138 protein-coding genes, 1 tRNA gene, 1 rRNA gene, 1 pseudogene and 1 riboswitch (1 of these 142 cut by a window edge) are annotated in these 174,575 nt (G+C 72.5%); of the genes and pseudogenes, 50 read left to right on the forward strand and 91 right to left on the reverse strand.

Annotated elements, in window-relative coordinates; genetic code table 11:
• A protein-coding gene (gene meaB, locus ACZ4M3_RS23985; RefSeq protein WP_467735798.1) for a methylmalonyl Co-A mutase-associated GTPase MeaB crosses the window boundary here: on the forward strand, nucleotides 1-103 show its 3' end. It extends 884 nt beyond the left edge of the window; 103 of the gene's 987 nt are visible here — the last part of the coding sequence; the start codon falls outside the window, past its left edge; it ends in the stop codon at nucleotides 101-103.
• A gap of 63 nt (nucleotides 104-166) precedes the next feature.
• Here the strand turns inward: meaB and ACZ4M3_RS23990 are convergent, their stop codons facing one another.
• On the reverse strand, nucleotides 167-1,168 hold the full coding sequence (locus ACZ4M3_RS23990) for an asparaginase (protein ID WP_467735800.1): 1,002 nt from the start codon (nucleotides 1,166-1,168) through the stop codon (nucleotides 167-169).
• 130 nt (nucleotides 1,169-1,298) lie between these two features.
• Here ACZ4M3_RS23990 and ACZ4M3_RS23995 point away from each other — a divergent pair, with 130 nt between their 5' ends.
• Nucleotides 1,299-1,748, forward strand: coding sequence for an Lrp/AsnC family transcriptional regulator (locus ACZ4M3_RS23995; protein WP_453357042.1), 450 nt, complete (start codon nucleotides 1,299-1,301; stop codon nucleotides 1,746-1,748).
• A gap of 24 nt (nucleotides 1,749-1,772) precedes the next feature.
• On the opposite strand, the gene ACZ4M3_RS24000 is transcribed toward ACZ4M3_RS23995, so the two are convergent.
• A complete protein-coding gene (locus ACZ4M3_RS24000) occupies nucleotides 1,773-7,676 on the reverse strand; it encodes a condensation domain-containing protein (RefSeq protein ID WP_467735802.1) in 5,904 nt (1,967 codons plus the stop codon).
• Between the two features lie 313 nt (nucleotides 7,677-7,989).
• Entirely contained in the window at nucleotides 7,990-8,952 is a 963-nt protein-coding gene (locus ACZ4M3_RS24005; RefSeq protein WP_467735804.1) for a hypothetical protein, read from the reverse strand.
• A 191-nt stretch (nucleotides 8,953-9,143) separates the two neighbouring features.
• Here ACZ4M3_RS24005 and ACZ4M3_RS24010 point away from each other — a divergent pair, with 191 nt between their 5' ends.
• The 3 genes from ACZ4M3_RS24010 (at nucleotide 9,144) to ACZ4M3_RS24020 (ending at nucleotide 12,645) form a co-directional block, all read left to right on the forward strand.
• On the forward strand, nucleotides 9,144-9,431 hold the full coding sequence (locus tag ACZ4M3_RS24010; RefSeq protein WP_467735806.1) for a cation transporter: 288 nt from the start codon (nucleotides 9,144-9,146) through the stop codon (nucleotides 9,429-9,431).
• Between the two features lie 111 nt (nucleotides 9,432-9,542).
• Complete coding sequence (locus ACZ4M3_RS24015) at nucleotides 9,543-11,795, forward strand: heavy metal translocating P-type ATPase (RefSeq protein WP_467735808.1); 2,253 nt, start codon at nucleotides 9,543-9,545, stop codon at nucleotides 11,793-11,795.
• 394 nt (nucleotides 11,796-12,189) lie between these two features.
• Nucleotides 12,190-12,645 (forward strand): hypothetical protein, encoded by a 456-nt coding sequence (locus tag ACZ4M3_RS24020; RefSeq protein WP_467735810.1) that lies wholly within the window; start codon nucleotides 12,190-12,192, stop codon nucleotides 12,643-12,645.
• 109 nt (nucleotides 12,646-12,754) lie between these two features.
• Here ACZ4M3_RS24020 and pspAB read toward each other — a convergent pair whose 3' ends face one another.
• The 4 genes from pspAB to ACZ4M3_RS24040 all read right to left on the reverse strand — a co-directional run bounded on the left by pspAB (nucleotide 12,755) and on the right by ACZ4M3_RS24040 (nucleotide 16,702).
• The gene (pspAB, locus tag ACZ4M3_RS24025; RefSeq protein ID WP_467736043.1) at nucleotides 12,755-13,333 is read right to left on the reverse strand and encodes a PspA-associated protein PspAB; all 579 of its coding nucleotides are present in this window, start codon (nucleotides 13,331-13,333) and stop codon (nucleotides 12,755-12,757) included.
• Between the two features lie 16 nt (nucleotides 13,334-13,349).
• Nucleotides 13,350-14,276, reverse strand: coding sequence for a zinc metalloprotease HtpX (htpX, locus tag ACZ4M3_RS24030; protein WP_467735812.1), 927 nt, complete (start codon nucleotides 14,274-14,276; stop codon nucleotides 13,350-13,352).
• A gap of 5 nt (nucleotides 14,277-14,281) precedes the next feature.
• Nucleotides 14,282-14,791 carry a PspA-associated protein PspAA gene (pspAA, locus tag ACZ4M3_RS24035; RefSeq protein WP_467735814.1) on the reverse strand — a complete coding sequence of 170 codons (510 nt, stop codon included), beginning with the start codon at nucleotides 14,789-14,791 and terminating at the stop codon, nucleotides 14,282-14,284.
• 870 nt (nucleotides 14,792-15,661) lie between these two features.
• Entirely contained in the window at nucleotides 15,662-16,702 is a 1,041-nt protein-coding gene (locus tag ACZ4M3_RS24040; protein WP_467735816.1) for a beta family protein, read from the reverse strand.
• A 318-nt stretch (nucleotides 16,703-17,020) separates the two neighbouring features.
• On the opposite strand from ACZ4M3_RS24040, the gene ACZ4M3_RS24045 reads away from it, so the two are divergent.
• Nucleotides 17,021-18,883 carry a DNA/RNA helicase domain-containing protein gene (locus ACZ4M3_RS24045; RefSeq protein ID WP_467735818.1) on the forward strand — a complete coding sequence of 621 codons (1,863 nt, stop codon included), beginning with the start codon at nucleotides 17,021-17,023 and terminating at the stop codon, nucleotides 18,881-18,883.
• Nucleotides 18,884-19,082: 199 nt separating this feature from the next.
• Nucleotides 19,083-19,211, forward strand: a complete 129-nt coding sequence (locus ACZ4M3_RS24050) for a DUF6408 family protein (protein ID WP_467735820.1) — start codon at nucleotides 19,083-19,085, stop codon at nucleotides 19,209-19,211.
• Between the two features lie 52 nt (nucleotides 19,212-19,263).
• On the opposite strand, the gene ACZ4M3_RS24055 is transcribed toward ACZ4M3_RS24050, so the two are convergent.
• From ACZ4M3_RS24055 to ACZ4M3_RS24065, 3 genes are all read right to left on the reverse strand, one after another.
• Nucleotides 19,264-21,375 (reverse strand): DUF2075 domain-containing protein, encoded by a 2,112-nt coding sequence (locus ACZ4M3_RS24055; RefSeq protein WP_467736045.1) that lies wholly within the window; start codon nucleotides 21,373-21,375, stop codon nucleotides 19,264-19,266.
• Between the two features lie 683 nt (nucleotides 21,376-22,058).
• The gene (locus ACZ4M3_RS24060; RefSeq protein ID WP_467735822.1) at nucleotides 22,059-23,390 is read right to left on the reverse strand and encodes a class I SAM-dependent RNA methyltransferase; all 1,332 of its coding nucleotides are present in this window, start codon (nucleotides 23,388-23,390) and stop codon (nucleotides 22,059-22,061) included.
• A gap of 105 nt (nucleotides 23,391-23,495) precedes the next feature.
• Nucleotides 23,496-25,544: an APC family permease gene (locus ACZ4M3_RS24065; RefSeq protein ID WP_467735824.1), complete on the reverse strand. Its 2,049-nt coding sequence runs from the start codon at nucleotides 25,542-25,544 to the stop codon at nucleotides 23,496-23,498.
• Nucleotides 25,545-25,754: 210 nt separating this feature from the next.
• Here ACZ4M3_RS24065 and ACZ4M3_RS24070 point away from each other — a divergent pair, with 210 nt between their 5' ends.
• Together ACZ4M3_RS24070 and ACZ4M3_RS24075 are read left to right on the forward strand one after the other, a co-directional pair.
• Complete coding sequence (locus tag ACZ4M3_RS24070) at nucleotides 25,755-26,423, forward strand: potassium channel family protein (protein WP_136212609.1); 669 nt, start codon at nucleotides 25,755-25,757, stop codon at nucleotides 26,421-26,423.
• The gene (locus ACZ4M3_RS24075; protein ID WP_136212608.1) at nucleotides 26,420-27,082 is read left to right on the forward strand and encodes a potassium channel family protein; all 663 of its coding nucleotides are present in this window, start codon (nucleotides 26,420-26,422) and stop codon (nucleotides 27,080-27,082) included. The genes ACZ4M3_RS24070 and ACZ4M3_RS24075 overlap by 4 nt, the downstream gene beginning before the upstream one ends.
• A gap of 82 nt (nucleotides 27,083-27,164) precedes the next feature.
• Here ACZ4M3_RS24075 and ACZ4M3_RS24080 read toward each other — a convergent pair whose 3' ends face one another.
• From ACZ4M3_RS24080 to ACZ4M3_RS24110, 7 genes are all read right to left on the reverse strand, one after another.
• Entirely contained in the window at nucleotides 27,165-27,896 is a 732-nt protein-coding gene (locus ACZ4M3_RS24080; protein WP_453357587.1) for a DUF3159 domain-containing protein, read from the reverse strand.
• 3 nt (nucleotides 27,897-27,899) lie between these two features.
• Nucleotides 27,900-28,319, reverse strand: coding sequence for an OB-fold nucleic acid binding domain-containing protein (locus ACZ4M3_RS24085; RefSeq protein WP_467735827.1), 420 nt, complete (start codon nucleotides 28,317-28,319; stop codon nucleotides 27,900-27,902).
• A gap of 24 nt (nucleotides 28,320-28,343) precedes the next feature.
• Complete coding sequence (locus ACZ4M3_RS24090; RefSeq protein ID WP_467735829.1) at nucleotides 28,344-29,030, reverse strand: response regulator; 687 nt, start codon at nucleotides 29,028-29,030, stop codon at nucleotides 28,344-28,346.
• Nucleotides 29,027-31,633: a DUF4118 domain-containing protein gene (locus ACZ4M3_RS24095; protein ID WP_467735831.1), complete on the reverse strand. Its 2,607-nt coding sequence runs from the start codon at nucleotides 31,631-31,633 to the stop codon at nucleotides 29,027-29,029. Before ACZ4M3_RS24095 ends, ACZ4M3_RS24090 begins: the two co-directional genes overlap by 4 nt.
• A 161-nt stretch (nucleotides 31,634-31,794) precedes the next feature.
• Nucleotides 31,795-32,580 (reverse strand): DUF3710 domain-containing protein, encoded by a 786-nt coding sequence (locus ACZ4M3_RS24100; RefSeq protein WP_467735833.1) that lies wholly within the window; start codon nucleotides 32,578-32,580, stop codon nucleotides 31,795-31,797.
• 1 nt (nucleotide 32,581) lies between these two features.
• Nucleotides 32,582-33,118: a dUTP diphosphatase gene (dut, locus tag ACZ4M3_RS24105; protein WP_453356982.1), complete on the reverse strand. Its 537-nt coding sequence runs from the start codon at nucleotides 33,116-33,118 to the stop codon at nucleotides 32,582-32,584.
• Nucleotides 33,118-33,702 carry a PaaI family thioesterase gene (locus ACZ4M3_RS24110; protein ID WP_467735835.1) on the reverse strand — a complete coding sequence of 195 codons (585 nt, stop codon included), beginning with the start codon at nucleotides 33,700-33,702 and terminating at the stop codon, nucleotides 33,118-33,120. The genes dut and ACZ4M3_RS24110 overlap by 1 nt, the downstream gene beginning before the upstream one ends.
• Before the next feature lie 58 nt (nucleotides 33,703-33,760).
• On the opposite strand from ACZ4M3_RS24110, the gene ACZ4M3_RS24115 reads away from it, so the two are divergent.
• The gene (locus tag ACZ4M3_RS24115; RefSeq protein WP_467735837.1) at nucleotides 33,761-34,231 is read left to right on the forward strand and encodes a DUF3093 domain-containing protein; all 471 of its coding nucleotides are present in this window, start codon (nucleotides 33,761-33,763) and stop codon (nucleotides 34,229-34,231) included.
• A gap of 16 nt (nucleotides 34,232-34,247) precedes the next feature.
• Here ACZ4M3_RS24115 and ACZ4M3_RS24120 read toward each other — a convergent pair whose 3' ends face one another.
• The 4 genes from ACZ4M3_RS24120 to ACZ4M3_RS24135 form a co-directional block, all read right to left on the reverse strand.
• Entirely contained in the window at nucleotides 34,248-35,159 is a 912-nt protein-coding gene (locus tag ACZ4M3_RS24120) for a hypothetical protein (protein WP_467735839.1), read from the reverse strand.
• 12 nt (nucleotides 35,160-35,171) lie between these two features.
• Nucleotides 35,172-35,468: a DUF4193 domain-containing protein gene (locus tag ACZ4M3_RS24125; RefSeq protein ID WP_136212598.1), complete on the reverse strand. Its 297-nt coding sequence runs from the start codon at nucleotides 35,466-35,468 to the stop codon at nucleotides 35,172-35,174.
• A gap of 383 nt (nucleotides 35,469-35,851) precedes the next feature.
• Nucleotides 35,852-37,096, reverse strand: coding sequence for a sensor histidine kinase (locus ACZ4M3_RS24130; RefSeq protein ID WP_467735841.1), 1,245 nt, complete (start codon nucleotides 37,094-37,096; stop codon nucleotides 35,852-35,854).
• 4 nt (nucleotides 37,097-37,100) lie between these two features.
• The gene (locus ACZ4M3_RS24135) at nucleotides 37,101-37,754 is read right to left on the reverse strand and encodes a response regulator transcription factor (RefSeq protein WP_030036265.1); all 654 of its coding nucleotides are present in this window, start codon (nucleotides 37,752-37,754) and stop codon (nucleotides 37,101-37,103) included.
• Between the two features lie 261 nt (nucleotides 37,755-38,015).
• Here ACZ4M3_RS24135 and ACZ4M3_RS24140 point away from each other — a divergent pair, with 261 nt between their 5' ends.
• Nucleotides 38,016-38,183: a hypothetical protein gene (locus ACZ4M3_RS24140; protein WP_329198996.1), complete on the forward strand. Its 168-nt coding sequence runs from the start codon at nucleotides 38,016-38,018 to the stop codon at nucleotides 38,181-38,183.
• Nucleotides 38,184-38,310: 127 nt separating this feature from the next.
• Here the strand turns inward: ACZ4M3_RS24140 and ACZ4M3_RS24145 are convergent, their stop codons facing one another.
• Together ACZ4M3_RS24145 and ACZ4M3_RS24150 are read right to left on the reverse strand one after the other, a co-directional pair.
• Nucleotides 38,311-39,159, reverse strand: a complete 849-nt coding sequence (locus tag ACZ4M3_RS24145) for an inositol monophosphatase family protein (RefSeq protein ID WP_467735844.1) — start codon at nucleotides 39,157-39,159, stop codon at nucleotides 38,311-38,313.
• Nucleotides 39,160-39,173: 14 nt separating this feature from the next.
• Nucleotides 39,174-40,313 carry a ferrochelatase gene (locus tag ACZ4M3_RS24150; protein ID WP_467735846.1) on the reverse strand — a complete coding sequence of 380 codons (1,140 nt, stop codon included), beginning with the start codon at nucleotides 40,311-40,313 and terminating at the stop codon, nucleotides 39,174-39,176.
• Nucleotides 40,314-40,481: 168 nt separating this feature from the next.
• On the opposite strand from ACZ4M3_RS24150, the gene ACZ4M3_RS24155 reads away from it, so the two are divergent.
• Entirely contained in the window at nucleotides 40,482-41,753 is a 1,272-nt protein-coding gene (locus ACZ4M3_RS24155) for an MFS transporter (protein ID WP_467735848.1), read from the forward strand.
• Nucleotides 41,686-43,032: a D-arabinono-1,4-lactone oxidase gene (locus ACZ4M3_RS24160; protein ID WP_467735850.1), complete on the forward strand. Its 1,347-nt coding sequence runs from the start codon at nucleotides 41,686-41,688 to the stop codon at nucleotides 43,030-43,032. The genes ACZ4M3_RS24155 and ACZ4M3_RS24160 overlap by 68 nt, the downstream gene beginning before the upstream one ends.
• A 7-nt stretch (nucleotides 43,033-43,039) precedes the next feature.
• On the opposite strand, the gene ACZ4M3_RS24165 is transcribed toward ACZ4M3_RS24160, so the two are convergent.
• On the reverse strand, nucleotides 43,040-43,759 hold the full coding sequence (locus ACZ4M3_RS24165) for a hypothetical protein (protein ID WP_467735852.1): 720 nt from the start codon (nucleotides 43,757-43,759) through the stop codon (nucleotides 43,040-43,042).
• A 531-nt stretch (nucleotides 43,760-44,290) separates the two neighbouring features.
• Between ACZ4M3_RS24165 and sepH the strand changes: the two genes are divergently transcribed.
• On the forward strand, nucleotides 44,291-45,301 hold the full coding sequence (gene sepH, locus ACZ4M3_RS24170) for a septation protein SepH (RefSeq protein WP_467735854.1): 1,011 nt from the start codon (nucleotides 44,291-44,293) through the stop codon (nucleotides 45,299-45,301).
• A 120-nt stretch (nucleotides 45,302-45,421) separates the two neighbouring features.
• Here sepH and ACZ4M3_RS24175 read toward each other — a convergent pair whose 3' ends face one another.
• Nucleotides 45,422-46,267 carry a sulfurtransferase gene (locus ACZ4M3_RS24175; RefSeq protein WP_467735856.1) on the reverse strand — a complete coding sequence of 282 codons (846 nt, stop codon included), beginning with the start codon at nucleotides 46,265-46,267 and terminating at the stop codon, nucleotides 45,422-45,424.
• A gap of 194 nt (nucleotides 46,268-46,461) precedes the next feature.
• Between ACZ4M3_RS24175 and ACZ4M3_RS24180 the strand changes: the two genes are divergently transcribed.
• On the forward strand, nucleotides 46,462-47,256 hold the full coding sequence (locus ACZ4M3_RS24180; RefSeq protein WP_467735858.1) for a VOC family protein: 795 nt from the start codon (nucleotides 46,462-46,464) through the stop codon (nucleotides 47,254-47,256).
• Here ACZ4M3_RS24180 and ACZ4M3_RS24185 read toward each other — a convergent pair.
• The 5 genes from ACZ4M3_RS24185 to ACZ4M3_RS24205 are packed head-to-tail and all read right to left on the reverse strand — an operon-like array spanning nucleotide 47,253 to nucleotide 53,425.
• Entirely contained in the window at nucleotides 47,253-48,050 is a 798-nt protein-coding gene (locus ACZ4M3_RS24185) for a hypothetical protein (protein WP_467735861.1), read from the reverse strand. The genes ACZ4M3_RS24180 and ACZ4M3_RS24185 overlap by 4 nt on opposite strands.
• Nucleotides 48,051-48,108: 58 nt before the next feature.
• On the reverse strand, nucleotides 48,109-48,759 hold the full coding sequence (locus ACZ4M3_RS24190) for a thymidine kinase (protein WP_467735863.1): 651 nt from the start codon (nucleotides 48,757-48,759) through the stop codon (nucleotides 48,109-48,111).
• A gap of 55 nt (nucleotides 48,760-48,814) precedes the next feature.
• Entirely contained in the window at nucleotides 48,815-50,017 is a 1,203-nt protein-coding gene (locus tag ACZ4M3_RS24195) for an alkaline phosphatase family protein (RefSeq protein ID WP_467735865.1), read from the reverse strand.
• Nucleotides 50,017-50,610, reverse strand: a complete 594-nt coding sequence (locus ACZ4M3_RS24200; RefSeq protein ID WP_361131386.1) for a DUF5998 family protein — start codon at nucleotides 50,608-50,610, stop codon at nucleotides 50,017-50,019. The genes ACZ4M3_RS24195 and ACZ4M3_RS24200 overlap by 1 nt, the downstream gene beginning before the upstream one ends.
• 40 nt (nucleotides 50,611-50,650) lie before the next feature.
• Nucleotides 50,651-53,425 carry a bifunctional acetate--CoA ligase family protein/GNAT family N-acetyltransferase gene (locus ACZ4M3_RS24205; protein WP_467735867.1) on the reverse strand — a complete coding sequence of 925 codons (2,775 nt, stop codon included), beginning with the start codon at nucleotides 53,423-53,425 and terminating at the stop codon, nucleotides 50,651-50,653.
• A gap of 184 nt (nucleotides 53,426-53,609) precedes the next feature.
• Here ACZ4M3_RS24205 and ACZ4M3_RS24210 point away from each other — a divergent pair, with 184 nt between their 5' ends.
• The gene (locus ACZ4M3_RS24210) at nucleotides 53,610-53,891 is read left to right on the forward strand and encodes an HPr family phosphocarrier protein (RefSeq protein ID WP_079430157.1); all 282 of its coding nucleotides are present in this window, start codon (nucleotides 53,610-53,612) and stop codon (nucleotides 53,889-53,891) included.
• 232 nt (nucleotides 53,892-54,123) lie between these two features.
• Here ACZ4M3_RS24210 and ACZ4M3_RS24215 read toward each other — a convergent pair whose 3' ends face one another.
• The 4 genes from ACZ4M3_RS24215 to ACZ4M3_RS24230 all read right to left on the reverse strand — a co-directional run bounded on the left by ACZ4M3_RS24215 (nucleotide 54,124) and on the right by ACZ4M3_RS24230 (nucleotide 58,898).
• Nucleotides 54,124-54,789, reverse strand: coding sequence for a GntR family transcriptional regulator (locus ACZ4M3_RS24215; protein WP_467735869.1), 666 nt, complete (start codon nucleotides 54,787-54,789; stop codon nucleotides 54,124-54,126).
• Between the two features lie 206 nt (nucleotides 54,790-54,995).
• On the reverse strand, nucleotides 54,996-55,793 hold the full coding sequence (locus ACZ4M3_RS24220; protein WP_467735871.1) for a M23 family metallopeptidase: 798 nt from the start codon (nucleotides 55,791-55,793) through the stop codon (nucleotides 54,996-54,998).
• A 12-nt stretch (nucleotides 55,794-55,805) separates the two neighbouring features.
• Nucleotides 55,806-55,964: riboswitch (cyclic di-AMP (ydaO/yuaA leader) on the reverse strand.
• A 199-nt stretch (nucleotides 55,965-56,163) separates the two neighbouring features.
• Nucleotides 56,164-57,531 (reverse strand): M16 family metallopeptidase, encoded by a 1,368-nt coding sequence (locus tag ACZ4M3_RS24225; RefSeq protein ID WP_467736047.1) that lies wholly within the window; start codon nucleotides 57,529-57,531, stop codon nucleotides 56,164-56,166.
• A gap of 20 nt (nucleotides 57,532-57,551) precedes the next feature.
• Nucleotides 57,552-58,898, reverse strand: a complete 1,347-nt coding sequence (locus ACZ4M3_RS24230) for a M16 family metallopeptidase (RefSeq protein ID WP_467735873.1) — start codon at nucleotides 58,896-58,898, stop codon at nucleotides 57,552-57,554.
• Between the two features lie 274 nt (nucleotides 58,899-59,172).
• On the opposite strand from ACZ4M3_RS24230, the gene ACZ4M3_RS24235 reads away from it, so the two are divergent.
• From ACZ4M3_RS24235 to ACZ4M3_RS24245, 3 genes and pseudogenes are all read left to right on the forward strand, one after another.
• Nucleotides 59,173-61,629 carry a DNA gyrase/topoisomerase IV subunit A gene (locus ACZ4M3_RS24235; RefSeq protein WP_467735875.1) on the forward strand — a complete coding sequence of 819 codons (2,457 nt, stop codon included), beginning with the start codon at nucleotides 59,173-59,175 and terminating at the stop codon, nucleotides 61,627-61,629.
• A gap of 99 nt (nucleotides 61,630-61,728) precedes the next feature.
• Nucleotides 61,729-63,882, forward strand: coding sequence for a restriction endonuclease (locus ACZ4M3_RS24240; protein ID WP_467735877.1), 2,154 nt, complete (start codon nucleotides 61,729-61,731; stop codon nucleotides 63,880-63,882).
• Between the two features lie 43 nt (nucleotides 63,883-63,925).
• A pseudogene (locus ACZ4M3_RS24245) lies at nucleotides 63,926-64,521 on the forward strand (helix-turn-helix domain-containing protein).
• Here ACZ4M3_RS24245 and ACZ4M3_RS24250 read toward each other — a convergent pair.
• Both ACZ4M3_RS24250 and ACZ4M3_RS24255 read right to left on the reverse strand, forming a co-directional pair.
• Nucleotides 64,518-65,669 carry a CobW family GTP-binding protein gene (locus ACZ4M3_RS24250; protein WP_467735879.1) on the reverse strand — a complete coding sequence of 384 codons (1,152 nt, stop codon included), beginning with the start codon at nucleotides 65,667-65,669 and terminating at the stop codon, nucleotides 64,518-64,520. The pseudogene ACZ4M3_RS24245 and the gene ACZ4M3_RS24250 sit on opposite strands and share 4 nt — an antisense overlap.
• A 14-nt stretch (nucleotides 65,670-65,683) precedes the next feature.
• The gene (locus tag ACZ4M3_RS24255; protein ID WP_467735881.1) at nucleotides 65,684-66,835 is read right to left on the reverse strand and encodes a citrate synthase/methylcitrate synthase; all 1,152 of its coding nucleotides are present in this window, start codon (nucleotides 66,833-66,835) and stop codon (nucleotides 65,684-65,686) included.
• Between the two features lie 70 nt (nucleotides 66,836-66,905).
• Here ACZ4M3_RS24255 and ACZ4M3_RS24260 point away from each other — a divergent pair, with 70 nt between their 5' ends.
• The 3 genes from ACZ4M3_RS24260 to ACZ4M3_RS24270 all read left to right on the forward strand — a co-directional run bounded on the left by ACZ4M3_RS24260 (nucleotide 66,906) and on the right by ACZ4M3_RS24270 (nucleotide 70,542).
• Nucleotides 66,906-68,153 carry a citrate synthase gene (locus tag ACZ4M3_RS24260; RefSeq protein WP_467735883.1) on the forward strand — a complete coding sequence of 416 codons (1,248 nt, stop codon included), beginning with the start codon at nucleotides 66,906-66,908 and terminating at the stop codon, nucleotides 68,151-68,153.
• 71 nt (nucleotides 68,154-68,224) lie between these two features.
• A complete protein-coding gene (locus ACZ4M3_RS24265) occupies nucleotides 68,225-69,841 on the forward strand; it encodes an ATP-binding protein (RefSeq protein ID WP_467735885.1) in 1,617 nt (538 codons plus the stop codon).
• On the forward strand, nucleotides 69,838-70,542 hold the full coding sequence (locus tag ACZ4M3_RS24270) for a DUF7342 family protein (RefSeq protein WP_467735887.1): 705 nt from the start codon (nucleotides 69,838-69,840) through the stop codon (nucleotides 70,540-70,542). Before ACZ4M3_RS24265 ends, ACZ4M3_RS24270 begins: the two co-directional genes overlap by 4 nt.
• A 7-nt stretch (nucleotides 70,543-70,549) precedes the next feature.
• Here ACZ4M3_RS24270 and ACZ4M3_RS24275 read toward each other — a convergent pair whose 3' ends face one another.
• From ACZ4M3_RS24275 to ACZ4M3_RS24285, 3 genes are all read right to left on the reverse strand, one after another.
• Nucleotides 70,550-72,142: a solute symporter family protein gene (locus ACZ4M3_RS24275; RefSeq protein ID WP_467735889.1), complete on the reverse strand. Its 1,593-nt coding sequence runs from the start codon at nucleotides 72,140-72,142 to the stop codon at nucleotides 70,550-70,552.
• Nucleotides 72,139-72,624 (reverse strand): DUF485 domain-containing protein, encoded by a 486-nt coding sequence (locus ACZ4M3_RS24280; RefSeq protein WP_467735890.1) that lies wholly within the window; start codon nucleotides 72,622-72,624, stop codon nucleotides 72,139-72,141. Before ACZ4M3_RS24280 ends, ACZ4M3_RS24275 begins: the two co-directional genes overlap by 4 nt.
• A gap of 157 nt (nucleotides 72,625-72,781) precedes the next feature.
• On the reverse strand, nucleotides 72,782-74,902 hold the full coding sequence (locus ACZ4M3_RS24285) for a DNA gyrase/topoisomerase IV subunit B (protein WP_467735892.1): 2,121 nt from the start codon (nucleotides 74,900-74,902) through the stop codon (nucleotides 72,782-72,784).
• A gap of 446 nt (nucleotides 74,903-75,348) precedes the next feature.
• Here ACZ4M3_RS24285 and ACZ4M3_RS24290 point away from each other — a divergent pair, with 446 nt between their 5' ends.
• Nucleotides 75,349-75,585, forward strand: coding sequence for a DUF7455 domain-containing protein (locus ACZ4M3_RS24290; protein ID WP_030239625.1), 237 nt, complete (start codon nucleotides 75,349-75,351; stop codon nucleotides 75,583-75,585).
• Nucleotides 75,586-75,721: 136 nt separating this feature from the next.
• Here the strand turns inward: ACZ4M3_RS24290 and ACZ4M3_RS24295 are convergent, their stop codons facing one another.
• The 7 genes from ACZ4M3_RS24295 to ACZ4M3_RS24325 all read right to left on the reverse strand — a co-directional run bounded on the left by ACZ4M3_RS24295 (nucleotide 75,722) and on the right by ACZ4M3_RS24325 (nucleotide 86,655).
• Nucleotides 75,722-76,639, reverse strand: coding sequence for a S1 family peptidase (locus ACZ4M3_RS24295; RefSeq protein WP_467735894.1), 918 nt, complete (start codon nucleotides 76,637-76,639; stop codon nucleotides 75,722-75,724).
• A gap of 112 nt (nucleotides 76,640-76,751) precedes the next feature.
• A complete protein-coding gene (locus ACZ4M3_RS24300) occupies nucleotides 76,752-78,326 on the reverse strand; it encodes an RNA polymerase sigma factor (protein ID WP_467735896.1) in 1,575 nt (524 codons plus the stop codon).
• A gap of 354 nt (nucleotides 78,327-78,680) precedes the next feature.
• Nucleotides 78,681-79,568 carry a FadR/GntR family transcriptional regulator gene (locus tag ACZ4M3_RS24305; protein ID WP_467735898.1) on the reverse strand — a complete coding sequence of 296 codons (888 nt, stop codon included), beginning with the start codon at nucleotides 79,566-79,568 and terminating at the stop codon, nucleotides 78,681-78,683.
• Between the two features lie 205 nt (nucleotides 79,569-79,773).
• On the reverse strand, nucleotides 79,774-81,753 hold the full coding sequence (locus ACZ4M3_RS24310) for an ATP-binding cassette domain-containing protein (RefSeq protein WP_467735900.1): 1,980 nt from the start codon (nucleotides 81,751-81,753) through the stop codon (nucleotides 79,774-79,776).
• 242 nt (nucleotides 81,754-81,995) lie between these two features.
• Nucleotides 81,996-82,742 carry an NUDIX hydrolase gene (locus ACZ4M3_RS24315; RefSeq protein ID WP_467735902.1) on the reverse strand — a complete coding sequence of 249 codons (747 nt, stop codon included), beginning with the start codon at nucleotides 82,740-82,742 and terminating at the stop codon, nucleotides 81,996-81,998.
• Nucleotides 82,743-82,811: 69 nt separating this feature from the next.
• Nucleotides 82,812-84,779 (reverse strand): glycogen debranching N-terminal domain-containing protein, encoded by a 1,968-nt coding sequence (locus ACZ4M3_RS24320; RefSeq protein WP_467735904.1) that lies wholly within the window; start codon nucleotides 84,777-84,779, stop codon nucleotides 82,812-82,814.
• 595 nt (nucleotides 84,780-85,374) lie between these two features.
• Nucleotides 85,375-86,655 (reverse strand): DUF4192 domain-containing protein, encoded by a 1,281-nt coding sequence (locus tag ACZ4M3_RS24325; protein WP_467735906.1) that lies wholly within the window; start codon nucleotides 86,653-86,655, stop codon nucleotides 85,375-85,377.
• A gap of 132 nt (nucleotides 86,656-86,787) precedes the next feature.
• On the opposite strand from ACZ4M3_RS24325, the gene ACZ4M3_RS24330 reads away from it, so the two are divergent.
• Nucleotides 86,788-88,947 carry a RecQ family ATP-dependent DNA helicase gene (locus ACZ4M3_RS24330; RefSeq protein ID WP_467735908.1) on the forward strand — a complete coding sequence of 720 codons (2,160 nt, stop codon included), beginning with the start codon at nucleotides 86,788-86,790 and terminating at the stop codon, nucleotides 88,945-88,947.
• A gap of 214 nt (nucleotides 88,948-89,161) precedes the next feature.
• Nucleotides 89,162-89,791, forward strand: coding sequence for a hypothetical protein (locus tag ACZ4M3_RS24335; protein WP_467735910.1), 630 nt, complete (start codon nucleotides 89,162-89,164; stop codon nucleotides 89,789-89,791).
• Between the two features lie 132 nt (nucleotides 89,792-89,923).
• Here ACZ4M3_RS24335 and ACZ4M3_RS24340 read toward each other — a convergent pair whose 3' ends face one another.
• The 3 genes from ACZ4M3_RS24340 to ACZ4M3_RS24350 form a co-directional block, all read right to left on the reverse strand.
• Nucleotides 89,924-90,595: a hypothetical protein gene (locus ACZ4M3_RS24340; protein WP_467735912.1), complete on the reverse strand. Its 672-nt coding sequence runs from the start codon at nucleotides 90,593-90,595 to the stop codon at nucleotides 89,924-89,926.
• Between the two features lie 49 nt (nucleotides 90,596-90,644).
• Nucleotides 90,645-91,355 (reverse strand): ribonuclease HII, encoded by a 711-nt coding sequence (locus ACZ4M3_RS24345; protein WP_467735914.1) that lies wholly within the window; start codon nucleotides 91,353-91,355, stop codon nucleotides 90,645-90,647.
• An 81-nt stretch (nucleotides 91,356-91,436) separates the two neighbouring features.
• A complete protein-coding gene (locus ACZ4M3_RS24350; RefSeq protein ID WP_467735916.1) occupies nucleotides 91,437-92,039 on the reverse strand; it encodes a TetR/AcrR family transcriptional regulator in 603 nt (200 codons plus the stop codon).
• A gap of 140 nt (nucleotides 92,040-92,179) precedes the next feature.
• Between ACZ4M3_RS24350 and ACZ4M3_RS24355 the strand changes: the two genes are divergently transcribed.
• A complete protein-coding gene (locus ACZ4M3_RS24355; RefSeq protein WP_467735918.1) occupies nucleotides 92,180-93,733 on the forward strand; it encodes an MFS transporter in 1,554 nt (517 codons plus the stop codon).
• A gap of 112 nt (nucleotides 93,734-93,845) precedes the next feature.
• Here ACZ4M3_RS24355 and ACZ4M3_RS24360 read toward each other — a convergent pair whose 3' ends face one another.
• From ACZ4M3_RS24360 to nrdR, 6 genes are all read right to left on the reverse strand, one after another.
• A complete protein-coding gene (locus ACZ4M3_RS24360; protein WP_467735920.1) occupies nucleotides 93,846-94,760 on the reverse strand; it encodes an ADP-ribosylglycohydrolase family protein in 915 nt (304 codons plus the stop codon).
• Nucleotides 94,761-94,771: 11 nt separating this feature from the next.
• On the reverse strand, nucleotides 94,772-95,431 hold the full coding sequence (locus ACZ4M3_RS24365) for a histidine phosphatase family protein (protein ID WP_467735922.1): 660 nt from the start codon (nucleotides 95,429-95,431) through the stop codon (nucleotides 94,772-94,774).
• Nucleotides 95,432-95,503: 72 nt separating this feature from the next.
• Entirely contained in the window at nucleotides 95,504-96,109 is a 606-nt protein-coding gene (locus ACZ4M3_RS24370) for a YdbC family protein (protein ID WP_453352272.1), read from the reverse strand.
• 32 nt (nucleotides 96,110-96,141) lie between these two features.
• The gene (locus ACZ4M3_RS24375; RefSeq protein ID WP_467735924.1) at nucleotides 96,142-96,990 is read right to left on the reverse strand and encodes an arylamine N-acetyltransferase family protein; all 849 of its coding nucleotides are present in this window, start codon (nucleotides 96,988-96,990) and stop codon (nucleotides 96,142-96,144) included.
• A gap of 216 nt (nucleotides 96,991-97,206) precedes the next feature.
• Nucleotides 97,207-100,104, reverse strand: coding sequence for a vitamin B12-dependent ribonucleotide reductase (locus ACZ4M3_RS24380; protein WP_453357025.1), 2,898 nt, complete (start codon nucleotides 100,102-100,104; stop codon nucleotides 97,207-97,209).
• 135 nt (nucleotides 100,105-100,239) lie between these two features.
• On the reverse strand, nucleotides 100,240-100,755 hold the full coding sequence (gene nrdR / locus ACZ4M3_RS24385; protein WP_467736049.1) for a transcriptional regulator NrdR: 516 nt from the start codon (nucleotides 100,753-100,755) through the stop codon (nucleotides 100,240-100,242).
• 470 nt (nucleotides 100,756-101,225) lie between these two features.
• On the opposite strand from nrdR, the gene lexA reads away from it, so the two are divergent.
• Nucleotides 101,226-102,017, forward strand: a complete 792-nt coding sequence (lexA, locus tag ACZ4M3_RS24390; protein ID WP_467735927.1) for a transcriptional repressor LexA — start codon at nucleotides 101,226-101,228, stop codon at nucleotides 102,015-102,017.
• Between the two features lie 111 nt (nucleotides 102,018-102,128).
• Here the strand turns inward: lexA and ACZ4M3_RS24395 are convergent, their stop codons facing one another.
• The 5 genes from ACZ4M3_RS24395 to ACZ4M3_RS24415 all read right to left on the reverse strand — a co-directional run bounded on the left by ACZ4M3_RS24395 (nucleotide 102,129) and on the right by ACZ4M3_RS24415 (nucleotide 110,882).
• A complete protein-coding gene (locus tag ACZ4M3_RS24395) occupies nucleotides 102,129-104,099 on the reverse strand; it encodes an ATP-dependent DNA helicase (RefSeq protein WP_467735929.1) in 1,971 nt (656 codons plus the stop codon).
• Between the two features lie 52 nt (nucleotides 104,100-104,151).
• Complete coding sequence (locus ACZ4M3_RS24400) at nucleotides 104,152-106,020, reverse strand: IucA/IucC family protein (RefSeq protein WP_467735931.1); 1,869 nt, start codon at nucleotides 106,018-106,020, stop codon at nucleotides 104,152-104,154.
• A 97-nt stretch (nucleotides 106,021-106,117) separates the two neighbouring features.
• Complete coding sequence (locus ACZ4M3_RS24405) at nucleotides 106,118-106,807, reverse strand: GNAT family N-acetyltransferase (RefSeq protein ID WP_467735933.1); 690 nt, start codon at nucleotides 106,805-106,807, stop codon at nucleotides 106,118-106,120.
• 52 nt (nucleotides 106,808-106,859) lie between these two features.
• Entirely contained in the window at nucleotides 106,860-108,713 is a 1,854-nt protein-coding gene (locus ACZ4M3_RS24410; RefSeq protein WP_467735935.1) for an IucA/IucC family protein, read from the reverse strand.
• A 768-nt stretch (nucleotides 108,714-109,481) separates the two neighbouring features.
• A complete protein-coding gene (locus tag ACZ4M3_RS24415) occupies nucleotides 109,482-110,882 on the reverse strand; it encodes a diaminobutyrate--2-oxoglutarate transaminase family protein (protein WP_467735937.1) in 1,401 nt (466 codons plus the stop codon).
• 330 nt (nucleotides 110,883-111,212) lie between these two features.
• Between ACZ4M3_RS24415 and ACZ4M3_RS24420 the strand changes: the two genes are divergently transcribed.
• Nucleotides 111,213-112,391, forward strand: coding sequence for a trypsin-like serine peptidase (locus ACZ4M3_RS24420; RefSeq protein ID WP_467735939.1), 1,179 nt, complete (start codon nucleotides 111,213-111,215; stop codon nucleotides 112,389-112,391).
• Between the two features lie 64 nt (nucleotides 112,392-112,455).
• Here the strand turns inward: ACZ4M3_RS24420 and hflX are convergent, their stop codons facing one another.
• The 6 genes from hflX to miaA all read right to left on the reverse strand — a co-directional run bounded on the left by hflX (nucleotide 112,456) and on the right by miaA (nucleotide 120,587).
• Entirely contained in the window at nucleotides 112,456-113,961 is a 1,506-nt protein-coding gene (gene hflX / locus ACZ4M3_RS24425; RefSeq protein WP_453354324.1) for a GTPase HflX, read from the reverse strand.
• Between the two features lie 261 nt (nucleotides 113,962-114,222).
• The gene (locus tag ACZ4M3_RS24430) at nucleotides 114,223-115,710 is read right to left on the reverse strand and encodes a M1 family metallopeptidase (protein ID WP_467735941.1); all 1,488 of its coding nucleotides are present in this window, start codon (nucleotides 115,708-115,710) and stop codon (nucleotides 114,223-114,225) included.
• A 109-nt stretch (nucleotides 115,711-115,819) separates the two neighbouring features.
• The gene (locus tag ACZ4M3_RS24435; protein WP_467735943.1) at nucleotides 115,820-117,907 is read right to left on the reverse strand and encodes a RelA/SpoT family protein; all 2,088 of its coding nucleotides are present in this window, start codon (nucleotides 117,905-117,907) and stop codon (nucleotides 115,820-115,822) included.
• 140 nt (nucleotides 117,908-118,047) lie between these two features.
• Nucleotides 118,048-118,923 carry a diaminopimelate epimerase gene (gene dapF / locus ACZ4M3_RS24440; protein ID WP_467735945.1) on the reverse strand — a complete coding sequence of 292 codons (876 nt, stop codon included), beginning with the start codon at nucleotides 118,921-118,923 and terminating at the stop codon, nucleotides 118,048-118,050.
• 23 nt (nucleotides 118,924-118,946) lie between these two features.
• The gene (locus tag ACZ4M3_RS24445) at nucleotides 118,947-119,543 is read right to left on the reverse strand and encodes a hypothetical protein (protein WP_467735947.1); all 597 of its coding nucleotides are present in this window, start codon (nucleotides 119,541-119,543) and stop codon (nucleotides 118,947-118,949) included.
• A 105-nt stretch (nucleotides 119,544-119,648) separates the two neighbouring features.
• A complete protein-coding gene (gene miaA, locus ACZ4M3_RS24450) occupies nucleotides 119,649-120,587 on the reverse strand; it encodes a tRNA (adenosine(37)-N6)-dimethylallyltransferase MiaA (RefSeq protein WP_467735949.1) in 939 nt (312 codons plus the stop codon).
• A gap of 218 nt (nucleotides 120,588-120,805) precedes the next feature.
• Between miaA and ACZ4M3_RS24455 the strand changes: the two genes are divergently transcribed.
• Nucleotides 120,806-120,949 (forward strand): hypothetical protein, encoded by a 144-nt coding sequence (locus ACZ4M3_RS24455; protein WP_467735951.1) that lies wholly within the window; start codon nucleotides 120,806-120,808, stop codon nucleotides 120,947-120,949.
• Between the two features lie 23 nt (nucleotides 120,950-120,972).
• On the forward strand, nucleotides 120,973-121,218 hold the full coding sequence (locus ACZ4M3_RS24460; RefSeq protein WP_467735953.1) for an antitoxin: 246 nt from the start codon (nucleotides 120,973-120,975) through the stop codon (nucleotides 121,216-121,218).
• A gap of 71 nt (nucleotides 121,219-121,289) precedes the next feature.
• Here ACZ4M3_RS24460 and ACZ4M3_RS24465 read toward each other — a convergent pair whose 3' ends face one another.
• Nucleotides 121,290-122,000: a class III extradiol dioxygenase subunit B-like domain-containing protein gene (locus ACZ4M3_RS24465; RefSeq protein ID WP_467735955.1), complete on the reverse strand. Its 711-nt coding sequence runs from the start codon at nucleotides 121,998-122,000 to the stop codon at nucleotides 121,290-121,292.
• A 221-nt stretch (nucleotides 122,001-122,221) separates the two neighbouring features.
• A complete protein-coding gene (miaB, locus tag ACZ4M3_RS24470; protein WP_467735957.1) occupies nucleotides 122,222-123,745 on the reverse strand; it encodes a tRNA (N6-isopentenyl adenosine(37)-C2)-methylthiotransferase MiaB in 1,524 nt (507 codons plus the stop codon).
• Between the two features lie 119 nt (nucleotides 123,746-123,864).
• Between miaB and ACZ4M3_RS24475 the strand changes: the two genes are divergently transcribed.
• Nucleotides 123,865-124,860, forward strand: a complete 996-nt coding sequence (locus ACZ4M3_RS24475; RefSeq protein ID WP_467735959.1) for a TAXI family TRAP transporter solute-binding subunit — start codon at nucleotides 123,865-123,867, stop codon at nucleotides 124,858-124,860.
• Here ACZ4M3_RS24475 and ACZ4M3_RS24480 read toward each other — a convergent pair.
• Both ACZ4M3_RS24480 and ACZ4M3_RS24485 read right to left on the reverse strand, forming a co-directional pair.
• Nucleotides 124,850-125,866 (reverse strand): ROK family protein, encoded by a 1,017-nt coding sequence (locus ACZ4M3_RS24480; RefSeq protein WP_467735961.1) that lies wholly within the window; start codon nucleotides 125,864-125,866, stop codon nucleotides 124,850-124,852. The genes ACZ4M3_RS24475 and ACZ4M3_RS24480 overlap by 11 nt on opposite strands.
• Nucleotides 125,867-125,893: 27 nt before the next feature.
• A complete protein-coding gene (locus tag ACZ4M3_RS24485; protein WP_467735963.1) occupies nucleotides 125,894-127,060 on the reverse strand; it encodes a LacI family DNA-binding transcriptional regulator in 1,167 nt (388 codons plus the stop codon).
• Between the two features lie 370 nt (nucleotides 127,061-127,430).
• Between ACZ4M3_RS24485 and ACZ4M3_RS24490 the strand changes: the two genes are divergently transcribed.
• Entirely contained in the window at nucleotides 127,431-128,717 is a 1,287-nt protein-coding gene (locus ACZ4M3_RS24490) for a glycoside hydrolase 5 family protein (protein ID WP_467735965.1), read from the forward strand.
• Between the two features lie 142 nt (nucleotides 128,718-128,859).
• A complete protein-coding gene (locus ACZ4M3_RS24495; protein WP_467735967.1) occupies nucleotides 128,860-130,989 on the forward strand; it encodes an endo-beta-N-acetylglucosaminidase in 2,130 nt (709 codons plus the stop codon).
• Between the two features lie 3 nt (nucleotides 130,990-130,992).
• Here the strand turns inward: ACZ4M3_RS24495 and ACZ4M3_RS24500 are convergent, their stop codons facing one another.
• Nucleotides 130,993-132,405, reverse strand: a complete 1,413-nt coding sequence (locus ACZ4M3_RS24500; protein WP_467735969.1) for a sensor histidine kinase — start codon at nucleotides 132,403-132,405, stop codon at nucleotides 130,993-130,995.
• A gap of 12 nt (nucleotides 132,406-132,417) precedes the next feature.
• Nucleotides 132,418-133,137 carry a response regulator transcription factor gene (locus ACZ4M3_RS24505; protein WP_467735971.1) on the reverse strand — a complete coding sequence of 240 codons (720 nt, stop codon included), beginning with the start codon at nucleotides 133,135-133,137 and terminating at the stop codon, nucleotides 132,418-132,420.
• Between the two features lie 269 nt (nucleotides 133,138-133,406).
• Here ACZ4M3_RS24505 and ACZ4M3_RS24510 point away from each other — a divergent pair, with 269 nt between their 5' ends.
• The 8 genes from ACZ4M3_RS24510 (at nucleotide 133,407) to ACZ4M3_RS24545 (ending at nucleotide 139,819) form a co-directional block, all read left to right on the forward strand.
• Nucleotides 133,407-134,192: an amino acid ABC transporter ATP-binding protein gene (locus tag ACZ4M3_RS24510; protein ID WP_467735973.1), complete on the forward strand. Its 786-nt coding sequence runs from the start codon at nucleotides 133,407-133,409 to the stop codon at nucleotides 134,190-134,192.
• A 122-nt stretch (nucleotides 134,193-134,314) separates the two neighbouring features.
• Nucleotides 134,315-135,166 (forward strand): glutamate ABC transporter substrate-binding protein, encoded by an 852-nt coding sequence (locus tag ACZ4M3_RS24515; protein WP_467735975.1) that lies wholly within the window; start codon nucleotides 134,315-134,317, stop codon nucleotides 135,164-135,166.
• An 82-nt stretch (nucleotides 135,167-135,248) separates the two neighbouring features.
• Nucleotides 135,249-135,923, forward strand: a complete 675-nt coding sequence (locus tag ACZ4M3_RS24520) for an amino acid ABC transporter permease (RefSeq protein ID WP_467735977.1) — start codon at nucleotides 135,249-135,251, stop codon at nucleotides 135,921-135,923.
• Nucleotides 135,920-136,804: an amino acid ABC transporter permease gene (locus ACZ4M3_RS24525; RefSeq protein ID WP_467735979.1), complete on the forward strand. Its 885-nt coding sequence runs from the start codon at nucleotides 135,920-135,922 to the stop codon at nucleotides 136,802-136,804. The genes ACZ4M3_RS24520 and ACZ4M3_RS24525 overlap by 4 nt, the downstream gene beginning before the upstream one ends.
• A gap of 214 nt (nucleotides 136,805-137,018) precedes the next feature.
• Nucleotides 137,019-138,611: an FAD-dependent monooxygenase gene (locus ACZ4M3_RS24530; protein ID WP_467735981.1), complete on the forward strand. Its 1,593-nt coding sequence runs from the start codon at nucleotides 137,019-137,021 to the stop codon at nucleotides 138,609-138,611.
• Between the two features lie 32 nt (nucleotides 138,612-138,643).
• Nucleotides 138,644-138,730 carry a putative leader peptide gene (locus tag ACZ4M3_RS24535; protein ID WP_311318651.1) on the forward strand — a complete coding sequence of 29 codons (87 nt, stop codon included), beginning with the start codon at nucleotides 138,644-138,646 and terminating at the stop codon, nucleotides 138,728-138,730.
• An 88-nt stretch (nucleotides 138,731-138,818) separates the two neighbouring features.
• The gene (locus tag ACZ4M3_RS24540) at nucleotides 138,819-139,409 is read left to right on the forward strand and encodes a cupin domain-containing protein (RefSeq protein WP_467735983.1); all 591 of its coding nucleotides are present in this window, start codon (nucleotides 138,819-138,821) and stop codon (nucleotides 139,407-139,409) included.
• Nucleotides 139,406-139,819 carry a rhodanese-like domain-containing protein gene (locus ACZ4M3_RS24545; RefSeq protein WP_467735985.1) on the forward strand — a complete coding sequence of 138 codons (414 nt, stop codon included), beginning with the start codon at nucleotides 139,406-139,408 and terminating at the stop codon, nucleotides 139,817-139,819. The genes ACZ4M3_RS24540 and ACZ4M3_RS24545 overlap by 4 nt, the downstream gene beginning before the upstream one ends.
• A 48-nt stretch (nucleotides 139,820-139,867) precedes the next feature.
• Here the strand turns inward: ACZ4M3_RS24545 and recX are convergent, their stop codons facing one another.
• The 3 genes from recX to ACZ4M3_RS24560 form a co-directional block, all read right to left on the reverse strand.
• Nucleotides 139,868-140,425 carry a recombination regulator RecX gene (gene recX, locus ACZ4M3_RS24550; RefSeq protein WP_467735987.1) on the reverse strand — a complete coding sequence of 186 codons (558 nt, stop codon included), beginning with the start codon at nucleotides 140,423-140,425 and terminating at the stop codon, nucleotides 139,868-139,870.
• Between the two features lie 3 nt (nucleotides 140,426-140,428).
• The gene (gene recA, locus ACZ4M3_RS24555; protein WP_467735989.1) at nucleotides 140,429-141,535 is read right to left on the reverse strand and encodes a recombinase RecA; all 1,107 of its coding nucleotides are present in this window, start codon (nucleotides 141,533-141,535) and stop codon (nucleotides 140,429-140,431) included.
• Nucleotides 141,536-141,743: 208 nt separating this feature from the next.
• Nucleotides 141,744-142,379, reverse strand: a complete 636-nt coding sequence (locus ACZ4M3_RS24560) for a MerR family transcriptional regulator (protein WP_467735991.1) — start codon at nucleotides 142,377-142,379, stop codon at nucleotides 141,744-141,746.
• 78 nt (nucleotides 142,380-142,457) lie between these two features.
• Between ACZ4M3_RS24560 and ACZ4M3_RS24565 the strand changes: the two genes are divergently transcribed.
• Nucleotides 142,458-142,952, forward strand: coding sequence for a DUF4188 domain-containing protein (locus ACZ4M3_RS24565; RefSeq protein ID WP_467735993.1), 495 nt, complete (start codon nucleotides 142,458-142,460; stop codon nucleotides 142,950-142,952).
• 52 nt (nucleotides 142,953-143,004) lie between these two features.
• On the opposite strand, the gene ACZ4M3_RS24570 is transcribed toward ACZ4M3_RS24565, so the two are convergent.
• Nucleotides 143,005-143,874 carry a S1 family peptidase gene (locus tag ACZ4M3_RS24570; RefSeq protein WP_467735995.1) on the reverse strand — a complete coding sequence of 290 codons (870 nt, stop codon included), beginning with the start codon at nucleotides 143,872-143,874 and terminating at the stop codon, nucleotides 143,005-143,007.
• Nucleotides 143,875-144,212: 338 nt separating this feature from the next.
• Here ACZ4M3_RS24570 and ACZ4M3_RS24575 point away from each other — a divergent pair, with 338 nt between their 5' ends.
• Both ACZ4M3_RS24575 and ACZ4M3_RS24580 read left to right on the forward strand, forming a co-directional pair.
• Nucleotides 144,213-144,638 (forward strand): hypothetical protein, encoded by a 426-nt coding sequence (locus ACZ4M3_RS24575; RefSeq protein ID WP_467735997.1) that lies wholly within the window; start codon nucleotides 144,213-144,215, stop codon nucleotides 144,636-144,638.
• Between the two features lie 112 nt (nucleotides 144,639-144,750).
• Complete coding sequence (locus ACZ4M3_RS24580; RefSeq protein ID WP_467736000.1) at nucleotides 144,751-145,512, forward strand: Clp protease N-terminal domain-containing protein; 762 nt, start codon at nucleotides 144,751-144,753, stop codon at nucleotides 145,510-145,512.
• On the opposite strand, the gene ACZ4M3_RS24585 is transcribed toward ACZ4M3_RS24580, so the two are convergent.
• Both ACZ4M3_RS24585 and ACZ4M3_RS24590 read right to left on the reverse strand, forming a co-directional pair.
• Nucleotides 145,466-146,605, reverse strand: a complete 1,140-nt coding sequence (locus ACZ4M3_RS24585) for an AI-2E family transporter (RefSeq protein ID WP_467736051.1) — start codon at nucleotides 146,603-146,605, stop codon at nucleotides 145,466-145,468. The genes ACZ4M3_RS24580 and ACZ4M3_RS24585 overlap by 47 nt on opposite strands.
• Before the next feature lie 233 nt (nucleotides 146,606-146,838).
• A complete protein-coding gene (locus ACZ4M3_RS24590) occupies nucleotides 146,839-147,033 on the reverse strand; it encodes a DUF3046 domain-containing protein (RefSeq protein ID WP_190186251.1) in 195 nt (64 codons plus the stop codon).
• 80 nt (nucleotides 147,034-147,113) lie between these two features.
• Here ACZ4M3_RS24590 and ACZ4M3_RS24595 point away from each other — a divergent pair, with 80 nt between their 5' ends.
• Entirely contained in the window at nucleotides 147,114-148,043 is a 930-nt protein-coding gene (locus ACZ4M3_RS24595) for a hypothetical protein (RefSeq protein ID WP_467736002.1), read from the forward strand.
• Here the strand turns inward: ACZ4M3_RS24595 and ACZ4M3_RS24600 are convergent.
• The 3 genes from ACZ4M3_RS24600 to ACZ4M3_RS24610 form a co-directional block, all read right to left on the reverse strand.
• The gene (locus tag ACZ4M3_RS24600) at nucleotides 148,040-148,348 is read right to left on the reverse strand and encodes an AzlD domain-containing protein (RefSeq protein ID WP_467736004.1); all 309 of its coding nucleotides are present in this window, start codon (nucleotides 148,346-148,348) and stop codon (nucleotides 148,040-148,042) included. The genes ACZ4M3_RS24595 and ACZ4M3_RS24600 overlap by 4 nt on opposite strands.
• Nucleotides 148,345-149,043: an AzlC family ABC transporter permease gene (locus ACZ4M3_RS24605; protein ID WP_467736006.1), complete on the reverse strand. Its 699-nt coding sequence runs from the start codon at nucleotides 149,041-149,043 to the stop codon at nucleotides 148,345-148,347. The genes ACZ4M3_RS24600 and ACZ4M3_RS24605 overlap by 4 nt, the downstream gene beginning before the upstream one ends.
• Nucleotides 149,044-149,136: 93 nt before the next feature.
• Complete coding sequence (locus tag ACZ4M3_RS24610) at nucleotides 149,137-149,976, reverse strand: AraC family transcriptional regulator (protein ID WP_467736008.1); 840 nt, start codon at nucleotides 149,974-149,976, stop codon at nucleotides 149,137-149,139.
• A gap of 80 nt (nucleotides 149,977-150,056) precedes the next feature.
• On the opposite strand from ACZ4M3_RS24610, the gene ACZ4M3_RS24615 reads away from it, so the two are divergent.
• From ACZ4M3_RS24615 to ACZ4M3_RS24630, 4 genes are all read left to right on the forward strand, one after another.
• Nucleotides 150,057-154,664: an ATP-dependent helicase gene (locus ACZ4M3_RS24615; RefSeq protein WP_467736010.1), complete on the forward strand. Its 4,608-nt coding sequence runs from the start codon at nucleotides 150,057-150,059 to the stop codon at nucleotides 154,662-154,664.
• A 202-nt stretch (nucleotides 154,665-154,866) separates the two neighbouring features.
• Entirely contained in the window at nucleotides 154,867-155,562 is a 696-nt protein-coding gene (locus tag ACZ4M3_RS24620; RefSeq protein WP_467736012.1) for a hypothetical protein, read from the forward strand.
• Nucleotides 155,563-155,683: 121 nt separating this feature from the next.
• Nucleotides 155,684-156,487, forward strand: coding sequence for a DNA-formamidopyrimidine glycosylase family protein (locus tag ACZ4M3_RS24625; protein WP_467736014.1), 804 nt, complete (start codon nucleotides 155,684-155,686; stop codon nucleotides 156,485-156,487).
• A gap of 36 nt (nucleotides 156,488-156,523) precedes the next feature.
• The gene (locus ACZ4M3_RS24630; protein WP_467736016.1) at nucleotides 156,524-157,288 is read left to right on the forward strand and encodes an SDR family NAD(P)-dependent oxidoreductase; all 765 of its coding nucleotides are present in this window, start codon (nucleotides 156,524-156,526) and stop codon (nucleotides 157,286-157,288) included.
• 355 nt (nucleotides 157,289-157,643) lie between these two features.
• Here ACZ4M3_RS24630 and ACZ4M3_RS24635 read toward each other — a convergent pair whose 3' ends face one another.
• From ACZ4M3_RS24635 to ACZ4M3_RS24670, 8 genes are all read right to left on the reverse strand, one after another.
• Entirely contained in the window at nucleotides 157,644-158,024 is a 381-nt protein-coding gene (locus tag ACZ4M3_RS24635; protein ID WP_136212514.1) for a helix-turn-helix domain-containing protein, read from the reverse strand.
• A gap of 109 nt (nucleotides 158,025-158,133) precedes the next feature.
• Nucleotides 158,134-158,634: a CinA family protein gene (locus ACZ4M3_RS24640; RefSeq protein WP_467736053.1), complete on the reverse strand. Its 501-nt coding sequence runs from the start codon at nucleotides 158,632-158,634 to the stop codon at nucleotides 158,134-158,136.
• Between the two features lie 74 nt (nucleotides 158,635-158,708).
• On the reverse strand, nucleotides 158,709-159,365 hold the full coding sequence (gene pgsA / locus ACZ4M3_RS24645) for a CDP-diacylglycerol--glycerol-3-phosphate 3-phosphatidyltransferase (RefSeq protein ID WP_467736019.1): 657 nt from the start codon (nucleotides 159,363-159,365) through the stop codon (nucleotides 158,709-158,711).
• Nucleotides 159,362-160,849 (reverse strand): 30S ribosomal protein S12 methylthiotransferase RimO, encoded by a 1,488-nt coding sequence (gene rimO, locus ACZ4M3_RS24650; protein ID WP_467736021.1) that lies wholly within the window; start codon nucleotides 160,847-160,849, stop codon nucleotides 159,362-159,364. Before rimO ends, pgsA begins: the two co-directional genes overlap by 4 nt.
• A gap of 113 nt (nucleotides 160,850-160,962) precedes the next feature.
• Nucleotides 160,963-161,856 carry a helix-turn-helix domain-containing protein gene (locus ACZ4M3_RS24655; protein WP_467736023.1) on the reverse strand — a complete coding sequence of 298 codons (894 nt, stop codon included), beginning with the start codon at nucleotides 161,854-161,856 and terminating at the stop codon, nucleotides 160,963-160,965.
• Between the two features lie 220 nt (nucleotides 161,857-162,076).
• On the reverse strand, nucleotides 162,077-164,857 hold the full coding sequence (locus ACZ4M3_RS24660) for an FtsK/SpoIIIE family DNA translocase (protein ID WP_467736025.1): 2,781 nt from the start codon (nucleotides 164,855-164,857) through the stop codon (nucleotides 162,077-162,079).
• 163 nt (nucleotides 164,858-165,020) lie between these two features.
• Nucleotides 165,021-165,704, reverse strand: a complete 684-nt coding sequence (locus tag ACZ4M3_RS24665) for a response regulator (RefSeq protein ID WP_361318291.1) — start codon at nucleotides 165,702-165,704, stop codon at nucleotides 165,021-165,023.
• Between the two features lie 274 nt (nucleotides 165,705-165,978).
• Nucleotides 165,979-171,507, reverse strand: coding sequence for a HAMP domain-containing protein (locus tag ACZ4M3_RS24670; protein WP_467736027.1), 5,529 nt, complete (start codon nucleotides 171,505-171,507; stop codon nucleotides 165,979-165,981).
• Nucleotides 171,508-171,675: 168 nt separating this feature from the next.
• On the opposite strand from ACZ4M3_RS24670, the gene ACZ4M3_RS24675 reads away from it, so the two are divergent.
• Nucleotides 171,676-174,291 (forward strand): SpoIIE family protein phosphatase, encoded by a 2,616-nt coding sequence (locus ACZ4M3_RS24675; protein ID WP_467736029.1) that lies wholly within the window; start codon nucleotides 171,676-171,678, stop codon nucleotides 174,289-174,291.
• 113 nt (nucleotides 174,292-174,404) lie between these two features.
• Here the strand turns inward: ACZ4M3_RS24675 and ACZ4M3_RS24680 are convergent.
• Both ACZ4M3_RS24680 and rrf read right to left on the reverse strand, forming a co-directional pair.
• Nucleotides 174,405-174,477: transfer RNA gene (locus tag ACZ4M3_RS24680), tRNA-Thr, on the reverse strand.
• A gap of 5 nt (nucleotides 174,478-174,482) precedes the next feature.
• A 5S ribosomal RNA gene (rrf, locus tag ACZ4M3_RS24685) occupies nucleotides 174,483-174,575 on the reverse strand; the annotation flags it as partial.

Below are 174,575 nucleotides of genomic sequence, written 5' to 3' on the forward strand. Positions count from 1 at the left end.
GGTACGGGCCGTCGCCCCCGGTCTCGAAACGGCGGTCCGGGAGGGCTCCTTGACCCCCACCCTGGCGGCGGACCGGATCCTCGCGGCCTTCGGCGGCAGCTGAGCGGCCTGCCGGTCCCGCCGTCGGGCGCGGCGCCGCGGTCGGCGCCGCGCCCGAACGCTGCGGTCAGGCGCCGACCAGTACCGGGTCGCCCGAGGACAGGGCCGCGCGGAGCACCCGGGACCGCTCGGCGGGGTCGTCGGTGGCGAGCAGCGCGGACAGTACCGCGATACGGGCCTGGCCGGCCCGCAGGGTGCCGGTGGGCACGGCTCCGGCGGCGACCAGGTCGACCGCGCCGCCGTGCGTGTAGATCTCGGTGACCGGGCCGGCGGCCACCCGCGTGGTGAGCGCGACGAGTACGCCGCGCGCGACGGCGGCGGCGACCGCGTCGACGATCTCCGGGGTGGCGTTGCCGGCGCCCGTCCCGATCAGCACGATCCCGCGGGCCCCCGCCTCCACCGCGGCGTTGAGCAGCGTCGCGTCCCCGTCGGCGTGATGCATGACCATGTCCACGCGCGGCGGGAGTTCGGGCATCGCGGGCAGGGCGAGCGGGGCCGGGCGCTGCGGGGTGCGCAGCACGGTGACCTTGCCGAAGCCGATCTTGCCGAGCAGTTCCTTGGAGGGGTCCGCGAACGCGTCCAGGGCCACGGCCTGGGTCTTCACGGTGCCGCGGGCGGCATGCACCCGGCCGGCGAAGGCGATCAGCACGCCGAGTCCGCGCGTGGTGGCGGCGGTCAGCAGCGCGTCGTAGAGGTTGCCGGGGCCGTCGCCGTCGGCGGAGCCCATGGGCAGCTGCGAGCCGGTGAACACCACGGTGCGCGGGTCGTGGTGGTGCAGGTCGAGCAGGAAGGCCGACTCCTCCAGGGTATCGGTGCCGTGCGTGACGACGATGCCGTCCACGTCCGGGTCGGCCAGCACCTCGTGGACCGTGCGCAGCAGGGTGAGCTGGTGGGCGGTGGTCAGCCGGGGGCTGTTCACGCTGAACAGGTCGACGACGTCCACGGTGACGCCCTCGGGCAGCGGCGCGGTGGCGATCACCTCGCTGCCGTCGGCGTCGGCGGCGAACCCGGAACCCTGCCAGCGGCTGGCTATCGTTCCGCCGGTGCTGATGACGACGACGCGTCCCATCCCTGCCCCACCCTTCTCTCGTACGATGTCCGCACAGATTTGCTACAACCGGCAATGATAGAGCGATCTACGCGCAATGCGATTGCCGATTCCGGCCGTGCCGCAACATTTCGTAGGGGATAATTGCGCAATGGACGCCATTGATCGGGAAATCTTGCGCGAGCTCCAACAGGACGGCCGCCTCAGCAACCAGGAGCTCGCCCAGCGCGTGGGCCTGACGCCGTCCCCCTGCATGCGCCGGGTGCGGCAGCTGGAGCAGGACGGGGTGATCCAGGGCTACCGCGCGGTGATCGACCCCGAGGCGGTCGGGCGGGGCTTCGAGGTGCTGGTATCGGTCGAGGTGCGCCGCGACCGGGCCGCGGTGGAGGCCTTCGAGGCGGCGCTCCAGGACATCCCCGACGTCATCGAGGCCTACCGGCTCTTCGGCAGCCCCGGCTGTCTGCTGCGCATCGCCGTGGCGGACCTGCGGGCGTACGAACGCCTGTGGATCGAGCAGCTCACGGCCCTGTCGGGGGTCACCGAGGTGAACTCGCAGATCATCATGAAGCGGATCAAGGAGCCGACCGGGCTGCCGGTGTAGCGGCAGCGCCGGCCCGCGCCCCCCTCACCCGGCGGCGGCCCGTGCCGTCGTGGCGTGCCACTCCGCCGCGTGCCCGTCCACCGGGTGCAGTTCCACCGCGTCGACCAGCCCTTCCGGATCGGTCCGCACCTGGCGCAGCACCCGGGCGAAGGACGCGGCGAGCGCCTCCAGCGCGCCGCGCTCGTAGGCATCGGAGCGGGCGTCGAGCGTGATCCGGAGGCCGGCCCCGGCGACGCGCAGCGTCAGCGGGTACGGGGAAGGCGCGCAGCGGCGGACGCCGGTGAGTGTGATGCCCGCCGCCGTGGTGGTCCCGGGGAGCCCCTCCAGGGGGTCCGGGCCCGGTTCGTGGACGACCAGCGAGTCGAACGGCGCCTTCGGGCCCGGGTGCCACCCGATCTCCGCCAGGCCGTGGCCGGGGCGCCGCTCCAGTGCCCGCAGGAACTGCCCCACCGTGTCGCCCGGGCCGTAGGAGACCCGTACCGGGACGGTGTGGGCGAACAGCCCGACCGTCTCGTGGGCACCGGGCACTCCGGCCGGACGGCCGGGGACGGTCACGCCGAACACCACGTCGCGGCTGCCGCCGAGCCGGGCGAGCAGGATCGCCCACGCGCCCCGCACCAGCGTGTCCGGCGTGATCCCCAGTTCCGCGGCGCGCCGGGACAGCCCGCGCGCTTCGCCCGCCGCCACCTCCGCCTCGACCCGGTCGGCCCCCGTCCCGGTTCCGGTCCCCTCCGGCGGACCGGCGGGCCGTGGGCGCCACAGCACCGGGACCGCGGTGTCCGCGAGCGCGCCGAGGCAGTCCCCGTAGCCGGGCGCGGCCGTCGGCAGCGCCGCGGCCCCGCCCACGCGGTACAGCTGGAGCAGGTCTTTAACCAGGACTGCCGCGGACCGGTCGTCGAACAGCACCGGGTGCGCCGTCACCACCAGCTCCGCGCGCTCTCCCAGCCCGATCAGGGCGAGCCGGAGCAGCGGCGGGGCGAGCGGGTCGAACCGGGCGGCGCGCTCCGCGGCGAGCAGCCGCTCCGACTGCGCGTCGCGGACGTCCTCGGCGGCCCCCGCCAGGTCGAGGTACTGCCAGGGCAGCCGCACCTCCGCGGGGACGATCTGGACCGGCTGACCGGAGGCGGCCGCAGCGAAGCCCGCGCCCAGGTTGGGGTGGCGCACCCGCAGGGCCTGCCCGGCCGCCCGCATCCGTACGGGGTCCACCCGGCCCTCCACCGGGATGACGAACTGCACGGGGTGCGGGCCGGCCGGGGACCCGGCGGGACCGGCCGGGCGCAGCACCGCCGCCTGGACCGGGGACACCGGCCACACCTCGGCCAGCCGCCCGTAGCGGGCCTCCCACTCCTCGATCTCCGCCCCGGCCACTCGCACCAGCGGTACGTCCGAAGGCGTCAGCCCACCGGCGCCCGGCTGCCGCGCGTGCCGGGCGAGACCGGTGAGGGCGGTGACCCACAGGCCGGCCAGCTCCGCCACCCGCGCCTCGGGCAGCACCCCCGCCGGGAAGCCGAAGGACGCGGTGAGTTCGGGGCCCGTCCCGCCTTCCGTGGTCCGGACGGCGACCTCCAGGGCCGCCGGTACGGGCGCCTGCCCGTCCGGGGCCGGGGCCGGGGCCGGCCCGGGCGCCGGCGCCCAGCCCGAGCCCCGCAGGCCCACCGGCATGTCGTCGGCGCCGAAGGCCCGGTGGTATCCGAACCCGATCTGCGGGTCCGGGTACCCAGCCAGTTCGGCGGCCGTCCGCGGGTTGAGGTGGCGCAGCAGCCCGTAGCCGATGCCCTCGTCCGGCACGGCGCGCAGCTGCTCCTTGACGGTTTTGAGCGCGCGCCCGGCGGCGGGGCCGCCGGCGAGCGCCTCGTCCAGGTCCGTCCCGCCGACGTCCAGGCGTACGGGGAAGGCGGCGGCGAACGGGCCCACGGTCCGGGTGAGGTCGGCGTCCGGCAACACGGCGGGCGGGCGGCCGTGGCCTTCGAGGCGGATCAGCGAGGAGGTACGGCCCTCGCCCCTGCCGCGGCGCCAGCGGGCCAGTGCCAGGGCCAGGGCGGTGAGCAGCACGTCCTCGACCCCGCAGCGGAAGGCGGCGGGGACCGCGGTCAGCACGGCTTCGCCCACGGCTGCCGGGACGCGGACCCGTACGGTCCGCACGGTGGCCGCCACGTCCACGGCCGGGTCGGGGCGGCGGCTGCCGAGGACGGTGTCCGGCGCCGCGAGGACCCCGCGCCAGTGCGCCAGCTCGGCCTCCCGGTCCGCACTGGCCGCCTCGTGTTCCAGCGCGTGCGCCCAGCGGCGTACGGAGGTTCCCGCCCGGGGCAGCACGGCGACCCCGCACCGGGCCCGGGCCCAGGCGTCGGCCAGGTCGGGCAGCAGGATCCGCCACGACGCCGGGTCGGCGACGAGGGGGTGCAGGACGACCAGCAGCCGTCCGGTGCCGCCCCGTCCCACGGCGCTGCGGTCGAACCAGACGAACTGGACCATCACCCCGGCGGCCGGGTCCAGTCGGCCGGTGGCCGCGTCCAGTTCGGCGGCGATCAGCGCGTCGTCCCACGGGCCGCCGCACGGGATCCGGCGCACCAGCGAGGCGGGGTTCACCAGCCCGGCGGGCTCGACCCGCAGCCCGGGCTGCGGGTCGCGCACCAGCCGGGAGCGCAGCACGTCGTGCCGGTCCAGGACCGCGCCGAGCGTCGCCATCAAGCTGAACAGGTCCGTTTCCAGTGGGAGTTCGAGCAGCTGCGCCAACGCGGGCCGGTTCCCGGCGCCGCGGACCGGCAGTTGGCGGGCCGCCGGGAGCAGCGGCATCCAGCCGACGCCGTCACCCTCCGGTTCGGCCGGTTCCGGGGGCCGGCGGGCGCGTCCGGCGGCGAGCACCGCCAGGTCGGCCACCGTGCGGTGCTCGAAGATCTCGCGCGGGGTCACGTCCGCGCCCCGGGCGCGGGCCCGGGCGGCGGCCTGGACGGAGCGGATGCTGTCGCCGCCGGCGGCGAAGAAGTCGTCGTCGACACCGACCCGGTCCAGGCCGAGCACCTCCCCCACCGCCGCGGCCAGCGCCTCCTCGGCGGCGGTGCGCGGGGCGCGGTACCCGCCGCCGGCGAGGTCGGGTGCGGGCAGCGCCGCCCGGTCGAGCGTGCCGTCGGGCGTCAGCGGCATCCGGTCCAGCACGGTGAAGGCGGCGGGCACGAGGTAGTCGGGCAGCCGCGCGGAAACGAAGCGCCGCAGCTCGGCCCGGTACTCGCGGACGTCCTCGCCGGCGTCAGGGCCGTTGCCGCCGGGTACGACGTAGGCCACCAGGCGGGGGCTTCCGCCGCGGCCCTCCCGGGCGACGACCACGGCCTGCGAGACGCCCGGGTGGGCCGTCAGCGCGGCCTCCACCCGGGCCGGATCGCGGCCCGGCCCGCCCGCCGTGCCCCGGCCGGCGGCGGGGCCGAGGTGCTCCAGCCGTCCGTCGGCGTTCCGGCGCGCCAGGTCGCCCGTACGGTACATCCGCCCGCCGGGCGGCCCGAAGGGGTCGGCGACGTACCGGTCCGCCGTCGCTCCGGGCCGCCCGGGCGAGCCGCGGCCGACGGCGCCGCCGACGTACAGTTCACCGACCGTCCCCGGCGGTACGGGAGCCAGGCCCGGCCCGAGTACGTACGTCCGCAGCCCGGCGCCGTCCGTGCCGCCGTCGTCGGGGGCGCCTTCGGGGGCGCAGAAGGCGTCGGCCCGGCCGTAGGCCTCGATCACCCGGACGCCGGGAAGGGCGGCCCGCGCCCGGTCCGCCAGCCCCGCGGGCAGCGGCTCTCCGCTGAAGACGACCGCCTGTACGCCGGTCCGCGCCGGGATCCGGTCGACGAGGGCGGCGAACGCCGAGGGGGCGGTACCGAGCACCTGCGCGGGCCGGCCGCGCCCCTCCTGCAACGCCTCGGGGCCGCGGGCCACTTCGACGCTGCCGCCGGCGCAGAGCGGGGTGAGGAGCTCGTACACCGACGCGTCGGAGCCGGACGGGGAGGCGGCGAGCATCCGCCGCCCGGTGAGCACGCCGAGGCGCCGGGTCAGCCGGCGGACGCCGTCGGCCAGGTTGCGGTGGGTGACGACGACGCCCCCGGGTGCCGCGCCGCCGTGGAGCACCCAGGCGGTGCGGTCCGGCCGGGGGGTGGTGGCCCGGACGGCCGGGTCTCCCGGCGCTCCGGCGCCGATGTCCTCCAGGCACAGGCGCGGAACGCCACCGGGCGGCAGGCCCGCCGCGGTGGCGGAGTCGGTGAGGACCAGCCGCGGGCGCGGGCCGGCGAGTACGGCGTCGAACGGCGCCGGGCCGGGCCGGGCCGGGTCGAAGGGCAAGCAGCCCGCGCCGGCCTTGAGGACGGCGAGCAGGCCGACGACGAGTTCGGCCGTCCGGGGCAGGGCGAGTACGACCAGGCCCTCCGGGCCGACCCCGCGCCGGACCAGCTCCCGGGCCACCCGGTCGGCCCGGGCGTCGAGCTGCCCGTAGCTGAGCGAGCCGTCCGCGTCGAGGACGGCCGGGGCGTCCGGGGTCGCCCCGGCCTGCCGTTCGAAGATCGCGACGACCGTCTCCCCGGACCCCTCGGGCGCCTCGGCGGCCGGGTCGCCGGCCGGCCACGTCAGCCGTGCGCGCTCCGCGTCGTCGAGGACGTCCACGGCGCCGACCGGGATCGCCGGGTCCGCGACGATCCGGCGCAGCACGCGCAGGAACCGGGCCGCGAGCCGCTCCACCGTGGCACGGTCGAACAGGTCCGTGGCGTAGGTGAGCCGGACCCGCGCCCCGCCGGCCGGGTCCGGGACGATGACGAAGGACAGGTCGCAGGTGGCGGTTCCGGTGCAGGCGGGTTCGAAGGCGACCCGGAGTCCGGGGACCTCGATCGCGGGCGGGGCGGGCTGCCAGGCGCAGCGCACCTGGAACAGCGGGTGGTAGGCCGTGGACCGCTCGGGGGCGATCAGTTCCACCAGCCGCTCGAACGGCACGTCGTGCAGGTCGTACGCGTTCAGCGCCTTGGTCGCGGCCGTCCCGAGGAGCTCCGCGAAGGAGGGGTTGCGGGACAGGTCCAGCCGCAGCACCCAGGTGTTGACGAAGAAGCCGACGAGGTCGGCCAGGGCCTCCTCGCTGCGGTCGGTGACGGGGCAGCCGATCGTGAGGTCGTCGCCGGCGCCCAGCTGGTGCAGCAGGACGGCCAGGGCGGACTGCATCGCCACCGCCGCGCTCGTGCCGTGGTCGGCGGCCAGCTCCTCGACGGCGGTCAGCAGCCGCGGTTCGACGGTGAACTCGTGCAGGTCGCCGCGGTAGCTGGCGGCCGGGGGCCGGGGACGGTCGGTGGGCAGCGCCAACGGCTGCGGTACGCCCGTCAGTTCCTCGCGCCAGTAGGACACCTGGGCGGCCGCGAGGCCGGCGGGGTCGTCCTCGTCGCCCAGCAGGTCGTGCTGCCAGAACGTGTAGTCCTGGTACTGCACGAGGAGTTCGTCCTGGTCGGGGTCGTGTCCCGCGCGCCGCGCCGCGTAGGCGGCGAACAGGTCGCGGGTGAGGGGCCGGCCCGACTCGTCGTCGCAGGCGATGTGGTGGACGACCAGCACCAGCAGGTGCTCCTCGGGCGAGCACCTGAGCAGGGTCGCCCGTACGGGGATCTCCGCCGTGAGGTCGAACGGGTGGGACACGGCCCGCGCCACGGCGGTCGCCACCTCCTCCGGTGCCACGTCGGCCACCGGCACGGTCAGGGACACGCCGGCGGGGGGTGCGATGCGCTGGAAGGCGTCCCCGTGGTCGTCCTCGACGAACACGGTGCGCAGGCTCTCGTGCCGGGTCACCAGGTCCCGTACGGCCGCTTCGAGCGCGTCCGGGTCCAGTTCGCCCCGCAGCCGCAGGACGAACGGCACGTTGTAGGTGGCCGAGGGGCCTTGCAGCCGGTGGAGGGCCCACAGGCGGCGCTGGGCGAACGACAGGGGGATCATCTCTGGTCCCGGGGGCGGGGACCGGTGGTGCGCGCTTGCCGGGTGACCGGATCGCCCGTGGTGCCGATGTCAGACATCTCGCCCCATCCCCACGGCCGACCGGCCGTGTCCGCGTCTCGTCGCGATGCCCCCCTGCGGGACCCGCCGGGAGGTGCTCGGAACCTTCTGACGGGCAGGTTAGGGAAGGGCGCCGGATCGACCGGCCGAGCGGCGCTCGAACCCCGGACGAGGACCGCTGGAAGGCGGCTGCCGCCGTGGCGGGACGGTGGGCCGGGGCGGGGTGCGTACGGGACGGCCCGGGGGCACGCGCCGTCTAGTGCGCGTGTCCGCCCGGCTCGGGTGCGGCCGGGTCCGCCGCGGCGGGGGGCTGCGCGGCCGCTTGGCGGTCGCCCGCCCGGACCGTGAAGGCGGCGGTGCGGACCGTGCCCTCGTGCTGGAAGTCCAGGAAGAGCCGGTAGGTGCCCGCGCTGGGGGCCGTCGCCGTGAACGAGACGTCCGGCCCGGGCCCACCGGCGTTGGGGTGGACGTGGAGGTAAGCCAGGTCGCCGTCCCGCAGGGCGACGAGGTGCCCGTAGGCACCGAGGTAGGGCTCCAGGTCGGTGACCGGCTTGCCGCCCTTGCTGACGGTGAGCCGCAGCTCGCCCGGCTTGCCCGGGTCCAGGGTGCCGGCCAGCGCCACCTGGTAGCCGTCCACCTCGCTGGTGGGGGTGACCGGGGGCAGCGGGTCGGGGGCGTACGGGCCCGGAACGGCCAGGTCCGCGCCGAGGGTGACGCCCTTCGCGTCGGCGGCGGCCGGGGTGAAGTCGGCGAAGACCTTGTAGGCGCCGGGGGCCGGCAGGTCCACCGGGGTCGACCAGGTGCCGTCCTGCGCGCGCACGGGGTGCAGGTGCCGGTAGACCGTCAGGTCGCGCGAGGCCACGATGAAGTGCAGCTCCTTGCCGTGCTCGCTCCGGTACGCGGTCACCTTGCGGCCTTCGCGGTCCTTGACGGAGAACCTCAACTCCCCCGCCCCGGGCGCGAGCTGCGGGGTGTCGAGGGCGAGGGTGTAGCCGCCGTCCGAGATCTGCAGGCCGCCCGCGGCCGGCCCCTGGGCCGCCTCCTCATGGTCCGCGTGGGCGCCGCCGGCGGCCGGCGCCTTCGCCTGCGTCGCATGGCTCGCGTGCTCCGGGGACGCGGTTGCGCCGACCGGGCCGACGCCCTTGCCGACCCCGTACGCGGCCCCGAAGGCCGCGGCGAGCGCGGCGGCATAAGCGGTGATCCTCACTCCGGTGTTCATGACTGCTCTCCCGTACGACGTGCTGCCGCGTTCGGCGGTTCGATGCACTTCACCATACCCCTGGGGGGTATCAAGTCAACCCGGGCGACCGCTTGCACTCGATACCCATGGGGGGTATACCTGGAAGGAGAGCGGAATACCCCCAGAGGGTATCCCGTCTCGCTGAACCAGACCCGACGAAGGAGAGATCCATGTCTTCCTGCTGCACTCCCGACGGCAGCTGCGGCACCGGCGCCGGCGAGACGGCCGTGGCCGTCGCCGACGGCACCGCCACGACCTACCGCGTCTCCGGCATGACCTGCGGCCACTGCAAGAGCGCCATCACCACCTCGGTGAGCGCGCTCGACGGCGTGCTGACCGTCGACGTCGACGTGGACGGCGGCCTGGTCACCGTGACCACGGCCGGCGCGGCCGACGACGCGGCGATCGCCGCCGCCGTCGACGACGCCGGCTACGAACTCACCGGCCGGGCCGCCTGACACCCGCCCGACCCGCCCGACCCGGCCGCCGGGGCCCGTCCCGCCGCCCCGCCCCATCCGCCCGGGCCGCCGGGCCCCGGCCCCACCCCGCTCGAACGAGGAGCAGTTCTCATGACCACCACCACAGCCGGCGCCGCCCAGGTCGAGCTCGCCATCGGCGGCATGACCTGCGCCTCGTGCGCGGCCCGCATCGAGAAGAAGCTCAACCGCATGGACGGGGTCGAGGCCACCGTCAACTACGCCACCGAGAAGGCGAAGGTCACCTTCGACGCCGACATCTCCGTGGCCGACCTGATCGCCACCGTCGAAGCCACCGGCTACACCGCCCGGGAGCCCGTACGGGAGCCCGTGCCCGGCGGCCCGGAGGCGGCCGCGGAGGAGCCCGACGAGCTGCGCCCCCTGCGCCAGCGGCTCGTCGCCGCCGTCTCGCTCGCGGTGCCGGTCATCGCGTTGGCCATGGTCCCGGCCCTCCAGTTCGAGTACTGGCAGTGGCTCTCGCTGACCCTGGCCGCGCCCGTGGTCACGTACGCCGCCTGGCCCTTCCACCGCGCCGCGTGGACCAACGCCCGGCACGGCGCCGCCACGATGGACACCCTGATCTCGGTGGGCACGACGGCCGCGTTCCTCTGGTCGCTGTGGGCGCTGTTCTTCGGGACCGCCGGCACGCCCGGTATGACGCACGCCTTCGAGTTCACCATCGCCCGCACCGACGGCGCCGGGAACATCTACCTGGAGGCGGCGGCCGGGGTCACCGCCTTCATCCTGGCCGGCCGGTACTTCGAGGCCCGCTCCAAGCGCAAGGCCGGCGCCGCGCTCAAGGCGCTGCTCGAACTGGGGGCCAAGGAGGTGACGGTGCTGCGCGGCGGCCGCGAGGTCACCGTCCCCACCGCCGGACTCCGGGCCGGCGACCGCTTCCTGGTCCGCCCCGGCGAGAAGATCGCCACCGACGGCACCGTGGTGGAGGGTTCCTCCGCCGTGGACGCCTCCATGCTCACCGGGGAGTCCGTGCCGGTCGAGGTCGGGATCGGGGACTCCGTCACCGGCGCCACCCTCAACGCGGGCGGGCGCCTGGTCGTCGAGGCCACCCGGGTCGGCGCCGACACCCAGCTGGCCCGGATGGCCAAGCTGGTCGAGGACGCCCAGAACGGCAAGGCCGCGGCCCAGCGCCTCGCCGACAAGATCTCCGCCGTGTTCGTCCCGGTCGTCATCGGGCTCGCGCTGGCCACCCTCGGCTTCTGGCTCGGCTCCGGCTCCGGCCTCACCGCCGCGTTCACCGCCGCCGTCGCCGTACTGATCATCGCCTGCCCGTGCGCCCTGGGCCTGGCCACCCCGACCGCGCTGATGGTCGGCACCGGCCGCGGCGCGCAGCTCGGCATCCTGATCAAGGGCCCCGAGGTCCTGGAGACCACGCGCAAGGTCGACACGATCGTCCTGGACAAGACCGGCACCGTCACCACCGGCAAGATGACCCTCCTCGCGGTGCACACCGCAGAGGGCACCGCCGAGGACGACGTACTGCGGCTGGCGGGCGCGCTGGAGCACGCCTCCGAGCACCCGATCGCCCAGGCCGTCGCCGCCGGCGCGGCCGCCCGGGTCGGCGCCCTGCCCGCTCCCGAGGACTTCGCCAACATCCCCGGCCTCGGCGTCCGGGGCGTCGTGGACGGCCATGCCGTCCTGGTCGGCCGCGAGAAGCTGCTGACCGAGTGGGCGATGACCCTGCCGGCCGCGCTGGAGCGCGCCAAGGCCGCCGCCGAGGCCGCGGGCCGCACGGCGATCGCCGTCGCCTGGGACGGTGAGGCCCGAGCGGTCCTGGAGGTCGCCGACGCGGTCAAGGACACCAGCGCCGAGGCGATCCGGCGGCTGCGCGCCCTCGGTCTCACCCCGATCCTGCTCACCGGCGACAACAAGGCGGTGGCCGAAGCCGTCGCGGCGGAGGTCGGCATCGCCGAGGTCATCGCGGAGGTCATGCCGCAGGACAAGGTCGACGTCGTCAAGCGGCTCCAGTCCGAAGGACGCAGCGTCGCCATGGTCGGCGACGGCGTCAACGACGCGGCCGCGCTGGCCCAGGCGGACCTCGGCCTGGCCATGGGCACCGGCACGGACGCCGCGATCGAGGCGGGGGACCTGACCCTGGTACGCGGGGACCTGCGGGCCGCCGCCGACGCCATCCGGCTCGCCCGCAAGACGCTCGGCACCATCCGCTCGAACCTGTTCTGGGCCTTCGCCTACAACGTGGCCGCCTTGCCGCTCGCCGCGGCCGGACTGCTCAACCCGATGATCGCCGGAGCGGCCATGGCCTTCTCCTCCGTCTTCGTCGTCGGCAACAGCCTGCGTCTGCGCGGCTTCCGGGCCGCCGCCAACTGAGGAGTTCCCGTGGCCGGTCGCCCGGCATCCGGGGCCACCCTTCCGGCGACGGCGTGCTCTCGTCCCGGCCTGCCGGGCGACGGACGGACCCGAACTCCGCCGTCGCGCTGTACGGGCGACACAGCCATGGCCGGTCCCTGAGCCTGATGCCGACCCCGTCGGTCGACGTCGGGCGCCCGCCCCGGTCCGGTACCGCTCCCCGGCCGTCACTGCCGCAGTCCTGGCCCCCGCCACTCGGCCGGGGCCCCGGCCGCGCAGAGCCGGACCCTTCGTCCGCACAGCCCGCCGACGCCTTCCGGCCCGGGCGGCGTCCGCGGCGGTCCGTACCGTCGCCCTCCCCGCTGCCCTCCCCATCCCACCCGGAACCGGGCCCGAAAGAGGGATCATGGTGACCATGGACCATCCCCCGCTCCCCACCACGGAGTCGGCCGTCATCGCCGTGCGAGAGATCGCCGACGCCTACGGCCTGACGATGACCGTCAGCCACGACATCGGCGCGGACCGGACCTCGCGCCGGTCGGCGGCCGAGCTCTTCAAGGCGACCGACCCCGACGGCTCCCTCCCCCACGAGGCGTTCATCGACCTCCCGGGCTGCCCCGACGTGTCCGTCCGCCTCTTCCCGGAGGACGACGCCCTGATCACCGTCGACGGCGTGGAGTTCCACGACCTGCCCCGCGACCAAGTGCCTGCGTTCCTCCGCTCGGTATACAACGGCTTGGCCCACGTCAGGGCCCGCTCCTTCCCCCCGGGCTACCGGCTCGTCATCCCCCTCCCTGGCGACGTGACCCACCGCGAACGCGTCCCCGCCCTCACCCTCACCCCCTGGCTCTCCTCGATCCTCCGCCCCTGACCCCCCAGGCCCCTCCCCGGTCCGCCGACCCGACCGGTCTACGGGCTTCCGCGACCAGGTCCCGCATCCGGCGGATCGGGCTCAGCACAAACATCACCGGCGCGATGGCTCACAGACCCGGTGCACCCCAGAGGGGGAACCAGCGGCTCAGGTCCGGTTCGATGCGCAGGTCGTCCTTGATCACGGCCTTGACCTGGAGTTCCAGGGGGTTGTCGCGGGTCTGGCCCGGCAGCGGTGCGAAGGGGTAGAAGGTGCCGCGCTTGTAGAGGTAGACCAGGGCGAGGGGCCGCAGCTCGGCGTCGCGGAAGGAGACCAGCGAGCACAGGAGCTGCGACCCGAAGCCGCTCTCCTCCAGGGCGGTGTTGACCGCGTGCAGGTCGCCCACCAGCGCGGGAAGGTCGTCGGGGGCGCGGCGGGAGAGCAGCCACGAATAGCCGTAGGCGTCGCGGCTGAACTCCACCCGGGTGCCGGCCCGTTCGGAGTCCGCGTCGAGCAGGGCCCGGACGTCCTCCTGGACCTGCGTGAAGGCCCCGCCCTCAATGGAGGCGAAGCAGACGGATCCCGCTCCGGTCGCCGTGAAGCCGGCGGCCGCCTGGAGGGTGATGGCCGCCGAGGGCAGGCCGAAGAGCTGGTCCAGGTCGGGTCTGACCGGCTTGGACCGCCCGAGCAGCGCGTCCCAGAAGCCCACCGGGCTCAGCTCCCCCTCATCGGATCTCACCGCCCGGGCCGCCCGGCCCGCCCAGCTCGGCGGAGATCTCGGCGAGCGCCTCCAACCGGCGTTCCAGAGAGGGATGGGTGGAGAACAGGTTGGCCACGACTGTCCCGGGTCCGCGGGCGGGGCTGAAGAAGAACGCGTTGAACGCCTGCGCGGTGCGCAGGTCCTGGGTCGGGATGCGCGCGATGTCGCCGGTGACCTTGGTCAGGGCCGAGGCGAGGGCGGCGGGCTTCGCGGTGAGCATGGCGGCGGCCCGGTCGGCGGCCAATTCGCGGTAGCGGGACAGGGCCCGGATCAGCAGGAAGCTGACCGCATAGACCGCCGCGGATACGGCCATCACGGCCAGGAAGACGACGGCGGCGTTCTGGTCGCGCTGGTTACGCCCGCCGAACAGCTGGGAGTAGAACGCGAACCGGACGACCAGCCCGGCGAGCACTCCCAGGAACGAGGCGATGGTGATCACCGCGACGTCCCGGTGTGCGACGTGGGAGAGTTCGTGCGCGAGGACGCCTTCGAGCTCCTCGGTTTCCAGCCTGCGCATCAGTCCGGTGGTCACGCAGATCACGGCGTGGTCGGCGTTGCGGCCGGTGGCGAAGGCGTTGGGAAGGTCCATGTCGGAGAGGGCGACCTGTGGTTTGGGCATGTCCGCGGTGGCGCACAGCCGGTCGACGACGCCGTGAAGCCGGGGCTGCTCCCCGGGCGTGACGATCCGGCCGCGCATGGCGTACAGGGCGATCCGGTCCGAGTACCAGTACTGCGCTCCCAGCAGGGCGGCGGCGATGACGATGACCAGCACGGTGGACTTGAGCAGCACGATCAGCGCGGCGACGAACGCCACGTACACCAGTCCGAGCAGGAACATGGTGACCGCCATACGGGCGGTCAGTTGCCGGTCGGGCTCGAAACGGCTGCGCACCGCCATCACCCCGGGATCAGGTCCCCGTCGGACAGCAGGTCGCGCACATCGCGCGGACTGCCGTCGGCGCCGGGCCGGACCAGGCCGGAGGGCGTGCTCGTCTGGTCCGGCAACGGTGTGCCCGGCGCGCGTACGACGTCCGGGTGAGGCGGACGCGGCGGCGGTGAACGCCGCCGCGGCACCGCGTCGGCAGTCGACTCGATGACGGAGTCCGGCTCGTTGAGCCGGTCCGGGTGCGCGTCGGCGATTTCGTACCGGCCCCCGCCGAGCATCCGCAGGATCATGGTGCCGCCTCCGGTTCCGCGGGTCCTCGCGGCGGGGTCGGTGCCTCCACCGTCGCCGGACCGGTGGTCGGGGCGGGCAGCTCGGCCTTCATCCGGGCCGGCTTCCCCTCCACCGGGCACCGCCGCACGACCGGTCAGCGCCTCGCGGGCCAGATCCTCCCAGCCGGCCGCCGACGCCTGCTCCGCCTGGGCCCGGACCGGTGAGGAGACACAGGCTGCGATGCTGGTCATGACGACCGCCTTCCTCGGGCCCTGCGTCAGGGAGACCCGCGCAATGTCCCCATTGTCCCGTTTCAGGCAGCGATTGGCAGCCGATGGCGGCACGGGCCGCAACCGCAACGGGCCTCCTGCAAATCCGGCCGCCCGTCCCGGGGCGGCAGGAGACCGCCGCGTGCGGGGTGCGGAGCCCGAGTGCAGGATGTGCGGACGGCGGCCGTACTCCTCTTCGTCGCTCTCGTCGCGGGCCGTCCGCCGCGCGAGGACCTCCTCGGCCGCCGGCGCGACGGGGGCGCGGGCGTCCCCGCGGGGTAGCCCGTCGGAGCGGCCCAGCTGTCCGGAGCACGGGCAGCGCGATGATCAGCGCCCGGAACAGGACCGTGCCGAATGTCATGGCGAACCGGCCCCGCCGCCACCCGCCCTTCTCGACAGGGCGGTACACCCTGCCGGGGAGGGCGGCGTCCCCACTTTGCCCATTGCCACCGCAGCGGCGCGGCCGCAGCATCCGCGATCAGTTCGCCGCCCGATCACATCTTGAAACGAGCGAACACAGGTCGATCAGACGACGAACACCACCGACCGCAGGTCAAGCGCCCTTCGCCGCCGGCTCCAGGATCGCGACGCACTCCACGTGGTGGGTCATCGGGAACGCGTCACGCAGCACGGTTTCAGGAGAACATACAGGTCAGACCAGGTTTCTCGACTCCTGGGGCGGGCCGCCAGGGACCGGGAGCGTCAAACGAGCGTCGCGCATCCCATCCGACCCTTCGAGGTCGGCCACGACGGTGCCGCTCTGACCGAGCCGTTTACTACCCCGCCGCCACTCCCTGGCCCCGTATCGAGACCTGAACACGACAGCGCTGCTCGACCACCACGGGCTGCAGATCACAGTTGCCGCACTGCATAGGTCATGTGCTGTACGTTGCCGACCCACAGCCAGGTACCGAAGTTGCCTGTTTCACCTCGGCCGAGAGCTTGCGCGCAGTCACGCAGCCAACTCTCGCCACTGCTGGCAGCCACGCCCCTGAAGCTCGGGTGTGCGAGGAATTCATGAGCGGTAGCACGATTGTGCGCGGTCCGGACGTTGCCTGACGCCAGCATCTTGCCTAGCACGAAGGACCCGTCGAGCGTGTAGCGCAGAAAGCCCCAGGACGGTCCACCACCCCCCGAGCGAGGGGGCCGGCTGATGGCTTCGGCAGGCTGCACTCCGTAGTCGCCGTAACTGAGCAGCCCTTGGTAAGAACGGCCGCTGGCGCCTATCTCATGCCACAGGTTCCGATCTGTTCGCGGGACTTCACGCAACCCGTGATCCAGCATGTCGGCTGTGACGTGAGGGAAGCCGCCGCTGAGGACGGCGGCAGTCCGCCAGGGCGCCAGCGGGACGAGAGAGTCCAAGGCGCGCAATGCCTGCTTGCCTGCGTCGGGCCTGTCGGCGCGTACAGCGCCAAGGTCCAGGAGGAGGTCCACTCGGACTACCGGGTCGGACCGCTTGAGCAGGTCACGCACATCGTCGCGGACATGGCTGTCCCATTCCCCCGGAACCCTCACGCGTATCCCCAGCCCGTCACCGGCCAGCCGGGCCGTCTCCAATGCTGCAGCCTGCTGTGCCGCTGGCCTTCCCGGCCCAGTCACCGGGCGCAGCAGTCCGAACACGCTGGCTTCCGGCATCAGCTCGGCCAGTACCGGTAACTCCTCCTCACCCGCGAAGGGGGAGTCCAGCCAGGCGGGACGGTACTTCTGGACCTTGGACACCGCGGCCAGATCCTGGCGGACCTTCGCGGCTAGCTCTGCTGATGGAAGTCCGGGGCGCGGGGGCAGGTTCCAGACAGGCGTCAACGCATTCTGGACATCGGGCCGGAGCCGAGAGTACGCGCCGACGGCATGCGGCCTGGTCGGCAGGACAGGAACGTACAGCGGTCCGGTCATGGCGACTCCCCTTCGGCGTGGCCTCGCCCCCTACCCTCTGAAACCAGGGTGAGCAGTCGTGGGCACCCTGGAAAAGGACGCAGTTTCGGCCATCGCCCGAGCCACCGCAGAGGAGTCTGCTCCTGCATGCCGACCATAACGGCGTGCCTGAACGGACAGCCCGGATCGTGATTCGCTGCCTGACTGCGTGATCCATGCACTGTCATAAGATGACGAAGACAATCTCAGCGGCCCGCCGGGCTTCCGTTCCGCCTCTGCGGAACCGAAGGACATGCCCCCACCCGCACGAGCTACTCCGTGCTGCCTGGGGGCGATTTCTTGCTGTTCCGTGAGTCCGCGGCGTCCTTGGCCAACCGCACCCGCCTCGAGGGGCGGCTGGCGGAGCTCCTGAGCGAGAACTTCCTCCACAGGCACGGCCACAAACCGCACGCCTCAGAGGTTCGCTCCTGGGAGCGCAGCATTCCGGCACTGACCCACGCCCTGATCGAAGCGGGTCTCGGTGAGGTCGAGATGCTGCTGGAGTACGGGCTGCCACTGACGAGCAAGCGCGCGGACGTGGTACTGGCCGGTGTCCACCCGGCGTCCGGAGAGCCGTCGTACGTCGTCGTGGAACTCAAGCAGTGGGGTGAGGCCCACCCTGTGGAGGGTGATCCGCTGCGTTGCAGCGCGCCCTCCTTCCGCGGCCCCGTCCTGAACCCCATCGAGCAGGTGCGCGGCTACTGCGACTACCTGGTCTCGTTCAACGGAGCTCTTGAGCGGAACCCCGATTCGGTCACCGGAGTGGCCTTCCTGCACAACGCGACCGAGTTCGGAGTCGCAGGACTGCGCGAGGTCGAGGAGGACCACCGGGGCCGGATGTTCACCGGCGACCAGCGCGGCGCGTTCCTGGACTACCTGCGGTCGAGGTTGGCCCCGAAGCCGGGGGCCGCCGCTGCAGACGACCTCCTGCAGGCCAGGGTGCGGCCGTCCAAGCAACTGATGGCCGTGGCCGCTGACGAGGTCCGCGACCGGGAACAGTTCGTCCTGCTCGACGAGCAACGGCTGGCTTACGAGACGGTGATGGCTGCGGTTCGCAAGGCCCGGCGAGCCAAGCGCAAGCGGGTGGTCGTCGTGACTGGCGGGCCGGGATCCGGCAAGAGCGTGATCGCCCTGTCCGTGCTGGGCGACCTGTACCGGCGCGGTGTGCCCGCCGTCCACGCCACCGGGTCGCAGTCGTTCACCAAGACGATGCGCAAGGTCACGGGCGCGCGCAAACCTGAGGTCCAGCGCTTGTTCCGCTACTTCAACAGCTTCGTGGAGGCCGAGCCCAACGACATAGACGTGCTCGTGTGCGACGAGGCGCACCGGCTCCGCAAGACCTCCGCCAACCGCTACACCAAAGCCGCACTGCGCACCGGGCGCCCACAGGTTGCCGAGCTGATCGACGCGGCCCGCGTTCCCGTGTTCCTCCTCGACCAGCACCAGGTCGTGCGTCCGGGCGAGATGGGTTCGGTCGAGCAGATCAGGCGAGCTGCGCACGAGCAGGAAGTGGACTTCACACTAGTGGAGTTGGACAGCCAATTCCGGTGTGGCGGCAGCGACGCGTACCTGCGCTGGGTGACCGCTCTCCTCGGCCTGGAGGGCGACGGGCCGATCGCATGGGAGCCGGACGGCAAGGTGCAGCTGCTGACGGTCGACACCCCCCAGAAGCTGGAGGACTTCCTTGGCGACAAGCGTGCTCAGGGGTACGGCGCCCGGCTTTCCGCCGGCTACTGCTGGAAGTGGACCACGAAGATCACTCCGGCGATGACGGCACTGCCCTCGGACGTGGTCATCGGCGACTGGTCGAAGCCGTGGAACCTGTACGGGGACCGGTCCTTGCTGGGCGCGCCGCCGGCTCCGCTCTGGGCCACCGATCCGGCCGGCGCTGGGCAAGTCGGGTGCGTGTACACGGCGCAGGGGTTCGAGTACGACTGGTCGGGCGTGATCATGGGCCCGGACCTGGTCTGGCGGGCCGACCGGTGGGTGGTCGACCGTACGGCTTCCAAGGACCCCTCGTTCACCAAGGCGACGCCGGACGAGGACATCGACCGTCTCATCCGCAACACGTACAAGGTGCTGCTGACCCGCGGCATGGTCGGAACGGTGGTCTACTCGACGGACGCCGAAACCCGTCAGAAGCTTCGCTCTCTGATTCCTTGAGCCATGACGCCGGGTCGCCAGATAGCATGATCCCGCTGCGCACCTTCCCGGAGGGTACGAGGCTGCGGTTCATGCAAGAGGCTGAACAGGCTGTGAGTGACAAATGGTTGTGCCCGTCGGGTGGTGACACACGACGAGAGCGTGGCTGCCCGGTAGGGCGCCCCCTGCCATTCCGACCTCACAACCCTGGAGTGGCCGCATGACCCCCGTCGAGTACAAGCCTGCGCGTCGTGAACGGATTCGCGAAATCCTGATCGACATCGCTACTGGAGTCGTTTCCAGTTTTCTGGTGACGGCACTGACCGCGGTGGCACACCTGCTCTTCTGAGCAGGTACGTGGCGGGCCCGGAGAGCCCGCCACTCCACCTTCTGGTCCGCTGTCAGAACAGCCGGAGGTCGGGGCCCGACGACTTCCCCCGCTTACGGTTGCGTCTCCCATTGGCACGCGGCAGGTGCGGTGTGCGAGCCTCCTTCGGAAGGTTCAGCCAGGTGGGTCGAAGTCCGTGGATCTCCACCTGACCCGCCAGCTTCTTCAGATATCTGCGGGTTTCTTCGTCCGTGGAGTACAGCACCGTCGCACGGCTCGCGCGGGTCAACAGCACGTGGTACGCCTGTCGGACCAGCCGCGCGAAGTCGTCGTCGTCCACACTGGACGAGCTGACCTTCGGATCGAGCGAACCGGGCAGATCAACACGCTTGATGTCCGAATCCGGGCCTTCCTTCCGCTCCTTTCCGCGCCGGAACACCCACTGATCGCCACGGCGCACCATGTCGTCACCCATGATCACCCCGCACCAGTCCCATTCCAGACCCTGCGCCGTATAGACGCAGCCGATCTGGCCGAGGCCCTTGGGGTGGACGGACCAGATGTCCGAAGGCGGCGCGCCGTCCGCGCAATAGCTCTCGCTCTTTGCGTTCCACGGCCGGTGCCAGTCCCCGATGCGGACATCGGCTTCCAGACGCTTCTCCTCGCCCGCGGGCTCCGTCCAGGGCCAGCAGTACCCCGCGACCATGCGCGCGGACGCGCCGGCCCCGGCTTCCGTCAGGATGATCCGTTCGAGCTCCTCCGGGGTCTCCGCCACCTCAATGTGCATCAGTCCGTCCGGCCTCCAGGGCTCCGGCTTCTTGTCCGTCATGCCCAGGACTTCGCGTACCCAGCTGATGTACGAGCCACTGCCACCACAGCGGAACTGCTCGCGCAGTCTGAATTCGAGCAGGTCAGCACCGTGGCGCACGGCCGCATCCTTGATCAGCTCGACGGTTCCGACTTCCTTCGGACGCACGGACTGGCCTTCGTCCAGGAAGAACACCGTCAGGCGTGACGCGTGGAGGAGCTCGTCCACCTGCGGTCCCTTCCCCCATATTTCCCGCTGCTCCGGCGTCCAGAACCGGTTCGTCGAGCGATCCCGCAGTCGATGCGCCTCGTCGCAGATCAGCACGTCCACCGGGGGCACCGAGGTGTCGACGAAGTTGCTGAAGTAGGTGAAGGTCTCCCTGAACTCCTTGTCCCCGTAGCCGACATGCTCCTGAATTGCCGCATTGAAAGCCCTGCTCCCGCTGGCGTACTTCACGGTGCGCCCCTGCGCCTCGAGCTGTGCCTTGACCTGCAGGCCAATGGCACTCTTACCGGTACCGGCGCCACCTGTGACCAGGAAGATCACGCGCCTCTCGTCGGGGACCAGCGCGGGATGCTCCGGGTCGGGCAGAACCTTGGACGCCGCTTCGAGAATCTGGTCCGCGACCACCTTCTGGCGCCCGCGGAGGACAAAGACGGTGTCGTCACCTCGGGACCAGTTCATCGCGTCGAGGAGCGGTGTATTGCGCAGGCCCATGGTCTCCAACATCGTCACGGCCTCGGCCGCACCGCCCTGCGCGTCGAAGCTCGCCCTGAGGTCTTCGAGGAACTGGGCCCGCCGATCAGCCGTGTACACGCGTGCGTACGCGCCCGTGGGCGCGTCCACGCCGATCAGCGGACGAACTGAGTCCTCCGTGGCGTTGTGCAGGTAGGCAAAACCCCCGCACTCGAATTCGGTGTTCTTGAAGGGTCCCCTGTCGCTCGTGAACGCTTCGTAGTACTCACGTAACTGCAGCGCAGGATGCTTCTTCGCGCCTAGGCCCGACACGTGCACCCAATCCGCGGTTGCCTGTTCGATCCTGGTCACGGTCGACCAGCGCTTCAATTCGACGAGCTGTACGGAGGGCCGGTGCTCGTGGGGATGGCGGCCGACCAGCACGACATCGATGAGCCGCGGTTCCGGGCGGTCGGACTCATCCATGGTGGCCGCACACTCGACGACCATTTCCACGTTCCCGCGGTCGGCGGCGACCAGATCGTTCGCAAGACTGATCAGACTCTCCGCCCAGGCGGAACGCTCCGTGAGCGAGGCGTCCGAGCCTCGGAAGTACCGCCAGCGCGCAGCAAGGTGCGGCACCATGTGGCGGCGTGCATGCAGGGTGAGCAGATCCTGTGCTGAAAGCTTCAGCAGGAGCATGGACACGAGGTGGTTTCCCCCAGGGCACGAGTAGCTCGTGCGGGTGGGGGCATGTCCTCGCGGGGAAGCCCGTCGGGCCGCAATCGGTTCGGTGATCTTAGAGAAAGCATCGGCCGCCGAGTAGCACCGCCCCGGCCCTCGGCTGGAACCATGGCCGGGGTGGCCTGATCACACCCGGCCTGGGGTCTGTCGTCAAAGTGGCCCGTCGAGCGCGAAACGCATCGCGCCCGGATCGGGGCTCGCCCTCAAGTGCCGGGGCGAGGAAGGCCTACAGCGCGATGCCGATGTCACGCAGTGTGACTACCCGGGAAGGGTCAAGCCACCCGAGCCCCTCGCCATAGGCGCAAAGCAGCTCGCGATCCACACGGACTGCATCTGGGTCGAATCACACCGACCACCATGAGGCCACCCCCGCTGATTGGCGCCGGACGCCCGGCAAGCACGAGCCCCCATGAGCCGAGTCAAAGGGTGAGTCGAACCCCGCCCACCCGATGTGATGGGCTTTCAGGACGAGCGTCACACGAGCGTCAAGATTCTGAGGGGCGTGCAGCCACGGCTTGCGCCACCGCTGGCGCCCCCTAAGGAATCCGCAGGTCAGGCGTGTATAGCCGACCAGTCTCGCGCTTCACCTGTTGGATGGGCGGAAACAGGTGAAGCGGACAGCGACTCGCACAAACCGCAGGTCAGAGGCCCTTGGCGGTCGGTTCAAGGATCGCCACGCACTCGACATGATGGGTCATCGGGAAGAGGTCGAAGACGCGGAGCGTGCGGACCTTGTAGCCGTTGTCCGCGAAGTACGCCAGGTCGCGGGCCAGGGCCGCCGGGTCGCAGGCCACGTAGGCGATGCGGCGGGCCGAGAGGGAGGCGATGTGGCGGACCGTCTGCTTGCCGGCGCCCGCGCGCGGGGGGTCGAGGACGACCAGGTCGCACTCGGTGATGCCGGTCTTCGGGAGGGCCTGGTCCACCTTGCCCTGCTCGATGCGGACCCGGGGGAAGTCCGCCAGGTTGTGCCGGGCGTCCTCCACCGCGCGCTTGCCGGACTCGATGCCCAGCACCGCGCCCGTCTCGCCGAGCCGCTCCGCCAGCGCGCCCGCGAAGATGCCGACGCCGCAGTAGAGGTCGAGCGCCATCTCGCCCTTGCGCGGCATCAGCCCCTGCATGACGGCCTTGATCAGCGTGTCCGCGGCCTGCGGGTGGACCTGCCAGAAGCCGCCCATGCCGACGCGGTACGTACGGCCGTCCGCGCGCTCGCGCACGAAGGGGCGGCCGTGGACGCGGTGGACCCCGCCGTCCTTCTCCTCCACGCGCAGCACCGAGACCGGCTTGTCGAGCTCCACGAGCGGCAGCCGGCCGCCCGGACGCGGGGTGAGGACCACCTGGCGGTCGCCGGAGCCGGAGGCGGCGATCGCCTCGACCGTCTCCATCTGGGGCCAGTCCTGCTGCTCGATGCCCAGCTCGCTGACGCCCGGCGCCGCGATCATGCAGTGGTCGACCGACTCGATGTCGTGCGAGCGGTGCTTGCGCAGGCCGGCGTTGCCGTTCTCGTCGATCGCGTACTGGACCCGGGTGCGCCACTGCGGCACCTGCCCGGCCGGCAGCTTGTCGCCCTCGGCCGGCATGACCGTGCCGTCCCAGCCGGCTTCCTCCGGGGTGAGCCCCGCGAGCCGCTTGAGCTGCTCGGCGACGACCTCGCCCTTGAGCCGGCGCTGGGCGCCCGGCTTGGCGTGCTGCCAGTCGCAGCCGCCGCACTTGCCGGGACCGGCGTACTTGCACGGCGCCTCGACCCGGTCCTTGGAGGCCTCCAGGACGGTGATCGCGTCCGCGCGCAGGAAGCGGGAGTCGGCGTCGCCCTCCGTGACCCGGGCGACGACCTTCTCGCCGGGCAGGGTGTGGCGGACGAACAGGACGCGGCCCTCGGCCGTGCGGGCGATGCAGTGGCCGCCGTGCGCGACGGGGCCGACCTCGACCTCGTACTCCTCCCCGACCAGTGACTGCTTCTCGATCTGCTCGGTCATGGTGGGGAGACTCCAAAACATAAAAATGGGAACGGCCGGACGACCGACCCACCAGTTTACGTGGATCCCGTCCGGCCCTTCACCAACCGTCCAGCGGTCCGGCGGCTACTTGCCCGCACGGTCCTTCGGCCGCGGGGTGTCCACCGGTCCACGGCGCACGGCGCCGGGGGCGTTCCACTCCTGCCGCTTCTTCGCCCGCCGCTTCGCGAGCTCCGAGGACTCCAGCTGGTAGGGCACCGAGGTGACCATCACACCGGGCGTGAACAGCAGCCGGCCCTTGAGCCGCAGCGCGCTCTGGTTGTGCAGCAGGTGCTCGTACCAGCGGCCGACGACGTACTCGGGGATGTAGACGCTGACCGCGTCGCGCGGGTTCTCGCTGCGCAGGCCCTTGACGTACTCCACCACCGGCCGGGTGATCTCGCGGTACGGGGAGTCCAGGATCTTGAGCGGTACGTTGATGCCGCGCTGCTCCCACTCCGCCTTGAGCGCCTTGGTCTCGGCCGGGTCGACGCTGATGCTGAGCGCTTCCAGGGTGTCCGAGCGGGTCAGCTTGGCGAAGGCCAGGGCGCGCAGGGTGGGTTTGTGCACCTTGGAGACCAGCACGATCGAGTGGACCCGCGAGGGCCGCACGCTGTCGTCGCTGGGCCCCTCGTCGGCGGCGATCTCGTCGGCGACGCGGTCGTAGTGCTTGCGGATGGCGGTCATCGTGCCGTAGAAGATCAGCATCCCGAGCAGGGCGACCCAGGCCCCGTGGGTGAACTTGGTGGCGAGGACCACGACCAGCACCAGGCCGGTGAAGAAGGCGCCGAAGGCGTTGATCGCGCGGGAGCGGAACATCCGGCGCCGCACGGCCTGGTCCTTCTCGGCCCTCAGGTGCCGGTTCCAGTGCCGGACCATGCCGGTCTGGCTGAGGGTGAAGGAGACGAAGACGCCGACGATGTAGAGCTGGATCAGCTTGGTCGAGTCCGCGCCGTAGATCCAGATCAGCAGGACGGCGGCGCCCGCGAGCAGCACGATGCCGTTGGAGAAGGCGAGCCGGTCGCCGCGGGTGTGCAGCTGACGGGGCAGGTAGCGGTCCTGGGCGAGGATCGAGCCCAGCAGCGGGAAGCCGTTGTAGGCCGTGTTGGCGGCCAGGAACAGGACGAGCGCGGTGGCGGCGGCGAGCAGGATGAACAGGAAGCTGCCGTCGCCGAAGACCGCTTCGGCGACCTGGGAGATCACCGGGTTCTGTACGTAGTCCGGTCCGACCGCCACGCCGTTGTGGAGCAGATCCGTCGCGGGCTTCTCGGCCATCCTCACGTCGGTCGCCATCGCCAGGGCGATGATTCCGCAGAACATCGTCACGGCCAGCGCGCCCATCAGGGCGAGGGTGGTCGCGGCGTTCTTGCTCTTGGGCTTGCGGAACGCCGGCACGCCGTTGCTGATCGCCTCGACGCCGGTCAGTGCGGCACAGCCCGAGGAGAAGGCGCGCAGGAGCAGGAAGACCAGCGCGAAACCGGCCAGGCCCTGGTGCTCCGCCTTGATCTCGAAATCCGCGGTGGGCGCCTTCATGGTCTCGTCGAGGACGATGCCCCGCCAGGCACCCCACGCGATCATGATGAATACGCCCGCGACGAAGACATAGGTGGGAATCGCGAACAGTCGCCCCGATTCCTTCATGCCGCGCAGATTCATCAGCGTGAGGAGCAAGATCATCCCGATCGCGCAGAGCACTTTGTGCTCGACGACGAAGGGGATGGCGGAGCCGAGATTCTCGACTCCGGAGGCGATCGACACGGCGACGGTCAGGACGTAGTCGACCAGCAGCGCGCTCGCCACGGTGAGACCGGCCTTGGGCCCGAGGTTCGTGTTCGCGACCTCGTAGTCACCGCCGCCGCTCGGGTAGGCGTGGACGTTCTGCCGGTAGGACGCGACCACGGTGAACATCAGCACCACGACCGCCAGCGCGATCCAGGGGCTGAAGTGGTACGCCGACACGCCCGCGATCGACAGGACCAGCAGGACCTCACCAGGGGCGTACGCCACCGAGGACAGCGGGTCGGAGGCGAAGACGGGTAGGGCGATCCGCTTGGGGAGGAGCGTTTCTCCGAGGCGGTCGCTGCGGAGCGCCCGGCCGATCAGGATCCGTTTGGGCACGTCGGTCAGTTTGGACACGCCAAGGATCGTAAGCGTTCGAAAACCGGCTGACGAACCCCCCGCCCCTATTCGCGGGCAATCACGCTCCAATGAGCCCCGGCCCGGACCCCAAATGGTCACACTGGTGACCGCCCGTGTGTAGCTTGGGCCAAGGTCTGAGACCCTGTTTAGCCAGAGCATGCAATGAGGCTGGGAACCAGCGAGCCGCTGTCAGCCGGAAGGACGGCCGTGCACATCGTCATCATGGGCTGCGGAAGGGTGGGCTCCGCCCTCGCGCAGACCCTGGAACAGCAGGGTCATACGGTCGCAGTCGTCGACCAGGACCCCACCGCATTCCGTCGACTGGGGGCATCGTTCGGCGGCCGCCGCGTGACCGGGGTCGGCTTCGATCAGGACACGCTGCGGGAGGCGGGCATCGAGGAGGCGGGCGCCTTCGCCGCCGTCAGCAGCGGTGACAATTCCAACATCATCGCGGCCCGGGTGGCCCGCGAGATGTTCGGCGTCGAGAACGTCGCCGCCCGGATCTACGACCCCAAGCGTGCCGAGGTCTACCAGCGTCTGGGCATCCCCACGGTGGCGACCGTGCGGTGGACCGCCGACCAGATGCTGCGCCGGCTGCTGCCTTCGGGCGCGGAGCCGCTGTGGCGCGACCCGAGCGGCGGGGTGCAGCTCGCCGAGGTGCACACCTCGGCTTCCTGGATCGGGCACAAGGTCAGCACGCTCCAGGAGGAGACCGGCGTCCGCGTGGCGTTCCTCACCCGGTTGGGCGAGGCCATGCTGCCGACGTCGCAGACGGTCCTCCAGGAGGGCGACCTCGTCCACGTGATGATGCGCACGGACGAGATCGAGAAGGTCGAGGCGGTCTTCGCCCAGGGGCCCGAGGAGGCACACGCATGAGGGTCGCGATCGCCGGAGCCGGCGCCGTCGGCCGCTCCATCGCGGGCGAGCTGCTGGAGAACGGCCACGAGGTGCTGCTCGTCGACAAGGCGCCGACCGCCATCTCGGTGGAGCGGGTGCCGCAGGCGGAGTGGCTGCTGGCCGACGCCTGTGAGATCACCTCGCTGGACGAGGCCGCGCTCCAGCGCTGCAACGTGGTCATCGCCGCCACGGGTGACGACAAGGTCAACCTGGTCGTCTCGCTGCTCGCCAAGACCGAGTACGGGGTTCCCCGGGTCGTGGCGCGGGTGAACAACCCGAAGAACGAGTGGCTCTTCAACGAGTCCTGGGGCGTCGACGTCGCCGTTTCCACGCCCCGTCTGATGTCGGCCCTGGTCGAGGAGGCCGTCAGCGTCGGTGACCTGGTGCGGCTGCTGCGCTTCAGCCACGGCGACGCCAACCTGGTCGAGCTGACCCTGCCGCCGGACTCCTCGGTCGCGGGCACGCAGATCAGCGAGATCAGCTGGCCGGAGGACACCTCGCTGGTCACCATCATCCGGGGCAACCGGGTGCTCACCCCGCACGGCGAGGAGACCCTGGAGCCGGGCGACGAGCTCCTCTTCGTGGCCGCCCAGGCCCGCGAGGAGCAGCTGGAGGAGCTCCTCCAGGCCCGTCACTGACGCGCTGCGCACGCCGAGGGGCCGCCGACCAGATCCTGGTCGGCGGCCCCTCGGGCGGTGCCGGGCCTGCGCCCTCGGCGCGTCAGGCCCGCCGCTCCCGCGCCGCGGCCTTCGCCGCCTTCTCGGCGGCCTCCTCGGCCTCGTACTCGGCGATGACGTCGATCGGCGGCGGCGCCTTCGCCAGGAACACCCAGGTGAAGTACACCGCGAGCACCATGGGCGGCAGCTTCAGCGTGATCAGCACCCAGCCGAGCTGGGTCGCGTCCCCCCACCAGTACAGCGGGAAGAGGATCGCGTACTTGGCGAGGAAGATGATCCCCCACGCCAGGCTGGCCTTGGTGTAGGCCTTCTTGCGCCCGGGGTTGCGGGTGCGCCAGGACAGGTTCTCCTTGAACACCGGCCCGAGGATGACACCGAGCAGCGGGAAGCCGACCAGCGCCGACAGCGTGAAGGCCACCCCCAGCCCCGCGCCGTAGATCATGCCGGGCAGGTAGAAGCCCTTCGCGGTGCCGGTGAAGAGGGCGAACGCCACGCCCACGCCGACCCCGAACACGCCGCTGAACGCGTGCTTCACGGTGTCCTTGCGCAGCAGCCGCACGATCACCAGCGCGACCGCGACGACGGCCGCCGCGATGGCGGACATCACCACGTTCTTGTTGATCGTGTAGATCATCACGAAGAGCAGGCCGGGGAGCATCGTCTCCACGGTGCCCCGGATGCCGCCGAACGCGTCGAAGAGCGCGGCCTGCGTCGCGGCCTTCTGGTCGTCGGCAGGGTCCGGGGCGGGGGTGTTCGGTTTGTCGAGTGACGTCACCGGTTACTGCTCCTGTCCGAGCGGTCGGAGTTCGTACTTCGGGTTGAAGAGGACCCGGCGCCCATGGCTCATCGCGATCCGCCCGGAGGCGATCATGCGCCGTCCGGGCTCGATTCCCACGATCGAGCGACGCCCGAGCCACACCACGTCCAGCGCGGCGGAGCCGTCGAACAGCTCCGCCTCCAAGGCGGGGACGCCGGCCCGCGGACGCAGGGTGACGGTCCGCAGGGTACCGGTCACCTTGACTATCTCGCGGTCGTAGGAGTCGCAGATCCGCGTGCATCCCGCGGCTTCTGCAGCCTCCTGCAGCTCCGCCGAATGCAGCTCCTCCTGGGACGTGGAGAGACGCTCTATCATCCGGCGGAACCGGCCCACCGGCCTGGCCGGCTTCGCGGGCTTCTCGGGACGCGGTTCAGCACTCATACAGGAAGCGTACCGGCGCGCCCACTACCTCTCGAAGCGGTATCCCATGCCCGGTTCGGTGATGAAGTGCCGCGGGTGCGAGGGGTCCGCCTCCAGCTTGCGCCGCAGCTGCGCCATGTAGACCCGCAGGTAGTTGGTCTCGGTCCCGTACGAGGGGCCCCAGACCTCCCGGAGGAGCTGCTTCTGGCTGACCAGTTTCCCGCCGTTGCGGACCAGCACCTCCAGCAGGTGCCACTCGGTCGGGGTCAGGCGTACGTCGCGCCCCTCGCGCACGGCCTTCTTGGCGGCGAGGTCGACCGTGAAGCCGTCGGTCTCGACGACCACCTCGTCCTCCCCCGCCCCGACGGGCGGTTCGGCCCGGCGGACCGCGGCGCGCAGCCGGGCCAGCAGTTCGTCCATGCCGAACGGCTTGGTGACGTAGTCGTCGGCGCCCGCGTCCAGGGCCTCGACCTTCTCGTCGGAGCTGTGGCGGGCGGAGAGCACCAGGATCGGCACCCGCGTCCAGCCGCGCAGCCCCCTGATCACCTCGACTCCGTCCATGTCGGGCAGGCCCAGGTCGAGGACGACGACATCCGGGTGGCGGGCGGCCGCGAGTTCCAGGGCCCCCGCTCCGTCGGCGGCGGCGTCGACCTCGTACTTGCGTGCCTTCAAGTTGATCACGAGGGCCCGGACGATCTGCGGCTCGTCGTCCACCACGAGCACTCGGGTCATCGAGGGCCTGCTTTCTGTCGTGCGGAAGGAAGGTCGAACGGATCAACAGGTTGATCAATATCGTCCACGTGATCAACGTGAGGGGGGCCGGATGCGGTTCCCGGCGGGGCCGCCCGCAGGGTGAGCACCATCGTCAGCCCGCCTCCCGGCGTGTCCTCGGCGGTCAGGGTGCCGTCCATGGCCTCCGCGAAGCCGCGGGCCACCGCGAGCCCGAGCCCGACCCCGGCCCCGCGCGGTGCGTCCCCGTGCCGCTGGAACGGGGCGAAGATCCGGTCCTTGGCCCCGTCCGGCACGCCCGGCCCGCGGTCCACGACCCGTACCTCGACCCGGTCGCCGAGGAAACTCGCCGCGACCAGCACCGGCTGACCATCGGGGCTGTACTTGACGGCGTTCTCCACCACGTTGGCCACGGACCGCTCCAGCAGCCCGGGGTCCACCGCCACCATCGGCAGCGTCTCCGGGACGTCCAGCACGACGCTGTCCTCGGGTACGCCGCCCAGCGCCATCGGGACCACCTCGTCGAGGTCGATCTCCCGGATCAGCGGGGTGACGGTGCCGGTCTGCAGGCGGGACATGTCCAGCAGGTTCCCCACGAGGTGGTCGAGCCGGTCGGCGCCGTCCTCGATCCCCGCGAGCAGCTCGGCCCGGTCCTCCGGCGACCACTCCACGTCCTCGGAGCGCAGCGAGGACACCGACGCCTTGATGGCGGCCAGCGGGGTGCGCAGGTCGTGGCTCACGGCGGCCAGCAGCGCGGTCCTGATCCGGTTGCCCTCGGCCATCCGGCGGGCCTCCTCGGCCTGCCCGACCAGCCGCTGCCGGTCCAGTACGACGGCTGCCTGCGCGGCGAAGGCGCCCAGCACCCGGCGGTCCGCGGCCGGCAGCACCCGTCCGGACAGGGCCAGCGCCATGTGGTCGCCGATCGGCATGTCCACGTCTGCGTCCTCGGGCCGGGCCACGGGGCTCGGCCCCACGCTGCCGGCCGGCTGCCACGGTTCCACGTCGCCCGCACGCTCCAGCAGCGCCACGGACTCCATCGCGAAGGTCTCCCGCACCCGCTCCAGCAGCGCGTCCAGGGTGGTCTCCCCGCGCAGCACGCTCCCCGCGAGGAAGGACAGGATCTCGGACTCGGCGCGCAGCCGGGCGGCCTGCTCGGTGCGCCGGGCGGCCGCGTCCACCACGGAGGCGACGGCCACCGCCACCCCGAAGAACACCGCGATGGCGACGATGTTCTTGGGGTCGGAGATCGTGAAGCGGTGCAGCGGCGGCGCGAAGTAGTAGTTCAGCAGCAGCGAGCCGAAGGCCGCCGAGGCCAGTGCGGGCAAGAGCCCGCCCAGCAGGGCCGCGGCCACCGTCAGCGCCAGGAACAGCAGCATCTCGTTGGCCAGGCCGGGGTCGCCGTTCAGGTGCGTGAGCAGCACCGCGAGCAGGGCGGGGAACCCCACGCCGACCACCCAGCCCGCGACGGTCCGGGTTCTGCCGAGCCGGGCGGCCGAGCGGACCACGGGCAGTCCGCGGCCCTTGGCGACCTCGTCGTGGGTGACGATGTGCACGTCCAGGTCCGGCCCGGAGTCGCGGGCCACACTGGCGCCCACGCCCGGTCCGAACACGTACTGCCAGGCCTTGCGGCGGCTGGAGCCGAGCACGATCTGGGTGGCGTTGACCCCGCGGGCGAACTCCAGCAGGGCCTCGGGGATGTTGTCCCCGATGACATGGTGAAACGTTCCGCCGAGGTCCTCCGCCAGCGTCCGCTGGACCGCGAGCTCCTTCGGCGAGGCCGAGGTCAGCCCGTCGCTGCGGGCGATGTACACGGCCAGCACCTCGCCGCCCGCACCCTTCTCGGCGAGCCGGGCGGCGCGCCGGATCAGGGTCCGCCCCTCGGGGCCGCCGGTGAGCCCGACGACGATCCGCTCGCGGGCCTGCCAGGTGGAGCGGATGCCGTGCTCGCCCCGGTACTGCCGCAGGTACTCGTCGGCCCGGTCGGCCACCCACAGCAGGGCCAGCTCCCGCAGCGCCGTGAGGTTGCCCGGGCGGAAGTAGTTGGACAGGGCCGCGTCGACCTTGTCGGGCTTGTATATGTTCCCGTGGGCCATCCGGCGGCGCAGCGCCTGCGGCGACATGTCGACCAGCTCGATCTGCTCGGCCCGCCGCACCACCTCGTCCGGCACGGTCTCCCGCTGCCGCACCCCGGTGATGGACTCGACCACGTCCCCGAGGGACTCCAGGTGCTGGATGTTCACGGTCGACACGACGTCGATGCCGGCCCGGAGCAGCTCCTCGACGTCCTGCCAGCGCTTGGCGTTGCGCGAGCCGGGGACGTTCGTGTGCGCCAGCTCGTCCACCAGCGCCACCGAGGGGCGCCGGGCCAGGAGCGCGTCCACGTCCATCTCGGTGAAGACGGCGTCCCGGTAACCGAGCTCCCGCCGCGGCACCTGTTCCAGCCCGTGGAGCATCACCTCGGTCCGCGGCCGCCCGTGGTGCTCGACGAAGCCGACGACGCAGTCCCCGCCCCGCTCGATCCGGCGGTGGCCCTCCGAGAGCATGGCGTACGTCTTGCCCACACCGGGCGCCGCGCCGAGGTATATCCGTAGCTTGCCGCGTCCCATGCGCCCATTCTCAGGGACGTTCCCGCACTTGACCGACCGATGTGCGGCCGGACGCCGATCCCTGACGGATCCCTGACGCGGCCGCTGCTCCCCGGCCCGCAACGGCCGGTGGGCCGTACCCACGAGGGGTACGGCCCACCGGGCCGCAGACACATCGAAGATCAGCGGACCTCGGTGATCTCCGGGCCGCGCTCCAGCTGGCCCATGTCTCCGCCGAAGCGGGAGCCCTCCGCCTCGCCGGTCGCCTGCACGCCGTCCGGCACCATCTGGGCGTCGTTCGGGAGCTTGAGGACGATCGGGTCGCGCGGCGCCATCGGGCCTTCGCCACGCACGACGACGGTGTCCCGGAAGATCTGCTCCAGCACACCGCCCGCCTCGGGGCGCACCGCGGCCTGGCCGGAGATCACGCCGCGCAGGAACCAGCGCGGGCCGTCGACGCCGACGAACCGCACCAGCTGGGCACCGGTCTGCCCGTCGGGCAGCGGTACGGGCACCTGTGCGCGCAGCTCCCAGCCCAGGGGGCCCTCGACCTCGTCGATGATGCCGCCCTGCTGGGTGATGCCGGTGGCGATCTCGTCGCGCACCTCGCCCCAGATGCCTTCCTTCTTGGGCGCCGCGAAGGCCTGCAGCTGCACGGCGCTGTCGCCGAGGACGACGGTCGCGGCGACGATCGCGTCACCCGCGACCTCGACGCGCAGTTCCATGCCCTCGACACCGGGTACGAGGATGCCGCCCAGGTCGACCCGGCCGTCTTCCGGCTTGCCGGGCACTTCGGAGACGTCCCAGGGGCCGTCGGGCCGGGGCGCCGGCGGCAGGTTCACTCGGCGGGGCGTGGCGTCGTCGAGCTGGTCGGCGTCGTCCTGCTCATCGCCGTGCCCGTTCTCGACGACCTGCTCGGCCGCGCCGCCGTCCTTGACGGAGTCGTTCTTCTTGCGACGTCCGAACACGTCACTGTCCTTCCCGGTCGGTTACGACCGAAGCGTAGCCATTCCCACCCTGCTGACCAGCTCCGGATCCGGCCACGGCCGCATGACCGCCGGTGGAGCCGAAACCCCCCTCGGCCCGGGCCGAGCCGGGAAGTTCCGCCACCTCGTGGAAGCGCACCTTCTCGACCCGCTGGACAACCAGCTGGGCAATGCGGTCGAAACGCTCGAACCTGACGCTCTCGCGCGGGTCGAGATTGACCACGATCACCTTGATTTCCCCACGGTACCCGGCATCCACCGTCCCCGGGGCATTCACGAGCGCGAGCCCGCAGCGCGCGGCCAGGCCGGAGCGGGGGTGCACGAAGGCGGCGTACCCGTCGGGCAGGGCGATGGAGACGCCGGTGGGCAGTACGGTCCGCTCACCGGGCGCCAGGACGGCGGCCTCGGTGGTCACCAGGTCGCAGCCCGCGTCGCCGGGGTGGCCGTAGGAGGGCAGCGGCACCTCGGGGTCAACGCGGCGGATCAGCACGTCGACGGGCGCGTGGTTGTACTCAGACATCAGGGGTTCACCTCGAAGGCGCGCGAGCGCCTGACCTGGTCCGGGTCGGCCATTGCCGCCCGGATCTCCTCGGGCCGTCCGTTGTCGATGAAGTGGTCGACCTTCACCTCGATGAAGAGGGCGTCGGCGCGCACGGCGACGGGCCCTTGCGGGCCGCCTATTCGGCCGACCGCGGTGGAGTAGATCTTCCGCCCGGCGACGGCGGTCACCTCTGCCTCCAGATACAGCACGGTGCCCAGCGGAACCGGCCGGACGAAGTCGGTCTCCAGCCGCCCGGTCACCGCTATGACGCGCAGCAGCCAGTTCAGGGAGCCGAGCGTCTCATCGAGCGCGGTGGCCAGTACGCCGCCGTGCGCGAGACCGGGGGCGCCCTGGTGGGCGGGCTTGACGGTGAACTCGGCGGTGACCCGCACGCCCTCACCGGCCCGGGCCGCCAGGTGGAGTCCGTGCGGCTGGCCCCCGCCACAGCCGAAACAGTGCTCGTAGTGCGCACCGAGGAGTTCGCCGGGTGCCGGTGCGTCGGGGTGCCGGACCGGCGCCGCGGCGTCGGCCGGGGGCGTCAACGCTGTGTTTCGTCCACTCACAGCCGCAGACCTTACCCGCGCGGCTACCCGCCGGTCGCCTCGTGGCAGGCTTGTGGGCATGCAGCTCTCCCCCGCGCACCACGACGAACGCCTGACCGCCCCCCGCTCCTGGTGGGCCATCGCCGTACTGACCGGCCTGGCGTGCGCCCTGGTGCTGCTCCCGCTGGGCACGCTGCCGCTGCTGGCCGGGCTGGTCGGGGGCACGGCGCTGGCCGGGATGCTGGTGAGTTCGTACGGCTCCGCGCGCGTGCGCGTGGTCAACGGCGCGCTGGCGGCGGGCGAGGCCCGGATCCCGGTGACGGCCCTGGGTGAGCCCGAGGTCCTGGGGGCCGAGGAGGCCGTGGCCTGGCGTACGTACAAGGCGGACACCCGCGCGTTCATGCTGCTGCGCAGCTACGTGCCGACGGCGGTCCGGGTCGAGGTCACCGACCCGGCGGACCCGACGCCGTACGTCTACGTCTCCACGCGCGAGCCCGAGGCACTGGCGGCGGCGATCCGCTCGGCGCGGACGCAGCCGCAGGCCGGCTGACGCGGCCGCGGGCCGACTAGCGGCGCTCTTCGGGATCCGGCCCCTCGATGGCGGCCCGCATGGCCTCGGGAAGGGGCCCGGAGGCCTGCTCCAGGGGCGGCAGCCGGTCCAGGGCCTCCCAGGGCACGGCCCGTGCCCGCAGGTCCTTCTGTACCTTGTGGGCGACTTTCCGGGTGTCGCGCCGGTTCATGACGGCGCCGACGGCCGCGCCGATCATGAAGGGCATCAGGTTCGGCAGGTTGCGGAACATCCGCTTGGTGATCTGCTGGCGGAGCTCGCGCTTGAGCTGACCGCCCAGCGCCACGTCCAGCGTCGTCGGCTTGACCAGGTTCACCCCGCGCTCCTGGGTCCAGGAGGTGACGTAGGCGACGCTGCGGTCCTTGAGGTTCCCGGGGGGCCGCTGCCCGTAGACCTCGTGCAGTTCGGCGATCAGCTTCAGCTCGATCGCGGCGACCCCGGTGATCTCCGCGGCCAGTTCCGCCGGCATGGCGGGCGGTACGGGCAGCATCGCCGCCGCGCCGACACCGGCTCCCACGACCGACGTGCCGTGGGCGGCGCCGGCGATCAGCTTGTCGGCGAGCTGGTCGGGGTCGAGGCCCGGGAACTGCGCGCGCAGGGTCGCGAGGTCCCGAACCGGAACGCGCGGTGCGTTCTCGATGATGCGTTCGGCGATGTACAGGGCGACGGCCTTCGAGCCCGCGCCGCCCTTGCGCACACCGTTCCTGACGGCTTGCATCCGACCGGTCCCGGGCTTGCGGGGCCCGTCGCCGGCCGTTGCGGCCGACGGCACCGCGGGGGCGGTGCCGGAGGACGCGGCGGGGTCGTCGGCGGCTGCGGGGCCCGTCTCCGGGCCCGTCTCCACCCACTTCTCCGCCGGATCACCAGACTTCCGGAAGCGGCGCTTCCGGAAGGGCGACGACCCTGTCACGGCCGAGGCCTCTCAGTCGCAGTCGCGACAGATCGGCTGGCCGTTCTTCTCCCGAGCCAGCTGGCTGCGGTGGTGCACCAGGAAGCAGCTCATGCAGGTGAACTCGTCGGCCTGCTTGGGCAGCACCCGGACGGCCAGCTCCTCGTTGGAGAGGTCCGCGCCGGGAAGCTCCATGCCCTCCGCCGCGTCGAAGTCGTCCACGTCCACGTTCGAGTGGGACTTCTCGTTGCGCCGAGCCTTCAGCTCTTCGATGCTGTCGTTGTCTACGTCGTCGTCGGTCTTGCGCGGAGTGTCGTAGTCCGTTGCCATGGTTCGCTCTCCCCCTCTGGGATTTAGCGGTGTCTCAGCGCACGTAACGCGCGAGAGGCCGGACTTGTGCCCGACCTGAGGCGGAGATTTTGCCTCACATCAAGGTCTGTTACTCAATCGACACCCAGCCGGGCCCCCGAAGGAGCTTGTGGCTGGGATGACGACCGGGACCGTACACGGTCCGGAGGCCGCCTTGCACAAACGCCACCCCGTGTATTTCCCGCCATTCGGGGTGCCGGAAACCCGGACTTCCCGGGCTTTCCGGCCTCCCCGGGGTCACGGAACGCGCACGGCCGGACACCCGCTCATGTGATCGATCACACAGCGATATCCTGGGTGACGCCCGGCGAATTCAGCCAAGAGCGAACGCGGGCGCGTCCTGGTCACAGGGGCAACGTGACACGCATCACGAGGCCACCGCCCTCGCGCGGGGTCGCCTGGATGCGGCCGCCGTGTGCGCGCGCCACGGAGCGCGCGATCGAGAGGCCGAGTCCCACCCCCTTGTCGCTGCCCGTTCGCTCCGTACGCAGCCGTCTGAACGGCTCGAAGAGGTTGTCCACCTCGTACGCGGGAACCACGGGACCCGTGTTCGACACGAGGAGCACCGCCTGGCCGTGCTGGACCTCGGTCGCGACCTCCACCCAGCCTCCTTCCGGCACGTTGTAGCGAACGGCGTTCTGCACCAGGTTCAAGGCGATCCGCTCCAGCAGCACGCCGTTGCCCTGGACCACGGCCGGCGACCGCTCACCGCGGATCTCCACGCCCTTGGCCGCGGCCTCCGACCGCGCCTGGTCGATGGCGCGCGAGGCGACCTCCGCCAGGTCCACCGGCTTGCGCTCGACGATCTGGTTCTCGCTGCGGGCCAGCAGCAGCAGGCCCTCGACCAGCTGCTCGCTGCGCTCGTTGGTGGCCAGGAGCGTCTTCCCGAGCTGCTGGAGCTCCACCGGGGCCCCCGGATCGGAGAGGTGCACCTCCAGCAGCGTCCGGTTGATCGCCAGCGGTGTGCGCAGCTCGTGCGAGGCGTTCGCGACGAACCGCTGCTGGGCGGTGAAGGCCCGCTCCAGCCGGTCGAGCATCTCGTCGAAGGTGTCGGCGAGCTCCTTGAGCTCGTCGTCCGGGCCGTCCAGCTCGATCCGCCGGGTCAGGTCCGAGCCGACCACCCGGCGGGCGGTCCGGGTGATCTTGCCCAGCGGCGAGAGCACCCGGCCGGCCATCGCGTAGCCGAACGCGAAGGCGATGATGCTCAGACCCAGCAGGGCCATCAGCGACCGGCTCAGCAGGTCGTCCAGGGCGTGCCGGCGCTGGTCGAAGATGCACTGGCTGATCGCGGAGTAGAACTGGTCGAACGACATGTCGGCGCCCACGCCGGAGCAGGTCGTACTGGTGACCTCGATCTTCGTACCGCCGACGATCTTGAAGGGCAGCGCGTTGCCCTCCCGCAGCGCCTGCGCCGCCAGGAGGTAGATGATCGAGAGCAGCAGGATGCCCGCGATGAGGAACATGCCGCCGTACAGCAAGGTGAGGCGTATGCGGATGGTCGGCCGCAGCCACGGGAAGGGACCCTCGGGCTGGCCGGGGTCCCAGGTCGGTTTCGGAGGTGCCGTCGGTGGCGCCGGAGTCGCTGCCATGGCCTCAGATCCGGTATCCGGAGCCCGGCACGGTCACGATGACGGGCGGCTCTCCGAGCTTGCGGCGCAAGGTCATGACGGTCACGCGCACCACGTTCGTGAACGGGTCGGTGTTCTCGTCCCAGGCCTTCTCCAGCAGCTGCTCGGCGGAGACGACGGTCCCCTCGCTGCGCATGAGGACCTCCAGCACCGCGAACTCCTTCGGCGCCAGCTGCACCTCCCGGCCCTCCCGGAAGACCTCGCGCCGGTTCGGGTCGAGCTTGATCCCGGCGCGCTCCAGCACGGGCGGCAGGGCGACCGTCGTACGCCGTCCCAGGGCGCGCACGCGGGCGGTCAGCTCGGTGAAGGCGAACGGCTTGGGCAGGTAGTCGTCCGCCCCGAGCTCCAGCCCCTCGACCCGGTCGCTGACGTCCCCGGAGGCGGTCAGCATCAGCACGCGCGTGGGCATGCCGAGCTCCACGATCTTCCGGCAGACGTCGTCCCCGTGCACGAGCGGGAGGTCCCGGTCGAGTACGACCACGTCGTAGTCGTTCACTCCGACGCGCTCCAGGGCCGCGGCGCCGTCGTACACGACGTCCACGGCCATGGCCTCCCGGCGCAGGCCGGTGGCCACCGCATCGGCGAGCAGCTGCTCGTCCTCGACGACGAGTACGCGCACGTCGTTTCCTTCCTTCGAGCCCAGAAGGGCACACGTGTATTGCGTCGCCCATCCTGCCCGTTTCGGCGGTAAACCGGCTGTAAGGCGCCATGCGGCGGCCGCCGCGGCCAGGGCCGGGGGAACGGAGCTGAGGATTCGATGGGCTCACGAGGTTTCTGCGCCCAGGGTGCCGGGGAGGACGATGGAACACCCCATCCACTCCTGACGGCGGACTGCCACGGGCAGCACCGCCGCGACCCACGAAGAGGGGGCGCACCCACCATGGACGCATTCACCGCGGGTCTCCTGCAGCGCATCAGGGCCACGCAGTCGGACCTCAGCAAGGCCCGTGCGACGGGCGACGACTACCTCGCGGATGTGGAACAGGCGGAGCTGGAGGACCTCCAGCGCCTCGCGGCCGAACACGGCGTGCCCGTCACCGCCGCCTAGCCGGGCCCCGCCCGCAGAACAGCTGCCTGACCGAAAACCCTCACCGATACCTCACGCACCCCGGTACTTCTCGGACCCCGGCCGCCCTCAGGGCGGCCGGGGTCCGCTCATGTACGGCGGCCCGGGGTCAGTCGTGCCAGGCCCCGGCCTCCTCCAGCAGCGGCTGGAGCGAGGCGAACACGGCCGGGGTGGCGGCGAGCGCCAGCTCCCCCGAGGCCGGCTCGCCCGGCCGGCCGCCCGTCACGGCGCCCGCCTCCCGGGCGATGAGCGCACCCGCGGCGAGGTCCCACGGGTTCAACCCCCGCTCGTAGTACCCGTCCAGCCGCCCGGCGGCGACATCGCAGAGGTCCAGGGCCGCCGACCCGGCGCGGCGGATGTCGCGCACCCGCGGCAGGATCCGCCGCACCACCTCGGCCTGCTGCTCCTTGCGGCCCTGGAGGTAGGCGAACCCGGTCGCCACCAGCGCCCGGTCCAGCGGCGCGGGCGCCCGGCAGCGCAGCCGGACGTCCCCCAGCCAGGCGCCCTCGCCGAGCACCGCGTGATACGTCTCGCCGCGCATCGGCGCCGCCACCACGCCGGCCACCGTCTCGCCCCGGTACTCGGCGGCGATCGAGACGCTCCAGCTGGGCAGCCCGTACAGGTAGTTCACGGTGCCGTCCAGCGGGTCCACGACCCACCGCACGCCGCTCGTCCCGGGGCTGTCCGCCCCCTCCTCGCCCAGCAGTCCGTCCAGCGGACGGCGCTCGGCGAGGATCCCCGTGATCAGCTTCTCCGCCGCGATGTCCATCTCGGTCACCACGTCGATCGGGCTGGACTTGGTCGCCGCCACCGCCAGGTCCGCCGGCCGCCCGTCCCGCAGCAGCTCCCCGGCCCGCCGCGCGGCGTCCAGCCCCACGGCCAGCAGCTCCGCCTTCAGCTCGGCGGAAACCCGTCCGCCGGGGGCCCCTTCGGCCGGGACCCGTTCCTCGGAAACCATGCTCGTCCCACTTCCTACGCGTACGGACTGTCGACGCCCGCGGCCGCCGGCCGGGGTGCTCGCGCGGGACAGCAGCCCACCGCGCAGAGGTCGTGGCTGGGGCCGAGCAGGCCCAGCGCGCACCGCTCCACCGCTTCGCCGCGTTCGGCGGCGGCCCGCTCCAGCACGAGGTCACGTACCGCCGCCGCGAACCGCGGGTCGGCGCCCACCGTCGCCGAGCGGGCGACGGGCAGGCCCAGTTCGGCGGCCTTGGCGGTGGCCTCGGTGTCGAGGTCGTACAGGACCTCCATGTGGTCCGAGACGAAGCCGATCGGCACCATCACCACCGCCGGGGCGCCCGCTTCGTGCAGGGCCTCCAGGTGGTCGCAGATGTCGGGTTCCAGCCAGGGGATGTGCGGGGCGCCGCTGCGCGACTGGTAGACCAGCTCCCAGGGCAGTTCGGCGCCCGTCTCGGCGCGCACCGCATCCGCGATCAGCCGGGCCACGTCCAGGTGCTGACGGACGTACGCGCCGCCGTCGCCGTGCTCCTCGACGGGGCCGGAGGTGTCGGCGGCCGCGGTCGGGATGGAGTGGGTGGTGAAGGCCAGGTGGGCGCCGGCGCGCACGTCCTGCGGCAGGGCGGCCAGGGAGGCGAGTACGCCGTCCACCATCGGCCGCACGAAGCCCGGGTGGTTGAAGTAGTGCCGCAGCTTGTCCACCCCCGGCAGCTCGGCCACGCCCTCCTCGGCGAGCGTGGCGAGCGCGTCGGCGAGGTTCTCCCGGTACTGCCGGCAGCCCGAGTACGAGGCGTACGCGCTGGTGGCGAGGACCGCGATGCGGCGGCGGCCGTCGGCGGCCATGTCCCGGAGCACGTCGGTGAGGTAGGGCGCCCAGTTCCGGTTGCCCCAGTACACCGGCAGGTCCAGCCCGTGCTCGGCGAAGTCCTTGCGCAGCGCGTCCAGCAGCTCCCGGTTCTGGCCGTTGATGGGGCTGACGCCACCGAAGCCGAAGTAGTGCTGCCCGACTTCCTTGAGCCGCTCGCGCGGGATGCCGCGCCCGCGCGTGACGTTCTCCAGGAACGGCACGACGTCTTCGGGGCCCTCGGGGCCGCCGAAGGAGAGCAGCAGCAGGGCGTCGTAGGGGCCGGCGTCGGGGGCGCGGAGCTGGTCAGACATGCGTCGAATCCTGCCACCCGACGGGCCGCGGCGGGAACCGGACCCGGCGGCCGGGACCGCGCGTCCCAAAGGTAAGGTCACCCTTACTTACAGTCCGTTCTCGCCATGCGGGTGCCTTGCCGGCGGTCATAACCTGTAGAGGCCATTGACGTCCCTTACGGAGGGCCCGTGCCCAGTCCCTACCGCGCGATCTTCGCCGCTCCAGGCACCAAGGGGTTCAGCGCCGCCGGGCTCATCGGCCGCATGCCGCTCTCCATGGTGGGCGTCGGCATCCTGACCATGATCTCGGAGCTCACCGGCCGCTACGGGCTGGCGAGCGCGCTCACCGGGACCCTCGCCCTGTCCGCCGCGGCCGTCGGCCCTCAGGTCTCCAAGCTGGTCGACCGCTACGGACAGCGGCGGGTGCTGCGCCCCGCGACCCTCTTCGCCGTCGCCTCGGTGGCCGGCCTGCTGGTCGCCGCGGCGAACGGCTGGCCGGACTGGACGCTCTTCGTCTTCTCCGCCCTCGCGGGATGCGTGCCGAGCGTGGGCTCGATGGTCCGCGCCCGGTGGACGGCCATCTACCGGGACACCCCGAGCCTGCACACGGCGTACTCCTTCGAATCCGTGCTCGACGAGGTCTGTTTCATCTTCGGTCCGATCATCGCCATCTCCCTGTCCACGACCTGGTTCCCGGAGGCCGGTCCGCTGATAGCCGCCCTGTGCCTGCTGGTGGGCGTCTGGTGGCTGACGGCGCAGCGCGCCACCGAACCGGAACCGCACCCGCACGACGCGCACGGGGACCGGACCTCGGCCCTGCGCTCCCCCGGACTCCAGGTGCTGATGGGCACGTTCGTCGCGACGGGGGCGATCTTCGGCTCGATCGACGTGGCCACGCTCGCCTTTGCCGACGAGCGCGGCCACAAACCACTCGCGAGCGTGATCCTCGCCGTCTGGGCCCTCGGCTCCTGCCTCGCCGGGATCGTCTTCGGCCTGCTGCACCTCAAAGGATCGGCCGAACGTCGATGGGTACTGGGCATCTGTGCGATGGCCGTGAGTATGATCCCCCTCCTACTGGCCGGGAACTTGCCGTTTCTGGCCGTGGCGCTCTTCGTCTCGGGCCTCGCCATCGCTCCCACGATGATCACCACGATGGCCCTGATCGAGGCGCACGTACCCCGCGCGAAGCTGACCGAGGGAATGACCTGGATCAGCACCGGCCTCGCGGTCGGTGTCGCGGTCGGCTCCTCCGTGGCCGGCCTGGTCATCGACGCGGCCGGCGCCCGCAGCGGGTACGTCGTCTCCATATCGGCGGGGGTGGCCGCGGCGGCGGTGGCGTTCGCGGGTTACCGCCGGCTGACGAGGCCGGCGCTAGGGGAGGAGCCGGCTACCGATGGGGACGTCGACAGCAGGGCAGAACGGGCGGGCCGGGGCGGCGAAGACGCCGACCGCGTGGCGTAACTGGGCGGGCAACGTCAGGGCGACGCCCGCCCGCGTGGTGGCCCCGGCATCGGTCGGGGAGGTCCAGGAGGCGGTCCGCTGGGCCGCCGGGGAGGGCTTGCGGGTGAAGGCGGTCGGCACCGGCCACTCCTTCACCGCGGCCGCCGCCACCGACGGGGTGCTCATCCGCCCCCAGGCGCTGCGGGGCATCACGTCGGTCGACCGGACCGCCGGCACCGTCACGGTGGCGGCGGGCACGGTGCTCAAGCACCTGAACGCGGCCCTGGCCCGGGCAGGCCTGTCGCTCACCAACATGGGCGACATCATGGAACAGACGGTCGCGGGCGCCATCAGCACCGGCACCCACGGCACCGGCCGCGACTCGGCCTCCATCGCCGCGCAGATCCGCGCCCTCGAACTGGTCACCGCGGACGGCAGGCTGCTGACGTGCTCGGAGAAGGAGAACCCCGAGGTCTTCGCGGCCGCCCGGCTCGGCATCGGGGCGCTCGGCATCGTCACCTCGGTGACCTTCGCCGTCGAACCGCTCTTCTTCCTGACCGCCCGTGAGGAGCCGATGGGCTTCGACCGGGTGACGGCCGAGTTCGACGAGCACGTCGCGGAGAACGAGCACTTCGAGTTCTACTGGTTCCCGCACACCGGCAACTGCAACACCAAGCGCAACAACCGCAGCCAGGGGCCGGCCGCCCCGCCCGGAGCGGTCAGCGCGTGGATCGAGGACGAGCTGCTGTCCAACGGCCTCTTCCAGGCGGTCAACTCGCTGGGCCGCGCCGTCCCGGCGGCCGTTCCCGGCATCGCCCGCATCGCCAGCCGCGCCCTGTCGGCGCGGACCTACACCGACATCCCGTACAAGGTGTTCACCAGCCCGCGCCGGGTGCGCTTCGTGGAGATGGAGTACGCGCTCCCGCGTGAGCACGTCGTCGGGGCCCTGCGGGAACTCAAGGCGATGGTCGACCGGTCCGCCCTGCGCATCAGCTTCCCCGTCGAGGTGCGGACGGCTCCGGCGGACGACATCACCCTGTCGACGGCCTCGGGGCGCGAGACGGCGTACATCGCGGTGCACATGTACAAGGGCACCCCCTACCAGGCCTACTTCACGGCGGCCGAGCGGATCTTCACCGCGCACCAGGGGCGGCCGCACTGGGGCAAGGTGCACACCCGGGACGCCGAGTACCTCGCCGGGGTCTACCCGCGCTTCGGCGAGTTCACCGCCCTGCGGGACCGGCTGGACCCGGACCGGCTGTTCGGCAACGACTACCTGCGGCGGGTCCTGGGCGGCTGACGGCGGTTCAGGAGGAGCCGGGCGTCGGGGTCGGGGTCGGTGTCGGGGTGGGGGTCGGTGTCGGGGTCGGCGTGGGTTCCGGGTCCGGGTCCGGCTTCGGGTCCGGCTTCGGCGGGCTCGGGGTGGGCGTCGGCGTCCCGTCCGGCGAGCCCGAGGGGGCCGGGCCGGGTGACGGGCGCTCTCCGCCCGGGGAACCCGCGGGGCCCGGCGTGGCCGCGCCGCCCTTGCCGCCCTTGCCCTTCTCGGCCCCGCCGCCCGGCGGGTCCGGCTGCCGGTGGTCGGCGGCCTTGCGCGTGCCGCCGGACAGCAGGGTGCCGCCGCCGTCGCTGATCGAGGTGCCGGCCGCGGCCTCGTAGGCGCCGAGCCCGCCGACGGCTATGGCGAAGGCGGCCCCCGCTGCCACCGCCGTGCGCTTCCAGCCCCGTACGCGGGTGCCGTGGACGGTGGCCTCGCCGTACTCCCCCTCCGCCCGGGGCCCGGGCCCAAGGGACTGGGGGCCGGCGCCGTCGCGCCGGAGCCGGTCGCCGGTACGGCGGAACGCGTGCTGGATGACGGGGCCGCCGGCGGTGGCCACCACGCTCACGACACCGGCGCCCAGGATGGTCCCGTACACGCCCAGCCTCGAGGCGAGCAGCGCCGCCGCGACGGTGGCGAGGGAGGAGCCGGCGACCTGAGCGACGCTCAGGTCGAGCTTCTTCTTCTCCGGTGCGGTGTCGTCCCGTGCCATGCCGTGCGTGCCCTGCCTCTCGCGCTTCTCCTCTTCCGGCAGTTACAGACATCTGGACGAAACGGATAGTTCCACTTCTGTGGATTCTGTGAAGCAAGACACCCGAAAACGGACCGTGCCGCAGGTCGGCCGCACGGGGGGCCCGTTTCAGGGCAGGCCAACTCCCGCCGCCCGGGGAAAGTTCGGCGGCGCGGCGGTCCACCCAGGTGGCCCGAATGGAGTACTGTGGCGAGCCCTGGGGCCGTCCTTCCTTTCGGATGTCCGGACCCGGGAGAGGGGGCCGACGATGGAGATACGGCACTCAAGACCGGCGATGCCGCGGTGTTGCACGGGTTTCCGATGCGCACAGTAATCGTTCGGTCACTGTGCGTGCCCAACAGGTAACCGTGCCATAACGGCGATCAAGGGCGCATGCCCGACACGCCGGTTTAACTCGGCAAGGTTGTGGCAGGCTGCACCCGGGCAGGCCACACTCGACTAGCGGAAGCAGCGACGCACGTGACGTCGGCAGGCACCACCCGGGAGGTCCCCATGCCCGAACTGCGTGTCGTGGCCGTCTCCAATGACGGCACACGACTGGTGCTCAAAGCTGCCGACAGCACGGAGTACACGCTTCCGATCGACGAGCGGCTACGGGCTGCCGTGCGCAACGACCGCGCGCGCCTGAACCAGATCGAGATCGAGGTGGAGAGCCACCTCCGCCCCCGCGACATCCAGGCCCGCATACGGGCCGGCGCCTCCGCTGAGGAGGTCGCTCAACTCGCGGGCATCCCCGTGGACCGGGTGCGCCGCTTCGAAGGACCCGTCCTCGCGGAGCGGGCGTTCATGGCCGAGCGGGCCCGCAAGACGCCGGTGCGCCGCCCCGGCGAGAACACCGGACCGCAGCTCGGCGAGGCGGTGCAGGAGCGGCTGACGCTGCGCGGGGCCGACAAGGAGTCCGTGCAGTGGGACTCGTGGCGCCGCGACGACGGGACCTGGGAGGTCCTGCTCGTCTACCGGGTCGCCGGCGAACCGCACTCCGCCAGCTGGACGTACGACCCGCCGCGCCGGCTGGTCGTGGCCGTGGACGACGAAGCCCGCTCCCTGATCGGCGAGTCCGACGACCTGCCGGCGACGCCGGAGCCGAGCTTCCCCTTCGTGCCCCGGATCGCGCGGCTGCCGCGGGACCGGCCGCTGGACCGCGCGCTCGACCGGCAGATGGAGCGGGCCGCCGCCCCCGCGCCGGAGCCGGAGGAGGAACGGGACACACTGACCAGCCTGCTGGAGGCGGTGCCGAGCTTCCGGGGCGACATGGTGGTCCCGGAACGCCCCGACGCACCGGCGGAGGAGCCGGAGGCCGAGGAGCCCCCGGCCGCCTCGGCGGGGGCCGGCGCCGCGTACGCCGACGTCCTGATGCCCCGTACGGTGGCGGGCCACCGCGACCGCCTCACCGGCACCACGGACCGCCAGGCGGAAGCCGACGGCGTCCGCCCGGGCCGCCGCGCGGCGGTGCCCAGCTGGGACGAGATCGTCTTCGGCACCCGCCGCAAGAAGCAGGAGTAACCGGACCCTCGCCGGCTTGTGAGGCCTGGCCCCCCGACGGAGTCTGGGGGCCCGGGGCGGTGCCCCGGGAACGCCCCGCGCCGCCGGGGCGTTCCCGACACGGCGGCCCGGCCGCTCCGCTCAGCCGGCGGAGCCACCGGTCGCGACCGGTCGCCCCGGGTCCGAGGACCAGTCCGACCAACTCCCCGCGTAGAGGGCCGACGGGATCCCCGCCACCTCCAGCGCCAGCACCTCGTGCGCCCCGGACACCCCCGACCCGCAGTACACCCCGACCGCCGCCGCTTCCGCGGCCCCCAGCGCCGCGAACCGCTCCCGCAGCGCCTGTGCCGCGAGGAACCGGCCGTCCGGCCCCACGTTCTCGGTGGTCGGCGCCGACACCGCGCCCGGCACGTGGCCGCCGACCCGGTCGATCGGTTCCACCTCGCCCCGGTACCGCTCCCCGGCCCGCGCGTCCAGCAGGACCCCGGTCCGGGCCAGCGCGGCCGCCCCGTCCGCGTCCAGCACGCGCATCGCCCCCGGGTTTGGCTTGAAATCACCCTCGGCCGGGGCCGGTTCCTCGGTCGTCAGTTCGCCGCCCGCCGCCGTCCAGGCGGCCAGGCCCCCGTCCAGCACCCGTACCCGGGCGTGCCCCGTCCAGCGCAGCAGCCACCACGCCCGGGCCGCGGCCCATCCCTGGCCCCCGTCGTAGACGACCACCGGGCCGTCCGCCGAGACGCCGGCCCGCCGCATCACCGCCCCGAACTCCTCGGGGTCCGGCAGCGGGTGGCGGCCACCCAGCCCCGTCCCACTCACCGGACCTGCCAGTTCGCGGTCGAGGTCGACGTACACCGCCCCCGGCAGGTGGCCCGCCTCGTACGCGGGCCGCTGGCCGGGGCCGCCCAGCTGCCAGCGGACGTCCAGGAGCACCGGCGGCCTGGTTCCGGCCAGCTCGTTCATCAGTTCGGAAGCCGAGAGAATCGCAGTCATGGGCCCATCTTCCTCCCCGCGCCCCGCCCCGGACAGCAGACCGGACGGCAGCGCGCCGCGACCGCCCGCACCGATTCGGTCAACTCTCATCCACCCGCGATCCGTCCGGCCCGGTCTAGCCGCGCCGGACCCCGCGGAGTGGAAGCATCGGAGCGCGACACGGGGGCAGGGCTACGACGGAGGAGACGGCTGACATGACCGAGGCAGCGGAAACAACCAGGCGCCCGCCCGGCGCGCCCTGCTGGGTGAGCCTCATGGTCCACGGTCTCGGCACCACCGAGGACTTCTACGCCGACCTCTTCGGCTGGGAGTACGTCCCGGGCCCCGTCCCCTTCGGGCCGTACGTCCGCGCCCTGCTCGACGGCGAGGAGGTGGCCGGCATCGGCGAGATGCCCCCGGACCGGCACCTGCCGGTCGCCTGGACCACGTACTTCGCGACGGACGACGCCGACTGCACGGCCGAATCGATCCGCTCCTGCGGGGGCACGGTCGCGGTGGGCCCGCTGGACGCGGGCAACGCCGGCCGGCTGGCCATCTGCTCCGACCCGCTGGGGGCGATCTTCGGGATCTGGCAGGCCGGCGCCCACCTCGGCGGCAGACTGCACGGACATCCGGGTACCCCGGTCTGGAACGAGCTGCTGACCCAGGACACCTCGACCGTCGGCAAGTTCTACGAGCACGTCTTCGGTCACGAGGCGCGGGAACACCCCGACCACTCGGCCGACTTCGACTACCTCGTCCTGCGTCTCCAGGGCCGTCCGGTCGCCGCGGTCCACGGTGTGGGCCGCGCACTGCCGCACGACCGGGGCTCGCACTGGATGACGTACTTCGAGGTGGCGGACCCCGACGCGGCCGCCGACCGGGTCGCCGAACTCGGCGGACGCGTCATCCAGCCGCCGCGCGACCGGCTCAGCGGCCGGGTGGCGACGGTCGCGGACCCGGAGGGGGCGGTGTTCACCCTCGTACGGTCCTGGCCGCAGGCCGGCTAGCGGCCGAGCGCGAGGCGCAGGGTGATCCCGTACCGCGTCCGCAGCCTGCGCAGCTCCCAGAGCGAAAGCGCGGTCACCGAGGCGGGCGGCCCGATCAGGAAGAGGATCCGTACGGGCAGCGGCGCGAGCACCGGCGCGTCGTCGAACAGCTGCAACAGGAACATCGCCCAGACCAGTACCGGAGTGATCAGCGGCGGCAGCACCTCGTGGACATCGCCGGTGCGGAAGGCGTGGTGGACGCAGAGCACCGCCGAGGCCATGCCGAACGGCAGCAGGAACAGCCCCAGCAGCCCCGAACCGAAGCCCAGCAGGCTCATCGAGCCGGCCGTGCCCCGCGTGACGGCGAGCCACAGCAGCAGCGCGGTGCCGAAGAGCGTGCCCAGCGCGGTCAGCGGTCCGCGCAGCCGCTGCCGGTAGAACGCGGGGCCGGGCGGTCGGGCGCTCATCACGAACACGGCGAGGGCGATCGGTCCGAGGACGAGCAACAGGCCCGCGCTGATGACGACTTCATCGACCTTGCTGCTGAGCACCGAACCGGCCGACTCGCGCAGCGGATAGGCGAAGAGCAACCAGCAGGTGGCCACGAGCCCGATGGCGGTGCGGGCGATCTGGGCCCGCTCGATGGACTCGTCCACGATCCGGTCCGGCCGCCCGGGCCGGTAGATCCGGCCCGCCAGTACGAAGGGCAGCAGCAGGAAGGTGACGCATCCGTTCCGGTCGCTGTTCCGCTGCCCTGCCCCCGGCCTGCCCGTATAGGTACTCAACTGCTCCGCCCCCATGACGATGATGATCACCGCATCATAGGACGGTGCGTCAGGGGACGAACGCGAATCGGCGTACCGCCGGCGGACGTCAGGCGTGGTTGACCGGGAGGACGTCCGGGGAGAGGGCGCCGGCGTGGGCGGAGGCGGAGGTCATGCGGCGCCGGTGGTGGCGGCGGCACAGGACCTCGTAACCGATCTCCTCCGCGGGGCGGTTGACGTCGCCGACGACGACCTGGGCGCCCTCGACGACCATCTCACCGCCCACCGTGCGGGCGTTGTGCGTCGCGCGGGCCCCGCACCAGCACAGCGCCTCGACCTGGAGCTGTTCTATCCGGTCGGCGAGCTCGATCAGGCGCTGGGAGCCGGGGAAGAGCTTGGTGCGGAAGTCGGTGGTGATGCCGAACGCGAAGACGTCCATGTCGAGGTCGTCCACGACCCGGGCCAGCTGGTCGATCTGGTCGGGGGCCAGGAACTGGGCCTCGTCCACGATCACGTAGTCGGCCTTGCCGCCCTTGGAGAGCTGGTCCACGAGGTACGCGTACAGGTCCATGCCCTCGGTCGCCTCGACCGCCTCGGTGACCAGGCCGAGACGGGAGGACAGCTTGCCCTGGCCCGCCCGGTCGTCCCGGGTGAAGATGACGCCCACCAGCCCGCGCGCCGAGCGGTTGTGGGTGATTTGCAGAGCCAGGGTGCTCTTTCCGCAGTCCATCGTTCCGGAGAAGAACACCAGCTCGGGCATGGGAAGTACGGGACCTTTCGGGTCGTGGTCGGGAGGCGGGCGGGGCGGGGCGGGGTCAGGTGCGGACTTCGAGGAGGGGGACCAGCTGCTCCGCCGCCGTCATCGAGCCGTGCATGCCGACGAGCGCGGACTCGTTGGGCTCGTTGCGGCTCGCGGTGATCGCGACATCGGCGTGCGCGGCGGCGACGACGTCGCCGATCCGGCCGAGCACGCGCTCGTCGCACTCCCCCGGCGGACCGAACCAGCCCAGTTCCAGCGCCTCTTCGCGGCTCGCGACCCAGAAGCGGTCCCCGAGCACCTCGCGCCAGACGGTCAGTACGTCGGCCTCCGCGCCCGGCACCGCGTACACGTGCCGTGCCCGGCCCTCGCCGCCGAGCAGGGCCACGCCGGCGCCCAGCTCCCAGTCGTCGTCGAAGTCGATCCGGGAGTCCTCGTCGAAGGGGACGTCCACCATGCCGTGGTCGGAGGTCACGTACAGCGCGGTGCGCGGCGGCAGTTGCTCGGCGAGCCGCTGCACCAGCCGGTCGACGTACATCAGCTGGCCGCGCCAGGCGTCGGAGTCCACGCCGTGCCGGTGGCCGGCGCCGTCGAGCTCGCTGTAGTACGTGTAGACCAGCGAGCGCTCACCGGCGGCGAGCTGGATCGCCGCGAGGTCCATCCGCTCCTCGCCGGTCATCCGGCCGTGGAAGGTGCCGCCGCTGAGGGCGATCTTCGTGAGCGGGGTGGACTGGAACGCGGGCGCGGACACCTGCGCGGTGTGCACCCCGGCCGCGTCGGCGAGCTGGAAGACGGTCGGGTACGGCTGCCAGGCCTTGGGCTGGGTCCACGGCTGCCAGCGGAGCTGGTTCATCAGTTCGCCGGAGGCCGGGTTGCGCACGGCGTAGCCGGGCAGGCCGTGCCGGGCCGGCGGCAGGCCGGTGCCGACGGAGGCCAGTGAGGTGGCGGTGGTCGCCGGGAAACCCGCGGTGATCGGCAGGCCGGTGCCGCCGCGCGAGCCGGCGAGGAGGGAGGCCAGGTAGGGGGCCTCCTGCGGGTGCGCCTTGAGCTGCTCCCAGCCCATGCCGTCGACCAGGAACACGCAGTTCCGGTCGGCCGGGGCCAGCTCGGCGATCCCGGCGGTGAGGCCGGGGACGCCCTGGCCGGCCGCGAGGGTCGGCAGCAGGTCGGCGAGGGAGCCGGTGCCGTACCGGGGCACCGGCGCACCGGCCAGGTCCAGCAGCTCCGGCTCGTCCCAGTTCGACGGTGCGGAGTAGGACATCAGCGGGCGGCGGCCGTGGCCGCGGTCGCCTCGGACAGCGCCTGGGCGAAGACCAGGGTCTGCCGGACCGTCTCCGGGCCGTCGCCGGCCTCGCTGACGCGCAGGCTGAGGTCGTCGGCGGTGGAATTGCCGGTGTAGCCGTGGTCGGAGTCGCAGTTCGGGTCGCCGCAGGCGGCGGGCTCCAGGTCGATGCGCGAGACGGCTCCCCAGCCGATGGTCAGCACGACCTCACGGGGCAGGGTGCCGGGGGTGTACGACTCCGGGTTCGCCACGACACGGCTGAGCACCACCGAGGAGATGCTGCTGAGCTTGACCGATTCGGTGGAGGTGGTCGCGTACGGGGACGGGGACCCGGCGTCCGCGGCCTGCTCGTCGGTGTGGCTCACGATGAAGCGGTTGTGGGTGAGCACGAGGACGGTGACGTGCCGGCGCACCTCGTTGGAGTCGAAGGTCGTCTCCTGGTGCACCAGGTACGACGAGATCGGCTCGCCGCCCACCGCGGCCTCCACGGCCTCGGCCACGAGGGCCGGGTAGTAGCCGCTGCGCTCGATCGCCGCGCGCAGCCCCTGGGTCGTCGTACCGGATTTCGCCATGAGGTCCATCCTAAGGCCCGTCCGGGGGACCTGGACCGCCCTAGTAGCTGGGCAGCGTGCGCGGTCCGAGGTCGGTGCGGGCGGGCGGACGGGCCACGCGGACGGCGGCGCTCAGTACCGATGCCCCTTCGGTGGCGACCACGACGGGCTCCAGGGACACGCCGACCACCTCCGGGTGGTCGTCGACCAGCCGGGACACGCGCAGCAGGAGCTCTTCGAGGGCCGGGGTGTCGACGGGGTCGCTGCCGCGCCAGCCGAACAGGAGGGGGGCGGCGCGGATGGACCGGATCAGGCCGGCTACGTCACGGTCGGTGGCCGGGACGAGCCGGTGGGCCGTGTCGCCGAGCAGTTCGGAGGGGACTCCGGCGAGCCCGAAGGAGAGGACGGCTCCGGCGGCGGGGTCGATGACGGAGCGCACGACGGTGTCCACGCCGCGGGGCACCATCGCCTGGACGACCGGGAGCAGCTCCTGGGGCTTGCCGAGCAGTTCGGTGAGCTCCTCGTAGCTGCGGCGCAGTTCGGCCTCGGTGGTGAGGTCGAGGCGTACGCCGCCGAGGTCCGCGCGGTGGCGCAGGTGCGGGGCGGTGGTCTTCAGGGCCACGGGGTAGCCCAGGATGTCGGCGGCCCGGGCGGCGGCGTCGGCGCTGGGCGCGGGCAGGGTGGTGGGGACGCGGATCCCGTACCGGCCGAGGAGGGCCCGGGCGTCGGCCTCGGCGAGGGTGAGGACGGCGTCGGGCGCGGCGCCCGTGAGGAGCGCGGCGAGCTGGGCGGCGGCCCCGGCCTCGTCGATGTCCTCGAACTCGGGGACCTGGCCGGAGTCGGCGTTGGCCTGCCGCCACTGGGCGTAGCGCACGGCCTCGGCGATGGCCTTGACGGCCCGCTCGGCGGCGGGATAGGCGGGGATCGCCCCGTGGCCCGCGGCGGCGCGGGCGGTGGCGGGGTCCGGGGCGGTCTTGGGCTCGGCAGTGGCCTGGGCGGCGTGCGGGCGGGGGGTCGTGGAGAGGGCGTCGGCCAGCGCGCCCAGTTCTACGTGGACCACCGCCACCGGCTTTCCGGGCCGGGCGGCCACCGCCTCGCGCAGCGCACCCGCCAGGTCGTCGGCCAGTTCCTGCTCGCGCACCCACGGGATCGCCGTCACCACCACCGCGTCGCTGTCCGGCGAGGCCAGCGCCCCGGTCAGGGCCGCGCGGAAGTCGTCCGGCGAGGCGAGCGTCGTCAGGTCCAGCGGTGCCAGCGGCCGCAGGCCCTCGGTCAGGCAGGCGTCGTACGTGAGGACCCCCAGCGACTCGGAGTTGCCGAGGATCGCCACCCTCGGGCCGGCCGGCAGCGGCTGCCCGGCCAGCAGCAGGCCGACGTCGACCAGCTCCGTGACCGTGTCGACCCGGATGACGCCGGCCTGCCCGAGCAGCGCCGAGACGGTCGCCTCGGGCAGCCGGGTACCGGGGACGACGTGCCCGGCCGGGGTGTGCCGCCCGCCGCGGGCCACGACCACCGGCTTGACGGCGGCCGTCCGGCGGGCGAGGCGGGTGAACTTGCGCGGGTTGCCGAGGGTTTCGAGGTACATGAGCGCCACGTCGGTGGCTTCGTCGTCGTACCAGTACTGCAGGATGTCGTTGCCCGAGACGTCCGCGCGGTTGCCCGCCGAGACGAACGAGGACAGCCCCGCGCCCCGCCGCAGCAGCCCGGACAGCAGGGCGATGCCGATCGCGCCGGACTGGGTGAACAGGCCGATCCGGCCGCGCTCGGTGGCCGGTGCCGGGGCCAGCGAGGCGTTGAGTCCGACGTCGGGCGCGGTGTTGATCACCCCGAACGCGTTCGGCCCGATCAGCCGCATCCCGTAGGACCGCACCTGCCGCAGCAGGTCGCGCTGGCGCTCCTGTCCCGCGGGGCCGCTCTCCCCGTATCCGGCCGACAGCACCACCAGCCCCTGTACGCCGTGCTCCCCGCACGCCGCCACGGCGTCCGGCACCCGCTGCGCCGGGACGGCGATCACCGCGAGGTCGACGGGGGCCCCGATGGCGGCGAGCGAGCGGTAGGCGCGTACGCCGTCCAGCAGGTCGGTGCCGGCCGACTCGTTGACCGCGTAGAGGTGCCCGTGGAAGCCGGTGTCGCGCAGGTTGCGCAGCACCGCCGCTCCGACGCCGGCGCCGGAGCGGCTGACTCCGATCACCGCCACCGAGCCGGGTGCCAGCAGCCGCTGGACGGAGCGGGCCTCGGCGCGCTGTTCGCGGGCGCGCTGCACGGCGAGCGACTCGGCGGTGGGTTCCAGGTCGAGGGTGAGGTGCACGGAACCGTCCTCGAAGCTGCGCTTCTGCTGGTAGCCGGCGTCCGTGAACACCTTGATCATCTTGCTGTTGGCGGGCAGCACCTCGGCGGCGAACCGCCGGACGCCCCGCTCGCGGGCCACCGCGCCGATGTGTTCCAGGAGCGCGGAGGCCACTCCGCGGCCCTGGTGGGCGTCCTGGACCAGGAAGGCGACCTCGGCCTCGTCGGCGGGGGCGGACGCGGGCCGGCCGTCGGGGCCGATCCGGTCGTAGCGGACGGTGGCGATGAACTCTCCGCCGATGGTCGCGGCGAGGCCGACCCGGTCCACGTAGTCGTGGTGCGTGAAGCGGCGCACGTCGCGGTCGGAGAGCCGGGGGTAGGGCGCGAAGAAGCGGTAGTACTTCGACTCGTCGGAGACCTGTTCGTAGAAGCTGACCAGCCGTCCCGCGTCATCCGTGGTGATGGGCCGGATACGGGCGGTGCCGCCGTCGCGCAGGACGACGTCCGCCTCCCAGTGGGCCGGGTACGAGAGGTCCGACTCGGTGGTCATGGGCACACCCTAAGGGGCGCGTCCCCGCAATGGCGCGTGCGCGGCGCATGAGGCATAACGGGGCGAACACGTGCAAGCTGGGGAAGGTCGAACGGCGGTGGATCGAGGCCGAAGGTCGGTCCGAGCATTCCGGGTGTCGTGAGAGACTGGTCTAGACAACCGTAAGAACCTGAAGGGCATCACCATGGCAGAGCGCCGCGTCAACGTCGGCTGGGCCGAGGGCCTGCACGCTCGTCCCGCCTCGATCTTCGTCCGTGCGACGACCGCTTCCGGCGTCCCGGTGACCATCGCGAAGGCCGGCGGCGACCCCGTCAACGCCGCTTCCATGCTGGCGGTTCTGGGCCTGGGCGCCCAGGGCGGCGAGGAGATCGTCCTCGCGTCCGAGGCCGAGGGCGCCGAGGCCGCGCTGGACCGCCTCGCGAAGCTGGTCGCCGAGGGCCTCGAGGAGCTCCCCGAGACGGTCTGACCGCCGGGCCCTTCGGGTCATCCGTACGCGGCGGAGCCGCGGCCCCCGTGTCGACCGGGGGCCGCGGCTCCGTTGTTTTTCCGGAATGCCGGCCGCTCGCACCGAATTCCGGCCACCGGAAATCATTCGGCCACCGGCGAATGAGAAACGCACGGCGCAGCGCAATTCCCGGCCGTGCCCGGCCGGGCGGCACGGCGGACCGGATATCACTCCACTTTGTATACGGCCCTTGTTAATGCCGGCCGCTCGCCATGTTTACGGCAGGTTGCGAAGTCCTCACCCTCAGCCGGTGGGATCCGGCCGCCCGGTCGGCGTGCAGCGCGGTCAGCGCCCGGGCGCGCTCGACGTCGCCCCGCGCCACCGCGTCCACGATCGCGCCGTGCTCGGCCCAGGAGTCGACCGGCCGGGCCGGTGCCTGCACCACGTACATCCAGGCGATCTTGTGCCGGGTCTGCGTCAGCACGGAGATCAGCCCGGGGCTGGCGGAGGCCTGCGCGAGCGTCTCGTGGAACCACCCGCCCAGGGCGCGCAGATCCTCTCCGCGGCCGCTCCTGGCCCGTTCCTGGCCCAGTCTGACCAGACCTCGCAGCACCTTGAGGTGGCCCTCGGTGCGCCGGCGGGCGGCCCGGGCCGCGGCGAGCGGCTCCAGGAGCGCCCGCAGCTCCAGCAGGTCCGCCGCCTCCTGGTCGGTGGGCTCGGCGACACAGGCCCCCGCGTGCCGGCGGGTGGTGACGAACCCTTCCGCCTCCAGGGTGCGCAGCGCCTCGCGGACGGGGACGCGCGAGACTCCGTACCGGCGGGCGAGGACCTCTTCGGTCAGCCTGCCGCCCGGCTCGAAGACCCCGGAGACGATGTCGTCACGAATTGCTGTGCATACCGCGTGCGCAGGAATACGCAAGACCTGACTCCGCTCTCATTCCGACTGCCGACGGCCGGCGTTGCCGCCACGGCCGTACTGCGACTCTATTGCAGCACACGGATATTTCCGAGGACGGCTGGAAATACGAAACATTTGCCCGGTGGGCCGAAGGGCGCGGCAGGATACGTGGAAGGCCCCGGCTCGGTGAGCCGGGGCCTTCGACGGAAGCGGTGCGCTGCGTGCGGTCAGACGTTGACGCCGTGCGAGCGCAGGTACGCCACCGGGTCGATGTCCGTACCGTACGTGGCGCCGGTGCGGGCCTCGAAGTGCAGGTGCGGGCCGCTGGCGTTGCCCGTGGAGCCCGAGATGCCGATCTGCTGACCGGCGGTGACCTGCTGGCCGGCGGAGACGTTCAGCGAAATCATGTGCGCGTACTGGGTGTAGGTGCCGTCGTTGTGCCGGATGACGACGTTGTTGCCGTACGCGCCGCCCCAGCCCGCCTCGACGACGGTGCCCGCGCCCACGGCGTGGACGGTGGTGCCCTCGGCGGCGTGGAAGTCGATGCCCGTGTGGCTGCCGGAGGACCACATGCTGCCGCCCGCCTTGTACTGCGTGCTGACGTACGAGCCGTCGATCGGGGCGACGAAGGTGTTGAGGCGCTTGCGCTCCTCCTCGCGGGCCGCGCGCTCGGCGGCGTCGCGCTCGGCCTTGGCCTTGGCCTCGGCGAGGCGCTTGGCCTCGGCGGCGCGCGTCTTGGCCTCGGCCTCGGCCTGTGCCTTGGCGGCGGCGACCTCGGCGGCGCGGTGCTGGGACTCGGCCTGGGTCTCGATCTCGTTCTGGAGCTGGTCGGCGACGACCACGGCGCTGAGGCCGGTGTCCTCCATCGAGGGGGCCGCGGCCCTGTCCGCGGCGAACGCGGGACCGGCCAGGGTGCCGACGACGCCGGTGGTGGCGAGGGCGGCTATGCCGGCGTAACCGGCGGTCTTGCGGCTCATACGGCTTGAACCACGGTGCTTACCGGCGGCACGACTGCCAAACGCCATGAAGGGTTTGATCCTTTCCTTCCCTCTCGCCTACCGGGTTAGCTGACGGGTTCGGAGCAGGAAGGTCTCCTACGGGCCCCTCTTGCGAGGTGGTCCGATTCACCCCAGGGACACTTGTGGGTCCCCGGCTCCCCAGGCTCGCGCCTGACGGGGACTCGGCGATCGCTGTCCGGTGCCGCGGGTGCGGCGCGCACAACTGACGGACAGCACGGCCGACGCTAGGCGGATCTTCCGTCAATCTCCAAACAGAGGCGCGCTTTTGTTACCTACGCCACACCACATACGAACAACCACACCACCAAACAGGCAAAAAGGGACTCCGGCGGACAAGCCACCGGAGTCCCCTGCACCAATCAGGTGGAATGTCCCGTCAGTTGGTGACGACGGTGACCGCACCGATCCCGAGGGCCCGCACGGGCTCCTCGATCTGCGCCGCGTCACCCACCAGGACCGTGACCAGCCGGTCCACCGGGAACGCCGCGACGACCGCCGAAGTCGCCTCCACCGTGCCGGTCGCGGCGAGCTGCGCGTACAACTTCGCCTGGTAGTCGTCCGGGAGCTGCTGCTCGACCTGGTCTGCGAGGGTGCCCGCGACCGAGGCCGCGGTCTCGAACTTCAGCGGGGCCACACCCACCAAGTTCTGCACCGCGACGTCCCGTTCGGCGTCGGTCAGACCGCCCTCCGCGAGGGTGCGCAGTACCGTCCACAGGTCGCCCAGCGCCGGGCCGGTGTTGGGGGTGTCCACCGAGCCGCTGATGGCGAGCATCGAGGCGCCCCTGCCGTCGGCGGTCGAGCGCAGCACCTGGCCGAACGCGCGGACCCCGTAGGTGTACCCCTTCTCCTCGCGCAGCACCTTGTCCAGGCGCGAGGTGAGGGTGCCGCCCAGGCAGTACGTGCCGAGCACCTGGGCCGCCCACACGCGGTCGTGCCGGTCCGGGCCGATACGGCCGATCAGCAGCTGCGTCTGGACCGCGCCCGGCCGGTCCACGATGATCACGCGGCCGGTGTCGTCGGCGGTCACCGGGGGCACGGGCAGCGGCTCGGCGGTGCCGCCGCTCCAACTGCCCAGGGAGTCCGCGAGGACCGCGTCGAGGTCGATGCCGGTCAGGTCGCCGACGACCACCGCGGTGGCGGTGGAGGGGCGCACGTGGGCCTCGTAGAAGGCGCGTACGGCCGCGGAGTCGATCCGGGCCACCGTCTCCTCGGTGCCCTGGCGGGGCCGGGACATCCGCAGGGTCCCCGGGAAGAGCTCCTTGGAGAGCTCCTTCGCGGCCCGGCGCTGCGGGTTGGCCAGCTCGTGCGGGATCTCGTCGAGCCGGTTGCGCACCAGGCGGTCGACCTCGCCGTCCGCGAAGGCGGGGGCGCGCAGCGCCTCGGCGACCAGCCCGAGGGCCTTCGCCAGACGGGAGGCCGGGACCTCCAGGGAGACCCGGATGCCCGGGTGGTCGGCGTGCGCGTCGAGCGTGGCGCCGCAGCGCTCCAGCTCGGCGGCGAACTCCTCGGCGGAGTGCTTGTCGGTGCCCTCCGACAGGGCTCGGGCCATGATGGTGGCCACGCCGTCCAGGCCCTCGGGCTCCGCGTCCAGCGGGGCGGCGAGGTTGATCTCCACGGCAATGACCTGCTGGCCCGGGCGGTGGCAGCGCAGCAGGGTCAGGCCGTTGGGCAGCGCCCCGCGCTCGGGGGCCGGGAAGGCCCACGGCTTGGCCTCGCCGGCCTGCGGCTGCGGGTGGAGGGTCATCGTGACGGCTGCGGTGTCGCTCACTGCTCCGCCCCTTCGTTCTCGGTCTCGTCGGTCTCGTCGGACTCCGCAGTGAGCGGCTCGTACACGAGCACCGCGCGGTTGTCGGGGCGCAGCCGCGCCGCGGCGACGGCCTGCACTTCCTCGGCGGTGATGTCGAGGACGCGCCCGACCGCGGTCAGGGCGAGCTGCGGGTCGCCGAACAGGACGGCGAACCGGCACAGTTCGTCGGCTCGGCCGGCCACCGTGCTCAGCCGGTCCAGCCACTCGCGCTCCAGCTGCGCCTGGGCGCGCTCCATCTCCTCGGCCGTGGGGCCCTCGGCGGCGAACCGCGCGAGTTCCTCGTCCACGGCCGCCTCGATGGCGGGCACCTCGACCCCGCTGGAGGTCTTCACGTCCAGCCAGCCCAGGGAGGGCGCGCCGGCGAGGCGCAGCAGGCCGAAGCCCGCCGCGACGGCGCTCTGGTCGCGCCGGACCAGCCGGTTGTGGAGGCGGGAGGACTCGCCACCGCCCAGGACGGTCAGCGCCACGTCGGCGGCGTCGCACTCCCGGGTGCCGTCGTGCGGCAGCCGGTAGGCGGCCATCAGCGCGCGGGCCGGGACCTCCTCGACGATCTCCTCGCGGAGCTGGCCGCCCATGATCTCGGGCAGCGAGCCGTCGCGCGGCGGCTGCTTGCCGTCGTGGGCGGGGATGGTGCCGAAGTACTTCTCGACCCAGGCGAGCGTCTGCTCGGGGTCGATGTCGCCGACGACCGACAGGACGGCGTTGTTCGGCGCGTAGTACGTACGGAAGAACGCGCGGGCGTCCTCCAGGGACGCGGCGTCCAGGTCGGCCATCGAGCCGATGGGGGTGTGGTGGTACGGGTGGCCCTCCGGGTAGGCGAGGGCGGTCAGCTTCTCGAACGCCGTGCCGTACGGGACGTTGTCGTACCGCTGGCGGCGCTCGTTCTTGACGACGTCGCGCTGGTTCTCCATGGACTCCTCGTCCAGGGCGGCCAGCAGCGAGCCCATGCGGTCCGCCTCCAGCCACAGCGCGAGCTCCAGCTGGTGGGCGGGCATCGTCTCGAAGTAGTTGGTGCGCTCGAAGCTGGTGGTGCCGTTGAGCGAACCGCCGGCGCCCTGGACGAGCTCGAAGTGCCCGTTGCCCGGTACGCTCGCCGAGCCCTGGAACATCAGGTGCTCGAAGAGGTGAGCCAGACCGGTGCGCCCCTTGACTTCGTGGCGGGAGCCGACGTCGTACCAGAGGCAGACGGCGGCGACCGGAGTCAGGTGATCCTCGGAAAGCACCACGCGCAGGCCGTTGGCCAGCCGGTGCTCGGTCGCTGTCAGGCCGCCGGAGCCGGCCTGAGCTGTGGCCGTGTGACCCATGGGCATGTGGTCCCTTCGATCGCGATGCAGAGATTTCTGTCAGACCTGCCACTGTATGCAAGCGCGTCGGCGACCGGAGAAGTTCCCGGGTCCTCTCCCGGAGCTCCGTCCGGGGGACCCCCAGGGTCGGAGTCGGCGATGTCGGTGCCACGGGCCACAATGGTCCGCGACACCACCGGACCCGAACGACGCAGACCCCGACAGACCCCATCACCGCCAGACCAGACCGTCAGACCCCGAGTACACCCTTTCTTGGTTAAGGAGCCGCGCAGCGATGGCCCGCCGCAGCACGAAGACCCCGCCGCCGGAGGATTTCGAGGAGAAGATCCTCGACATCGACGTCGTCGACGAAATGCAGGGCTCCTTCCTCGAGTACGCGTACTCGGTGATCTACTCCCGCGCCCTGCCGGACGCCCGTGACGGCATGAAGCCGGTGCACCGCCGCATCGTCTACCAGATGAACGAGATGGGCCTGCGCCCCGACCGCGGGTACGTGAAGTGCGCCCGCGTCGTGGGCGAGGTCATGGGCAAGCTGCACCCGCACGGTGACGCGTCGATCTACGACGCCCTCGTGCGCATGGCGCAGCCCTTCTCGATGCGGCTGCCGCTCGTCGACGGGCACGGCAACTTCGGGTCGCTCGGCAACGACGACCCGCCGGCCGCCATGCGTTACACCGAGTGCAAGATGGCCGACGCCACGTCACTGATGACGGAGTCGATCGACGAGGACACCGTCGACTTCAGCGCCAATTACGACGGCCAGGAGCGGGAACCGGTGGCGCTGCCCGCCGCCTACCCGAACCTGCTGGTCAACGGCGCCTCCGGGATCGCGGTCGGGATGGCCACGAACATGCCGCCGCACAACCTCGGCGAGGTCATCGCGGCCGCCCGGCACTTGATCCGCTACCCGCAGGCGGACCTGGAGGCGCTGATGCGCTTCGTGCCGGGCCCCGACCTGCCGACCGGCGGCCGGATCGTGGGCCTGTCCGGCATCAAGGACGCCTACGAGAGCGGCCGCGGGACGTTCAAGATCCGCGCGACGGTGGCCGTGGAGAACGTGACGGCCCGCCGCAAGGGCCTGGTCGTCACCGAACTGCCCTTCACGGTCGGACCCGAGAAGGTCATCGCGAAGATCAAGGACCTGGTCGGTTCGAAGAAGCTCCAGGGCATCGCCGACGTCAAGGACCTCACCGACCGCTCGCACGGCCTGCGCCTGGTCATCGAGATCAAGAACGGTTTCCACCCGGAGGCCGTGCTGGAACAGCTCTACAAGCTGACGCCGATGGAGGAGTCCTTCGGCATCAACAACGTCGCGCTGGTCGACGGGCAGCCGCTGACCCTCGGCCTCAAGGAGCTGCTGGAGGTCTACCTCGACCACCGCTTCGAGGTCGTACGGCGGCGCAGCGAGTTCCGCCGGGGCAAGCGGCGCGACCGCCTGCACCTGGTCGAGGGCCTGCTGGTGGCCCTCATCGACATCGACGAGGTCATCCGGATCATCCGGGACAGCGACAACTCCGCGCAGGCCAAGGAGCGGCTGATCGAGCGCTTCTCCCTGAGCGAGATCCAGACCCAGTACATCCTGGACACCCCGCTGCGCCGGCTCACCCGCTTCGACCGGATCGAGCTGGAGTCCGAGCGCGACCGGCTGACCGGGGAGATCGACGAGCTGACCGGGATCCTGGAGTCCGACAGCGAGCTGCGCAAGCTCGTCTCCGCGGAACTGGCCGCGGTTGCGAAGAAGTTCTCCACCGAGCGGCGTACGGTCCTGCTGGAGTCGGGGGCCACGGCCGTCGGGGCGGTTCCGCTGGAAGTCGCGGACGACCCCTGCCGGGTACTGCTGTCCTCGACCGGCCTGCTCGCGCGGACGGTGACCGCCGAACCGCTGCCGATGGAGGAGGGCGGCCCCCGCGCCAAGCACGACCTGATCGTCTCGCAGGTCACCGCGACGGCCCGGGCCGAGGTCGGCGTGGTCACCTCCTCCGGGCGGCTGCTGCGGCTGTCGGTGATCGACCTGCCGCAGCTGCCGGACACCCACACCGCGCCGAACCTGGCGGGCGGCGCCCCGGTCACCGAGTTCCTGTCGGGCCTGGAGCCGGACGAGCAGGTGGTCTGCCTGCTCTCGCTGGACGAGTCCTCCCAGGGCCTGGCGCTGGGCACCGAGCAGGGCGTGGTCAAGCGGGTCGTGCCGGACTATCCGGCGAACAAGGAGGAGCTGGAGGTCATCACCCTCAAGGAGGGCGACCGGATCGTCGGCGCGGTCGAGCTGCGTACCGGTGAGGAGGACCTGGTCTTCATCACCGACGACGCCCAGCTGCTGCGCTACCCGGCGGCCCAGGTACGTCCGCAGGGCCGCCCGGCGGGCGGTATGGCGGGCATCAAGCTCGCCGAGGGCGCCAAGGTGATCCACTTCTCGGCCGTGGACCCGGGGCGCGAAGCCATGGTGTTCACGGTGGCGGGCTCCCACGGCACGCTCGACGATTCGGTGCTGTCCGGGAAGCTGACCCCGTTCGACCAGTACCCGCGCAAGGGCAGGGCCACCGGCGGCGTGCGCTGCCAGCGGTTCCTCAAGGGCGAGGACGTACTGACGCTGGCCTGGGCGGGCAACGCCCCGGTCCGCGCGGCGACGGCCGGCGGCGCGCCGGCCGAACTGCCGGCCGTCGACCCGCGCCGGGACGGCTCGGGCACGGCGCTGCCCGCCCCGGCCGTGGCGCTGGCGGGGGCCGCGCTGTAACGGGAGCAGTCGGTTCGGGTGGTACGGAGGGGGGACGTACCACCCGAATGCCGACTAGTGTTTTCCCGTTGGGCTTGGGGTGGGGGCGGGGGAATGCTGATGAGCCGTCAGTCGGGTGGGATGATCGGCGACTGGGCCGAGGCTCAGCGCAGGCAGCAGCAGACGCTGTTGATCCAGCAGCGCGAGGCGGAGCGCCGCCGACGAGCATGGGATCGGGACGTAAGCCGGGGCGAGCGCGAACAGCAGGCCGCCTATCGGCAGCATCGCGAAGTCGAGGCGCGACGCCGCACGGAGGCCCTCGATGCCGAGGTCGCGGCGCTGCAGAATTTGTTGGCCACGGGCTGCCGAGCGACGCCGTTCCGGATGGCCTCGCTGGTGCGGAGCGAGGTGCTCGAACCGTTCCGTCCCGGCCCCCTGGCCAAGCCGGTGGCGATACCCCGCATCGAGCAGTTCCAGCAGCAAAGCAGCGGCATGGCGCTGGGTTCCTATCGGCGGGTGCAGGCGGAGCGCGAGGAGCAGGCCCAGTACACGCGGGCCCGGCAGAAGGCTCAAGCGGCGGAAACGCGGCGCCAACAGCAGCTCGCTGAGAACCGGCAGCAGTACGACCGGTGGGCGGCCGAGCAGCTCGCCGGGATCCGTGCCCACAACCGCGGGTTGGACGAGCTGGCCGGAAGGCTGCGCTCCCGCGACGCCGAGGCCGCGGTCGAGTACTTCTCCGCGGCGCTGTACGCCTCCTCGGCCTGGCCCGAGAACCTGCCCCGGCAGGTGTCCGCCGCGTACGACCGCGCTGCCCGCCAGCTGGTGCTGGACTGGGAGTTGCCGCGCTACGAGGTGGTTCCGGAGACCAAATCCGTCCGGTACGTGCCGAGCACGGACCAGGACAAGGAGACGGCCCGCCCCGCCACCCAGCGGCGGGCGCTGTACCGGGATCTGCTGGCCCAGTGCGTGCTGCTGGTGCTGCGCGAGCTGTACGCGGCGGACGAGTTCGGCGCACTGGACTCGGTGGTGGTCAACGGGTTCGTGGACGACCACGACCCGGTGACGGGACGGGAGGCGCAGATCGTCCTGGCCACCGTGCGGGCCGAGCGCGAGGCCTTCGCCGGGCTGCGCCTGGAGCAGGTGAGCGCGGTGGACTGCCTGCTCGACGGCCTGGGCGGGCTGCTGTCGGCCCGCCCGGACCAGCCGGCAGCGGTACGGCCGGGGCGCCGGCCCGGCGAGGTCGGTGGCGTGGTCAGCCACGGCGGGCACGCGGACGGCGGTGAGGAGGAGCCGGACCTGTTCACGATGGACCCGATCGCCTTCGAGAACCTGGTCGCGGAGTTGTTCCGGGCGATGGGCATGGAGGCGGTGACCACGCAGCGGTCGGGCGACGGCGGCGTGGACGTGGAGGCGCTGGACCCGGCGCCGATCCGGGGCGGGCGGATCGTCGTCCAGGTCAAGCGCTACCGGAACACGGTCCCGCCGACGGCGGTGCGGGACCTGTACGGCACGGTCCAGGACAGGGGGGCGAACAAGGGGGTGCTGGTCACCACCGCGTCCTTCGGGCCGGGGTCGTACACCTTTGCCAACGGCAAGCCGCTGGAGTTGGTTCCCGGGACCGAACTCGTGGCGCTGCTGCACCAGCACGGGCTGCGCGGGCGCCTGGGCGACGGCGGCCGGCCGACGGGAACTGCGGGGGCGGCGGGAGCGGCCGGAGCTGCCGCCGCCGACCGCGCCGCGGCGTCCCCGGCCGCGACCGCTGCCACGCCACCTCCGGCATCCGACCCGGCCGCGTACAACGTCCTCGGCATGTCCTGGTCGGGCGCCGTCGCGCTGGACGTCTGCGCACTGGTCTGCGAGGGCGGCCGGGTGCTGAGCGAGGACCACTTCGTCTTCTTCAACAACCCCCGCACCCCGGACGGTTCCGTCCGGTCGGGGGCGCACACCGCTCCGGACAAGGCCGCCGTGGAGGTCGACTTCGACGGCCTGCCGGCGCGCGCCGACCGTCTCGTGCTCGTCGCCGCGATCGACCCGGAGGTCGATCCGGACGCCGATCTCGCCGGCTTCACCGACGCCCGTATCCGGCTCCTCGACTCCGCCGGGCAGGAGCTCGACCAGCTGGAGGTCTCCGACGGCCGGCCCGGCGAGACCGCCCTGGTGCTCGGCTCCTTCCGCCGCCGCCCGGGCGGCGACTGGAAGTTCGTGATCGGCGGCAAGGGCTACCGGGGCGGCCTGGAAGACCTGCTGGGCGAGTTCGGCATTGAGGTCGCCTAGTCTTCCGCGTCTTGAGGTCTGTCCAGATGCGTAGGTTTGGTCTATGGCGCGGATGGGGCAGCCGCAGGCCGAGTTGACGCTCTGGGACGAGGAACGGGCCGCACCGGAGCGGTGGAGCGGCGTCGTTCCACGCCGCAGGCGGGCCCGTTTCGTGGAGTATCGGATCGCGGGCCTGGGGGACATGCCGCGTTCCGGCGGGCCCAGTTCGGTGATGGATGAGCAGGCGGCCGCGGTGGTCACCAGGACATTGGAGTCCACGCCGAAGAACGCAACGCACTGGTCGACGCGGTCGATGGCGAAGGAACCGGGCCTGTCCCAGTCCTCGGCTCACGGATCTGGCGGGCGTTCGGCGTGCAGCCGCACCGGTCGGAGACGTTCAAGCTGTCGACCGATCCCCACTTCGTCGACAAGGTCCACGATTACGTCCGCGCCGGCACGACCACCCTGTTCGCCGAGCTCACCAACGAGCAGATACGGCGAGGCGTCCACAAGTCCGTCCAGGCCCTCGAGAAGGACATCCGCGACTGGACCGCCGCTTGGAACACCGACCCCAAGCCCTACGTCTGGACCAGGACCGCAGACGAGATCCTCGAACGCCTCGCCAGCTGTCTGAACAGAATTCCCGACTCAGAAGACTAGGGTCGGTCCGCGCCCCACTCCCCCGCCTCGGTGGGGGTTTCACCCGCCGCGGCCTCCGCTTCCTCGTCCCGCACGGGCCGGGCGACGTACCGCAGGATTCCCCACATGCTCTCGGGGCTCACCTGCCGCGGCTCCGACTCGCGGCAGGCCTCCAGTTCGCGGAGCAGGCCGGCGCCGTCCATGGCGGAGCCGATCAGGACCAGTTGGGTCAGCCGCGCCTCGCCCCGCCCCCAGGGGGCGGTGGCGAAGCGGAGGAAGCGGCCCACCGCCTGGACCTCGTAGCGTTCCTCGTGCCCGGGGACGCCGAAGTAGACGAAGCCCTTGATCCGGTAGACACCGGCCGGGCGGCGGTCGAGGAAGTCGATGAACCGGCGCGGGTTCAGCGCCTGCTCGGACACGAACTGCTCGCTCTCGTACCGGGCGTGGACATGACCGGCGTGGCCGTCCTCGTCCGCAGCCTCCCCGGCCAGCAGGTCCTCGAAGGAGAGCTGTCCCCGCGGCTCGGTCCAGGGACGGCGGTCGAAGAGCAGCTCGGGGTCGATGCGCCCGTGGTCGACGGCCACCACGGGGGTGCCGGGCGCGCAGAGCGTGCCGAGTTCCGCCTCGATGCGCGACCGCTCGGCGGCGTCGATCCGGTCGGTCTTGTTCAGGACCACCAGGTCCGCGACCCCGAGGTGGCGGTCGGTCTCCGGATGCCCGGCCCGCGTCGCGTCGAACTCCGCCGCATCCACGACCTGCACCGTCCCGCCGTACCGGATCGCGGGGTTCTCGCTGGCCATCAGCATCCGGATGAGTTCCTGCGGTTCGGCCAGGCCGCTCGCTTCGATGACGATGACGTCGATCCGGTGGGCGGGCGCGGAGAGCTTCTCCAGGTACGCGTCGAGCTCGCTCCCGTCGACCGCGCAGCACAAGCAGCCGCCGCCGAGGGAGACCATCGAGTCGCCGAGCTGCCCGGCGACCGCCATCGCGTCGATCTCGATCGTGCCGAAGTCGTTGACGACGACTCCGACGCGCGTGCCGCCGCGGTGGGCGAGGAGATGGTTGAGCAGGGTGGTCTTGCCGGATCCCAGGAATCCGGCGAGGACCACGACGGGGATGGTGGACGCGCTGCGGTCGGGCTGCCTGCTGGTCGGTGATGTCGGGTGCACCCGGCCGATCGTAGTCAGCCGAGCGCGGGTACCGGCTGCGGCGGGGTGGGTCCGCTGTAGCGGGCGGCGGGGCGGATGATCTTCGAGTCGGCGGCCTGTTCGAGGACGTTCGCGCTCCAGCCGACGACGCGGGCCGCGCAGAACGTCGGGGTGAACATCTCTCGCGGCAGTCCGCACAGCTCCATGACCACGCCCGCGTAGAACTCCACGTTGGTGTGCAGCTCACGGCCCGGCTTGAGTTCGGCGAGGATCTCCTCCACGTGCCGTTCGACCTCCACGGCGAAGTCCACCAGCGGCCCGCCGAACTGCCGGGCGATGTCCCGCAGCATCCGGGAGCGCGGGTCCTCGGTGCGGTACACGGGGTGGCCGAAGCCCATGATCCGGTCCCCGGCGAGCACGCGTTCACGGATCCAGGGATCGATCCGGTCCGCCGTGCCGATCGCGTCGAGGGTGTCCAGGGCCCGGCTCGGGGCGCCGCCGTGCAGCGGGCCGGAGAGCGCGCCGATCGCCCCGGTCAGACAGGCCGCGACGTCGGCGCCGGTGGAGGCGATGACGCGGGCGGTGAAGGTGGAGGCGTTGAAGCCGTGGTCGATCGTGGAGATCAGGTACTGCTCGACCGCGCGGGCCTTGGCGGGCTCGGGCTCCCGGCCGGTGAGCATGTAGAGGTAGTTGGCGGCGTACGGGAGGTCGTCGCGCGGGCCCACCGGCTCCAGGCCCTGCCCCAGCCGGTGCAGCGCGGTGAGCAGGGTCGGCACCGCGGCGCAGGCGGCGAGCGCGTCGGCGGCGCGGCGGTCGGGGCTCAGGTCGTAGACGGGCCGGAAGCCGGCGGAGGCGCCGAGCAGGGAGAGCGCCGTACGCAGACCGGCGAGCGGGCCGGACAGGGCGGTGGCGCGGGCGAGGGCGGGCAGGGCGTCGCGCACTTCGGCGGGGAGGTGGCGCAGCGGGGCGATCTCGGCGGCGAAGGCGGCGCGTTCGGCGGCGTCCGCGGGCAGGGCGCCCCGGAACATCAGCTGCCAGACGTCCTCGAAGCTGCGGCTCGCGGCGAGCTCGACGGCCGAGTACTGACGGTAGTGGTAGAAGCCTTCGAGGCCCCGGACGTCCCCGAGCTGCGTCTCGGTGACCACGACTCCCGCCAGTCCGCGGGGTACTTCGACAGTGAGGTTCATGGATCGACCATCCAGTATGGATTCAATCCTTGTCAATATTGATTGACTCAACATATGTAGGGTGTTCGTCATGAACGAGCAGGCGGAAGGCGAGCGGCGGCTCACCACCCAGCAAGCGGCGGAAGCGCTCGGCGTGAAGCCCGCGACCGTGTACGCGTACGTGAGCCGGGGGCAGTTGGCCAGCCGCCGCGATCCGGTCGGCCGCGGCAGCAGCTTCGATGCGCGCGAGGTCGAGGCACTGGCCCGGCGCAACCGGCGCGAGGCGGCCGGACCGGCGGCCGCCGCCGGGGAACTCTCCGTCCGGACCTCCCTCACCCTGATCGAGGACGACCGGTACTACTTCCGCGGCGTGGACGCGGTGGAGCTGGCCTCGCGCCACCGCTACGAGGAGGTCGCGGAGTGGCTCTGGACGGGGACCCTGGTTCCCGGGGCCCGCTTCACCGCCCCGCCGGAGCCGCTGGCCGCGGCCCGCCGCGCGGTGGCCGCGCTGCCCGAGCACAGCGGTCCCGTCGACCGGCTCCGGGTCGCGGTCGCCGCCGCGGCCGTGGCCGATCCGCTGCGGTTCGACCTCTCCGAGACCGCCGTACTGGGCTCTGCGCGCTGCCTGATCCCGACGCTGGTCGGCGCACTGCCCGAGGTGGGCGCCGCCCAGTGGGGCGGTGACGTACGGCTGGCCCGCAGGCTGTGGTCCCGGCTCACCGCGCTGGAGCCCGACCCGGACGCCCTGGCCGCGCTGGACCTGGCCCTGGCCCTGCTGGCCGACCACGACCTGGCCGCCTCGACGCTGGCCGTCCGCGTGGCGGCGTCGGCGCGGGCCCATCCGTACGCCGCGGTCTCGGCCGGGCTCGGGGCCCTCGAAGGACCCCTGCACGGGGCGGCCGGACGGCTCGCGCACCGGATGCTGGTGGAGGTCCTGGAGCGGGGCGGCGCCGCGCCGGTGGTGGCGGAGTACCTGCGGGCGGGACGCCGGGTGCCCGGCCTCGGCCACCGGCTGTACCGGGGGCAGGACCCGCGCGCGGGGGCGCTGTTCGCCCGGCTGGAGCAGTTGCCGCAGGCCTCCCGCGCCCTGGCGGCGGCCCGGGACGTGGCCGAGGTGATGGCCCGCCACGGCGGCGGGCTGTATCCGAACGTCGACCTGGCGGTGGCGGTGCTGACGGTTTCGTACGCCATGCCCGCGGAGGCCGGCGAGACGGTGTTCGCGGTGTCCCGGACGGCGGGCTGGATCGCGCACGCGCTGGAGGAGTACCAGGAACGGCCCCTGCGGATGCGCCCGAGCGGGCACTACACCGGCCCCCGTCCGCCCCGGCCCCTGCCGTAACGGGAGGCGGGCCGGGCACCGGCGCCGCCCGAGGATTCCGCTTGTCCGAAAGCCGACCTACGGTGCTACCCATGCGGTTCCTCCCCACCGGCGCCCGGCGCCTCGGACTGCCCAGACGGGCCGTCTCCCAGATCCTGCTGACGCAGCTCGCCATCGCGGCCGGCGTCGTGGTCCTGGCCACCGGGCTGTTCCTGGCACCGCTCGGCGCGCAGCTCGACGACCAGGCCATGCGCCGGGCCCTCGCCATCGCCCAGAGCGCGGCGGCCGATCCGGCGCTGGCCGCCGGCCTGCTGGACTCCGCCCCCACCCCGGACGGTCCGGTGCAGGCGGCGGCCGAGCGGATCCGCCGGGCGACGGGTGCCGAGTACGTGGTCGTCGTGGACCTCAACGGGATCCGCCGCTCCCACCCCAGCCCCGACCGCATCGGGAAGCCGGTCTCCACCGACCCCCGTGAGGCTCTCGCGGGCCGTGAGGTGATGGAGATCGACCAGGGCACCCTGGGCCGCTCGGCCCGCGGGAAGGTCCCGCTGGTGGCCGCCGACGGGGAGATCGTCGGCGCGGTTTCGGTCGGCATCGCCTACGACAGCGTCCGGGACCGGCTGATCGGGGCCATCCCGGGGCTGCTCGCCTACGCGGGCGGCGCCCTGGCGGCCGGGGCGCTCGTCGCCTGCCTGCTCTCCCGCAGGATCCAGCGGCAGACCCGCGACCTGGCCTTCTCCGACATCTCCGCGCTGCTCGCCGAGCGCGAGGCGATGCTGCACTCCATCCGCGAAGGCGTGATCGCCCTCGACCGGGGCGGGCGCGTCCGCCTGGTCAACGACGAAGCCGCCCGGCTGCTGGGCCTCCCGGCGGACGGCGCCGACGCCCTGGCGGGGCGCGCGCTGGACGACGTACTCGGCGCGGGCCGCACCACCGATGTCCTCGCCGGCCGGGTCACCGGCCGCGACCTGCTCACCGTCCAGGGCGCCCGGGTGCTGGTGGCCAACCGGATGCCGACCGAGGACGGCGGCGCCGTCGCCACCCTGCGCGACCGCACCGAGCTGGAGCACCTGGCCCGGGAGCTCGACTCCACCCGCGGCCTGATCGAGGCCCTGCGGGCGCAGGACCACGAGCACGCCAACCGGCTCCACACCCTCCTCGGCCTGCTGGAGCTCGGCCTCCACGAGGAGGCGGCACGGTTCGTGACGGAGGTCGCCGGAGTGCACCGCAGCACCGCCGAGCAGGTCACCGAGAAGGTCCGCGACCCACTGCTGGCCGCGCTCCTCGTGGGCAAGGGCGCGGTCGCCGCCGAGCGGGGCGTCTCCCTGCGGCTCGCCGACCGCACCTTGCTCCCGGACCGCCTCGTCGATCCGGGCGGCCTCGTCACCATCACGGGCAACCTCGTGGACAACGCCCTGGACGCGGCCGCGGGCTCGGCGGCGCCGTGGGTCGAGGTCGAGCTCCGCACCGAAGGGCGCTCGGCCGTGCTCCGCGTCCGGGACAGCGGACCCGGCATCCCCGCCGGCCGTCACGAGGAGATCTTCACCGAGGGCTGGTCGACCAAGCAGCCCTCTGCCCACCGCGAGCGCGGGCTGGGTCTCGCGCTGGTGCGCCGCCTGGCGGAGCGGCAGGGCGGCACGGTCCGGGCCGGCGGGGCAGCGGACGGAGGGGCGGAGTTCTCCGTCGTACTCCCGGAGGCCCTGCGATGAACGAGTCCCCGATACACGTATTGGTCGTCGACGACGACGTGCGTGTTGCCCTGATCAACGCGGCGTACGTGGCGAAGGTTCCCGGTTTCCGGGTCTCGGCCCAGGTCCATTCGGCGGCCGAGGCCCTGGAATTCCTGGAGTCCCATCCGGTCGATCTGATCCTGCTGGACCACTACCTGCCCGACGAGAACGGCCTGGACCTGGTGCGCCGCCTGCGCCAGCACGGCCACCGCACCGACGTCATCATGGTCACCGCCGCCCGCGACCTCGCCACCGTCCAGGCGGCCATGCGCCTCGGCGCCCTCCAGTACCTCGTCAAGCCCTTCACCTTCGCCGGGCTGCGCACCCGGCTGGAGGCGTACCGTGCCCTGCGGCACGCCCTGGAGGGCGGCGGCGAGGCCGAACAGGCCGAGGTGGACCGCCTCTTCGGCGCCCTGGCGGCCACCGAGAGCCCCAACGACCTGCCCAAGGGGCACTCCCCCACCACCGCCGAGCTGGTCCGCCAGGTCCTGCGCGCCGCCACCGGACCCCTGTCGACCCAGCAGATCGCGGAACGCGCGGGCATCAGCCGCCAGACCGCCCAGCGCTACCTCAAACTGCTGGACCGCACCGGCCGGGTCACGCTCGCCCTGCGCTACGGCGAGACCGGCCGCCCGGAGCACCGCTACAGCTGGCGCCCCCAGGATCCCGGCCCGGCGTAGTACCGCGTCACACCGCACCCGCCCCGGTGAGCGACCGGACCTCCGTCTCGGCGTGCTTCGCCGCGTCCGGCGCTTCCGACGAGGTGAGCGTGCCCAGCCAGCCCGCGAGGAAGCCCAGCGGGATCGACACGATCCCGGGGTTCTGGAGCGGGAAGTACTGGAAGTCGGCTCCCGGAAACAGGGACTCCGGACTGCCGGAGACCACCGGGGACAGCACGACCAGCAGCACCGCCGGCACCAGCCCGCCGTAGACGGACCACACCGCCCCCCGCGTGGTGAACTCGCGCCAGAACAGCGAGTACAGCAGCACGGGCAGGTTCGCGGACGCGGCCACCGCGAAGGCCAGCCCCACCAGGAACGCCACGTTCAGGTCCTGGGCCAGCAGCCCCAGAGCGATCGCCACCGCTCCGATCCCCACGGCCGCGGCCTTGGCCACCGCCACCTCGCTGCGCTGGCGGCCGTGGCGGCGCCGGAGTGACGCGTACAGGTCGTGCGCGACGGATGCGGAGGACGCGAGGGTGATGCCGGCGACCACCGCAAGGATGGTTGCGAAGGCGATGGCGGCGACGAAGGCGAACAGCACCGCGCCCCCGGTGGAGTCGGTTCCCCCGCCCAGGAATCCGGCCAGCAGCGGAACCGCCGTGTTCCCCGAGGCGTTGGACGCCCGGACTTCGGCGGGCCCCAGCAGCGCCGCCGCGCCGAACCCGAGCACGATGGTCATCAGGTAGAAGCCGCCGATCAGCGCGATGGCCCAGATGACGGACCGGCGCGCCGCCCGCGCCGTCGGCACGGTGTAGAAGCGGGACAGGATGTGCGGGAGGCCGGCCGTGCCCAGGACGAGGGCCAGGCCCAGGCTGATGAAGTCGAAGCGCGCGGTCCAGTCCGCCCCGTACTTCAGGCCCGGGCTCAGAAACCGGGCGCCGTGGCCGCTGCGCTCGGCGGCCGTCGTCAGCAACTGGTTGACGTCGCCGTGGAAGCGCAGCAGCACCAGCACGGTCAGCGTGATCGCGCCGCCCATCAGCAGCACGGCCTTGACGATCTGGATCCAGGTGGTGGCCCGCATGCCGCCGAACGACACGTACACCACCATGAGCGCGCCGACCCCGACCACGGTCAGGGTCCTGGCGGCGGTGCCCGAACCCCCGATCAGCAGCCCGACCAGACTGCCCGCGCCCACCATCTGCGCGACGAGGTACAGCACGGAGACCACGACCGAGGACGCGCCGGCCGCGATCCGGACCGGCCGCTGGCTCATCCGGGCCGCGACCACGTCCGCGAGGGTGAACCGCCCGCAGTTGCGGACCAGTTCGGCGACCAGGAAGAGGACGACCAGCCACGCGACGAGGAAACCCACCGAATACAGCATGCCGTCGTAGCCGAACAGCGCGATGAGGCCGGAGATGCCGAGGAAGGAGGCGGCCGACATGTAGTCGCCGGCGATGGCGAACCCGTTCTCCAGCGGCGAGAAGAGGCGCCCTCCGGCGTAGAACTCCTCCGCCGAGCCGTGCCGGTTGCGGCTGACCCAGGTGGTGATGCCCAGGGTGATCGCGATGAAGGCGCTGAACAGGATCAGCGCGAGGGCCTGGTGCTCGGTGCTCAACGGCCTTCCCCCTGCGCCCGGATCCGCTCCTGGCCCCGCTCCTGCTCGAAGACCGTCCAGCGCAGGTCGAGCGCCGCCCGGTCCCGGCGCAGCCGGGCGTGGCGGGCGTACGCCCAGGTCAGCAGGAAGGTGCTGAGGAACTGGCCCAGTCCCGCGAGCAGCGCCACGTTGACCGCGCCGACTACCGGCCGGGCCATCAGACCGGGCGCCGCCGTGGCGGCGACGACGTAGGCGACGTACCAGAGGAGGAAGCCGGCGGTCGCCGGGATGACGAACCCCCGGTAGCGGCTCCGCACTTCCTGGAAGGCCGCGCTGCGCTGCACTTCGAGGTAGATGTCGGCCGCGCCGGGTGCGGGCCGCTCACCGGACACCGGGCGCGCGGGATCCGTCGCGGCACCCTCACCCCAGCCGACCGCGAGCGCGTCGTACCAGGGGTCGTCCAGCCGGATCGTTCCGGCATCACGACCTTCGTGCTTGTCCACCGAACTCTCCTTGTCCGCGGCCGCATTGGCCGCGCGCCACAAGGATGTGGGCAATGGGGGCTTTCCGGACTGCCGTACCGGCGCTGTTCACTCGTTCAGGTGAGGGCGAAAGAGTGAACGGCGCCGGTGTGCCGCGAGCCGGCCGGGGCCGGCCGGCTCAGGCGTCGATGCGTGAGCGGTCGAGGGTGGCGGCGGAGCCGGTGATGAACTCCTTGCGGGGGGCGACCTCGTTGCCCATGAGGAGGTCGAAGACCGACTCGGCGGAGTCCAGGTCGCCGATGTTGATGCGGCGCAGCGTGCGGTGCCTGGGGTCCATGGTGGTCTCCGCGAGCTGGTCGGCGTCCATCTCGCCGAGGCCCTTGTAGCGCTGGATGGCGTCCTTGTAACGGATGTTCTTGCGCTGGTACTCCAGCAGCGTCTGGCGCAGTTCGTTGTCGGAGTACGTGTAGACGTACTTGTCCTGGCCCTTCTTCGGCTGGACGAGTTCGATCCGGTGCAGCGGCGGCACGGCGGCGAAGACCCGGCCCGCCTCGACCATCGGCCGCATGTACCGCTGGAAGAGCGTGAGCAGCAGGCACCTGATGTGCGCGCCGTCCACGTCGGCGTCGACCAGCAGGACGATCTTGCCGTAGCGGGCGGCGTCGAGGTCGAAGGTCCGGCCCGAGCCGGCTCCTATGACCTGGATGATCGCACCGCACTCGGCGTTCTTGAGCATGTCCGAGACCGAGGACTTCTGGACGTTGAGGATCTTGCCGCGGATCGGCAGGAGCGCCTGGAACTCCGAGTTCCGGGCGAGCTTGGCGGTACCGAGCGCCGAGTCGCCCTCGACGATGAACAGCTCGCTGCGCTCGACGTCGTCACTGCGGCAGTCGGCCAGCTTGGCGGGCAGCGAGGAGGACTCCAGCGCGGTCTTGCGGCGCTGCGCCTCCTTGTGCTGGCGGGCCGCGATCCGGGTCCGGGCGGCCGCGACGATCTTCTCCATGACCGCGCGGGCCTGCTGCTTGTCGTCACGCCTGGTGGAGGTCAGGAAGGCCTTCAGTTCCCGGGCGACGACGGCGGCGACGATCCGGGTGGCCGCGGAGGTCCCCAGGACCTCCTTGGTCTGGCCCTCGAACTGCGGCTCGGCCAGGCGGACGGTGACGACCGCCGTCATGCCCTCCATCGCGTCGTCCTTGACCACGTCGTCCTCGGCGACGCGCAGCAGCTTCGCCGAGCGCAGCACCTCGTTGACGGTCTTGGCGACCGAACGCTCGAAGCCCGAGACGTGGGTGCCGCCCTTGGGGGTGGCGATGATGTTCACGAAGGACTTGACGTTGGTCTCGTACCCGGTGCCCCAGCGCAGGGCGATGTCGACGCCCAGCTCCCGGGTGACCTCGGTGGGCGTCATGTGACCGCGGTCGTCCAGGACCGGGACGGTCTCCTTGAAGGTCCCGGTGCCGGTGAGCCGCAGCACGTCGCAGACGGCCTTGTCCTGGGCGAGGTACTCGCAGAACTCGCTGATGCCCCCGTCGAAGCGGAAGACCTCCTCGGTCTTGCCCGCGCCGTCGATACCGCGCTCGTCGCGCACGACGATCGTCAGGCCGGGCACGAGGAAGGCCGTCTGGCGGGCGCGCTGGTAGAGCGTCTCCAGATTGAGCCGGGCGTCCTTGAGGAAGATCTGCCGGTCCGCCCAGTAGCGGACCCGGGTGCCGGTCTTGCCCTTGGTGATCCGCTTGATCTTGCGCAGGCCGTTGGCGGGGTCGAAGGGGCTGTCGGGGTCCTGCGCGGTGAACATCCCGGGCACGCCGCGGCGGAAGCTGATGGCGTGCGTCGAGCTGCCCCGGTCCACCTCGACGTCGAGCCGCGCGGAGAGCGCGTTGACGACCGAGGCACCGACGCCGTGCAGGCCGCCGGAGGCCGCGTAGGAGCCGCCGCCGAACTTGCCGCCGGCGTGCAGCTTGGTCATGACGACCTCGACACCGGAGAGGCCGGTCTTGGGCTCGACGTCGACGGGGATGCCGCGGCCGTTGTCCCGGACCTCGACGGAGGAGTCCTCGTGGAGGATCACCTCGATGTGGTCGCAGTAGCCGCCCAGGGCCTCGTCGACGGAATTGTCGATGATCTCCCACAGGCAGTGCATCAGGCCACGGCTGTCGGTCGAGCCGATATACATGCCGGGGCGCTTGCGAACGGCCTCAAGACCCTCCAGGACGAGCAGGTGCCGCGCGGTGTAGTTGGAACCGTCCCGGTCTGCTCCGGACAGCAGTGCGCTCGAAGGCACGGACGTGTCGGCGGTCACGCAGTTCGCTCCTCGCTGAATTTCTTTTCTGGCCCGGTTGGGCGCAGGGGTGGCTCGGTCGCCCGTCAGAGGGTACCGAGGCCTGGTAGAGCGGATGCAACGCCACCCTCGTGGCTTCCTCAGCCTAGTGCAGATCCGCACGGATGTTCGATCCCCCGTGGGGGTGACGCAAACATCACGTTCCCTTCCACGCATGAACCATTTAGGGTTCGGGCACGTCCTCATGAACAACCGGCGCTCATGCCGGGGAGGACGGAACTGCAACAAGCGAACGACTGACAACGCGAAACCGTAAAGCAACGCAATACGGCTCCTTCGCCGCCAACCGGCAACAGCCGGCCAGCTTCGGAAGGAAGTTTCGAAAGAAAGCCGCGAGCGGGAACGTTTTCGGCCTGGTTGGATGTTGACCCTGGTACGACAGCTCGTCGAGCTAGAGAAGAGGCGACGTGACTACTGTTCTGACACCCGCGACCCCGCTGACGGCCGCTGACCGATGCGACCGTTGCGGCGCCCAGGCATATCTGCGCGTCGTCCTGCTGAGCGGCGGTGAACTGCTCTTCTGCGCCCACCACGGGCGTAAGTTCGAGCCGGAACTCAAGAAGATCGCCGCGGAAATACAGGATGAGACCGAGCGGCTTACGTCCGCTCCGGCTGCCAATGCCGCCGACACCGAGGACCGCTGACACAGGCCTACCTCGCATCCGACGAGCCAGGACCGGCCAGGCCGGTCGACGGGCGGTTCCCCCTGTGACCCAGGGGGAACCGCCCGTCCTCATTTCCCGGCCCGACCGCAGCCGTCGATAGCACGTCGCCCGGGCCCTACAGCCCTTCGAGGGGGGCTGGGCGCCGTGCTGAGCCCCTCGGATCCCCCATCGCGGGCCCGTGCTCGGCCGCCGGCTGCAAGGCCCTCTCCGGACTGCTCACGAAGCCGGTCATCGCGGCGATCCGGGTGTACACCCCGGGACTGTCGGCGCGCCCGCAGCCCCGCCCCCAGGACACCAGGCCGATCAGCCGCCCCTGCGCGACGAGCGGGCCGCCGCTGTCCCCCTGACAGGCGTCCTTGCCGCCGTCCGGCTCCCCCGCGCACACCATGCTCTCCGGCCGGTACTGCCCGTCCGCGTCCCCCGGGTAGGCCTTGGCGCAGGCCTCGTCCGACAGCACGGTGACGCGGGCGGCGCGCAGCCCGTAGGCGTAGTCCCCGAACCCGCTCGTGTCGCCCCACCCGTAAACGGCGGCCTGGGTTCCGGGCTCGTACGCCGGGTGACCCGGTCCGGCCATGGGGAGCACGTACTGGGCCGGCACCGCTTCGGCCAGTTCCAGTACCGCGATGTCCCCCGCGTTGCTCTTGGGGTCGTACTCCGGGTTCACCCGGGCCGACCGCACGGCGATCTCGCGCCCGTCCGCCGCCCGCAGCTCCGTACGTCCAGCGATCACCCGCAGGTCGGGCACCGCCTCGACGGGGCCGCCCAGCACCTGGCGCCCGAGGCAGTGGGCGGCGGTCACCACCGTGGCCGGGGCGACGATGACGCCGCCGCAGAACTGGCCGCCCCGCGTACCCCCGAACCGGTCACGGCTGGCCAGGGCCACGACCCACGGGCTGTCGGCCACCTTCACCGGCTGGCCCCCGATCACCACACCGTCCGCGGCCGCCCGGGGCAGCTGGGCCGGATGCGCCGCGGCCGCTCCCGCCACCAGCGTCAACGCGCCCGCCAGGGCACGGGCTAGGAAACGACGCATGAGGCCTCCTGACTCCGAGTGTGCATGACTCCACCCAGAGTGGGATGCCCGGTGGCCGTGCGCACCCGCGCGGCCACCGGCGCCGTACTGCCGCCGTCCGTGTGCGGGCCGGTCAGTCGAGGTAGTCGCGCAGCACCTGCGAGCGGGACGGGTGGCGCAGCTTCGACATGGTCTTGGACTCGATCTGGCGGATCCGCTCACGCGTGACCCCGTAGACCTTGCCGATCTCGTCCAGCGTCTTGGGCTGCCCGTCGGTCAGGCCGAAGCGCATCGAGACCACGCCCGCCTCGCGCTCGCTGAGGGTGTCGAGCACCGAGTGCAGCTGCTCCTGCAGGAGCGTGAAGCTGACGGCGTCGGCCGGGACCACGGCCTCGGAGTCCTCGATGAGGTCGCCGAACTCGCTGTCGCCGTCCTCGCCGAGCGGGGTGTGCAGGGAGATCGGCTCGCGGCCGTACTTCTGGACCTCGATGACCTTCTCGGGGGTCATGTCGAGTTCCTTCGCCAGCTCCTCCGGAGTGGGCTCGCGGCCCAGGTCCTGGAGCATCTGGCGCTGGACGCGGGCCAGCTTGTTGATCACTTCGACCATGTGCACCGGGATGCGGATGGTGCGGGCCTGGTCGGCCATGGCCCGGGTGATCGCCTGCCGGATCCACCAGGTCGCGTAGGTGGAGAACTTGTAGCCCTTGGTGTAGTCGAACTTCTCGACGGCGCGGATCAGGCCCAGGTTCCCCTCTTGGATCAGGTCCAGGAAGAGCATGCCGCGGCCGGTGTAACGCTTGGCGAGCGAGACGACAAGGCGGAGGTTGGCCTCCAGCAGGTGGTTCTTGGCCCGGCGGCCGTCCTCGGCGATGATCTCCAGCTCGCGCTTGAGCTTGGGCGCCAGCTTGTCCGAGTTCGCCAGCTTGTCCTCGGCGAACAGGCCGGCCTCGATGCGCTTGGCGAGCTCGACCTCCTGCTCGGCGTTGAGCAGCGGTACCTTGCCGATCTGCTTGAGGTAGTCCTTGACGGGGTCGGCGGTGGCGCCGGCCACGGCGACCTGCTGGGCCGGGGCGTCGTCCTCGTCGTCCGAGATGACGAAGCCCTTGGTCTCGCCGCCGTCCTCTTCCTCCTCGGACTCGGCCTTGGCGACGGGACCCTCCTCCGGGGTCTCCTCGTCGGCCTCGTCCGCGTCCTTCTTGGCCGCCGTCTTCTTCGCCGCCGTCTTCTTGGCGGTGGCCTTCTTGGCGGGAGCGGCCTTCTTCGCCGCCGTCTTCTTCGCCGCTGCCTTCTTCGCGACCGGCTCGGTCCCGATCTCCTCCACCAGGGCGTCGGCGGTGTCCGGCTCCGCCGTCGCGGACTCCGCTGCCGCGGGCGCGGCGGCCGGCGCGGCCTCCGCCTTCGCCGCTACGGTCTTGGTCGCCGTCCGCTTGGCCGGGCTCTTCGCTGCGACGCTCTTGCGGGGGGTGCGCTTGGGCGACTCCGCGGCACTGACCATCAGCGTCACACCCTCTTCCTCGAGGATCTGGTTGAGGCTGCGCAGAACATTCTTCCACTGGGTCGCAGGAATCTGGTCAGCCTCGAAGGCCCGACGCACGTCATCGCCGGCGATCTGCCCCTCGGCCTTGCCCCGCTCGATGAGCGCCATCACAGACTCGGAATCGGCGATCTCCGGCGGGAGCGTACGGGATGTGCTGGCCGACACGAACAACCTCTCGGAACGATGGGAACGGCTTCCGACCCCGGCCTGGTGGTGCTGGACCGTGGCCGACGACCACCGACTGGGAATGGGCCGGGGGCGCGGGCAGGGGCCGGGGAGCTGCACAGCACCCGCAAGGGCTGCTGTCTTCCCTCCGTCGGCCATCACCTCTTAAGTCATCGCGTGACGTCGCGGAGCGTTACGCCCAATCTTCGTGGTCCGAGTCACACCACTTTTACGTCAATGCCGGTCATACGGCCATACGCGCAGTTCGGGCGGCCCTACCGGGACCCACATGGGTGTCGCCGGGCCCGAACCGGGCCCGGCGACACGTGGTGAACCCCCGCGCCCCCGCGCGTCGCCCTGTCAGTGCTCGCGCGGGGCCGGGACCACGCGCTCGACCTCCGGGTGCACGGTGAGCAGCTGGCGCATGGCGTTCTCGGCGCCCGTCGCGTCCCCGGCCGCGAGCGCCTCGACCATGCGGGCGTGGTGCGCGACACCGGTCTCGCTGGGCCGGTCGCAGGCAGTGACCGGGCTGCCGGAGACCTGGAGGGCGGCGGAGACGATGCCGGAGAGGTGCTCCAGCATCCGGTTGCCGGCGACCTGGATCAGCAGCGCGTGGAACTCGTTGTCGGCGCGGGCGAACGTGATCGCGTCGCCCTGACCGAGGGCGTGGCCCATGATCTCGACCATGTCGGCCAGCCGCTGCTGGATGTCGGGGCGGCCGTGGCCGGCGGCGAGGCGGGCGGCCAGCGGTTCGATGGTCCAGCGGAGCTCGTTGAGCTCGCGGCGCTGGTCGTCGCGCTGGGGGCCGAAGGCCCGCCACTCGATGATGTCGGGGTCGAGCAGGTTCCAGTCGGCGACCGGGCGGACCCTGGTGCCCACGTTCGGGCGGGCGCTGACGAGGCCCTTGGCCTCCAGGACGCGCAGCGACTCGCGGACGACCGTCCGCGAGACCTCGAAGCGCTGGCCGATCTCCTCGGGGACCAGGGGGCGGTCCGCGCCGAGGTCGCCGGAGACGATCATCTGGCCGAGCTGCTGGACGAGTTGGCCGTGCAGTCCGCGGCCCCGGCTGCCTGCCGCGCGGCGGCCGACGCGGCTCAACTCGACGTCGGCGCCGTCCCAGTGGGGTGGCCCGACCCGGTCGGACCCGGGGGTCTCCGCGAAGGGGTAGCGGTCGAGTTCGCCCGGGCCTGCGAGACCGGAGTCGGCGTGGCGGGCGGCGGTCATCATGGTGTGCGCAAGGGTACTCACGAATCCTTTGTCGGCTGTGCCTCCATCACCCTTGAGGTCTTTGGTGAAAAGCACACGAAAGGGTGATCGGTGCCACCTACGCAATTGACGACTTATCGTAAAGAACCGGGCCTATTGCGGGGAGTTGCGATCCCGTTAGCCTGATGCGGACGCCAACGGTCCCATTGGCACCCCGTCCCGCAACGGAACGGTCAGCATCGGTCTCTCACCAGCGCACCCGGCTGCGCAGTCCTGTGAACCCATAGGCGCACAACAGGACGATCAACGACAACACCAGCGCGGTACCGACGGGTTGGACCATCATCCGCAGGACGCCCAGCACGAAGCGGTCGGCCTCGGGGGGCCAGTGCACCGCGGACACCCCGTGCAGCCGCGAGGCGATCCCGTCCGCCGGGTACGCGGACGGCCCGGCCAGCACCTTGCGCACCAGGGGTACGACCGCCACCGGTACGGCGAGCACCGCGGCCAGGCCGGCGGCCGTGGAGCGGAAGACGGCGGAGGCCAGGACGCCGGCCCAGGCGCAGCCCATCAGCAGCCCCGCCCAGCTCACGGCCGGGGCGATCCACGGCGCGGGCGGGCGCAGCGGGGCGGCTCCGAAGACCAGCCCCACGGCGCAGACGTCCGCGGTGAGGGCGAGGGCGCCGAGCAGCAGGGCCAGGGCGGAGCAGACGCCCAGTTTGGCGGTGAGCAGTCCCAGCCTGCGCGGCACGGTGCCGCGGGCCGCCGCCAGGGCGGGGTAGCGGTACTCCTCGCCGAAGGCCAGGGCGCCGAGGAGTCCGGCGCCCAGGGCAGCGGGCGGCAACGGCAGCAGTTCGGGCCACGCGGCGAGCATCCGGTCGCGCGGGGCCGTGCCGGTCCGGGCGAGCAGTACGGCGGTGATCGCGGAGACCGCGATCACCACGGCCGCCGTGAGCCAGGGCGTGGCGGTTCCGAAGACGCGGTGCAGCTCGTAGCGCAGGGGGCGCAGCGGGCCGCTCACCCGGCGGACCGTCGAGACCGGAAGCCCGGGACGGACGTCCTGAGCGCGGCCGGGGTCCGGCGAGCGGTCCTGGCCGGTGGCCGAGGACCCTGCCCAGGCGCCGGCCGGGGAGGCTGCGGGGTGCTCGGGACCGGCGGGGGCGGCAGGGACGGCGGATGTGGCGCGGGCCTCGGGGGCGAGGTGCTGCCCGGCCTCCTGGCGCGCCTCCGCCAGGGCGTCGATCCGCACTTCGGCGCGGGCTTCGGCGGTCCGGGCATCGGCACGGGCTGCGGCGCCGGCTTCGGAGCGGGCCTGTGGGACGGGCCGGGCCGGTGCTCCCGCTTCCCCCACGTCCCCGGCGTCTCCGGTCTCGTCGGCGAGCTGGTGGACCAGTACCCCGTTGCGGAACGCGGCTTCGCCGACCTCCGCGCAGTTGCTGCCGTACACGGAGAGGCGGGTACCGCTCTCCGTGACGATTTCCACGGCTCGCTGGGCCGCCCGGGCCTCGCGTCCGAGTACGTCGGCCAGCCGGGCCGCGTGCGGGGTGCGTACGGCCACCCTCGGCCGGAGCCGGGTACGGGCGAAGTCCGCGGCGTCCTGGTCTGCGACGAGCCGGCCCGCCTCGATGGAGACGACCCGGTCGGCACCGCGGGCGGCCTCCTTGGCGTCGTCGGTGGTGAAGAGCACCGCACCGCCGAGGGAGGCGTGCCGGCGCAACAGCCCGTACAGCCAACTGCGTTCGCGCGCGGACAGTTCGGCGGCCGGCTCGTCGAGGAGCAGCGTGCAAGGGTCGGCGAGGAGCGCCGCCGCGAGTGCGAACCGGCGCTCCATCGCGCGCGAGAGCGAACCGAGCCGGTGGTCGCGCAGGCCGGCGATGCCGACGACCTCCAGCATGGTGTCGGCCCGGGAGGCCGGCACCCCGGCGGCGGCGCAGAGCATCCGCAGCTGGTTGCGGACGGTCCGCGACGGGTTGCCGGGCACGTCCCCGAGCAGCACGCCGACCTCACGGCCGGGTTGCGGGACCCGGTGCAGCGGGCGGCCCCGGAAGTAGGTGACGCCGCGGCCCGGTTCGAGTTCGAGCATGAGCCGCAGCGCGGTGGTCTTGCCCGAGCCCGGTTCGCCGAGCAGGGCGGTCACGCGCCCGGGGCGCGCCTCGAAGGTGAGGTCGTCCACGGCGGGCGGGAGGTCTCGGCGGGGTGTGCTGGTGAGTCCGATGGCCTGGAGCATCGCTTCTCTCGCGGGGGGTGAGACCGCTCTGCGGCAGGGTGGGTACCGCCAGCAAGATAACGCGATATGTCCGATTTTCCAGGTAGCCGGTCCGCGGGCCCGCCCGTGTCGCGGCGCGAGCCCGTCGCACCGGGAGCGAGCCGGCCGAGCAGGGGCGGGGGCTGGCCGGGAAGCTGCCGGGCGGCCGCCGGCCGGGGCGGGGCGAGCCGAGTGGGGGCCGGCCGGGCCCTGCTGGTGGAGCGTCAGATCTCGGGGCGCAGCATCGGCGGGTTGAGCAAGGTCGCCCCGCCGGCCCGGAACAGCTGGGCCGGGCGGCCGCCCTGACGGGTCGTGGTCCCTCCGGCCGGCACCAGGAACCCGGGGGTCCCGGTGACCTTCCGGTGGAAGTTGCGGGGGTCGAGCGCCACGCCCCACACGGCCTCGTAGACCCGGCGCAGTTCACCGACCGTGAACTCCGGCGGGCAGAAGGCCGTGGCCAGCGAGGAGTACTCGATCTTGGAGCGGGCCCGCTCCACCCCGTCCGCAAGGATCTGGGCGTGGTCGAAGGCGAGCCCCGCGGAGGCCTGCTCACCGGCGGCGAGGAGCTCGTCGACGGGAGCCCAACGGGCGCTGTTGGCGTCGCCGCCCGCCCGGGGCGCCGGCAGGTCTGGGGCCAGGACCAGGTGCGCCACGCTGACCACCCGCATCCTGGGGTCGCGCTTCGGGTCCCCGTAGGTGGCGAGCTGTTCGAGGTGCGCGCCGTTGTCCACACCCGGGGCACCCGGATCGTGCGCGCACAGGCCGGTTTCCTCGGAGAGCTCCCTGGCCGCGGCCGCCGCCAGGTCTTCCTCGGCGCGCACGAAGCCGCCGGGCAGGGCCCAGCGGCCCTGGAACGGCTGCTCACCCCGCCGGACGACCAGCGCGCAGAGCGCGTGGCGCCGTACGGTGAGCACGACCAGGTCGACGGTGACGGCGAAGGGCGGAAAGGCCGACGGGTCGTAGGGCGACATGCCGCGATCATAGTCGTCTGCCTGACGATAAACAGAGCTTTGCTGATCCCGGAAGCGGCGATCCGGAGCTTAGCCTCCCAGTTGGAGCGCATCAGCCGCCTCCTCCACCATGCCGAGCCCGAGACGGCTGACGCGTACGGCGAACGGTTCCCCGGCCACGCGCAGCCCCGACAGGCGCAGGGCGCCGAGCGGAGCGCCCGCGAGGGGTGCGAGGGCGACCGTGCCGGCGGGGGCGTCCGGGCGGATCCCGGCGAGCGCGGTCAGGACGTGGATCCCGGCCGCGGCGGCCACCGCAGCGGGGCGGCAGGCCGCCGGGTGCGGGAGGGGAGCACTGCCGGCGGTGCGCTGCTCTGCCGCGTACATCTCCGGCAGCCGGTAGCCGAACCTCTCCGCGGCGTCGAGCAGGCCCCGCAGCAGCCCGGCGGCCTCCTTCTCGAAGCCGGCCTGCGCCAGGGCCGCCACGGCGACCGCGCTCTCGTGGGCCCGTACGGCTCCGGTGCGGTGGCCGAAGGGGTTGTGACCCGGTTCCCGGGCCGCCATGCTGCGCAGGCCCCACCCCGAGTCCATGGCGGGGGCGCCGAGCAGCCGGGCGAGCTGCTCGGTGCGGACCCGGTCGAGCAGGCCCGGAGCCAGTCCGCCTCCGCCCAGCAGCCCGGTGTCCAGCAGGTGGGCGGCGGCCCCGGTCAGCCGGGGCAGCGGCCGCCCGTCGGGGTGCAGGGCGGCGGCCGGGCGGCCACCGTCGGGGCCGTCGATCCAGAACGCGGCCCGGAACCTGTCCCGCAGCCCGGCCGCCCACTCCCGCCAATCCCCCGCTCCGTCCCGCCCGCACCCGGCGAGCAGATCGGCGCCGAGCAGCGCGGCCCGGTGCGCGTGGGCCTGGGTTTCGCAGCGCCGGGGTCCCGGGGCGGGATCGGCCAGGAAGCCGTCCTGGCCCAGGGCACCGCGCAGCCAGCCGAGGCAGCGCTCGGCGGCCGGCAGCAGCCGGGTCACCTCCGCTTCGGGCAGCCCCCACCGCCGCGCTTCGGCCAGCACCGCCGGGAAGGCGAGGGTGGCCTCCGTTCCGGTGCAGCCGGGCGGCAGCTGCGGTCCGGCCCCGCGCAGCGGCCCGGGGATCTTTCCGGCGTCGGGCCCCTTTCCGGGGATCTGGGTCCGCGCCAGTGTCCGCAAGGTGGCCCCGGCCAGGCCGGTGCCGAGCGGCAGCGCCATCCGGGCGGCCCACAGCGACTCCGCCGGGGCCAGCCCGAGCCGCCAGGGCACCCCGGCCGCGACGAAGGCGTCCGCCGGGTCCGCGGGGTCCCGCAGGAGCAGGGCCCCCAGGTCCTCGACGCTGGTCCGGAACCAGGCTTCCGCCCGAGGGTCGTCCCCCTCGGCGCGCGCTTCGGACAGCGGGTTCGCCACCTGCCCGGCCGGGGCCCGCGCGGTGCGTTCGCCGGCGGTCCGCAGCTCGATGGTGCGGGATTCGCCGGGCCCCAGTTCGAGCTGCCAGCGCAGCAGGCCGGACGAGGCGAGCGCGTCGTCCGGGGCCGGCTCGGCGGTGGTGACGGCCTGCGCCCCACCGGCGCTCCAGCGCAACCCGGCGGCGTGCACCCCGGCGGGCAGCTCCGCTCCGGCCCGGCCGGCCGCCACCGCGGCCAGCTCCGCCAGGTCGGTGCCGAGCGAGAGCTCCACCGGCAGGCGTACCGGCCGGGCCGCGTAGCTGCGCAGGGTGATCCGCTCGGTGCCGTCGGCGTGGCGGACCCGCTCGATTCCGATGTCGGGGTCGGGGCCTGCCTCGGCGCCCGTGCGGACGGTGGCGGTGAAGGCCGCCCGGTCCGCCCCGAGGCTGCGCCCTTGGACGGCGACCGGATCGCGGCCCCCGACGCGCAGTACGCACCGGGAGAGCAGCCGGCGCCCCGCCCGGTAGATACCGTCGAGCCCCCGGCCGGTCAGTTGACCGTGCTCAGGCGAGATGACCAGGCAGGGCGCGGCGACGCAGATGACGGCGCCGTGCACGGGCGGCAACTCGGGCCTTCGGGCGGGAGGTACGGGGTGAGCCATGCGTCGCCTTGTCTGCGCTCCGGTCGGTTCCGCTGGTCGGCGGCGGGGCCGGTCACCCACCACCCCCCAGCGCAACGCCCCTACCCCCGGCCGGGTCACGGGCCCCGCCGCCGGTCCGGCCGCCGCCCGGCCGATGAGCCGCCCCCGGCGTTCCCGTATCCGAACCGGGAAACGCCGGAGATCCCGGCGATGCCCCGTCCGGCCCACGGGCCTCCGGGGTTCCGGGCAACGCCCCACGCGGCTCGCGGGACGCCGAAGATCCCGGCGATCCGCCACCCGGGCCGCGCACCGACGCAGGCCGGTGCGCGGCTCGGCCAGTGCCGGGAGCCGCCGGCCGCCTGGGCGGCGCGCGGCCGGGGCGGTGGCACCGCCGGCGCTCCCGATAAGGGCCGGCGGACCAGCCCCGCGGCCGCACAGGTGGCCCCGCGCAGCCGCGCCACCGGAGCCTGCCTACCCAGGGCGTGTTGCGAAGATCCCGCCTGCCCCGCGACGCCCGGGGCGTCCGCGCCCACTGGCGGAGCGCTCCGGAACCGTGCCCGGGCATCCCGGCGCAGGACACCATGCAGTCGCCCCGCCGATGTCTTCCGGTCCCGGTTCACTGGTCGCCCCCCGCGCTCCGGCGGGACTCGCGGCGCTCGGTCTTCGGGCGGCGGCCGGGCGGCCGGGTGCCGCCGGGCGGCCGGGTGCCGGCGACTGGCCGCTTGCGGCGCGGCTCCCGGCGCCTGCGCTCCTCCCGCAGGCACTCCCTGAGCCCCTCCGGGTCGATGCCCTCGTTGCAGGCGTGGTGGAGCAGCTGGGCGAACCGGTAATCGGCGTCGGCCCTGAGGGCGAGCCCGAGCGTGATCCGCGCGGTCGGTTCGTCCCCGGTGGACCAGGACACCCAGCCCGCCAGCGTCAGCGGGGCGGCGGCGTGTTCTCCGTACGCCCCGACGCAGCGCCGGGCGAGCGCCCGCCACAGCCGCAGGGCGGGCGCCGCCTCCTCGTCCTCCATCCATTCGGCGGCGATGTCGCGGATCTCGCGGTCCTGGAGGCCGATGATCACAGCGGCGGCCTCGTCGTGGCCGAGCAGTGCGTCGTCCCAGCCGTCGGCTCCCGGGCCGGTCTCGGCCGGTGGGGCGAGGGTCATGCGCCGCATCAGGGTCCTGGCCAGCGCGAGTGTCTCCGCACCGACCTCTTCCCGGCTCGCCCCGTCAAGGATCTTCGGCACCAGGGCGACGGCGGCGCGTTCCAGGGCCTTTTCCTGCTCGACGGCTTCCGCTCCGCCCAGAGGTGCCAGCCGGCCCTCGATCTCCTTGAGGGATCCCCGGACCTGGATTCCGGCGAAGGTGGCCGCCGCGGCCATGACCGAGGTGCCCGGCAGGGCCATCGGATTGCCTTCCGCCGGGCAGCAGCGTTCGTCGGGACAGGTGTAGGACCAGTAGCGGCCGCCGGAGAGGCACAGGGCCTCCAGGACCGGCACGTCGAGCGCCCCGCAGGCCAGCCGCAACCGGTGGGCGAGCGGCCGCAGGCGGGTCATCACCCGCTGCGCGCTCTCGCCGCCGAGCGGGTCCTGGCAGAGGTAGACGACGATGCCGTCGGGCTTTCCGTCCCGGCGCTCACTGCCCCGGATCAGGGTTTCGGCGACCTGTCGGGCGGTGTCCTCCCATTCCGAGGGCGCCGCGGGGATGCCGACCCGGAGCCGGCCGCCGAAGCGACCGCCTTCGCCGTGTACGGCGACCAGGACCAGCGAGTCCGTCGGGTGGAAGCCGAGCATGTAGGGCAGGGCATCGGCCAGCTCGGCCGGGCTGCGCAGGGTGATCTGGGTTGCCGTGGTCGATCCGGACGGGGTGGTGGGCCGCCGTCCGGCCGGACTGGGTGATTCGTGGTTCTTCGTCATGCGTCGACGGTCCCGCGCCTGACTCATTTCCCGAAAGCCCTGTGGATAACTCCAAGACCCGTCCGGGTTTCAACATCCACAGGCGCAGAGCGGCATTGGCGCGATGTCGGAGGCATCGGGTTGCATGGGGGCATGAACGCAGACCTGAGATCCTCGGCCGATTCCGTACTCGCCCGCCTGGTGGGCGATGCCACGGGCACCGCGCGGCTGCGCGAGGACCAGTGGCGGGCGATCGAGGCCCTCGTCGCGCACAAGCGGCGGGCGCTGGTGGTGCAGCGCACCGGCTGGGGCAAGTCCGCGGTCTACTTCGTGGCCACCTCGCTGCTCCGCGCGAGCGGAGCGGGCCCGACGGTGATCGTCTCCCCGCTGCTCGCCCTGATGCGCAATCAGGTCGAGGCCGCCGCCCGGGCGGGCATCCACGCCCGCACCATCAACTCCGCCAACCCCGAGGAATGGGAAGGAATCCAGGCCGAGGTCGCGGCGGGCGAGGTGGACGTCCTCCTGGTCAGCCCGGAGCGGCTCAACAACCCGGACTTCCGGGATCAGGTCCTTCCCAAGCTGTCCGCCGCCACGGGCCTCCTCGTGGTGGACGAGGCGCACTGCATCTCCGACTGGGGGCACGACTTCCGCCCCGACTACCGGCGGCTGCGCACCATGCTGGCCGACCTCCCGCCCGGCGTACCCGTGCTGGCCACCACCGCCACGGCGAACGCCCGGGTGACCGCCGATGTCGCCGAGCAGTTGGGGACCGGCGCCGGCACCGACGCCCTGGTGCTGCGCGGCCCGCTGGACCGGGAGAGCCTGAGCCTGTCGGTACTCGCCCTTCCCGACGCGGCGCACCGGCTGGCCTGGCTCGCCGACCACCTCGGCGAGCTCCCCGGTTCCGGGATCATCTACACGCTGACCGTGGCCGCCGCCGAGGAGGTCACGGCCTACCTGCGCCACCGGGGGCACACGGTCTCCTCGTACACGGGCAAGACCGAGAACGCCGACCGCGAGCAGGCCGAGAACGATCTCCAGGCCAACCGTGTCAAGGCCCTCGTCGCGACTTCCGCCCTGGGGATGGGCTTCGACAAGCCCGACCTGGGTTTCGTGGTGCACCTGGGCTCGCCCTCCTCCCCCATCGCCTACTACCAGCAGGTCGGCCGCGCCGGCCGTGGCGTGGAGCATGCCGAAGTGCTGCTGCTGCCGGGCCGTGAGGACGAGGCCATCTGGCAGTACTTCGCCTCGGTGGCCTTCCCGCCCGAGGAGCAGGTGCGCCGCACCCTGGACGTACTCGCCCAGGCGGGGCGGCCGTTGTCGCTCCCGGCGCTGGAACCACTGGTCGACCTGCGGCGCACCCGCCTGGAGACGATGCTCAAGGTGCTGGATGTGGACGGCGCCGTACACCGGGTCAAGGGCGGCTGGACGTCGACGGGCGAACCATGGGCCTACGACGCCGAACGCTATGCGTGGGTGGCCCGGCAGCGGGCTGCCGAACAGCAGGCGATGCGTGACTACGCGTCGACGACGGGATGCCGGATGGAGTTCTTGCGCCGCCAGTTGGACGACGAGGAAGCGGCGCCCTGTGGCCGCTGCGACAACTGCGCGGAAGCCCGCTTCACGGCCGAGGTCTCCGGCACCGCCCTGGAAACCGCCCGGGGTGAACTGGGCCGCCCCGGTGTGGAACTGGAGCCCCGGAAGATGTGGCCGACCGGCCTCGCGGCCGTGGGCGTGGACCTCAAGGGCCGTATCCCGGCCGGGGAACAGGCCTCCACCGGCCGTGCGCTCGGCCGGCTCTCCGACATCGGCTGGGGCAACCGGCTGCGCCCCATGCTGGCGCGACAGGCACCCGACCAGCCGGTTCCGGACGATGTCGCGCAAGCCGTGGTCGCGGTGCTCGCCGACTGGGCCCGAGGACCGGGCGGTTGGGCTTCGGGAGCCGCGGACGCTCCCGCCCGCCCGGTGGGCGTCGTCGCGTTGCCCTCGCGCAGCCGTCCGCAGCTCGTCGGGTCACTGGCCGCGCGGATCGCCGAGGTCGGGCGCATGCCGCTGCTCGGAGCGCTCTCCTACACGGACGAGGCCCCGGAGTTCGGCCTTCCCTCCTCCAACAGCGCCCAGCGCGTCCGGGGACTCCATCTCGCCTTGACCGTGTCTCCTGCCCTGGCTGCGATGCTGGCGCAGGTGGGGGGACCCGTGCTCCTCGTGGACGACCGCGCCGAGAGCGGCTGGACACTTGCCGTGGCCGCCCGGCTGCTGCGGCGGGCGGGAGCGAAGGAGGTGTTCCCCCTGGTGCTGGCCCTCCAGCCATGAGGAATGCGTCGGACACGGCGTGCCGGGGCAAGGATATGAACGGCATACCGGCGAATTCCGGTCGGCGGCCGCAAATGCTCATTGCCCCACGCTCGCGCACCACGCGAGAATCGGAGAGCTCCCGCTCGGCTCGTCGGCAGTCTCCACGGCCGTGCCGCGGCGCGCCCACATCCCAGCCGTGCCCGTCCGCGGGCGTGTACCCGAAGGGAGGACCGTGACCATCGGATTCGCCCCGCCCTCGACCACGTCCCTGACCACGGCCACCGGCGGCGCCAGCCGGCACGGCAGACTGCTGGAACCCGCCGAGTGGTCGGCGTCAGGGGTGCCCCTGCTGAGCAATCCGCGCGAGGTCGTCAGCGGGCTGCACTCCCGGCACCACCCGGTGCCGTCCACGGCGGTGATCGCCGTGCTCGACCCGGAGGAACGGCTGGTGGCGAGCGCCTCGTTCGTGCAGCGGTCGGTGTCGGCCGACGGCTGGGAGTACCGCAACGCCCTGCTGTCCCGGCTGCGCCGCGTCCTGCCGCACGACCTGCGGCGCCGGACCCCCGTGCGCACGGCGGTGCTGCTGTACTGCCGTGAGGGCGACGAGCGGTGGACCGAGGAGGACGGCGCCTGGATGTGGGGGCTGCGCGACGCGTGCACCCTGCACGGGCTGCGCTGCGGCGCGTACATCACGCTGACCCGTGGGGGCTGGCAGGTGCTCGGCGAGGGCCGCGGCGGCCGCAGCCCCAGCTCGGACTCCCGCCCGGAGTTCCTCGGCGCCATCTCGGCCGAACCGGCCCAGACGCCCCTGCGCACCGGTGGGGGCGCAGCCGAAGCCCTGCGGCACACCGCCGCGCGCTGAAGCCGAACTCCCGGGCGCGGCACCGGCCAGCTCCGCCGAGCCGGAGCCGGCGGCGCGCTCAGGGCGCGGGGCTACAGCGGGGCCGACGCCCGGCCCGCCCCGCTCTCCCCGCCCGTACCGGAGTACGGGCCGTCAGACGCCGGCGCCGAGCACGGAGTTGATCTGCTGCGCGTCGCCGCACACGATCAGCAGCGCACCGGCCCGGGCGAGCGCGACCGGAAGCGCACCGGCCACCGCGCCGGCCTGACCGCCATTGGCCGCGAAGACCACGACGGGACGGCCCGCGGCGCGCCCGGCCTGCGCCGCGTCCGCGTAGAACACGTCGTCCCGGGCATCGTGCTGGGCCCAGTACGCGGCCTCACCGAAGGACAGTTCGTGCGCGGCCCACGGGTGCGGGTCGCCGGTGGTGAGCACCAGGATGTCGCCGGGCGCGCGCCCGGTGTCGAGCAGCAGGTCGACGGCCTCTTCGGCCGCGTCCAGCGCGCCCTCGGCGGAGGCCGGGATCAGCTGGACCTGGGGCACCGCCGCCGAGACGGACGGTGCGGTGGGGGCTGCGGGAACGGGCCCGGTGGTGGCCTGCGCCGTACGCTGCGCGGGCGGAGCGGGCCTGGGGGCGGCGCCTCCCGCGCGGCTCGCCGCCGCGGGGGTGGGCCCGGGGCGGCCGGGCCGCGGTACGGCGGCGGGACGCGGACCAGGTACGGGACGGGGGGTCTGCGCGGTGCGGCTCGCGGCCGGCGTGACGCGGGGACCCTGGGCACTCTCGTGAATCTGAGGCTCCTCGGGGTGAGAGGCATGAGTTGACATCTATCAAACACCGGTACGAAACGTACCGGCGGATGGCACGTGGACGCGATCAGAAATCGAAGCCGAGTTGGCCTCCGTTTTCCAGCTCCGCCGATTCCTCGCTGCGGCGCACCTTCTTGAGGTGCCGCCACTGGGGCAGCGCGTCAAGGTACGACCACGAGAGCCGGTGGTACGGGGTGGGTCCCAGCTCCTCCAGGGCCGCCCGGTGCACGGGCGAGGGGTAGCCGGCGTTGGCGGCGAACGCGAAGTCCTTGACCGCGCGGACCTGTTCGCCGAGTTCGGCCATCATCCGGTCGCGCCGGACCTTGGCGATCACGGAGGCCGCGGCGACCGCGACACAGGACTGGTCGCCCTTGATCACCGTACGGACCCGCCAGGGCGGGCCGAGATAGTCGTGCTTGCCGTCGAGTATCACCGCGTCGGGCCGCACTGGCAGGGCCTCCAGGGCCCGCACCGCCGCGAGTCGCAGCGCGGCGGTCATGCCCAGCTCGTCGATCTCCTCCGGCGAGGCGTGCCCCAGACCGTGGGCGGTGACCCAGCCCTCCAGGATGTCGAGCATCGCGTCCCGGCGCTTGGGGGTCAGCAGTTTGGAGTCGGTGAGTCCCGCGGGCGGCCGGCGCAGACCGGTGATCGCCGCGCACACGGTGACCGGACCGGCCCAGGCCCCTCGTCCGACCTCGTCGACCCCGGCGATGACCTTGGCGCCGGTGGTTGCACGGAGGGAGCGCTCGACGGTGTGGGTGGGTGCTTCGTACGGCATGGCGCCAGCAAGGGTACGCCGCCCCGCGCCGCATGCACACCCCGCCCCGGGCCGGGGGCGGGGCCGAAGTCCCCCGCGGCCTCACACCCGGAGCATCGGCACCATCACCTGGTCGATCAGCTGGGCGATGTCCCGGTCGCCCCATTCGCTTCCGTACATCTTCGCTCGATACATCAGCATTGCGGGAATCACGTCGACAATGAGCGGAATGTTCGCGTCCGATCGGACTTCTCCCCGCTCGATCCCCCGCTGCACAAGCGTCTGGATCAACGCCTGCGCCGGTTCGTGCAGTCCGCTCCGGATCACAACGCGGAACTGGTCCGCGTGGTCGTGGTCGCATTCGTGAAGCACCGCACGCAGCGCCACACCGGCGCGCGACCGCATCACGTCACACATCCACGCGCACAGCCCGTAGAGGTCGTCACGGATCGACCCGGTGTCCGGAATCCCTTCCATCGGCGGCAGTCCAGCCCTCAGCACCTCGGCCACGAGCGCGGCCTTGGACGGCCAGCGCCGGTAGAGCGCCGCCTTCCCGGTCCGTGCGGCGGCGGCGACGCCTTCCATCGTGAGCGCGTTCCAGCCGACGGTGCTCAGCTGCTCCAGGGCCGCGTCCAGGATGGCCCGTTCGAGTTCCGGGCCCCTTCTGCGCCCCGGCGGCACCTCCGACCAGCGGGAACCCGTCATGCTCCATACCTCCGACCGGCCCGCGCGCGCATCGCACGTATTTTCAGCCTTAGTGAACGCTTGCGTTCACTAAATGTAGCTCCTACCGTGGGTCGCCAGTGAACGGATGCGTTCACTATTTCACTTCGGGGGGATCCTCAGTGACAAGCGTTCAACTCGAAAAACCCCGGATACCCGGGGCCGCGCGCCATCCCGGCCGTCCCGGCGTGGCACTCGCGGTGATCGCCGCCTGCCAGCTGATGGTCGTGCTCGACGCGACGATCGTGAACATCGCGCTCCCGCACATCCAGACCGCGCTCGCGTTCTCCACCACCGATCTGTCCTGGGTGCTCAGCGCCTACACCCTCACCTTCGGCGGTCTGCTCCTGCTCGGTGGCCGGGCCGGCGACATCCTCGGCCGGCGCCGGGTCTTCATGACCGGAATCCTGCTCTTCACCCTCGCCTCCCTCCTCGGCGGATTCGCCCAGGAGCCCTGGCAGCTCCTGGCCGCCCGCGCCCTCCAGGGAGTCGGCGGCGCCATCGCCTCACCCACCTCGCTGGCCCTGATCACCACGACTTTTGCCGAAGGTCCGGAGCGCAACCGGGCGTTCGGCGTGTTCGCGGCCGTCTCGGCCGGCGGCGGCGCGATCGGCCTGCTGGCCGGCGGCATGCTGACGGAATGGCTCGACTGGCGCTGGGTCCTCTTCGTCAACGTGCCGATCGGAGTCCTGATCGCCGTCCTCGCCCCGCTGTTCATCAGCGAGTCCGAACGCCACCCGGGCCGGTTCGACATCGCCGGGGCGCTCACCTCCACCGGCGGCATGGCCTCGCTGGTCTACGGGTTCATCCGCGCGTCCGAGGACGGGTGGCGCGACTCGCTCACCATCGGCTCCTTCGCCGCCGCGGTGGTGCTGCTCGCGCTGTTCGTCGTCATCGAGTCCCGGGCGCGGGAACCCATCATCCCGCTGCGCATGTTCGCCGACCGCAACCGCGCCGGCACGTACGTGATCATGCTCGGCCTCGCCGCGGCGATGTTCGGCATGTTCTTCTTCATCGTCCAGTTCGTGCAGAACGTGCTCGGCTTCTCACCGATCCAGTCCGGTCTCGGCTTCCTGCCCGTGACCGTCGCGATCGTCACCGCCGCCGGGCTCTCACAGCGGTTCCTGCCCCGCTTCGGACCCAAGCCGTTCATGGTCGCCGGGTCGGCGCTCACCGGTTCGGGCCTGGCCTGGCTGAGCTTCATCGACACCGACAGCTCGTACGTCTCCGGGGTGCTCGGACCGATGGTGCTGTTCGGCTTCGGCATGGGCCTGAACTTCGTGACCCTCACCCTCACCGCCGTATCCGGGGTGGCTCCGCGCGAGGCGGGCGCCGCCTCGGGGCTGCTCAACGCGAGCCAGCAGGTCGGCGGCTCGCTGGGCCTGTCGATCCTGGTCACCGTCTTCGGCACCGCCAGCCGGGACGAGGCCGCCAAGCAGCTCCCGGCCTTCATGACGCAGGCGGACCCCGGTCAGCTGGCCGCCTTCAAGGCGACCGGCCGGCTGCCCGACCCGTGGGGCGACCTCGTCCTGACCCAGGGCATCTCCACCGCGTTCCTGGCCGCCGTGGCGATGGCGGGGCTCGCCCTCGCCACCGCCCTGCTGGTGATCCGGGTACGCAAGAGCGACCTGGAGGCCCTCAACGGGGCCGCCGCCGAGGCCGGTCCGGCGGCCTGAGCCGGTCAGGCCGTACGCGGCCCGGGCGCCCGGAGCCATCCGGCGCCCGGGCCGCGTACGCGTGGGCGCTACGGAGCCACCCGGCGGCCGCGGGCCCGAGCCGCCCGGTTCCTCAGCGCGGCGCCTCCGGCAGCCACGCCGGCAGGGCCTCGGTCCGCGCCAGCCAGGCCTGCGGCAGCACCGCGTCACCACGCGCGCCCAGCACCCCGCCGACGATCGCACACGTCGTGTCCACGTCCCCGCCCACCTGGGCGGTGGTCCAGAACGCCCGCTCGTAGTCGTCCAGCGAGCGCGCCGCCGACCACAGGGCGAACGGCACCGTGTCATGGGCACTGGTGCGCCGGCCGCAGCCCAGGACCGCCGCGACCGTGGTGGCGTCGCCGTAGTCCAGCATGTCCCGCGCCCGCCGCAGCCCAGCGCCCACCGCGCTGCGCGGGACCAGCGCGATGACCCCGTCCAGCAGGTCGGCCGCCTTGGGCGGCCCCGCGGCGGCCGCCGCGAACGCGGCCGCCGCGGCGACGGCCATCGCCCCGCACACCGCCTCGCGGTGCTGGTGGGTGGTGTACGCGGAGATCTCGGCCTGGTGCGTGGCCTGCTCGGGATCGTCCGCGTACCAGGCGCCGAGCGGTGCGATGCGCATGGCGGCGCCGTTGCCCCACGAGCCCTGCCCGTTGAACAGCTCGGCCGCCAGGGTGCGCCAGTCCGCACCCTCACGGATCAGACGCAGCATCCGGTTGACGGCGGGCCCGTAGCCGCGGTCGAAGTCGTGGTGGCGGGCGAACGACCCGGCCAGCGCGTCCTGGTCCATCCGGCCGTGCTCGGCGAGGACGGCCAGCACCGAGCAGGCCATCTCGGTGTCATCGGTCCACTGCCAGGTCTCGCTGCCCACGGGCAGCTCGCGCCGCTTGAGCAGCGGGTAGTTCACGGGGACGAAGTACTGGGAGCCCAGCGCGTCCCCCAGGGCCAGCCCGCGAAGGCTGGACATGGCGCGTGCGTAGCGCCTCTCGGGAGCGGAGTCAGCGGTCATTGCGCGTCACTTTAGTCGTCCAGGTCGTAAGGCTCAGGTGTGGTCCAGCGCTCAAACGGGCGGTCCAGCCGGTAGCGGCCGTCCGGCCCCAGCAGGAGTGTCCGGTATTCGCCGTTCCCCGGGTTGGACAGGGCCTCGAACTCGGCCACCGACCAGTGGAACCAGCGCATGCAGAACAGCCGCATCGTCAGTCCGTGCGTCACGAGGAGCACGTTCTCCGGGTGGTCGGGGGCCTCGAAACTGCGGTACAGGCTCTCCAGGAAGGAACCGACCCGGTCGTACACGTCGGCGCCCGACTCACCCTGGGCGAAACGGTAGAAGAAGTGCCCGTAGGCGTCCCGGTACGCCTTCTGCAGGCGTACGTCGTCGTTGTCCTGCCAGTTCCCCCAGTCCTGCTCGCGCAGCCGCGGTTCCTCGCGCATGCGGACCCGTGTGGGGTCCAGCCGCAGCTCGCGGAAGGTCTGCAGGGTGCGGCGGTAGGGGGAGACGTAGGCGCTGATGCGCTCGTCCCCGAACAGTTCGCGCAGCCGGGCGCCGGCCTGCCGGGCCTGCTCGCGCCCGGCGGGCGTCAGCCGCAGGGCGTGGTCGGGCTCCCGCTCGTACACCGTGTCATCGGCATTGCCCTGGGATTCCCCGTGCCGGACGAGGACGATGCGCCGTGGTCGTACCATTCCACGACCCTATTCGGCCAACGGCGCGGGTTTCGAACGGGCACGCCGTTCAGGCAGCTGTTCGTCTTACGGTCATACCGTCCAGGTGGGTTCGAGGTCGACGACGTCTCCCGTGAGCGCCTCCACGTCCGCCTCGGTCTGGGCGCGCAGCGACAGCCGCTCGACCCGCTCCTGCCGGTACTTGCCGTGCTCGGCGGCCGCCCGCCACATGGACAGCACCAGGAACTCCCGCCCCGGGGCTTCGCCGAAGAGGCCGCGGATCATGCCGGGCGACCCGGCCATGGCCGGGTTCCAGACCTTCTCCTGCATCAGGGCGAAGTGCTCGACGCGCCCCTCCCGCACCCGGGTATGGGCGACCCGCACCACGTCGGCGTCGGAGAAACGCGGCTCGAAACCGGTCTTCACATCGAAGCGGTAGTCGAAGAGCGTGACCCGGGCATCGGTGAAGGTGCCGTTCTGGGAGGCGGCCAGCCGGTCGTGCGAGCGCGCCATGAAGGAGTCGTAGAAGGAACGGCTCTCCCAGAACGCGAAGACGTGCGCCACCCCCTGCCGGCCCCGGCTCCATCCGCCGCCCTGCCCCCGGAATCCGGGCTCGCCCGGCAGCCCCGCCCATTTGCGCTGCCCGCGCTCGAACCCGCGTCGGTCCGTCACCGTGCAGCGAATCCACTTGACCAGCACCGCGCCATCGTACGGGCCCGGCGCGGCCCGGGTCAGTCCCCGGCGCGGAAGATCCGCACCAGATCAGCCGCGTCCCGCTCGGACAGCCGAAGGCCGAACTCCCGGTCGAGCAGGGGGATCAGCTCTTCCGCAGCCATGGTGCGCCGCACCACCCGCCCGTCGGGGTACCAGTGCGTGAGCTCGCGCCCCAGCAGGGCCACCCGCACGTCCGCGCCGGGCCGTTGGACTATGACCTTGCCGAGGAAGGCGGAGCGCGGGTGTGAGGAGCTGTAGTGGTTCAGCACCACGTAGTCGACCGGGTGGTACGGCTGCGGAGTGAAGGCGTAGAGGTCGCGCCAGGCCCCCTCCTGCAACCGGCGCAGGACGAGGACGTCCCCCTCCTCCTGGTACACGGCGTACGTGGACTCCCCCTGCCGCACCTCGGCGCCGGGCCGTCCGAGCGGGACGGGCTCGAACGGGCCCGGGTACCCGAACCCCGCGTCGCACAGCCAGGGTTCACCCTCCACGGTGACGACGAGGACGGCGTGCGTCACCGGCAGCAGGCTGTCTCCGCGGGCCCGGTTGCGGGCGCCGCGCCCCGAGACCTCGAAGCCGATCCGCTGGAGGGCGGCGGCCAGCAGCGAGTTCTGCTCGTAGCAGTAGCCGCCGCGGCGGCGGTGCACGAGCTTGTCCTGCAGTGTCTTGACGTCCAGCGCGACGGGGTGGCCGAGCGTGACGTCCAGGCTCTCGAAGGGAATGGTGGCGGTGTGGGCCCGGTGCACTGCGTACAACGTCTCCAGGTCGGGCCGTAGTTCCCGCCCCTGGCCTCCCCCTTCGCCGCCCGCACGGATGCCGATCCGGGCCAGATACGCGTCGAGGTCCAGCTCATCCCCGCTCCACATGGCTCTCCCACTCCCCCAGCGTGAAGTTCGGGGCCGCGGCGGTCGCCCCGCCCCCCGCCACCATGATCGTCGTGGCCGCCCGGCCACGCCAGCCCCTTCCGCCCCGCCCCGGACCGCCCCGGGGCGGGGTACGCGAAAGCGGGGACCGGCTCGCCGCCGGTCCCCGCTCCTCGGCTGCTCAGCAGCAGCCGTCAGCCGTCAGCCGTCAGCCCGTGATCAGCTGCAACCGCTGGTCGAGCCGCAGCCCTCGCAGATGTAGCAGGAGCCGGCGCGCTGCATCTTCGTACCGCAGGAGAAGCAGAGCGGGGCGTCGGCGGAGACGCCGAGCTGCATCTCGACGAGTTCGGCGCTGGAGTGCGCCGTCTTCGGGGCCGGGACCTGGACCGGCGCTGCGACGGCCGGCTTCGGCTCCGACCTGACCGCCGTGAGCGGGGCCGACTGGGCCAGCGACTCCGTGTCCAGCTCCTCCTCTTCCAGCGGCTCGTACGAGCCGGTGTCGAGGTGGCGCTGACGCTCCTCCGCGGTGTGGATGCCGAGCGCCGAGCGGGTCTCGAACGGCAGGAAGTCCAGCGCCAGGCGGCGGAAGATGTAGTCGACGATCGACTGCGCCATCCGCACGTCCGGGTCGTCCGTCATACCGGCCGGCTCGAAGCGCATGTTGGTGAACTTCGAGACGTAGGTCTCCAGCGGCACGCCGTACTGGAGGCCGACGGAGACGGCGATCGAGAAGGCGTCCATCATGCCCGCGAGGGTGGAACCCTGCTTGGACATCTTCAGGAAGACCTCGCCCAGGCCGTCGTCCGGGTAGGAGTTCGCGGTCATGTAGCCCTCGGCGCCACCGACCGTGAAGGAGGTGGTGATCCCCGGCCGGCCCTTCGGCAGGCGCTTGCGGACCGGGCGGTACTCGATGACCTTCTCGACCGCGGCGCGGATGGTGTCCTCCGCCTTGGCGGTGACCTCCTCCTTCTCCTCTTCCTTCTTCTTCGCGGAGAGGGGCTGGCCGACCTTGCAGTTGTCGCGGTAGATCGCGAGCGCCTTGACGCCCATCTTCCACGCCTCGAAGTAGATCTCCTCGATCTCCTCGACGGTCGCCGTCTCCGGCATGTTGACCGTCTTCGAGATCGCGCCGGAGATCCACGGCTGGATCGCGGCCATCATGCGCACGTGGCCCATCGGGGAAATGGAACGCTCGCCCATGGCGCAGTCGAAGATCGAGTAGTGCTCGGTCTTGAGACCCGGGGCGTCGACGACCACGCCGTGCTCGGCGATGTGGGAGACGATCGCCTCGATCTGCTCCTCCTGGTAGCCCAGGCGGCGCAGGGCCTGCGGGACGGTGCCGTTGACGATCTGCATCGAGCCGCCGCCGACGAGCTTCTTGAACTTGACCAGGGCCAGGTCCGGCTCGACACCGGTGGTGTCGCAGGACATCGCCAGACCGATGGTGCCGGTCGGGGCGAGGACGGAGGCCTGGGAGTTGCGGAAGCCGTTCTTCTCGCCGAGGCGCAGGACGTCCTGCCAGGCCTCGGTGGCCGCGGCCCAGATCGCGTTGTCCAGGTCCTCGGTGCGCGGCGCGACGGCGTTCGCGTCGGCGTGCTGTTTCATGACGCGCTTGTGCGACTCGGCGTTGCGGGCGTAACCGTCGTAGGGACCGACGATGGCGGCCAGCTCGGCGGAGCGCCGGTACGCCGTACCGGTCATCAGCGAGGTGATCGAGGCGGCGAGCGTGCGGCCGCCGTCCGAGTCGTAGGCGTGACCGGTGGCCATCAGCAGGGCGCCGAGGTTGGCGTAGCCGATGCCGAGCTGACGGAAGGCGCGGGTGTTCTCGCCGATCTTCTGCGTGGGGAAGTCCGCGAAGCAGATGGAGATGTCCATCGCGGTGATGACCAGCTCGACGACCTTCGAGAAGCGCTCGGCGTCGAAGGACTGGTTGCCCTTGCCGTCGTCGTTGAGGAACTTCATGAGGTTCAGCGACGCGAGGTTGCAGGACGTGTTGTCCAGGTGCATGTACTCGCTGCACGGGTTGGACGCGGTGATGCGGCCGGACTCGGGGCAGGTGTGCCAGTTGTTGATCACACCGTCGTACTGGATGCCCGGGTCGGCGCAGGCCCACGCGGCCTCGGCGAGCTTGCGGAAGAGCGCCTTGGCGTCGACCTTCTCGATGACCTCGCCGGTCATGCGGGCGCGCAGGCCGAACTCGGTGCCGTTCTCGACGGCCGTCATGAACTCGTCGTTCACGCGGACGGAGTTGTTGGCGTTCTGGTACTGGACGGACGTGATGTCGTCGCCGCCCAGGTCCATGTCGAAGCCCGCGTCACGCAGGGCGCGGATCTTCTCCTCTTCCTTCACCTTGGTGGCGATGAAGTCCTCGACGTCCGGGTGGTCCACGTCCAGGACGACCATCTTGGCCGCGCGGCGGGTGGCGCCGCCCGACTTGATCGTTCCTGCGGACGCGTCGGCGCCGCGCATGAAGGAGACCGGGCCGGAGGCGTTGCCGCCGGAGGAGAGGAGCTCCTTGGAGGAGCGGATGCGGGAGAGGTTCAGGCCGGCGCCGGAGCCGCCCTTGAAGATCATTCCCTCTTCCTTGTACCAGTCGAGGATCGACTCCATGGAGTCGTCGACGGCCAGGATGAAGCAGGCGGAGACCTGCTGCGGCTGGGGCGTTCCGACGTTGAACCACACCGGGGAGTTGAAGCTGAAGATCTGGTGCAGGAGGGCGTACGTCAGCTCGTGCTCGAAGATCTCGGCATCCGCGGGCGAAGCGAAGTAGTCGTAGTCCTCGCCGGCCTTCGTGTAGGTCTTCACGATCCGGTCGATGAGCTGCTTCAGGCCGGTCTCGCGCTGCGGGGTGCCGACCGCGCCGCGGAAGTACTTGCTCGTGACGATGTTGACCGCGTTCACCGACCAGAAGTCGGGGAACTCGACGCCACGCTGCTCGAAGTTGACCGAGCCGTCGCGCCAGTTGGTCATGACGACGTCACGGCGCTCCCAGCTCACCTCGTCGTACGGGTGCACGCCCGGGGTGGTGTGGATGCGCTCGATCCGCAGGCCGCTCTTGGCAGTCTTGGTTCCCTTGGCGCGGGAACCTCGTGCCGAGCCGCTCGCCGTCTCTGTCATGCCGCCTCCCATATGCGGGCAAAAACGCCCTGAAGTGCCAGCGATATTCCGCAGCACGGTGCCATGTGTCTGTATCTACGAATCTTCGAATCTCGCCTGGCCGACCGGGCCCGGGCCGCGCAGCGGCCCGTCCGGTCAGTCGGCGGCGGAGGCGGGCACGGGGACGACCGCGGGGGTCCCCCCCGGCTCGCACTCATGGGGGTGAGGCCGCCGTTCGCGGAGTTCCGCGATGGCGGTCTCGAAGTCTTCAAGGGTGTCGAACGCTTTGTACACGGATGCGAACCGCAGGTACGCGACCAGGTCGAGTTCCTGCAAGGGGCCGAGTATGGCCAGGCCCACGTCGTGGGTGGTCAGCTCGGCGCTCCCGGTGGCGCGCAGCGCCTCCTCGACCCGCTGGCCGAGCTTGGCGAGGGCGTCCTCGGTGACCGGCCGCCCCTGGCAGGCCTTGCGGACGCCAGAGATGACCTTGGAGCGGCTGAAGGGTTCGGTCACCCCGCTGCGCTTGATCACCATCAGCGAGGCCGTCTCCACCGTCGTGAAGCGACGGGAGCAGTCGGGGCACTGACGGCGCCGACGGATCGACGTGCCGTCGTCGGTGGTGCGGCTGTCGACGACCCGGCTGTCGGGGTGCCTGCAGAAGGGGCAGTGCATGGTTCCCTCACCCTCCCTCTTCGGCACGACTGATCACCTCACGACGCCCCTGAACGGCAGGAACGAGGCTCTGCCGGGGGCTCGTGAAGCAGCCACCAGCATATGCGATGCCTGGACCCTCAGCGGACCCGGGACCACAACTTCTGGGTGGCAGCGCTCATCCAACCACTAGATCTTGGGTTGTGGTGGATTTACGGCCCGCCGCGTGTCGCGCTGTCCGGTGGCCGGATACGGGGTCCGGCGGTGCCACACTGGGCGCGGGCCCGCACGACGGCGATCCGACCCGGAAGGGTACCGTAGGCGGCACGGGGACGGCCGAACCCGCGTTCGGTCAGACTGTCGGTCCATACACCTCTTGAAGTGCTCCAGGCAGACGATCTGCGATATTTCACTCGAACGTGTGTTTGGCGCAACCTTTCGAAAGCAACTACCGTTGTCCAGCTAGGGAGAACTTTTCGAGAGGGGCCGACGTGACCACGACCGCAGACAGTGCCACCATCACTGCCCAGAACCGCTCCCAGAGCCGACTTGAGCCGGTGCATGCCATGAACGACGCACGTCAGAACCCGGAGGCGGAGTCCCTGCGCCCCGCACGCTCGCTGCCCGGGCGACCTCCAGGCATCCGCGCCGACAGCTCCGGACTCACGGACCGGCAGCGGAGGGTCATCGAAGTCATCCGCGATTCGGTTCAGCGCCGGGGCTACCCGCCGTCAATGCGGGAGATCGGCCAGGCGGTCGGCCTGTCGAGCACGTCGTCGGTCGCCCATCAACTGATGGCCCTCGAACGCAAGGGTTTCCTGCGCCGCGACCCGCACCGCCCGCGCGCCTACGAGGTGCGCGGCTCGGACCAGCCCAGCTCGCAGCCCACGGACACCACCGGCAAGCCCGCCGCCTCGTACGTTCCCCTGGTCGGCCGGATCGCGGCCGGCGGCCCGATCCTCGCCGAGGAGTCGGTGGAGGACGTTTTCCCGCTCCCCCGCCAGCTGGTCGGGGACGGCGAACTCTTCGTACTCAAGGTCGTCGGCGACTCGATGATCGAAGCGGCGATCTGCGACGGCGACTGGGTCACCGTCCGCCGTCAGCCGGTCGCGGAGAACGGTGACATCGTCGCCGCGATGCTGGACGGCGAGGCCACCGTCAAGCGGTTCAAGCGCGAGGACGGCCACGTCTGGCTGCTCCCGCACAACTCCGCGTACCAGCCGATCCCCGGCGACGAGGCGACCATCCTCGGCAAGGTCGTCGCCGTGCTGCGCCGGGTCTGACGCCGGTCGCCCCGATCCAGCTCCGGGACCTCTGCGCCGGTCCCGGAGCTGCTTTGTGCCTTCACGCCCCTGCTGTGGGGGTCCAGCCGTACGTGCTTCGCGCCGTCAGCGCTACTTGCCGTCCGCCTGGGCCGAGGCGTCGATCGCGGCGAGCGAGCGGCGGACCTGGTTGCGGTCGGTGGTGTACCAGAAGTCGGGCAGCGTGGCGCGCAGGAAGGTCCCGTAGCGAGCCGTGGCCAGCCGCGGGTCGAGAACGGCGACGACACCCCGGTCACCGGTCGCCCGCACGAGCCGGCCCGCGCCCTGGGCCATCAGCAGGGCGGCGTGGGTGGCCGCGACCGCCATGAAGCCGTTGCCGCCGTGCTCCTCCACCGACTTCTGCCGGGCGCTCATCAGCGGGTCGTCGGGGCGGGGGAACGGGATCCGGTCCATGATCACCAGCTGGCAGCTGGGTCCGGGCACGTCGACTCCCTGCCACAGCGACAGCGTCCCGAAGAGACAGGTCTTCGGATCGGCCGCGAACGCCTTGATCAGCTCGCCCAGCGTCTCCTCTCCCTGGAGCAGGATCGGATGGTCCAGCCGCCCGCGCAGTTCCTCGGCGGCGGCCTTCGCACCGCGCATCGAGGAGAACAGTCCGAGGGTCCGGCCGCCGGCCGCCTCGATCAGCTCCGCGAGCTCGTCCATCATGTCGCCGCGGGTCCCCTCGCGGCCCGGGGTGGCCAGGTGCTTGGCGACGTAGAGGATGCCCTGCTTGGGGTAGTCGAACGGCGAGCCGACGTCCAGCCCCTTCCAGACCGGGACGTCGTCACCGGCCACGCCTTCCGGTGAGAGGCCGAGCGAGCCGGCGACGCCGTTGAAGTCGCCGCCGAGCTTGAGCGTCGCGGAGGTGAGGACCACCGAGCGGTCTTCGAACAGCTTCTCGCGCAGCAGGCCCGAGACCGAGAGGGGAGCGACGCGCAGGGTGGCGCCGAAACGGTCGTGGCGTTCGTACCAGACGACGTCGTACTCCGAGCCGAGCACGATCCGCTCCGCCACCGAGTGGACGCTCTCCACCGCCGCCAGGGCCTGCTTGCGGACGGCGTCCTCGTCCTGGACGGACTTGTCGCGGGTGGAACCGATCGTCGAGATCACATTGCGCGCCGCGTCCCGCAGGGACATCAGCGCGTACCCCAGGTCCTCGGGGACCTGCTCCAGCCGGCCGGGCAGGGCCAGTTCCATGACCCGTTCGAAGGACTCCGACGCGGTCTGCAGGGCGTCGGCGGTCTTCTCGTCGACGAGCTTGGCGGCGCGCTTGACGGCCCGGTTGACCTGTCCGGGGGTGAGTTCCCCGGTGGCGACCCCGGTGACGCGGGAGACCAGCTCGTGGGCCTCGTCCACGATCAGCACCTCGTGCTGGGGCAGCACGGGGGCGCCCTCGATCGCGTCGATCGCGAGCAGGGCGTGATTGGTGACGACGACGTCCGCGAGCTTGGCCCGCTCGCGGGCGGCCTCGGCGAAGCACTCGGCTCCGTAGGCGCATTTCGTCGCGCCCAGGCATTCACGGGAGGAGACCGAGATCTGCCCCCAGGCCTTGTCGGAGACACCGGGCGTCAGGTCGTCGCGGTCGCCGGTCTCGGTCTCGTCCGCCCAGTCCCGAAGGCGCAGCAGGTCCTGGCCCAGCTTGCTGGTCGGGGCGGCCGCTTCGAACTGGTCGAAGAGGCCCTCCTCCTCGTCCTGCGGCGCGCCCTCATGGAGGCGGTGCAGGCACAGGTAGTTGGAGCGGCCCTTGAGCATGGCGAACTGCGGGCGGCGGCGGAGCTGCGGATGCAGCGCCTCCACCGTCCGGGGCAGGTCGCGCTCGACGAGCTGCCGCTGGAGGGCCAGTGTCGCGGTGGCGACGACGACCCGTTCGCCGTGGGCGAGGGCCGGCACCAGGTAACCGAGGGATTTACCGGTGCCGGTGCCGGCCTGGATCAGCCGGTGGGAGTTCTCGTCGATCGCTTCGGCGACGGCTTCGGCCATGGCCACCTGGCCGGGCCGCTCCGTGCCGCCGACGGCGGAGACGGCGGCATGCAGCAGGTCGGGGAGGGAGGGCTTCGTCATAGCACTGCCAACCCTACGGGGCCGCACCGACAGGAGCCGCATCGCCGACGGATCACGGCCGGTGCAGGGGGTTCGGAACGGTCCCGTGGGTGACCGCGTGCGGGCGGTCCGGACGGTCCCGGTAGCCGTCCTCGTGGAGCCGGTTCCGGTTGAGGCAGAGCCGGTCGATCCGCTCTGTGAGCAGGTCGAACAGCTCGTAGCGGTCCTTGAGCTCGGGGAAGCGGGACTGGTGGCGGAGGATCTCCGCCCGTACGAGGGACCAGAACTCGGTCTCGGGAACTCCCATCCGGTCTTCGCAGATCGCGGACAGGTAGCGGAACACGCCGACGAACAGTCCGGAGTGGATGAACTGGGTGAGGTAGGCGGGCGGCTCCGACAGGAGTGCGGCGCGCACCTCGGGGGGCATCGCGTCGTGCTCGGGCAGCGGCTCCCGGCTGATGTTGACGTCGTCCACGAAGTCCTTCACCGCCAGCCGGACGGGGACGTCGCTCTCGTCGAAGATCACGATGGAGTTCTCGCCGTGCGGGGAGAAGACCGTGCCGTACCGGTAGAGGAAGTGGAGCAGCGGCGGCAGCAGGGCGGCGAAGAGCCGCTGGAGCCACACGGTCGGGGCCAGTCCGGAGCGGGCGACGAGCTCGGCCGTGAAGGACCGCCCGCGCGGGTCGGTGTGCAGGAGTGAGGCCAGGGTCCGGGCCCGCTCGCCGGGAGCGAGGCGACCGGTCAGGGGCTCGCGCCAGATCGCGCCGAGCAGTTCCTTGTACTGGTAGGGGACCTCGGGCAGCCGGTCGTAAACGGGGTGGCGGACGGTCACGGAGGCCACCTCGCCGAGGAGCACGACCCGGCACTCGTCGCGCAGGAACGGGTCCGTGTCACGGAGTGAGTGGATCCAGGCGGTGACGGCGGGGGCGGCGAGGGTCAGGTCGCAGGGCAGTCCGCGCCAGACCATGGTGTTGAGGACGGAGAGCGGCAGCTTGACGCTGTGCCGGTCGGGGCGGGTCAGGTTGAGGAAGGTGCGGATCGACTGCTGCGGCAGTCGTACGTCGGGATCCGCGGGCAGTGGTACGAGCGCGCCGGAGGCGAGGGCGGGTACGAAGAGCGGAAGCACTATCTCGTCCCACTGCCAGGGGTGCAGCGGGAGGTAGAGGTAGCCGCGGGGATCGAGGCCGCGGTCGCGCAGGGCCTGGTCGAAGGCGGCCCGGGTGACGGCGTCGAGCTCGGCGGAGTACAGGCGCGCGGGGTCTTCCATCCCGGCGGTTCCGCGGTACTCGGCCAGGGAGGTGTGGGCGGCGAGCCAGGGCAGCCGCTGGCGGGTGCGGGATTCGGGCGCCCAGGCGGCGGTGTCGGCGGCCGACATCCCGACACGGCCCTTGTTGAGCACGAGCCAGGGGTGGCCGGTCTGGTGGCCTTCGAGGTCGGCGTAGTCGAGGTCGGCGAGGACGTCGGCGGTGAGCGCGTGGTGGTCGAGGTGGGCGTCGGCGGACAGGGTGGCGCTGAGTTCCCGGACGAGGTGGCCCAGGGTCCCGCCGTCGAGGCCGAGGAGCGTGCGGGAGCGGATCAGGAACTCGAACGGGTCCCCGAAGGCGGTCGGGTCCTGGGTGGAGGGGGGCGGCGGGGTGAGGGTGATGGTGCCGGCGTCGACGTGCCAGCTGCCGTAGGAGCGACGGCGGGCACGGAAGCCGAGGCTGCTGCCGTCGTCCAGGGTGAGGCTCCAGGCGTCACCGGCGGCCGCGGGGGCCGGGAGGGGGGTGATGATCTCCTCGTACGCGAACTCCCCCAGCATCTTGGCGAGCAACCGGCTGGTGGCGGAACCCCAGGTCGCCCCGTTGATCTCGGGTGGAGTGCAGGGGTGCTGGGGTGAGGAGGCCACCGCCTCCGAGACGTGGGGGCCTGTGGAGCCTGAGGCGGCGGGGAAATTCGACACGGGACTCCTCGGGTAGCGGGAACTTCGGTCCACAGCGCGGAGTTTTGCAATTGCGGAAGCGTCGAGCGATGACGGTGCGAGGACTGCGGGGCGGCAATCAGAGGAGATTGCGCAGCGCCCGCTCACGGATCATCAGCGCGGCACGCTTCTCGGGGAGGTCGATTTCCGCGGAACAGCGGAAACCGGAGTTCAGGAAGGCTGATACGGAGGGGGTGTTACGGATGTCCGGTTCGGCGATCACGCGAGTGCAGCGTGGCCGGTTGTCGAACACCAGGTCGGCGACCGCGCGGAGCAGTGTGGTGCCCAAGCCTCGGCCGCGGTTCGTGCCGTCTCCGATCAGCAGGTGGATACCCGTGTCGTGGGGGCGCGCCGGGTAGTGGCGGGCGAGCGGGTCGAGGTCGGCCCGGTAGATCTCCCAGTAGCTCATCGGTGTGCCGTCGAGCAGGCCCAGGCAGGGGATGCTGCGGCCGTCGCTGTCGAGCTGTTCGCGCAGGTGGGCGGCCGTGACGGTGGCGGGACCGGCGAGTTCCCAGAAGGTGGCGACCTCAGGGTCGTTCATCCAGCGGGTCAGGAGTTCCAGGTCGCGGCGCGGTCGTACGGGTTCCAGGCGGAAGGTCCCGACCGGGGTGGCGGCGGCGCTCCAGGCAGCCGGGGAGTCGAGCAGGTCTGACTCGGCGAGCAACGGCAACCGCTGGGTGTTGAGCCGCGGTTGGGCCGTTGCCCCGATGACCGTGGCGGTGGCCGCGGCCGTGCGGGTGGGACCGATGGGGGTGCGGGTGGAGGGCATCGGGCTCTTCTCCGGGTCGGTGGGCGCGTCGGTCTTCCGGTCGTGCGGGCGTTCAGTCGTGAAGGGGATTGGTGACGGTGACGTAGACGGACTGCGTGTCGACGGGGCCGACGAGTTCGTCGAGGCCGCCCAGGCGGGTGAGCAGGTTCGCCTTGCAGCGCAGGGTGGGCGAATCGAGCAGCAGCGCGGGGAGCGGGCCGAGGCCGGACGCCTTGCCGAGGAATCTGCGGAAGGCGGCGAGCAGGACGCGTTCGTCGGCGAGGCGCTGCGATCCGAACGCTCCGATGAGACCGAAGACGTTGTTGATGCCGAGGTAGTAGGCGAAGCGTTCGTCGGTGACGGCGTCGGTGACGAAGGTGTCGCTGGTGGTGCCGATGCCGGGCAGCCTGGACTCCAGTTCCGCGCGGTGGGAGTCGCGGAAGTAGTAGCCCTGGTTGTCGCGGTAGCGGCCGCCGGCCGGCCAGCCGGCCGGGTCGAGGAGCACGAGGGTGTTCTGCTGGTGGGCTTCGAGGGCGATGCCCGCCAGCGCGTCGAGGCCGAGGACCGGCAGGACGACGTGGTCGAGGTAGCGCAGGAACCACTCTGCGGCGACGGCCTGGGTGGGGCGGCCGGTGGAGGCGGCGAGCCGGGAGACCGTCTCGGCGAGCCGACTGCTCATGGCCGTCCGGCCGGGCCGGGGGCGGGGAGCGGTGAGTGCGGCGATGCAGACGGCGTCGTCGCCCGAGCGGAAGGGGTTGTGGCGCAGCAGGGCGTCGAGTCCTTGGACGGGCGTGCCGTCGAGGGCGTCGACGGCGACCCAGGCGGGGTCGCGGACGATGTCGAAGCCGGGGTGGGCTGCCTGCCACTGTTCGGCGAGACCGGTGCGCAGCAGCCGGTGCACCTCGACCCCGCGGTGGAGTTCCTTGCGGAGGTTCTCGCGGCGGGAGTTGGTGATGCGCAGGCCGAGGGACAGCTTGAGCATCGCGGGCGCGCCGGGGCGGTGGACGGTGCGGACGGAGGAGGTGGGGTACCAGGGGTCGCCGTACGGGCCCAGGTCGGTGAGGAGTCCCGCGTCGCGCAGGGCGGCGACGGCGGGGCGGTCGAGCAGGTCGCGGGCCTGCCACGGGTGAAGGGGCAAGGGGGTGGTTCCGGCGGGCAGGGGCAGGCCGGGGGCGAGGCGGGTGAGGAGCTGGGCGGCGCGGACGGGTCGGCCGCGTTCGGTCCAGGCGGAGTCGGTGGCGAGCACGGAGGGGGCGACCGCGAACCAGTGCAGGGGGAAGGAGCCGTGGAGTTCGGGTGAGTAGCGGCGTACGTCGGCTTCCGAGAGTCCCTCGCGGCTCTTGGGGTCGGGCTGGAGGGGGTGACCGAGAAGGAGGGACTGTTCGGCGGTGAGGAAGCGGTCCGCGGCGACGGTGGCGGGCGCGGTGGGGCGTTGGCGCCGGTCGGCGATGAACTCGGTGGTGCGGCGGACCGAGTCGGCGACCCGCCCGACGAGGTCGGCGGCGCGGCCGGTGCCCTCGCGGGCGATGAGGGCGGCGAGGGTGACGGCGTCCAGGGCGGGGGCGTCGGCGGGGGCCCCTTCGAGGCGGGCGGGGGCGAAGCGGTGCCAGCCGGTCGGGGACCAGTGCCGGACGGCGACGAGCAGGGCCACACCGGATGCGGGGAGGGGGATGCGCAGCAGGGTGCCGACGGGCCCGTCGGGGCGGCCGATACCGCTTTCGCGGACCCAGCAGCGCAGCAGGTTCTCCACCGTCGCGGCCTCGGCGGCGATGCCGGGGTCGGGGTGGTCCAGCAGGTCGGGCAGGGCCGCCGGGTCGGGGCCGAGGAGACCGGTGCCGGCCGGCCGGGGCCGGAGGGTCGGCCGCTTCTGCCTGGGCACGCCGACCGCCGCGGGAGCGGCGGGCCGGTGCCGCTCGCCCGGCAGCATTGCCGCCTGGGCCTCGTGGGTGCCGGCGGGGGCGGGGGGCGGGCCCGGATGGGCGGCGGTACCAGGTGTGGCACCGCCTTCGGGCTGGGGCGCCTCGGCCGGGGCGGTGCCCGGCTCGTGTCCAGGTCCCTGATCGGGCGCCTGAACGGGGCCGAGGGCAACACCCACGGTCGGCTCGCCCCCGAAACCCGCGCCCTGGGCAGGGGCGGAGCCGCGGCCGGATTCCGAAGGCCTGCCCAGCGCGGGTCCGGGAGTCGGCGCGGCCCCCGGTGCCGGGCTGCCGCCCTGTCCCCCGCCCGCACCCACGCCCGCGCCCGCGAGCGGCGTGCCCGGCGTCTGCCCAGGGGCCGTGCCGGGGACGGGCCCAGCGCCCGGGGTGGCTGCGCGCGGTGGAGTGCCCGGCGCCCGCCCGGGGGCCGGAGCAGTGCCAGGGGTGGGGGCCGGACCGGGGGCCGAGGACGGGCAACCGCCCGAGACCCCGGCCGCATTCGCGCCCGGACCGGCACCAGGGTCCCGGGAAGCACCGAAGCCCGATGACATGCCCGGGGTGGTGCCGGCGGTGGGGGCCGCGCTCGGGGTGGGTGCCGGTGGTGGGCTCGCGCCCTGGTCCCCGGACGCGCTCGCCCCGGGGACCGGGGCGGCGCCGGGTCCCCGGGCGGCACCCGGACCCGGCGTCCGGGCAGAGGCGGGTCCCGGGCCGGGCTCCGGGTCCGGGGGTGGCGTGGCGTGGGCGGGGGTGGGGTCGGGCATCGGGAGTCCTTAGGTGGGTCAGCGGGGCCGGCGGGCGGCGGGGACGGCGTCGGTCAACCGGTCGAGGACGGCTCCGGCCTGCTCGTCGGTCAGCGTCAGCGGAGGCAACAGGCGTACGACGCCGGAGTGACGGCCGCCGAGTTCGACGATCAGGCCCCGGTCCAGGCACTCCTGGCGGACGGCCGCGGCGAGTTCCGGTGCGGCGGCCCCGGTGTCGGGGTCGACGACCTCGATGCCGAGCATCAGGCCGCGGCCCCGGACGTCCCCGACGCACGGCTGGTCGGCGGCGAGCTGCCGCAGCACCGTCAGCATCCGCTCCCCCAGCACGGCGGCCCGCTCTGCGAGTCCGTTGCGCCGGACGTAGGCCAGGGTCGCGGTCCCCGCCGCCATGGCCAGCTGGTTGCCCCGGAAGGTGCCGGCGTGGGCACCGGGCGCCCAGACGTCCAGCTCCGCCCGGTACACGATCACGGCCAGCGGCAGGCTGCCCCCGATCGCCTTGGACAGGACCATCACGTCGGGCACCACCCCGGCGTGGTCGACGCCCCAGAAGGCGCCGGTGCGCCCCACCCCCGTCTGCACCTCGTCGGCGATCAGCGGGATGCCCCGGGCGGTGGTGATCTCCCGCATCCGGCGCAGCCATCCGTCCGGCGCCGGGTGTACCCCGCCCTCGCCCTGGACCGGCTCGACGATCATTGCGGCGGGCGCCGGCACCCCGCCCTTGGGGTCGTCCAGCAGACTCTCCGTCCACCGCGCCGACAGCCGCTCCCCCTCGGCCCCGCCGACCCCGAACGGGCAACGGTGGTCCTGCGGGAACGGCAGCCGGGTGACCCGTACGTCACACGCCCCGCCCGAGACCTCCAGCGCCCCGGCCGTCATACCGTGGTACGCGCCGGTGAAGGCCAGCAGCCCCGAGCGCCCGGTGGCCGTACGCACCAGCTTGAGCGCGGCTTCGACCGCGTCCGTCCCGGCGGGCCCGCAGAACTGGATCCGGGCGTCCGCCGCCAGCGCGGGCGGCAGGTTCGCGAACAGCTCGGTGGTGAACGCGTCCTTGACCGGGGTCGCCAGGTCCAGCACGTGCAGCGGAGCCCCGGAGTCGAGCACTCCGCGGACGGCTTCGAGCACCACCGGGTGGTTGTGCCCCAACGCGAGCGTGCCCGCGCCGGAGAGGCAGTCGAGGTAGCGCCGCCCGTCGGCCCCCTCGATCGTCAGCCCCCGGGCGCGTACCGGGACGATGGGCAGCGAGCGCGCGTACGTCCGCGCGGCGGACTCCCGTAACGCCTGCCTGCGCAGGATGCTTTCGGCGGCGACCGGCATCCCGTTCCCCGCTTCCGGCACCTGCTGCACGGGCACCGGCCGGGCAGTGCCTTCGGCCGCCGCCGCGGTCTGTGCCTCGGCCTCGGCTGCGGCCGGCTCGGTCAAAGGCTCGCTCCACGCCACGAGTGTCGGTCCTCCCGCCCGGATCTCTCTTCCGGATTGCGTCTCGAACAGGAACGCTGCTCCCCTGTCCCCCGTACGTACCAACGACGGTGACGGCGGCGGATCACGGGTGGGCGGAAGATCCTTGCGCCGGTGAAGCCGACGGACGAGACGACGGGAACAGCCGAGGGCGGTGAGCCGGAACCGCGGCCCCGGCCTGTGTCGTCCTGAACCGCAGCGGCATAGTGGGGTGCTGTGCCCGGCGCGTGCGAACGGCGAGCCGGCCGCACCGCACCCCGTTCAACGCCTCGAACCACCAGGGGGACTTACGACATGCGACCGAACCGACCGGTCACCGCGACCCTGTGCGCGGCCGCGCTCCTGCTGACCGCCGCGGCCTGCGGACCCGGCGACGGTGAGGCCGGCGGCGACGCCAAGCCGACCGTGGCGGCCAGCCTGCCGTCCGGCGCCACCGACGGGATCACGATCCCGGACGACATCAAGGACAAGCTCAAGCAGCACGGCATCGACATGGAGAAGTGGAAGGGGGGTGCGTGGAAGAACTGGAAGCGGGAGGACTGGCTCCGCGAGGCGGGCGACTACATCAACCCGATCATCGAGGGCCTTTGGGACCCGGACCGGATGCGTGACGCCGACAAGACGCCGCAGCCCCCGGCCGTCGATCCGGACGCCGGCAAGGACCAGGGCGTCACCGACCCCACCCCCGTGCCGGTGGCCGCGAAGCAGGCGGCCGCTCCCTACCACGCGAACGTGCCGGTGTCCGGCAAGGTCTTCTTCGACGGGCCCGAGGGTTCGATGGTCTGCTCGGCGACCGTCGTCAAGGACCCGGCCCACCCCGGCAAGTCCAACCTGGTCTGGACGGCGGGCCACTGCGTGCACGCCGGCAAGGCCGGCGGCTGGTACCGCAACATCGCCTTCGTCCCGTCCTACAACAACGCGGGCAAGGCCGCGGCGGAGCTCAAGGGCGCGCCGCGGGACCAGGTGGCTCCGTACGGCGTGTGGTGGAGCGACTGGGCGCAGACCTCGGACCAGTGGATCGCGACCGGCGGCCCGACGGGCGGGGCGGGTGCCCCGTACGACTTCGCGGTGCTGCACGTGACGCCGGAGAAGGGCGCCGGCAAGTCCCTGGAGGAGACGGTCGGTTCGGCGCTCCCGGTGGAGTTCGCGGCTCCGGCGGTGCAGAAGGTCGCGAGCATCACGGCGACGGGTTACCCGGCGGCGGCCCCCTTCGACGGTCAGCGGGCGTTCCAGTGCACGGACCGGCCCGGCCGGCTGTCGCTGACCGCGGCCGCCCCGGTGATGTACCGCATCGGCTGCACGATGACCGGCGGTTCCTCGGGTGGCGGCTGGGTCGCCGCGGGCGCCGACGGGAAGCCGGCGCTGGTGTCGAACACGTCGATCGGCCCGGCGAAGGCCGGCTGGCTGGCTGGCCCGCGGTTCGGTCCTGAAGCCAAGGGCGTGTACACCGCGGTGAGCAACAAGTTCAAGTAGCCGCACGTGGTGAGGGCCCCCGCCTCGGGCGGGGGCCCTCATTCATGTCACGGCGTCGGGCCGGTCAGTGCTTCGCGGGCACGTACGGCGCCAGGTCCGCTGCCAGTTCCTGGTGCACCCGGGCCTTGAGCAGGGTGCCCTCCGGGGTGTGCTCCTCGGAGATCACCTCGCCCTCGGCGTGTGCCCGGGCGATCAGCGAGCCGCGGGTGTACGGCACCAGCGCCTCCACCTCGACCTCCGGCCGCGGCAGCTCGGTGTCGATGAGCGCGAGGAGTTCCTCGATGCCCATGCCGGTCCGGGCGGAGACGGCGATGGAGTGCCGCTCGATGCGCAGCAGGCGCTGGAGGACCAGCGGGTCCGCCGCGTCCGCCTTGTTGATCACCACGATCTCGGGCACGTTGACCGCGCCGACCTCGCGGATGACCTCGCGGACCGCCGCCAGCTGCTCCTCCGGGGCCGGGTGCGAGCCGTCCACGATGTGCAGGATGAGGTCGGAGTCGCCGACCTCCTCCATCGTGGAGCGGAACGCCTCGACCAGGTGGTGGGGCAGGTGCCGGACGAAACCGACGGTGTCGGCCAGGGTGTAGACCCGGCCGGAGGGGGTCTCGGCCCGGCGCACGGTCGGGTCGAGGGTGGCGAACAGCGCGTTCTCCACCAGGACGCCCGCGCCCGTGAGGCGGTTGAGGAGCGAGGACTTGCCCGCGTTGGTGTATCCGGCGATGGCGACCGAGGGCACCTTGTTGCGGCGCCGCTCCTGCCGCTTGATGTCGCGGCCGGTCTTCATCTCCGCGATCTCCCGGCGCATCTTCGCCATCTTCTCGCGGATCCGTCGCCGGTCGGTCTCGATCTTGGTCTCACCGGGGCCTCGGGTGGCCATGCCGCCACCGCCGCCGCCACCCATCTGCCGGGACAGCGACGCACCCCAGCCGCGCAGCCGCGGCAGCATGTACTGCATCTGCGCGAGCGCGACCTGCGCCTTGCCCTCTCGGGACTTGGCGTGCTGGGCGAAGATGTCGAGGATGAGGGCGGTCCGGTCGACCACCTTCACCTTGACGACGTCTTCGAGGGCGATGAGCTGGCCGGGGCTGAGCTCGCCGTCGCACACGACGGTGTCCGCGCCGCTCTCCATGACGATGTCGCGCAGTTCGCGCGCCTTGCCGGAACCGATGAAGGTGGCCGGGTCGGGCTTGTCGCGGCGCTGGATCACGCCGTCGAGTACGAGAGCACCTGCCGTCTCGGCGAGCGCCGCGAGCTCCGCGAGGGAGTTCTCGGCGTCGTCCACCGTGCCGGAGGTCCAGACGCCGACGAGTACGACGCGCTCCAGGCGGAGCTGTCGGTACTCGACCTCGGTGACGTCCTCTAGTTCGGTGGAGAGGCCGACGACGCGGCGCAGGGCCGCGCGCTCGGACCGCTCGAACTGGTCGCCGTCGCGGTCCCCGTCGATTTCGTGGCTCCAGGCGACGTCCTCTTCCATCAGGGCATCGGCCCGAAGGCTCTCGGTGAAGCTCGGCGAGTCCTGCACGTCCTGTGCGTCCCGCGCGTCCTGGGAAGGGGAAGAAGAGGAGGTCATTGGATCCTTACGTCGATTCGAATGCGTCCGCGGGCGGCCGCTGCCGGAGCTGCTGCCGTGCGTGACATGAAACGGTCGTGACATAGCACTGCCAGGTTCAACGTGTCACACCGCCCGGAGATTCCCGGAGCCGGGGGCCCGGAAGGCCCCGCGGACCGGCCCGTCGATGGTGACATGCCCGCTCGGCGCCCGTCACACGCTTTTCGGACGGACGGACCACTGCGGGGGCGCCGGCCCTCCCATCCGGGGCCCCCGCCCGTCTCAGGCCTTCTTCGCCGTCTCGGTCTTCTTCGCCGCCTGGGGCTTCGCCGCCGCGGCGGCGCTCCATTCCGGGTGTCCCGGCATGGGCGGGGTCGTCGTGCCGTACAGCCACGGCTCGAGGAAGGCCCCGAGGTCCCGTCCGGCCTCGCGTGAGGCCAGGCGTACGAAGTCCTCCGTGCCGGCCGTCGAGTCCGCGTTCTCGGCCACCCAGCGCCGCTCGACCCGGTCGAAGGCGTCGGCGCCGATCTCCTGGCGCAGGGCGTAGAGGATCAGCGCGGAGCCGTCGTAGACCACCGGCCGGAACAGACCGATCTTCTCTCCGGGCGGGGCCGCCTTGGGCGCCGCCGGGGGGCCGCCGGCCGCCCGCCACTGGTCGGAGCGCTGGTACGCCTCGCGCATGCGCCGCTCCAGGGAGTACGTGCCGAGGCCGTCCGCGTAGAGGGCCTCGTACCAGGTGGCGTGTCCTTCGTTGAGCCACAGGTCGGACCAGGTGCGCGGGGTCACGCTGTCGCCGAACCACTGGTGGGCCAGCTCGTGGACCATGACGGACTCGACGTACCACTGGGGGTAGGCGTTGGCCGCGAAGAGGCCGCTCTCGAAGAGCGAGAGGGTCTGGGTCTCCAGCTCGAAGCCGGTCCTGGCGCGTGCGATGAGCACGCCGTAGTTCTCGAAGGGGTAGCGCCCGACGTGCTTCTCCATCCAGGCGATGTGCCCGGGGGTCTTCTTGAGCCAGGGCTCCAGCCGCTGCCGGTCGGCGGCCGGTACCACGTCGCGCAGCGGCAGCCCGTGCGGGCCGGTGCGGGAGGGCACCACCGAGGAGCCGACCGAGACCTGGGCGAGTTCGGTCGCCATGGGGTGCGCGGTGCGGTAGGTCCAGGTGGTGGGCTGTCCGGAGCGCTCGGCCGGGAGGGTGGCGGGCAGTCCGTTGGCGACGGCCGTGAGGCCGGCCGGGGCGGTGATCCGGAAGGTGAAGAACGCCTTGTCGGAGGGGTGGTCGTTGCACGGGAAGACCCGGTGGGCGGCGTCGGCCTGGTTGGCCATGGCGAGCCCGTCCTCGGTGGTCACCCAGCCGCCGTCGTCGCGGCCGCGCGGGTCGCTGGTGTGCCGGACGACCACGCGTAGCGGCGTGTGGGCCGCCACCGGCCGGGCGGGGGTCAGTACGAGGTCCTCCCCGGCGCTCTCGAAGCGCGCGGGTTCCCCGTTGACCTCGGCCGACGCCACGGTGCCGTGGGTGAAGTCGAGGTTGACGCGGTCCAGGTCCGCCAGCGCCCGGGCGTCGATGACGGTGACCGCGTCGAGCGGGCTCCGGTTGTCCTTGTACGTGAAGGACAGGTCGTACGAGAGGACGTCGTAGCCGGGGTTGCCCAGCTCCGGGAAGAGGCGGTCGCCGATGCCGAGCGCCTTCGGGGGCGGCAGCACCGCGGCGACGAGGGTGAGGGAGGCCGCGGCGAGCAGCGCGGCGCGCAGGCGGGGGGAGGTGAGCTGCATCCACCACCGCTTACCAGTGCCCGGCGTCCCCTTGCGACCGGCGCGCGCCGGGGCCACCCGAACGAGGCGACCGGACCGTGGACCGGCCTACGGGCGGGACCGGCGGCGGCTACGCCCGGCTGACGTCGTACACGCCCGGTACGTCGCGCATGGCCCGCATCAGCGCCGGGAGTCCGGCCGCGTCGGGGAGCTGGAGGGTGTACGTGTGCCGGACCCGCTGTTCGACGGGCGGTTCCACGGTCGCGGAGACCACCTCGACCCCCTCGCGGGCGATCGCCTCGGTCAGGTCGGCCAGCAGGTGCGGGCGGCCGAACGATTCGGCGACCAGCGTGACGCGGCAGTCGGCGGTGGCCCGCCAGTGCACGGCGACCGAGGTGCGGCCCACGGCGCGCATCTGGGCCACGGCAGGGCAGTGGACCCGGTGCACGGTGACGGCCCCGCCCCGTACGACGAACCCGGCCACGGCGTCCGGCGGTACGGGGGTGCAGCAGCCGGCCAGCCGCACGTGCGCGTTCGGCAGGTCGGCGACGGCGTTGCCGCTGCCGCCGCGCGCGCCCACCACGGACAGGGGCGCCCGGGCGGCGGTGGTGGTGGCCGCTGCGCCGTCGGGGTGGGCTTCGAGCCAGCTGCTGATCGCGATCCGGGCGGCGGGGGTGGTGGCGTGCTCAAGCCAGTCGGCGGCCGGCCCGGAGGAGGAGTCCTGGGCCAGCAGCAGCTGCACGGTGTCGCCGTCGGACAGCCGGGAGGACAAGGAGGTGAGGCGCCCGTTGACGCGGGCGCCGATACAGCCGTGGGCCGCCTCGCCGTACTGGGCGTAGGCGGCGTCGATACAGCTGGCGCCGCCCGGCAGGGTCAGGGTGCGCGGCGAGGCGGCGGCGCCGTCCACCCCGAACACGGTGATCTCCCCGTCCTGGGCGAGTTCGGCGCGCAGGACCGTCCAGAAGGTGTCGGGGTCGGGCGCGGACTGCTGCCAGTCGAGGAGCCGGGACAGCCAGCCGGGGCGGGTGGGGTCGACCCGTTCCTCGTCGCAGTCGGCGGCTTCGCCGGTGGTGTACGGGTTGCCGAGGGCGACCACGCCGGCCTCCGCGACGCGGTGCATCTGCCGGGTGCGGACGATGACTTCGGCGACGTGCCCGTCGGGCGTGGCGACGGCGGTGTGCAGCGACTGGTACAGGTTGAACTTCGGGACGGCGATGAAGTCCTTGAACTCGGAGACCACCGGGGTGAAGCAGGTGTGCAGTTCGCCCAGCACCCCGTAGCAGTCGGCGTTCTCGGCGACCAGGACGAGGATGCGCCCGAAGTCGGAGCCGCGCAGCTCGCCGCGTTTTCGGGAGATGCGGTGGACGGATACGAAGTGCCGTGGGCGGACCACCACTTCGGCGGCGATGCCGGCGTCGCGCAGGACGGCGCGTACGGAGTCGGCGATGGCGGGCAGCGGATCGTTCTCGCCCGTGTGGGCGGCGATGAGCGCGCGGGTCCGCTCGTACTCCTCGGGGTGCAGGATGGCGAAGACCAGGTCTTCCAGCTCGGTCTTGAGGGCCTGTACGCCGAGCCGTTCGGCGAGCGGGATGAGGACGTCGCGCGTGACCTTGGCGATGCGCGCCTGCTTGTCGGGGCGCATCACGCCGAGGGTGCGCATGTTGTGGAGCCGGTCGGCGAGTTTGATGGACATGACGCGGACGTCGTTGCCGGTGGCGACGAGCATCTTGCGGAAGGTCTCGGGCTCGGCGGCGGCCCCGTAGTCGATCTTCTCCACCTTGGTGACGCCGTCGACGATGAAGCAGACCTCGTCGCCGAACTCCTCGCGGACCTGATCGAGGGTCACCTCGGTGTCCTCGACGGTGTCGTGGAGCAGGGACGCCGTCAACGTGGTGGTCTCCGCGCCGAGTTCGGCGAGGATGAGGGTGACGGCGAGCGGGTGTGTGATGTACGGCTCACCGCTCTTGCGCATCTGGCCGCGGTGGGAGGTCTCCGCGAGGAGGTACGCGCGCCGCAGAATGGACAGGTCGGCGTCCGGATGGTGGGCACGGTGGGCTTCCGCGACGTGCCCGATGGCGTCGGGGAGCCGGTCGCGGGACGGTGGGCCGAGCAGGGCGGCGCGTCCGAGCCGGCGCAGGTCAAGCCTGGTCCGGCTCCGTCTGCGCAGCTCAGGGCGCGCTTCGGGATGTGCTTCGGGGTTCGTGGCCTCTGCACTCATGGGAACCTCCGGCGGCTTCGACCGGCGGTGGTGGGCATGGGGTGAGCCCTCAGGGCCGGTGCCTGATGTTACCGACCCCACCACGTGGCGCAGTCCACCTCTCGCACAGCGTGAAACGGATCACCCATTAGAGGGAAGCTTCAGGCGAAAGCCGTTTCGGTGAGCCAGGCCGCTTCGAACTCTCCGGAGGCCACGATGACGGCCGGTCCGGTCATGTCGATCCGCCCGTCGGGGTGTTCGGTGATCAGGAGCGTGCCGCCGGGGAGGTCGACGGTGTACGTGACCGGCCGGCCGGTGCGGGCCGGGTCGACGCCGTCCCGCCGGATGGCGGCCACGGCGACGGCGCAGGCGCCGGTGCCGCAGGAGCGGGTCTCGCCGGAGCCGCGCTCGTGCACGCGCATGGCGACGTGCCGGGGGCCGCGGTCGACGACGAACTCGACATTGACCCCCGTGGGGTAGGCGGACGTCGGGCTGAACGGCGGGGCGGTGAGCAGGTTCCCGGCGTCGTCGAGGCTTTCAACGAACGCCACGGCGTGCGGGTTCCCCATGTTCACGTTCCGCGCGGGCCAGGTCCGCTCGCCGACGGAGACGGTGACCTCGCCCTCGGGCAGTTCGGCGCGGCCCATGGACACGGTCACCTCGCCGGTCTTGTCGAGGTGCACGTGCTTGACGCCGCCGCGCGTGGCGACGGCGAGGTCGCCGGGCTCCACGTGACCGGCGTGCTGGAGGTAGCGGGCGAAGACGCGCACACCGTTGCCGCACATCTCGGCGACGGAGCCGTCGCTGTTGCGGTAGTCCATGAACCATTCGGCTTCGTCGGCCAGGTGCGCCGCCTCGGGGTGGGCGGCGGACCGCACCACGTGCAGCACTCCGTCCGCGCCGATGCCGGCCCGCCGGTCGCAGAGCTTGGCGACAGCACCCGCGGGCAGCTCGATGGCGTTGTCCGGGTCCGGGACGATCACGAAGTCGTTCTCGGTTCCGTGGCCCTTGAGGAAGGAGAGGGTGCTGTGCGTCACGAGCCCATCGTAAGGGACGGGCACTAACGCAGCCGGGCCACCCGGTAGGCGGCCAGGGCTACGACGGCCAGCGCGACCAGCGCGTACAGCGCGACCATGCGCCAGTCGGGGCCGCGCCCGCTGCCCCGCGGCGGGACCCCGGGCAGGGAGTAGCCGACCCGGCGCGCGGCCATCATTCCCCAGCCGCCGGCGCAGCAGCTGATGAGGAAGCCGAGCATGGCGACCACGGCTCCGCCGTCACCGAACTCGAAGGCGAGGGGGAAGGCGAACATGAGCGAGCCGGCGGCGGCCAGCATCACGATCGGGGTGATCTGCCAGATGCGCAGGCGGCGCTGCGGACGCAGTTCGACCTCGAACTCGGGGCCGGTGGCCCCCTCGGCCGCGGTGTCCGGCGCGTCGGGGCCGTCCGGCGTCAGCCGTGCGGGGTCGGCGGGCAGCCCGAGCGCGACGGGACCGTCGGGTCCGGCCGGCTGCGGTTGCGGTTCCTGTCGGGGTACCGGCCCGGAGGCAGGCTCCGGCGCGGGCCCGGCAGACTCCGCGGTCCCGCGGTGAAGCATCGGGTCCGCTTCCCGTCCGGTGTCGTCCCGCCCAGTGTCACGAGGGCCGGCCTCCATAGCCACGCGCCCTCCCCACTCGGACTTCGTACGCCGCTGTTCAGCAGTTTGATGATGGCACGGTCCAGAGGCCGAGACGGGCGCACGGGGCTTCCCGATGCCATCACGTGATCAGGCTGTGACCGCTCGTTCGACCAACGACTGCGCGAGTCCGGCGAGTTCCCCCCGGTCCACGGCGGCTCCGCTGAGCCAGTGCACGCGCGGGTCCCGGCGGAACCAGGAGTCCTGGCGGCGGGCGAAGCGCTTGGTGGCGCGGACGGTCTCGGCCCTCGCCTCGTCCTCGGTGCACTCGCCGGCCAGGGCGGCCAGCACCTGCTGGTACCCGAGCGCGCGGGAGGCGGTGATCCCGTCGCGCAGCCCCCGCGCCTCCAGCGACCGGACCTCCTCGACCAGCCCGGCCTCCCACATCCGGTCCACCCGCAGGGCGATCCGCTCGTCCAGCTCCGGCCTGGCCACGTCGACGCCGATCTGGACGGTCTCGTAGACGGATTCGTGGCCGGGCAGGTTGGCGGTGTACGGCTGCCCGGTGATCTCGATGACCTCCAGGGCCCGTACGATCCGGCGGCCGTTGCTGGGCAGGATCGCGTGGGCGGCGTCCGGGTCGGTGGCGGCCAGCCGGGCGTGCAGGGCGCCGGGGCCGCGCAGGGTGAGCTCGTCCTCCAGCCGGGCCCGGACGGCCGGGTCGGTGCCGGGGAACTCCATCGCGTCGAGCGCGGCACGGACGTACAGCCCGGAGCCTCCGACGAGGACCGGGGTGCGGCCCTCGGCGAGCAGTTTGTCGATCTCGGCGCGGGCGAGGCGCTGGTACTCGGCGACGCTCGCGGTCTCGGTGACGTCCCACACGTCGAGGAGGTGGTGCGGAACGCCGCCGCGTTCCTCCGGCGTCAGCTTGGCGGTGCCGATGTCCATCCCACGGTAGAGCTGCATGGAGTCGGCGTTGACGACCTCCCCGCCGAAGTGGTGGGCCAGGGCTACGCCCAGGTCGGACTTTCCGGCCGCGGTGGGACCGACGACGGCGATGACCCGCGGGGCGGGGGCTGCATTCCTCACTGCCCCAGTCTCGCAAACCTTGCGGCGGATCCCCGATCGAGTGACGTGACGGGACGCGACCGGAGTCGTTGCCTTGGCGGGGTTCCGGGCCCGGTGCGCCCGGGGGAGGCCGGTCCGGCCGAGGCGGAACTCCACACGCACGAGTAACGTTTATGGGAGTAGACATGGGTGTTTTTGGCCGGTTTTTTGGCCGTAAGGATCAGGGTTCGACCGAAGAGGTGGTTCCCGAGGGCCTGACGGCTACGCCCGAGGAAGCGGAGGCCGATGCGGAGGGTCCGGCGGCGGAGGCCGTGGAGATCCCGAAGCAGCAGTCGGTGGAGGCCGCCGCGGACAGCGAGACCGGCGAGGGCGCCCGTACGTAGCTACCGGCAATGGAAGGTGACCCATGGGCCTCCTGGACAATCTGAAGGCCAAGCTCGCACCGGCGAAGGACAAGGTCGGCGAACTCGCACAGCAGCACGAGGGCAGGATCGGCGAGGGTCTGGACAAGGTGGCCAAGGTCGTGGACTCCAAGACCAAGGGCAAGTACAGCGACCAGATCACTGGCGGCGCGAGCAAGGCCAAGGGCGCCCTGGGCAAGATCGCCCACAAGGACGGTCCCGGCGGGCCGACGCCGCCGGCGGCTGCCTGACGCGGTCGGTGAAGGGGTGCGGGGTCCGGTGGGATCCCGCACCCCTTCCGCGTGCCCGGTGCCGGGCGGTGTCAGGACCAGGCGGCGACGAAGTACCCCACCCCGTACGGGGCGTCCTCGTACAGCAGCCGCCCGTCGAGCCCCGCGCCCTCGGCGGCGCCCGCGAGGACCTGCCAGGACGCGCGGCCGGCGGCCTTGAGTTCGGCGGCGAGCGTGACGTCGAGAGCGGCGAGGGCCGCGGTGTCGGCCGCCGCGAGGGCCGTCGCCGCGGCGGCGTCAAAGGCCTCGGCCCGCTCGTCCAGGTAGCCCGGCGCCTTCAAGGTCCGGCAGGCGCTGCCGTCCCCCATGACGAGCAGGGCGACCCTCTCCTCCCGGGCGGCGAGGTCCCGGCCCGCGCGCAGTGCCTCTCCGGTCCCCAGGGACTCCGCCACTGCGAGCCCCTCGACGGGCGCGGCGCCCCAGCGGGCGTGATCCAGCAGCCAGGCGCCGACGGCCAGGGCGGCCGGGAGGGTGTGAGTCCCGTCCTCCGGGCCCGCGCCGAGCCGTACTTCGGCGTCGACGCCGAAGCCGTGGAAGCCGCCCCGGGAGCCCGGGGGGTACGGGCCGGTCTGCCCGGGCCCGGCGGCGCCCACGACGACCAGCAGGCCGGGGCGGGACGCGGCGAGCACGGCGAGCGCGTCGGAGCAGGCGGTACGGGCGGCGTCGAGTTCGACGGCGGCCCCCGCGGCGACCTCCGGCACGAGGAGGGGCGGGGCGGGGCAGACGGCGGCGGCTACGAGCATGAGCCGCAGCCTAGCCGTCGCCGGGCGGGACGGGGGTGGGTCGGCCGTACTCCGGCCGGAGCCTGCGCCTGTGCCTGCGCCGGGGCGGTTCGACTGCGGCGCCGCGGCGCGAGCGGCCCCGGCTGCGCCGGGGTTTCCGGGGCTCCGCCCCGGACCCTCCCCCAGACTCCGTCCGGGGCCCCCACGCCTCAAACGCCGGCGGGCTGATCTTGGCCCCCGCGTCAGGCCGACGGGGTCGCGCAGCCGGAGGTGGAGGTGGGGAGGGGCGCCGGGATGCCCAGGGTGGGGATGCCGAGCATGACGCCCGCCGGCTGGGCCGGGGCGGCGTTGCGCTTCTCCCAGGCGTCGCCCGCGCGGGTCCGCCGCACGGAACGGGTGGGGCCCTCGGCCAGCAGGTGGTGCGGGGCGGCGTAGGTGATGTCCACGGTCACGACGTCGCCGGGGCGGACCTCCTCGTCCGGCTTCGTGAAGTGCACGAGACGGTTGTCGGGGGCGCGGCCGGAGAGCCGGTGCGTGGCGCCGTCCTTGCGGCCCTCGCCTTCCGCGACCATGACGTCCAGCGTGCGGCCGACCTGCTTCTTGTTCTCCTCCCAGGAGATCTCCTCCTGGAGGGCGACCAGGCGCATGTACCGCTCCTGGACGACTTCCTTGGGGATCTGCCCCTCCATCTCCGCGGCTGGGGTGCCGGGGCGCTTGGAGTACTGGAAGGTGAAGGCGTTGGCGAAGCGGGCCTCGCGCACCACGTGCATGGTCTGCTGGAAGTCCTCCTCGGTCTCGCCGGGGAAGCCGACGATGATGTCGGTGGAGATCGCCGCGTGCGGGATGGCGGCCCGGACCTTCTCGATGATCCCGAGGAAGCGCTCCTGCCGGTACGAGCGGCGCATCGCCTTCAGGACCGGGTCGGATCCCGACTGGAGCGGCATGTGCAGCTGCGGCATCACGTTGGGGGTCTCGGCCATCGCCGCGATCACGTCGTCCGTGAAGTCGCGCGGGTGCGGGGAGGTGAAACGGACCCGCTCCAGGCCCTCGATCTGGCCGCACGCCCGCAGCAGCTTCGAGAAGGCCTCGCGGTCGCCCAGGTCGGAGCCGTACGCGTTGACGTTCTGGCCGAGCAGGGTGACCTCGCAGACGCCCTCGGCCACCAGGGCCTCCACCTCCGCGAGGATGTCGCCGGGGCGGCGGTCCTCCTCCTTGCCGCGCAGCGCGGGGACGATGCAGAAGGTGCACGTGTTGTTGCAGCCGACGGAGATCGAGACCCAGGCGGCGTACGCGGACTCGCGGCGGGTCGGCAGCGTCGAGGGGAAGGCCTCCAGCGACTCGGCGATCTCGACCTGCGCCTGCTCCTGGATGCGGGCGCGCTCCAGCAGCACGGGCAGCTTGCCGATGTTGTGCGTACCGAAGACGACGTCGACCCAGGGGGCGCGCTGGACGATCGTGTCCCGGTCCTTCTGCGCGAGGCAGCCGCCGACGGCGATCTGCATGCCGGGGCGCTTGGTCTTCATCGGGGCGAGCCGGCCGAGGTTGCCGTACAGCTTGTTGTCGGCGTTCTCGCGAACGGCGCAGGTGTTGAAGACGACGACGTCGGCGTCACCGTCGGAGCCCTCGGGCGCCCGCGTGTAACCGGCGTCCTCCAGCAGACCGGAGAGCCGCTCGGAGTCGTGCACGTTCATCTGGCACCCGTAGGTGCGCACCTCGTAAGTTCCCTTGACGTCCACTGCCGTGCTCCGGTCGCTGCTGCTGGTCATGGAACAAGGGTAGGCGCTCCCCACGGGCCCTCCGGCCCGCAGGGCGGCGGGGCACCGGTACGCCGTGCGCGGCCGCCGGGCCGTGACAGGACGGCGGGCGGGGTGGCAGGATCGCCGGCGTGCACCTCGTACCGCCCCGCGTGAGCCGGCGTCGCGCCCTGTGGGGCCTGGCGGCGCTGCTTGCCGTCCTCGGGCTGTCGGTGTGGTGGCTGAGGCCCTTCGGGGAGCCGGAACCCAGGGGTGAGCTCACGTTCAGCACGGGGGTGCGCACCGGCGTCTACCACCGCTACGGGGAGCTGCTGGAGCAGGCGCTCGCGACGGACATGCCCGGTGTGAAGGTCCGGCTGGAGCCCAGCGAGGGCTCCCAGCAGAACCTCCAGCGGGTGGCCGACGGGGAGGCCGACTTCACCATCGCGACGGCGGACGCGGTCGCGAAGTACCAGCTCGACGGGAAACCGGGCGCCGGGCGGTTGCGCGGCGTCGCCCGGCTCTACGACGACTACGTGCAGCTGGTGGTGCCCGCCGGATCGCCGGTGCAGTCGGCACGGGACCTCAAGGGCAAGCGGGTCGCGGTCGGCCAGGCCGGGTCCGGGGTGCGGCTGATCTCCGACCGGTTGCTGACCGCGGCCGAGCTGGACCCGGCCAAGGACATCACTCCGGTGTCGATAGGCATCGACACCATGCCGGCCGAGCTGCAGGCCGGGCGGATCGACGCGTTCTTCTGGTCCGGCGGCCTGCCGACCACCGCGGTACGGGAACTGTCCGAGCGGTTCGAGATCCGGCTCGTGCAGCTGGGCGACCTCGTGGAACGGCTCCAGGGCAGCGGCACCCCGTCCCGCTACTACCGGGCGGCGGTGATGCCGCAGGACGCGTACGCGCGCGCCCGCAACACTTCGGCGGTGGCCACGCTGGCCGTGCCGAACCTGCTGGTGACCCGGGACGACAGCAGTCCGGCGCTGACCGAGCGGTTCACCCGGACGGTGATCTCCAGCCGCGACCGGATCGGGCACGAGGTGCACGCCGCCCAGCTGGTGGACCTGCGGACCGCGATCTACACGGATCCGCTGGCCCTGCACGAGGGCGCGGCCCGGTACTACCGCTCGGTCAAGCCGTAGCCGCAGCCGTAGCCGCTGCCGTTCCGGTCAGCAGCATCGTCGCCGCGGCGGCCGCGCCGATCAGGCCCGCGTCGGTACCGAGGCGGGCCGGCACGACCCGGTGGTCCCGGACGAAGGACAGGGTCGCGTACGAAGCCAGGTGGCGCCGGATCGGCTCGAAGAGGGTGTCCCCGGAGGCGGCGACCCCGCCGCCGATCACCGTGATGCCGGTCTCGACCAGCGTGGCGGTGGCCGCGATGGCGGCGGCCAGGGCGCGTCCGGCCCGGTCGAACGCGGCGACGGCGACGGGGTCGCCGGTCCGGGCGGCGGCGGCCACCCCGGCCGCGGTGGCGTCCTGGTCCCCGACGGGGGTCCAGCCCTGGCCGAGGGCCCAGCGGGCGATGGCCGTACCGGAGGCGAGGGATTCGACGCAGCCGCGGCCGCCGCAGACGCACTTCTCGCCGTCGAAGGCGACGCTGATGTGGCCGATGTGACCGGCGTTACCGGTGGGGCCGGGGTGGAGCCGGTTGTTCAGGATCAGGCCGCCGCCGACGCCGGTGGAGACCACCATGCACAGGGCGTCGGCGTGGCCCCGGGCGGCGCCCAGCCAGTGCTCGGCCGCCGCCATGGCCACCCCGTCGCCCGCCAGCACGGCCGGGATCCGGGCACCGTGGGCCGCGAGCTGCGCCGAGACCCGGTCCAGGACGGGGAAACCGCGCCACGCGCCGATGTTGACCGGGCTGACCGTGCCGCGCGAGGTGTCGACCGGGCCGGCGCTGCCGACACCGCAGCGGACCACCGACGGCCACCGGGGGCTCCGCGCGAGGTCGGCGACGACTTCGGCGACCGCGGCCATCACCCCCTCGGCGTCCGTCCCGCGCGGGGTCGGCCGGCGGGTGGTGGCCGTCATCGCGCCGTCGGGGTGCACCAGCGCACCGGCGATCTTCGTCCCGCCGATGTCGATCGCCACGGTGAGGCCGTCGGCCGGGCCGGGCTGCGCGGAGGGGGCGGTGGGGGGAGGGGTCACGGCGGTGCTCCTGGAAGGGGTCGGGGTTCAGTATGCGGCCGGGGCCGGGGCCGTACTGTCGCGGGGTTCCAGCCGCGGCAGTTCGCTCTCCCGGACCCGGGGCGGGCCTCCGGCCAGTACGGCGAGGAGTTCCTCGGCGGCGAGCCGGCCGAAGCCCGCCGTATCCCGGACCAGGGCGGTCAGCCGGGGGTGGGTGACCCGGCAGAGGGCCGAGTCGTCCCAGGCCACGAGGGAGAGCCGGGCGGGGACGGGGATGCCGAGTCCGGCGGCGACGGCGGCGCCCGCCACCGCCATCACGTCGTTGTCGTAGACGAGGGCGGTGGGCGGCTCCGGGTCGGCGAGGACGCGGCGGGTGGCGGCGGCGCCCTCGGCGTCGGAGTAGTCGGTCACCACCGACCGGACGTGGGCGGGGCCGAGCCCGTGCCGTTCGGCCCAGGCGCGCAGCGAGGCCATCCGGCGGGCGGTGTGGGCGAGGCCGGGCAGGCCCGCGACGTGGGTGATCCGGCGGTGCCCGAGCCGGTGGAGGTGGTCCAGCACCTGGGTCATGGCGCCGACGTCGTCCGCCCACACCGTGGACAGGCCGACGGGCGCGCCCTCCCGCCCGTGCGGGCGGTCCGGACCGGCCGAGCCGTCCACGGGGAGCGGCGCCGGCGTGGCGGCCGTGGCCGACGCGGCCAACGCGGCCGAAGCGGCCGTCCCCGCCGGCGCGGCGGCCGTGGTGGCCGTGGCCGACGCGCCGACCAGCACCGCCGGCAGGCCGAGCCCGGTCAGGAGCTCCGGCCGGGGGTCCTGCGTGCGCGGGTCCACGACGATGACCCCGTCCACGCGCCGTTCCGCCCACCAGCGCCGGTAGACCGCGCACTCCGCGTCGATGTCCTCCACCACCTGGAACAGCAGGGCTATCCGCCCGGCCGCCAGCACCTCCTGGATGCCCGAGACGAGTTGGAGGAAGAAGGACTCCACGCCGAGGGTGTGGGCCGGCCGCGCCAGGACCAGCCCCACCACCCCGGCGCGCGCCCCGGACAGGGCCCGGGCCGCGCTGTTGGGCTGCCAGCCGAGCTCTTCGGCGACGCGCCGGATACGGGCCCGGGTCTCCCGGGAGACGCCCGGCCGGCCGTTGAGCGCGAAGGAGACGGCGCTCTCCGACACTCCGGCCCGGCGGGCAATGTCCTTGATGGTGGGTCTGCGGGCCATGGCCGGCTCATCCTCCTGCGGTGGCGCGAACTGCGATGGCCGGACCGTACGCGATCCGGCCCCGCCGGACCGCCTCCCCCGCGGTACGGGGGAACTCCGAGAGGCGAACGTACGGCGCGCCCCGGTGCGGCCTGAAGTACCCGCCGGGGTAAGGCAGTTCGCCACAGGGCGGCGCAGCGCAACTCGGGTAGACCGCATGGGCGCACGGCTGCCACTTCACCGGCTCAAGCGCATGGGCACCGTCACCGACGGGGATGTCACCCCCGCCCCAGACCTACCGCGGGCGGCGCGAACCGCCCTGTTGACTTCCCCCCTGACTCCCGGCAGTTTTCGATGGGTCCGGTGAATTCCTCCGAACTCCGGGACCCTCATGCCCGACGGCTGCCCCTCGCCCCCTCCCGTCCGCTCCCCCCGCTTCGGGGTCAACTACACGCCCGCGCGCGGCTGGTTCCACCACTGGCTGGACTTCGACCTCGACGACGTACGGGCCGACCTCGACTCGATCGCCGCCCTCGGCCTGGACCACCTGCGCGTCTTCCCGCTCTGGCCGGTGTTCCAGCCGAACCGCACGCTGATCCGGCCGCGCGCGGTCGAGCAGCTCGTCGCGCTCGCCGACGCAGCCGCCGAGCGCGGGCTGGACATCGCCGTGGACGGCCTGCAAGGGCACCTGTCGAGCTTCGACTTCCTGCCGGCGTGGACCGGGACCTGGCACCGGCGCAACATCTTCCGTGACCCGGACGTGGTCGCCGCGCAGGAGGAGTACCTGACCACGCTGGCCGCCGCCCTCGCGGACCGGCCCACCTTCCTCGGCATGACGGTCGGCAACGAGATCAACCAGTTCGCCGGCGCCCCGCACCCCGACCCCGACCGCATCGACGCCGCCCAGGCCGCCCGCTGGCTGGAGCGGATGCTGGCCGCCTGTGACAAGGGCGCTCCCGGGCGGTTCCACGTGCACGCCGAGTACGACGCCGCCTGGTACCAGGACGGGCACCCCTTCACCCCGGCCCAGGCGGCCCGGCTGGGTGCGGCGACCGCCGTGCATTCGTGGGTGTTCAACGGCACGGCGCAGCGCCACGGGGCCGCCGGGACGGCGACCGAGCACCACGCCGCGTACCTGATCGAGCTGGCCAAGGCGTGGGCTGCGGACCCGCACCGGCCGGTGTGGCTCCAGGAGGTGGGCGCCCCGGCGCCGCTGATCCCGCCGGAGCGGGCCGCGCGGTTCACCGAGGCCACCGTGGCCAACGCCCTGGACTGCCCCAACGTGTGGGGCGTGACCTGGTGGTGCTCGCACGACGTGTCCCGGGAGCTGGCGGACTTCCCGGAGCTGGAGTACGGCCTCGGCCTGCTGACCAACGACCGCCGGGTCAAGCCCGCCGGAGCCGCGCTGGCCCGGATCGCCGCCCTGTGGCGGGGCCGCGAGCACCGGCCCGCGGCCCGTTCGACCGCGCTCGCCGTCGACGTCGGCGGGGCGGAGGACGCCCCCGCCCGGTCGGTGTGCGCTCCGGGCGGGTCCTTCTTCGAAGCCTGGGCCCTGTTGACGGCCCGCGGGCTGCGTCCGGCGGTGGTCCTGGCGGACCTCGCCCGGGATCCGGCGCACCTGTCCGCGCGCGGCATCACGGAGGTACTCCACGTGCGCGAGGTCACCGGCACCCCCTGAGCCCGCGCCGACGCACCGCCCGCACGACGCACCGGCGCCGCCTGAGCCCGCCCGCACGACGTACCGGCACCGCCTGAGCCCGCCCGCACGACGCACCGGCACCGCACGACCCCGCCCCCGACGCACCGCCCGAGGAGCCCCCGTGCCCGAGTCCGGCAGCAGCGCCGACCCCCGTACCCCCGCCGCCCGGCCCCGGCCGAGCCGACGCGGGCTGCTCGCCGCCGGGGCGGCCTCCGCAGCGGGCGCCCTGCTGGGGGCGCGGACCCCGGCCCGGGCCGCCGCCCCGCCCACGCCGCCCAGCGCGGCGGCCCCGCCCGCGACGCTGGCCCCGTACGCCTCCTACTGGTTCCCGGACTCGCTCCCCCAGGGCGCTCCGGGGCCCGGGATCACCTGGCGCTCCCTCGCGCGGTGGACGCCCGAATCGGACCCCGACCTGGCCCACAACGCCGCGAGCGTTCCCCTCGCGCCGCGGTTCACGCCGGTGCCGACGAATGCGGGGGCCCGGGCCGGGCAGGCCCGTATCGCCGCCCTGGTCTCCTTCGGACCGACCGCCGGGAACCCCTCCCAGGGGTCCGCGACCGCCGACTACTACGCCCTCACCCACTGGGCGTACCTCGACGAGCTGGTGTTCTGGGGCGGCTCCGCCGGCGAGGGCATCGTGCTCGCGCCGAACGCGCCCGTCATCGACGCCGCCCACCGCAACGGGGTCCGGGTCCTGGGCAACGTCTTCCTGCCGCCCGTCGCGTACGGCGGCGACCTCCGGTGGACCCGGGACCTGGTCCGGCGCGACGGCCCGGGCCGGTTCCCGATCGCCCGGAAACTCGTCCAGGTGGCGCGGGCGTACGGCTTCGACGGCTGGTTCGTCAACGCCGAGACCGACGGCGGGGACAGCGCCCTCGCCACCCGGATGCGTGAGTTCCTGCGCGCGCTGCGCGCCGCCGGTGAGCCGCACGGCCTGCGGATCACCTGGTACGACGCCATGAACAGCACGGGCGGCGTCGGCTGGCAGGGCGAACTCGACGCCCTCAACCAGGAGTTCTTCGAGGACCGGGCCGGCCGGGTGGCGGACACGATGTTCGTGGACTTCAGCTGGACCGCGCGCTCCCTGGCCGCTTCCGGGGCGCTCGCGGAGCGACTGGGCCGCAGCCGGTACGAGCTGTGGGCGGCCGTGGACACCGAGTCCCGGGGCTGGGACACGCCGGTCGACTGGGACGCCATCGTGCCGCGCGAGCGCGACCACGTGGTCAGTTACGGCTTCTACCGGCCCGAGTGGACCCTCGGCCACCTCTCCGACCGCTCCCCCGGTGCCTTCCACGCGGCCGACGACCGCTTCTGGACGGGCGGGTCCCTCGATCCGGCCCGCCCCGCGCCCGAAACCGGCTGGCGCGCTCCGGCGACCGTCGTGGCGGACCGCTCGACCGTCGCGGCGCTGCCCTTCGGCTGCGCCTTCAACACCGGGCACGGACTGCGCTGGTACGAGGACGGGGAGGTCACCTCGGACGCGCCGTGGAACCACCTCGGGCTCCAGGACCGGCTCCCGGGCCGCCGCTGGACGGTGGCGACGGCCGGCCGGCGCCCGGCGGTGACCCTGGACTTCGCCGACGCCTGGCGCGGCGGCTCCAGCCTGCTCGTGACGGGCGCGCTCACCGCGCCGGTCGTCATCGGCCTGCACTCCACCCGGCTGCCGCTGACGGCTCCCGCCACCGTGGAACTGGTGCACGCCGCCGAGCCGGGCCCGGTGGAGGTGGAGGTCGGGGTCGCCCTGCGCGAGCCCGCCGCCCCGGGCGGCCCGCTCCCGTACACCTGGCTCACGGCGGAGGCCCGGAGCACCGGGCGGGGCTGGCTCCGCGCCCGGGCGGTGCTCGATCCGCCGCCCGGGACGACCGTGTACGGACTTGCCGTACGGATCACCTCGCGCGGAACCCTGCCGGTGCGCTGGCGGCTCGGGGCCCTGACGGTACGCGACGCCACGCCGCAGCGGCGCCCGGGCGCCCCGGGTGCCCTGAAGGTGGACGCCTCGGCCCAGCGGGACGGCACGGCCGAGCTCCGCCTCTCCTGGCACCGGGCAGCCGGGCCGGTCCGCCATTACGAGCTGCACCGGCGCCTCCCCGACGGCACCCGCCACTTCCTCGGCGGCACCTGCGGCACGGCCCTGTACCTCCCCGCCGTCACCCGCGCCGGCCGGGAGCCGGCCGCCGCGTTCGAGGTCCGGGCCGTCGACGAGCTGTACGCCGGCTCCGCCGCGGCCCGCACCACCCTCGGGTGGGCGTGAACGTCAGGAGGCCTGCGGGGCGGTGCGCGGGACCGTGACCGTCACCCGCAGCCCGTGGGGCGGGTTCGTCTCGTACGCGAGGGATCCGCCGCCCGAGGCCAGCAGCGCCCGGGAGATGGACAGCCCGAGGCCGGAGCCCTTGACGTTCTGGTGGCGTCCGCTGCGCCAGAATCGGTCGCCGACCCGCTGGAGTTCCTCCTCGGTGAGACCGGGTCCGCGGTCGGCGACGACGACGTGGACCGAGCGGTCCCGCGCGGTGACCGAGACCGCGACTTCCTCTCCCGCGGGGGTGAACTTGAGGGCGTTGTCGATGACGGCGTCCAGTGCGCTGGACAGCGCGATGGGATCGGCCCACCCGGTGACCGCGGCCGGGCCGGTCTCGATCAGCCGTACGGCCTTCTCCTCGGCGTAGGGCCGCCAGGCGGTGACCCGCTCGGCGGTGAGGGCGCCGATGTCGGTGAGGGTGAGCTCGGCGGTGGCGTGCTCGGCCAGCGCCAGGTCCAGCAGGTCGTCGAGCACCTGGGTGAGGCGCTTGCCCTCGGTGCGTACGGAGGCGATCTCCGCATTGCCCTCGGGCAGTTCGAGGGCGAGCAGCTCGATCCGCAGGAGCAGCGCGGCGAGCGGGTTGCGCAGCTGGTGGGAGGCGTCGGCGACGAACGCCCGCTGCTGCTCCAGTACGTCTTCGACGTTGTCGGCCATCTCGTTGAACGAGTGGGCCAGGCGTCGGAGTTCCGGCGGCCCGCCGGCGGCGGCGACCCGGGAGTTCATCCGTCCGGTGGCGATGCCGTGGGCGGCGGCGTCCAGGGTCCGGACGGGCTTGAGGACCCAGCTGGTGAGCCGCAGGGCGGCCCCGAAGGCGAGCAGCATGGCGGCGGCGAGGCCGCCCGCGATCAGCAGCCAGCCTTGCAGGATCCGGGCGCGCAGCTGGCCGGTGGGGGATTCGGTGACGACGACGGCGACGACGTCCCCGTCGAGGACGACCGGGGAGGCGACGAGCAGCTTCCCCTGGGTCTGCCAGGGCCACACCTGGCCCGGGTCGTGGCTGCGGCGTCCGGCGAGTGCCTCCTCGAAGGCCCGGCGGCCCTCGCCCGACTCGGGGAGCTGCCACCAGCCGGGGGCGCGGACCATGGCGTTGTCGTCGCGGTAGAAGATGCCGACGCGGATGCCGTACAGCTCCTGGTAGCGGGCCAGTTCGAGTTGGAGGGTCTCGCGGCGCTGGTCGGCCCCGGTGGCGGCGGAGCCCTCGGCGTCGATGACGAACTGGGCGAGGGCGGCGAAGCGGGCGCTGTCGTCGATCCGGTCGACCACCACCCGCTGCTGCTGGCCGGCGGCCAGGCTGACGGCGAGCGGGAAGCCGAGGGCGAGCAGGACGCCCGCCATGAGGACGACGAGCAGGGGAAGCAGGCGGGCGCGCACGACGGGGATCCGCTAGGGGGCGGGCGGGGCGACGAGCCGGTAGCCCACCCCGCGGACGGTCTCGATGAGGGCGGGCATGCGCAGCTTGGAGCGCAGCGAGGCGACGTGGACTTCGAGGGTCCGCCCGGTGCCCTCCCAACTGGTGCGCCACACCTCGCTGATGATCTGCTCGCGCCGGAACACCACACCGGGTCGCTGGGCGAGCAGGGCGAGCAGGTCGAACTCCTTGCGGGTGAGCGCGACGTCCGCGCCGTCCACGGTGACGCGGCGGGTGGGCAGCTCGATGGCGACGGGACCGAGCCGGACCGTCGAGGGGGCGCCGGTCCCGGTTGCGGCGGCCTCCTCGGAGGTGCCGGTGCGGCGGGCGACGGCGTGGATGCGGGCGAGGAGCTCGCCGGTGTCGTACGGCTTGACCACGTAGTCGTCGGCGCCCATGTTCAGGCCGTGGATGCGGGAGCGCACGTCGCCGCGCGCCGTCACCATGATGACGGGCGTGGCGGTGCGCTTGCGGATCTTGCCGCAGACCTCGTAGCCGTCCTGGTCGGGCAGGCCGAGGTCGAGCAGGATCACCCCGTAGGGGGTGGTGGCGGAGGCCGGGGCACCGGCCGGCAGCAGGGCGTGCAGGGCCTCCTCGCCGCTGCGGGCGTGGGTGACCTGGAAGCCGTGCCGGGCGAGGATCGCGGACAGCGCGGCGGCGACGTGGTCGTCGTCCTCGACGAGCAGCAGTCTCACGGGGTCCCCTTCCTCGGTCGGTCGATGGCGCACGGCGTGGCCACCCTGCATCCACGCCGATGCAGACTCCCACGTCAAGAGGGTTCCGGTCGCGCGGGTCTTCCGTTATGCACCCGGTACGCGCAGGAAGGGCGCGGACCGCGGCCGCCCACGGAGCGTATCCGGGCGAGGCCGGATCGTTATGCTCAATTCTCCCTCAGATGTGATGACGGTGTGAGCACCTCGTCACTACTGTCCTCCCAACCGACGGAGGACGGAGCAAGAAGCCGATGAGCGGAGTATCAGTGACCAAGGACGTTCAGGACGCGGCGGGGGCCGCGGACGGCCTGGTCGTACTGAGCAACGTCAACAAGCACTTCGGCGCGCTGCACGTGCTTCAGAACATCGATCTGAGCATTGCCCGCGGTGAGGTCGTCGTGGTGATCGGTCCCTCGGGATCGGGCAAGTCCACGCTGTGCCGGACCATCAACCGGCTGGAGACGATCGACTCGGGGACCATCACGGTCGACGGCAAGGAACTGCCCTCCGAGGGCAGGGAATTGGCGCGACTGCGGGCCGATGTCGGCATGGTCTTCCAGTCCTTCAACCTGTTCGCGCACAAGACGGTGCTGCAGAACGTGATGCTGGGCCAGCTCAAGGTCCGCAAGGCGGACCGGGCGGCGGCGCTGGAGAAGGCGAAGTCGCTGCTCGACCGGGTGGGGGTCGGCTCGCAAGCGGACAAGTACCCGGCGCAGCTCTCCGGCGGCCAGCAGCAGCGCGTGGCGATCGCCCGGGCGCTGGCGATGGACCCGAAGGTGATGCTCTTCGACGAGCCGACTTCGGCGCTCGACCCGGAGATGATCAACGAGGTGCTGGAGGTCATGCAGCAGCTCGCCCGCGAGGGGATGACGATGGTGGTCGTCACCCACGAGATGGGCTTCGCCCGCTCCGCGGCCAACCGGGTCGTCTTCATGGCCGACGGGAAGATCGTCGAAGAGGCGACGCCGGAGCAGTTCTTCGCGAACCCGCGCAGCGACCGCGCCAAGGACTTCCTGTCGAAGATCCTGCACCACTGACGGTCCCGCTCTGGTAGTGATCCGGTGTCAGAACACCGCAACGACCGGGCGCGTCGGCAGATCACGTCACACATCACAACCCGCCCGGCGTTCAACCACGTCTCATCCGAGGGAAGTTCACGATGAAGGTTTACAAGGCCGGTGCGGCCGTCGCCGCGGCCGTCGCTCTCGCCCTGACCGCCACCGCGTGCGGCGGCGGCAGCAACAAGACCTCCGACAGCGGGGCGAGCGGTGATGCCAAGAAGGACAAGATCGTCATCGGCATCAAGTTCGACCAGCCGGGTGTCGGCCTGAAGACCCCCGACGGCAAGTACACCGGTTTCGACGTCGACGTGGCGACCTACGTGGCCAAGGAACTCGGCTACCAGCCCGACCAGATCGAGTTCAAGCAGGCCATCAGCTCCGAGCGCGAGAACCTGATCGCCAACGGTGACGTCAAGCTGGTCGTCGCGAGCTACTCGATCAACGACAAGCGCAAGGCCAAGGTCGACTTCGCCGGCCCGTACTTCCTCGCGCACCAGGACCTGCTGGTCCGCGCCGACGACACCTCGATCACCAAGGCCGAGGACCTCAACAAGAAGAAGCTCTGCTCGGTCACCGGCTCCACCTCGGCGCAGAACGTCAAGACCAAGCTGGCCCCCGACGCCGACCTCCAGGAGTTCCCGGGCTACTCCGAGTGCCTGACCGGCCTGGAGAACAAGGCCGTTGACGCGCTGACCACGGACAACTCGATCCTGGCCGGCTACGCCGCACAGGAGAAGAACAAGGGCAAGTTCAAGCTGGTCGGGCTGAGCCTGAGCAACGAGAACTACGGCATCGGCCTCAAGAAGGGCGACAAGGACCTGCAGACCAAGGTCAACGCCGCCCTCAAGAAGATGGTCACCGACGGTGCCTGGGACGCGGCCGTGAAGAAGAACTTCGGCCCCGCCGACTACAAGAACGAGCCTGCCCCGCAGATCACCGAAGGCAGCTGATTCCTCGGTGAGGTGCGCCGCCGCCCGCCTGCCGCAGGCGGCGGCGCACCTCACCGGCCATCCTGGGAGAGCGCAGGGCAACGTGTTCGATTTTCTTGATTCCGGGCAGTACGACCTGCTCGGAGCCTTCTGGGTGACGGTACAGCTCACCCTCTACTCGGCGGCGGGCTCCCTGTTGTGGGGCACCGTCCTGGCCGGGATACGGGTCAGCCCGGTCCCGCTGATGCGCGGCTTCGCCGCCGTGTACGTCAACGTGGTGCGCAACACCCCGCTGACCGTGCTGATCCTCGCCAGCTCGCTGGGCCTCAGCCAGACCCTGGGCATCAATCTCGGCGGCACCACCTTCAAGGAGACCGGCTTCCGGCTGGCCGTCCTCGCGCTGACCGCCTACACCGGCACCTTCGTCTGCGAGGCGCTGCGCTCCGGCATCAACACCGTGCCCGTGGGGCAGGCCGAGGCCGCCCGCGCACTGGGCCTGAGCTTCTTCCAGGTCCTCACGCTGATCGTGCTCCCCCAGGCCTTCCGGGCGGTCATCGCACCCCTCGCGAACGTACTGATCGCCCTCACGAAGAACACCACGGTGGCCGCGGCCATCGGTGTGGCCGAGGCGGCCCTGCTGATGAAGGAAATGATCGAGAACGAGGCGGACGCGCTCTTCGCGGTCTTCGCGGTGTTCGCCTTCGGCTTCGTCGTCCTGACCCTGCCCACCGGCCTGCTGCTGGGCTGGGTGGCCAAGCGAACGGCGGTGAAGCGATGAGTACCGTGCTGTACGACACCCCCGGCCCCAAGGCCAAGGTCCGCAACTGGATCTACTCCGCCGTCTTCCTGGTGCTGCTGGGTCTGGCCCTGTGGTGGGCGCTGGGCCTCATGGCGGACAAACACCAGCTCGACGGGGAGAAGTGGAGCCCGTTCGTCACCGACGGGCAGATCTGGACGACGTTCCTGATCCCGGGCCTGCTGGAGACGCTCAAAGCCGGTGTGATCGCGATGGTGATCGCGCTTCCGCTGGGCGCGCTGCTCGGCATCGGCCGGCTCTCCGACCACGCCTGGGTGCGCATCCCGGTCGGCACGGTCGTGGAGTTCTTCCGGGCCATCCCGGTCCTGATGCTGATGCTGTTCGGCTTCGCCCTGTACGTGCAGTTCTCCAACGTCGAGTCCGAGATCCGGCCGCTGTACGCGGTGGTCACGGGCCTGGTCCTCTACAACGCCTCGGTCATCGCCGAAATCGTCCGGGCCGGCATCCTGTCGCTGCCGCGCGGCCAGACGGACGCGGCCAAGGCGATCGGCATGCGCAAGGGCCAGACCATGGCGTACGTCCTCCTCCCGCAGGCCGTGACGGCCATGCTCCCGGCGCTGGTGAGCCAGCTCGTGGTGATCCTCAAGGACACCGCGATCGGCGGCGCGATCCTCGGCCTGGGCGAGCTGCTGTCGATGAACCGGCAGATCTCGGCGAACTACAGCAACACCATCCCGACCCTCATCGTCATCGCGGCGCTGTACGTCGCGGTGAACTACGCCCTCGCCTCGTCCGCCTCCTGGCTGGAGGCCCGGCTGCGCCGGTCGAAGAAGAGCACCGGCGCGGTGGTGGGCGTGGCGGAGGCCAGCGATCTGGCCACCGGGAACAACAGCGCGGCGTGAACCCCGGCCGGCGGCCGGCGGCGCTCCACGGATGCTCCACCGGCTGCCGGTAAGTCCGCTGATGCGAAGTCAGTCATAGTGCGTAGCCTGTGTGGTGTGGCGAAATCCTCCGCCGCACCACACAGTGCTGTCCGGACCGGTGTCACTTGACGCAGGCACCTCCAGTCGGTTGCATACGTTGTGTGATCACATACCGGACATCGGGAGCCGCATCATGGACCCGGTGATCGTCGTCGGCGGGGGGCCCGTCGGGCTGTCCCTGTCCCTCGCCCTGGCCGGCCAGGGCGTGCCCTCCGTCGTACTGGACGAGGGGCCCGGCAAGGACGAGCCCCGCCCGGCCCGGTCCCTCGTCCTGCACTCCGACACGGCCTCCATGGTCCACCGGCTCGGCTGTACGACGCTGCGCGACGAGGGGGCGTACTACGCGGCTTGGCGCACGATGCGCCGGGGCCGGGACTCGCAGCGGATCACCTTCGAGGACCGGCCCGCCCCGCTGCACCTGCCGCAGCACGCGCTGACGCGCGGCCTGCGGGACGCCGCCGCCACCGAGCCGCTGGTCCGGCTGGTCAGCGACACCCGGCTGGACGCCCTGGAGCAGGACGGCCGGGGGGTCACCGCCCACACCCGGGGCGCCGAGACCACCTGGTGGCGCGGAAGCCACCTCGTGGGCTGCGACGGAGCCCGCTCGACCGTGCGCAAGCTGCTCGGCGTCCGCTTCCCCGGCCGGACCGCCGTCGAGCGGCACGCCGTGGCCGCCCTGCGCACCGAACTGCCCTGGCCCGGCGAGGCCTTGCTGCACCGCGGCGCGACGGGCGAGGTCACCGCCCGGCCGCTGCCCGACGGGGTGTGGCGGCTGGACTGGCTGCTCCCGCCGCGCGGCGGACTCGTCACCCCCGACGCGCTCGTCAGCCTGATCAGGGACACCCTGGCGGCCTGGTGCGGGGGCACCACTCCCCCGTACGACCTGATCGACACCGGCGTGCACACGGTGCACCACCGCCTCGCCCGGCGCTGGCGCGACGGCCGGGCCTTCCTCGCCGGGGACGCGGCGCACCTGCTGGGCGCGCTCGGCACCCAGGGGGTCGAGGAGGGGCTGCGGGACGCCGAGAACCTGGCCTGGAAGCTCGCGCTGGACTGGCACCAGGGTGCTTCCGAGGCACTGCTGGACAGCTACGAGGACGAGCGGCGCCGGGCGGTGGCGGCCCGGCTGCGCGTCGCCGACCAGGCGCTGCCCGCCCTGCGCGGCGGGGGCGGACTGCGCACCTACCTTCCCGGAGCGGCGCGTTCGGCCGAGAGCCTGCTCACCGACGGCCACCTCGGCCGGGGCGCGCTGGGCGGGGAGCCGACGTACGCGCCGCCCGTGGCCGTACGGGAGGTGCCGACCGCCACCGAACCCGGCGGCCCCGTGGCGAACGTACCGGTGACCGCGCCCGACGGGTCGACGGTGCCGCTGCGGGACCTGCTGGGGCGGGGCCGGCTGCTGGTGCTGCTGGTCGCCCCCGGCACCGGGGTGTGGGACCGGCGGCACTGGCTGGGCGCCGGGCTGATGCCCCGGCTCGCCGCGGCCGTCAGCGCCCTGCCCGTCCGGGCGGAACTGCTGGTCGCCGACGGCTACCCCGGGGCTCCGGCGCACACCGTGCTGCTGGTCCGCCCTGACGGCCATCTGGCGGCGACCTTCGCCGGGGTCCGGCCGGCGGAACTGTACGAGGCGGCCGACGCCGTCCGGTGCGGCGCCCCGGCTCCGGCGGGCGGCGGCCCGTCCCCGCTCAAGGAGGCGTCCACCACACCGACCGGCGTGATCGATTGACCCTGATCGGCTCTCGTGCTTCACTCACGGTCATGACCGGCAACGACGTACGCCTGTGGCGGAGGGTTCACATGGACCTGCTCCGCTACGCGGGCTGCGTGTGTCGCCCCTCCTGCTGATTCGCCCCTTCCTCCGCGCGCCCCGCAGTCCCGTGTCCTCCCGGGACCGGCGGCGCGCACCCGCGAACTCCCAGGACGGTCAATCCCCATGTCTGCGCCCACGCACACGCCTGCCCCGGCCGCTGCGCCCGCCCCGGCCTCTGCCCCCACTTCTACCGTTGGATCCACCTCTACCGTTGGCTCCGGCGCGCCCACGACGGCCGAGCTGCTCGCCTTCGTGCTCCGCACCGCGGCCGACCCCGCCCTCGTCGCCTCGCTCCCCCTGGACCCGGAAGGGCGTACCTGGATCCGGCTGGACGGCCCCGGAGGCAGCGAGGCCTGGCTGATCGGCTGGCCGCCCGGCACCGGCACCGGCTGGCACGACCACGCGCAGTCGCGGGGCGCGTTCGCCACCGCCCGCGGCAAGCTCACCGAGCACTCCCTGGCCGTACGCCTTCCCTCCGAGGGCTGGCGGAGCCTGGAGCTGGCGCCGGACGTGGACCGCGGCCGGGCCGTCCCGGCGGGCGCGGGGCGCGGTTTCGGCGAGCACCACGTACACGAAGTGCTCAACGAGTCGCCGACCGAGCACGCCGTCTCGGTGCACGCGTACTACCCGCCGCTCCCGTTGATCCGCCGCTACAGCCGCACCGGCCCGGTGCTCAGGCTGGAGCACGTCGAGCGTCCGGCGGACTGGCAGTGAGCGCCGCCGCGCCGCAGGGCATCGACGCCCTGGTCGACCGGCTCCGTACGACCTACGCGCGCGTCGCGCCGGACGAAGCCCGCGCCGCCGCGCTGGAGGGGGCCCTGCTGGTCGACATCCGCTACCAGGCGCTGCGCGAGCGGGACGGGCTGATCCCGGGCGCCGTGGTCGTCGAGCGCAACGAGCTGGAGTGGCGGCTGGACCCGCAGGGCTCGCACCGCCTCCCCGAGGCCACCGGCCACGACCTGCGGGTGGTGGTGATCTGCAACGAGGGCTACGCCTCGACGCTGGCCGCGGCTTCCCTGCACGCGCTGGGCCTCCACCGCGCGACCGATCTGACGGGCGGCTTCCAGGCCTGGAAGTCGGCCGGCCTGCCCGTCTCCCCGCCGGAGGCAGCCGCGCGGGCATGACCTCGGGGCGCCGCGCCGCTGGTTGCCCATGGCCTGGTGCCCCGGGGCTCAGTCCCCGGGGTACTCCTCCCCGTCCTGGCCCTCGGCTTCCAGCGCGCGGCGGACCACCCGCAGGGCCATGCCCTCCGGGTACCCCTTGCGGGCCAGCATTCCGGCGAGGCGCCGGATCCGCTTGTCCCGCTCAAGTCCCCGGGTCGCCCGGAGCTTTCGCTCCACGAGCTCCCGGGCGGTCTGCTCCTCCTGCTCGGAGTCCAGCTGTTCCAGGGCCTCCTGGACGAGGGTGGCGTGCACCCCCTTGGTCCGCAGTTCCTGCGCGAGCGCCCGGCGGGCCAGGCCGCGGCCGCGGTGCCGGGACTCGACCCAGGCCCCCGCGAAGGCGGCGTCGTCGATCAGGCCCACCTCCTCGTACCGGGAAAGGACCTCCTGCGACACCTCCTCGGGGATGCCCCGCTTCTCCAGGGCGTCCGCGAGCTGCCGCCGGGTCCGCGGCATCCCCGTGAGCAGGCGCAGGCAGATCGCCCGCGCCTGCTCCTCGGGGCTCTGGGGCGGCAGCTCCTGACGGCCCTCCCGGCCGCCTTCCCCACCGCCCCGTTCCTGCTCCCGCACGGGTCAGCTCTTGGCCACGGCGGCCTTGGCCGTCGTCTTGGCCTTCGATGCGGGGACCGGCACGGCCGCGGCGTCGGCGGGCGCCTCCGCACCGGCCTCCGCGGCGGCGTCCTTGCGCACGCCCACGCCCAGCTTCTCCTTGATCTTCCGCTCGATCTCGTTGGCGAGATCCGGGTTGTCCTTGAGGAAGTTGCGGGCGTTCTCCTTGCCCTGGCCCAGCTGGTCGCCCTCGTACGTGTACCAGGCACCGGCCTTGCGCACGAAGCCGTGCTCCACGCCCATGTCGATCAGGCCGCCCTCGCGGCTGATGCCCTGGCCGTAGAGGATGTCGAACTCCGCCTGCTTGAAGGGCGGCGCGACCTTGTTCTTGACGACCTTGACGCGGGTACGGTTGCCGACCGCGTCGGTGCCGTCCTTGAGCGTCTCGATGCGGCGGATGTCGAGGCGCACGGAGGCGTAGAACTTCAGCGCACGGCCACCGGTCGTGGTCTCGGGCGAGCCGAACATCACGCCGATCTTCTCGCGGAGCTGGTTGATGAAGATCGCGGTGGTCTTCGACTGGTTGAGCGCACCGGTGATCTTGCGCAGCGCCTGGCTCATCAGGCGGGCCTGGAGGCCCACGTGCGAGTCGCCCATCTCGCCCTCGATCTCGGCACGCGGCACGAGCGCCGCGACCGAGTCGATGACGATCAGGTCGAGCGCGCCGGAGCGGACGAGCATGTCCACGATCTCCAGCGCCTGCTCGCCGGTGTCCGGCTGGGACAGGATGAGGTTGTCGGTGTCGACACCGAGGGCCTTCGCGTACTCCGGGTCGAGCGCGTGCTCGGCGTCCACGAAAGCGACGGTGCCGCCGGCCTTCTGCGCGTTGGCCACGGCGTGCAGGGTCAGGGTCGTCTTACCGGAGGACTCCGGTCCGTACACCTCGATCACACGGCCGCGGGGCAGCCCGCCGACGCCGAGCGCGATGTCCAGCGCGGTCGACCCGGTGGGGATGACCTCGATGGGGTCGTTCGGCTTGTCGCCGAGGCGCATGACCGCACCCTTGCCGAATTGCCGTTCAATCTGTGCGAGCGCGGCGTCGAGAGCCTTCTCGCGGTCGGTGCCTGCCATGGGTTCCACCCGGTTTGCTTGAGTCGATCGCTTCACGCCATTGACGCTAACGCCTGCCACTGACAATGCGCTCCCACGCCCGGTTCGGCTGTGGATAACCCATGAGAATGCGTGTTCGATTTTCCTGTCAAGCCAGCCACGCGGAAGCCGTCGGGTGCGCCGCGACCGGGGGGCGCGGGGTGCCGCGGCTCGCGGGCGGGGGGTCGCCTCAGAAGCGCCGGGCCGACTCCTCCGCGTGCGCCATCCGCCGCAGGCTCAGCAGTACCGGTTCGTACAGCACCGTCAGCGCGACGGCCGCCTCGATCTGCCCGGTCGGGGTCGGCTGCTGCTCGACCATGTCCAGGTCGGTGACCGCCAGCTGCGCCGCCAGCCGCCCGTAGGGCAGCAACTGCTCCGGGCCGCAGGGGTAGCCGAGCCGGACCAGCGCGGCGACCGAGTCGACGAGCCGCCGGTGGGCGGGGTTGAGCGGGTCCAGGCCGGGGCCGCAGGACCAGCCCAGCCGCTCCAGCAGCGCCTCCACCGAGCGGCGGGCGGTCGCCACCGCCTCGTCGTCCTCGGCGGACGCCTCGGCGCAGGGCAGCGCCCGGGTCGCCGCGCCCAGCCGCAGGTGGTGGTCCAGCGACTCGTCCTCCGCGGCGGCGATCACCTCGCGCGCCGCGGCCACCGGCACCCCGCCGATCTGGATCAGCGCCCGCACCAGGCGCAGCCGCCGCAGGTGGTGCTCCCCGTACTCGGCCTGGGTGGCGGACACCCGGCGGCCGGGCTGGAGCAGCCCTTCGCGCAGGTAGTACTTGATCGTCGCGGTGGACACACCGCTGCGCTCGCTCAACTCCGCCAGCCGCATGCCTTGCACCCTTCCTTGGACAGTGACACTATCCAAACATGGATAGTGCCACTATCCCACATACGGACGGGGAATCTCATGGCTACTGCACCGATATCCGGACAGCGGGTCACCGCCGCCGCGGAGGGCGACGTGGTCGTCTTCCTCATCGGCATGCGGATCAACCGCTGGCGCGCCGTACGCCACTGGCTGCCGGCGCTGGCCGCGATGCCGCGCATGCTCAAGGAGCTCTCCCGCAACGGCGACAGCGGGCTGCTGGGATACCGGACCCTGAGCGGCGGTCCCAGGGTGTTCACCGTCGTGCAGTACTGGGAGTCGCGCGAGAAGCTGCTCGCCTACGCCTCCGACCCGAACGGGCAGCACCGCCCCGCCTGGGCGGCGTTCAACCACCGGGTACGGAGCAGCGGGGGCGGCGTGGGGATCTGGCACGAGACGTACGTCGTCCCGGCCGGTTCCTACGAGTCGGTCTACGTCGACATGCCGCCGACCGGCCTGGGCGCGGCATGGGGCGTCGAGCCCGTCAGCCGGCGCGGGGAGCGGGCGGCGCAGCGGCTGGCGGGCGGGGCCGCTTAGCGGCCGGCGGGCGCCGCCCCCGGCACGCGGGCGCGGGGACGGCGCCGGGGAGTTACGGCTTGGGAAGGGTGCAGCCGGGGCGAGCCAGGTCGATCTTGTTGCCCGCGCCTATGCAGGGGACGATGATGTACGTCTCCTGGGCGTAGTTGATGCCCTCGCGGACCGTGACCACGCCGTTCTGGTCCACCTCGCACGGGTTGTTCTCCGTGCAGCGCTCGCCGTTCTCGTTACCGGTGTTGTTCACGGCGACGACCTTGCCGCTCGTGGTGTCGATCACCGGCGAGCCGGAGGTGCCGCCGATGGTGTTGCACGACGAGGTGTAACGGACCGAGTCCTTCCAGGTCCAGGAGCCTTCCTTGAGGAGGTAGGCGAACCCGTCGACGTTGCAGCTGTAGGTGCGCTTCCAGTAGCCCGAGACGACCTTGATCGCCGCCCCCTGCACCGGGTGGGCGTCGTTGAGGGTCAGCGCGCTGATCCCGTACTTGGTCTGGATCTGCGCGTACGTCGAGGTCAGCTGGTAGATCGAGATGTCGGTGTCGGTCATCGTGGCGTACGCGACCTTGCTCGCCCGCAGCGTCGCCACCTTGCTGCCGCTCGCGTTCAGCAGCGAGAACGAACGGCTGGAGGGCTGGTCCTTGATGACCTCGCCCGGCCCGGGGAAGCCCGTCTCCAGGCAGTGCCCGTTGGACAGGACGAGCGCGGGGTCGTTCGGCTGCGAGCCGGGGGCGCGCACGACGGAGCCGGAGCAGTTGCTGAGCGCGACCGTTCCCGCGTAGGTGACGGTGACGGCCGGCGCCGCCTGGTCCCGCGAGAAGGCCGGCGCCTGCGGGGCCGCGTCCCGGGGCACGGAGGCCGCGGCCGGGGCCGCGCCCGCTCCGATCAGGAGCAGGGAGAGCAGGGCGCCGGCGAGAGGCTTGTTCATGTGGGGGTTCCCCTCTGGTGACGATGCAACCGAAGATCCTCCGGTTGTCATGCGCATTGTTGGGATGCCGAGCCCAACCCACAAGAGGGCATGGCCAGTTGGGGAAACCCGCTATCACCCGGGCAGTTGGCCCGGCGGTGGCCGAAACACAGCCCCCGACCAACCCCCGCACCGCCCCCAACTGCCGCAACGGGCCCATCCGGTCACGAACGGGGGCGTGACCGGCATACCCGCCCCCATGGGTCCACGGCCGGACCCGGCCCGGGACCCACCTCCGCCCATCGGTACTCTGCGGTGCCCCCGACGACCGAGGGCGCTCATTCCGCTTTGGAGGAACCATGGCCATCAAGAAGGCCACGATCCAGCAGCAGGTGGCCGAGGCCATCGCCCGGATCAACCCGGCCGACCGGCCCATCGTCACGATCCAGGCCATCGCCGGCCCCAGCGTCTGGCTGATGAGCATGCTCGGCCTGATCGGCCAGATGTTCCTCACCTACTACTTCGTCACCGTGACCGAGCAGGCCGTGGTCCTCCACAAGGCGAGCCGGATGAGCAACCGGCCGCAGGAGATCGTCTTCGCCATACCGCCGGCCCAGGCGGTCGGCGCGGTCACCGAGATCAAGCGCAACGCCGTCTGGAGCTCGTTCCGCTTCCAGCTCCCCGGCCAGGAGCGGCCGACCCGGATGAACGTGCACCGCCTGTGGCGCAACGAGATGGACCAGCTCATCGGGCTGCTGACGGGCCAGACCCAGCCGGTCGCCTGACGAAGCCGCACCCGTGGCCGGATCCCGCCCCACGGAGGCGGGGCCGGCCACCGCGAATTCTGATGACAACCCGAGGTTGACGCTCCATCGAGTGTCAACCTACGGTTGCCTTATGACGAACCCTTCCGTGGAACCAGTTCGCATGACCAGTCCGGTACGCCTCGACGACCTGATCGAGGCGATCAAGAAGGTCCACCCCGACACCCTGGAGCAGCTCAGCGGCGCCGTCGTCGCCGCCGAGCACCTCGGGGACGTCGCCGACCACCTCATCGGCCACTTCGTCGACCAGGCCCGCCGTTCCGGCGCCTCCTGGACCGACATCGGCCGGAGCATGGGCGTCACCCGCCAGGCCGCCCAGAAGCGCTTCGTCCCCAAGGGCGACAAGGGCGACGGCGCCGAGATCGACCCCAGCCAGGGCTTCGCCCGCTTCACCCCCCGCGCCCGCGGCGTCGTCGTCGCCTCACAGAACGAGGCCCGCGCCACCGGGAGCACCGAGATCCGCCCCGAGCACCTGGTGCTCGGCCTGCTCGCCGAGTCCGAGGGGCTCGCCGCGCTCGCCCTGCACGAGCACCACGTCACCGACGACGCGGTACGCGCCGCCGTCGCCGCGGTCCTGCCCGAGCCCGTCGCGGCGGAGGAGCTGCCCGCCCTGACCCCCTTCGACGCCGGCGCGAAGAAGGCCCTGGAACTGACCTTCCGCGAGGCCCTGCGCATGGGGCACCCCTACGTGGGCACCGAGCACATCCTGCTCGCCCTCCTCGAACTCGAGAACGGTCAGGGCGTGCTCAGCGGCCTCGGTCTGGAGAAGAGCGCCGTCGAGGCGACCGTCACCGACGCCCTGGCAGCCACCGTCGACGGGATGCGGGAGGAGTAGCCGCGGCAGCTGCGGCGGAGCCGGCGCCGGCCTCCCGGCCCGCGTCGTCGGGCAGGCCGGCGCCCTCCGTCAGCTCGTAGCGCTTCACGTAGGCACCGAGGAAGGCCTGGAGCGTGGCGACAGCCGGGATCGCGATGAGCGCCCCGACCGCTCCCAGCAGGGCGGTGCCCGCGATGACCGAACCGAAGGCGACCGCCGGATGGATGTCCACCGTCTTCGCGGTCAGCTTGGGCTGGAGCACGTAGTTCTCGAACTGCTGGTAGATCACCACGAACCCGAGCACGTACAGCGCGTACCAGGGGTCGACCGTGAAGGCGATCAGCATGGGCAGCGCGCCCGCCAGATAGGTGCCGATGGTGGGGACGAACTGCGACACCAGGCCCACCCACACGGCGAGCGCGGGCGCGTACGGCACGTTGAGGACGGCGAACACCACGTAGTGGGCGACGCCGGAGACCAGTGCCATCAGCCCGCGCGAGTAGAGGTAGCCGCCCGTCTTCGCGACGGCGATCTCCCAGGCGCGCAGCACCTCCGACTGCTTGGCGGGCGGCAGTACGGAGCACAGCGCGCGCCGCAGCCGCGGCCCGTCCGCGGCGAAGTAGAAGGAGAACAGCCCGACGGTCAGCAGCTTGAACAGGCCGCCGAGCACGGTGGCGGACACGTCGAGCACGCCGCTCGCGCTGTTGCGCACGTACTTCTGCAGCCAGTCCGAGTGCAGCAGGCTGTCCTGGATCTCCAGCCGGGACAGCTCGGTGTGGAACGTCGCGTTGACGGATCTGATGACGGAGTCGAGGTAGCGCGGGAAGCCCTCCACCATGTCGACGATCTGCCCGGCGAGCATCGAGCCCAGCAGGGCCACGAATCCGGCGGCCGCGACGAACACCCCGAGGAACACCAGGAAGGTGGCGAGTCCGCGGCGCATGCCGCGGGCCGCCATCCGGGACACGGCGGGTTCGACCGCGAGCGCGAGGAAGAAGGCGATCAGGATGTTGACGAGCAGCCCGATCAGCTGGTGGAAGGCCCAGCTGCCGAGCTGGAAGCAGGCGACCAGGGCCAGGACGAGGATCACCGCGCGCGGCAGCCAGCGCGGCATCCGGTCCCGGGCCCCGGCCGCAGCCACGGCCTCGCCCGTGGCCCGCGCCGACGGTTCGGGCGCCCGGGGCGCCGGGGCGGTCGCGCCGCCGCCGGGCTGCCCGCGCCCGTCGGGCCGGCCGGCGTGTGCGGGATCTACGGGCTGTTCGGGTTGTACGGGGGTCGTCTCTTCAGTCGCTGCCACGCACCCAGTCTGACCCACCCCGTACCGGTCCGGACGGGCCGGGCGCCCGGTCAGCGCAGGGAGGCGGGCACGTCCATCGCCGAACACACCGCGCGCCACACGTCCTTGGCCTCCCAGCCCGCCTCCAGCGCCTGGTGGACGGTGCGTCCGCCGAGCTCCGTCATGACGTGGTCCCGTGCGAAGGAGTCCGCGTAGGCCGCCCCGAAGTACTCGGCCATCCGCTCCCAGAAAATCGTCAACCGCATGCCACCAGTATCCCGCCCCGGAGAGTGCACCGACCGCGTTCGTGCCCCGGAGCCCGCATCCGGCCCCCTACGGTTCCCGCATGCCTGGAGACGAACCCGCGTCGGCCCCGCCGACCCCGCTCGCCCGCGCCGAGCGGTTCATCTGGCTCACGGCGCGGGTGCTGGAACAGCGCCGGTTCGCGTTCCACTTCCTCGGCGGCGACGCCGACGCCGTCGATGCCGCCCTCGGGGCGTACCTGGGCGCCGACGGCGGCTACGGGCACGCGCTCGACCCGGATCTGCGCGGCCCGGTGAGCCAGCCGCTGCACGCCGCGTACGCCCTGCGGGTGCTGGACGGCCTCGGCCGGTGCGCGGGCCGGCGGGTGGAGCGGCTCTGCGGGCACCTGACCGGGGTCGCCACCTCCGACGGCGCGCTCCCGGTGGTGTCGCCCGGCTCCGGCGGCCATCCGGTGGCCCCGTACCACCCGGTGCACGACGACCCGCCGGGTGCGCTGCTGACCACCGGCCCGGTCGTGGGCGCCCTGCACCGCAACCGGATCTGGCACGCGTGGCTGTTCCGGGCCACCGACTTCTGCTGGGACCGGATCGAGACGCTGCGCCACTGGCACCCGTACGAGGTCCAGGGCGCGGTGGCCTTCCTCGACGGCGTCCCGGACCGCGGCCGGGCGGCGGCGGCCGCGGACCGGCTGGGGCGGCTGGTGCGCGAGCGGCGCCTGGTGGTACTGGATCCAGCGCGCCGGTCCGAGTACCCGACGGCGCCCGGCTGCGCGCCGGGCGAGCAGCTGTTCCCGTACGACTTCGCGCACCGCCCGGAGTCGGCGGCGCGCGGCTGGTTCACGGACGCGGAGATGGGCCGGTCCCTGGACTTCCTCGCCGCCCGGCAGCAGCCGGACGGCGGCTGGCCGGTGCTCCGCCGGGCCTGGGCCCCGGGCAGCTCCCTGGAGCGGCGCCCGATCGCCACGCTGGAGGCGCTCCTGACGCTCCGCGCCTACGGCCGCCCGCTCGGCTAACCGGTGACGGCGCGCAGGCCGGCCGTGACGAGGACCGCCACGCCGACCACGACGAGGAACGGGGCGCGCAGCAGCAGCGCGAGGGCGGCGGCGGCCAGTCCGGCGGCGCGGGCGTCGAGGACGAGCTCGTGGCCGGTGCTGAACGTCTGCTGGGCGGTGAGGGCGGCGAGCAGGGCGACGGGCAGCAGCGCGGACAGCTTGCGCACGGCCGGCCGCTCCAGGGCTCCGGCCGGCACGAGCAGTCCGGCGAGCTTGACGGCGTAGCAGCCGACGACGGTCAGCGCGATGGCGATCCAGACGTTCACGAGCGGCGTCCCTTCATCCACAGCACGGCGGGGGCGGCCAGTGCCGCGATCAGCACGGGCACCCCGGAGGGCAGTACGGGCAGCAGGCCGAGCCCGAGGACCAGTGCGAGGGCGGCGACGGCCCGCTCGGTGGAGCTCTTCAGCATCGGCGCGAGCAGGGCCAGGAAGACCGCGGGCCCGGCCGCGTCCAGGCCCCACACGGTGGTGTCGCCGATGGCCTCGGCGCCGAGCGCGCCGAGCAGGGTGGTGAGGTTCCACAGCACGTACAGGGTCAGTCCGGTCACGGTGAAGCCGAGCCGCGCCGACTTGCGCCCGGGCTGGGCGAGGGCGACGGCGGTCGTCTCGTCGATGACCCAGTGCGCGGCGAGCGGCCGCAGCGGCCCCGGCAGGTCGAGCAGCTGGGACAGCCGCAGCCCGTAGAAGGCGTTGCGGGTCCCGAGGAAGAAGGCCCCGGCGGCGGCGGTGAACGGGTTCCCGCCCGCGGCGAGGGCCCCGACCAGCGCGAACTGCGAGGCGCCGGTGAAGACGAGCAGGCTCAGCACGCAGGCCTGGAGCACGCTGATGCCGGCCCCGGCGGCGGTCACCCCGAACGCGAACCCGGACAGGCCGACGGCCACCCCGACGCCGAGCGCGTCCCGTACCACGGCGGCGCGCGGCCGCTCGGTGACCCCCTGGGGGGTCTCTTGTATCACCATCTGATGTTCTCCCACGCCCTGACGCTATGCGCGGGCCGGGCGGCGGTCTTGTACGTTCTTGCGCGCGCCCGGGGCCGGCGGGGCGGCCGTACCTCAACCGGTCTGCCTGCGCTCCCGGCGGTAGGCGCCCGGCGGGACCCCGACGATCCGGGTGAAGTGCCGGTTCAGGTGGGGCTGGTCGGTGAAGCCGACGGCGACGGCCGCCTCCGCCGGCGCGGTGCCCGCGTCCAGCAGCCGACGGGCGCGCCGTACCCGGGCGTCGGTCAGCCAGGTGTGCGGCGGCATCCCGTACCGCTCCCGGAAGGCCCGCAGCAGGGCGAACGGGCTCGTACCCAGCTCCGCCGCGAGCTGCTCCAGCGACGGCGGCTGCGCGATGCGTTCCTCCAGCACGGCCCTGGCCCGCTCCGCGTCGGCGCCGCCCGCGCGCCGCACCGGCCGGGTGGGCAGCGGTCCGGCGTGCCGGGTCAGCATCCGCGCCACGACACCGCGCAGCAGCGTGTCGGCGGCCAGCGCGTTCCCGGCCTCGGCGGCCCGGTGCACCTCGGAGATCACCCGTGAGGCCTGCGGGTCGGAGACCATGTCGGCGGTGAAGCCGGGGGTCCCGCGCAGCGTGCCGATCTCGGCGGCGACCTCGGTGATCAGCGCGCGGGACGGGTAGAGGGTCGCGTACGCCCAGCCTTCGGGCACCCCCGCGCGGGCGGTGTGCGCCACCTCGGGGTTGATCAGGACCACGCTGCCCGGCCCGGCCCGCAGGGTGCCGGCCGGCAGGCCGATCTCCTCGACGCCGCCGCTGACGGCCGCGATGACGTACCCGTCGTGGGCGTGGCGCGGGAAGGTGTGGCGCACGTAGTGGGCGCGCAGCAGGTCCAGCCCGGGCAGCTCCCGGTACTGCCAGTGCCGGGCCCACTCCCGGCGGCCCTCGTCCGTCCCCATCCCCCCATTCTGCGCGCCCGCCCGTCGGCGCGTTTGCGCAGGTCCGCCCGGTTGTCAGTGGCCGGGTGCACGATGGGGGCATGTCCGGTAGCGCGCTCGACTCGTTCTCCCCCGCGACCCGCTCGTGGTTCTCGGGGGCCTTCGTCATGCCGACCTCCGCCCAGGAGGGGGCCTGGCGGGCGATCGGCGCGGGCTCGGACGTCCTGGTCGTGGCGCCCACCGGCTCCGGCAAGACCCTGGCCGCCTTCCTCGCGGCCCTCGACCAGCTGGCGTCCACCCCGCCGCCGGCCGAGCCGAAGAAGCGCTGCCGGGTGCTGTACGTATCGCCGCTCAAGGCGCTGGCCGTCGACGTGGAGCGCAACCTGCGCAGCCCGCTGACCGGCATCCGGCAGGAGTCCGTGCGGCTGGGCCTGCCGGAGCCGGAGATCCGCGTCGGCATCCGCTCCGGTGACACCCCGCCCGCCGAGCGCCGGGCGCTGGTGACGCGGCCGCCGGACATTCTGATCACCACGCCGGAGTCGCTGTTCCTGATGCTGACGTCGGCGGCGCGCGACGCCCTCGCCGGAGTGGAGACGGTGATCCTGGACGAGGTGCACGCCGTCGCGGGCACCAAGCGCGGGGCACACCTGGCGCTGTCCCTGGAGCGGCTGGACGAGCTGCTGCCGCGTCCGGCGCGCCGGATCGGCCTGTCGGCGACGGTCCGGCCGGTGGACGAGGTGGCCCGGTACCTCGCGCCGCGCGGCAGGGTGGAGATCGTCCAGCCACCGTCGGCGAAGGAATTCGACCTGTCGGTGGTCGTCCCGGTCGAGGACATGGGCGAGCTGGGCGGCTCGCCCGCCACCGAGGGCCGGGAAGGCGGGGACAAGCCCTCCATCTGGCCGCATGTGGAGGAGCGGATCGCCGATCTGGTGCAGGCCCACCGGTCCACGATCGTGTTCGCCAACTCCCGGCGGCTCGCGGAGCGGCTGTGCAACCGGCTCAACGAGATCGCGTACGAGCGGGCGATGGGCGAGAAGCTGCCCGAGGGGTCACCGCCGGCCGAGATCATGGCGCAGTCGGGCGCCGCGCAGGGCGCGCCGCCGCTGCTGGCCCGCGCGCACCACGGCTCGGTGTCCAAGGAGCAGCGGGCGCTGGTCGAGGAGGACCTGAAGGCCGGCCGGCTGCCCGCCGTGGTGGCCACGTCCAGTCTCGAACTGGGCATCGACATGGGCGCGGTGGACCTGGTGGTGCAGGTGGAGTCGCCGCCCTCGGTGGCCTCCGGGCTCCAGCGCGTCGGCCGGGCGGGCCACCAGGTGGGTGCGGTCTCCACCGGCGTCGTGTTCCCCAAGTACCGGGGGGACCTGGTGCAGGCGGCCGTGGTGACCGAGCGGATGCGCACGGGTTCGATCGAGTCCCTGCGCATCCCCTCCAATCCGCTGGACGTCCTGGCCCAGCAGCTGGTCGCGATGACCGCGATGGACACCTGGCAACTGGACGACCTGCTGGCCCTGGTCCGCCGCGCGGCGCCGTTCGCGGCGCTGCCGGAGTCGGCGTTCACCTCCGTGCTGGACATGCTGGCGGGCCGCTATCCGTCGGACGCGTTCGCCGAGCTGAGACCGCGCGTCGTGTGGGACCGGGTGGCGGGCACGATCACCGGCCGCCCGGGGGCCCAGCGTCTCGCCGTGACCTCGGGCGGCACGATCCCGGACCGCGGCCTCTTCGGCGTCTTCCTCGCGGGGGCCGATCCGAAGAAGGGCGGCGGCCGGGTCGGCGAGCTGGACGAGGAGATGGTCTACGAGTCCCGGGTGGGGGACGTGTTCACGCTGGGCACCAGCTCCTGGCGGATCGAGGACATCACCCGCGACCGCGTCCTGGTCTCCCCGGCGCCCGGCGTGCCGGGGCGGTTGCCGTTCTGGAAGGGCGACCAGCTGGGCCGCCCCCTGGAACTGGGCCGTGCGGTCGGCGCGTTCCTGCGCGAGCTCGGCGGGCTCGGCGAGGAGGACGCCCGGCTGCGGCTGCTGGCGGCCGGGCTCGACGCCTGGGCCGCGGAGAACGTCCTCGCCTACCTCGCCGAACAGCGCGAGGCCTGCGGTCATGTGCCGGACGACCGGACGATCGTGGTCGAGCGGTTCCGCGACGAGCTCGGCGACTGGCGGGTCGTCGTCCACTCCCCCTTCGGCGCGCAGGTGCACGCTCCCTGGGCGCTGGCCCTCGGCGCCCGGCTCGCCGAGCGGTACGGGATGGACGCCCAGGTGATGCATGCGGACGACGGCATCGTGCTGCGCCTGCCGGACGCGGACCTGCTCTCCATGGACCTGCTCGACCACGATCCGCTGCACCAGAGCGCGGCGGCCGCCGCGCAGTCCTTCGAGTTCGATGACGAGCAGGCTCCGCTGGGCGCGGCGGACGTCGCCTTCGACCGCGGCGACGTCCAGCAGATCGTCACCGACCAGGTCGGCGGCTCGGCGCTGTTCGCCTCCCGGTTCCGCGAGTGCGCGGCGCGCGCCCTGCTGCTGCCGCGCCGCAATCCGGGCAAGCGCACCCCGCTGTGGCAGCAGCGCCAGCGCGCATCCCAACTGCTCCAAGTGGCGTCGGAGTTCGGTTCGTTCCCGATCGTGCTGGAAGCCGTACGGGAATGCCTCCAGGACGTCTTCGACGTGCCGGGCCTGACGGAGCTGATGGGCGACATCGAGGCGCGGCGGGTGCGGCTGGTCGAGGTCACCACGCCGGAGCCGTCCCCGTTCGCGCGCTCGCTGCTGTTCGGTTACGTGGCCCAGTTCCTGTACGAGGGGGACTCGCCGCTGGCCGAGCGCAGGGCGGCGGCGCTCTCGCTGGACTCCCGGCTGCTGGCGGAGCTGCTCGGCCAGGCGGAACTGCGGGAACTGCTGGACGCCGCGGTACTGGAGGAGCTGGAGCGCGAACTCCAGTGGCTGACCGAGGACCGCCGGGCCAAGGACGCCGAGTCGGTGGCCGACCTGCTGCGCCTGCTGGGCCCGCTCACCGAGAAGGAGCTGGCCGAGCGCGGCGCGCAGCCGTCGTGGGCCGGTGAACTGGGCGCGGCGCGGCGGGCGATCCGGGTCCGGGTCGGCGGCGCCGACCACTGGGCGGCGATCGAGGACGCGGGCCGGCTGCGGGACGCGCTGGGCACCGCGCTGCCCGTCGGGGTCCCGGAGGCCTTCACCGAACCGGTCAAGGACCCGCTCGGGGACCTCCTGGCCCGGTACGCCCGCACCCACGGACCGTTCACCACCACCGCCGTCGCCGCCCGCTTCGGCCTCGGCGCGGCGGTCACCGAGGGCGCCCTGCACCGGCTGGCGGCGGCGGGCCGGGTAGTGCAGGGCGAGTTCCACCCGGCGGGGATCGGCCAGGAGTGGTGCGACGCCGCGGTGCTGCGCAGGCTGCGCCGCCGTTCGCTCGCGGCCCTGCGCCAGGAGCTGGAGCCGGTGCCCCCGGCCTCGCTGGCCACCTTCCTGCCGCAGTGGCAGCACCTGGGCGGCGCCCTGCGCGGGATCGACGGGCTGGCCCGGGCGATCGAGCAGCTCCAGGGGGCTCCGGTGCCGGCTTCCGCCCTGGAGCGGCTGATCCTGCCCTCGCGGGTCTCGGGCTACTCCCCCGCCCTGCTGGACGAGCTGACCACCACGGGCGAGGTGGTCTGGGCCGGGGCCGGAGCCCTCCCCGGCAAGGACGGCTGGGTCTCGCTCTATCTCGCCGAGGCGGCGCCCCTGCTGCTGCCACCGCCCCACCCGCTGGAGCAGACGCCGCTGCACCAGGCGGTCCTCGACGCGCTCTCGGGCGGCTACGGCCTGTTCTTCCGCCAGCTGGTGGAATCGGTCCGGGCGAAGTGGCCGGAGGCGTCCGACCTCCAGCTGTCCGATGCGCTCTGGGACCTGGCCTGGTCGGGGCGGCTGACGAACGACACCCTGGCCCCGCTGCGGTCCCTGCTGGGATCGGGCCGCACGGCCGGTGCCACCGCGCACCGGGCCCGCCGTACGATCCCGCGCGGCCGCTACGGCACCCTGAGCGCGACGGTGTCGCGCACCGGCCCGCCCACGGTCTCCGGCCGCTGGTCGCTGCTGCCCGGCCAGGCCCCGGACCCGACCCACCGGGCGCACGCCCTGGCCCGGACCCTGCTGGACCGGCACGGCGTGGTGACCCGGGGCGCGGTCGCGGCGGAGGGGGTGGAAGGGGGTTTCAGCGCCGTGTACCGGGTGCTGTCGGCGTTCGAGGACAGCGGGCAGGCCAGGCGGGGTTATGTCGTCGAGGGGCTGGGCGCCGCCCAGTTCGCGATGGACGGCGCGGTGGACCGGTTGCGGGCGGCGGAGCGGACGCCGCCCCCGCTGGCCGCGGTGGTACTGGCCGCCGCCGACCCGGCGAACGCGTACGGCGCGGCCCTGCCCTGGCCGGAGCCGCCGGCCGGGGCCACGCACAAGCCGGGCCGCAAGGCGGGCTCGCTGGTGGTCCTGGTCGACGGGGAACTCGTGCTCTACCTGGAGCGGGGCGGCAAGACGCTGCTGGCCTGGCCCGAGGCGGAGGATCCGCGCCTGGAAGCCGCCGTGTCCTCGCTGGCCGCGGCCTGCCGTGCGGGGACGGTCCCGCCCCTGACGGTCGAGCGGATCAACGCGGCCCCGGCCCTGACCTCCGCGCCGGGCCGTTCCCTGGAGGCGGCGGGCTTCCACGCCACCCCGCGGGGCCTGCGCCTGAGACCGTGACGGCGGCCGGGGCGGGGGGCACTCCCGCAGGCCCCGAAGGGTCGGGCCGCCCCACGGCCGGTTCCGGCCCGACCATTCCGCTTATGTTGCGCTTATGTCCTGAGCGCGTCACGAAGACGGCCGATCGCGAGCTGCCGGTTCCTCCGGCCGTAGGATCACCAGAGGCATCGCGATTGACGATGTGCAGTCAAACGTACAGTCCATGGGGGACTCCGAAGTGAGCAACACCATCACGCGCAGGACCGTATTCGCCACCGTCGGCCTGGCGGTCACCGCCACCCTGGCACTGAGCGGCTGCAAGAGCGGCAACGAGGATGCGGTCCCGGCGACGCCCAGCTCGCCCGCGGCAGGCGCACCCTCGGCCAGCTCCGCCGAGCCCAGTACCGCCGCCAGTCCGTCGGCCGCCGGCAGCGCCGCGCCCGCCGGAGCCGCCGGCACGGCCAAGCCGGGCCAGAGCTTCAAGATCGGCGAGGCGGCGACCGTCCCGTTCGACTACGGCAGCACCAAGGGCGGCACCATCGCCCTCACCGTCACCTCCATCGAGCAGGGCCAGCCCGCCGACCTCGACCCGCTCAAGCTGGGCGACAAGGTGAAGGGGCAGATCCCCTACTACATCCGCTACACCGTCAAGAACGTCGGCACCACGGACCTCTCGTTCTCCTCGGTCGGCCACATCAAGGGCCTCCTCCCGGACGGCAGCGAGGCAGGCGGCGTATCGGTCATCGGCACGTTCGAGAAGTGCAAGGACGAGTCGCTGCCCAAGGGCTTCACCAACGGCCAGTCGCAGACCAGCTGCGCGATCGCCCTGGCGCCCTCGGCCCAGACGAAGGTGACCGGCGCGGAGTACTGGAACGAGCCGTACAGCACGGTGGGCAACAAGGCCCTCACCTGGAAGTAGTACGCCACCCTGCACGAAAGGCCCCCGCACGGACACCCCGCAGCGGGGGCCTCGGCTTGCCACCGCACCCACAACGGGTGGCGGACCTCCGCGGGCCGGCGCCCGGAGCCACAATGGAGCCATGCCCGAAGGAGACAGCGTCTGGCGCGCCGCGGCCCGGCTGCACGCCGCCCTGGCCGGCCGGGAGATCACCCGCAGCGACCTGCGCGTCCCCCGCCTCGCCACCGTGGACCTCACCGGCCGCACCACCTTGAACGTGGTCCCGCGCGGCAAACACCTGCTCACCCGCATCGACGGCGACGGCGGCCTCACCCTCCACAGCCACCTGCGCATGGACGGCGCCTGGCACGTCTTCCCCACCGGGCGCAAGTGGCACGGCGGCCCCGTCTACGAGATCCGCGCCATCCTCGGCACCGCCACCGACACCGCCGTCGGCTACCGCCTCCCCGTCCTGGAACTCCTGCGCACCGCCGACGAGGACAAGGTCGTCGGCCACCTCGGCCCCGACCTCCTCGGCCCGGACTGGGACCCCGCCAAAGCCGCGGCGAACCTGCTCGCCGCCCCCGAACGCCCCCTGGGCGAAGCCCTGCTCGACCAGCGCAACCTCGCGGGCATCGGCAACGTGTACATGTGCGAGCTCTGCTTCCTCGCCCAGGTCACGCCCTGGACCCCGGTCGGCGCGCTGCCGGAGCCCGAGGTCACCGTCGTCCGCCTGGCCGGCGCCGCCCAGCGTCTCCTCGCCGCCAACCTCGGCACCAACGAGAGCCGCAACACCACGGGCAGCCGCCGCCGGGGCCAGGCCCTCTTCGTGTACGGGCGCGCCCCGCGCCCCTGCCTGCGCTGCGGCACCCCGGTACGCCGGGTCGTGAAGGAGGACCGCCCCACGTACTGGTGCCCGCGCTGCCAGTCCGGCCCGACCCCGTAGTTGACGCCCCGTCAGATCCGGTCGTACCGTCCGGACATGCCCACAGCCCCGTACGACCTCACCGGCCGCACCGCGCTCGTCACCGGCGCCGCGAGCGGGATCGGCCGCGCCACCGCCGTGCTCCTCGCCCGGGCCGGCGCGGCCGTGCACTGCGCCGACCGCGACGCGACCGGCCTGCGCGAGACCGCCCGCCTGGTCGCCGGAGCCGGCGGCACGGCGAGCGTCCACACCCTCGACGTGACCGACCGCGCCGCCCTGCGGGCCGCCGTCGCCGCCGCCGGTCCGCTCGACATCACCGCCGCCATCGCCGGGATCATGCACACGAGCAGCGTCCTGGACACCACCGACGAGGACCTCGACCGGGTCCTGGACATCAATTTCAAGGGCGTCCTGCGCACCTGTCAGGAGGCCGTCCGGGCCATGATCGCCGCCGGCCGCCCCGGTTCGGTCGTCACCATGGCCTCCGGCGCCGTCGACGCCGCCCAGCCGGGGCTCCTCTGCTACAGCGCCGCGAAGGCCGCCGTGGTCCAGCTGACCAAGACGCTCGCCACCGAGAGCGGCCCGCACGGCATCCGCGTCAATGCCGTCGCGCCGGGCTGGATCCGCACCCCCATGACCGGCCGCCACAGCGCCGCGGAGCTGGAGCGGACCGAGGCGGCGATGATCCGGATGTCGCCGCTGCGCCGGGTCGGGGAGCCCGAGGACATCGCCCAGGCCGTGCTCTACCTCGCCTCCGACGCCTCGTCCTTCATGACGGGCCAGATCCTCCGCCCGAACGGGGGAGTATCGATGCCCTGGTGAGCTGCGCCCCACCGGCCGCCGCCCCGGAGCGCCTGCGCACCGGCCCGGGCACGCAGTGCACGGGCAGCAGTCCCAGCCCCCATCCGCCGACGGCTATCGCGCCCTCCACGGGCCCCGCGTCGGCGGGCTCCAGCGCGAGCCTCAGCACGGCCCACCACCACAGCACCCCGGCCGTCAGCGCAACGGGTATGAGTAACCACCGCACGGCCGCCTCCCAGGAAGGCCGGAATCCGGACGGGCCCATCCTCCCGCACCGCTCCCGCCGCCGCACCCAGAACGGCAAGGAACCCCGTCCGGTGCCTGACGCACCGGCCGGGGCTCCGGCCACACTCACACGCGCTTCACGCGCTCGCCTTCACGCGGCTACGACGTTCACCGCTTCCACGGGCGCCTTGATGGTCACCCGCTCCGTGGTGCCCGCGACCGAGGCCACGGAGACCGAATTGAGCATCGGGCGCACCGGTGCCGGCACCGGTTCGCTTGCCGCGGCCGACTGCGCAAGCTCCGCCAGCGACAGCTCGTCACTGACTTCGCGCATCAGCTCGGACATCCGTACGTCCAACGCGTCGCAGATCGCGGAGAGCAGCTCGGAGGATGCCTCCTTCTGCCCCCGCTCCACCTCGGAGAGATAGCCGAGCGAAACTCGGGCGGACGAGGAGACTTCGCGCAGAGTACGGCCCTGGCGCTGGCGCTGCCGACGCAGCACGTCACCCAGCAGGCGACGGAGCAGAATCATCGGTGGCTCCCTCCTCTGACCGTGTAGCCGTAACCTTCACGCCCCACCGTACCGCCTCGCGCCGCGGCCGTGCGGGGAGCGATGTCGTGTTCACTCAGGGCTGCAAACATCAAATCCCCCCGTTCTGTTCCGTATCCTGCCCCCGCAGATTCTCGCGGAGTTCGCTCGAGAGGAGTTCGAGCACTGTCCGTGCACTCTCCCTACGAATTTCCGTACGGGAGCCGTTCAACCGCAGCCGGGCCGTTTTCCTGCCCGCCGGGCCCGCCACGGCGACGAAAACGGTGCCGACCGGCTGCCCGTCCTGCGGGTCGGGACCGGCCACCCCGGTCGTCGCGATCCCCCACGAAGCCCCCAGCACGCGGCGCACCCCGGCCGCCATCTCCTCCGCGACCTGCGCGTTCACCGCGCCTTCCGCCGCCAGCAGCTGCCCGTCCACCCCGAGGACCCGGTGCTTGAGCTCGGTGGCGTACGCGGTCACCGAGCCGCGGAACGATTTCGAGGCTCCCGGCACCGCGGTCAGTTCCGCGGCGACCAGTCCGCCGGTCAGCGACTCCGCAACAGCGAGCGTCTGGTCACTCTGCGCGAGCAGGCGCAGTACGGTCCCGGCCAGCTGCGCCGTCCCGTCCTGCGCGGTGGCGGCTTCCGCGGCGCCACCCGCCTCCGGAAAATCACCGGCCGCTCGCGTCACGTCGCCGCCCGCTCGGTTTCCTGCCCCTGCCGGCGCAGGACGACGGCCTGGCGAATGTAGTCCAAACCGGTGACGACGGTCAGCACGACGGCGACCGCCATCACCCAGAACCGCAGGGTCGCCAGCGGCCCGGTGAGGGCGAGCACGTACATGCCCACGGCCGTTCCCTGGGCGAGGGTCTTGAGCTTGCCGCCCCGGCTGGCCGGGATGACGCCGTACCGGATGACCCAGAAACGCATCAGCGTGATGCCGAGTTCCCGGCCGAGGATCACCCCGGTCACCCACCAGGGCAGGTCGCCGAGCCAGGAGAGACAGATGAGCGCCGAACCCATGATCGCCTTGTCGGCGATGGGGTCGGCGATCTTCCCGAAGTCGGTGACCAGGTTGTACGTCCGGGCGAGGTGCCCGTCGAAGATGTCCGTGATCATGGCGACGGCGAACGCCGCCCACGCCAGCGCCCGCCAGACGGGGTCGTAGCCCCCGTCGGCGAGCAGCAGCAGGACGAATCCCGGCACGAGCACGAGCCGGACCATCGTCAGGATGTTGGCGATGTTCCACAGGCCGGCCTGATTGACGGCCGTGGTCCCGAGCCCCGCGCCGGGCGAGGGCCGGCGGCCGGTCCCGCCCGCCGCAGGTGCCGGGACTCCGGTCATCCGGCCGCCTCCTCGAGGTCCAGGTCCAGGGGCTCGGCCACCAGGTCCACACCCAGCGTGCCGACGACCTTTGCCGTCACCATACGGCCGGGGACCAGACCGGTGCTGTCCGTGAAGACCACCTGGCCGTCCGTCTCGGGCGCCTGGTGCGCGGCGCGCCCGTAAGCCCCTTCGCCGTCCTCGTCGACGTCCTCCACGGTCTCGACGAGTACCTCCAGGGTCTCCCCGATCCGCTCTTCCGCACGCTGGGAGGTCAGCTCCTCCGCCAGCCGCTGCATGTGCGCGAGCCGCTGCGCGATGGTCTCCGCGTCCAGCTTGTTCTCGTATCCGACCGCTTCGGTGCCGTCCTCGTCCGAGTAGCCGAAGACGCCGATGGCGTCGAGCCGCGCGTGGGTGAGGAAACGCTCGAGCTCGGCGAAGTCCGCTTCGGTCTCGCCGGGGAAGCCGACGATGAAGTTGGACCGCACGCCGGCCTGCGGGGCCTTGCCGCGGATGGTGTCGAGCAGTTCCAGGAACCGGTCGGTGTCGCCGAAGCGGCGCATAGCGCGCAGCACGTCGGGGGCCGAGTGCTGGAAGGACAGGTCGAAGTACGGGACGACCTTGGGGGTGGAGGTGAGGACGTCGATCAGCCCGGGCCGCATCTCGGCGGGCTGGAGGTAGCTGACGCGGACGCGCTCGATGCCGTCCACCTCGGCCAGCTCCGGCAGCAGCGTCTCCAGCAGCCGGATGTCGCCGAGGTCCTTGCCGTACGAGGTGTTGTTCTCGGAGACCAGCATGATCTCCTTGACGCCCTGCTCGGCGAGCCAGCGCGTCTCGCCCAGGACGTCGCTGGGGCGGCGGGAGATGAACGAGCCGCGGAAGGACGGGATCGCGCAGAAGGAGCAGCGCCGGTCGCAGCCGGAGGCGAGCTTCACCGAGGCGACCGGGCTCGTGTCCAGCCGGCGGCGCAGGGGCGCGCGCGGCCCGGAGGCGGGCGCGATCCCTTCCGGCAGGTCCGCGGGGGCCTCGGCGACCTCCTGGGCGTGTCCGGGCAGCGACACCTCGGCGGCCTGGCGGGCGGCCGGGCTGATCGGCAGCAGCTTGCGCCGGTCCCGCGGGGTGTGCGAGGCGTGGATGCCGCCGTTGAGGATGGTCTGGAGGCGGTCGGAGATGTCGGCGTAGTCGTCGAAGCCGAGCACGCCGTCGGCCTCGGGAAGCGCTTCGGCGAGCTCCTTGCCGTAGCGCTCGGCCATGCAGCCGACGGCGACGACGGCCTGGGTCTTGCCGTGATCCTTGAGATCGTTGGCTTCCAGCAGGGCGTCTACGGAGTCCTTTTTGGCGGCTTCGACGAAGCCGCAGGTGTTGACGACGGCTACGTCCGCATCGGCGGCGTCCTCGACGAGCTCCCAGCCATCCGCCGCCAAGCGGCCTGCGAGCTCCTCCGAGTCCACCTCGTTACGGGCGCAGCCAAGAGTGACAAGGGCGACGGTACGGCGTTCGGGCATGGACTCAAGACTACTTCGTCCCGGCGTCGGCCCCTGCCCCACGTCCCCCATCACAAGATCCCCGGGACGCCAATGGGCCTCCCGGGGATCCGGATTCTCGCGGTCCGCGCTGGTCAGCCCGCCTGGGCCTGGCCCTGGCGGGGGTCGTCCCTGGTGTAGGTGAGCCGTTCGACCTGCCCCGGCTGGAACTGGTCCTTGATCTCCTTGCCGTTCACGAACAGCTTGACGACCCCGGCGTCACCGAGTACGAGGTCGATCGATTCCTTGTCGGTGAAGGTCTTCGACTCGCCCAGGGCGAGCGTGCCGTCGAACAGGGACCGGCCGCTGTGGTCCTTCGCGGAGATCCAGCTCTCTCCGTCGTTGGCCGTCAGGACGACCGTGACGAGGTCCTTGGGCGCGGCGGCGATGGCGCTGTCCGAGGGCGCCGGCTTGGGCGGCTTCGGCTGCTGCTGGGGCGCGGCCGGCTTGCCGACCGGCAGCTTGGGCGCGGCGGAGGCGGCGGAACCTTCCGCCAGCTGCCGGTTCTCCTTGCCGCCCCCGTCGCCGCCGAAGGCCGTGAAGCCCACGAAGCCGATGACGGCGACGATCGCGGCGACCATGGCGGCCGTCCAGTTCGGCCGCTGCCGCTCGGGGCGGATCCGTTCCGCGTCGAACATCGGCGCGGCGGGGGTGGGCGCCGGCCGGCCGCCGTGGGCCGCGTCGTAGGCCTCGACCAGGGGTGCCGGATCGAGGTGGACGGCGCGGGCGAGCGTACGGATGTGGCCGCGGGCGTAGACGTCGCCGCCGCACCGCGTGAAATCGTCCTCTTCGATCGCGTGCACGATCGGGATGCGCACGCGGGTGGTGGAACTGACCTCGTCGACAGTGAGCCCGGCGGCGATCCGGGCCTTCTTGAGGGCCGTCCCGATGGACGGTCCTTCGACGGTACGTTCGACGAGACGGTCCTCGGACCGGTCGTCGGTCGAAGGCCGCTCTTCTTCGGGGGAGTTGGCGTTGCCGATGGACACGAGGGCGCCTTTCGAGCGTGTAGCCACCTGCTGGCTGTCCAGTCTAGGGGGGTGACGAAAGGGAGGAGCAACCGGAGGGGTGGAGTCCCTAGGCCATCCGAATGGCTATCGGGTCTCCGGGTGGTGCGAGGGCGGTACGGCGGCCCCGCGCCGGGGCGCGGCGTCCGCCGCTTCCCTCAACTTGACGCACGGCCGGGGGAAACGGTTGCCCGCCGAACCCTTACGGCTGATCGTCCCCCCGGATGACCGCCAGCACGCCGTCCAGCTCGTCCGGCTTCACCAGTACGTCGCGCGCCTTCGAACCTTCGCTCGGGCCCACGACGCCCCGCGATTCCATCAGGTCCATGAGGCGGCCGGCCTTCGCGAAGCCGACGCGGAGCTTGCGCTGGAGCATCGAGGTGGAGCCGAACTGGGTGGAGACCACCAGTTCCGCCGCCTGGCACAGCAGGTCCAGGTCGTCGCCGATCTCCTCGTCGATCTCCTTCTTCTGCTTCTGGCCGACCGTGACGTCCTCCCGGAAGACGGGGGCCATCTGGTCCTTGCAGTGCTGCACGATCCCGGCGATCTCCTCCTCGGTGACGAACGCGCCCTGGAGGCGGACCGGCTTGTTCGCACCCATCGGCAGGAACAGTCCGTCACCCTTGCCGATCAGCTTCTCCGCCCCGGGCTGGTCGAGGATGACCCGGCTGTCGGCGAGCGAGGAGGTGGCGAACGCGAGCCGTGAGGGCACGTTCGCCTTGATCAGGCCGGTGACCACGTCCACCGAGGGCCGCTGGGTGGCGAGCACCAGGTGAATGCCGGCCGCTCGGGCCAGCTGGGTGATGCGCACGATCGAGTCCTCGACGTCTCGCGGGGCCACCATCATCAGGTCGGCGAGCTCGTCGACGATCACCAGCAGGTACGGGTACGGGCTCAGCTCCCGCTCGCTGCCCGGCGGCAGCGTGATCTTGCCGTCCCGGATCGCCTGGTTGAAGTCGTCGATGTGCCGGTAGCCGAAGGCCGCGAGGTCGTCGTAGCGCAAGTCCATCTCGCGCACCACCCACTGGAGGGCCTCGGCGGCCCGTTTGGGGTTGGTGATGATCGGGGTGATCAGGTGCGGGATGCCCTCGTACGCCGTCAGCTCGACCCGCTTGGGGTCGACGAGGACCATCCGGACGTCCTCCGGGGTGGCCCGCACCATCACCGAGGTGATCAGGCAGTTGATGCAGGAGGACTTGCCGGAGCCGGTGGCGCCGGCGACCAGCACGTGCGGCATCTTCGCGAGGTTGGCCATGACGTAGCCGCCCTCGACGTCCTTGCCGAGCGCCACCAGCATCGGGTGGTCGTCCTCGGCGGCGTCCGCGAGGCGCAGCACGTCGCCGAGGTTGACCATTTCCCGGTCGGTGTTGGGGATCTCGATGCCGACCGCCGACTTGCCGGGGATGGGGCTGATGATCCGCACGTCCGGCGAGGCGACGGCGTACGCGATGTTCTTGGCGAGGGCCGTGATCCGCTCGACCTTCACGGCCGCGCCGAGCGTGACCTCGTAGCGGGTGACCGTCGGGCCCCGGGTGAAGCCGGTGACCTGCGCGTCGACCTTGAACTCGGTGAACACGTTCGTCAGCGAGGCCACCACGGCGTCGTTGGCGGCGCTGCGGGTCTTGCCGGGGCCGCCGCGCTCCAGCAGGTCCAGCGAGGGCAGCGCGTACGTGATGTCCCCGCGCAGCTGGAGCTGTTCGGCGCGCGGCGGCAGGGGTTCGGTGCGCGGCGGGGCCTTGGTGAGGTCGGGCACGGACAGCGTGCCGGAGGCCGCGGCGGTGCTGTCGTGCGGCCCGGCGGCCTCGGGCGCGGCGGCGGGCGACGCCGTGCCGGCCCGCTCCTCCCGCGCGGGCGGCACCGCGGTGGTGGCCCCGGCCGCCGCGGGCTCGCGCTGGGCGGTGATCCCCTGGGTGAGGTCGGCGACCACGGGGGAGGGCGGCAGCCCGCCGTAGACCACCCCGTCCAGCGCGGCGGCGGCCGCCGCGGCAACATCGACGGCGTCCATCTCCCGGTCCATGGCGGGCCGGGTCCCGCTCGGGCGCGACTTGCGGCGCCGGGCGAGCGCCTCCTCCTCGGCGGCCCCGGCCGGGTCGGCGGCCGCGGCGCGGGCCTGCCAGCGCGCCGGGTCGTGCCGGCCGGGCCGGTCCTGCGGGGCGGCGGCGCCAGGCACCCCGTAGCCCTCGTCGTACTCGTTCGGCTGGATCAGCCCGAGCCGGATCCCGAGCCGCCGCAGCCGCTCGGGGATGGCGTTGACGGGGGTGGCGGTGACCACCAGCAGCCCGAACACCGTGAGGAGGACCAGCATCGGCACGGCCAGCGGCGAGCCCATGGTGAAGATCAGCGGCTTCGAGGCGGCCCAGCCGATGAGCCCGCCCGCGTCCTGCATCGCGGTGGTGCCCTCGCCGCGGCCGGGCGCCCCGCAGGCGATGTGGACGAGCCCCAGCACGCCGATGACGAGGGCGGACAGGCCGATGCCGATCCGGCCGTTGGCGTCGGTCTGCTCGGGGTGGCGGATGAACCGCACCGCCATCACGCCGAGCAGTATCGGCACGAGCAGGTCGAGGCGGCCGAAGGCGCCGGTGACCAGCATGGTGACCAGGTCCCCGACGGGTCCGCTCAGATTCGACCAGGTTCCGGCGGCCACGATCAGCGCCAGGGCGAGCAGCAGCAGCGCGACGCCGTCCTTGCGGTGGGCGGGGTCGAGGTTCTTGGCGCCCCGTCCGACGCTGCGGAAGACGGAACCCACCGCGTGGGCGATGCCGAGCCACACGAGGCGCACCAGCCGCACCACGCCCCCGGTCGGGGACGGCGCGGGCTTGGCGGGCGCCTTCTTGACGGGGGCGCGCCTGGCCGCCGCGGCCTTCTTCGCCGGTGGCCTGCGCGCGGGAGCCGCTTTCTTCGCCGCCGCCGTCGTACGGCCGGTGCGGCTCTTCGCGGCGCCCGCCGCGCTCGGGGAACCCTTGCCGGACGTACTTGAGGCCATGCGCCCGAGGTTACCGGTGCGCACGCCGGTGGACACGCGTGCCCACCCCTTCACCCGTTCGTGTCGCCCGGGCGGCGGTGACGGTCCGCCAGACCTGACACCGCGCCAGGGGGCCCGGCAGGAGCGGCCGTACGGGGGCTGGCGCCGCTCCCCCGGCGGGCGGTCAGCCCTGGAGCGGCAGTACGGCCGCGCCGCCCCCGGCCCCGGGTTCGAGCGCGTCCAGCGCCCGGCGCAGGCCGGTGAGCTTGCGTTCCAGGTGGGCCGCGGTCGCCACGACCGACGCGTCGGCCGCTTCCTCACCGAGCTGCTTGGTCAGCGCCTCCGCCTGCTCCTCGACCGCCGCGAGCCGGGCGGACAGCTCGGCCAGCAGCCCGGGCGTCTCCTTGCCGGCGTCCACCCCGTTCGAACCGCCGCCCTCCAGCTGGAGCCGCAGCAGCGACGCCTGCTCGCGCAGCTGGCAGTTCTTGGTGTAGAGCTCGACGAAGACCGAGACCTTGGCGCGCAGCACCCAGGGGTCGAACGGCTTCGAGATGTAGTCCACCGCGCCCGCCGCGTAACCGCGGAAGGTGTGGTGCGGACCGTGGTTGATCGCGGTCAGGAAGATGATCGGGATGTCCCGGGTCCGTTCCCGCCGCTTGATGTGCGCGGCCGTCTCGAAACCGTCCATGCCCGGCATCTGGACATCCAGCAGGATGACCGCGAAATCGTCCGTCAGCAGCGCCTTGAGCGCTTCCTCTCCCGACGACGCCCTGACCAGTGTCTGATCGAGCGCGGAGAGGATGGCCTCCAGCGCCAGCAGATTCTCCGGCCTGTCGTCGACCAGGAGGATCTTGGCCTTCTGCACCATGCCCTGTCCTCCTCGCCCCGGCATGGGGCCTCCCCGGCTCCTGGCACCGGCCGGTACGCCGGGTCCCGCCCCAGAGGACGGCATCCTTGCGCCGTCCGTCCTTGTGCCGGTCATCGTAGCCCCAGTCCCGAGATCGCCACACCCTGTCACCAAGATGTCACTGTGCACGAAGCAGAAACGGTGTGGGAGAGCAGAAGGTTCCCCGCATCCCGCCCTTCCACACCGTTTCCGCCACACTGAGTCAGCAATTGGTATCAGTACGCGCGCCCGGTGATCACTTCGCGCGCATCCACTGTTCCATCACCGACAGCAGGTAATCGGGTTCCACCGGCTTGGTGACGTAGTCGGAGGCACCCGAGTCGATCGCCTTCTCCCGGTCCCCCTGCATCGCCTTCGCCGTCAGCGCGATGATCGGCAGCCCGGCGAACTGCGGCATCCGCCGGATCGCCGAGGTCGTCGCGTACCCGTCCATCTCCGGCATCATGATGTCCATCAGTACGACCGTCACATCGTCGTGCTGCTCCAGGACTTCGATGCCCTCCCGTCCGTTCTCCGCGTACAGCACGGCCAGTCCGTGCTGCTCCAGCACACTGGTCAGCGCGAAGACGTTGCGCACGTCGTCGTCGACGATGAGCACCTTCTCGCCGTGGAAGTCGTACGTCCGGGGCACCGGCGGGAGTTCCTCCAGCTCACCGCCCCAACCGTCCTCGGCCCCGTGCGTGTCGGGCCGCCCGGGCGCTCCCTTACGCGGCTCCAGGTCGCTCAGCGACTTGCGCCGCCGCCGGAACAGCGCGGCCGGCCCGCCCTGGCCCTGCCCGGCCCGGTCCGCCTCGGTCGGCGGCAGCGCCGCAGCCCGCTCGCCCGGCCCGACCGCCGCTACGGGGCCGGCCGCTGCCGGAACCGCCGGCCGTGCCTCCTCGGCCGGCCTGCGGTACTCGCCGCGTGCGCCGCCCGGCGTCGGCGGGGCGTAACCCTGCGGCGGCAGCTCGCTCGGGTGCAGCGGCAGGTAGAGCGTGAAGGTGGAACCCCGGCCGGGCTCGCTGGCCGCGTGGATCTCCCCGCCGAGCAGCCGGGCGATCTCCCGGCTGATGGACAGGCCGAGGCCGGTACCGCCGTACTTCCTGCTCGTGGTCCCGTCGGCCTGCTTGAACGCCTCGAAGATCACCAGCATCTTGCTCGCCGCGATCCCGATCCCGGTGTCCGTCACCGAGAACGCGATCAGGTCCGCGTCCGCGTCCCGCAGCGAACCCGCCTCCAGGAGCTGCTCCCGGATCGCGGCGGGCACGTCGGCCCCGGCCGGGCGGATCACCAGCTCCACGGCGCCCCCGTCGGTGAACTTCACCGCGTTCGACAGCAGGTTCCGCAGCACCTGCAACAGCCGCTGCTCGTCGGTGTGCAGGGTGGCCGGCAGCTCCGGGGAGACCCGGACCGAGAAGTCCAGGCCCTTCTCCGCCGTCAGCGGCCGGAAGGTGGCCTCCACGTAGTCCACCAGCTGCACCAGCGCGATCCGCGTCGGCGAGACGTCCATCTTGCCCGCCTCGACCTTCGACAGGTCCAGGATGTCGTTGATCAGCTGGAGCAGGTCGGAGCCCGCCCCGTGGATCGTCTCGGCGAACTCCACCTGCTTCGGCGACAGGTTGCCGTCCGCGTTGTCCGCCAGCAGCTTGGCCAGGATCAGCAGCGAGTTGAGCGGGGTGCGCAGCTCGTGCGACATGTTCGCCAGGAACTCGGACTTGTACCGCATCGACACCGCGAGCTGCTCGGCCCGCTCCTCCAGGACCTGCCGGGCCTCCTCGATCTCGGTGTTCTTGACCTCGATGTCCCGGTTCTGGCGGGCCAGCAGCTCCGCCTTCTCCTCCAGCTCCGCGTTGGCGGCCTGGAGCGCCTTCTGCCGGTTCTCCAGTTCGTCGGAGCGCTCGCGCAGCTGCTCGGTCATCTCCTGCGACTGCTTGAGCAGCATCTCCGTCTTGGAGTTGACGCTGATCGTGTTGACGCTCGTACCGATCATCTCGGCGATCTGGCTGAGGAAGTCCTTCTGGATCTGCGTGAAGGGGGTGAAGGAGGCCAGCTCGATGACCCCGAGCACGGTCCCCTCGAACAGCACCGGCAGCACGATCACGTGCGCCGGGGGCGCCTCGCCGAGCCCGGAGGAGATCTTGAGGTAGCCGGGCGGGGTGTTCTCCACCAGGATCGTGCGCTTCTCCTCGGCGACCGTCCCGATCAGCCCCTCGCCGGGGCGGAAGGAGATCGGCATCTGGCCGCCCGCGTACGCGTAACTGCCGCGCATCCGCAGCTCGTACGAGCCGTCGGCGCCGCCGTCCGTGCCGATCTCGGTGCTGCCGCCGGTCGGCAGGGCCAGGAAGAACGCGCCGTGCTGCGCGGAGACCACCGGGGTCAGTTCGCTCATGATCAGCGAGGCCACGTCGTCCAGCTCGCGCCGGCCCTGCATGAGCGCCGAGATCCGGGCCAGGTTGCCCTTCAGCCAGTCCTGCTCCTTGTTGGCCAAGGTGGTGTCGCGCAGGTTGGCGATCATCGTGTTGATGTTGTCCTGGAGGACCTGGATCTCGCCCGCCGCGTCCACGTCGATCTTGAGGTTCAGATCGCCGCGGGTCACCGCGGTGGCCACCGCCGCGATCGCGCGCACCTGCCGGGTCAGGTTCCCGGCCATCTCGTTCACGGACTCGGTCAGGTCCCGCCAGGTGCCGTCGACGTCGCGCACCCGCGCCTGGCCGCCCAGGATGCCCTCCGTACCCACCTCGCGGGCGACGCGGGTCACCTGGTCGGCGAACGAGGACAGCTGGTCGACCATCGTGTTGATGGTCGTCTTGAGCTCCAGGATCTCGCCGCGCGCGTCGATGTCGATCTTCTTGGTCATGTCGCCCTTGGCGATGGCGGTCGTGACCATGGCGATCTGCCGCACCTGACCGGTGAGGTTGGAGGCCATGAAGTTCACCGAGTCGGTGAGGTCCTTCCACGTCCCGGACACGCCCGGCACGTGCGCCTGACCGCCGAGGCGGCCCTCCGTACCCACCTCACGGGCCACGCGCGTGACCTCGTCCGCGAACGACGACAGGGTCTTGACCATCGTGTTGACGGTGTCGGCGAGCTGCGCGACCTCGCCGCGCGCCTCGACGGTGACCTTCTTCGTCAGGTCGCCGTTGGCGACCGCCGCCGAGACCTGCGCGATCCCGCGCACCTGGGCCGTCAGGTTCCCGGCCATGGTGTTGACGTTGTCGCTGAGGTCCTTCCAGATGCCGGTCACCCCGCGCACCCGCGCCTGACCGCCGAGGATGCCCTCGGTGCCCACCTCGCGCGCGACCCGGGTCACCTGCTCCGCGAACGACGACAGCTGGTCGACCATCGTGTTCACGGTGGTGACCAGCTCCAGGATCTCGCCCTTGGCGTCGACCGTGATCTTCTTGGAGAGGTCGCCCATGGCGACCGCGGTCGTCACCTCGGCGATGTTGCGGACCTGCGAGGTCAGGTTGTTCGCCATGAAGTTGACGGACTGCGTGAGGTCCTTCCAGGTGCCGGAGACGCCCTTCACCTCGGCCTGACCGCCCAGGATGCCCTCGGTACCCACCTCACGGGCCACCCGGGTCACCTGCTCGGCGAAGTTCGAGAGCTGGTCGACCATCGTGTTGAGGGTGTTCTTGAGCTCCAGGATCTCGCCCCGGGCGTCCACGTCGATCTTCTGCGACAGGTCACCGCGCGCCACCGCCGTCGCGACCTGCGCGATGTTGCGGACCTGCGAGGTCAGGTTCCCGGCCATGCCGTTGACGGAGTCCGTCAGGTCGCGCCACACGCCGGCCACCCCGGGCACCTGCGCCTGACCGCCGAGGCGGCCCTCGGTCCCCACGTCCCGGGCGACGCGGGTGACCTGCTCGGCGAAGGCGGAGAGCTGGTCGACCATCGTGTTGATGGTGTTCTTGAGCTCCAGGATCTCGCCCCGGGCGTCGACGTCGATCTTCTGCGACAGGTCCCCGCGCGCCACCGCCGTCGTCACCTGGGCGATCTGGCGCACCTGCGAGGTCAGGTTCCCGGCCATGAAATTGACCGAGTCGGTGAGCTCCTTCCAGGTGCCGGACACCCCCTCCACCCGGGCCTGACCGCCGAGGCGGCCCTCCGTACCCACGTCCCGCGCCATCCGCGTGACCTGGTCCGCGAAGGAGGACAGCTGGTCCACCATCGTGTTCACGGTGTTCTTGAGCTGGAGCATCTCGCCCGAGACGTCCACCGTGACCTTCTGCGAGAGGTCGCCGTTGGCCACCGCCGTCGTCACCTGCGCGATGTTGCGCACCTGGCCGGTGAGGTTGCGGAAGGCTGTGTTCACCGAATCGGTGAGGTCCTTCCAGGTACCGGCCGCGCCGGGCACCTGGGCCTGACCGCCCAGCTCGCCCTCCACGCCGACCTCCCGGGCCACCCGGGTCACCTCGGCGCCGAAGGACTGGAGCTGGTCCACCATCGTGTTGACGGTGTTCTTCAGCTCCAGCATCTCGCCGGCCACATCGACCGTGACCTTCTGCGACAGGTCGCCGTTGGCGACGGCCGTCGTCACCTGCGCGATGTCCCGCACCTGAGTCGTCAGGTTGCGGAAGACCGTGTTCACCGAATCGGTGAGGTCCTTCCACGTCCCCGCGGCCCCCGGCACCTGGGCCTGACCGCCCAGCAGCCCCTTCGCGCCGACCTCGCTGGCGACGCGCGTGACCTCGTCGGCGAAGGTCCGCAGGGTCTCCGTCATCTGGTTGATCGTCTCGGCCAGCTGCGCGACCTCGCCGCGCGCGCTGACCCGCACCTTCTGCGACAGGTCACCATTGGCGACGGCCGTGGTGACCTGCGCGATCCCGCGCACCTGGGCCGTCAGGTTCCCCGCCATGGTGTTGACGGAGTCGGTCAGGTCCTTCCACACGCCCGCGACCCCGGGCACCTTCGCCTGGCCGCCCAGCTCGCCCTCCGTACCCACCTCACGCGCGACCCGCGTCACCTCGGAGGAGAAGGAGGACAGCTGGTCCACCATCGTGTTCACGGTGTTCTTGAGCTGGAGCATCTCGCCGGCCACGTGGACCGTGACCTTGCGCGAGAGGTCGCCCTTCGCCACCGCCGTCGTGACGAGGGCGATGTCACGCACCTGGGCGGTGAGCCGGTACGCCATGGTGTTGACGGAGTCGGTCAGGTCCTTCCAGGACCCGGACATGCCCCGCACCTGGGCCTGGCCGCCGAGCTTGCCCTCGGTACCCACCTCCAGCGCCACCCGCGTCACCTCGTCGGTGAACGCCGACAGCTGGTCGACCAGGTTGTTGACCGTCCGCCCGACCTTGAGGAACTCCCCGCGCAGCGGATGGCCCGCCCCGTCGGCCGTCTGCGTCCGCAGGTCCATCCGCTGGTCCAGGTCACCCTCGGCGACCGCCGACAGCACCCGGCCCACCTCGGACACCGGCCGGGCGAGATCGTCCACGAGCTGGTTCGAGGCGTCGATCGCGGCGGCCCAGGAACCCTCGCAGGCACCTGTTTCCAGCCGTTCGCTCAGCTTGCCCTCGCGGCCCACCATCCGCCGGACCCGCGACAGCTCCCCCGTCAGGTGGAGATTGCGGTCGGCGACCTCGTTGTAGACGGCGGCGATCTCCGCCATCACGCCCTCGCCGGACACCGTCAGCCGCTTGCGGAAATTCCCGTCCCGCATCGACACCAGGGCCGTGAGCAGACGGTTCAGAGCGGCGGTATCGACCTCCGTCGTCCCGTTCCGCCGGGACCGCCCGCCCTTGGGGCGCGTTCCCGTACGCCGCACCGCTGCGCCAGACTCCACCGTGTCCCTCCCGAAAGGGTCGACCACTGTTCCACCGAAACCCGGCGAGTCAAACGCCCGGCTAGACCATCCTGCCCAGTGTTTCACCCTGGCCGAACCCGGCCATAACACTTCGGCACCATCGCACACCGGTCGCACTCCCCGGGTGGAATCCCCGACGACGGCACCATGCGAACCGCGAAGGTAAGTAACCTGGCACTCGATGTCCAACCGCGTCGAAGGAGACTTGTGATCACGGCACGGGCGGCTGCCAGTTTCGATCCCCTAGGACGCTCGGTCGCAGGTGCCCGCGCGTTCGTCCGCGACACGCTCCAGGGATGGGGCTTCGCGGACATCGTCGACGACGCCGTAGTGCTCACCAGCGAGCTCGTCACCAATGCCGTGGTGCACGCCGGAACCAAGGCCGAGGTCCTGTGCCTGCGCACCGAGGACGGCGTACGCGTCGAGATCGCCGACCGGTACCCGGAGCGCGAGCTCCCGCTCCAGCACCCGGGCGGGCGCCCCTACGCCGACCCCGACCGGGAGAACGGCCGCGGACTGATGCTCTGCGCCGCGCTCGCCACCCGCTGGGGCGTCGAGTACACCGCCACCCACAAACACGTGTGGTTCCGCCTCGACCTCCCGGACCGTCCGGTCGGTACGCGCTCGGCCGGCCCGGTCGTCCCCGACCAGCTGCTCCCCCTCGCCGACAGCCGGGTCCGCGTCGCCGTCGTCCAGATCGACGCCGACGACACCGTCTGCGCCTGGAACGAGGACGCCGAGCACATCTTCGGCCACCCCGCCGGCAAGGTCCTCGGCCGCCCCCTCGCCGAACTCGCCGCCTGGCCCCAGACCCCCGGCACCGGAACCGGCATCGCCGAAGCCCTCCGGCTGTCCCGCTGGGAAGGCAGCTACGGCATCCGCGGCGCCGACGGCCGGGTCATCCCGGTCTACGCCTCGCACCTGCGGGTGCGCGACGCCCACGGCGAGCCGTCCATCGTCTGCCTCCTGGTCCACGACGACGAACGGGCCCTCCTCCAGACCCCCGTACGGATCCCCTCCGGCGACCCCGGCCAGCTGACCGAAGCCCGCCCCGTGGACCCCTTCGAGGTGTTCATCGGCTCCCCGGCCCCCGACGACCTCGACGGACTGCTCCAGCGCACCGTCGAGCGGGCCCGCGACATGCTCGACGCCGACGCCGCCTTCCTGCTGCTCGCCACCGACGACGAGACCGAACTCGAAGTCCGCGCCACCACCGGCCTGCCCTCCACCCGCCAGCGCTTCGCCCGCGTCCCCGTCGAAGCGGGCACCAACCGCTACGGCTCCGCCCGCATGCCCGCCGTCCACGACGACCTCGTCGCCGTCCCCGGAGCCGTCCCGCTCCTGGAGTCCACCGGCATGCGCTCCGTGGTCACCGTCCCCCTCAAGGTGGAAGGCCGCCTCACCGGCTCCCTCGGCGTCTCCTCCGAGAACCCGGGCCGCTATTCGAACGAGGACGCCCTGCGGCTGCAGTTCGCCGCGGACCGGATCGCGCTCGCCGTCGAATCCGCCCGCCTCGGCGAGCTGGAACGGCTGCGCCGCGGCTCCCTCTCCTTCCTCGTCGAGGCCTCCGACCTGCTCGCCGGCACCCTGGACCGGGACCAGACACTGGCCCTGATGGCGCAGATGACCGTCCCCACCCTGGCCACCTGGTGCGCCGTCTACACCATCGCCGACCAGACCTCTGACCCGTACCTCTCCTACGTACTGCACGAGGACGAGGAACGCATCGACGGGCTCAAGGCCTTGCTCTCCCATGTCAGCCCGCCCGAACCCCTCCGCGAGGCCGGTGCCCGCCCCTGGCCGGAAGCCGCCCGCGCCGTCGGCGGCGAGACCGTCGTCCTCCCCCTCCTGGCACGCAACCGCGTCATCGGCATGCTCACCCTCGGCAAACCGTCCGAGGAGCACTTCCGCCAGGAGATCCTCGAACTCGCCGACGACCTCTCCCGCCGGGCCGCCCTGGCCCTGGACAACGCGCGCCTCTACTCCGAGCGCACCGCCATCAGCCGCTCCCTCCAGCGCAGCCTCCTGCCGCCCGGCTCCCCCGCCATCCCCGGCATGGAGGTCGAGGTCATCTACCGCGCGGCAGGCGAGGGCAACGAGGTGGGCGGCGACTTCTACGACGTCTTCCCCATCCGCCCCGGCGTCTACGGCTTCGCCATCGGCGACGTCTGCGGTACGGGCCCCGAGGCGGCCGCCGTCACCGGCCTCGCCCGGCACGCCCTGCGCCTGCTGGCCCGGGAAGGCCTCGGCGGCCCGGCGGTGCTGGAGCGGCTCAACGCCGCGATCCTCGACGAGGGCGCCCGCAGCCGCTTCCTCACCCTCCTGTACGGCGAGCTCCACCCCCAGGCGGACGGCAGCGCCCTGATGAAGGTCGTCTGCGCCGGCCACCCGCTCCCGCTGCGCCTGCGGCCGGACGGCGAGGTCATCCCCGCCGCGGAACCCCAGCCGCTGCTCGGCGTCATGGACGACCTCGAACTGTACGAGCAGACCCTCACCCTGGACCCCGGCGATGTCCTGCTCTGCGTCACGGACGGCGTGACCGAACGCCGCGAGGGCACCCGCATGCTGGGCGACGACGGCCTCGCCGAAGTCCTCACCACGTGTACGGGCCTCACGGCCGGCGCGGTCGCCGCCCGTATCCTGCGCGCGGTGGAACGCTTCGCGGCGGAACCCGCCTCGGACGACATGGCCATCCTCGCCTTCCGCGTCCCCCAGCAGCGGGCGGGAGAGCACCCCTCCCCCCACCCGACCGGCGCCCGTTAGGCCCCCCTGCCGCGGGGCGGTCTCGTCCCGCGGCGCCCCCGTGGGAGAGCTGGGCCGAAAAGCCTGGGAAACGCAAAAAGGCCCCCGCCAATTGGCGGGGGCCTTCTCTGCTGAGCCCTTTAACGGAATCGAACCGTTGACCTTCTCCTTACCATGGAGACGCTCTACCGACTGAGCTAAAAGGGCGGGTTGTTCGGCGGCGTCCTACTCTCCCACAGGGTCCCCCCTGCAGTACCATCGGCGCTGAAAGGCTTAGCTTCCGGGTTCGGAATGTAACCGGGCGT

The organism is Streptomyces sp. NPDC026522 (assembly GCF_055567555.1).

Bases quoted from the DNA above. Each gene is read 5' to 3' on its own strand.
- hflX (WP_453354324.1), bottom strand. From the start codon at position 113,961: ATGACCTCCTCTTCTTCCCCTTCCCAGGACGCGCGGGACGCACAGGAC.
- ACZ4M3_RS24485 (WP_467735963.1), bottom strand. From the start codon at position 127,060: ATGGCCCGCAGACCCACCATCAAGGACATTGCCCGCCGGGCCGGAGTG.
- ACZ4M3_RS24050 (WP_467735820.1), top strand. From the start codon at position 19,083: ATGACCCCCGTCGAGTACAAGCCTGCGCGTCGTGAACGGATTCGCGAA.
- sepH (WP_467735854.1), top strand. From the start codon at position 44,291: ATGCCCGAACTGCGTGTCGTGGCCGTCTCCAATGACGGCACACGACTG.
- ACZ4M3_RS24095 (WP_467735831.1), bottom strand. From the start codon at position 31,633: ATGGGACGCGGCAAGCTACGGATATACCTCGGCGCGGCGCCCGGTGTG.
- ACZ4M3_RS24010 (WP_467735806.1), top strand. From the start codon at position 9,144: ATGTCTTCCTGCTGCACTCCCGACGGCAGCTGCGGCACCGGCGCCGGC.
- ACZ4M3_RS24580 (WP_467736000.1), top strand. From the start codon at position 144,751: ATGACGAACCCTTCCGTGGAACCAGTTCGCATGACCAGTCCGGTACGC.
- ACZ4M3_RS24420 (WP_467735939.1), top strand. From the start codon at position 111,213: ATGCGACCGAACCGACCGGTCACCGCGACCCTGTGCGCGGCCGCGCTC.
- ACZ4M3_RS24360 (WP_467735920.1), bottom strand. From the start codon at position 94,760: ATGACCGCTGACTCCGCTCCCGAGAGGCGCTACGCACGCGCCATGTCC.
- pgsA (WP_467736019.1), bottom strand. From the start codon at position 159,365: ATGACCGGAGTCCCGGCACCTGCGGCGGGCGGGACCGGCCGCCGGCCC.
- ACZ4M3_RS24635 (WP_136212514.1), bottom strand. From the start codon at position 158,024: ATGATTCTGCTCCGTCGCCTGCTGGGTGACGTGCTGCGTCGGCAGCGC.
- ACZ4M3_RS24665 (WP_361318291.1), bottom strand. From the start codon at position 165,704: ATGGTGCAGAAGGCCAAGATCCTCCTGGTCGACGACAGGCCGGAGAAT.
- nrdR (WP_467736049.1), bottom strand. From the start codon at position 100,755: ATGCACTGCCCCTTCTGCAGGCACCCCGACAGCCGGGTCGTCGACAGC.
- ACZ4M3_RS24270 (WP_467735887.1), top strand. From the start codon at position 69,838: ATGAACGAGTCCCCGATACACGTATTGGTCGTCGACGACGACGTGCGT.
- ACZ4M3_RS24590 (WP_190186251.1), bottom strand. From the start codon at position 147,033: ATGCGGTTGACGATTTTCTGGGAGCGGATGGCCGAGTACTTCGGGGCG.
- miaB (WP_467735957.1), bottom strand. From the start codon at position 123,745: ATGACCAGCAGCAGCGACCGGAGCACGGCAGTGGACGTCAAGGGAACT.
- ACZ4M3_RS24620 (WP_467736012.1), top strand. From the start codon at position 154,867: ATGGGGGACTCCGAAGTGAGCAACACCATCACGCGCAGGACCGTATTC.
- ACZ4M3_RS24575 (WP_467735997.1), top strand. From the start codon at position 144,213: ATGGCCATCAAGAAGGCCACGATCCAGCAGCAGGTGGCCGAGGCCATC.
- ACZ4M3_RS24265 (WP_467735885.1), top strand. From the start codon at position 68,225: ATGCGGTTCCTCCCCACCGGCGCCCGGCGCCTCGGACTGCCCAGACGG.
- ACZ4M3_RS24200 (WP_361131386.1), bottom strand. From the start codon at position 50,610: ATGGCGAAATCCGGTACGACGACCCAGGGGCTGCGCGCGGCGATCGAG.
- ACZ4M3_RS24295 (WP_467735894.1), bottom strand. From the start codon at position 76,639: ATGCGTCGTTTCCTAGCCCGTGCCCTGGCGGGCGCGTTGACGCTGGTG.
- ACZ4M3_RS24260 (WP_467735883.1), top strand. From the start codon at position 66,906: ATGAACGAGCAGGCGGAAGGCGAGCGGCGGCTCACCACCCAGCAAGCG.
- ACZ4M3_RS24205 (WP_467735867.1), bottom strand. From the start codon at position 53,425: ATGACCACCGAGTCGGACCTCTCGTACCCGGCCCACTGGGAGGCGGAC.
- ACZ4M3_RS24465 (WP_467735955.1), bottom strand. From the start codon at position 122,000: ATGCTCGTAGCCGCCGCCGTCTGCCCCGCCCCGCCCCTCCTCGTGCCG.
- ACZ4M3_RS24175 (WP_467735856.1), bottom strand. From the start codon at position 46,267: ATGACTGCGATTCTCTCGGCTTCCGAACTGATGAACGAGCTGGCCGGA.
- ACZ4M3_RS24345 (WP_467735914.1), bottom strand. From the start codon at position 91,355: ATGCCGTACGAAGCACCCACCCACACCGTCGAGCGCTCCCTCCGTGCA.
- ACZ4M3_RS24160 (WP_467735850.1), top strand. From the start codon at position 41,686: ATGGGGACGTCGACAGCAGGGCAGAACGGGCGGGCCGGGGCGGCGAAG.
- ACZ4M3_RS24310 (WP_467735900.1), bottom strand. From the start codon at position 81,753: ATGCTCCAGGCCATCGGACTCACCAGCACACCCCGCCGAGACCTCCCG.
- ACZ4M3_RS24435 (WP_467735943.1), bottom strand. From the start codon at position 117,907: ATGAGTGCAGAGGCCACGAACCCCGAAGCACATCCCGAAGCGCGCCCT.
- dut (WP_453356982.1), bottom strand. From the start codon at position 33,118: ATGTCTGAGTACAACCACGCGCCCGTCGACGTGCTGATCCGCCGCGTT.
- ACZ4M3_RS24535 (WP_311318651.1), top strand. From the start codon at position 138,644: ATGACCGGCAACGACGTACGCCTGTGGCGGAGGGTTCACATGGACCTG.
- ACZ4M3_RS24325 (WP_467735906.1), bottom strand. From the start codon at position 86,655: ATGACGAAGAACCACGAATCACCCAGTCCGGCCGGACGGCGGCCCACC.
- ACZ4M3_RS23995 (WP_453357042.1), top strand. From the start codon at position 1,299: ATGGACGCCATTGATCGGGAAATCTTGCGCGAGCTCCAACAGGACGGC.
- ACZ4M3_RS24180 (WP_467735858.1), top strand. From the start codon at position 46,462: ATGACCGAGGCAGCGGAAACAACCAGGCGCCCGCCCGGCGCGCCCTGC.
- ACZ4M3_RS24015 (WP_467735808.1), top strand. From the start codon at position 9,543: ATGACCACCACCACAGCCGGCGCCGCCCAGGTCGAGCTCGCCATCGGC.
- ACZ4M3_RS24380 (WP_453357025.1), bottom strand. From the start codon at position 100,104: ATGACAGAGACGGCGAGCGGCTCGGCACGAGGTTCCCGCGCCAAGGGA.
- ACZ4M3_RS24615 (WP_467736010.1), top strand. From the start codon at position 150,057: ATGTCCGGTAGCGCGCTCGACTCGTTCTCCCCCGCGACCCGCTCGTGG.
- ACZ4M3_RS24375 (WP_467735924.1), bottom strand. From the start codon at position 96,990: ATGTGGAGCGGGGATGAGCTGGACCTCGACGCGTATCTGGCCCGGATC.
- ACZ4M3_RS24585 (WP_467736051.1), bottom strand. From the start codon at position 146,605: ATGCCGCGCTGGCTGCCGCGCGCGGTGATCCTCGTCCTGGCCCTGGTC.
- ACZ4M3_RS24490 (WP_467735965.1), top strand. From the start codon at position 127,431: ATGCCCGACGGCTGCCCCTCGCCCCCTCCCGTCCGCTCCCCCCGCTTC.
- ACZ4M3_RS24405 (WP_467735933.1), bottom strand. From the start codon at position 106,807: ATGCCCTCCACCCGCACCCCCATCGGTCCCACCCGCACGGCCGCGGCC.
- ACZ4M3_RS24130 (WP_467735841.1), bottom strand. From the start codon at position 37,096: ATGGCAGCGACTCCGGCGCCACCGACGGCACCTCCGAAACCGACCTGG.
- ACZ4M3_RS24595 (WP_467736002.1), top strand. From the start codon at position 147,114: ATGCCTGGAGACGAACCCGCGTCGGCCCCGCCGACCCCGCTCGCCCGC.
- ACZ4M3_RS24075 (WP_136212608.1), top strand. From the start codon at position 26,420: ATGAGGGTCGCGATCGCCGGAGCCGGCGCCGTCGGCCGCTCCATCGCG.
- ACZ4M3_RS24675 (WP_467736029.1), top strand. From the start codon at position 171,676: ATGCGAACCGCGAAGGTAAGTAACCTGGCACTCGATGTCCAACCGCGT.
- ACZ4M3_RS24140 (WP_329198996.1), top strand. From the start codon at position 38,016: ATGGACGCATTCACCGCGGGTCTCCTGCAGCGCATCAGGGCCACGCAG.
- ACZ4M3_RS24315 (WP_467735902.1), bottom strand. From the start codon at position 82,742: ATGTCGCCCTACGACCCGTCGGCCTTTCCGCCCTTCGCCGTCACCGTC.
- ACZ4M3_RS23990 (WP_467735800.1), bottom strand. From the start codon at position 1,168: ATGGGACGCGTCGTCGTCATCAGCACCGGCGGAACGATAGCCAGCCGC.
- ACZ4M3_RS24660 (WP_467736025.1), bottom strand. From the start codon at position 164,857: ATGGCCTCAAGTACGTCCGGCAAGGGTTCCCCGAGCGCGGCGGGCGCC.
- ACZ4M3_RS24240 (WP_467735877.1), top strand. From the start codon at position 61,729: ATGAGCCGTCAGTCGGGTGGGATGATCGGCGACTGGGCCGAGGCTCAG.
- ACZ4M3_RS24365 (WP_467735922.1), bottom strand. From the start codon at position 95,431: ATGGTACGACCACGGCGCATCGTCCTCGTCCGGCACGGGGAATCCCAG.
- ACZ4M3_RS24210 (WP_079430157.1), top strand. From the start codon at position 53,610: ATGGCAGAGCGCCGCGTCAACGTCGGCTGGGCCGAGGGCCTGCACGCT.
- ACZ4M3_RS24570 (WP_467735995.1), bottom strand. From the start codon at position 143,874: ATGAACAAGCCTCTCGCCGGCGCCCTGCTCTCCCTGCTCCTGATCGGA.
- ACZ4M3_RS24460 (WP_467735953.1), top strand. From the start codon at position 120,973: ATGGGCCTCCTGGACAATCTGAAGGCCAAGCTCGCACCGGCGAAGGAC.
- ACZ4M3_RS24150 (WP_467735846.1), bottom strand. From the start codon at position 40,313: ATGTCTGACCAGCTCCGCGCCCCCGACGCCGGCCCCTACGACGCCCTG.
- ACZ4M3_RS24625 (WP_467736014.1), top strand. From the start codon at position 155,684: ATGCCCGAAGGAGACAGCGTCTGGCGCGCCGCGGCCCGGCTGCACGCC.
- ACZ4M3_RS24055 (WP_467736045.1), bottom strand. From the start codon at position 21,375: ATGCTCCTGCTGAAGCTTTCAGCACAGGATCTGCTCACCCTGCATGCA.
- ACZ4M3_RS24565 (WP_467735993.1), top strand. From the start codon at position 142,458: ATGGCTACTGCACCGATATCCGGACAGCGGGTCACCGCCGCCGCGGAG.
- ACZ4M3_RS24610 (WP_467736008.1), bottom strand. From the start codon at position 149,976: ATGGGGACGGACGAGGGCCGCCGGGAGTGGGCCCGGCACTGGCAGTAC.
- ACZ4M3_RS24115 (WP_467735837.1), top strand. From the start codon at position 33,761: ATGCAGCTCTCCCCCGCGCACCACGACGAACGCCTGACCGCCCCCCGC.
- ACZ4M3_RS24350 (WP_467735916.1), bottom strand. From the start codon at position 92,039: ATGACGGGTTCCCGCTGGTCGGAGGTGCCGCCGGGGCGCAGAAGGGGC.
- ACZ4M3_RS24020 (WP_467735810.1), top strand. From the start codon at position 12,190: ATGGACCATCCCCCGCTCCCCACCACGGAGTCGGCCGTCATCGCCGTG.
- ACZ4M3_RS24560 (WP_467735991.1), bottom strand. From the start codon at position 142,379: ATGCGGCTGGCGGAGTTGAGCGAGCGCAGCGGTGTGTCCACCGCGACG.
- ACZ4M3_RS24395 (WP_467735929.1), bottom strand. From the start codon at position 104,099: ATGACGAAGCCCTCCCTCCCCGACCTGCTGCATGCCGCCGTCTCCGCC.
- ACZ4M3_RS24220 (WP_467735871.1), bottom strand. From the start codon at position 55,793: ATGGCGTTTGGCAGTCGTGCCGCCGGTAAGCACCGTGGTTCAAGCCGT.
- ACZ4M3_RS24230 (WP_467735873.1), bottom strand. From the start codon at position 58,898: ATGGGTCACACGGCCACAGCTCAGGCCGGCTCCGGCGGCCTGACAGCG.
- ACZ4M3_RS24510 (WP_467735973.1), top strand. From the start codon at position 133,407: ATGAGCGGAGTATCAGTGACCAAGGACGTTCAGGACGCGGCGGGGGCC.
- ACZ4M3_RS24145 (WP_467735844.1), bottom strand. From the start codon at position 39,159: ATGGTTTCCGAGGAACGGGTCCCGGCCGAAGGGGCCCCCGGCGGACGG.
- ACZ4M3_RS24165 (WP_467735852.1), bottom strand. From the start codon at position 43,759: ATGGCACGGGACGACACCGCACCGGAGAAGAAGAAGCTCGACCTGAGC.
- ACZ4M3_RS24605 (WP_467736006.1), bottom strand. From the start codon at position 149,043: ATGGTGATACAAGAGACCCCCCAGGGGGTCACCGAGCGGCCGCGCGCC.
- ACZ4M3_RS24085 (WP_467735827.1), bottom strand. From the start codon at position 28,319: ATGAGTGCTGAACCGCGTCCCGAGAAGCCCGCGAAGCCGGCCAGGCCG.
- ACZ4M3_RS24235 (WP_467735875.1), top strand. From the start codon at position 59,173: ATGGCCCGCCGCAGCACGAAGACCCCGCCGCCGGAGGATTTCGAGGAG.
- ACZ4M3_RS24005 (WP_467735804.1), bottom strand. From the start codon at position 8,952: ATGAACACCGGAGTGAGGATCACCGCTTATGCCGCCGCGCTCGCCGCG.
- ACZ4M3_RS24190 (WP_467735863.1), bottom strand. From the start codon at position 48,759: ATGCCCGAGCTGGTGTTCTTCTCCGGAACGATGGACTGCGGAAAGAGC.
- ACZ4M3_RS24060 (WP_467735822.1), bottom strand. From the start codon at position 23,390: ATGACCGAGCAGATCGAGAAGCAGTCACTGGTCGGGGAGGAGTACGAG.
- recA (WP_467735989.1), bottom strand. From the start codon at position 141,535: ATGGCAGGCACCGACCGCGAGAAGGCTCTCGACGCCGCGCTCGCACAG.
- ACZ4M3_RS24255 (WP_467735881.1), bottom strand. From the start codon at position 66,835: ATGAACCTCACTGTCGAAGTACCCCGCGGACTGGCGGGAGTCGTGGTC.
- ACZ4M3_RS24525 (WP_467735979.1), top strand. From the start codon at position 135,920: ATGAGTACCGTGCTGTACGACACCCCCGGCCCCAAGGCCAAGGTCCGC.
- ACZ4M3_RS24530 (WP_467735981.1), top strand. From the start codon at position 137,019: ATGGACCCGGTGATCGTCGTCGGCGGGGGGCCCGTCGGGCTGTCCCTG.
- ACZ4M3_RS24430 (WP_467735941.1), bottom strand. From the start codon at position 115,710: ATGCAGCTCACCTCCCCCCGCCTGCGCGCCGCGCTGCTCGCCGCGGCC.
- ACZ4M3_RS24090 (WP_467735829.1), bottom strand. From the start codon at position 29,030: ATGACCCGAGTGCTCGTGGTGGACGACGAGCCGCAGATCGTCCGGGCC.
- ACZ4M3_RS24340 (WP_467735912.1), bottom strand. From the start codon at position 90,595: ATGTCAACTCATGCCTCTCACCCCGAGGAGCCTCAGATTCACGAGAGT.
- ACZ4M3_RS24320 (WP_467735904.1), bottom strand. From the start codon at position 84,779: ATGGCTCACCCCGTACCTCCCGCCCGAAGGCCCGAGTTGCCGCCCGTG.
- ACZ4M3_RS24630 (WP_467736016.1), top strand. From the start codon at position 156,524: ATGCCCACAGCCCCGTACGACCTCACCGGCCGCACCGCGCTCGTCACC.
- ACZ4M3_RS24515 (WP_467735975.1), top strand. From the start codon at position 134,315: ATGAAGGTTTACAAGGCCGGTGCGGCCGTCGCCGCGGCCGTCGCTCTC.
- ACZ4M3_RS24225 (WP_467736047.1), bottom strand. From the start codon at position 57,531: ATGACCCTCCACCCGCAGCCGCAGGCCGGCGAGGCCAAGCCGTGGGCC.
- ACZ4M3_RS24040 (WP_467735816.1), bottom strand. From the start codon at position 16,702: ATGACCGGACCGCTGTACGTTCCTGTCCTGCCGACCAGGCCGCATGCC.
- ACZ4M3_RS24125 (WP_136212598.1), bottom strand. From the start codon at position 35,468: ATGGCAACGGACTACGACACTCCGCGCAAGACCGACGACGACGTAGAC.
- pspAA (WP_467735814.1), bottom strand. From the start codon at position 14,791: ATGACCAGCATCGCAGCCTGTGTCTCCTCACCGGTCCGGGCCCAGGCG.
- ACZ4M3_RS24330 (WP_467735908.1), top strand. From the start codon at position 86,788: ATGAACGCAGACCTGAGATCCTCGGCCGATTCCGTACTCGCCCGCCTG.
- ACZ4M3_RS24540 (WP_467735983.1), top strand. From the start codon at position 138,819: ATGTCTGCGCCCACGCACACGCCTGCCCCGGCCGCTGCGCCCGCCCCG.
- ACZ4M3_RS24000 (WP_467735802.1), bottom strand. From the start codon at position 7,676: ATGATCCCCCTGTCGTTCGCCCAGCGCCGCCTGTGGGCCCTCCACCGG.
- rimO (WP_467736021.1), bottom strand. From the start codon at position 160,849: ATGCCCGAACGCCGTACCGTCGCCCTTGTCACTCTTGGCTGCGCCCGT.
- ACZ4M3_RS24195 (WP_467735865.1), bottom strand. From the start codon at position 50,017: ATGTCCTACTCCGCACCGTCGAACTGGGACGAGCCGGAGCTGCTGGAC.
- ACZ4M3_RS24410 (WP_467735935.1), bottom strand. From the start codon at position 108,713: ATGCTGCCGGGCGAGCGGCACCGGCCCGCCGCTCCCGCGGCGGTCGGC.